Source organism: Streptomyces sp. NPDC048603 (assembly GCF_043199475.1).
Lineage (GTDB): Bacteria > Actinomycetota > Actinomycetes > Streptomycetales > Streptomycetaceae > Streptomyces.
Genome location: NZ_JBICVY010000009.1, coordinates 1 through 224,589, shown reverse-complemented (window position 1 = coordinate 224,589; position 224,589 = coordinate 1). Strand labels below are relative to the sequence as shown.

215 protein-coding genes and 3 pseudogenes (1 of these 218 only partly in view) are annotated in these 224,589 nt (G+C 71.7%); 132 read left to right on the top strand and 86 right to left on the bottom strand.

The window, feature by feature from the left end; genetic code table 11:
- The 4 genes and pseudogenes from ACGFQ9_RS23775 to ACGFQ9_RS23760 all read left to right on the top strand — a co-directional run.
- A protein-coding gene (locus tag ACGFQ9_RS23775) for a DUF4440 domain-containing protein (protein ID WP_393576537.1) crosses the window boundary here: on the top strand, positions 1–243 show its 3' portion. Its footprint begins 132 nt before the window's first position; 243 of the gene's 375 nt are visible here — the last part of the coding sequence; its start codon lies off the left edge, out of view; its stop codon occupies positions 241–243.
- Positions 244–313: 70 nt separating this feature from the next.
- On the top strand, positions 314–907 hold the full coding sequence (locus ACGFQ9_RS23770) for an EF-hand domain-containing protein (RefSeq protein ID WP_393576312.1): 594 nt from the start codon (positions 314–316) through the stop codon (positions 905–907).
- Between the two features lie 436 nt (positions 908–1,343).
- Positions 1,344–2,279: a Rieske 2Fe-2S domain-containing protein gene (locus ACGFQ9_RS23765; RefSeq protein ID WP_393576310.1), complete on the top strand. Its 936-nt coding sequence runs from the start codon at positions 1,344–1,346 to the stop codon at positions 2,277–2,279.
- A 206-nt stretch (positions 2,280–2,485) separates the two neighbouring features.
- Positions 2,486–3,127: pseudogene (locus tag ACGFQ9_RS23760) on the top strand (phosphatase PAP2 family protein); the annotation flags it as partial.
- 39 nt (positions 3,128–3,166) lie between these two features.
- Here the strand turns inward: ACGFQ9_RS23760 and ACGFQ9_RS23755 are convergent.
- From ACGFQ9_RS23755 to ACGFQ9_RS23745, 3 genes are read right to left on the bottom strand one after another with little or no spacing between them, the layout of a single operon-like run.
- Entirely contained in the window at positions 3,167–3,856 is a 690-nt protein-coding gene (locus ACGFQ9_RS23755) for a response regulator (RefSeq protein ID WP_393576535.1), read from the bottom strand.
- Between the two features lie 17 nt (positions 3,857–3,873).
- On the bottom strand, positions 3,874–5,358 hold the full coding sequence (locus ACGFQ9_RS23750; protein WP_393576309.1) for a sensor histidine kinase: 1,485 nt from the start codon (positions 5,356–5,358) through the stop codon (positions 3,874–3,876).
- 47 nt (positions 5,359–5,405) lie between these two features.
- Positions 5,406–6,416, bottom strand: a complete 1,011-nt coding sequence (locus ACGFQ9_RS23745) for a LysR family transcriptional regulator (protein ID WP_393576307.1) — start codon at positions 6,414–6,416, stop codon at positions 5,406–5,408.
- Between the two features lie 92 nt (positions 6,417–6,508).
- On the opposite strand from ACGFQ9_RS23745, the gene ACGFQ9_RS23740 reads away from it, so the two are divergent.
- Complete coding sequence (locus ACGFQ9_RS23740) at positions 6,509–6,793, top strand: hypothetical protein (protein WP_393576306.1); 285 nt, start codon at positions 6,509–6,511, stop codon at positions 6,791–6,793.
- Between the two features lie 15 nt (positions 6,794–6,808).
- On the opposite strand, the gene ACGFQ9_RS23735 is transcribed toward ACGFQ9_RS23740, so the two are convergent.
- Together ACGFQ9_RS23735 and ACGFQ9_RS23730 are read right to left on the bottom strand one after the other, a co-directional pair.
- Positions 6,809–7,453 carry a dihydrofolate reductase family protein gene (locus ACGFQ9_RS23735; protein ID WP_393576305.1) on the bottom strand — a complete coding sequence of 215 codons (645 nt, stop codon included), beginning with the start codon at positions 7,451–7,453 and terminating at the stop codon, positions 6,809–6,811.
- 54 nt (positions 7,454–7,507) lie between these two features.
- The gene (locus ACGFQ9_RS23730; RefSeq protein ID WP_393576304.1) at positions 7,508–8,521 is read right to left on the bottom strand and encodes a LysR family transcriptional regulator; all 1,014 of its coding nucleotides are present in this window, start codon (positions 8,519–8,521) and stop codon (positions 7,508–7,510) included.
- A gap of 137 nt (positions 8,522–8,658) precedes the next feature.
- Here ACGFQ9_RS23730 and ACGFQ9_RS23725 point away from each other — a divergent pair, with 137 nt between their 5' ends.
- Positions 8,659–9,936: an MFS transporter gene (locus ACGFQ9_RS23725; RefSeq protein ID WP_393576302.1), complete on the top strand. Its 1,278-nt coding sequence runs from the start codon at positions 8,659–8,661 to the stop codon at positions 9,934–9,936.
- Positions 9,937–9,998: 62 nt separating this feature from the next.
- Here the strand turns inward: ACGFQ9_RS23725 and ACGFQ9_RS23720 are convergent, their stop codons facing one another.
- Complete coding sequence (locus ACGFQ9_RS23720) at positions 9,999–10,961, bottom strand: GlxA family transcriptional regulator (protein ID WP_393576301.1); 963 nt, start codon at positions 10,959–10,961, stop codon at positions 9,999–10,001.
- Positions 10,962–11,118: 157 nt separating this feature from the next.
- Between ACGFQ9_RS23720 and ACGFQ9_RS23715 the strand changes: the two genes are divergently transcribed.
- Entirely contained in the window at positions 11,119–12,018 is a 900-nt protein-coding gene (locus ACGFQ9_RS23715; protein ID WP_393576300.1) for an NAD-dependent epimerase/dehydratase family protein, read from the top strand.
- A 56-nt stretch (positions 12,019–12,074) separates the two neighbouring features.
- Here ACGFQ9_RS23715 and ACGFQ9_RS23710 read toward each other — a convergent pair whose 3' ends face one another.
- Positions 12,075–12,797, bottom strand: coding sequence for a hypothetical protein (locus tag ACGFQ9_RS23710; protein ID WP_393576299.1), 723 nt, complete (start codon positions 12,795–12,797; stop codon positions 12,075–12,077).
- A gap of 71 nt (positions 12,798–12,868) precedes the next feature.
- Positions 12,869–13,438 (bottom strand): 2'-5' RNA ligase family protein, encoded by a 570-nt coding sequence (locus ACGFQ9_RS23705; protein ID WP_393576533.1) that lies wholly within the window; start codon positions 13,436–13,438, stop codon positions 12,869–12,871.
- 204 nt (positions 13,439–13,642) lie between these two features.
- Here ACGFQ9_RS23705 and ACGFQ9_RS23700 point away from each other — a divergent pair, with 204 nt between their 5' ends.
- Together ACGFQ9_RS23700 and ACGFQ9_RS23695 are read left to right on the top strand one after the other, a co-directional pair.
- Complete coding sequence (locus ACGFQ9_RS23700; RefSeq protein ID WP_393576297.1) at positions 13,643–14,749, top strand: 2-oxoglutarate and iron-dependent oxygenase domain-containing protein; 1,107 nt, start codon at positions 13,643–13,645, stop codon at positions 14,747–14,749.
- A 1,581-nt stretch (positions 14,750–16,330) separates the two neighbouring features.
- Positions 16,331–16,480, top strand: coding sequence for a hypothetical protein (locus ACGFQ9_RS23695; RefSeq protein WP_393576296.1), 150 nt, complete (start codon positions 16,331–16,333; stop codon positions 16,478–16,480).
- Positions 16,481–16,504: 24 nt separating this feature from the next.
- Here the strand turns inward: ACGFQ9_RS23695 and ACGFQ9_RS23690 are convergent, their stop codons facing one another.
- Positions 16,505–16,957 carry a hypothetical protein gene (locus tag ACGFQ9_RS23690; RefSeq protein WP_393576295.1) on the bottom strand — a complete coding sequence of 151 codons (453 nt, stop codon included), beginning with the start codon at positions 16,955–16,957 and terminating at the stop codon, positions 16,505–16,507.
- A gap of 216 nt (positions 16,958–17,173) precedes the next feature.
- On the opposite strand from ACGFQ9_RS23690, the gene ACGFQ9_RS23685 reads away from it, so the two are divergent.
- The 3 genes from ACGFQ9_RS23685 (at position 17,174) to ACGFQ9_RS23675 (ending at position 19,251) form a co-directional block, all read left to right on the top strand.
- Positions 17,174–17,923 (top strand): hypothetical protein, encoded by a 750-nt coding sequence (locus ACGFQ9_RS23685; protein ID WP_393576294.1) that lies wholly within the window; start codon positions 17,174–17,176, stop codon positions 17,921–17,923.
- A gap of 252 nt (positions 17,924–18,175) precedes the next feature.
- The gene (locus ACGFQ9_RS23680; RefSeq protein ID WP_393576293.1) at positions 18,176–18,526 is read left to right on the top strand and encodes a transposase; all 351 of its coding nucleotides are present in this window, start codon (positions 18,176–18,178) and stop codon (positions 18,524–18,526) included.
- A 143-nt stretch (positions 18,527–18,669) separates the two neighbouring features.
- A complete protein-coding gene (locus tag ACGFQ9_RS23675; RefSeq protein WP_393576292.1) occupies positions 18,670–19,251 on the top strand; it encodes a hypothetical protein in 582 nt (193 codons plus the stop codon).
- A 491-nt stretch (positions 19,252–19,742) separates the two neighbouring features.
- Here ACGFQ9_RS23675 and ACGFQ9_RS23670 read toward each other — a convergent pair whose 3' ends face one another.
- Together ACGFQ9_RS23670 and ACGFQ9_RS23665 are read right to left on the bottom strand one after the other, a co-directional pair.
- Entirely contained in the window at positions 19,743–20,960 is a 1,218-nt protein-coding gene (locus ACGFQ9_RS23670) for a hypothetical protein (RefSeq protein WP_393576291.1), read from the bottom strand.
- A 446-nt stretch (positions 20,961–21,406) separates the two neighbouring features.
- On the bottom strand, positions 21,407–21,886 hold the full coding sequence (locus ACGFQ9_RS23665; RefSeq protein WP_393576290.1) for a hypothetical protein: 480 nt from the start codon (positions 21,884–21,886) through the stop codon (positions 21,407–21,409).
- Positions 21,887–21,969: 83 nt separating this feature from the next.
- Between ACGFQ9_RS23665 and ACGFQ9_RS23660 the strand changes: the two genes are divergently transcribed.
- Positions 21,970–22,605 carry a VOC family protein gene (locus ACGFQ9_RS23660; RefSeq protein WP_393576288.1) on the top strand — a complete coding sequence of 212 codons (636 nt, stop codon included), beginning with the start codon at positions 21,970–21,972 and terminating at the stop codon, positions 22,603–22,605.
- A gap of 306 nt (positions 22,606–22,911) precedes the next feature.
- Here the strand turns inward: ACGFQ9_RS23660 and ACGFQ9_RS23655 are convergent, their stop codons facing one another.
- Positions 22,912–23,571 carry a maleylpyruvate isomerase N-terminal domain-containing protein gene (locus tag ACGFQ9_RS23655; RefSeq protein ID WP_393576287.1) on the bottom strand — a complete coding sequence of 220 codons (660 nt, stop codon included), beginning with the start codon at positions 23,569–23,571 and terminating at the stop codon, positions 22,912–22,914.
- Positions 23,572–23,640: 69 nt separating this feature from the next.
- Positions 23,641–24,519, bottom strand: a complete 879-nt coding sequence (locus ACGFQ9_RS23650; protein ID WP_393576285.1) for an alpha/beta fold hydrolase — start codon at positions 24,517–24,519, stop codon at positions 23,641–23,643.
- 228 nt (positions 24,520–24,747) lie between these two features.
- Between ACGFQ9_RS23650 and ACGFQ9_RS23645 the strand changes: the two genes are divergently transcribed.
- Complete coding sequence (locus tag ACGFQ9_RS23645; RefSeq protein WP_393576283.1) at positions 24,748–25,677, top strand: ADP-ribosylglycohydrolase family protein; 930 nt, start codon at positions 24,748–24,750, stop codon at positions 25,675–25,677.
- 160 nt (positions 25,678–25,837) lie between these two features.
- On the opposite strand, the gene ACGFQ9_RS23640 is transcribed toward ACGFQ9_RS23645, so the two are convergent.
- From ACGFQ9_RS23640 to ACGFQ9_RS23625, 4 genes are all read right to left on the bottom strand, one after another.
- Positions 25,838–26,713 (bottom strand): DMT family transporter, encoded by an 876-nt coding sequence (locus tag ACGFQ9_RS23640; protein ID WP_393576281.1) that lies wholly within the window; start codon positions 26,711–26,713, stop codon positions 25,838–25,840.
- Positions 26,714–26,835: 122 nt separating this feature from the next.
- Positions 26,836–27,318, bottom strand: coding sequence for a GNAT family N-acetyltransferase (locus ACGFQ9_RS23635; protein ID WP_393576279.1), 483 nt, complete (start codon positions 27,316–27,318; stop codon positions 26,836–26,838).
- Positions 27,319–27,366: 48 nt separating this feature from the next.
- Positions 27,367–27,969, bottom strand: a complete 603-nt coding sequence (locus tag ACGFQ9_RS23630; RefSeq protein WP_393576277.1) for a ScbR family autoregulator-binding transcription factor — start codon at positions 27,967–27,969, stop codon at positions 27,367–27,369.
- A 192-nt stretch (positions 27,970–28,161) separates the two neighbouring features.
- The gene (locus ACGFQ9_RS23625) at positions 28,162–29,001 is read right to left on the bottom strand and encodes a DUF1838 family protein (RefSeq protein WP_393576276.1); all 840 of its coding nucleotides are present in this window, start codon (positions 28,999–29,001) and stop codon (positions 28,162–28,164) included.
- Positions 29,002–29,060: 59 nt separating this feature from the next.
- Between ACGFQ9_RS23625 and ACGFQ9_RS23620 the strand changes: the two genes are divergently transcribed.
- Entirely contained in the window at positions 29,061–30,116 is a 1,056-nt protein-coding gene (locus ACGFQ9_RS23620; RefSeq protein ID WP_393576275.1) for a S66 peptidase family protein, read from the top strand.
- Here ACGFQ9_RS23620 and ACGFQ9_RS23615 read toward each other — a convergent pair.
- The 3 genes from ACGFQ9_RS23615 to ACGFQ9_RS23605 all read right to left on the bottom strand — a co-directional run bounded on the left by ACGFQ9_RS23615 (position 30,001) and on the right by ACGFQ9_RS23605 (position 33,196).
- Positions 30,001–31,083, bottom strand: a complete 1,083-nt coding sequence (locus ACGFQ9_RS23615; RefSeq protein WP_393576274.1) for a hypothetical protein — start codon at positions 31,081–31,083, stop codon at positions 30,001–30,003. The two genes, ACGFQ9_RS23620 and ACGFQ9_RS23615, sit on opposite strands and share 116 nt — an antisense overlap.
- 125 nt (positions 31,084–31,208) lie before the next feature.
- Complete coding sequence (locus ACGFQ9_RS23610) at positions 31,209–32,588, bottom strand: AMP-binding protein (protein ID WP_393576531.1); 1,380 nt, start codon at positions 32,586–32,588, stop codon at positions 31,209–31,211.
- Between the two features lie 152 nt (positions 32,589–32,740).
- Entirely contained in the window at positions 32,741–33,196 is a 456-nt protein-coding gene (locus ACGFQ9_RS23605) for a nuclear transport factor 2 family protein (protein ID WP_393576272.1), read from the bottom strand.
- Between the two features lie 141 nt (positions 33,197–33,337).
- Between ACGFQ9_RS23605 and ACGFQ9_RS23600 the strand changes: the two genes are divergently transcribed.
- The gene (locus tag ACGFQ9_RS23600; RefSeq protein WP_393576271.1) at positions 33,338–33,721 is read left to right on the top strand and encodes a hypothetical protein; all 384 of its coding nucleotides are present in this window, start codon (positions 33,338–33,340) and stop codon (positions 33,719–33,721) included.
- A gap of 46 nt (positions 33,722–33,767) precedes the next feature.
- Here the strand turns inward: ACGFQ9_RS23600 and gdhA are convergent, their stop codons facing one another.
- Complete coding sequence (gene gdhA, locus ACGFQ9_RS23595; RefSeq protein ID WP_393576270.1) at positions 33,768–35,132, bottom strand: NADP-specific glutamate dehydrogenase; 1,365 nt, start codon at positions 35,130–35,132, stop codon at positions 33,768–33,770.
- A gap of 358 nt (positions 35,133–35,490) precedes the next feature.
- On the opposite strand from gdhA, the gene ACGFQ9_RS23590 reads away from it, so the two are divergent.
- Positions 35,491–35,985 (top strand): DUF1772 domain-containing protein, encoded by a 495-nt coding sequence (locus ACGFQ9_RS23590; RefSeq protein ID WP_393576268.1) that lies wholly within the window; start codon positions 35,491–35,493, stop codon positions 35,983–35,985.
- Positions 35,986–36,033: 48 nt separating this feature from the next.
- Here the strand turns inward: ACGFQ9_RS23590 and ACGFQ9_RS23585 are convergent, their stop codons facing one another.
- The 9 genes from ACGFQ9_RS23585 to ACGFQ9_RS23545 form a co-directional block, all read right to left on the bottom strand.
- On the bottom strand, positions 36,034–36,468 hold the full coding sequence (locus tag ACGFQ9_RS23585) for a hypothetical protein (protein WP_393576267.1): 435 nt from the start codon (positions 36,466–36,468) through the stop codon (positions 36,034–36,036).
- Between the two features lie 67 nt (positions 36,469–36,535).
- Positions 36,536–37,078: a DUF1772 domain-containing protein gene (locus ACGFQ9_RS23580; RefSeq protein ID WP_393576265.1), complete on the bottom strand. Its 543-nt coding sequence runs from the start codon at positions 37,076–37,078 to the stop codon at positions 36,536–36,538.
- A gap of 151 nt (positions 37,079–37,229) precedes the next feature.
- Positions 37,230–38,162 carry a hypothetical protein gene (locus ACGFQ9_RS23575; RefSeq protein WP_393576263.1) on the bottom strand — a complete coding sequence of 311 codons (933 nt, stop codon included), beginning with the start codon at positions 38,160–38,162 and terminating at the stop codon, positions 37,230–37,232.
- Between the two features lie 32 nt (positions 38,163–38,194).
- Positions 38,195–39,652 carry an IS607 family element RNA-guided endonuclease TnpB gene (tnpB, locus tag ACGFQ9_RS23570; protein ID WP_393576261.1) on the bottom strand — a complete coding sequence of 486 codons (1,458 nt, stop codon included), beginning with the start codon at positions 39,650–39,652 and terminating at the stop codon, positions 38,195–38,197.
- Positions 39,649–40,224: an IS607 family transposase gene (locus tag ACGFQ9_RS23565; RefSeq protein ID WP_393576259.1), complete on the bottom strand. Its 576-nt coding sequence runs from the start codon at positions 40,222–40,224 to the stop codon at positions 39,649–39,651. The genes tnpB and ACGFQ9_RS23565 overlap by 4 nt, the downstream gene beginning before the upstream one ends.
- 67 nt (positions 40,225–40,291) lie before the next feature.
- Positions 40,292–40,753 carry a hypothetical protein gene (locus ACGFQ9_RS23560; protein ID WP_393576258.1) on the bottom strand — a complete coding sequence of 154 codons (462 nt, stop codon included), beginning with the start codon at positions 40,751–40,753 and terminating at the stop codon, positions 40,292–40,294.
- 65 nt (positions 40,754–40,818) lie between these two features.
- Complete coding sequence (locus ACGFQ9_RS23555) at positions 40,819–41,364, bottom strand: DUF3710 domain-containing protein (protein WP_393576256.1); 546 nt, start codon at positions 41,362–41,364, stop codon at positions 40,819–40,821.
- Positions 41,328–41,522: a hypothetical protein gene (locus tag ACGFQ9_RS23550; protein ID WP_393576255.1), complete on the bottom strand. Its 195-nt coding sequence runs from the start codon at positions 41,520–41,522 to the stop codon at positions 41,328–41,330. Before ACGFQ9_RS23550 ends, ACGFQ9_RS23555 begins: the two co-directional genes overlap by 37 nt.
- Positions 41,523–41,633: 111 nt before the next feature.
- A complete protein-coding gene (locus tag ACGFQ9_RS23545) occupies positions 41,634–41,858 on the bottom strand; it encodes a hypothetical protein (RefSeq protein ID WP_393576253.1) in 225 nt (74 codons plus the stop codon).
- 272 nt (positions 41,859–42,130) lie between these two features.
- On the opposite strand from ACGFQ9_RS23545, the gene ACGFQ9_RS23540 reads away from it, so the two are divergent.
- The 4 genes and pseudogenes from ACGFQ9_RS23540 to ACGFQ9_RS23525 form a co-directional block, all read left to right on the top strand.
- Positions 42,131–42,505, top strand: coding sequence for a tyrosine-type recombinase/integrase (locus tag ACGFQ9_RS23540; RefSeq protein WP_393576252.1), 375 nt, complete (start codon positions 42,131–42,133; stop codon positions 42,503–42,505).
- A gap of 121 nt (positions 42,506–42,626) precedes the next feature.
- A complete protein-coding gene (locus tag ACGFQ9_RS23535) occupies positions 42,627–43,064 on the top strand; it encodes a YwqJ-related putative deaminase (protein ID WP_393576250.1) in 438 nt (145 codons plus the stop codon).
- Positions 43,058–43,516, top strand: a complete 459-nt coding sequence (locus ACGFQ9_RS23530; protein ID WP_393576249.1) for an SUKH-3 domain-containing protein — start codon at positions 43,058–43,060, stop codon at positions 43,514–43,516. Before ACGFQ9_RS23535 ends, ACGFQ9_RS23530 begins: the two co-directional genes overlap by 7 nt.
- A 116-nt stretch (positions 43,517–43,632) precedes the next feature.
- Positions 43,633–43,878, top strand: a pseudogene (locus ACGFQ9_RS23525) (tyrosine-type recombinase/integrase); the annotation flags it as partial.
- A 142-nt stretch (positions 43,879–44,020) separates the two neighbouring features.
- On the opposite strand, the gene ACGFQ9_RS23520 reads toward ACGFQ9_RS23525, so the two are convergent.
- Together ACGFQ9_RS23520 and ACGFQ9_RS23515 are read right to left on the bottom strand one after the other, a co-directional pair.
- Positions 44,021–44,407, bottom strand: a complete 387-nt coding sequence (locus ACGFQ9_RS23520) for a hypothetical protein (protein ID WP_393576247.1) — start codon at positions 44,405–44,407, stop codon at positions 44,021–44,023.
- Positions 44,408–44,688: 281 nt separating this feature from the next.
- Entirely contained in the window at positions 44,689–51,534 is a 6,846-nt protein-coding gene (locus tag ACGFQ9_RS23515) for a polymorphic toxin-type HINT domain-containing protein (RefSeq protein WP_393576246.1), read from the bottom strand.
- A gap of 1,049 nt (positions 51,535–52,583) precedes the next feature.
- On the opposite strand from ACGFQ9_RS23515, the gene ACGFQ9_RS23510 reads away from it, so the two are divergent.
- On the top strand, positions 52,584–56,558 hold the full coding sequence (locus tag ACGFQ9_RS23510) for a ricin-type beta-trefoil lectin domain protein (protein WP_393576245.1): 3,975 nt from the start codon (positions 52,584–52,586) through the stop codon (positions 56,556–56,558).
- A gap of 62 nt (positions 56,559–56,620) precedes the next feature.
- Here the strand turns inward: ACGFQ9_RS23510 and ACGFQ9_RS23505 are convergent, their stop codons facing one another.
- Positions 56,621–57,565: an AraC family transcriptional regulator gene (locus ACGFQ9_RS23505; protein ID WP_393576244.1), complete on the bottom strand. Its 945-nt coding sequence runs from the start codon at positions 57,563–57,565 to the stop codon at positions 56,621–56,623.
- Between the two features lie 341 nt (positions 57,566–57,906).
- On the opposite strand from ACGFQ9_RS23505, the gene ACGFQ9_RS23500 reads away from it, so the two are divergent.
- A complete protein-coding gene (locus ACGFQ9_RS23500; protein ID WP_393576242.1) occupies positions 57,907–59,049 on the top strand; it encodes an endonuclease/exonuclease/phosphatase family protein in 1,143 nt (380 codons plus the stop codon).
- A 16-nt stretch (positions 59,050–59,065) separates the two neighbouring features.
- On the opposite strand, the gene metF is transcribed toward ACGFQ9_RS23500, so the two are convergent.
- Entirely contained in the window at positions 59,066–60,079 is a 1,014-nt protein-coding gene (metF, locus tag ACGFQ9_RS23495) for a methylenetetrahydrofolate reductase [NAD(P)H] (RefSeq protein WP_393576241.1), read from the bottom strand.
- Between the two features lie 240 nt (positions 60,080–60,319).
- On the opposite strand from metF, the gene ACGFQ9_RS23490 reads away from it, so the two are divergent.
- On the top strand, positions 60,320–60,748 hold the full coding sequence (locus tag ACGFQ9_RS23490) for a hypothetical protein (RefSeq protein WP_393576240.1): 429 nt from the start codon (positions 60,320–60,322) through the stop codon (positions 60,746–60,748).
- Positions 60,749–60,794: 46 nt separating this feature from the next.
- Here the strand turns inward: ACGFQ9_RS23490 and ACGFQ9_RS23485 are convergent, their stop codons facing one another.
- Positions 60,795–61,436: a lipoprotein gene (locus ACGFQ9_RS23485; protein WP_393576238.1), complete on the bottom strand. Its 642-nt coding sequence runs from the start codon at positions 61,434–61,436 to the stop codon at positions 60,795–60,797.
- 377 nt (positions 61,437–61,813) lie between these two features.
- Here ACGFQ9_RS23485 and ACGFQ9_RS23480 point away from each other — a divergent pair, with 377 nt between their 5' ends.
- Together ACGFQ9_RS23480 and ACGFQ9_RS23475 are read left to right on the top strand one after the other, a co-directional pair.
- Positions 61,814–62,092, top strand: a complete 279-nt coding sequence (locus ACGFQ9_RS23480) for a hypothetical protein (RefSeq protein WP_393576236.1) — start codon at positions 61,814–61,816, stop codon at positions 62,090–62,092.
- 109 nt (positions 62,093–62,201) lie between these two features.
- Entirely contained in the window at positions 62,202–63,065 is an 864-nt protein-coding gene (locus ACGFQ9_RS23475; RefSeq protein WP_393576235.1) for an arylamine N-acetyltransferase, read from the top strand.
- Between the two features lie 54 nt (positions 63,066–63,119).
- Here ACGFQ9_RS23475 and ACGFQ9_RS23470 read toward each other — a convergent pair whose 3' ends face one another.
- A complete protein-coding gene (locus ACGFQ9_RS23470) occupies positions 63,120–63,533 on the bottom strand; it encodes an organic hydroperoxide resistance protein (RefSeq protein ID WP_393576233.1) in 414 nt (137 codons plus the stop codon).
- A gap of 173 nt (positions 63,534–63,706) precedes the next feature.
- On the opposite strand from ACGFQ9_RS23470, the gene ACGFQ9_RS23465 reads away from it, so the two are divergent.
- From ACGFQ9_RS23465 to ACGFQ9_RS23445, 5 genes are all read left to right on the top strand, one after another.
- Positions 63,707–64,183 (top strand): MarR family winged helix-turn-helix transcriptional regulator, encoded by a 477-nt coding sequence (locus tag ACGFQ9_RS23465; protein ID WP_393576231.1) that lies wholly within the window; start codon positions 63,707–63,709, stop codon positions 64,181–64,183.
- A gap of 188 nt (positions 64,184–64,371) precedes the next feature.
- Positions 64,372–64,506: a hypothetical protein gene (locus ACGFQ9_RS23460; RefSeq protein WP_393576230.1), complete on the top strand. Its 135-nt coding sequence runs from the start codon at positions 64,372–64,374 to the stop codon at positions 64,504–64,506.
- A gap of 209 nt (positions 64,507–64,715) precedes the next feature.
- The gene (locus ACGFQ9_RS23455; RefSeq protein WP_393576229.1) at positions 64,716–65,093 is read left to right on the top strand and encodes a hypothetical protein; all 378 of its coding nucleotides are present in this window, start codon (positions 64,716–64,718) and stop codon (positions 65,091–65,093) included.
- A 146-nt stretch (positions 65,094–65,239) separates the two neighbouring features.
- Positions 65,240–68,524, top strand: a complete 3,285-nt coding sequence (locus ACGFQ9_RS23450) for a tetratricopeptide repeat protein (RefSeq protein ID WP_393576227.1) — start codon at positions 65,240–65,242, stop codon at positions 68,522–68,524.
- A 51-nt stretch (positions 68,525–68,575) separates the two neighbouring features.
- Positions 68,576–68,722 (top strand): hypothetical protein, encoded by a 147-nt coding sequence (locus ACGFQ9_RS23445; protein ID WP_393576225.1) that lies wholly within the window; start codon positions 68,576–68,578, stop codon positions 68,720–68,722.
- Positions 68,723–68,756: 34 nt separating this feature from the next.
- On the opposite strand, the gene ACGFQ9_RS23440 is transcribed toward ACGFQ9_RS23445, so the two are convergent.
- The 4 genes from ACGFQ9_RS23440 to ACGFQ9_RS23425 all read right to left on the bottom strand — a co-directional run bounded on the left by ACGFQ9_RS23440 (position 68,757) and on the right by ACGFQ9_RS23425 (position 72,170).
- Positions 68,757–69,206, bottom strand: coding sequence for a DUF4240 domain-containing protein (locus ACGFQ9_RS23440; RefSeq protein WP_393576223.1), 450 nt, complete (start codon positions 69,204–69,206; stop codon positions 68,757–68,759).
- A gap of 72 nt (positions 69,207–69,278) precedes the next feature.
- Positions 69,279–70,109: an NAD(P)H-binding protein gene (locus ACGFQ9_RS23435; protein WP_393576529.1), complete on the bottom strand. Its 831-nt coding sequence runs from the start codon at positions 70,107–70,109 to the stop codon at positions 69,279–69,281.
- 171 nt (positions 70,110–70,280) lie between these two features.
- Entirely contained in the window at positions 70,281–71,243 is a 963-nt protein-coding gene (locus tag ACGFQ9_RS23430) for a sigma-70 family RNA polymerase sigma factor (protein WP_393576222.1), read from the bottom strand.
- 3 nt (positions 71,244–71,246) lie between these two features.
- Entirely contained in the window at positions 71,247–72,170 is a 924-nt protein-coding gene (locus ACGFQ9_RS23425) for a helix-turn-helix domain-containing protein (protein WP_393576220.1), read from the bottom strand.
- A gap of 352 nt (positions 72,171–72,522) precedes the next feature.
- On the opposite strand from ACGFQ9_RS23425, the gene ACGFQ9_RS23420 reads away from it, so the two are divergent.
- On the top strand, positions 72,523–73,920 hold the full coding sequence (locus ACGFQ9_RS23420) for an MFS transporter (RefSeq protein ID WP_393576528.1): 1,398 nt from the start codon (positions 72,523–72,525) through the stop codon (positions 73,918–73,920).
- A gap of 164 nt (positions 73,921–74,084) precedes the next feature.
- On the opposite strand, the gene ACGFQ9_RS23415 is transcribed toward ACGFQ9_RS23420, so the two are convergent.
- The gene (locus ACGFQ9_RS23415) at positions 74,085–74,513 is read right to left on the bottom strand and encodes an SgcJ/EcaC family oxidoreductase (RefSeq protein ID WP_393576218.1); all 429 of its coding nucleotides are present in this window, start codon (positions 74,511–74,513) and stop codon (positions 74,085–74,087) included.
- Between the two features lie 59 nt (positions 74,514–74,572).
- Between ACGFQ9_RS23415 and ACGFQ9_RS23410 the strand changes: the two genes are divergently transcribed.
- Complete coding sequence (locus tag ACGFQ9_RS23410; protein ID WP_393576216.1) at positions 74,573–75,127, top strand: flavoprotein; 555 nt, start codon at positions 74,573–74,575, stop codon at positions 75,125–75,127.
- Between the two features lie 27 nt (positions 75,128–75,154).
- A pseudogene (locus ACGFQ9_RS23405) lies at positions 75,155–75,313 on the top strand (IS630 family transposase); the annotation flags it as partial.
- A gap of 57 nt (positions 75,314–75,370) precedes the next feature.
- On the opposite strand, the gene ACGFQ9_RS23400 reads toward ACGFQ9_RS23405, so the two are convergent.
- Both ACGFQ9_RS23400 and ACGFQ9_RS23395 read right to left on the bottom strand, forming a co-directional pair.
- Complete coding sequence (locus ACGFQ9_RS23400) at positions 75,371–75,757, bottom strand: ASCH domain-containing protein (RefSeq protein ID WP_393576215.1); 387 nt, start codon at positions 75,755–75,757, stop codon at positions 75,371–75,373.
- A gap of 96 nt (positions 75,758–75,853) precedes the next feature.
- Positions 75,854–77,053: an alkene reductase gene (locus ACGFQ9_RS23395; RefSeq protein WP_393576213.1), complete on the bottom strand. Its 1,200-nt coding sequence runs from the start codon at positions 77,051–77,053 to the stop codon at positions 75,854–75,856.
- A 95-nt stretch (positions 77,054–77,148) separates the two neighbouring features.
- Between ACGFQ9_RS23395 and ACGFQ9_RS23390 the strand changes: the two genes are divergently transcribed.
- Positions 77,149–77,520 (top strand): MerR family transcriptional regulator, encoded by a 372-nt coding sequence (locus tag ACGFQ9_RS23390; RefSeq protein ID WP_393576212.1) that lies wholly within the window; start codon positions 77,149–77,151, stop codon positions 77,518–77,520.
- Positions 77,521–77,691: 171 nt separating this feature from the next.
- Here the strand turns inward: ACGFQ9_RS23390 and ACGFQ9_RS23385 are convergent, their stop codons facing one another.
- From ACGFQ9_RS23385 to ACGFQ9_RS23375, 3 genes are all read right to left on the bottom strand, one after another.
- Positions 77,692–78,108, bottom strand: a complete 417-nt coding sequence (locus ACGFQ9_RS23385) for a hypothetical protein (protein WP_393576210.1) — start codon at positions 78,106–78,108, stop codon at positions 77,692–77,694.
- 57 nt (positions 78,109–78,165) lie between these two features.
- On the bottom strand, positions 78,166–78,888 hold the full coding sequence (locus ACGFQ9_RS23380; protein ID WP_393576209.1) for a hypothetical protein: 723 nt from the start codon (positions 78,886–78,888) through the stop codon (positions 78,166–78,168).
- Positions 78,889–79,941: 1,053 nt separating this feature from the next.
- Positions 79,942–80,997 (bottom strand): NAD-dependent epimerase/dehydratase family protein, encoded by a 1,056-nt coding sequence (locus tag ACGFQ9_RS23375; RefSeq protein ID WP_393576208.1) that lies wholly within the window; start codon positions 80,995–80,997, stop codon positions 79,942–79,944.
- 138 nt (positions 80,998–81,135) lie between these two features.
- Between ACGFQ9_RS23375 and tap the strand changes: the two genes are divergently transcribed.
- The 6 genes from tap to ACGFQ9_RS23345 all read left to right on the top strand — a co-directional run bounded on the left by tap (position 81,136) and on the right by ACGFQ9_RS23345 (position 87,286).
- Positions 81,136–83,472, top strand: a complete 2,337-nt coding sequence (gene tap, locus ACGFQ9_RS23370) for a telomere-associated protein Tap (RefSeq protein ID WP_393576207.1) — start codon at positions 81,136–81,138, stop codon at positions 83,470–83,472.
- Between the two features lie 9 nt (positions 83,473–83,481).
- Positions 83,482–84,036 (top strand): telomere-protecting terminal protein Tpg, encoded by a 555-nt coding sequence (gene tpg, locus ACGFQ9_RS23365; protein WP_393576206.1) that lies wholly within the window; start codon positions 83,482–83,484, stop codon positions 84,034–84,036.
- 85 nt (positions 84,037–84,121) lie between these two features.
- Entirely contained in the window at positions 84,122–84,454 is a 333-nt protein-coding gene (locus ACGFQ9_RS23360) for a metalloregulator ArsR/SmtB family transcription factor (RefSeq protein WP_362467523.1), read from the top strand.
- Positions 84,451–85,197: a DUF2071 domain-containing protein gene (locus ACGFQ9_RS23355; protein WP_393576205.1), complete on the top strand. Its 747-nt coding sequence runs from the start codon at positions 84,451–84,453 to the stop codon at positions 85,195–85,197. Before ACGFQ9_RS23360 ends, ACGFQ9_RS23355 begins: the two co-directional genes overlap by 4 nt.
- 36 nt (positions 85,198–85,233) lie before the next feature.
- Positions 85,234–86,073 carry an ATP-grasp domain-containing protein gene (locus tag ACGFQ9_RS23350; RefSeq protein ID WP_393576203.1) on the top strand — a complete coding sequence of 280 codons (840 nt, stop codon included), beginning with the start codon at positions 85,234–85,236 and terminating at the stop codon, positions 86,071–86,073.
- A 121-nt stretch (positions 86,074–86,194) separates the two neighbouring features.
- The gene (locus ACGFQ9_RS23345; RefSeq protein WP_393576202.1) at positions 86,195–87,286 is read left to right on the top strand and encodes a GRAS family protein; all 1,092 of its coding nucleotides are present in this window, start codon (positions 86,195–86,197) and stop codon (positions 87,284–87,286) included.
- A gap of 326 nt (positions 87,287–87,612) precedes the next feature.
- On the opposite strand, the gene ACGFQ9_RS23340 is transcribed toward ACGFQ9_RS23345, so the two are convergent.
- A complete protein-coding gene (locus tag ACGFQ9_RS23340; RefSeq protein ID WP_393576201.1) occupies positions 87,613–88,758 on the bottom strand; it encodes a ParB/RepB/Spo0J family partition protein in 1,146 nt (381 codons plus the stop codon).
- Positions 88,755–89,486, bottom strand: a complete 732-nt coding sequence (locus ACGFQ9_RS23335; protein ID WP_393576199.1) for a ParA family protein — start codon at positions 89,484–89,486, stop codon at positions 88,755–88,757. Before ACGFQ9_RS23335 ends, ACGFQ9_RS23340 begins: the two co-directional genes overlap by 4 nt.
- 296 nt (positions 89,487–89,782) lie before the next feature.
- Between ACGFQ9_RS23335 and ACGFQ9_RS23330 the strand changes: the two genes are divergently transcribed.
- Positions 89,783–90,310, top strand: a complete 528-nt coding sequence (locus ACGFQ9_RS23330) for a GNAT family N-acetyltransferase (protein ID WP_393576198.1) — start codon at positions 89,783–89,785, stop codon at positions 90,308–90,310.
- A gap of 226 nt (positions 90,311–90,536) precedes the next feature.
- Here the strand turns inward: ACGFQ9_RS23330 and ACGFQ9_RS23325 are convergent, their stop codons facing one another.
- From ACGFQ9_RS23325 to ACGFQ9_RS23305, 5 genes are all read right to left on the bottom strand, one after another.
- Positions 90,537–91,043 carry a GNAT family N-acetyltransferase gene (locus ACGFQ9_RS23325; RefSeq protein ID WP_393576196.1) on the bottom strand — a complete coding sequence of 169 codons (507 nt, stop codon included), beginning with the start codon at positions 91,041–91,043 and terminating at the stop codon, positions 90,537–90,539.
- A 195-nt stretch (positions 91,044–91,238) separates the two neighbouring features.
- Positions 91,239–91,640: a DUF6009 family protein gene (locus ACGFQ9_RS23320; RefSeq protein WP_393576194.1), complete on the bottom strand. Its 402-nt coding sequence runs from the start codon at positions 91,638–91,640 to the stop codon at positions 91,239–91,241.
- Complete coding sequence (locus ACGFQ9_RS23315) at positions 91,637–93,349, bottom strand: phage/plasmid primase, P4 family (protein WP_393576193.1); 1,713 nt, start codon at positions 93,347–93,349, stop codon at positions 91,637–91,639. Before ACGFQ9_RS23315 ends, ACGFQ9_RS23320 begins: the two co-directional genes overlap by 4 nt.
- Positions 93,346–94,455, bottom strand: a complete 1,110-nt coding sequence (locus ACGFQ9_RS23310; RefSeq protein ID WP_393576192.1) for a bifunctional DNA primase/polymerase — start codon at positions 94,453–94,455, stop codon at positions 93,346–93,348. Before ACGFQ9_RS23310 ends, ACGFQ9_RS23315 begins: the two co-directional genes overlap by 4 nt.
- Before the next feature lie 749 nt (positions 94,456–95,204).
- A complete protein-coding gene (locus ACGFQ9_RS23305; RefSeq protein ID WP_393576190.1) occupies positions 95,205–95,912 on the bottom strand; it encodes a ScbR family autoregulator-binding transcription factor in 708 nt (235 codons plus the stop codon).
- A gap of 321 nt (positions 95,913–96,233) precedes the next feature.
- On the opposite strand from ACGFQ9_RS23305, the gene ACGFQ9_RS23300 reads away from it, so the two are divergent.
- The 30 genes from ACGFQ9_RS23300 (at position 96,234) to rfbA (ending at position 127,549) form a co-directional block, all read left to right on the top strand.
- Positions 96,234–97,163, top strand: a complete 930-nt coding sequence (locus ACGFQ9_RS23300; protein ID WP_393576188.1) for a ScbA/BarX family gamma-butyrolactone biosynthesis protein — start codon at positions 96,234–96,236, stop codon at positions 97,161–97,163.
- A gap of 276 nt (positions 97,164–97,439) precedes the next feature.
- The gene (locus ACGFQ9_RS23295; protein ID WP_393576187.1) at positions 97,440–98,171 is read left to right on the top strand and encodes a response regulator transcription factor; all 732 of its coding nucleotides are present in this window, start codon (positions 97,440–97,442) and stop codon (positions 98,169–98,171) included.
- A gap of 62 nt (positions 98,172–98,233) precedes the next feature.
- Complete coding sequence (locus ACGFQ9_RS23290) at positions 98,234–99,118, top strand: hypothetical protein (protein ID WP_393576186.1); 885 nt, start codon at positions 98,234–98,236, stop codon at positions 99,116–99,118.
- A gap of 202 nt (positions 99,119–99,320) precedes the next feature.
- On the top strand, positions 99,321–100,034 hold the full coding sequence (locus ACGFQ9_RS23285) for a TetR/AcrR family transcriptional regulator (protein WP_393576185.1): 714 nt from the start codon (positions 99,321–99,323) through the stop codon (positions 100,032–100,034).
- A 53-nt stretch (positions 100,035–100,087) separates the two neighbouring features.
- The gene (locus ACGFQ9_RS23280) at positions 100,088–100,417 is read left to right on the top strand and encodes a TcmI family type II polyketide cyclase (RefSeq protein WP_393576184.1); all 330 of its coding nucleotides are present in this window, start codon (positions 100,088–100,090) and stop codon (positions 100,415–100,417) included.
- Positions 100,414–101,751 carry a beta-ketoacyl-[acyl-carrier-protein] synthase family protein gene (locus tag ACGFQ9_RS23275; protein WP_393576183.1) on the top strand — a complete coding sequence of 446 codons (1,338 nt, stop codon included), beginning with the start codon at positions 100,414–100,416 and terminating at the stop codon, positions 101,749–101,751. Before ACGFQ9_RS23280 ends, ACGFQ9_RS23275 begins: the two co-directional genes overlap by 4 nt.
- Positions 101,748–102,974: a ketosynthase chain-length factor gene (locus tag ACGFQ9_RS23270; protein WP_393576182.1), complete on the top strand. Its 1,227-nt coding sequence runs from the start codon at positions 101,748–101,750 to the stop codon at positions 102,972–102,974. Before ACGFQ9_RS23275 ends, ACGFQ9_RS23270 begins: the two co-directional genes overlap by 4 nt.
- A gap of 117 nt (positions 102,975–103,091) precedes the next feature.
- Positions 103,092–103,478, top strand: coding sequence for an acyl carrier protein (locus tag ACGFQ9_RS23265; protein ID WP_393576180.1), 387 nt, complete (start codon positions 103,092–103,094; stop codon positions 103,476–103,478).
- Positions 103,475–104,368: a 4'-phosphopantetheinyl transferase family protein gene (locus ACGFQ9_RS23260; protein ID WP_393576179.1), complete on the top strand. Its 894-nt coding sequence runs from the start codon at positions 103,475–103,477 to the stop codon at positions 104,366–104,368. The genes ACGFQ9_RS23265 and ACGFQ9_RS23260 overlap by 4 nt, the downstream gene beginning before the upstream one ends.
- 27 nt (positions 104,369–104,395) lie before the next feature.
- Positions 104,396–105,349, top strand: a complete 954-nt coding sequence (locus ACGFQ9_RS23255; RefSeq protein ID WP_393576178.1) for an ACP S-malonyltransferase — start codon at positions 104,396–104,398, stop codon at positions 105,347–105,349.
- Positions 105,350–105,376: 27 nt separating this feature from the next.
- A complete protein-coding gene (locus ACGFQ9_RS23250; protein WP_393576177.1) occupies positions 105,377–106,939 on the top strand; it encodes an acyl-CoA carboxylase subunit beta in 1,563 nt (520 codons plus the stop codon).
- A 54-nt stretch (positions 106,940–106,993) separates the two neighbouring features.
- Positions 106,994–107,374 carry an acyl-CoA carboxylase epsilon subunit gene (locus tag ACGFQ9_RS23245; RefSeq protein WP_393576175.1) on the top strand — a complete coding sequence of 127 codons (381 nt, stop codon included), beginning with the start codon at positions 106,994–106,996 and terminating at the stop codon, positions 107,372–107,374.
- Positions 107,371–108,381, top strand: a complete 1,011-nt coding sequence (gene rfbB, locus ACGFQ9_RS23240) for a dTDP-glucose 4,6-dehydratase (protein WP_393576174.1) — start codon at positions 107,371–107,373, stop codon at positions 108,379–108,381. The genes ACGFQ9_RS23245 and rfbB overlap by 4 nt, the downstream gene beginning before the upstream one ends.
- Positions 108,378–109,682, top strand: a complete 1,305-nt coding sequence (gene rfbH, locus ACGFQ9_RS23235) for a lipopolysaccharide biosynthesis protein RfbH (protein ID WP_393576173.1) — start codon at positions 108,378–108,380, stop codon at positions 109,680–109,682. Before rfbB ends, rfbH begins: the two co-directional genes overlap by 4 nt.
- Entirely contained in the window at positions 109,679–111,103 is a 1,425-nt protein-coding gene (locus tag ACGFQ9_RS23230; RefSeq protein WP_393576172.1) for an NDP-hexose 2,3-dehydratase family protein, read from the top strand. The genes rfbH and ACGFQ9_RS23230 overlap by 4 nt, the downstream gene beginning before the upstream one ends.
- Entirely contained in the window at positions 111,103–112,068 is a 966-nt protein-coding gene (locus tag ACGFQ9_RS23225) for a Gfo/Idh/MocA family protein (RefSeq protein WP_393576170.1), read from the top strand. The genes ACGFQ9_RS23230 and ACGFQ9_RS23225 overlap by 1 nt, the downstream gene beginning before the upstream one ends.
- Positions 112,069–112,112: 44 nt before the next feature.
- Positions 112,113–112,742 (top strand): nuclear transport factor 2 family protein, encoded by a 630-nt coding sequence (locus ACGFQ9_RS23220; RefSeq protein WP_393576168.1) that lies wholly within the window; start codon positions 112,113–112,115, stop codon positions 112,740–112,742.
- Complete coding sequence (locus ACGFQ9_RS23215) at positions 112,739–112,948, top strand: hypothetical protein (protein WP_393576167.1); 210 nt, start codon at positions 112,739–112,741, stop codon at positions 112,946–112,948. Before ACGFQ9_RS23220 ends, ACGFQ9_RS23215 begins: the two co-directional genes overlap by 4 nt.
- Positions 112,949–113,020: 72 nt before the next feature.
- Positions 113,021–113,914: an alpha/beta hydrolase gene (locus ACGFQ9_RS23210; protein ID WP_393576165.1), complete on the top strand. Its 894-nt coding sequence runs from the start codon at positions 113,021–113,023 to the stop codon at positions 113,912–113,914.
- 255 nt (positions 113,915–114,169) lie between these two features.
- Positions 114,170–114,865 (top strand): phosphoribosylanthranilate isomerase, encoded by a 696-nt coding sequence (locus ACGFQ9_RS23205; RefSeq protein ID WP_393576163.1) that lies wholly within the window; start codon positions 114,170–114,172, stop codon positions 114,863–114,865.
- 51 nt (positions 114,866–114,916) lie between these two features.
- Entirely contained in the window at positions 114,917–115,582 is a 666-nt protein-coding gene (gene upp / locus ACGFQ9_RS23200) for a uracil phosphoribosyltransferase (RefSeq protein ID WP_393576162.1), read from the top strand.
- Positions 115,579–116,502 (top strand): EamA family transporter, encoded by a 924-nt coding sequence (locus ACGFQ9_RS23195; RefSeq protein WP_393576160.1) that lies wholly within the window; start codon positions 115,579–115,581, stop codon positions 116,500–116,502. The genes upp and ACGFQ9_RS23195 overlap by 4 nt, the downstream gene beginning before the upstream one ends.
- Before the next feature lie 227 nt (positions 116,503–116,729).
- The gene (locus ACGFQ9_RS23190; RefSeq protein WP_393576159.1) at positions 116,730–116,963 is read left to right on the top strand and encodes a tautomerase family protein; all 234 of its coding nucleotides are present in this window, start codon (positions 116,730–116,732) and stop codon (positions 116,961–116,963) included.
- Between the two features lie 8 nt (positions 116,964–116,971).
- A complete protein-coding gene (locus ACGFQ9_RS23185; RefSeq protein ID WP_393576158.1) occupies positions 116,972–117,916 on the top strand; it encodes a pseudouridine-5'-phosphate glycosidase in 945 nt (314 codons plus the stop codon).
- Positions 117,917–117,972: 56 nt separating this feature from the next.
- The gene (locus tag ACGFQ9_RS23180) at positions 117,973–119,046 is read left to right on the top strand and encodes an alkene reductase (RefSeq protein ID WP_393576157.1); all 1,074 of its coding nucleotides are present in this window, start codon (positions 117,973–117,975) and stop codon (positions 119,044–119,046) included.
- Complete coding sequence (locus ACGFQ9_RS23175) at positions 119,043–120,002, top strand: ribose-phosphate diphosphokinase (protein ID WP_393576156.1); 960 nt, start codon at positions 119,043–119,045, stop codon at positions 120,000–120,002. The genes ACGFQ9_RS23180 and ACGFQ9_RS23175 overlap by 4 nt, the downstream gene beginning before the upstream one ends.
- 158 nt (positions 120,003–120,160) lie before the next feature.
- On the top strand, positions 120,161–124,012 hold the full coding sequence (locus tag ACGFQ9_RS23170; protein WP_393576154.1) for an amino acid adenylation domain-containing protein: 3,852 nt from the start codon (positions 120,161–120,163) through the stop codon (positions 124,010–124,012).
- A gap of 99 nt (positions 124,013–124,111) precedes the next feature.
- Entirely contained in the window at positions 124,112–125,416 is a 1,305-nt protein-coding gene (locus ACGFQ9_RS23165; protein ID WP_393576153.1) for an MFS transporter, read from the top strand.
- 167 nt (positions 125,417–125,583) lie between these two features.
- The gene (locus ACGFQ9_RS23160) at positions 125,584–126,408 is read left to right on the top strand and encodes a BTAD domain-containing putative transcriptional regulator (RefSeq protein ID WP_393576151.1); all 825 of its coding nucleotides are present in this window, start codon (positions 125,584–125,586) and stop codon (positions 126,406–126,408) included.
- Between the two features lie 223 nt (positions 126,409–126,631).
- Entirely contained in the window at positions 126,632–127,549 is a 918-nt protein-coding gene (gene rfbA / locus ACGFQ9_RS23155; RefSeq protein ID WP_393576149.1) for a glucose-1-phosphate thymidylyltransferase RfbA, read from the top strand.
- Between the two features lie 64 nt (positions 127,550–127,613).
- Here the strand turns inward: rfbA and ACGFQ9_RS23150 are convergent, their stop codons facing one another.
- On the bottom strand, positions 127,614–128,399 hold the full coding sequence (locus ACGFQ9_RS23150; protein WP_393576147.1) for an SDR family NAD(P)-dependent oxidoreductase: 786 nt from the start codon (positions 128,397–128,399) through the stop codon (positions 127,614–127,616).
- Positions 128,400–128,720: 321 nt separating this feature from the next.
- Between ACGFQ9_RS23150 and ACGFQ9_RS23145 the strand changes: the two genes are divergently transcribed.
- The 3 genes from ACGFQ9_RS23145 (at position 128,721) to ACGFQ9_RS23135 (ending at position 131,651) form a co-directional block, all read left to right on the top strand.
- On the top strand, positions 128,721–129,992 hold the full coding sequence (locus tag ACGFQ9_RS23145) for a beta-ketoacyl-[acyl-carrier-protein] synthase family protein (RefSeq protein WP_393576146.1): 1,272 nt from the start codon (positions 128,721–128,723) through the stop codon (positions 129,990–129,992).
- On the top strand, positions 129,989–131,254 hold the full coding sequence (locus ACGFQ9_RS23140) for a ketosynthase chain-length factor (RefSeq protein WP_393576145.1): 1,266 nt from the start codon (positions 129,989–129,991) through the stop codon (positions 131,252–131,254). Before ACGFQ9_RS23145 ends, ACGFQ9_RS23140 begins: the two co-directional genes overlap by 4 nt.
- A gap of 130 nt (positions 131,255–131,384) precedes the next feature.
- Entirely contained in the window at positions 131,385–131,651 is a 267-nt protein-coding gene (locus tag ACGFQ9_RS23135) for a hypothetical protein (protein WP_393576143.1), read from the top strand.
- A gap of 49 nt (positions 131,652–131,700) precedes the next feature.
- On the opposite strand, the gene ACGFQ9_RS23130 is transcribed toward ACGFQ9_RS23135, so the two are convergent.
- On the bottom strand, positions 131,701–132,474 hold the full coding sequence (locus tag ACGFQ9_RS23130; RefSeq protein ID WP_393576141.1) for an SDR family NAD(P)-dependent oxidoreductase: 774 nt from the start codon (positions 132,472–132,474) through the stop codon (positions 131,701–131,703).
- Positions 132,475–132,679: 205 nt separating this feature from the next.
- Here ACGFQ9_RS23130 and ACGFQ9_RS23125 point away from each other — a divergent pair, with 205 nt between their 5' ends.
- Positions 132,680–133,939: a cytochrome P450 gene (locus ACGFQ9_RS23125; RefSeq protein WP_393576140.1), complete on the top strand. Its 1,260-nt coding sequence runs from the start codon at positions 132,680–132,682 to the stop codon at positions 133,937–133,939.
- An 87-nt stretch (positions 133,940–134,026) separates the two neighbouring features.
- Complete coding sequence (locus tag ACGFQ9_RS23120; protein WP_393576138.1) at positions 134,027–134,707, top strand: ScbR family autoregulator-binding transcription factor; 681 nt, start codon at positions 134,027–134,029, stop codon at positions 134,705–134,707.
- 133 nt (positions 134,708–134,840) lie between these two features.
- Here ACGFQ9_RS23120 and ACGFQ9_RS23115 read toward each other — a convergent pair whose 3' ends face one another.
- The 3 genes from ACGFQ9_RS23115 to ACGFQ9_RS23105 are packed head-to-tail and all read right to left on the bottom strand — an operon-like array spanning position 134,841 to position 138,290.
- Positions 134,841–135,959 carry an NADH:flavin oxidoreductase gene (locus tag ACGFQ9_RS23115; RefSeq protein ID WP_393576137.1) on the bottom strand — a complete coding sequence of 373 codons (1,119 nt, stop codon included), beginning with the start codon at positions 135,957–135,959 and terminating at the stop codon, positions 134,841–134,843.
- Positions 135,960–136,005: 46 nt separating this feature from the next.
- Positions 136,006–137,664, bottom strand: coding sequence for an MDR family MFS transporter (locus ACGFQ9_RS23110; RefSeq protein ID WP_393576135.1), 1,659 nt, complete (start codon positions 137,662–137,664; stop codon positions 136,006–136,008).
- Positions 137,665–137,690: 26 nt separating this feature from the next.
- Entirely contained in the window at positions 137,691–138,290 is a 600-nt protein-coding gene (locus ACGFQ9_RS23105; protein ID WP_393576133.1) for an NADPH-dependent FMN reductase, read from the bottom strand.
- Positions 138,291–138,414: 124 nt separating this feature from the next.
- Between ACGFQ9_RS23105 and ACGFQ9_RS23100 the strand changes: the two genes are divergently transcribed.
- The 16 genes from ACGFQ9_RS23100 (at position 138,415) to ACGFQ9_RS23025 (ending at position 156,888) form a co-directional block, all read left to right on the top strand.
- Positions 138,415–139,155: a TetR/AcrR family transcriptional regulator gene (locus tag ACGFQ9_RS23100; RefSeq protein ID WP_393576132.1), complete on the top strand. Its 741-nt coding sequence runs from the start codon at positions 138,415–138,417 to the stop codon at positions 139,153–139,155.
- A 375-nt stretch (positions 139,156–139,530) separates the two neighbouring features.
- Entirely contained in the window at positions 139,531–141,015 is a 1,485-nt protein-coding gene (locus ACGFQ9_RS23095; protein WP_393576130.1) for an FAD-dependent monooxygenase, read from the top strand.
- A gap of 13 nt (positions 141,016–141,028) precedes the next feature.
- Positions 141,029–141,355: a TcmI family type II polyketide cyclase gene (locus ACGFQ9_RS23090; RefSeq protein WP_393576129.1), complete on the top strand. Its 327-nt coding sequence runs from the start codon at positions 141,029–141,031 to the stop codon at positions 141,353–141,355.
- A 64-nt stretch (positions 141,356–141,419) separates the two neighbouring features.
- Positions 141,420–141,689, top strand: coding sequence for a phosphopantetheine-binding protein (locus tag ACGFQ9_RS23085; RefSeq protein ID WP_393576127.1), 270 nt, complete (start codon positions 141,420–141,422; stop codon positions 141,687–141,689).
- Between the two features lie 155 nt (positions 141,690–141,844).
- Positions 141,845–142,783 (top strand): aromatase/cyclase, encoded by a 939-nt coding sequence (locus ACGFQ9_RS23080; protein WP_393576125.1) that lies wholly within the window; start codon positions 141,845–141,847, stop codon positions 142,781–142,783.
- A 3-nt stretch (positions 142,784–142,786) separates the two neighbouring features.
- A complete protein-coding gene (locus tag ACGFQ9_RS23075; RefSeq protein WP_393576124.1) occupies positions 142,787–144,862 on the top strand; it encodes an SDR family oxidoreductase in 2,076 nt (691 codons plus the stop codon).
- Positions 144,863–144,884: 22 nt separating this feature from the next.
- Entirely contained in the window at positions 144,885–146,177 is a 1,293-nt protein-coding gene (locus ACGFQ9_RS23070; protein ID WP_393576123.1) for an MFS transporter, read from the top strand.
- Positions 146,178–146,201: 24 nt separating this feature from the next.
- On the top strand, positions 146,202–147,494 hold the full coding sequence (locus ACGFQ9_RS23065; protein ID WP_393576121.1) for an activator-dependent family glycosyltransferase: 1,293 nt from the start codon (positions 146,202–146,204) through the stop codon (positions 147,492–147,494).
- A 149-nt stretch (positions 147,495–147,643) separates the two neighbouring features.
- On the top strand, positions 147,644–148,825 hold the full coding sequence (locus tag ACGFQ9_RS23060) for a nucleotide disphospho-sugar-binding domain-containing protein (RefSeq protein WP_393576120.1): 1,182 nt from the start codon (positions 147,644–147,646) through the stop codon (positions 148,823–148,825).
- A 2-nt stretch (positions 148,826–148,827) separates the two neighbouring features.
- The gene (locus ACGFQ9_RS23055; protein WP_393576118.1) at positions 148,828–149,400 is read left to right on the top strand and encodes a dTDP-4-dehydrorhamnose 3,5-epimerase family protein; all 573 of its coding nucleotides are present in this window, start codon (positions 148,828–148,830) and stop codon (positions 149,398–149,400) included.
- A 118-nt stretch (positions 149,401–149,518) separates the two neighbouring features.
- Positions 149,519–150,685, top strand: coding sequence for a glycosyltransferase (locus tag ACGFQ9_RS23050; RefSeq protein ID WP_393576117.1), 1,167 nt, complete (start codon positions 149,519–149,521; stop codon positions 150,683–150,685).
- Positions 150,672–151,640 carry an NAD-dependent epimerase/dehydratase family protein gene (locus ACGFQ9_RS23045; RefSeq protein ID WP_393576116.1) on the top strand — a complete coding sequence of 323 codons (969 nt, stop codon included), beginning with the start codon at positions 150,672–150,674 and terminating at the stop codon, positions 151,638–151,640. The genes ACGFQ9_RS23050 and ACGFQ9_RS23045 overlap by 14 nt, the downstream gene beginning before the upstream one ends.
- 57 nt (positions 151,641–151,697) lie before the next feature.
- Positions 151,698–152,438: an NAD-dependent epimerase/dehydratase family protein gene (locus tag ACGFQ9_RS23040; RefSeq protein WP_393576115.1), complete on the top strand. Its 741-nt coding sequence runs from the start codon at positions 151,698–151,700 to the stop codon at positions 152,436–152,438.
- Between the two features lie 156 nt (positions 152,439–152,594).
- The gene (locus ACGFQ9_RS23035; protein WP_393576114.1) at positions 152,595–154,184 is read left to right on the top strand and encodes an FAD-binding oxidoreductase; all 1,590 of its coding nucleotides are present in this window, start codon (positions 152,595–152,597) and stop codon (positions 154,182–154,184) included.
- Positions 154,185–154,233: 49 nt separating this feature from the next.
- Complete coding sequence (locus tag ACGFQ9_RS23030; RefSeq protein WP_393576112.1) at positions 154,234–154,671, top strand: DUF6069 family protein; 438 nt, start codon at positions 154,234–154,236, stop codon at positions 154,669–154,671.
- A 183-nt stretch (positions 154,672–154,854) separates the two neighbouring features.
- Complete coding sequence (locus ACGFQ9_RS23025; protein ID WP_393576110.1) at positions 154,855–156,888, top strand: PA14 domain-containing protein; 2,034 nt, start codon at positions 154,855–154,857, stop codon at positions 156,886–156,888.
- Here the strand turns inward: ACGFQ9_RS23025 and thpR are convergent.
- Positions 156,869–157,456: an RNA 2',3'-cyclic phosphodiesterase gene (gene thpR, locus ACGFQ9_RS23020; protein WP_393576109.1), complete on the bottom strand. Its 588-nt coding sequence runs from the start codon at positions 157,454–157,456 to the stop codon at positions 156,869–156,871. The two genes, ACGFQ9_RS23025 and thpR, sit on opposite strands and share 20 nt — an antisense overlap.
- Before the next feature lie 66 nt (positions 157,457–157,522).
- On the opposite strand from thpR, the gene ACGFQ9_RS23015 reads away from it, so the two are divergent.
- Together ACGFQ9_RS23015 and ACGFQ9_RS23010 are read left to right on the top strand one after the other, a co-directional pair.
- A complete protein-coding gene (locus ACGFQ9_RS23015; protein WP_393576107.1) occupies positions 157,523–158,188 on the top strand; it encodes a hypothetical protein in 666 nt (221 codons plus the stop codon).
- On the top strand, positions 158,185–158,577 hold the full coding sequence (locus ACGFQ9_RS23010) for a peptidase inhibitor family I36 protein (RefSeq protein ID WP_393576105.1): 393 nt from the start codon (positions 158,185–158,187) through the stop codon (positions 158,575–158,577). The genes ACGFQ9_RS23015 and ACGFQ9_RS23010 overlap by 4 nt, the downstream gene beginning before the upstream one ends.
- 42 nt (positions 158,578–158,619) lie before the next feature.
- On the opposite strand, the gene ACGFQ9_RS23005 is transcribed toward ACGFQ9_RS23010, so the two are convergent.
- Both ACGFQ9_RS23005 and ACGFQ9_RS23000 read right to left on the bottom strand, forming a co-directional pair.
- Positions 158,620–159,081: a VOC family protein gene (locus ACGFQ9_RS23005; protein WP_393576103.1), complete on the bottom strand. Its 462-nt coding sequence runs from the start codon at positions 159,079–159,081 to the stop codon at positions 158,620–158,622.
- The gene (locus ACGFQ9_RS23000) at positions 159,078–159,704 is read right to left on the bottom strand and encodes a DinB family protein (protein ID WP_393576101.1); all 627 of its coding nucleotides are present in this window, start codon (positions 159,702–159,704) and stop codon (positions 159,078–159,080) included. Before ACGFQ9_RS23000 ends, ACGFQ9_RS23005 begins: the two co-directional genes overlap by 4 nt.
- A gap of 313 nt (positions 159,705–160,017) precedes the next feature.
- Between ACGFQ9_RS23000 and ACGFQ9_RS22995 the strand changes: the two genes are divergently transcribed.
- The 3 genes from ACGFQ9_RS22995 (at position 160,018) to ACGFQ9_RS22985 (ending at position 163,401) form a co-directional block, all read left to right on the top strand.
- On the top strand, positions 160,018–160,878 hold the full coding sequence (locus ACGFQ9_RS22995; protein ID WP_393576100.1) for a helix-turn-helix domain-containing protein: 861 nt from the start codon (positions 160,018–160,020) through the stop codon (positions 160,876–160,878).
- 1,136 nt (positions 160,879–162,014) lie between these two features.
- Positions 162,015–162,764 carry a hypothetical protein gene (locus ACGFQ9_RS22990; protein WP_393576098.1) on the top strand — a complete coding sequence of 250 codons (750 nt, stop codon included), beginning with the start codon at positions 162,015–162,017 and terminating at the stop codon, positions 162,762–162,764.
- A gap of 406 nt (positions 162,765–163,170) precedes the next feature.
- Complete coding sequence (locus ACGFQ9_RS22985) at positions 163,171–163,401, top strand: hypothetical protein (protein ID WP_393576097.1); 231 nt, start codon at positions 163,171–163,173, stop codon at positions 163,399–163,401.
- 121 nt (positions 163,402–163,522) lie between these two features.
- Here ACGFQ9_RS22985 and ACGFQ9_RS22980 read toward each other — a convergent pair whose 3' ends face one another.
- From ACGFQ9_RS22980 to ACGFQ9_RS22970, 3 genes are read right to left on the bottom strand one after another with little or no spacing between them, the layout of a single operon-like run.
- Entirely contained in the window at positions 163,523–164,113 is a 591-nt protein-coding gene (locus ACGFQ9_RS22980; RefSeq protein WP_393576096.1) for a YdeI family protein, read from the bottom strand.
- Positions 164,114–164,118: 5 nt separating this feature from the next.
- Entirely contained in the window at positions 164,119–164,856 is a 738-nt protein-coding gene (locus ACGFQ9_RS22975; protein WP_393576094.1) for a nucleotidyl transferase AbiEii/AbiGii toxin family protein, read from the bottom strand.
- On the bottom strand, positions 164,853–165,230 hold the full coding sequence (locus tag ACGFQ9_RS22970) for a hypothetical protein (RefSeq protein WP_393576093.1): 378 nt from the start codon (positions 165,228–165,230) through the stop codon (positions 164,853–164,855). Before ACGFQ9_RS22970 ends, ACGFQ9_RS22975 begins: the two co-directional genes overlap by 4 nt.
- Positions 165,231–165,455: 225 nt before the next feature.
- On the opposite strand from ACGFQ9_RS22970, the gene ACGFQ9_RS22965 reads away from it, so the two are divergent.
- The 9 genes from ACGFQ9_RS22965 (at position 165,456) to ACGFQ9_RS22925 (ending at position 175,304) form a co-directional block, all read left to right on the top strand.
- The gene (locus ACGFQ9_RS22965; RefSeq protein ID WP_393576091.1) at positions 165,456–166,691 is read left to right on the top strand and encodes a cytochrome P450; all 1,236 of its coding nucleotides are present in this window, start codon (positions 165,456–165,458) and stop codon (positions 166,689–166,691) included.
- Between the two features lie 207 nt (positions 166,692–166,898).
- Positions 166,899–167,711, top strand: a complete 813-nt coding sequence (locus tag ACGFQ9_RS22960) for an AfsA-related hotdog domain-containing protein (RefSeq protein WP_393576089.1) — start codon at positions 166,899–166,901, stop codon at positions 167,709–167,711.
- Positions 167,708–168,379: a methyltransferase family protein gene (locus ACGFQ9_RS22955; RefSeq protein ID WP_393576088.1), complete on the top strand. Its 672-nt coding sequence runs from the start codon at positions 167,708–167,710 to the stop codon at positions 168,377–168,379. Before ACGFQ9_RS22960 ends, ACGFQ9_RS22955 begins: the two co-directional genes overlap by 4 nt.
- Entirely contained in the window at positions 168,376–169,137 is a 762-nt protein-coding gene (locus ACGFQ9_RS22950) for a nitroreductase family protein (protein ID WP_393576087.1), read from the top strand. Before ACGFQ9_RS22955 ends, ACGFQ9_RS22950 begins: the two co-directional genes overlap by 4 nt.
- Positions 169,130–172,024 carry a PEP/pyruvate-binding domain-containing protein gene (locus tag ACGFQ9_RS22945; protein WP_393576085.1) on the top strand — a complete coding sequence of 965 codons (2,895 nt, stop codon included), beginning with the start codon at positions 169,130–169,132 and terminating at the stop codon, positions 172,022–172,024. The genes ACGFQ9_RS22950 and ACGFQ9_RS22945 overlap by 8 nt, the downstream gene beginning before the upstream one ends.
- Positions 172,017–173,336 carry a cytochrome P450 gene (locus ACGFQ9_RS22940; protein WP_393576084.1) on the top strand — a complete coding sequence of 440 codons (1,320 nt, stop codon included), beginning with the start codon at positions 172,017–172,019 and terminating at the stop codon, positions 173,334–173,336. The genes ACGFQ9_RS22945 and ACGFQ9_RS22940 overlap by 8 nt, the downstream gene beginning before the upstream one ends.
- On the top strand, positions 173,333–174,247 hold the full coding sequence (locus ACGFQ9_RS22935) for a hypothetical protein (RefSeq protein ID WP_393576083.1): 915 nt from the start codon (positions 173,333–173,335) through the stop codon (positions 174,245–174,247). Before ACGFQ9_RS22940 ends, ACGFQ9_RS22935 begins: the two co-directional genes overlap by 4 nt.
- Positions 174,244–174,627, top strand: a complete 384-nt coding sequence (locus tag ACGFQ9_RS22930) for a hypothetical protein (RefSeq protein ID WP_393576081.1) — start codon at positions 174,244–174,246, stop codon at positions 174,625–174,627. The genes ACGFQ9_RS22935 and ACGFQ9_RS22930 overlap by 4 nt, the downstream gene beginning before the upstream one ends.
- A gap of 140 nt (positions 174,628–174,767) precedes the next feature.
- Complete coding sequence (locus tag ACGFQ9_RS22925) at positions 174,768–175,304, top strand: 3-oxoacyl-[acyl-carrier-protein] synthase III C-terminal domain-containing protein (RefSeq protein WP_393576080.1); 537 nt, start codon at positions 174,768–174,770, stop codon at positions 175,302–175,304.
- Between the two features lie 16 nt (positions 175,305–175,320).
- Here the strand turns inward: ACGFQ9_RS22925 and ACGFQ9_RS22920 are convergent, their stop codons facing one another.
- Positions 175,321–175,959, bottom strand: a complete 639-nt coding sequence (locus ACGFQ9_RS22920; protein WP_393576078.1) for a flavin reductase family protein — start codon at positions 175,957–175,959, stop codon at positions 175,321–175,323.
- Positions 175,960–176,277: 318 nt separating this feature from the next.
- On the opposite strand from ACGFQ9_RS22920, the gene rox reads away from it, so the two are divergent.
- From rox to ACGFQ9_RS22895, 5 genes are all read left to right on the top strand, one after another.
- Positions 176,278–177,705, top strand: coding sequence for a rifampin monooxygenase (rox, locus tag ACGFQ9_RS22915; protein WP_393576077.1), 1,428 nt, complete (start codon positions 176,278–176,280; stop codon positions 177,703–177,705).
- 176 nt (positions 177,706–177,881) lie between these two features.
- The gene (locus ACGFQ9_RS22910; protein ID WP_393576076.1) at positions 177,882–178,103 is read left to right on the top strand and encodes a hypothetical protein; all 222 of its coding nucleotides are present in this window, start codon (positions 177,882–177,884) and stop codon (positions 178,101–178,103) included.
- A gap of 151 nt (positions 178,104–178,254) precedes the next feature.
- Complete coding sequence (locus ACGFQ9_RS22905; protein WP_393576075.1) at positions 178,255–178,554, top strand: antibiotic biosynthesis monooxygenase; 300 nt, start codon at positions 178,255–178,257, stop codon at positions 178,552–178,554.
- Positions 178,551–178,676, top strand: coding sequence for a hypothetical protein (locus ACGFQ9_RS22900; protein ID WP_393576074.1), 126 nt, complete (start codon positions 178,551–178,553; stop codon positions 178,674–178,676). Before ACGFQ9_RS22905 ends, ACGFQ9_RS22900 begins: the two co-directional genes overlap by 4 nt.
- A 108-nt stretch (positions 178,677–178,784) precedes the next feature.
- Complete coding sequence (locus tag ACGFQ9_RS22895; protein WP_393576072.1) at positions 178,785–179,348, top strand: hypothetical protein; 564 nt, start codon at positions 178,785–178,787, stop codon at positions 179,346–179,348.
- A gap of 35 nt (positions 179,349–179,383) precedes the next feature.
- Here the strand turns inward: ACGFQ9_RS22895 and ACGFQ9_RS22890 are convergent, their stop codons facing one another.
- Complete coding sequence (locus ACGFQ9_RS22890; RefSeq protein ID WP_393576071.1) at positions 179,384–180,910, bottom strand: hypothetical protein; 1,527 nt, start codon at positions 180,908–180,910, stop codon at positions 179,384–179,386.
- A gap of 20 nt (positions 180,911–180,930) precedes the next feature.
- On the opposite strand from ACGFQ9_RS22890, the gene ACGFQ9_RS22885 reads away from it, so the two are divergent.
- From ACGFQ9_RS22885 to ACGFQ9_RS22870, 4 genes are all read left to right on the top strand, one after another.
- On the top strand, positions 180,931–185,802 hold the full coding sequence (locus tag ACGFQ9_RS22885; protein ID WP_393576070.1) for a hypothetical protein: 4,872 nt from the start codon (positions 180,931–180,933) through the stop codon (positions 185,800–185,802).
- 280 nt (positions 185,803–186,082) lie between these two features.
- Positions 186,083–186,790, top strand: coding sequence for an RES domain-containing protein (locus ACGFQ9_RS22880; RefSeq protein ID WP_393576069.1), 708 nt, complete (start codon positions 186,083–186,085; stop codon positions 186,788–186,790).
- Between the two features lie 713 nt (positions 186,791–187,503).
- Positions 187,504–187,890 (top strand): XRE family transcriptional regulator, encoded by a 387-nt coding sequence (locus tag ACGFQ9_RS22875; RefSeq protein WP_393576068.1) that lies wholly within the window; start codon positions 187,504–187,506, stop codon positions 187,888–187,890.
- 447 nt (positions 187,891–188,337) lie between these two features.
- On the top strand, positions 188,338–190,107 hold the full coding sequence (locus ACGFQ9_RS22870) for an ATP-binding cassette domain-containing protein (protein WP_393576526.1): 1,770 nt from the start codon (positions 188,338–188,340) through the stop codon (positions 190,105–190,107).
- 36 nt (positions 190,108–190,143) lie between these two features.
- Here the strand turns inward: ACGFQ9_RS22870 and ACGFQ9_RS22865 are convergent, their stop codons facing one another.
- Together ACGFQ9_RS22865 and ACGFQ9_RS22860 are read right to left on the bottom strand one after the other, a co-directional pair.
- Complete coding sequence (locus ACGFQ9_RS22865) at positions 190,144–191,010, bottom strand: ABC transporter permease (protein ID WP_393576067.1); 867 nt, start codon at positions 191,008–191,010, stop codon at positions 190,144–190,146.
- On the bottom strand, positions 191,007–191,915 hold the full coding sequence (locus ACGFQ9_RS22860; protein ID WP_393576066.1) for an ABC transporter ATP-binding protein: 909 nt from the start codon (positions 191,913–191,915) through the stop codon (positions 191,007–191,009). The genes ACGFQ9_RS22865 and ACGFQ9_RS22860 overlap by 4 nt, the downstream gene beginning before the upstream one ends.
- A 133-nt stretch (positions 191,916–192,048) precedes the next feature.
- Between ACGFQ9_RS22860 and ACGFQ9_RS22855 the strand changes: the two genes are divergently transcribed.
- The 4 genes from ACGFQ9_RS22855 (at position 192,049) to ACGFQ9_RS22840 (ending at position 194,736) form a co-directional block, all read left to right on the top strand.
- Entirely contained in the window at positions 192,049–193,344 is a 1,296-nt protein-coding gene (locus tag ACGFQ9_RS22855) for a sensor histidine kinase (RefSeq protein WP_393576064.1), read from the top strand.
- A complete protein-coding gene (locus ACGFQ9_RS22850; protein WP_393576062.1) occupies positions 193,341–194,003 on the top strand; it encodes a response regulator in 663 nt (220 codons plus the stop codon). Before ACGFQ9_RS22855 ends, ACGFQ9_RS22850 begins: the two co-directional genes overlap by 4 nt.
- A 176-nt stretch (positions 194,004–194,179) precedes the next feature.
- On the top strand, positions 194,180–194,485 hold the full coding sequence (locus ACGFQ9_RS22845; RefSeq protein ID WP_393576060.1) for a DUF6247 family protein: 306 nt from the start codon (positions 194,180–194,182) through the stop codon (positions 194,483–194,485).
- Positions 194,482–194,736, top strand: a complete 255-nt coding sequence (locus ACGFQ9_RS22840; protein ID WP_393576058.1) for a hypothetical protein — start codon at positions 194,482–194,484, stop codon at positions 194,734–194,736. The genes ACGFQ9_RS22845 and ACGFQ9_RS22840 overlap by 4 nt, the downstream gene beginning before the upstream one ends.
- Before the next feature lie 77 nt (positions 194,737–194,813).
- Here ACGFQ9_RS22840 and ACGFQ9_RS22835 read toward each other — a convergent pair whose 3' ends face one another.
- Positions 194,814–196,226, bottom strand: a complete 1,413-nt coding sequence (locus tag ACGFQ9_RS22835) for a lamin tail domain-containing protein (protein ID WP_393576056.1) — start codon at positions 196,224–196,226, stop codon at positions 194,814–194,816.
- A gap of 250 nt (positions 196,227–196,476) precedes the next feature.
- On the opposite strand from ACGFQ9_RS22835, the gene ACGFQ9_RS22830 reads away from it, so the two are divergent.
- On the top strand, positions 196,477–198,183 hold the full coding sequence (locus tag ACGFQ9_RS22830) for a phospholipase (RefSeq protein WP_393576055.1): 1,707 nt from the start codon (positions 196,477–196,479) through the stop codon (positions 198,181–198,183).
- Positions 198,184–198,186: 3 nt separating this feature from the next.
- On the opposite strand, the gene ACGFQ9_RS22825 is transcribed toward ACGFQ9_RS22830, so the two are convergent.
- A complete protein-coding gene (locus ACGFQ9_RS22825; protein ID WP_393576053.1) occupies positions 198,187–198,528 on the bottom strand; it encodes a hypothetical protein in 342 nt (113 codons plus the stop codon).
- A gap of 80 nt (positions 198,529–198,608) precedes the next feature.
- Between ACGFQ9_RS22825 and ACGFQ9_RS22820 the strand changes: the two genes are divergently transcribed.
- Positions 198,609–198,806 carry a hypothetical protein gene (locus tag ACGFQ9_RS22820; RefSeq protein ID WP_393576052.1) on the top strand — a complete coding sequence of 66 codons (198 nt, stop codon included), beginning with the start codon at positions 198,609–198,611 and terminating at the stop codon, positions 198,804–198,806.
- Positions 198,807–198,810: 4 nt separating this feature from the next.
- On the opposite strand, the gene ACGFQ9_RS22815 is transcribed toward ACGFQ9_RS22820, so the two are convergent.
- Complete coding sequence (locus tag ACGFQ9_RS22815; RefSeq protein ID WP_393576050.1) at positions 198,811–199,296, bottom strand: hypothetical protein; 486 nt, start codon at positions 199,294–199,296, stop codon at positions 198,811–198,813.
- 473 nt (positions 199,297–199,769) lie between these two features.
- Here ACGFQ9_RS22815 and ACGFQ9_RS22810 point away from each other — a divergent pair, with 473 nt between their 5' ends.
- Positions 199,770–200,012, top strand: a complete 243-nt coding sequence (locus tag ACGFQ9_RS22810; protein WP_393576048.1) for a hypothetical protein — start codon at positions 199,770–199,772, stop codon at positions 200,010–200,012.
- Positions 200,013–200,134: 122 nt separating this feature from the next.
- Here ACGFQ9_RS22810 and ACGFQ9_RS22805 read toward each other — a convergent pair whose 3' ends face one another.
- From ACGFQ9_RS22805 to ACGFQ9_RS22790, 4 genes are all read right to left on the bottom strand, one after another.
- A complete protein-coding gene (locus ACGFQ9_RS22805; protein ID WP_393576046.1) occupies positions 200,135–200,695 on the bottom strand; it encodes a YciI family protein in 561 nt (186 codons plus the stop codon).
- A 94-nt stretch (positions 200,696–200,789) separates the two neighbouring features.
- Positions 200,790–201,383 carry a hypothetical protein gene (locus tag ACGFQ9_RS22800; RefSeq protein WP_393576045.1) on the bottom strand — a complete coding sequence of 198 codons (594 nt, stop codon included), beginning with the start codon at positions 201,381–201,383 and terminating at the stop codon, positions 200,790–200,792.
- A 199-nt stretch (positions 201,384–201,582) separates the two neighbouring features.
- Positions 201,583–202,572, bottom strand: coding sequence for an NAD-dependent epimerase/dehydratase family protein (locus tag ACGFQ9_RS22795; protein ID WP_393576044.1), 990 nt, complete (start codon positions 202,570–202,572; stop codon positions 201,583–201,585).
- A 64-nt stretch (positions 202,573–202,636) separates the two neighbouring features.
- A complete protein-coding gene (locus ACGFQ9_RS22790; RefSeq protein ID WP_393576042.1) occupies positions 202,637–203,161 on the bottom strand; it encodes a VOC family protein in 525 nt (174 codons plus the stop codon).
- Positions 203,162–203,475: 314 nt separating this feature from the next.
- Here ACGFQ9_RS22790 and ACGFQ9_RS22785 point away from each other — a divergent pair, with 314 nt between their 5' ends.
- Positions 203,476–203,778, top strand: coding sequence for a hypothetical protein (locus ACGFQ9_RS22785; protein ID WP_393576040.1), 303 nt, complete (start codon positions 203,476–203,478; stop codon positions 203,776–203,778).
- A 35-nt stretch (positions 203,779–203,813) separates the two neighbouring features.
- Entirely contained in the window at positions 203,814–204,281 is a 468-nt protein-coding gene (locus ACGFQ9_RS22780; RefSeq protein ID WP_393576038.1) for a glutaredoxin domain-containing protein, read from the top strand.
- Between the two features lie 17 nt (positions 204,282–204,298).
- Here ACGFQ9_RS22780 and ACGFQ9_RS22775 read toward each other — a convergent pair whose 3' ends face one another.
- Positions 204,299–205,327 (bottom strand): sulfotransferase, encoded by a 1,029-nt coding sequence (locus tag ACGFQ9_RS22775; protein WP_393576036.1) that lies wholly within the window; start codon positions 205,325–205,327, stop codon positions 204,299–204,301.
- Between the two features lie 140 nt (positions 205,328–205,467).
- The gene (locus tag ACGFQ9_RS22770; protein WP_393576035.1) at positions 205,468–206,142 is read right to left on the bottom strand and encodes a maleylpyruvate isomerase family mycothiol-dependent enzyme; all 675 of its coding nucleotides are present in this window, start codon (positions 206,140–206,142) and stop codon (positions 205,468–205,470) included.
- 71 nt (positions 206,143–206,213) lie between these two features.
- On the opposite strand from ACGFQ9_RS22770, the gene ACGFQ9_RS22765 reads away from it, so the two are divergent.
- A complete protein-coding gene (locus ACGFQ9_RS22765) occupies positions 206,214–207,212 on the top strand; it encodes a LysR family transcriptional regulator (RefSeq protein WP_393576034.1) in 999 nt (332 codons plus the stop codon).
- Between the two features lie 162 nt (positions 207,213–207,374).
- Here ACGFQ9_RS22765 and ACGFQ9_RS22760 read toward each other — a convergent pair whose 3' ends face one another.
- The 3 genes from ACGFQ9_RS22760 to ACGFQ9_RS22750 all read right to left on the bottom strand — a co-directional run bounded on the left by ACGFQ9_RS22760 (position 207,375) and on the right by ACGFQ9_RS22750 (position 209,295).
- On the bottom strand, positions 207,375–208,412 hold the full coding sequence (locus ACGFQ9_RS22760; RefSeq protein WP_393576032.1) for an alpha/beta hydrolase: 1,038 nt from the start codon (positions 208,410–208,412) through the stop codon (positions 207,375–207,377).
- 147 nt (positions 208,413–208,559) lie between these two features.
- The gene (locus tag ACGFQ9_RS22755) at positions 208,560–208,883 is read right to left on the bottom strand and encodes a DUF6223 family protein (RefSeq protein WP_393576031.1); all 324 of its coding nucleotides are present in this window, start codon (positions 208,881–208,883) and stop codon (positions 208,560–208,562) included.
- Positions 208,884–209,124: 241 nt separating this feature from the next.
- Positions 209,125–209,295, bottom strand: coding sequence for a hypothetical protein (locus tag ACGFQ9_RS22750; RefSeq protein ID WP_393576029.1), 171 nt, complete (start codon positions 209,293–209,295; stop codon positions 209,125–209,127).
- Here ACGFQ9_RS22750 and ACGFQ9_RS22745 point away from each other — a divergent pair.
- The 5 genes from ACGFQ9_RS22745 (at position 209,288) to ACGFQ9_RS22725 (ending at position 213,210) form a co-directional block, all read left to right on the top strand.
- Complete coding sequence (locus ACGFQ9_RS22745; RefSeq protein ID WP_393576027.1) at positions 209,288–210,325, top strand: sensor histidine kinase; 1,038 nt, start codon at positions 209,288–209,290, stop codon at positions 210,323–210,325. The two genes, ACGFQ9_RS22750 and ACGFQ9_RS22745, sit on opposite strands and share 8 nt — an antisense overlap.
- Positions 210,322–210,987, top strand: coding sequence for a response regulator (locus ACGFQ9_RS22740; RefSeq protein ID WP_393576026.1), 666 nt, complete (start codon positions 210,322–210,324; stop codon positions 210,985–210,987). The genes ACGFQ9_RS22745 and ACGFQ9_RS22740 overlap by 4 nt, the downstream gene beginning before the upstream one ends.
- A 354-nt stretch (positions 210,988–211,341) precedes the next feature.
- Positions 211,342–211,866: a hypothetical protein gene (locus tag ACGFQ9_RS22735; protein ID WP_393576024.1), complete on the top strand. Its 525-nt coding sequence runs from the start codon at positions 211,342–211,344 to the stop codon at positions 211,864–211,866.
- A 61-nt stretch (positions 211,867–211,927) separates the two neighbouring features.
- Positions 211,928–212,671 carry a helix-turn-helix transcriptional regulator gene (locus ACGFQ9_RS22730; protein WP_393576023.1) on the top strand — a complete coding sequence of 248 codons (744 nt, stop codon included), beginning with the start codon at positions 211,928–211,930 and terminating at the stop codon, positions 212,669–212,671.
- A 32-nt stretch (positions 212,672–212,703) separates the two neighbouring features.
- Positions 212,704–213,210 (top strand): DUF3291 domain-containing protein, encoded by a 507-nt coding sequence (locus ACGFQ9_RS22725; RefSeq protein WP_393576022.1) that lies wholly within the window; start codon positions 212,704–212,706, stop codon positions 213,208–213,210.
- A 19-nt stretch (positions 213,211–213,229) separates the two neighbouring features.
- On the opposite strand, the gene ACGFQ9_RS22720 is transcribed toward ACGFQ9_RS22725, so the two are convergent.
- The 4 genes from ACGFQ9_RS22720 to ACGFQ9_RS22705 all read right to left on the bottom strand — a co-directional run bounded on the left by ACGFQ9_RS22720 (position 213,230) and on the right by ACGFQ9_RS22705 (position 221,475).
- A complete protein-coding gene (locus tag ACGFQ9_RS22720; protein WP_393576021.1) occupies positions 213,230–215,233 on the bottom strand; it encodes an MDR family MFS transporter in 2,004 nt (667 codons plus the stop codon).
- A gap of 368 nt (positions 215,234–215,601) precedes the next feature.
- The gene (locus tag ACGFQ9_RS22715) at positions 215,602–215,985 is read right to left on the bottom strand and encodes a hypothetical protein (RefSeq protein WP_393576019.1); all 384 of its coding nucleotides are present in this window, start codon (positions 215,983–215,985) and stop codon (positions 215,602–215,604) included.
- 131 nt (positions 215,986–216,116) lie between these two features.
- A complete protein-coding gene (locus ACGFQ9_RS22710) occupies positions 216,117–216,902 on the bottom strand; it encodes a C40 family peptidase (protein WP_393576018.1) in 786 nt (261 codons plus the stop codon).
- A 583-nt stretch (positions 216,903–217,485) separates the two neighbouring features.
- Complete coding sequence (locus ACGFQ9_RS22705) at positions 217,486–221,475, bottom strand: helix-turn-helix domain-containing protein (protein ID WP_393576017.1); 3,990 nt, start codon at positions 221,473–221,475, stop codon at positions 217,486–217,488.
- A 193-nt stretch (positions 221,476–221,668) separates the two neighbouring features.
- On the opposite strand from ACGFQ9_RS22705, the gene ACGFQ9_RS22700 reads away from it, so the two are divergent.
- Complete coding sequence (locus tag ACGFQ9_RS22700; protein ID WP_393576016.1) at positions 221,669–222,556, top strand: LysR family transcriptional regulator; 888 nt, start codon at positions 221,669–221,671, stop codon at positions 222,554–222,556.
- 28 nt (positions 222,557–222,584) lie between these two features.
- Here ACGFQ9_RS22700 and ACGFQ9_RS22695 read toward each other — a convergent pair whose 3' ends face one another.
- Both ACGFQ9_RS22695 and ACGFQ9_RS22690 read right to left on the bottom strand, forming a co-directional pair.
- A complete protein-coding gene (locus ACGFQ9_RS22695; RefSeq protein ID WP_393576014.1) occupies positions 222,585–223,370 on the bottom strand; it encodes an alpha/beta fold hydrolase in 786 nt (261 codons plus the stop codon).
- Positions 223,371–223,471: 101 nt separating this feature from the next.
- On the bottom strand, positions 223,472–224,125 hold the full coding sequence (locus ACGFQ9_RS22690; protein WP_393576013.1) for a hemerythrin domain-containing protein: 654 nt from the start codon (positions 224,123–224,125) through the stop codon (positions 223,472–223,474).
- Between the last annotated feature and the right edge of the window lie 464 nt (positions 224,126–224,589).

The following is a 224,589-nucleotide window of genomic DNA, read 5'->3' as shown; positions in this document are numbered from 1 at the left end:
GACGGGTTCATCGAGCCGCGGGAGAGGATCCTCTCGGACGGGACGCTGACCGAGTTCTCCGAGTGGGAGGTCGCCGAACGGACGGAGATCTTCGGGTCGATCGCGCACCGGTTCAGCGAGTACCGCAAGTCCGGGCGCCGCGACGGCGAGTGGTTCGAAGGGTCGGGGCACAAGACGACCCAGTTCGTCCGTACGCCGGCCGGCTGGCGGATGAGCTCCATGGCCTGGGACGACGTCGCGTAGACCGCGGCGGGACACGCCCCCGGGTGCCGGAATCAGGGGGCGGGGGGCGAGCGGCGCCTAGGCTCTCGGCATGGGTGCCGAGAAGGCGGCTGTGGCCGACGAGATCTTCGACCGCCTGGACGCGGACGGTGACGGAACGGTGGTCGCGGACGACTACCGGGCGAACGCGGAGCGGCTGCTCCAGTCGTACGGCATGGGCCCGAGCTCGCCGAAGGGGCGCGCCCTGATCGAGGCGAGCCTGGCGCTGTGGGAGCGGCAGGCCGAGATGGTCGACCGCGATCGCGACGGACGTATCGGGCGGGAAGAGTACCGGGAGTGGTTCGCCGCACTGGCCGCCGCCGAGGCCGGGTCGGGAGCCGCCGCGCTGTCCGCCACGCAGGCCGATGCGGGCACCGCTGCGGACACCGCGGCCGGTCTCCCTACCGGGGTGTTGGAGGTGATGGCCGTGCTGCACGCCCAGTTCACCGTGGCGGACCGGGACGGGGACGGGCGGATGGACAGCCACGAGTACACGGTGTGGCGGAGCCTGAGGAGCGTCCCCGCGGAGGTGGCGGCGGCCTCGTTCGGGCTGATCGACGCGGACGGGGACGGTGTGATCACCTGGGACGACTTCGTCGCCGCGGAGCGCCGCCACGGCTTCGCACTCCTCTGGTTCGGGCCTTAGAACTCCTGACGGAAACGTCCTGCGCGGTTCGCCGAGATCTCGCCAGACACGGGCGACGTCCATGCACACCCGGCCGCGGCGCTCTGCGTCGGCAGGGCTGCCAGTCGATCTCCACTGCGTGGGTCAGAGCCTGGTGTTCTCCCCGATGAAGGAGTACGGGCTGCCCGCTCCTCGCCTCAAGGCTCCTTGGGAGCGCCGCCCTGCCCTGCACGGTGAGGCCCGCCGCGGCCTCCGCCGCACGGCGGCCGGTGGGCCTGACCGCTGGAGAGCCGGACCGCGGCCGGCCGCTACCGTGGCCGCCGGGATGCCGGTTCGCCACCGACCAGGCGCAGCAGCGGGCCATCGCCCCGCAGCCATGACCGGGGCAGATCCCCCATCTGCGCGACTACGCCGTCCGGCTCAGCCCGGACCGCACCGGTGCAGGAAAGCGGGCAGCGTGATTCCCATGGGAACCTTCATCGCCCGTATCAGCGCCGCCGTGCGGCCGGACGGCCATGTCAGGGACGGTATCGGCGTCCGGACGCTGAAGGCGCTCGACGCCATGGCCGGCGCAGAGGAGCTCGACGCGGTCACCGAGCCACTGAAGCGCGCCGTCCAGGCCCTGCCGCTGGGGCGGTTGCGCGGCGTACTGCACGGCCGCCCCTTGGGCCACCCGCTGCACCCGGCCCTGGTCCAGATTCCGGTCGGCGCATGGATCTCCGCAGGTGTTCTCGACTGCGTGCCCGGCTCGGAGCGCGCCGCGCGCCTGCTCGTCGCGGTCGGCGTGGTCACGGCCGCCCCGGCGGCGTGGACGGGCTGGGTCGACTGGGCCGAGCAGCACGAGCAGCAGATGCGGACCGGCCTGCTGCACGCGGTGTCGATCGCCGCCTCGGTGGGCCTGTACGGCGCGTCATGGGCCGCCCGCTCGCGCGGCCGCAGCGGGCTGGGGCGCGCGCTCGGCTTCGCGGGACTGACAGCGGTCGGCACCGGGGCCGCTCTCGGAGGCCACCTCGCCTACCGGCAGGCCGCCGGCTCGAACAAGGCGGAGCCTGTTGCCCATGTGGTGCCGCCCGGATGGCACACACTCGGGCCCGTCGGGGAATTCGCCCCGGGCGAGGCGGTGCGCCGCATGATCGGCGAGGTGCCGGTGCTGGTGGTGCAGGAATCCGACCACGTCTACCGCGTCCTGGCCGACCGGTGCAGTCACTGCTCCGGCTCTCTGTCGCAGGGGAAGATCGCCGACGGCTACGCGACCTGTCCTTGGCACGGCAGCGTCTTCCGCCTCGTGGACGGCTGGAACGTGGGCGGCCCGGCCACCGCCCCGCAGCCGACCTTCGCCACCCGTACCGACGCCAAAGGTTGCCTTCAAGCGCGCCTGCCCGATGCCGAGTGAGCCCTCGGGTAGTCCTTGAGCACCTCCAGGCGCTCACCGCGCCACGGTCGGCGCGGTCGGCGCGGTCGGCGCGGTCGGCGCGGTCGGCGCGGTCGGCGCGGTCGGCGCGGTCGGCGACCATGGCTGTCAACCCTGACGATCGTCCAGGGCCGGTGTTGCCGTTCGGCCCGGGTCCCTGATCGCGCCCGCTTCTACGTTCCAGCCTCATGGAACGAGAACTGCGGAGGAAGAACCGGGCCGGTCGGATGCTCGGTGCGCTGGGCGTCCTGGGTGTGGGGGCGGGAGTCGTCATCCGGCTGTCTCCCGGTGGGCTGGGCGACGAGGGGGCCGTCGAGGTCACGGGCGGAGCCTCGGCGTCCGCGTACCGGTCTGTGACGGGGGTGGTGGCGGACGCGCCGTCGTGGCTGGGCCCTCTCCTGGAAGTCGCCACCGAGGGCACTCTCGTGATCCTCGGGATGGTGCTGACCTGGAGGTGGTGGACGGCGGTCCGTCGCGGTGACGTACGAGGGGTCGCCGGAACCGTGCTGACCGGCATCGGCACCGTCGTGGCCTATGCGGTGAGCGAAGCGGTGAAGCAGGTGGTGGACGAGGAGCGGCCTTGCCGTGCGTTGCGCGCGGGAGCCGAGCTCGTCGCGGAGTGTCCCGGAGCGGGGGACTGGTCGTTCCCGAGCAACCACTCCACCCTGGCCGCCGGGTTGGCGGTCGGTCTGGCGTTGCTGTGGCCCCGCCTCGCCGCGGTCACGCTGTTACTGGCCGGGGCCGCCGCGCTCCTGCGCGTGCTGGTGGGGGTCCACTACCCGCACGACGTGCTCGCCGGCGCGGCGCTCGGCGGCACCGTGGTGACGGCTGTGCTGCTCGCGTTCATGCCACTCGCCCAGGGCGTGGTGTCACGGCTGCGGAGGCTGGGGAAAGTGCAGAGGAACGATCCCGGACTCGTGGGCCACGACCGCGGCGGCAGCCCGGTTGTCCACCCCCAGCCCCGCCAGAATGGAACTCACGTGGGCTTTGACCGTTCCCTCCACCACGTGCAGCCGCCGGGCGATCTGACCGTTGGACAGGCCGCTCCCGAGAAAGGCCAGCACCTCCCGTTCCCGGGCCGTGAGGGCGGCGACCCGGTCACGGGCGGCGGAGCGCCGGCCGGCCAGGGTGCCCGCACCCGTCGCGGCGAGGTGCGCGACGACCCGGGCCGCGACTTTCGGTGACAGGTAGGCGGCGCCTCCGGCCACCGCGCGGACTCCGGCGATCAGCTCCTCCGGCTCGCCCGACTTGATCAGGAAGCCCGCCGCACCACCGCCGAGCGCCTGCAGGATGTAGTCGTCCTCACCGAAGGTCGTCAGCATGATGACGCTCGTGGCCGGCACCGTACTGCGGATCTCCGCCGCCGCGTCGATGCCGCTGATCCCCGGCATGCGGATGTCGAGTACGGCCACCGCGGGGCGGTGACGCCGGACCAGTTCCACGGCGTCGTGCCCGTCGACGGCCTCGGCGACGACTTCGATGTCCGGATCCGTGGCGAGTACGGCGCGCACCCCTGCGCGGATCATCGGTTCATCGTCGGCGATCAGCACCCGGATCATCACGCGCTCACCCGCGCTCACGGGGTGAGCGTGTCCAGGGACACCAGGGTGTCCGCCCGGAAGCAGAGCCGGTAGGCGTCCCCGGACCGGTCGTCGAACCGGTCGGCCGTCATCGCGTAGTACTCGCACGTCATGCCTTCTCCTGTCGTCTCCCCGGTCAGCGGTCGGTGGTTCGTCTGCCGGTCCGGCAGATACCGCTCCACCTCGGAACGATCTTGCCCCACGTGCAGGCGGGCGTAGTCTCCCGGGTCCAGGACCGACCGTGACGCCGACAGCACCTCCCAGCCGATGAGCGCTCCGCTCAGCAGCGCTCCCGTCACCAGGGGCACCATCACCGCGGCGACCAGGGCCCGGCCGACACGGCGCCGGGCCCGGCGGTGTTCCTGCGGCACCTCGAAACCGCGGGAGGCCGCGGGCGCGAGCGGCGATGGCGGGGGCGTATGGGGGATCCGCGCGACGACCGCGTAGCCTCCGTCGCGCGGGCCGTGGTCGAAGGAGCCGCCGGCCAAGCGCACCCGTTCTTCGAGACCGATCAGGCCACGCCCCCCGCTCCGGGGCTGAGGCTGAGGCTGAGGCCGGGGCTGGGGCCGCAGGTTGGCGGCGGACGATGGCGGGCCGTTCTCCACCACGACAGTCGTCTGCGTGGCCGTATGCGTCACATGCACGGTCGCCGCCGAGTCGGGCACGTGCTTGGCGACGTTGGTCAGCGCTTCCTGCACGACCCGGTGAGCCGCCCGTTCGACCACCGGCGGCAGCTTCTCCGTGGCGCCGGCGCCGTCGATGCGCAACTCCACCGCGAGCCCGGCCGCGGACGCCGCTGATGTCAGGCCCGCGAGACTTGAGCCGCCTGGGTCCTTCAGCGTGCCGTCGGCCGCCTCCTCCTCACGCAGGACGCCGATCACCTCGCCGAGGCGCTCCACAGCGGCGGCGGCTCTGGCCCTGATCTCGCCCGCGGCCCTGCGATGGTGCTCTTCAAGACCCGGCGCCAGTTTGAGCGCGCCGGCCGACAGGGCGATCAGGCTGAGGTCATGGCCGAGTACGTCATGCATGTCCTGGGCGATACGCGTCCGCTCGCGCAACCGGGCGTGGTCGGCGATCAGCTGCTGCTCGCGTTGCAACTGTTCGGCACGCTCCCACCCCGCCCGGAGCAGCTGCCGGTACTGGCGCCAGAACCGGCCCGCGAACCAGGGCAGCATCGTGGCGACGACCACCACTGCCACGAACCGGCCGGCCAACGGGAGCCAAGCGGGCACGAGGGACAGCGCCACCACGCCGGCCGCGAGGATCGCGAGCAGAGCGAGCGCTGTCGGCGCGCTCCGTCCCGGCCGCCGGCCCGCCAGGAACGCGGCGCCGGCGGCCAGGGCGGCCCACCACGGGTTCACCATGCTCAGGCCCGCGGCCGACGCGGCGGCGGCGGACGCCGCAAGGGCTCCTGGGTCAAGTGCCCGTCGCGGAGCAGCGGTTCCGGGTTCCGTCTCACTGTTGATCGTCGTACCGTCCACGGAGGCGACGCTACGGACATCGGGAACCGTCCGGCACTGCCGAAAGTTCAATCCGCGCCGATGCCGGCGGCCGGCGGCCGTACCTCGGGGGCGTCGCCGTGCGGGCCGTCTCCGGCCGCGCATCGGCGTACCCGTTCGCGGAGCCAGGCGTGCGTGGGGTCGGCATCGTTGCGGGGGTGCCAGGCCATGCCGACGGAGAGCGGGGGGAGGTCCAGCGGGATCTCGAACGTGTGCAGGCCCAGGGCCTCCGGGCAGTATTCGCCGAAGCCGGCGGGGGTCAGGCAGACGAGGTCCGTGTCGCGGCACAGGAACAGCGCGGCGGCGTAGCCGGGGACGGCGACGGCGACCCGGCGGCGGAGGCCGAGTTCGGCGAGGCAGGTGTCGACGGGGCCGCGGAGCCGGCCCCTCCGGGAGACGCTGATGTGGTCGGCGCGGGCGAAGGCGCGGGCCGTGACCCGCCGGCCGGTGGCCAGGGGGTGGCCCTGGCGGACGGCCGCGACCAGGCGCATCTCGGCCAGCGGTTCGACGCACGTCTCCGGGTCGGTGTGGTCGAGGACGCCGATCTCCAGATCGACCCCGCCCTCACGCAGCGCCGGGCCGCCCTCCAGGGACTCGGGCAGGAAGCGGAGGGTGACACCGGGCGCCTGCCGGGCCACGGCGGCGATCAGCGCGGGCGCGAGCCCGGTGAGGACCGGGTCGCTCGCCTGGACGTTGAACTGCCGCGTCAGCGCGGCCGGATCCGCCGGCGGGACCGCTGCGAAGAGGTCCCGGGCCTGCCGTACGACGGCATGGACGCGGGGGCGCAGTTCCAGGGCGCGCGGCGTCGGTACGAGCCGCCGCCCGGCCCGTACGAGAACGGGATCGCCGAGCGCACGCCGCAGCCGGGCCAGGGTGCGGCTCATCGCGGGCGGGGTCACCCGCATCCGCTCGGCGGCGCCGGTCACGCTCTCCTCTTCGAGCAGCGCGTCCAGCGCCACCAGCAGGTTCATGTCGAGCGAGACCGGGTCCGGCGTCCCGCCGCCCGTCGTCCCGCCGCCCGTCACTCCGCCACTCGTCACTCCACCGCCCGCTGTTCCGCCACTCACCCTGTGAGCCCCCTCACTCCGGACCGGCACCCCGTGCCCCGGAGGCGGGGCCGGTCGTCCCGGACATGAACGGCGGCAAGCTCTACCTGCAGCGGCTGAGCTCCGAAGGCCCCTGGAAGCTGCCGTACCGCTGGGGCACGGTCGGCACCGTCGACGCACGGGTCGCACGGGTGACGGCCACGTACGGCAACGACACCGTCGAAGCGGCCCTCGACCACGGCCGCTTCGCGGCCACGGGCGTCCTGACCCGCACCGTCACGAAGGCCCCGCGCATCAAGGGCTACGACGCCCAGGGCAAGGAAATCTACGACTCCGACCACGACAAGACCTACGACAAGCTCATCCCGTAACGGCCGACCGACGCCTCACTTCCGCCAGAACAAGTGGTGGGTCACCCCGCTCGGGCTGGGTACGACCTCGAGGTGGAAGCGGTCCAGCAGTTCGTCCGGGGAGTCCCAGAGGCGTAGTCCGGATCCGAGTTTCACCGGCGAGACCGCTACGTGCATGGTGTCGACGAGGTCGGCGTCGAGGAACTCCCGGATGGTGGTGACCCCGCCGCCCAGCCGTACGTCCTTGCCCTGCGCAGCCTCACGCGCCAGCCCGAGGACCGTCGCCGGGTCGCCCCCGACGAAGTGGAAGGTGGTGTCCGAGAGCGAGAACGAAGGACGCGGGTGGTGCGTCATGACGAACACCGGGGTGCGGAACGGGGGCTCGTCACCCCACCAGCCGCGCCACTCGTGGTCCTTCCAGGGACCGCGCTGGGGCCCGAACTTGTTGCGGCCCATGATCTCGGCTCCGATGTTGCGTGCGTAGTCCCGGGTGAAGTAGTCGTCCAGGCCCCGGCTGCCCCCGGGGTCCGTACGCATGGGCCAGCTCGCCGTGGCGCCCGCCCAGGCGAACAGCCGCCCGGGGTCGACGTGCCCGAAGGGGCGCTCGAAGGTCTGGTCCTCGCCGGCGCCGATTCCGTCACTTGAGAGAGCGAAGTTCTGGACTCTCAGCAGCTGGGTCACGTGTTTCCTCCTGTGTCGGTGCAGTAATGGTGAGACTGTCCGAGCCGGAAGGACTCATCGCCGCGCCCCATACGGAACGTCCGGAACGTCTGGAGCAACCGGAACAGCCGGAACAGCCGGAACAGCCGGAACAGCCGGAACGACCCAGCCCGGTGTCCAGGTCCCGCCGGCGTCGAGGCCGCCGGCCGGTGCGGCGGCCAGGTGGGCGCGGAGGGTGGCCAGCGCCGGGTGGGGGTTGTCGCGGTGCCAGAGGAGCGAGTGCGGGTAGACGGGCGTGGGGTCGGTCACCGGGATACGGCGCAGTCCGTGGCCGGCGGGCCAGACGAGGCGGGTGTCCTCGCCCATGAAGGTGGCCAGGGACGGGGTGTCGGCGACGGTGTCGAGGAGCGCGTCGGAGCCGAAGTTGGGGCCGGTGGCCTCGATCGTGAGGCCGAACTCGGCGGCGAGGTCGTCGTAGTAGGCGGCCCACTCGGTACCGGGAACGATGCCGGGCATCCAGATCCGGTGGCCGGCGAGCCGGGCGACGGGCACCGACCGGGCTCCCGCCAGCGCGTGGCCGGGGCCGGTGAGGAGCTGGAGCGGCTCGTCGAGCACCCGGACGGACTCGATGTCCTCGGGCAGGGGCCGGCCGGGGGCGGCGACGGCGCGGAAGGACGCGTCGATCGCGCCGGACCGGATGGCGGCGACGGCCGCCCCGATGTCGGACAGCATCAGTACGTCGAGCTCGATCCCCGGGTGGGCGCGGTGGAAGCCGCGCATCAGGCCGGACGGCGCGACGCGCGAGGCGATCACGTCGACGCGCAGCGGACGGCGGCCCGGGCGTACGGACACGACCGCGCGCTCGGCCACGCGCAGCAGTTCGCGGGCGTGCGGCAGGAAAGCCTGCCCGTCGATGGTGAGCTCGGCGCCGCGCGGGGTTCGGGTGAACAGCCGCACCCCGAGGTCCCGTTCCAGTGCGGCGATGCGCTTGGAGACGGCCTGCTGGGTGACCGCGAGCTCGGCGGCGGCGTCCTGGAATCGCCCCGCCCCGGCGGCGGCGACGAAGGTCCGAACGGTGTCCAGGTCCATGCCGACAGCCTACGGACACAACCATCCGTTGTGCCGGACGGCCACATGGTTGTTTGATCCCTTGGCATGGCGCTCGCTTTGATGCTGCCGATCACGAATCGGTTGTGCGGGTGAGTCGCGAGGGGGATCGGACGGACATGGGGAGCGGACACCGCCTGGGGCGGCGGTTCGGGTGGCTCTGGGCGGCGTACGGAACCAGCGCGCTCGGTACGTGGCTCGCCTTCGGGGCGTTCCCGCTGATCGCCATCCGAGTGCTGCACGCCGGACCGGCCGAGGTCGCCGTGCTCTCCTCGGTGGGGGCCGCGGTGGGCGCGGCCGTGGCGGTGCCGCTCGGCCCCTGGGTGGAGTTCCGCCGCAAGCGGCCGGTGCTGATCGCGATGGACCTGGTGCGGTTCGCGGCGCTGCTGACGATCCCGGCCGCGTACGCGCTCGGCCTGCTCACCTTCCTCCAGCTGCTGCTCGTCTCGGTGGTCGTCGCGGCCGCCGACATCAACTTCCGGGCCGCCTCCGGCGCGTACCTGAAGACGCTGCTGCCGGCCGAGGACCTGCTCGTCGCCAACGCCCGGTTCGAGTCCACGGCGTGGACGACCACGATCGTCGGACCGCCGCTGGGCGGCGCGGCGATCGGGCTCCTCGGCCCGGTGGTGACGGTGGCGGCCGACGCGGTCAGCTACCTCCTCTCCGCCCTGGGCATCCGCGCGATGGGCGGATCCGTGCAGGTGGCCGAGCCGCCGCCCGGGCGCCGGGGGGCCGAGGCCGCGCGCCTCCGGCCCCGGGACCTGCTCGACGGCTGGCGGTACGTCCTCGCCGACGCGATGCTGCGTCCGCTGTTCGTCAACACCACCCTGTTCAACGGCCTGGTGATGGCCTCCTCGCCACTGCTGGCCGTCCTGATGCTCGGAGGACTCGGGTTCGCGCCGTGGCAGTACGGCCTCGCCTTCGCTGTGCCCTCGATCGGCGGGCTGCTCGGTGCGCGGCTGGCCCGGCCACTGGTCACCCGGTACGGGCAGTACCGGGTCCTGGTCACATCCGGGGCGCTGCGCGCCCTCTGGCCCGTGGGCCTGGCCTTCGTCGGGCCGGGCGCCGGGGGGCTGCTGCTGGTGATGGGCGTCGAGTTCGGGCTCATCCTCTGCTGCGGGGTCTACAACCCCGTTCACGCCACCTGCCGCCTGGAGCGCACCCCGACCGACCGGGTCGCCCGCACCCTGTCCGCCTGGGCGGTGACGACCAAGGCCTCGACCGCGCTGCTGACGGCCGTCTGGGGCGTGCTCGGCAGCCTCCTCGGCCCGCGTACGGCCATCGCCCTGGCCGGCGTCCTCCTGCTGGCGACCCCACTGCTGCTCCCCCGCCGCCCGGCAGCACATCCCTCCGAACCGCAACGGGCCCGAACCACAACAGGCCCGAACCGCCCCTGACCCCTGACGGCCCGTCACACCCGTCACACCCGTCACGCTCGTCACCCCGGCTCCACGCCGGGTCACGCACCGGGCTTCGCACTCGGGCGGTGAGTAAAGGCGCCCCGGTAGGCGGCCGGGGTCATGCCGATCTGGCGGCTCAGGTGCTGGCGGAGGGACTCGCCCGAGCCGAGGCCACTGCTGCGGGCCACTTGGTCGACAGTGAGGTCGGTGGTCTCCAGCAGCTCGCGGGCCCGCAGCAGCCGCTGCTGGAGCAGCCATCGGAACGGGGTCACACCGGTCTCGGCCGTGAAGCGGCGGGTCAGGGTTCGCACGCTGACTCCGGCCTGACCTGCCAGGTCGTGCAGGGAGATCGGCTGGTCCAGGTGCCGCAGCGCCCAGATGCGGGCCGCATCCAGCGAGGAGTCGGTCCTGGCCGGTAGTGGCGTCTGCACGAACTGCGCCTGCCCGCCATGGCGCACCGGGGTGACCACGGCGGCGCGGGCCGCCGCGTTGGCCACGGCCGCGCCGTAGTCGGAGTTGATCAGGTGCAGGCACAGGTCGATCCCGGCGGCCGAGCCCGCACCGGTGACCACCGGTCCGTCCTCGGCGAACAGCCGGTCGGCGTCCACGCGCACCGCGGGGAAAGCGCGCTGCAGTTCCTCGGCCAGGGCCCAGTGGGTGGTGGCGGTACGGCCGTCGAGGAGACCGGCCTGGGCGAGGACGAAGGCTCCGCTGCAGATGGAGGCAATGCGCTTGCCCGCTGCTGCCGCCTCCCGCAAGGCGTTCAGTGCGGCCGGCTCGGCGTCGTGCCGGCTGGCGGTGGAGGGGACGATCACCGTGTCCGCCGCTGCCAGCGCCTGAAGACCGTGCCGGATCACCACCCCGATACCACCGGAGGCTGCGACCGTACCGGGCACGGCGGTGCACACCGTCACCTCATAACCGGGCCGTCCCTCGAACTCGGCGGCCTCGAGCAGCGTCGACGGCATGGACAGGTCGAAGGGCTTGACCGCAGGAACGGCCAGTACGGCGACACGATGCATGGCTGGATCCTTGGACTCCATGGCATTCAGGCCACTGACCCTACCCTCCGTCCGCACGGCAGAGTTGGGCGAGCGGTCGGGGCCCCGCGACCCAAACCTCCCGTTCGGGGAGGCGTTCAGCGTTCCATTTCTTGAGGGAAAGCGGAGACAAAACGTCATGGCTGAATCAGTCGTCATCGGAGCGGGCGCGACCGGGGTCGCGACCGCCAGGCAACTGGCCGACAGCGGCAAGCAGGTCCGTCTCATCACCCGCAGCGGCAGTGGCCCCGACCATCCCGGCATCGAACGGATCGCCCTGGACGCGGGCCGCACCGACGAGCTGGCCGAAGCACTGGCCGGAGCGACCACGGTCTTCAACGCCGCCATGACCGCCTACCACACGTGGCCGGAGACCATGCCGCCGTTGTTCGCCTCCGTCCTGGCCGCGACCGAGCGGGCCGGCGCCGACTACGTGATGCTCGGCAACCACTACGGCTATCAGCAGACCACCGGGCCGGTCACCGAGCGCACCCCGATGGCCCCGCACACCCGAAAGGGCCGGGTGAGGGCCGAGCTGTGGCGGCAGGCCAGGAACGCCCATGACGAAGGGCGGCTGCGGGCCACCGAAGTGCGGGCCGGCCAGTACCTGGGGCCGGGCGCGGTCTCGGCGTTCACACTGCTGGTCGCGCCCCGGGTCCGCGACGGCGAACTGGCTCTCGTCCACGGCAACCCCGATGCAGCGCACTCGTTCTCGTACACCGAGGACGTAGCGGCGGCGCTGGTGGCGGTCGGCGGCGGCGACGAGCGGGCCTGGGGACGGGCCTGGCACGCCCCGGTGATCACCACGACCCTGCGCCGGGCCGCGACCGGCCTCGCCGAACTCCACGGAGCGCCCGAACCGCGGCTGGAGCCGCTCACCGAACGGGACATGGCGCTGCTGTCCTTCACCGATCCGCTGTGGCGGGAGTTCGCCGAGATGGGCTACATGTCCGAGCGTCCGTTCCTCGTGGACGACAGCGACATCCGCGACGCCTTCGGGCTGAAGCCTTCGACGCTCCGCGAAGCCCTGTCGGCCTGACGCCGTGGTGGGCGGGCGGGCCGGGCTCCCGGCCTGCCCGCCCCGCGCCCGGACACTCAGCTCCTCCCGGCCGCGGGGCGGATGAGGACCTCGCTGCCGAGCGGGGTGAAGCCGACCGCCAGGAAGGCGCGCAGGGAGCGGGAGTTGCCCGGGGACACGGCGGCGAAGACCGGTTCCCCTTCGGGGACGAGGGTGAGGGCGTCGAGGAGGAGGGAGCGGCCGACGCCGCGGCCCGCCTTCTGGCCTGCGGCCTCGTCGAGGGCGATGCCTATCTCGTGGCGTCCGGCCAGGCCTCGGCCGACGGTGACGAAGCCGCGCTCGTCGCCGTGGACGCGTACGTCGGCGCGTACGGCACGGGCGTGCCGGACCCGGGGGTGGTCGTCGAAGTCGTCGCGTTCGCCGAGGGCGGGGGCGGTCCCCGGTCTGCCGGAGCCGCGCGCGACGAGGCTGGCATCGGTGACGCCGACCCAGCCGCCGGGGCCGGCGAGGTGCAGCAGGAACGCGGGGGCGTGCGCGAGGCCGAAGCCGTCGGGGCCCTGGGCGAGCACCTCTTCGGCGGGCAGGCGGGTGGCCACGAAGGCGTGGCCGGTGAAGGCGAAGGAGCACTCAAGGCCGCCGTCGAAGGGCGGCAGTACGGTCACGCCGCCGTCGATCTCGGGGAAGCGGCCGTCGGCGGCGGCGAGGAGGTGGGCGAGCAGGGGGTGTTCGCCCGGCTGCGGGGTCTGGTGCGGGTGCTGATGCTGGTGCGGGTGCTGGTGCGGCTCCGTGTTGATGATCATTCCCCGGACCCTAGCCGGTGTCGGCTCCCTCCGGCCCGAAGGTGTCACACGCTCAGCTGCCGGGGCGGTCCCTACCCGGCCGGCCCCGCGGCGCCGCCATCCTCCGCGGGAGGCGCGCCGTAACCGGCGGACCGGCGTACGACGCCCTCCCCCAGGGTGATCGCGGCGCGGATCCGCATCGGCTCCTCGCCGCGCCGGGAGAGCAGGACCACTTCCTCGACCCGCGCCGGCATGCTCCCCAGCCGGGCGGCGCACTCCGCCGCCAGCCCGCGCGGGTCCCGCGTCCGCCCGAGCGACAGATGCGGCGTGAACCGCGCGAAGCGGCTCTCACATTGCGGGAACGGCTCGGCCAGCGCCCCCTGCAGATCCCTCCAGGGCGCCAGGCCGTCCGCGGCGGGGTCCAGCCAGACAGTGGAGTAGGCACGGTGCCGGAAGCTGTGCACCCCACCGAGCCGGACGTCGAACGGCGCACGTTCCGCGGCAGCGGCGGCCAGCAGCGGGAGGGCGAGCTCGAAGTCCTCCTCCGGGACGAACCCGAACACCAAATTGACGTGCGGCGGCCAGCGCCGGATCTGCGGGTCGTGCACCTCGCGGATGCTCTGGATGGCAGGCCACAACCCGTACGGCGGCAGCCACGCCACCGCCGTCCGGGGCGTGGGCGCGAGGTCGAGGATCCCGCGAACGCCGGCACCCCCACCCGCAGACGCCCCACCCACCCCACCCACCCGATTCCCCTCATCCATCACATTCCTCATGATGTCCCACCCTGCCCCTGATCGGTTCGAACCACCTGTGCCCCGGCCCGTACTACCGGACAGGAGGTTCCGACCAGAGGAGGCACAAGGATGTCCGGATTCCCGACGTTCCGGGTGGACGAGGCCGCCGACCAGCGGAAGCTGGGGCAGGAGATGGTACGGGCGTGGCAGCGCGACGGGATCTTCCAGGTCGAGCGCGACGCCGTACTGGAGGAGCGCACCGAGTCGGCGATGCGCGCGGCACGCGCGTTCTTCCGGCTCCCACTCGAACAGAAGACGACCTGCGTCAACGACCTCTCATACAGCGGGTACATCGAGTCCGGCGAGGAGCTCACGGCCGGCCTGCGCGACCAGCCGGAGATCTTCACCATCACGCCGGACTTCCCCCACCACCACCCGCGGGTACGGGCGGGACTGCCCTGCCACGGTCCGGTGCCCTGGCCCGGCGAGACGTTCCGGACGGCGATGCAGGCGTACCTCGAAGCGGTCGGAGCGCTCGGCGAGCGGATCCTGCACCTGATCGCGCTCGGGCTGGACCTGAAGGGACCGGAGGCGGACCACCTCAACCGGCTGACCCGGGACGGCTGGCACCACATGCGGGTACTGCGCTTCCCACCCCGTACGACGACCGTGGAACGCGGGATCGGCTCCCACACCGACTACGGGCTGCTGGTGATCGCGGCACAGGACGAAGTGGGCGGCCTGTACGTCCGGCCGCCCCTGGAAGGTGAACAACGCCCCCGGAACTGGCGGACCGGCGAGAGTTCGGCCGGACTGGCCGAGCACGAGCCGGGCTGGCGCTACGTGACCCCGGTGCCGAAGGTGGTCACGGTGTTCCCGGGGGACATCCTGCAGTTCCTGACCAACGGGACGCTGCTCTCCACACCGCACAAGGTGCGCCTGGCGGACCGCGAACGCTTCACCCTCGCCTACTTCCACGAGCCGTCCTTCGACGCACGGGTGCAGCCACTGGAAACCGACAACAGATCAGACCACGCCGACGCCGACGCCCCCGCCCCCGCCCCCGCCCCCGCCCGGGAGACGCTCCACTACGGACGCCACTTCACCGACATGTTCATGCGCTGCTACCCCGACCGGGCGACGACCCGGCGCATCACCGGGGAAGGACGCCTGTCCTCCCTCGACGCACCGCGCCCAGCCCCGCCAAGGCCCCTCACCGACGTCCCCGCCGCCTGATCCACCCAGGGGTACGATCCGCGCGGCCTCCTCCCTCACCACGCCTTCATCGGTCGTGGTCGGATACCCACGGGCTGCCGGGACCAACCCAGCATCCATCCCTGCGAGTGCGGGGAGCAGGAGGACCCGTTCGTCTTGGTGACCGTGCGGTCGGGGTCGTCGCCGCGGGTGCGGGGAGCAGACTCTTTGACCTGCCACTTTAGGTGGACAGGAGGTCCCAGGGGAGCACTTTCGTCGAAACCAGCTTTTCGGCTGTGTTTATGCAATTCCGGCCGCCTGGCCACAAGCGGGCTCGAAGGTTTTCTGTCTCCGGACAGAGCATGCGCACTGCGGGCAGACCGCCGGGCTCAGCTCAAGAACGTCGGCAGCTGCACGGAGCAGGGATACCTGGGGAGCCCCCCGACGGCTCGGCAACGTCCGTCAATAGCGCGGCGGTTGTGCCCCGTCCGGCGACCCCGGTGCCCGCGGAGACCGGAAGTTCGACCACTCGGCGGGGGCTGCCGCTCTCCAAGGTGAAGGCCGGTCTTGACGGCCGCGCAGTGCTGCGGCGCGTTAGTCGGTTTCGCGGGCGTGCCGGACAGGGGCGGCACAGCGCATCCCTTCGCGCAGTACTGTTCCCCTCTCAGCTCGGTCACGCTCAACCGGTGGCGCGCGGCCTCAGCGATCTGCGCCGCCGCATCCGCGCGCAGCTGCCGTACGTCCTCTGCGATCTGGGCGTCGAGGCGGGCAACCCGCGCCGGCACGCTGGACTGGAGCGCGTCCAAAGTGCTCGCCAGGGCCTGCGCGTCCGTGGGCGGAGTGGTCCGGGTATCGGCGGGCGCGAGGAGTGATCTGCGGGTACGCGGTCAGGATCCGGATCGCCTAGCGCACCGCCTCGGCCGTGGCACGCCCGGCCCGCTCCGCCTCCCCAAGCGCGGCCTCGTACTGCAGCCGATACTGCTCGATGAGGGCCAGGGTCTCCTTCCGGCTGGTGCCGGCCAGTCGGAGCGACAGCCGACTCTTCCGCCCCGCTTCCTCGATGCGCTCGCGGATCCGGCGTACTGACTCCGCATGCCGCTCCGCCGCCGTGCAGCGGCCGGTTTCCTCCCACGCCAGTTCCGCCCATACCCCGGCCCGGGCGAGGACGTCATACGCCGCCGACGCGAAGGCGCTTCCCGGGGTGACGGGAGCGTCCAGCCTCGCCTGCTGCTCCGCAGCCCGGCGCTCGGACGCACCCGCGACTCCTCGGCCCGTCGCGCAGCCGCCCGTGCCGCCCTCATGTGACGCCAGCTGCTCCGTGTGCAGGTGCCCGTACGGGCGCTGCCGCCAGGGAATGTACGCAACTCTTCCCTGGCCGGGGCCGGGATGCGAGCCAGTTCGTCCGTGACCATGACGTCGTCCGCGTCCACCGCCAGCAGGCGCCCGTAAGCGGCAACGGCGCGGTCCAGGCGGTCGGCCTCCGAACGCAGCGGACCGAGGGCAGCACGCGCCGGGTGGTCCCCCAGCTCGTCCAGCGGCAGGTGGAGGTGGAGGTGGCTCTCGCGACGGGCCCGGGACATGGCCGGGTAGGGGGTGCGGGAGTCGGTGTGGAGCCGGTACGCGATGGTGACCTCCGCGGTCAGGCCCTGCGCCGAGGCGACCGTCATCGCGTACGCGTGGGTCAGGCGGCCCTCCGCGATGTCACGGACGGACAGCCACGCCTCGTGCAGCGCGAACCTGGCCGCGTACGACGAAGCCACAGCGACCATGTGACTGGTCGAGATAGGTGCGGGACGGTCAGGAGCTCCAGCTATAGAGTCCGCCACCCGTGTTCACCGCTGATGCCGCTAGCCGGGCAACTCCCTGCAGGACCACCAGTAGATCATCGTCGGTCATATCGTCCCCGTCGGCAGATCTGATCCTTGTGGTCCAGCGACCCGCCAGCTCCTCTAGCGCGGAGGAGCTGGCATTGGCCAACGCCCGGGTCAAACGCTGCGGCAGAGCAAACACCTCGACGCCATCGTTCAAGGGGGCAGTGACCCACTCCGGCCACGTCCACCCATAGAGTTGCTCAAGCGGCGGGACTTCGGCAGAGGGTTCTTCAAAGTACATGTCCCACTCCGCGATGGCGCTGTCCGGCTCAATGAAGCGGCAGGTCACCGACTCAAAGGCCTGACCAGGTCCCCGCAAGCGCGTCGCAGCGGCTGTCTCGCTGTCGGGAGCGAGGAAGAACACTGTGTCGTGGGCCATCTCAGCATGATGGCAGCCGCCGAACTGAGCGCCGGTGACACATATCGAGACCAGGTGCCATCCCTCTCGACCAGTCTGAGGCCACTGCCACACCGCGTGTCGCCGACCCTGACATTCTCGTGTCGTCCGACACAAGAAGGAGGACCCAGAACTGCCACACGCCACCTCGCCAGGGCGCAGTCTTTGACACTAAAGGCATCTGCTTTGATCAGCCCTATGACGGAATGGTCTCAGCTCACCCATGCCTACGGCACCGCCGAAGACGTGCCTGGCCTCCTCAAGGCAGCCGGGCCCGACCCGGAGAGTCCCGCGTGGAACGAGCTCTGGTCCCGTCTGTGCCACCAAGGAACGATATACCCCGCGAGCTACGCCGCCCTGCCCGCGCTCGCCGAGAACGCGCGCCAGTTGACGGCTACAGACCGAACCATGCCCTTGCTCCTGGCCGCTTCCATCGTCGCAAGCACCGACCGGCCCTACGGGACGCCTTATCCAAAAGATGCCTACGCTGCCGAGATCGCTGAGCTGATCGAGCTGGTGGAGCAGGCACTGCGCCATCCGTCGCTGACCGACAGTCCAGATCGCTATGTGGAGCTGCTGGAGGCCCTGCTGGCTTTCGAGGGAGTCGAGGTGTGGGGTGAGGAGCTGCACGGTCTCAGCGGTGAGGAGTTCGAGGTCCCCTGCCTTGTGTGTGACGCCGAAAACTTCGTCGTGTTCGGCGAGTACGGCTACTTCTCAACGACCGATAGCTTCTACATGAACGAGGCCGCTGGGCACCGAAGGGAGTTGCAGCCCGCAAGCCCCGCCTCCTTGGAAGGGATGGCCAAGCGGCTCCACGCGCGTGCTCTCACCGATGGTCAGCACGAAGTGGCCAGCAAACTGACCTACGTCTTCGGCAGTGCGTACTGCGCGGAGTGCGGCGCCCTTTTCCGCGTCGATCACGCCATCATGGGCCGCTGGAGCAGTTGACCTGCCGCGGCTCCACTGACTGGCTTTGTACACGAGAGCGGGTTCTGGCTCGCTTTCCGTGATGCGCGCACGCTGAGTGACGACAGTCGACCCGGGTGCACAGGTCTTACCTGCGGTTTCCTGCGGACGTACCGAGTGGCGGGCGTCTGGTGGTCCTCCAACTGCGAGTCCGGCGGTTCCTCTGTCCGAGTCTTCCTGTGCTCGGCGGACGTTCGCTGAGCAGATGCCGGAACTGACCCGGCGGCACTGCAGGTGGCCGGAGCGGTTGCGGGCGACTCTTGCCGTGGTGGGTCTCGCCCTCGCGGGCCAGGCTGGCGCCCGGATGGCCCGGGCCTTGGGGGTGTCCGTCAGCCGCAACGCGGTGTTGCGGCTGCTCGAGGCATTACCCGAACCAAGGTCCCGGCCCCGCGGGTGGTTGGTGTTGATGAGTACGCCACACGCAAAGGACGGGTCTACGGCACGGTGCTCGTCGACGTCGAGTCGCGCCGGCCGGTGGATCTGCTTCCTGACCGGGAGGCGTCCAGCCTGGCCGCATGGCTCGCGAAGCGACCCGGCAGCGACCGAGACCGCGACGCGGTCATCGCTGGCCGGACCCTGCCCTGAAGCTCCGGCGTCGTCGAGGGACACGTGAACCGGATCAAGATGCTCACGCGTCAGATGTTCGACCGGGCTGGCTTCGCACTGCTCCGCAAGCGAGTCCTGTCGGCTCACTGATCGATGTCAGATGCGCGCGATAGCTTCCCCACATGGGTGTGTATCTGGTGAGCGTGGGCGCTGAGGAATGGTTCGGTGACGAGGAGGATGGATGGGGCGAGGTTGCTTCAGCGCTCAATGCTGAACTCAGGCGTCGGGGCCTGCCGCCCTACGAGGACGTTCCCCCAGAGACGGACTTCGCGCCTGGCTCAGGGCAAGATTTCGAGGAGAAGTTGACCCAATCCATGACCGGGTTCCTCGCCTTGTGCCAGACGCACCTGTCACGAGAGGAATCGGAGACCCTCTGCGGCTGGACCGTGCTCGTACCCTTCTCACTCGATGAGGAGGTCTGGCTGCCCGTCGAATCCGACGACCACGAGTCCATGGTCGCTGGCGCACCCCAGGTACTACCGCTCGCCGAGAAGCTGGCGACAGCCATAGCTCTGCCCGCCGAAACCCCGGCGACATGCGACAACCTCGACCTGAGCAGGTGGTTCAGGCACCAGGCAATGGAACTGGCCACCACTCGAACAGACCCGTGGACCAAGGATCTGGACACAGCGTTCTACGTCGCGCTGTTCCTGCGCGCCGCCCAGCACTCGATCCGACGCGGCTGCCCCATCGTCTGTACCTGAGCCTCGTCTTCGGTCCCTGGTCTCTCGGCGGATGTCACTCACCGTGCACGCGTCACGGAAAGCGAGCTAGAACCCGAGAACGGAAGTCGTCTGTCGACGGCTTCGGGAGTCACCGCGCGGGCCGGTTCCTTGATCAATGCCGATGACCCTCGTTTCCCTCCTCCAGGACGAGGGTGAGCTGCTGTTCCCCGCATGCGCGGGGATGAACCCCGACCAGTTCCTGGAACGGGCAGATAGGCCGTTGCTCCCCACACACGTGTGGGGATGATCCTTGGGCCTGGCTGCGGCGGAACGATCCGTTCGCAGAGGGCTCCCGCCGCCGGTTATGGTCAACCCGGCCGACGCGACCGACCGCGACGCGGCCAGTCGGAGTTTCGCGGAGTCCTGGTGGGTGCGGACCGTGGGGTGCCGTCAACGACGATCAACTTTCGAGCGCGCTATGGCGTGGGATTTCGGCATCGGGGCCAGTCGGCAGTGGAGATGCGCGGGCGCTACGCGAAGTTCCATTCCTCTTGGGGCAATGAGTGCCAGAGGTCGCGCCATTCGTGCAGCAGGAAGAGTGGTCGGGTCAGCATGATGTCGCCGGCCCGCTGGGAACGGACCGCGAGGCCGAGGTCGGTGCAGATCGGGTCGCCCGCAACGCTGTAGGACAGTCGCGCAGTGCGGTGGAGAAGCCATTCTTCTAGCTGGGACGGCACGCAGCCTGTCAACGGAATGTCGTCAAGTCTCACTTGGGGGCCGTCGAGCGCGTTCACGGCCACGCATCCCAGGCGGTCGTCTCGGAAATGGGCTCTGATTGCGGTGGCGGCGAAGTCGGCGTAGACAAGCTGTTGCAGTTCACTGTTGTAGGACGTTACGGTCGGCTGCTCGTCAAGGGCGTCGGTAATCTCCTCCAGCGTCATGCCGAAGTGCAGCGGGCCGACCCCGACGAAGGGCGTGAACGTCCACTCTGTGTGCTCCTCAGCCCGCGCGATCCGCCACGGCCCCTGATATCCCGATTGGCTTCCCGGGACCGCCACAGGTTCCTCGGGCTCAGACACGGACGGGACCGCAGGCTCAAGGGCGATCCAATCCGGGTGCCAGCGTCCGGGCAGTTCCTGGGCTGCGGTATCGACTGGCTGCTCGGCCAGCCAGCGGATCGCCGCCTCCTGACCGTCGTCCCACGGGTCGCCGGCCACCTCGCGCGCCCTGGCCAGCGTTGCGCGGCGGTCGTCCTCAGCTGCGATGAGGCCCTCGACGTCCTCGCCCCACGCCGCCAGCCGTTCCCGGGCGATCCATCGGTAGTAAGAGTCCGCGCTGGTGGCCAGGACGCCGCGGACGAGCGGCGCGTGGCACGGTATGGAAGAGTCGAGTAGCGGATCGGCGAGCAGCAGGGCGGTGGCGGCGACGGCGGCCTCCCTCACCCGTGGATCGCTGCCCTCGCACAAGAGTGCGACTTGGGAGTGCGGCGCCGGTCGCGCCGCCCGTGCCGCGCCCAGATCCTGCGCTGCGCGAGGCCGCTCTGTGGCGTCCAGACGGGCGACGTCCGCGAACGCGGCCACCCAGTTCAGCAGTTCCGCGCGCAGTGATCGCTCGCCCGCCCTGCGCTCCCACCGGGCCTTGGCGAGGGTGCGTGGATCGTCGAGCAGGGTGGCGATGATCAGGGCGGCCGACGCAGTCGTGGGGAACACTCGGCCTCGATTGAGCAGCAGCCGGTACAGGTATCCCACCGCCCTCACCCGATCCACTGGGTCGGCCGCGAGCATCGCGACGAGAACACCCGGCGTGTCGACCCGAGCAGACGTGCGGTAGCTCCTCCCAATTGGTACGGGTGAGTTCTGCGCGCGCTCTGGATGGCAGAGGGCCGACGTGGGCCTCGAACGGGCTAGCGGGTGTCTCGTGATTCACGCCCGCAGTGTCCCAGCTGGATACGACGCCGCCGGGTCGCTACTGCTCGTCCGGTTCGGCGTTCTCGCCAGTCTTGATGGTGAGCTTCCTGGCGAGCTCGAGGACGAGGACGCCCCTATTCCTTCAACACCTGGGCGAACGTGAGTATGTCCTCGTCGATGACCTTGGGTCGTCCGCCGTGGTTGCCTTCGCGGCGGCGGCGGTGGCTTACCCTGCGAGGGTCTTCTCCCGGATATGGCCTCCACCGGCGATGGCCGGGGCCCTGGGGTCATCCTGGCAGCGCAGAGCCTTCGCCGAACGCGGCGAGCAGTTGCAGCGGCCACTCAGGATCGGCCTGGCCGATGGCCAGGGCAATCCAGCGATCGGATGCAGGAGGCCGCCACACCTGCATGCTGCCGGCCAGACCGCACAGGAAGCCCATCGGCTCGGGCGCCTGAAAGTCCGGATCCGGGTTGTCGAATCCGAGATAGGGCCCGAGGTCAACCGCCTCGGGAGCACCACAGCGTTCCGTGAGGAGCGCAGCCAGACCGGCAAGATCGGCTTCGATGCTCTCCTCGGCCTCCTCCACCGACTCGGAGCTTCTGTCCTGCCAGAAGTCCTGGCTTTCCACGAGCACCGCCACGCGATACCCGGGACCACTCCACCGATCGCCAGCCTTCTCCTCCGTATGGGGAAACGGCATCGCGTGAAGGCTCTCGACAACGCGCAGCAGTGCCTCGGCGGAGCACGCCAGGTGCTGGGGCGGCATGCGCGCAGCCTAGTCCGTCGGTCGGCTTGTTGTTTGGGACTCGGCGTAGGGATTCGTACCGGTTGTCCAATGATGACGGCGCAGTGCGACTTGATCACGTGTCCTATGCGGTGGCCCGCGACAGCTTCGTCTCGACCGTCCAGTGGATCGGATCGGCCCTCGGCGCCGGGTTCGTCGACGGGGGCGTGCACCCGCGATTCGGCACCCGCAATTTCATTCTCCCGCTGAGCGGCGGCACCTACGTCGAGGTCGTCACCACACTCGACCACCCTGCCGCCGACCGGGCACCCTTCGGCCAGGCGGTCGTGCGCCGCGCCGCCGAGGGCGGAGGCTGGCTCGGTTGGGTGGTCTCCGTCGATGACATCGCCCCGGTCGAGGCCCGCCTCGGCCGCACCTCGGCCGAGGGTCACCGTGTCCGCCCCGACGGGTTCGACCTGAGGTGGAAGCAGATCGGCCTGCTGGAACTGCTGGAAGACCCGCAACTGCCCTACCTCCTCCAGTGGCTGGTCCCCATCGAGGAGCGCCCGAGCGCCGACCCGCGCACCTCCACCACCATCCACGGGATCTCCATCGCCGGCGACGCCGCCTCCATCGCCGAATTCCCCGGCGAACCGGCCGACCACCCCCTCGACCAGATCGACGTCACCTGGGTCGAGGACGAGGAACCGGGCCTGGTCTCGGTCGAGTTCGCCACCGCCCACGTCCTGGTCACGATCTGACCAGGGCCCGACTACCCTGCGGGAACAGCCGGCTGGGGTCTCCTGGCCAGCTCGTGTCTCTTTGATGGGTTGGTCAGTTGATCGCACCTATCTGCTCGAGCAGTGATCACTGATGCGACGCGCGGTGATCAGCCGCTTGAACCGCGGATACGCGGTCCGCTCGATCGACGTCATTCCAAAGCCCTACAGCCCGATGCCAGCGATCAGCGCGAGCGGCGCCCGCCCGCGCGGGCACATGGTCACACCGCCGGAATCGGACGTCATGGCCCCCTTTACGCGTCCCTTGGCTGGACCCCACCCGCACGCCTAACCAAGAACGAACGGCAGCTTCCCCGCCAGCTCCCCCAGTTCAGCCCGCTCCTCCCCACTCGGCACGCGTCGCCCCGTACCGACGAGCAGGGCATCCCGATCCGAGAACGAAGCCGGAAAACCGGCGCCGGCGATCCTCTCCAGCATCTCCCGCGAGCGTGCCAGCGCCCCCGCCGGCGGCGTCGGCACGTGCGGCAGATGGGCGCCCAGATCAAGATGGTGCAGCGTCCACTCCAGGACGTAGGCGGAGAGGTAGTCGCCCGCGGTCAGGACCTGTCCACGCGTGCCGACCCGAAGCTCCGGGTCGACGAGCCCGGCCGCGCGCCCCGCCGCGGCCCCGACGTCGTCCAGGTGGAACCGGAGCAGCCCCGGTTCCCCGTACGCGGCGGCCAACCGCACGGTCAGCGCGTCGAGCGGATCCTCCCCCGTCGGCGCGGTCCCGGTGACCTCCCAGTACGTCACCGCATCGCGGGTCGGTTCCGTGGCCGCAGGAGTCACCAAGGTGATCAGAACATCCTGCGCATCGATGACCAGATGGCACACCAGGTCGCGCACGAGCCACCCCCGGCACCCCGACGGCCGTGCGAAATCCTCGTCCGCGAGCCCCGCAACGGCCGTTCGCAGCGCCGCCCACGACCGCGAGAACAGATCATCCACCCCACGAACGTAGTGCGGCCCTCCAAGCCGGACAACCACCACACGCCCCGTCCGCACCGCCCGCCGGGATCAGCCGGTCCCGGCCCGCTCCGCGAGCCAGGCCAGGGCGGCCGGGCCGCCGTCCAGTACGGAGATGTGTCCATCGCCGACGGCCAACCGCAGCTCCGCTCCGGGACAGCGACCGGCCAGCCACCGACCGTGCGCGCCGGGAACCACCCGGTCCTGCCCTCCGTGCAACAACAGAACCGGCACTCGAACCTCACCCGGATCGAATCCCCACGGTCCGACGAAGGCCAGGTCGTCATCGACCAGTCCCCCCGGCCCGGCCTCCAGCGCCGGCCCGACCACGTCACCGAACCAGGCCCAATCCCCCGCGAGCGCAGCATGGTCGGCGGGAGTGAACATCTCCGGGTCGTAGGCGGCCTGCGCCTCGTACCGTTCCTTCGCCGCCCGGCCTCGCGCCGCAGCCCTCAGCGAAGCCGCACCGGACTCGGCCATCCCCCCGTACCAGTCCAGCCCCTCGGCGCCGAACGGCGCCAGTCCCGACACGCTGACCACCGCGCAGACCCGCCCTGGCAACAAAGCACCACAGGCCAGGGCATGCGGACCGCCCCCGGAATGACCCATGACCGCGAACCGTCCGATCCCCAGCGCGTCGGCGATGGCGGCCACATCACCCGCTGCCGAGGCCACGTCCCGGCCCGGCCGTGGCGTGGACCCGCCGTAACCCGGCCGGTCGTACGACACCCAGCGGATGCCGAGCCGATGACCGGCCGGAAAGAGCGGCACGGGCGGCGCACCGATGTTGGGCGTGCCGTGATGCCAGAACACAACGAGGCGGTTCTCCTCGGACTCCCCCGTGTCGTACACGTGCAGCCTCCGCCCGTCGTGCAGGTCCAACTCGCTCTCCACCACACCGCACCCCCGACATCCGACGCCCCGGTTCATCCGGCCTCGAACCTATCCCGGCCCCACCCCAGGCCTACCCCGGTCCCACCCGAATCGGGACTCGGCGCTGTCGCATCAGCCAGAAGCCGATGGAGCGCCGTCCCGCTGACGATTTCGGTGGACATGCGGGTCTCGTCGCCGTCTTCGCGGCCGAGCTCCGTCAGGTTGGAGACCAGGTTGCGGAACAGCGCCGCGCGGCTGACGAGACGGCACACATAACCTGCGCGAATGAAGCGGATTCAGCGGGCCGCAGGCGCGGTCGTCGGCTCAGCGGTGGGTGACGCCCTGGGCGGCCCCTTCGAGTTCGGTCCACCGGGAGCGTTCTCCGCGCGGTTTCCCGCGCCGGGTGCCGGTGGCGAGATGGGCGGAGGCGGTGGCTGGGACCCCGGCGAGGCCACTGACGACACGCAGATGGCCGTCCTGGTCGCGGAGTCCCTGCTGGAGCGTGGCGGACTGGATCTGCCGGACGTCTTCGCCCGCTTCCAGCGGTGGGCAGCATCAGAGCCGAAGGACATCGGCCTGCAGACCGAAGACGTCCTGACCAACGGCATGCCCTGGGACCTCGCCGCCGCGATCCATTTCCAGGTCAATCAGCGAGCAGCCGGAAACGGCTCCTTGATGCGGGCATCGACCTCCGCGGTCCACTTCGCGGCCGCCGGCCAAGAAGCCACCATGGACGCCGCCCGCCGCATCGCCGCCCTCACCCACGGGGACCGCGCGGCCTGGGAAGGCACCGCGATCTTCCACGAACTCATCCGCGTCACGTTCGAGGACACCGACCCCCTCACCGCGCTCCCGGACATCCTGTCTCTTGTCCACCCCGCCCACCGCGACCGCTACGCCACAGTCCTCGCGCCCGACTGGCACCCCGATCAGGCCACCGAGTTCAACGGTGCCGTCTGGCCCTGCCTGGGCTCCGCCGTCTGGGCCCTGCGCACCACCACCAGCTTCGAAGACGCAATACGCGCGGCGATCGACCTCGGTGGCGACACGGACACCGTCGCCGCGGTGACCGGAGGCCTCGCGGGTGCGTACTACGGGCTGGATGCCATCCCCGCCCACTGGACCCAGCCGCTGCATGTCCCCCTCCCGGGATTCGACGGAAGAGTGCTGCACCTGCCAGACCTTCTCCACCTCGCGCACCGCCTCGGAAGCTGAACCGGTTCCTATGCGGCTGCCTCCTGCACCGACGGCACCCGTGCGCGGCAGGCCCAGCCCGTCGCCGGAAGGCTGTCGGGCCATCGGATTCGCCCGGGGCGGTCGGTGTCCCGCTGCCCCATGTCGCCCTCGGCCCATGACGAGCTCGGCTCGGCCCGGCTCAGCCCGTACGCCCCCCGCCGCCGCCCACCCGCGTCGGCCGTCGTCGCGAGACCGCAACGCCCGCCAGGCAGATCGCTCCGCCGAGCAGGGTGAGCCAGCCGGGGATCTCGCCGAGGGTGGTCCAGGCGATGAGCACCACGACTGCGGGCACCGCGTACGTCGTCGCGCCCATCTTCCCCGCGGTGGTGCGCGACAGCGCGTACGACCAGGTGGTGAAGGCCAGCGCCGTGGGCCCCAGCCCCAGGTAGACCATGTTCAGGACGGCCGAGGCCGGGGCCTCCGGCAGCTCCGAGACCAGCTGGCCGGCGAACGGCAGGGTGAACGCCGTCCCCACGAAGCAGCCGTACGTGGTCACCTGCAGCGGTGTCCCGTGCCGCAGCGCCGGCTTCTGCGAGACCACGCCGGCGCCGTACGCCAGCGCAGCGAGCAGGCACAGCAGCACACCCGTCAGCGAGGACGAGCCGCCGTCGGACATCGACAGCCCGACGACGGCCGCGCCGACGAACGAGACGCCCATGCCGGCCATCAGGCCCGGCGGGAAGCCCTCCTTGAGCAGCCAACCGCTCAGCAGCGCGATCACGATCGGGCCGATGTTCACGACCATGGCCGCGGTGCCCGCGTCCACCTGCTGCTCGCCCCAGTTCAGGACCACCATGTACAGCCCGAACCAGAGCGTGCCGGAGGCCAGGATGCCCGGCCAGGCCGCGCGCGGCGGCAGGGGCACCCGCTTGACCAGCAGAACGCAGCCGAGGACGAGCGAGGCGGTGAGGAGCCGTCCGAGGGCGAGCGCGCCCGGGCCGAAGTGTTCCGCGGCGGACCGGATGGACACGAACGCGGACGCCCACATCACCACGGTGACGGCGGCCGCCGCCAAGGCACGACGGTCGGCACCGATGCCTTCGGCGGCGCCGGCAGCGGTACCGCCAGCCGTACCGGCACCGGCACCGGTTCCGGCACCAGCACCGGCCTTCACACCGTCCCTCTCCGGGGAACCGCTCACCGCTGCGCGTCGCCGTCGACCGCGCGGCTCAGCGTGAACCAGGGCACCGTGTCCCCCGGTTCGAGCAGGTACTCCTCGATCACCGTGAACCCGTGGGCCTCCGCGAAGCGCAGGCCCTCCGGGTTCGAGCCGAGCACCACGGTCTCCACCGCCGTGGCCCCGAGCTCGCGGGCCTTCGCCATGTTGCTCTCGTGCAGGAGTGCGCCGAGCCCGCGGCCGCGGTACTCCGGGAGGACCCGGGCGATCACCGTGGCGATCGTCGGGTCCTCCGAGGGCGGGCGGACCGTGGAGCATCCCACCAGGACGTCGCCGAGGTAGGCGACTTCCAGGTGGTTGCGCCCGGACCGCTCGCGTACGGCGTCCAGGGGCAGCGGGTCCGCCGGGATGATCAGGTTGTGGACGTACTGCCAGTCCTGGAGGAGGGTCTCGGCCTCGCCGTGGACCCGTTCGATGCGCAGCTCGGTGCGGAGATCAGTCACGGGAGCAGAACACCCGCCCGACCTCACCACTGTCAATCAAATTGGGCCTCAGCGCAGATCCAGCGCCGCGCGCGCCTCCGGCGTCGCGACGGCCGGCAGCAGGTAGCGCCACATCACCGCGATCCGCGCGGGCAGGTCCGCGTGCTGCTCGGAGATCCGGCACATGACCTGCGTGCCGGTGTACGCGGCCATCAGCACCCTCGCGAACTCGGCCTCGTCCACGTCCGGCAGCAGCTGCCCCATCTCGCGCGCGACGGTGAGCTCCTGCACGAACCGGTCGATCCACCACTCGTAGATGGCGAACTCGCGCAGCCCGGACTCGCCCTGCTCCACGGCGAGCTTGACCCCGGCCCGCAGCAGCACGTTGACCTGCATCTCCTCGGCGAGGTAGCGGGTCATGTCGAGCAGGTGCCCGAGACCGCCCGGCCCGGGCGGGAACCGCAGGTCACCGGCCTGCTCCAGGATGACCGCGCGGGCAAGGCCTTCCTTGGACTGGAAGTGGAAGTACACCGCGCCCGCCGTGACCCCGGCCCGTTCCCGGATCTTGTTGATGCTGGCGCCGCTGAAGCCGTTCTCGTCGAACACTTCCGCCGCGGCCCGCAGGAGTACTTGCCGGGTGCGTCGTGCCCTGTCCTGCTTCGGTTCTGCCATGAGACGTTCCCCCGTCTGTTCGGCAAGATAAATAAAAAGAGAGTGTCCTTTATGTTAAGCAGCGCGATCACCGGTCACCAGCAGTATGCTGATCTGCCGTCAGATCTTCACCAGATCTGACGACCACCCCACCAACACCAGCACCAACACACGTCGGCAGGACCCGGCAGACCTGCCCTCAGCCCTCAGCCCTCAGCCCTCCACGAGCTTCCTGAAGTACGTCCAGCTCGTCTCGTTCGGCTCGCTCCACGCCTCCGGCGCATGGGCGAACTCCGGGTGATGGCCCGCGATGTAGGCCCGGGTGCGCTCCGGTACGTCGGCGTACGACGGCAGCTTGCGCCCCCGGCAATGGAAGACGAGCCCGCCGGGCCGCTGGCCCTGCTCCATCCACGGCAGCCACGGAGACATCCGGACCCAGGACATGCCGGCCGGAACGCTGGGTTCCCCGGTGGTGAGGACATCGGCTGGCGCGAAGAACTGGAAGAGCTCCAGGGCCCGGTACGTGTCGTCGGCGGAATGCGCGGGGAATTGCGCGACCGGCAGCGGCGACGGATAGGCGAGCGGAATCTCCAGACTGAAGCAGAGCTGGTCCCCGAGGTCGGTCACGGGAATGGGGAAGGGCCTCAGCCGCAGGTTCGCCGGGTCGTTCCAGACGTGCACCACCTTGTGGTCCTGCCACGTCTCCAGGATCTCCCGGGTGCCGGGATCCAGGTAGAAGGCCGCTTCCCGCGACAGCAACTGAAAGCCGTCGCCATCCCCTCCGCCCCCTCCATCCCCACCGTCCCCTCCGCCCCCTCCATCCCCGCCGACCGGCACCAGCCGGGCCACGTTGACCCCCTCGAACCCGAAGATCCGCTGGTACGGCTCCCCGGGACCCCAGGAGTAGACGTCACCGGACCAGTGATAGGTGACCTCACCGCCGTCGAGGGAGGCACGGGTCCGGGCGAAGGCCCGGAGCAGCTCGGCGGGGGTGGCACCGGGGACAGGGCCCGGAGCGGACGCAGGCGTGGATGCAGGCGTGGATGCAGGCATGGTCCCAACTGTGGGAAACCCGATCCGCCTTCCGCAAGGTCGTGTGTAAGAGTGGCCAGATGAGCATCCGCTATCCGCGCCCCCTCCTCCCCGGTGACCGAATCGGCGTCACCTCCCCCTCCAGCGGCGTGCCGGAGCGCCTCCGGGGCCGTCTGGACTTCGCCGTCAAGACGGTCGAGGCGCGCGGGTACGAGGTCGAGGTCGGCCGGTGCATGGACGGCGACGCCGGCCACGTCAGCGCGTCGGCGGCCGAGCGGGCCGACGAGCTGATGCGGATGCTGACGGACCCGTCGATCCGCGCCGTGGTCCCGCCGTGGGGCGGCGAGACCGCGATCGACCTGCTGCCGCTGCTGGACTGGGACCGGCTGCGGGAAGCGGAGCCGACCTGGGTGGTCGGGTACTCGGACATGTCGACGCTGATGACGCCGCTCACCCTCCTCACCGGCTGGGCGACGGTGCACGGCAACAACCTGATGGACACCCCGTACCGGACCCCGGAGGGCCTGTCGTCCTGGCTGGATCTGGTGGCGCTGGAGCCGGGCAGCCGGATCACGCAGGTCCCGCCGGGCCGGCACCGGACCTCGGGCTGGGACGACTGGGTCACCTCCCCCGAGGTGACCGACCTGAACCTGGACAAGGCCGGCACCTGGCGCCGCCTCGACACCACCACCGGCACGGCCACCGGCACCACCACGGATGTCATCGTCGAGGGCCGCCTCATCGGCGGCTGCACGGAAACCCTCTGCAACGCCATCGGCAGCCCCTACGCCGACCTCACCGCCTTCACCCGGCAGCACGCCCCCGAGGGCCTGATCGTGTACGTGGAGGCCTGCGAGGACAGCGCCCTGCACATCTGCCGCAACCTCCACGGCATGCGCCTGGCCGGCTTCTTCGACGCCGCCAACGCCGTACTCGTGGGCCGCACCTCCGCCCCCGACTCCCCCTCCCTCACGCAGGACGAGGCGGTCATGGACGCCCTGGGCGGGCTCGGCGTACCGATCATCGCGGATGTGGAGTGCGGGCACGTGGCCCCGTACCTCCCGATCGTGAACGGCGCCCTGGGCCGGGTGGTCCACACACCTCACCGCAGCGAACTGATCCAGACCCTGACCTGAGCCAGTACGACCTGGTCGCCGCCAACAGCGCCAGGCCGTACCCGGCGAAGGCGGTGAAGCCGATCCAGCCGACGAGCACGGCATCGGCGGAGGAGGGGAAGTCGCCCGCCCGTACGGTGACCAGCCCGGCGGCGGCCAGCAGCAGGTACCCGATCCCGAACAGCCCGTAGGGCACCAGCGTGCCCAGGCCGATCAGGGCCGGCGTGAGCGGCAGCCAGCGCGGTACGCGGCGCCCGTGCAGGACGGGCGTCCAGCGCGGGAAGACCTGCCCCCAGGGCCGGATCAGGCCGAACAGCAGGAAGAGGCCCAGCGCGGCGAGCAGCACCGTGCCGTCCACGCCCCAGCGGGCCAGGGTGAGCCAGAGGCCGGAGGCACCGTTGCGGGCGGCGGCCGTGTGCATGTCGGCACCGCTCACCCCGGCGAAGGTTCCGCCCAGCACCCAGACCATCTTCATCGCCACGTACGGCACGAACGCCGACACCCCTGCGTACGCCGCAAGATGCGTTCGGCGCGAGGCCGCCGAGGGCGGCGGCGCTGAGCAGGGCGGCTGCACTGTGCAGGGCCGCGACCGGGGCACCGCCACACCGGAGAACGGCAGTGGCCCCCCTTCCCCCGGCCGGAGGCCACGCGACGCAGCCGTCCACAGCAGAACGGCGCCGACCAGCCCGAGCGCGTGCAGCACGGCCGCGGGCGGGCTGTCCACTCCCTGGGCGAACAGCAGCCCCACCACATCCATCAGCAGGCTGAACGCCGAGACCGCGGACAACACAGCGGCCGCCATCAGCAGAGCGCGCACCCCGGTCAGCGCGGCAACACCGGCGAGCAGGACCACCGCGATCACGAACCAGGCCAGCGGCCGCGGGCCCGCCCCCGTCAAGGCACAGCCGAGCGCGAAGCCACCCTGCACCGCCGCCCAGCCAAGAATCCAGGCACGGGCAGCACCAGCACCATCTCTGATCGTCCTCATGCCCCGATGCTCTTGGCGCTGCCCACCCGCGCACGTCGCTCCGGGGAAGGATCCCGCTCCCCCGAGCGAGGGAGCCGCGTCAGCCCGGACGCCTCCGGACCCGCCCGGTCAGGCCGGTCAGGCGGTCAGCCCGTTTCCCCGCCGAGCAGGAGCTTCTTCTGCGGCTTCCCCATGGCGTTGCGGGGCAGTTCGGCCAGGAAGCGGACCTCGCGCGGCCGCTTGTGTACGGCCAGCCGGGCGGCGACGAAGTCGGTGAGCTCGTTCCCGGTGACGCCCTCGGCGACGACGAAGGCCACGATCCGCTGCCCGAGGTCGGCGTCGGGCACGCCGACCACCGCGGCCTCCCGCACCCGCGGGTGGTCCAGGAGGGCGTTCTCGACCTCGCCCGCGCCGATCCGGTAGCCGCCGGACTTGATGAGGTCGACCGACGCACGGCCGACGATCCGGTGGACCCCGTCCTCGGGGTCGATGGCCGCGATGTCGCCCGTACGGAACCAGCCGTCGGCGGTGTAAGAGGCCGCGGTGGCCCCCGGGTTGTTCAGGTAGCCGGCGAACAGGGTCGGCCCGGTCAGCTGGAGTTCACCGATCTCGGCGTCCGCTCCGGCGCCCGCTTCGGCGACGATGCGCGTACGGATGCCCGGCAGCGGCGTACCCACGGTACCGGGCCGCGGCACGGTCCCGGCCCGGCCGCTGACCGTGATCAGCGTCTCCGTCATGCCGTACCGCTCCACCGGCCGGTGTCCGGTGAGCCCTTCGACGGTCTGGGAGACAGGCGTGGGCAGCGGAGCGCTGCCCGAGACGAGCAGCCGGGCGGACCTGAGGGCGGCGGCCTCGCCCGGCTGGGCGGCGATCCGGGACCAGACGGTCGGCACCCCGAAGTACAGGCTCCCGCCGGCAGCGGCGTACGCCTCGGGGGTCGGACGCCCCGTATGGACGAGGCGGCTGCCGGTGCGGAGCGCGCCGAGCACACCGAGCACGAGCCCGTGCACGTGGAACAGCGGCAGGCCGTGCACGAGGGTGTCCTCGGCGGTCCACTGCCAGGCGCCGGCGAGGGCGTCGAGGTCGGCGGCGATGGCAGCGGCGGTGAGGACCACGCCCTTGGGCGGTCCGGTGGTGCCGGAGGTGTAGAGGATCAGCGCCGGATCCGGATCGCCGCCGGGGCCGGAGGACGGGAGAACCGAAGTCCGGGAGGGGGCGGCGCCGGAACGCCGCGACCAGTCCACGGTGATCTCGGCAGCACCCGAGTCGCGCAGGATGTGCTCGCGTTCGGCGGGACCGGCATCGGGCGGCACCGGCACGACGGGGACCCCGGCGAGGAGTCCCCCGACCACCGCGGCGACGGTCTCCAGGGAGGCCGTCGCGTTCACGGCGACGGCCGGCGCACCCGCGATGTCGGCCGCCACGGCGCGGGCGGCGCCGAGCAAGTCCTCGTACGAGCCGGGCCGCCCCGCGACGCGCAGGGCGTCGGGCCGGTCGCCGAAGGACCCGCCGAGCGCGGTGAGCAGCTCGCTGGGCCTGTCGCCGAGCCCGTCGCCGAGCCCGTCGCTGGGCACGTCACTGAGCACGGCAACTCCCCTGTGATCACGGCCTGGACGTGATCAGCCTACGACGCCGCGCCGACCCGCGGGGCGATCTCGCGGGGCGATCTCGCGGATGCTCACCGAGCGAGCTCCGGCGGCAGTACCGGCGGATTGCCCTGGGTCCAGACGACGTGCAGGTCGGCGCGCCGCAGCCGCCAGCCGTCCGGCGTGCGGACCAGCTCGTTGTCGGTGCGGCCGCCGGACAGGAACAGGGTGCCGTCGGAGGCGAGCACGTGCGTGCTGAGCTGGTTGCCGAGCAGGGTGGCCCGATTGCCGTCGGGATCGATCTCGACGATGTAGTTCGAGCCGAAGTGGACGGTCCCGCGGAAGAGGGCCATGGCGGTGCGGATGCTCTCCAGGACGGCGGCGCGTCCCCGCACCTCCCCGATCGGGGCGCGGGTGCGTGCGTCCTCGGTGAAGAAGTCCCCGGCCCACTTCTCGTCGAAGACGCCGTCGTCCAGAGACCTCAGGTAGCGGTCGAACAGCAGGGTGATCTCGGCGTTCCCGGCGGTTTTCGCGGTCTCAGCAGTCATGCCGACCATCCTCGGACCTCAACCGCACCTGAGGTCAAGGAAGGACCGCCGTTCCGCGACCCTTCCTCCATGCCGGCTCGACCCACGCTCGTCGTGCGACAAACGGACCCGACGAGGCAGGTGGCACCTTACGATCACCCCATGTGGAAGAAGGGCAATGCCGCAAGCTCGCCGGGTTCGCCGGGTTCCCCGGGTTCGCTTTCGTACCTGTCCCTCTGGTCCCGGGACTCCGTCCTGTCGATCGGCTCGGTGGGGTCGGTGCTGTCCATCGGATCGGTCGGATCAGTCCTGTCCGTGGGTTCGGTCGGCAGCACCCTGTCGTTCGGCTCGATGGGTTCCGCTCTGTCCGCCCTCTCGGCCGGATCCTGGCTGAGCCTGGGTTCCGTGCTGTCGGCCCAGTCCCGCTGGTCCGTCCTGTCCTGGCGGTCGGACCGCGCCTTCCTGGCCACGGGCGCGACGGTGGCCGCGGCCGCGGCCCTGACGGTCGCGGCCACCGTCCTGACCGAGGACCGCCGCCGCCCTTGAGCGGCAGCCCGCGGGCCTCAGCCCCAGGTCACACCAGTGGACGGACTCAGATGATGCCCTGCACGAGCATCGCGTCGGCGACCCGCTCGAAGCCGGCGATGTTGGCTCCGGTGACGTAGTCGCCCGGGGTCCCGTACCGCTCGGCGGTCTCGTACGACACCGTGTGGATCGACCGCATGATCGCCGCCAGCTCCTCCTCGACCCGAGCCGGGGTCCAGGCCGTACGGGAGGCGTTCTGCGCCATCTCCAGCGCGCTGACGGCGACACCGCCGGCGTTCGCCGCCTTGCCCGGGCCGAAGGCGACCCCGGCCTCCTGGAACAGCCTGACCGCCTCGGGGGTGGTGGGCATGTTGGCGCCTTCCGACACCGCCTTGACCCCGTTGCGGATCAGCGTACGGGCGGCCTCCTCGCCGAGTTCGTTCTGCGTGGCGGAGGGGAAGGCGACGTCCGCCGCGACCTCCCACACGCTGCCGCCCTCGACGTAGCGGGCCGACGGGCCGCGGCGGGCGGCGTACTCGGAGACCCGCCCGCGCTCGACCTCCTTGATCTGCCGGAGCAGCGCGAGGTCGATGCCCTTGTCGTCGACCACGTAGCCCTGCGAGTCGGAGGCGGTGACCGGGTTGGCACCGAGCTGCTGGAGCTTCTCGATGGTGTAGAGGGCGACGTTCCCGGAACCGGACACCACGGCGGTCTGGCCGCCCAGGCCCAGTCCGCGTACGGCGAGCATCTCGGCGGCGAACAGCACGCTGCCGTAGCCGGTGGCCTCGGGCCGGATCGCGGAGCCGCCCCAGCCCTGCCCCTTGCCGGTGAGGACGCCGGCTTCCCAGCGGTTGGTGATGCGCCGGTACTGGCCGAAGAGGTAGCCGATCTCGCGGCCGCCGACACCGATGTCCCCGGCGGGGACGTCGGTGTGCTCGCCGATGTGGCGGTGCAGCTCGGTCATGAAGGACTGGCAGAAGCGCATGACCTCGGCGTCGGACCGGCCGCGCGGGTCGAAGTCGCTGCCGCCCTTGCCGCCGCCGATGCCGAGGCCGGTGAGGGCGTTCTTGAAGATCTGCTCGAAGCCGAGGAACTTCACCACGCCGATGTCCACCGACGGGTGGAAGCGCAGGCCGCCCTTGTACGGGCCGAGGGCGCTGTTGAACTCCACGCGGTAGCCGCGGTTGACGTGGACCCGGCCGTGGTCGTCCTGCCAGGGCACGCGGAAGAGGATCTGCCGCTCCGGCTCGACGATGCGCTCGAGGAGGCCGAGGGCGGGGTCGGCGAGCTCGGGGCGTACGGCGAAGACGGGAGCGAGGCTGTCGAGGACTTCCCGTACGGCCTGGTGGAACTCGGGCTGGGCGGGGTTGCGGCGCTCGGTGTCGGCACGCAGCGCGTCCAGCCGGGCCTGCGGGTCCTTCGTGTCCTTCAAGGCGGTCCTTCCCAGAGGTGTTGTTCCGGCACGTCCCACACACGTTCATCACACGCGTTCGTCACACACGCTCATCACACGCGTTCGAGGCGGAGGCTATCGCGCCCCGGTAACGCAACGGACCGCCGCCCGGAGGCATTTCGGTGCCAGGCAGGGCAGGAGCCTGCCGTACGCCGCCGGCATGGCAGCAGCGGATCGGGGTACTCGGCGGTACGTCGGGGGCATCCCACCGGCCCCTCAAAACACTCACGCAACTGTTGTGCTGTTACGCGGGTGACAAAGAGGACGTTCGAATATGATCGGCGAGCTTTCGGCCTCGACTCTCGGCCAACCGGCCGCCACGATCAGGGGGAACTGCGTGGAAACGGCACGAATCGCACTGCTCATCGCCGCGACGATCACCATGGGCTGGATGAGCGGCCTCTTCTACGGCTTCTCGGTCTCCGTCATGCCCGGTCTGGCGCGCGCCGCCGACCGGACGGTGATCGAGACCATGCAGCGCATCAACGTGGCCATCCTCAACGGATGGTTCCTGCTCGGCTACCTCGGCGCGCTCCTGTTCACAGGCGTCGCCCTCGGCCTGGCCATCCCGGCCGACGGCCGCCCGGCCCTCGCCCCGCTGATCGGCGCGTTCGTCACGTACGCCGCGGCCATGGGCCTCACCGCCCGGGTGAACATCCCGCTGAACAACGCCCTGGAGGCGGCCGGCGCGCCGGACCGCATGTCCGACGCCACCGCCGCGACCGTCCGCCAGTCCTTCGAACGCCCCTGGGTCCGCGCGAACGCCTGGCGCGCGTTCCTCTGCACGGCGGCCCTGGGCTTCCTGGCCTGGGCACTGCTCGAGTCCTGCTGAGAGCAGCACCCGTCCGGACGGCATCTCCGGAACTACCGGACTACTGAACTACATCTTCTGACAGGTGACCTTGGCGCCGTGGTACGGGAAGGTGACGGTGTCGCCCTTCCACCCCACACTCCACGGCGCCAGGTCCTCGTTCTCGCCGCCTTCGCCGAACTCCATGCCCATGAGGTCCTTCACCTCTCCGGGCACGCCCTTCACCTGGTACGGGCCGTCGTCACCCTTGACCTCCAGCTTGCCGCCGGAGAGCTTCCACGTGCCGGAACTGCTCTTGCGCCCGCCATCGCTGAACTCGTACGTCCCGTCCCCGATGGTCACCGTTCCGGAGAGCGACAGAGCACCCTCGGAGATCGTGCAGTTCCAGGTGCCCTTCGCCGCAGCCTCCAGGGACTTCTCCCCGGCACAGGCCACCACGGCGAGCGCCGCCGGCACTCCCACCGCTCCGACGGCCACCCACTTCACCCAGCGCTTCATCGCCATCGTCCTGCTCCCCCATGTCATAGTCCCGCTCCTGCGGGAGACCGGGGAGGACCCTACCCGAAGTTGATCAAGAACTCCCAGGCCGTCGTCCGTGGAGCATGCAGGCCCGGACGAGGCACCCCAGCGCAGCGGTGCACAGCACCGTCCGGAGGATGTTCGTCGTCACCCAGGTGGACTTGAAGCGCTCCACGACGGAGAAGTCCGTGACCTTGGCGGCGTCCCCGAGTTCAGCCAGCTCGTTGTTGAGCGGAATGTTCACCGCGAACGTGATGACCAGCGCCACCAGGTAGGCCGCGGCCGCCACCCCGATCCACAGCGCCGTCGCCCGCCGCCCCTTGCGGAACTCCAGCACGGCCGCCACCACCGGCAACACCAGCGCCAGCAGGAACACGGCCCCGAAGAGCCCGTTCCCGTCAATGGCCGCGTTGAACTCCTGCATGGCGGCCACGTACGTCCGGTCGTCGGTCTTCGCCAGCCCCGGCATCACCGAGATGTCGTAGGCGAAGAACAACCCGGCCATCAACCCCACGAGCACGGTGGAAACCCCGACCAACCAGCCGACGACTCTCCCGCCGCCACCGTTCCCGGCCACCCCAGAAAACTCAGACACCACAACTCCCCCGAACGACTCCAGATCCTCCGGGCCCCCCTGGGACCCCTTGACTTCCTGCCGCCAGGGGATGGTGCCATCTCCCGATCCCCATCAGCAGGCACTTCCAACGAAAGCTTGAGCGAATCTTTAAGGCCGCCCCTCGGAATCCTCAGAGCGGCCGAGGACACGATTCCGCGCGACGCTCTCGCCCCACATCACCCAGCTGCCGCAACCACGCGACTCGATCCGCGAACACGGGATCCCTGGCCGTCGCCGGATCGGCAACCCCCGCAGCCCCCGCCGCCCGCTCCTCCCGACAGCACCGGCACACACCACGCTCGGGCGGTTCGCCCGTCCCGGGCCGCTCGCAGGCCGAACAGAACCACCGCACGTCGTAGATGGGTCTGGCCCGGTTGCGGAAGACCAGCGGCGTGCCGCGCCGGTCGATCCACCGCTCGTGGCAGATCCGGCACTCCGACCCGTCGGGCCACAACGCCCCCTCCTCGCAGGCCGGATCCGGACAGGGATCGTTGCGCAACCCGCGCCCGACGAGCCAGCCGTACGCGCTCCGGATCGGCCGGCCCCACTCCTCCGCCAGGCGCCGCAGGATCCGGTCCCTGATCCGCTCCGGATCGCCCCCTGCCTCGGCAACGGCCCGCTCCACGACCCCAGCCGCCAGACGGTACTGGCCGGGCGTCAGCGCGACTGGCAACCCGTGCAGCACCCGATGAGCGACGACCGACACGGTCGGCCCCCCGCGCGCACGCCCACCACCCGAGGACGCCCTACGGCCGGAACCACAGAACAGGTTCGGCGGCTTCTTCTCCTGTACGTCAACTGATGGTTGTAATTCCTTGTTCGCGAGGGAGGTCCGCTGGTTCGCCGAACCGGAGGTCCGCTCATCCGCACCCGCCGCGAGCGCTTCAGCCACCTCGGCGGCCTCGAAAACCTCGCCACCGTGAGGCGGCTCCTCCCCCTCAGGCCGCTCCGCCGCCGCCTCCAGCACCGACCGACGCGGAATGATCACGTTCCGCCCCTGATAGCCCGCCCGGCGCTGCACCTCCAGCCATCCGTTGCCGAGACCGTAGTCAGGTCTCAGCATTCCGGGCGTTTCTGCCCGGAAGGTCCGTCACGTCACCAAAGCGTGAGGGCTTCGGCTTGAGGACGGTCTCTCGCTTCCTCCTGCCGCTGGTGCGGCAGGGTTGCGCCACCTGCCCGCCCCGCCTCCGCCGTGCGGCGGGGGCGGGTGGCGCGGGTCTTACGGTCGGCTCCACGAGGCTTCGACACCGCCGGGGCGGTGTCCCGGTCTCCGGCCACTCCGGTACCAGTGGTGCAGGCCGCCGTGAGGACGGCGAGGTTGAGCGCGGCGTTGTCGTCCCGGTCGATGACCAGGCCGCAGGCGTCGCATGCGTAGGTCCGGACGTGCAGCGGCAGCTTGGCTTTCACCGCGCCGCACCCGGAACAGGTCTTCGAGGAGGGGTACCAGCGGTTGGCGACCACGAGGCGTGTGGCGTGGCGCTGGCGGGTCTTGTAGCCGAGCTGGCGGCGAATCTCGCCGAATCCGGCGTCTGCGACCCGTCGGGCCAGACGCCGGTTGCGGAGCATCCCGGCGACGTTCAGGTCCTCGACCACGACGGTGCCGTACTCGGCGGCAACGCTCGTGGTGAGCTTGTGCAGGGCGTCCGTGCGGAGGTTCGCCACCCGGTGGTGGACCTTGTTCCGCTGGGCGTTGGCCTTCTCCCACCGCCTGGACGGCTTCTGCCCGGTCCTGCGGTCGGGACCCTGGCGGCGGGACACGGTTCGGGAGGCGCGCCGCAGATGCCTCAGCGCGGCGTCGTAGTGCCTCGGGTTGGCGACGGTGCGGATCTCGCCGGTGCTGTCGGCCATGACCGCGAGGGTCTTCACTCCAAGGTCAATGCCGACCGCCACGTCCGGGCGTTCCACGCGCACGAGGTCCCGCTTGACCTCGGCCTGGAACGAGGCGAACCAGCGTCCGCGCTCGTGCCGCACGGTCGCGGACAGGATGCGGGCGGTCCCGGCCTGGACGCGGGTGAGGAGCTTCACCGTGGGTTCGTGGGTGCGGATCGTGCCGAGCCGGGGCAGCGTCACATGCCGGCCGTCGGCGTCGATGCGGATGGTGCCGGTGGTGAACCGGCAGGCAAGGCGCGCCTTCCGCTTGGTCTTGAACCGCGGCGCACCCATCCGGGCGCCCTTGCGCTTGCTGTTCTTCGACTTCGCGTAGTTGTCGAACGCGGCCGACGCGTTCGCCAGGCCGGTGCTGTACGCCTCCTTGGAATTCTCCTCCCACCAAACAGAGAACCTGGGGTCGGTGTGCTTGGCGGCGTTGAACGCCTTCCGCAGCGAGGGCAGCGACCACGGCCGCCACTCCGTCAGCTCCGACTCGGGGATGCCGTAGGACTCCTCCGCGCGGCGCTGCCACCACGAGGCGGTCACCCAGCCGACTGCCCAGTTGTACGCGGCCCGGGCAGCACCGCAGTGCGAACGCAGCGCGGCCTCCTGGCCGGCGTTCGGGTCCAGAGCGAACCGGTACGCCTGCACTTGGAACCCGGGCTGCGGCTGGAACTTCTTCACCCGGCGTCCTCGCCGGTCGCCACGGCCACCGCGCGGACGGCCCGGTTCTTCGCCGCCCGCCGCCCGTACAGGCGGGCGCACATCGAGGTCAGCACCTCGGTGATGTCGCGTACCAGGTCATCGGCGGTCTCGGCAGGGTCGAGGACGACCAGGCGCCGTCCCGACGCCGACAGTGCGGCCTCCAGGTGCTCGACACCGAACCGGGCCAGCCGGTCACGGTGCTCGACCACGATCACCGACGCCTGCGGGTCGGACAGCACCCGGTGCAGCTCGCGGCGCCGCCCGTTCAGCCCTGAACCCACTTCGGTGACGACCTCGGCGACGGCCAGGCCCAGCTTGTTCGCGCCGGACACGACCCGGGCGGCCTGCCGGTCAAGGTCAGTCTTCTGGTCGGCGGACGACACGCGGCAGTACGCCACGACAAGCCCGGACGGCTGGACGGCGACCTCGTCGACCAGCCACGTCCCGGACGGCGCCTGGCGGACCGGGACGGGCATCTTCCCGTCCTTCACCCACCGCCAGGCGGTCTGGTAGCTCACGCCCTGCTGACGGGCCCACTCCGAAAGCTTCACGAGACCAAGATATGTGAGACATGTGACTAGAGACGACTATAAATGCCTAGAAAATCTGTAGCAGCTTTCACCCCCACCGCTCCAGGTCGTCCACCATCGCGCTGGCCGTCCGCACGGTCACCGGCTGCCCGGCCCGCCGGCCGGAGTGGTGCAGCAGGTACCCGGCGATTCCTCCTTGGTCATCGGCTTGCCCGTGGCGTACCCGCTCGGTGTCCGTGCCCGTCCGCAGGTAGTCGACCAGCGCTTCCAGCACACGGCGGCGCCCGAACAGGTAGAGCGCCGGCTCAACAAACCACCGGCAGAAACTCGGGTCCGGGTCGTGGACGGCTGCCGCCATCAGCGCGGCGAAGGCTTCCTCGGGCAGACTCTCCCGCTCCAGCAGCGGCCGACGCACCGCATGTGCGACCTCTCGGGCACGCCGCCCTCCCTGCACCGTGGACCTGTCCTCAATGCCAAGCAGCCGAGCCACCTCGACCGTGCAGGTCAGAAACGAACGCATCTCCGCTCCACCACGCTCTTCACCACCCATAGCAACATTCTGGACCGGCCGAGCAGACCGGTACGGAAGCGAAGTCCCGCGGATGGAGCTGCTGTTCACTGAGGCATGCGCAGCGGAATCACCCGGCCCTGATCCGGCGGCACGATCGGAGCGTAGACGGTGGGTGAGGTGGACACCGTTGCCGTGCGCACGGCGAAGGAGGGAACCACAACGACGCTCTCGAAGCAGGAGTAAGCCCAGTCGTCACGACTCTCGAGGCGTGCCACCTCACCGTTCACCACCCCTCTCAGGAGCCACCCCGGACCATCACATCCGATGAACCGAACCGTCATCGAGTCCCGCCCATGAGATTCCCTGACAACCGGGACCACTGCCCTGAGCTCAACGCCGGCCTGCCCGGACCGTTGCTCGACCTCTCCACCGCGGGCGCGTACATCGGCCTCAAGCCGCAGTCGTACCTGTTCCCACTGCGGATTCCCCAACGTCCGAAATGCCTGAAGCTGCAGGCTCGCCGTCGTGTCCCGGAAGAGGACTACCTCTCCGTACTCGGCACCGGATCGCAGACGATTGAGCTCTACCTTCCGTGCATGCCCACGCGGGATCCTCAGCCCGCCGAATCGAGCAGGTCCAGGTCCCGCCATCCCGTTTCACTCACATCCCACGGACCAACATCAACTCCACGATGCGGCGGCTGCACCAGCATCTCCTCATTGATTGCCTGCGCTGACTGCATGAGACAGGAGAATTCTTCTTCCGTCATCGCCTCCTCGGCAATGATCCAAACCAACAGAGCGAGCATTCGGTCAAGGGTCAGAGATCCGGCTGCCCCGGCCACATGAGCCGCTGAGAGATCGCGTCGAAACAGCTCCGCCAAGGACTGTCCTGTAAGTGGGTTCCGTGGTTGTGGGGTTCAGAGAAAGGCCAGCGGGACGTCCTTCTCCGTACAGAGCCGCAGGACGCCCGCAAGCCGGTAGGCGTCCTCCATGTGCTGCTGGAGGAACTGGTCAGGGCCCTCCTTCGCCCACTGGTCGGTGATCGCCTCAAGCCAGACTAGGATCGACGCGCACTCGGCAGGCGCGAGGTTGTCACCGCCGCCATCGGGATGATCGAGGAGTGGCTCCAGAGCGGTGGACACCTCACTCCACGGGTGCAAGCTGCCGAAGCCCCGCATTGCACGCGTTGTTCGAACTCGCCCTCCATACGGCACTCCGCCGGGCGAACTCCTCGGCCTGCGCTGGGAAGACCTCGACCTCTACCCGGGCACCACCGCCATCCACCGCACCCTTTAGCGCACCAGCGCACACGGGCTAACCACCCTGCCCACCAAGACCCGGGCTTCTGAACGCCGCACCGCTCTCCCCGCCCGCTGCGTTCAGTCGCTGAAGCCCCACCGCGAACAGCAGCAGCGTGAGCGAGGCAGCAGGCACCGCGTGGCAGCACAACACGTCTGCAGCACTGCGCAGGGCGGATCAATCGGCCCGACCGACATCACCCACGCTTTCACCACGCCCCCTCCGCAAGGCCGGCCTCCGCCGCATCCGCTTCCACGACCTCCGCCACTCGACCGAGGCCCTGCTCTTGGAACAGGGCGTCGAACTCGTCGTAATCAAGGAACTCCTCGGCCACGCCCACATCGGCATCACCGCCACCGTCTACGCCCACGTCCGACTCCGCCTCCAACGCGATGCCATCGACACCCTCAGCACCGCGCTCGGCAGCCCGGCGATCACCAAAACCAACAGTGGCAGCGACGAACCGTCGCCCTGCACCATCGTCCGCTGACGTTGCCGCTGCGGCAACAACCACGGATCCAGGCACACAACCACGGATCCCGGCGGATCCCAAAACCGCTCCCCACCTGCATAAAAGCAGCTAGAGGAGGAGCTGCCAGCACACGTACTATGTGCTGGCAGGCGCCACCCCGGTTCTCGTCCACAATTGTGAAGTAACCGATGCTGCCAGGAATTCTGCGGCCGAATACTCGGCTCTTCCGGGGAGGCAGAGGCCGGGTGGGGCTGTGGAGGTCCTCCAGGTCAAGGGATATAAGCCAATAGTTCGTACGAGTGACGGTGGGGCGGGAGATCGCGCAGTCCATCCGGCTGTCCAGAACGTCCTTGATTCGATCCCTGCTGCACAGCGAGGGGATAACCACGGAGGATGCGGCTTGGTGGCTTGTCTGACGGATGCCCTGAATAGTGGGCTCGATCCAACGGGAGCCTCGGCTGCCGCATTCATGATTCGATCCCCCAACCACAAGTACTACCCGAAGGAGATGGATCCCTGCCCCAGCTGTGCCGTGCTCGTCGCTCACTTTAAGATCGACTTCAAGACGAAATGGTAATGGTGTCTAGATTTTCCAGTGAGACCGACAGGGCTCTCCGAGGGGCAGGCTGGTTCCCGGGGCGACAGGTCGACATCGAGTCGTGGCGTTCTTCCATGCGAGGATTCCCGATGCACGCTGCGGCCGAAGAATTCCTGCGAGAGTTCGGCGGGATCTGCGTTCAGGTCAGTGGTCCTGGAGTGACCTGCATGCGCACCCCGTTCGAAATTGACCCGGAACTGGCTCTCGGTGAAGAGGATAGGTTCATGGAACTGTCTCACCGTTTCGGCTGTGCGCTCTTTCCGATTGGCGCGAAGGAAGCGAGTGAGTTTTTCCTATCCATCGACGAGGATGGCACGGTCTATGCCGTGATGAATTGGCTATTCTCCCTAGGGCGCGGCGAAATGGCTCTTCAGCACCTCGTTACCGGAGTTGCCGGGGAGAGAGTTAGCGTGCCAAAATCTGGGGCGTGAAGCCACCCCTGAGAGTAAGGATTCGCCCATTCCCCCGGGGCCGTCCACTCAGGTAGGTTGCACCGGCCCCATCGGATTCACTTCCGGTGGGGCCGGTCGGCCTTGACGGCAGTAGCTGCCACGACCTACGACACTCCACCGCCACCCTGCTTCTGGAGCAAGGCGTCGAACTCGTCGTGATCAAAGAACTCCTTGGCCACGCCCACATCGGCGTCACAGCCACCGTCTACGCCCACGTCCGACTGCGCCTTCAGCGCGAAGCGATCGACCTCCTCGGCCACACACTCCGCAACCGCGGCGAGACCGTCAGTCAGCCTATCGCCAGCGACGACCCGCACTCCTGCGCTTCCTCCGTCCGCTGACGTTGCCGTCAACTACTGCCGTCAAACACCAGCGAGGCCCTACCGGATATCCCGGCAGGGCCTCGCTAATTTTCGGAGGAAGACCTTATTTATGCATTTCTCGCGAGCAAGCCGTGCCACACCCCACAATCGAGCATGTGCGCTACATAAAGCAAAGCTCGACGTTCTTCCGTACGCACACATTCAATACCGCTACGAGATCGCGCGCGTCTCTAATATGCTCCTCGAACACCACGTCCCGAAATTCCGCCGACAGCCACTCGACCAGCACGGCCTCCAGCCGCGGCAAGATTACTGCACATTCCGATGGAGACAGAGATTCGCCGTGATCATCAGGATGGTTCAAGAGTGGCTCCAGAACGGTCGACACCTCTGCCCATGGCCTATCGCCGCCGAAGCCGAACATTTCACCGAGATCGAAGCCTTCCGCGATAGCCAACCTTCGGCGAAACAAGGCGAAATCCCCATAGGAGAAACTTACATCCAGCCCATCAACATCCCCATCGCCTGGAAATAGGCACAATCCCACGGTAACCGTTCCTAACTCAGTAGTGGGAGAATTATTCCCTCCGAACGCGACTGCCACCCGAGGTCGTAGCAGCAGCTAGGCGGGCTGGCAGGTTGACGCGTTCGCCACTAACGGCGGGCCCATGGAGATGCCGAGCAGTTCCAGCGACGGCGCGGAGCCATCGCGGGAACTGCTCGGCATCGGGCCCGGGGCTGCTCAGACCCTGCCCCGGGTGCTCCTCTCGGTCGAGCCCCTCACCCATCCTCCACTAGGACGATGGATCTGCTGGCACTTTGCTGCGATCAAGATCTCGGGATTACCTGCCACGCAATCCCCTTTTTATCGAACCAAGAAGTGAACTCGGCCGGGATTGGGTTCTCGGAAATTACGCGGAAGTCAATTCCGCGACTCCTCGCTATTGCGATCTTCTCGCCTTCCACACCCAGGAATTTACTCATGCGCTTCGGGTCGTCCAGCGTCTTCTGCCAAAATTGCCCAGACTTTGCCTCATACCAGGTGCCGCGGCCGGTCTGGGCGTCAATGAATGCTCCATCGAACTGACGCTTACCCTCCTTGAACCCGCCGCCGCCACCGAGCTGTTCTACCAAATTCGCTTCATACGAATCGCCAGACTCCTGAGCAATCCGGCCGCCGCTCTTTCCGCCTGCCGGGCAATTGTGCACGAGAACCGGAGTGGCCCCCGCGAGCACATAGTACGTGTGGAAGTCGTCGACAGTGAGGTTGTGGGTCGTGACTGCGTAGGGGTAGTTACGGACGGACTGGACGGTGAGGGTGCGGCCGTCCGGCTGGACGAGCTGGTCGCCCGGAGAGAAGTCGCCGGCGTCGACCCACTGCTTGCGGGTTTCGTTCCAGTGGGGGTGGTGGCGAGTGGAGGTGAGCTGAGTCGGCGGGCCGCGCGGGTTGGCGTCGTCGGTCAGGGCGAGGTCGGTGAACTCCTTGTCGTCCGGGGTCGTGATGGTGGCCGTGACCTTCCTCAGTCGGGTCTGGCCGGTCTGCGGGTCGGTGGCCGCGACTGTGTCACCGGCCTTCACGTCCTCGATCTTCTTGGTCGTGCCGTCGGCCATCAGGACTCGGGTTCCCGTGGGGAAGCTGTTGAGCTTGCACGACGGTCCCGACGAGGCTTCCGCGCTGTCGCCCCGGGACTCAGCGCTACTGGCGTTTGCTTCGGCGTCTGCTTCGCCTCTGCTCGCCTTGGTTTCTGTGCCGGCCGCGTCACTGGCTGAGCCGTCGGCTGGTTCATCCGCCCGTTTGGCCTTCGCCGCTGCCGCAGCTGCTTCGTCCTCGGCCCGCTTGGCGGTGGTAAGTGCAGCCCGTGCCTGGTCCGCTCTGCGTTCGGCGGCATGGATGGCGTCGTACGTCTTGTTCAGTTGCTTGTAAATCTTGTAGGCCTTGATGCCGATCTTGATGGCTTTGAAGACCTTGCCCCAGGGGACTGCGTTCAGGGCCGTGTTGATGCAGGCCATGACGTCGCCCTTGGTGAAGCAGTCGCGGGCGTCGTTGTAGCCAATGAGGTCCATGACGACGTTGATGACCTCGCGCTTGAGCTCATCACGGCGTGCCTTGGCCTTGGTGACCGCCTTTTCGGCTTCTACGTATTCCTCTGCCTCGGGAGAGGCGTTGCTGTGACCAGCCCCGGGACGGTTCTTGTCGGGACCGCAGATGCTCGAGCGGTCTCCAGGGTCACACGACGTCTTCAGACCCGTCGGATCCGATGCATTGAAGGGGCTGTTGTTGGCGTAGGCATAGGCGTTCCACTGCTGAGGGTCGCCCGCGTCGATGATGGGGTCGGGGCTGATGAAGCGGCCGGTGGTGGGGTCGTATTCGCGGGCGCCGAGGAGGGTGAAGCCAGTGGCTTCTTCCTTGGTGCCGCCGACGAAGCCCTTGTCGCCGGCCCAGTTGCCGGGGGCGGGCTGGGTGCCACGGGCGTTGCCGAAGGGGTCGGAGTGGCGGCGGACCTGGGCGAGGTTGGCGGATTCGAACTGGACGCCGCCGGTGCCGTGGTGGTCGGAGCCCTGGTAGGTGAGCTCGCTGGTCCCGCCGGTGGTGGTGCGGGTGATGGACAGGCCGCCGGGGGCCGCGTAGGTGCGGACGTTGGTGACCTTCTTGGTGGCGGTGTCCAGGGTGATCTGGTCGGTGCCGAGGTTGAGGGTGGTCTTGCCGGGGTCGCGGCGGATGAGCTGGTTGCCGCCGGTGTCGTAGAGGTAGCTGGTGCCGGCGCTCTCACCGGTGCCGGTGATCTTGTCGAGCTTGCCCTGGCCGTTCCAGGTCAGGGTCTTGGTGCCCGGGGTGCTGGTGATCGAGGCCGTGTTCCCGGCCGCGTCGTAGGTGTAGGAGGTGACCTTGGTGCCGGACGGGCCGGTCTCGGTGGACTTCAGCAGGGCGTGCGGGCCGCCCGTGCCGCCGCCGGTCGCGGGATCGGTGGTCGGCGTGTTCGGGCCGTCGGCGAAGGTCTGGGTGACCGTGACGTCCTTGGCCGTGTCGCCGGCCGTGTTCTTGCGGACCAGCTTGGTGCGGTTGCCGAGCTTGTCGTACTGGTACTGCTGCCAGTACGGGGCCGGACCGCCCACGCTGGGCTTGCCCGTGCCGTCGACCGAGGGGCCTCCGGCGTTCGTGCAGCCGCCGATACCCCGCACGGACGGCTGGGGGGCGGTGTTGGTGGTGCCCGTGTCCGTCCAGGACTGGGTCAGACGGCCCAGGTAGTCGTGCGTGAAGCACTGCAGGTCCGTCTTCGCACCGTCCTCGACCGTACGGATCGAGGTCAGCGAACCCACCTTGTTGTACGTGTAGTCCGTGACATCCACGCTCGCCCTGGCTGCCGTCTGCTTGTCCAGCGTCGTACGCACCGGACGACCCGTGCCCGCGTCGTAGTCCACCGTCGAGACCACCTGGAGGCCGGTGTCACCGACGGTGGTGCGGAATACCCGGCCGTAGGGGTCGTAGCGCAGGTCCACGACGTACGGCGTCACAGCGGCACCCTGCACGCCGGTGATCGACGCGAGGTTGCCACCGATGCTGTAGACGTAGGCCAGGGTCTCGGCGCTCAGTCCGGCCTTCGCTATGGCGGGCAGTTCCGTGCTCTTCAGCTGCCCGTACGCGTCGTAGGTGTTGGTGGTCTCATAGGTGCCGGCGAGTTCTTTCTCGACGGCGGGGATGGTGGTCTTGGTGCCGAGCGGGCGGTAGCCGCCGTCGTAGCCGGTGATCTCCGAGACGTACGCCGCACCTGCCGCGCCGCCGACATATCGCGTGGTGGTGGACGGCTTGCCGAGCGCCTTGGTGTCGTAGGTGAAGCCGCCGACCTGCTTCGCCGGGTCGACCGCCGTGCCCTCGTACGTCGCCGTGGTGCGGCCCAGAAGGTCGGACACCGTGGTGGCGCTCTTGCCCCGGGCATCGGTGACCGTGACGAGGTTCTTGCTGTCGTCGTAGGCCGTGGTGGACGTGCCGGAGTCAGGGTCTGTGGACTTCGTCAGACGGCCGAGCAGGTCGTAGCCGAACGTCCATTCGTTGCCTGCCGAGTCCTTGCGCCACAGCTCCTTGCCCTGGGCGTTGTACCCGTACGTCGTCTCGTCGTACGCGCCGGTGGGCGTGTTCGCCTTGTACTGACGCAGCGCGACGGTCTGACCGAGGCCGTCGGTGACGGTGGCGCTGGCGAAACCGCCGTTGGGCGGGGTGGAACGGACCTCGTCCGCACCCGGGTACTCCGTCTTCGACCGCCACTGCTCAACGCCGTAGGACTGGAACACCGACGCCGTGCTCCGGCCGAGACCATCGAAGACCTGGACCGTCTGAGCCGGGATCTTCGAATCCGGGTTCACACCCCCGTTCGGCAGGAAGAGCGCGCCGGAAGGATCATCGTCTTCGACCCAGTACTGGGAGCTGGTCTTGACCTGCCAGCCGTGCGAGTCGAACAGCGCATCGGTGATCATCCGCCCCTGGGCACCGGACGGGGTCCGGGCCTGGGTCTGACGGACGCGGCCGAGGCCGTCGTAGATGGTGTAGGAGTTGATGTACTCGTCGTTGCTCATGAGCGTCTGGCTCAGAACGGTCGAAGGCGCGTTGGTGCCGTTCATCGTGTACGAGAACTTCCGGACCGGGGCGAAGCCCTTTGCCCGTTCCTGCCCCGGCTGCCACACGGCCACGACACGGCCGAGCGAGTCGTAGTCACGCTCGGCGACGTGACCGTTCTCGTCCGTCGACTTGATCGGCAGGGCACGACCGATATCGAGGGTGTTGTAGGACTTCCAGCCGAGCGGGTTGGTGTGCACGACCTCCTTGGGGAGGGAGCCGGTGGCCGGCTTGTACTCCGTCTTGGTCACCGCACCACCCGGGTGGGCCGCGTCCTTGCGCACGTTGTTGGTCGTGCTGGTCACACGGCCGTACGCGTCGTAGGTCGTGGTGACGTTGCGGCGGTAGACCGGCTTGCCCGCACCGTCGTACTTCTCCAGGACCTCCGTGCCCGTCTGGTCGGCCGTCGCACCCGACTGGCCCAGGGGCAGGCCGTCGAAGTACGTGCGGGTGTCACCAACGGTGTTGCTCGCGTTCGGGGTCTGACCACATGTGCCGGAGAGGATGAGGGTGCGGGAGGCGAGCTGAGTCAGGGCGCCGCCAGGGCCCGTGGCGTACTCGAACTTCGTGCACAGCCTCTGATCCGGACGGCTGATGTCGGCGCGGTCGTCGACCTCGACCGGCCGTGCGAAGGCGGTGTCGTCGTAGGTGGAGGTCCGTTCCGACTTGCGCCAGCTGCCGTCGGCCAGCTTGACGCTGTTCTTGACCTTGGCGGTGTTCAGCGCACGGGCCGTTATCGCGGGCATTCCACCCGGCTGGGCGCGGGTGGCCGTCACATCACCCAGCCACGGGCTGGAGACCTGGTCCGCGACGACGCTGCCGCCGTCCTGCTCGTACGTCTGGGTACGGAGGACGAACCCGGACAGGACGTCCTCGTCCTTCTGCGTCGCGCCGGAGGCGTCGGTGTACTCGACCGTGCGCTTGGTTCCGTTGGCCAGGACGTCGCCGTTCATGCCGCGCAGGTAGGTGGTGACGGACTTGGTCCGCGGGGCCTCACCTGCGTTGCCGCTGCCGGTCCGGGCGGTGACGGTCTGGAAGCCCCGGAACTGGTCCCAGGTACGGGTCTTGGGGTCGGGCAGCTCGGAGTCGTTGCGGTGCCAGGCGATGCCGCCGCCGTACAGGTAGTCGGTCACCTTGGTCACCTGGCCGGCGACCTTGTCCTGTTCGGTGACGGACTTGACGATGGTCTTGTTGAACCAGTCGTCGACCGGGTCGGGGTAGGACTGGCCGGGCAGGTACCACTTGACCGGCATGCAGGCCATCGTGTTGCTGTCCTCGGAGGCCGGCATCGTCTTCTTGACCCGGGAGCACTCCGGCGCCTGGTAGACGATGTTGATCTGGCCACCGGTCTCGGTGGTGATGGTCTGGATGCGCGGGCGGTTGTAGCGCGGCGGTGATGCTTCCGTTCCGTCGGGCCGCTTGACCACGCCGTCGACGCGGTTGGCGATCTGCAGCGGCTGGAAGTTCACGGCCGGGAGCGTGATCGAGGTCTCGCCGTTCTTGCCGATGCGCTGGATGGAGTCCAGCCACAGTGAGGGCGAAGTTCCGTCCTCGGGATCCTGGAAGGACTGCTTGAGACCGAAGGTGTCGACGCGGCGGTAGGCAGTGCCGTCGAGGACCTCGGTGTCGATCCAGGTCAGCTTCTTCGTCGTGAAGTAGGTGGGGGAAAGGTTCAGGCACGTGCCGGTGGACTTGCACTCCTGGTCGACCGGAACGTCCGGCCAGTTCGCGGCGTTGGCCGGGGTGCGCTGGGCGCCCGGGTCCTTGCAGTCGACGGTGGCGTTGGGCACGCAGCGCTCGGCGGTGCGGAACCACACCTGGGCGGCCGGGTTGGCAGTGCCCTTCGCGGCGATCTGGTCGGGGAGCCGCTGGCCGTAGCCGATCCAGGTCGGGTAGCTGCCGCGGTGGTAGGAGGTGAGGGTGCCGTCGCCGTCGTTCTGGCCGCCGCCGCGCTCGTAGTGGTTGGTCTCCTGCTCGTAGCGATAGGAGATCAGGTTCTGGTGCGGGTCGACGACGTAGTCGAGGTTCCACTGCCAGCCGAGGTGGTTCCACGAACCGGTGGCCGGCGAACCGGCCCCCATGCACTTGTCCTGGCCGCCCGGCCAGTACACCGGCACCCGGGAGACCGAGTTGGCATCCGGGTCGGTGCCGTCACCACCGGGCAGGTTGTTGGCACCGAAGAAGTACTGGGTGCCGTCAGAGGTCGTGACCTTCCACGCCTCTCCCTTCCAGGCGCCGTTGTTCCGGCCGGTCAGGCGCTCGATCTTGCTGCCGTCATCACCACGGAGGCGGTAGACACACGAATTGTCGTCGCGGACGATCTCACCGGCGTGCCCAGCGAGGTTCAGCGACAGGACGTCCCCGCCCCAGCACTCGTCGCCCGAATCCTTGATGCCCGCGTCCTTGCAGGTCTTGTACGAGCGGGAGACGGAGCCCGGGTGCCAGTCCCAGCCGTCACCGATCCAGCTCGCCTGCGCGTTCGTCGACGCCGTACGGCCGTCCAGCGAAGACGAATCGTAGGCAAGACCGACGCTCGGAGCCGCACCGGCGATCGCCGAAGGCACCTCGACCGTGTAGCCGTACGTGAAGTTGGCCGCGTTCGCACCCGCCTGCCACGACATCGACGGGAGCAGCGGAGTCGCCGCGAAGTCTCCCGCGGCACCCGACGGGCCGGCCTCGACGGCCAGCACCACGCCCGGAGCGGTCCGCCCGGCACCGGCAAGGAGCTCAGCCGAAGACTTGGGGCCGGACTGGGGAGTACGGACCGAGGCACCGGGTACGGCCGGCACGTCGACCTCGGCCACCAGCCGGCCGGAAGAGGCATCGCGCTGCGACCGGACCGGCGTACGCGTCGTGCAGCCCTGGGCATCCGGAGTGGTCAGGGCACAGGCGGGGAGCTGGATGAGCCGGGCGCGGTCGGCCCAGTTCGCACCGGCCGTCCTGCCCCATGCCGTGACGTCGAAGCCGAACGCGATCTTGCCGGAGGCGCCTGCGGTCTCGGTGCCGGTCAGGGTCACAAGGGCGCCGTTGACGCCCGCGGCTCGCGCCTTGGGCGCGTCCTTCACTTCGACTTTCAGCGACGACTCTGTGCCGGTGGCCGAGGGTGAGGAAGCCGTCGAGCGATTTGCGCCATTCGCTGGCGCGATCCATACCGGAAGAGTTCCAGCCTTGAGGGACGTGTTCTGGCCAAGAGTCGATCTATCGGGACCGTTGGGTCTGAGGTTCACCGTGGCCGAACCCGTCAACGCTTTGGCGTTCGAATGCGGAGTCCATTCCCGGCCACCCGGAACCGGCTGCGGCGAAAGCTTCGCCGCAGCCCCCTTGACCGGCTTCGTCTGAGGTAACGGGGTGTTCGGCGGCACCCACACCTTCGGTGGCTTCGCGGCCGCCTCGACCAGGGGAAGACCCAGTCCGGAGAAGAGAAGCGCGAAGGCCGCGGTGATCGCCACACGCGATCGACCGCGCTTCGAGCGCACGAATAACCCACCCCGACGCGACAACCGAATCCCCCCACAGGACACGACACAGGAAGGGCCAGGCAGAGCGCACCGGCCCCGGATCGAACGCACACTACGGAGCGTGCGTTCGACATGTACAGCGAATCACCAGAGCTGATCCCGGTGATCAGAATCACACCCGAGACACGGCTGCCCTTTTGGTTCGAAACAGACACCAGGACCTGACAATCTGTTGACGAGCTTGCAGAAGTGAAGCAAACGTGTGCCTGACTTCTGTCCATCTCGACCTCAGAGCGAGGACTGCCATCGTGAGGCCGTCGCTTCTTCCTCCATGGACATCCAGACCCGGGGCCTCCCGCAGGCAGCGGACTCCCGGCCTACCGATCCTCCCCGCCGCCGCGGCGGCACTGCTCTCTCTCGGCGCCGGCCTGCTGCTCGCACCGCCGGCGCCGGCGGACGAAGGCCGGGGCACCGGACGGGCGGCGGTCTCACCCCCGTCTGATGCTCCTCTTTCCGCCACTGACCAGGCGTTATCGGACGCCCAGCAGGAGGCGAGACGTACCGGCAAACCGGTACTGGTCGAGCACCTCACGACCGAGGGTTCCCAGACTTTCGCCAATCCCAGCGGCACGCTGACCACGGACTCCGCAGCCACCGTGCAACGGGTCAAGAGCCAGGACGGAACCTGGCGGGCCGTGGACGCGACCCTGCGCACGAATTCCAACGGCACCGTGTCACCCGCGGTGGCGCCCGCAGAGCTCGAACTGTCCGGTGGCGGTACCGGCCCCATGGCCACCATGACCACGGACGACGGCAAGCGACTCTCCATCAGGGCGCCGTTCCCTCTGCCCAAGCCCTCCCTCGAAGGCAACAGCGCCCTCTACGCGTCCGTGCTCCCGGGCGTCGACCTCCGCCTGACCGCGAACACACTCGGCGGCTGGCGCCAGGTGCTCATCGTCCACACTCCTGAAGCCGCTGCGAACCCGGTGGTCAGGAAGCTGCGTCTTGAAGTCGACGCCGACGGCCTGAACGTGGGCTCGGACCGAGCCGGCAACATCACCGTCTCCGACAACGAGGGCAAGGTCCGCTTCTCCAGCCCGACCTCGCTGATGTGGGACTCCACCGAGGGAGGCACGGCCGGCACTTCGAAGGCGCCCTCAAGCCTGCTCAGGGCCTCGGGAGGGGACATCCCGCCGGTCCGCTCCACACCGGACGGCCCCGGCAGCGGAGCCGCCGTCGCTCCCATCAGCACGACCGCGAACAACGAGGCCATCGAGCTGGTTCCCGACCCCGCCCTGCTGAGCGAGGGCACCGGCCCCTGGTACATCGACCCGGGCATCACCGCCGACAGCACCCGGCAGGCATGGTCCCAGGTCCAGGAGGCCTACCCGGACATCAACCAGTTCAACGGGACGGACTACGGCCGGGACAAGCCGGCCACCGGCTACTGCGGCTACATCGTGGGCAACCCACCGTGTGACCAGGAAGGCCGCTCCCGGGCCTACTTCAAGATCGGGATCGACTCCGCGATCCACACCAAGGCGAACTACGAGGTCACCGTCCTCGACGCCCGCTTCTACGCCACGATCGTCTCGTCCTCCAGCCCGTCGACCAACACCCCGATGGGCCTGTACGCGACGCCCGTGATCGACAACCCGACGAGCTGGAACGACCAGCCGTGCGGGACCGGGTCCCGCATGGGCGGCTGCACCAAGCTGGGCGGCAGCGTCCCCGTTTCAGGGACCGGGGACATCTCCTTCGACGTCACCGCAACCATGCGTGCGGCTTCTCAGGGCGGATGGGACCACCAGACGTTCGGACTCGCCCCGGACGACGAGTACAACAAGTACTACCGTCAGCGGTTCAGCAACAACCCGCACGTCGTCGTCGAGTACGACGTCCGGCCGACCGTCTGGTGGCCCCGGACCCGGCCGACCCCGGGCTTCGCCAAGGACGGCACCTTCGACGACTGCCAGACCCGCGGCACCGCCAATCCCTGGGACAACCCGGGATGGGTCGGCGCCAACAACAACATCACCTTGACCACCTCCACGTACTCGGCCGTCGGCCGGCAGCTGCAGACGACCTTCAAGATCTGGGACGAGGACGACAACCAGAAGTCCGAACTGCGCACGACCGGCTGGAACAGCAGCTACGGCGAGGTCACCGCGGACGTGGGCCCGCGGACGGACGGGCACCTCTACGGCTGGCTCGCCTACACCACCGACGGAACGCTCACCAGCCCGAACACCGCGCTGTGCTACTTCCGGGTCGACCGTACCCCGCCCACCGCGAGCGTCACCTCCACCGACTTCCCCGAGTCCGGCACGATCGGCGCCCGGCCCAAGTACGCCGGCCAGGAGGGAACCTTCACTCTGACCGGCAGTGATCCGGCGCCCCCCAGCGGCGGCCGTTCCTCGGGGCCGGCGTGTGCACGGTGGACGACGGATCCGGTGCAGGCCACGGCAGCCAACTGGAACTGCACCGACTCCGGAGTCGTCCCCCTCACCGGCGGCAAGGCCACGGTCAGGATCACACCATCACGGTGGGGCACCAACTTCGTCTACCTGCAGACCCAGGACAACGCGGGCAACATGTCCCAGCCCTTCGTCTACAGCTACTACGCCCCGTCCAACCTCAGCGGTGCCGCCCCGGTGTTCGGCGACGTCACCGGTGACAAGCGGGCGGACATCCTGCTGCCCGACAACTCGGGAAACCTCCGAACCATCGAAGGCAAGGCCAAGGACACTGACCCCTCCACTGCGCCGAAGGCAGTGATCAAGGCGGCTCCGGGTGGTGCTGGCTGGAACAACCAGATCCAGCTCACGCACCGGGGCAGTACCGCCTTCAGGAGCGTGGACGACCTCTTCGTGCACAAGGAGCACAGCGCGGATCTCTTCCTGTACCAGAACGACGACCTGGGAGGACGCTTCGATGGCCAAGAGCCGCTCGAGGTGGCGAAGCCCACGGGATGTGTGAACACGAGTTACGGCGCCATCGGATGTGCCGCGAACGGCTACGGTGCGGATTGGTCGAAGGTCTCGAAGATCGCCGCCTTCGGCGGTGCCCTGACGGGTGACACCGACACGACCCCCCAGTCCCTTCCCCGGACCTCGCTGCTCTTCGTCGAGGACGGCAGGCTCTGGCTCGGCACTGCCGGTGTGTCCCAACAACTCAACACCCGCGCGGTCCTGCTCTCGGCGAACGACACCCGCTGGGCCTCGTACGACCTGATCGCGCCGGGCCGCGCGAAGGGCACGAACTACCCGACCCTCTGGGCCCGCGGCGCGGACGGGAGCATCCACGCCTACGCTTTCGCCAACAACGGCACCGCGGAGGCACCCGTCTTCACCGGCTTGACGGACCCGGCCAAGGGCGTCGTCCCCGGCATCGACCTCGACCCCGTCGCCTACCCCCGTGTGGGCTCCGACGGCGACATCACCGGTGACGGCATCCCCGACCTGTGGGCCGTCGACACCAGGCAGCAGCTCGTCGCCTTCCGCGGAACCGGCACGGCCCCCAACGGCACCACGGTCCTGCACCCGACCGTCACCGGCTTCGACCCGACCCCGGTCTCCCTCGGCAACCTCAGCCGGCCCACCGCGCAGTGGAAGCTGATCGGTGACGACGCGACGGTCAGTCCCACGTCCGAGGTCACCTGGCCGACGGCCACCATCGGCGGTACCAGCACGCCGTACGCCGCCTTCAGCGGCAGCGGCTCCAGGGCCACCCTCGCCGGACCGGTGGTCGACACCCGCAAGAGCTTCACCCTCAGCTTCTGGACCAAGGCATCCGCCTCCAGCGGTGTCGCCGTATCCCAGGACGCCAACACTTCGAGCAGCTTCATGATCTACCCCGACGCCGCCGGCAAGACATGGGTGTTCGCCCTCGCCCGAGGGGACGCCGACGGCTGGAACTACGACTGGACCAGCACCGCCAACGACGCCAACCGTGTCATCCCCAACGCCTGGACACGGCTGACCGCCGTCTACGACGCGGGCACCGGGCAGATGCGCCTGTACGTCAACGGCGCCCTGGCCGCCACCGGCCAGCACAAGGCCACCGACAGCACTGCCCCCGTCGGCCCGCTCGTCCTCGGGCGCTACAAGAGGGACGGTCAGCTCGACACCGCCGGCGGCTACACCGGCGGCATCAGCAACCTCGCCCACTACTCCTACGCCGCAGCCGGCACCGCCCCCGGTTCGACCAGCCCGATCGCCCTCTCCGCCACGGCGACGGCCTGCGTCGACAACGACCGCGGCGGCTCCGACGACGGCAACGCCATCCAGATCTGGTCCTGCAACGGCACAGGCCCCCAGCAGTTCCACTTCCACCACGACGGCACCGTCCGCGTCCAGGGCAAGTGCCTCAACGCCGAGAACGCAGGCACCGGCGCCGGCACACCCATCCAGTTGTGGACCTGCAACGGCACACCTGAGCAGCGGTTCCTCCCGCGGGCCGACGGCAGCATCCGCAATCCGGTGTCCGGCCGGTGCCTCGACCTGCCCCAGGCCAACACCAGTCCCGGTGCCCGGGTGCAGCTCTGGGACTGCAACGGTACGGCCGCCCAGCGCTGGACCGTGCCCGCTCTCGGTACCGCTCCGCTTCCGGTGCCGACGCTGACCACGTAGGGCAGTCGGCAACCACGGAGCCCGGCCGGTATGCCACCGGCCGGGCTCCGTCGCGTTCCGGTTCAGAGGGACGTGCGGTACTCCTGGGGGCTCATGCCGCGGACTCGTTTGAAGGCCGTGGAGAGGGCGAAGGCGCTGCTGTAGCCGACTCGGCGGGCCACGGTGGCGACCGTGGCGTCGGGTTCGCGGAGGAGGTCGGCCGCCAGGGCGAGGCGCCAGCCGGTCAGGTAGGCCATCGGGGGTTCGCCGACCAGGGTGGTGAAGCGGCGGGCGAGGGAGGCTCGGGAGACGCCGGCCTTGAGGGCGAGTTCCTCGACGGTCCAGCCGTGGGCCGGGTTCTCGTGGAGCATGCGCAGGGCCGGGCCGACCACCGGGTCGCTCTGGGAGCGGTACCAGGCCGGGGCCCCGGAGTCGGGGGCGGACAGCCAGCCGCGCAGCACGCCGATCACCAGCAGGTCGAGCAGGCGGTCCAGGACGATCTCCTGGCCGGGCTCGTCCTTGTTCATCTCCTCGGCGAGGAGACCTATGAGGACGTTGCACGTGCTGTCTCCGGACCGGGCGACCAGGAGGGGTGGCAGTGCGCCGAGCAGGCGGCGGCCGATTTCGCCCGGGGCCTGGTAGATGCCGCTGAGCATGACCGAGGCGCCGGCGTCCTGGAGCCCGTCGCCCCAGGTACGGACGCCCAGCGCCATGGTGTCGGTGACGTCCTCGCCGGCGCCGGTGCTGCAGCGCTGGTCGGGGCCGACGGTGATCTGGACGGGCGTGTCCGGGGCGTCCGCGACGGTGTACGGGTCGGGGCCCCGTACGACGGCCACGTCGCCGGGCGCGATCCGCACCGGGGCCGCCCCGCCGTCGGGGAGCAGCCACGCCTCCCCGCGCACCATCGTCACCACCGACAGCGGGGCGCGGTCCTCGATCCGCAGCGCCCAGGGCGGGTTGAGGACGGACTTGAGGAGGAAGGCGCCGCGTGCCTTGGGGCCCTCCAGCAGGCCGGTGAGAGTGTCCATGCGGTCATCCTCGCCGAGGGGGGCGGGGTGGGGCCATGGTCCTGGCGCCCAAGGGCATGCGTACGCCGCTCACCGGGGCGTCGGCGGTTGCCCGGTCGGGCGGTTACCCGGTCGGGCAGTTGCCCGGTCGGGCAGTTGCCCGGTCGGGCAGTTGCCCGGTCGGGCAGTTGCCCGGTCGGGCAGTTGCCTTCTCGGGCGGTTACCCGGTCGCGGTCGCGCGGTTCGAGGGTCGAGGCGGTCGGCCACACGGCCTACGTCCGGATCACCGTATGCGGTCGTTCGTCCTGGATTTCCGCGGAGGCGCGCGTACGCGTCCGCACTTCGGCGAAAGATCTGGCTGCATGATGCGTCGTTGGTTCATCGCCGTCCTGGGTGCGCTGGTCCTCCTGGCACCCGGCTCGCTCACCCCGGCCTCGGGCGCGGCGGCCTCGGGCACCCCGGCCTCGGGTGCGCCGTCGGTCCCGTTGCGGGTCCTGACCCGCAACCTCTACCTGGGTGGCGATCTCGCGCCCGTCCTCGCCGCCACCGGCCCGCAGTCGCTCGTCGCCGCGGTGACCGCGGTGTTCGCGAACGTCCGGGCGACGAACTTCCCCGAGCGCGCGGAGGCGCTGGCCGACGAGATCGCCGACAGCGACCCCCATCTCGTGGGCCTGCAGGAAGCCGTGCTGTGGCGCAGCCAGACCCCCGCCGGGCCGGGACCCGCCACCCATGTCGAGTACGACTTCCTGGAGATCCTCCTGGACCGGCTCGCCGCCCGGGGCAAGCACTACGCGGCCGTGGCCGCCATCACCGTCGGCAGCGACTTCGAGGCCCCCCGGTCCACGCCCACCGGACTGCAGGACGTCCGGCTGACCGACCGCGACGTGCTGCTGGCGCGCACCGACCTGCCCGCCCGCGTCTTCTCCGTGGCCAATGCCCAGGCGGCCCGGTTCCAGGCCCATGTACCCGTCTGCCGCCCGACGTTCGGCTGTGTCCCGCCCGCCAACGTCCCCATCCGGGTCGAGCGCGGCTGGGTCGCGGCCGATGCCACCGTGAGGGGCCGCACCGCTCGTGTGGTCAGCACCCATCTGGAGCCGCTCTCCCGTACGGTCCAGGAGGCGCAGGCGGGCGAACTGCTCGCCGGCCCGCTGAACACCGCGCTCCCCACCGTGCTCCTCGGCGACCTCAACTCGGCCGCGGGCGGGGTGGGCGCCCAGCCGGAGACGGACACCCAGAGCTACGACCGCCTCCTGGCGGCCGGCTTCACCGACGCCTGGCGGGCCCGGCGGGGCCGCGACTCCGGATTCACCTGCTGCCAGGCGCCCGACCTGCGGAACTCCACCTCCGGTCTCACCCAGCGCATCGACTACGTGCTCTTCCGAGGTGACATCACCGCCCTGACGAGCCGGCGAGTGGGGCACGAGCCGGCCGACCGCACACCCTCGGGTCTGTGGCCCTCCGACCACGCCGGCGTCAGCAGCGTGCTGCGGCTGCGGCTGCGCTGAGCGGCCCGCGTCGGATTCAGATGCCGACGCCCAGGTTGCGGTGGATCTCCAGGGAGGCCGTGGAGCGGTTGAGGGTGATGTAGTGCAGGCCCGGGGCGCCCTCGGCGAGCAGACGACCGGCCATGGCGGTGGCGTACTCGACGCCGATGCGGTGGCCGGTCTGGGGATGGTGCCGGGCGGCCTCCAGGCGGGCGGCGAGCTCCTGGGGGAAGCGGGCGTTGGCCAGCTCGGCGAAGCGGGCGATCCGGTGGTGGTCGGTGACCGGCATGATCGTGGGGATGACCGGGGTCAGGCAGCCGACGGAGGCGAGCCGGTCACGGAACCGCAGGTAGTCCTCCGCGTGGAAGAACATCTGGGTGACGGCGTAGTCGGCGCCGGCCCGGCACTTGGCGGCGAAGTGCCGGATGTCATCGGTCCAGGAGGCGGAACGGGGGTGGCGTTCGGGGAAGGCCGCCACGCCGACCGTGAAGTCGCCGAGGCTCCGGACGAGCGAGACCAGTTCGTGGGCGTGGGTCAGGCCCTCTGGGTGCGGGGCCCACTCGGCGCGGGGGTCGCCCTGCGGGTCGCCGCGCAGCGCGAGGACGTCGCGGATGCCGGCGTCCGCGTACTGGCCGATGATGCGGCGCAGTTCGGCGACCGAATGGCCGACCGCGGTGAGGTGGGCGACGGGGCGGAGGGTGGTGTCGGAGGCTATCCGCTTGGTCAGTTCGACGGTGCGGCCGCGGGAGGAGCCGCCGGCACCGTAGGCGACGGAGACGAAGGACGGGGTGAGGGATTCGATCCGGCGGACGGTGTCCCACAGCGTGCGCTCCCCCGCGTCCGTTCTGGGCGGGATGAACTCGAAGGAGAACGACCGGCGGCCCTGGGCGAGCAGCTCGCGCACGCTGGGGCCGGCGCTCGGGACCGCAGCTGTCGTCGCAGTTGTCGTCGCAGCTGTCGTCACGGTCGTCGACGGGCGCGCGTTCGGGGTCGTGGTGGACGGGGCGGCGGCCAGGGCGGTCGCGGTTGCGGTCGCGGTCGCGGTCGTCATGGTCAGACTCCCTGGGTGTCGGTGTCCTGTCGGTGTCCTGTCAGTCGCCGTTCGGCGTGAAACAAGTACTCGGCGTGACTCGAGTATTGGCCTCCGTGTGCTGAATCGCGATCAGATTCCGTGATTCTTCGAGGTCGGAGCAACGGAGTCGCTCGAAATCGGGTCATACGGGCGGGGGCGTACGGACGACACGTACGCGCAGGTCCGGGGGGCGAAGAAGTGAAGCGGCGGGGCAGGATTGTGAGCTGGGCGGCGGCCGCGGTCGTGGTGGTGGCGGGCGGCGGGATCGGCGGGTACGTACTGTCCGATGACCTCCGCTCCGGTTTCGGCCTCCGCTTCGACCGTTCCGATGTGCGCGGCCGGTGGGGCAGTACGGAGGGCGGGGAGCTGCTCTTCGCGCCGAACGGCGACTTCACCGCGTACAACATCAGCCTCGACCCCGGATGCGATGCTCCGGGCAGCGGCCTCAGCCCGGAGCGCCGGGTGTCCGGCACCGGCCGCTGGACGTGGGCGGACGGCGCGGAGATCGTCTTCCGCCCGGCCGGGGAGGGCTTCCGGCCCTGCACGATCCGGGTGGCCCGGAAGGGCGGGAAGTGGTTCCGGCTCACCCATGACTCTGGCACGGGCGAGAAGTACCGGCGGGAGTCGCACCGTACGCCGCGCCAGTGAGCCGCCCGGTGTGCTCCTGCACACCGGGGGCACGCGTGCCGCTCGCCTACCGGGCGCCCGCCTTGAGGGACTGCTGGGCCAGGCGGTAGGCGGGGAGCATCTGCTCGTGCTCGGCCGTGTCCAGCCCGCCCAGGTGAACGACGACGGCCGCGCCGCCCGGGGTGACGACGGCGAAGGCGCTCTCCTTCTTCGGCTCGTCGAGCGGGGCCGTCTCGTACGCGACCTGCACGGCGGGCAGTGTGGAGCCGCCGGTGCCGGCCTTTAGGTCGGTGTAGGCGGGCGCGCCCTTGGCCTTCTCGCCGGTCATGAACGACTCCAGCACCTTACGGGCCTCCCCGGGCGCGGCGGGCTTGTCGGCGACCCAGACCCGCAGGAAGCCGATGTTGCCGGCGGGCTTGGCGTCGATCTCGCAGGCGAGGGTCATCCCGCCCTGCTTGAACAGCGAGGCGAACTGGTCGTCCGCGGCGTGCGTGACCGCCTTCGGCTTCCAGTCCTTGGCCAGGTCGAAGGAGACGGGCAGGCGGCAGGGAGTACCGTCGCCGCCCACCGATCCGCCGGCCTTGGCGCCCGCGGCGGGGCTCGTGGCGGGGCTCGCCGTGCCGGACGCGGCCGGCTTCGGGTCCTGGGCGTTCCCTCCCGCCTTCGCCGTCTCCGGCTCCGAGGACCCGCAGGCCGTCAGTCCCGCCACCAGGACACCCGCCCCGATCGCGCCCGCAGCCGCCCGAACCGTACGTACCGCCCCACGCCGCATCGCCCGTACTCCCCCACCCGAAAACACCGGAACCACCTGTGAACCGAAAGACAAAAGAGCCGTCAACCTAGCAGGTCACGGGGCAGGCCGCCGCTGCGCAGGCCCCGCCGTCCCGAGCACGGCCGGAAGGTTTGAGGTGCGTGGACCAGTGGGCGTGCCTAGCGTGGGAAGGGCGAGGGTGAACGATGTGTCGAGCCGGCCGCCCCTCGGACAGCCCGCTCGCCCCTCGGACAGCCTGCTCCGCGTCGCCCCCGCCCGTGGTCCGGCGCACTCGCCGATCCCGTGACCGACCGAGAGAGAGCAGGTGCATCCGCATGCGTACGTCGGCCCGTACCCCGGCCCGTATCCCCGGCATCCTCGCCGGCCTGGCCCTCGCCGTCGGCGGTGTCGTTTTCGCCGCCCCGGCCGCCCACGCGGACAGCGAGGACTGCGTGCAACATCTCATGCAACAGAACGTGCAGATCACGGACGCCGTCAAGAAGGCGTGCTATCAGGGCCAGAGCGAAGAGGAGACCACCTGCACCAGCGGCCTCCAAGGAGCGGGCGTCACCGAAGGCGTCGCGGCCCAGGCGTGCAAGGTGGCCCGGCAGTAGCAACTGCAGTAGCAACGGCAGTAACGACGACAGCAGCGACACCTGCAGCAACGACACCGGCCCCAAAGGCAGTTGATGCCGGGGCCATCGGGCGCCGAGACTGAGGATCATGGACGAGACGACCCTCGGTGCCTACCTGCGCCGCATCGGAGCCGAGCGCCCGGCCGCACCCACCGCCGCGGCGCTCAGCGACCTGCACTTCCGCCACCTGCACACCATCCCGTTCGAGAACCTCGACCTGCACCTCGGCGGGCAGATCTCCCTGAACGGGAAGGACCTGCTCGCCAAGCTCCTGGACCAGGAGCGCGGCGGTGTCTGCTACGAGTTGAACGGGGCCTTCGGCGCGCTGCTGCGCGCGCTCGGCTACCGGGTGCGGTTCCTGTCGGTCCGCGTGTACATGGACGACGGCGCACCCGGCATCCCGTACGGCCACCTCGCCCTGCTGGTGGAGACGGCGGACGGGCAGCGCCTGCTGGCCGACGTCGGGTTCGGCGACCACATCCACCACCCGATCGCCTTCGACGAACGCGGTGACCAGCAGGACCCGGCCGGGGTGTTCCGCATCGTCCCGGCGGAGGACGGCGAGGGCACGGTCGCGGCCGCCGGTGAGGACGCCGAGGACCGCCCGGCCGGCGGCGACCTCGTCGTGCTCAAGGACGGCAAGCCCGTCTACCGCGTGGAGACCCGTCCGCGCGCCATGGACGACTTCTCCGCCGCCGCCTGGTGGACCGGTACCTCTCCCGACTCGCACTTCACCCGCGCCCCGCTCTGCTCGCGGGTCACCGAGTCGGGCGGCCGGATCACGCTCAGCGGCCGCCGGCTGATCACGACGCCGACGGCCGGTGGGGAGCGTACGGTGCGGGTCGTCGAGGACGACGCGGAGCTGCTGGCCGCCTACCGCGAGCTGTTCGGCGTACGCCTGCCCCGCGTCCCGGACCGTACGGACGCCCCGCCCGCTCCCCCGACCCGCTGACCTGTCGACTTATCGACCTATGGCCTATCGACCTTATGACCTATCGACCCGCTGTTACTCGACGACGAGCTCGACGGGGATGTTGCCGCGGGTGGCACGGGAGTACGGGCACACCTCGTGCGCCTTCTTCACCAGCAGGGCGCCCGTCTCCCCGGCCAGCTCCTCCGGCAGCTCGACGCGCAGCGTGACGGCGAGGCCGAAGCCGCCGTCCGCCTCCTTGCCGATGGAGGTCTCGGCCGTCACGGAGACCTCGCTGGTGTCGACCTTGGCCTGCCGGCCGACGAGGCCGAGCGCGCTGGCGAAGCAGGCGGCGTATCCGGCGGAGAACAGCTGCTCGGGGTTGGTGCCCTGGCCGTTGCCGCCGAGCGCCGGCGGCATCGCCAGCGCGAGGTCGATCTGACCGTCGGAGCTGACGGCACGGCCTTCCCGGCCGTTGGCGGTGGCGACAGCGGTGTACAGCGCGTCCATCGGAGGGTTCCTCTCTGAGATCACTGGGATCGGGGCCCGGCCCCGTTCACGGGCCTGGCCCCGTTCGTGGATCCGGCCCCGTTTGCGGGACCGGCCCGGCCACAAAGATGGCACACAATTCAGTTGTGCACAACTCAATCGCCCGCAGCTCTCCCCGCGCTACACTGGCCCCCATGACCGAGCTGCCGACCGCCACCCCCGCCGACCAGGACTTTCTCCGCCTCGACGGCCAGATCTGCTTCTCCCTGAACGCGGCGACCCGCGCCTTCGGCGGCCTCTACCGGATCGTCCTGAAGGACCTGGGCCTCACCTACCCCCAGTACCTGGTGATGCTGGTCCTGTGGGAGCACGGCGAGATGCCGGTCAAGGAGCTCGGCCGCCACCTGCGGCTCGACTCGGGCACCCTGTCCCCGCTCCTCAAGCGCCTGGAGGCGACCGGCCTGATCCGCCGCGAGCGCAGCACCGAGGACGAGCGCTCGGTCCACGCCCACCTCACCGAGGCCGGCACCGCCCTCCGCGCCCGCGCCGCGGAGGTCCCCCGCCGCATCGCCACCGCGACCGGCTTCCAGCTCGCCGAGATCCGCGACCTCCAGTCCCGCCTGGACCGCCTGACCACGGCCCTGGACGCGGCGACGGAATCCGGTCTCTGAGCCTTCGGCCGGCAATGTCGCCGTCCTCTCTGCCAATACTTCTGGCACATTGCGCCACGCACATCACACACCGCGGTGCTGCGACCAGAAGGGGGGACCTCTCACATGGCTCCTGCCATGCCCAGATCCAGGACCGTGCGATCAGCCACGGCAACAGCGTCCGTGGCGGCACCGGCGCCGAGGTCGCGATGTTCGGCGCCCAGCAGGTGACTGCCCTCACCGAAGACGACGGCGGCTGGTTCAACTTCCTCGATTACCTCGACGGCGAAGGTGACAAGGCCCGCAAGGCACAGGCCGCGTGCGCCATCGGCCGCCTTTCTTGACGGAACCAGGGACAACGGCGGTGCGTGTCTGATGGAGTGGCGTGGTGAAGGCACCGGTGTCGGTGCAGGTGCGTGCTCCAGTTCAGACTGATCTCTCAGGGGGTGGGGCGAGGATGCTGTCGGAGGCAATGACTGCGCTGGCTGCGGCGGGAGGCACTGCGGTGGTGCAGGCCGCAGGCACAGATGCATGGACAGGGGTCCGCCAGCAGGTGGCCCGTTGGTTCGGCCGGGGAAATCCGCAGCGCGAGCACGCCGAGCTGGAGCGCCTCGATCAGACCGCGGGCGAGCTGGAGGCAGCGCGGCCGGCCGAGATGGAGCGGATGCGCATCCGTCAGGAGGCCGCGTGGCAGGGCCGGATCGAGGCCCTGCTGGAAGGTCTGGAGGACATCGAGCGGGACCGGGTCGTGGATGAGCTGCGCACCCTGCTGGCCCAACAGACCTCCCACCGCAGCGTGTCGGCCGGCCAGAGCGGTCTGGCCGTGGGCGGGAACGTGCACGTCCGGTCCGATCACGGGTCCGCTGCCGCTGTGACCATGGGGAATGTGACACTGGGAAACCCCTCCCAGCCGGGTCCGCACCAGGACTGAGCGCACCCGGTACCGCCTCGGCCGCACCGACTCACAACTTCGGCAGCATCTTCGCCGACCACGGCAGTGTCGCCGTCGGCTACGCCGGGCAAGTCCACCACCACGCTGCGCCCCGCACACCCGCCGCCTGGCCACACCAGGTCGGCGTGCTCCCACCCCGCGCCCTGTCGTTCCAGCACCGGGCCGAGGCCGACCAGCTGCGGGCGATGGTCGACAGCGGGGGTACTGCGGTGCTCAGCCAGGTCCTGACCGGGACCGGCGGGGTGGGCAAGACGCAGCTGGCTGCCGACTACGCCCGTACCGCCTGGGACAGCGGCGGGGTCGACGTACTGGTGTGGATCAGCGCGAGCAGCCGCTCAGCGGTCACGGCCGGCTACGCGCAGGCCGGCGTCGAGCTCCTGGCCGCCGACCCCAGCGACCCTGAGAAGGCCGCGCAGGCGTTCCTGGCATGGTTGGAGCCGAAAGCCGGCCAGAAGCCGTGCCGGTGGCTGGTCGTACTGGACGGCGTCGCGGATCCGGCCGATATGCGTGGCTGGTGGCCGCCTGCCAGCCCGCGCGGCCGTGTCCTGGTCACCACGCGCCGCCGCGAGTCCGCCCTGACCGGCGCCGGCCGACGCCTGGTGACCGTGGGCTTGTTTACCCCCCAGGATGCCGCCGCCTATTTCACCGCCGTACTCGCGGCGCATGACCGCCATGAACCCACCGACCAGATCAACAGCCTCGCGGCCGACCTGGGACACCTGCCCCTCGCCTTGGCCCAGGCCGCCGCCTACATCATCGACGCCGCCGTCACCTGCGCCCGCTACCGCCGTCTTCTGGCCGACCGGCTCAGGAAACTGGCCGACCTGCTCCCCGAACCCAGCGCCCTGCCCGACGACCAAGCCGTCACCGTGGCGGCCACCTGGTCCCTGTCCATCGAACACGCCGATCGGCTCCACCCCGCCGGCTTGGCCCGCCCCATGCTCCAACTCGCTGCGGTGCTTGACCCCAACGGCATCCCCGCCGATGTCCTGACCAGCCGACCCGCCCTCACCCACCTCACCCACCACCGCACCCCTGGCACCCCTGGCACCCCCGACACCGCCGGCACCGCCGGCAGCCAGCAACCAATCCCCACCACAACCGAGGACGCTGCAGGCGCACTGCACGCCCTGCACCGGCTCAGCCTGGTCACCTACGCGCCAGGCCAGCCTGTTCAGGTCCATGGGCTGGTGCAGCGTAGTGTGCGCGAACAGGTTCCGCCGGAACTGCTGGCCCGGACCGTCCGGGCGGCGGCCGACGCCCTGCTCCATGCCTGGCCACAGACGGAACGTGACTTCGCCACCGGCCAGCGGTTCCGCGCCAACACCGAGACGCTGCGGTCCCATGACGAGCACCTGCTGTGGTCGGACCACGATGTGCACGAGGTCCTACTCCGGCTCGGCCAGAGCCTCGGCCGCGCGGGCTTCTACCAGGCGTCGATGGACCACTACCGGCAGCTCGCGGCCGCCTCCGCGCAGAAATACGGCCCCGGCTACCCCCGTACCCTCACCTGTCGCAGCAACTCCCTCCGCCTGCTGGCCATCGTCAAGGACCCCACGGAAGCCGTGGCGGCGTACGAGGAGCTGGTCGCGGACTGCACGCGTCTGGCCGGGCCGGACGACTTCACCACCCTCGACGCGCGCGGCGCTCTCGCCGACGCCCGAGCCGTAGGCGGCGACCTGTCCGGTGCGCTCGCCGCGCACGAGGAGCTGCTCGCCGACCAGCGCCGCGTCCACGGCCCGTTCCACCGCGACACCCTCGCGGCCTGCGGCAAACTCGCCTCCCTGCGCCGCCAGATGGCGGACGTGCCGCGCGCCGCCGCCCTGTACGAGCGTCTGCTCGCCGACTGCCGGACGCACCTGGGGCCCTTCGCCGACATGACCCTGGAGGTCCGCGGAGAGCTCGCGCGCCTGCGGGGGAGGGCGGGCGATCCGGCGGGGGCCCGAGCGCTGTACGAGGAACTACTCGCCGACCACTTGGCGGAGTTCGGCCACGACGATCACCGCACCCTGGTAGTGCGGCACGAGCTGGCCGACTGGCGTGCCGCCGCCGGAGATCCGGCCGGAGCCGCCGCCGAACTGGCGGACATGATCGACGACGCTGTGCGGGTCCTGGGCGCTCACCACATCGACGTCTCCCGTGCCCGTTTCTCCCTGGGGCTGCTGCGCGACAAGGCGGGAGACTCCACCGCGGCACCGTCCGGCATCGACGAGTCGGCCCGCTTGCTGGAGCAGACGTTCGGGCCTGACCACCCACTTGTCATCAGCCACCGCGGCTTCCTCCGGATGTGGCAACGCGGCCTTGTGGAGAGCGATCCGGTCGCCGCCGCCGAGGCCCTGAAGGAGATGATTGCCGCCCTGGGCGCACTCTGGGGTCTCGACCACCCTGACGTCCTGCTCCACCGCAGCATCCTCCTCGGTATCGAGGGCCTGATCAGCGACCCGGGCCAGGTAGCCGAGGAGTTCGCCGCGCTGCTCGCCGACTGCCGACGGGCCCTGGACCCCGAGCACCCCCTCACCCTGGCGACCCGCGTCGATCTGGCCGATTTGCGCGGCGCGGCAGGCGACCACTCCAAGGCGGTCGCCGACCTCCGCGAACTGCAGGGAGACATGGCCCGGGTACTGGGCCCGCACCATCCAGAGACCCTGCGCACCCGTGAGCTGCTCGCCAAGAAGCTGCACGCAGCGGGCGACACGGCCGCGGCCCTCGTGGCGTACGAGGACCTGATCGCCGTGCACCGCCGGGTGCTGGGCCCGGACCACCCGGACACCCTCCGGCTGCGCAGTGCCCTTGCCGACTGCCGCTCCGACGACGCGGAGGCGGACACGATGATCCCGGTCTACCAGGAGCTGATCGCGGACTGCGCGCGGGTCCTGGGCTCCGACCATCCCAGGACGCTCGACATGCGCGGCCGCCTGCTCGACTGCCGGGCGGAGGCAGGCGACCCGGCAGGGGCGGCCGAGGAGTGCCGCGAGCTGCTCTGCGACTACCAGCGGCTCATGCCGCCCGACCATATCGAGACCCTTCCCGTTCGCGCCACCTACGCCAAGCTGCTCGCGGACAGCGAAGACTTCGCCGGGTCGGCCACCGCGTACGAAGACCTGCTGCCGGCGGCCCTGCGAATCTGGGGCCCCGACCACCTCGGCTCGCTGATGTTCCGCGGCTGCCTGGCCGAGGTGCGGACCCGGCGCGACCGCGCCCCAGCCGACGGCCTCGTCGTCTTCGCCGCGCTCTTCAACGACTGCCTGCGACTCCTGGGCCCCGACCACTACGTCACCGAGGCCACCCGAGACTTCCGGGACGCCCTGCGCCAAGGTGGCTCGGCACTCCCATCCACCACGTACAACGAGCTGCTGGACCAGTACGCGAAAGCCGAGCGCTCCGGCCGCGCGATGCCCACCGCCGGATGATCCCGCCTGCGGAGCTGGGCAACCGATCTCACTGCGGTTCGGCTCGAAAGGGTGCGTGTGGGTTCTGTCGGCGACCTGACCGGCGACCGGATCCCGGACCTGTGGGCCGTGGACTCCGCCGGGAAGTTCCGCACGTTCCCCGGTACCGGCACCGCGACCCCGCACCCGTCGGTCAAGGGCTTCGGCCCGGCGAAGTAGCACGGCTTGTGAAGCAGGGGCCGGCGGCGGGCCCTCAGGCTCCGCCGCCGAGCCAGGCGCCCGACCAGCCGTCGCGGTTGGTGAAGGACTCGTAGGAGTAGCGGGTGGCGCGGGGCCACTGTTCGCCGGTGAGGTGTTCGTACGCCTGGTCGGGGACGTAGAGGAGGTCCTCCGCCCGGGCCGGGCACTCGGCGTACGGGGCGAACTCGGCCGGATCGGCCAGTACGGACTCGTACGCCGCGCGGCCGGCCGCCACCACCGCGCACCGGGTGTGGAGGAAGACGTCCCCCGGGAGGCCTCGGCCGTACTCGCGGCGGTCGAGCCGGTACAGCAGCCAGGACAGCCACTCGGCGAAGGCGACCACGCGGTGCAGTGGGCCCGTCGACAGGGCCACCGTCAGCGCCGCCGCGAGGAGGTCGGCGTCCGGGTCCGGCCCGACGGGGCGGCAGTCCTCCAGCAGATCCCAGAAGGCGTTCTCGTCCATGCCCGCAGCATGGCGGACGGCCGTGACGGGGCGGACCCGGTCTCCCGAGTCGGCCGCCCCGTGCCGTTCCTTTCAGGCCAGGTCCCAGATGCCGGTGGCGGCGGCCTCGCGGGCGTAGTCCGCGAAGTCCTTCGGCTTGCGGCCGAGGGCCTGCTCGACTCCGTGCACCAGGTGGGCGTTGCGACCGTCGAGGATCATCGTGAAGAGGTCCGCGAACTCCTCCGGGAGCCCGTTCTCGCGCAGCACCGCGCGGTACTGCTCGTTGGTGACGGAGACGTACGCGATCTCGCGGCCGGTGGCCTTGGACAGTTCCGCGGCGACGTCGCTGAAGCTGAGCAGGCGCGGGCCGGAGAGCTCGTAGACCTTGCCGATGTGGCGGTCGTCGGTCAGCGCGGCCACCACGACGTCGGCGATGTCGTCGGCGTCGACGAAGGCCTCGACCGCATCCGCCGTCGGGAGGGCGATCTCGCCGGCGAGGACGGGCTCCAGGAAGAAGCTCTCGTCGAAGTTCTGGTTGAACCAGCTGGCACGGACGACGGTCCAGTCGGCGCCGGACGCCTGCAGCCGGGCCTCGGCGGCCGCGGCGGCCTCCTCGCCGCGCCCGGAGAGCAGCACCAGGCGCCGTGCGCCGGAGGCCACCGCCAGCTCGGAGAAGGCGCCGATCTGGTCGGCGGCGCCCGGGAAGGCCAGGTCGGGGTAGTAGGTGACGTACACCCGGTCGACGCCCTCCAGGGCCGGGCCCCAGGTGGCGGGCTCGTTCCAGTCGAAGGCGGGGGTGGCGCTGCGGGAGCCGATGCGGACGCGGCGGCCCTGCGCGGTGAGCTTCTCGGCTACACGGCGGCCCGTCTTGCCGGTTCCGCCGATGACCAGGGTCGCCTTGTCCGTGCCCGCGTTCGTGCCCATGTCCGTCTCCTTGGAGGTCAGTGCGGTCAGTTCGGTCTGCGCGTTTCCTGCGTTCCGTGCGTTCCCTGCGTGCTGCTCCGTGTTCTTCATGACTACAGTCAAGCTCGGGGCGGTGAGACGGAACATAGCCCCGAAGCTCAACTGCATACGCGAGCGTCCAACGGCGTCTGGTTACGCGGTGAGGCCGAGGGCCGCCAGGCGCTCCGGGTCGTTGAGGATGTCGATGGCGACGATCTTCCCGCCCTGGACGGTGAAGGCCATCAGGGTGACCGGCCTGCCGTCGGTGAACGCCACGAAGCCGGCGGCCCCGTTGACGAGGACCGGCACCGCCGTCTGCGCGAAGGCCGCGAACGTGATCGCCTGCGAGGCCACCGTTCCGGCACCGCGCATGAGGCGTCCCGGCCGCAGCGTGCCGCCGTCGGCCCGGGCCACCACGTCCGGGTCCAGGACGGACACCAGGGCGTCGAAGTCGCCGCCGCGCGCGGCGGCGAGGAAGGCGCTCACGACCTCGCGCTGCCGGGCGAGGTCCGGGTCGGGGGCGGTGGGCGTGGCCTGGACGCGCCGCCGGGCGCGGCTGGCGAGCTGCCGGGTGGCGGCCGGGGTGCGGCCGAGGACGGGGGCGATCTCCTCGAACGGCACCGCGAACAGGTCGTGCAGCACGAACGCGAGCCGCTCGGCCGGGGTCAGCGTCTCCAGCACCACCAGCAGGGCGATGCCGACCGAGTCGGCGAGCAGGACCTCCTGTTCGGGGTCGACGGTGTCCGCGCGGCTGATCACGGGGTCGGGGATGCGTACCCGCCCGTCCGGCCATTCCAGCGGGTCCTCGCGGCGGGAGACCCGGGAACGCAGCATGTCCAGGCAGACGCGGCCGACGACGGTGGTCAGCCAGCCGCCCAGGTTCCTGACCTCGGCGGTGTCGGAACGGCCGAGTTTGAACCACGCCTCCTGTACGGCGTCCTCGGCCTCGCTGAGCGAGCCGAGCATCCGGTAGGCGACCGCGCGGAGGTGGGGGCGGTGCTCCTCGAACCGCTCCGCGAGGAGGTCGTCGTCCCGGTCGTGCCCCGCCCCGTTCCCCGTCTCGTTCCCCGTCTCGTTCCCTGCCTCGTTCCCCGTCTCGTTCACGTTCTTGTCCATCGGTCACATCCTCGCGGTCGTACCGGCCAGGAGGGCGAGGGCCGCTGCCGAGGGCGAGTCCGGGGCCGCGCTGTACGTCAGCATCCGGTGCCCGGTGCCGTCGCCGAGGTTCAGGGTCTCGAAGTCCAGCGAGAGCGGTCCGACCACCGGGTGGTGCATGGTCTTCACCCCGACCGTGCACTCCCGTACCGGCTGCCTGGACCACAGCTCCGCGAACTCCGTGCTCTGCAGCATCAGCGAGCCGATCAGCTCGGCCAGCGCCCGGTCCTGCGGGTGCCGGCCGGCCACCAGGCGGAGCGCGGCCAGGGCGGTCCGGGCCTCGGTCCGCCAGTCCGGGTACAGCTCGCGGGTGTGGAGGTCGAGGAAGAGCATCCGGGTCAGGTTGGGCCGGTCGGCGGGGTGGTCCGGGCTGTCCGCGGCGAGGTGGCCGGCGAGGAGTGCGTGTCCGAGCGGGTTCCAGGCCAGGACGTGGTTGCGGCGGTCCAGCACCACGGCCGGTACCCGGTCCATGGCCGCGAGCAGCTGCCTGGTCGCGGGCCGCGCGTACTCCGGCCGCGGGGCCCGCTCGCGCTGCGCGCGCGGCGGGCGGGCCAGGTCGCGGAGGTGGCTGTGCTCGTCGGGGGTCAGCCGTAACGCCCGCGCCAGCGCGTCGAGCACGGCGTCGGAGGCGTTGCTGCTCTGGCCCTGTTCCAGGTGCGTGTAGTAGGTGATGCTCACCCCGGCCAGCAGCGCCAGTTCCTCACGGCGCAGTCCGGGGACCCGCCGCCGGGTGCCGTGCACGGGCAGGCCCACGTCCTCCGGGCGGATCCGGTCGCGGCGCGAGCGGAGGAACGCACCCAGCGCGGTCGCCGAGGCGGAACCGGGAGCGGAGGGTGAGGCGGCTGTGGTCGCCGCGCCGGTGGATGCTGCTTCGTCTGTACGGGCCATGGGTGCAAGTGTGCGCCGGGAGGGCGGCGTTCGGGGGGCCGAAGGGTGGCCCTGCGAGTGCCACCTTCCGCGGCACCAGCACCAACAGGCTTCTGGGTAACTCCGCCGGACCGGGCCACTGTCGTTCCCGGGATCTCTGGTTACCGGGGTCCCGAAGACCCGAATCCCGAGAAGCCGAGAACCCGGACCGGAGAACGGTTCGCTGGAACGGAAGGTGCCTGACATGGCGATGACGGAGCGCAGAACGGCCGTACCGAACCACGACGCCGGGGCAGCACCGGCCCGGCCGGACGGTGGGACGAAGCCGGACGGTGGGACGAAGCCGGACGGTCGGACGGAGCCGGACGGGCAGATGCGGCTGGACGGCAGGATGAGGCTGGTCCTGCTCGTGCTGCTGGTCGCGCAGTTCATGCTGGCCGTGGACTTCTCCATCCTGAACGTGGCCCTGCCGGTCATCGGCGAGGGGCTCGGCTTCTCCCTCTCCGGCCTCCAGTGGATCGCGACGTCGTTCGCCCTCTGCGCGGCCGGCTTCACCCTCCTCTTCGGCCGGATCGCCGACCTGTTCGGGCGCCGCCGCCTCTTCCTCGGCGGCCTCGCCGTCCTGGGCCTGTCCTCCCTCGCCGGCGGTCTCGCCACCACCCCGGAGATGCTGCTGACCGCCCGCGTCCTGCAGGGCCTCGCCACCGCCGCCGTCACCCCGGCCGGGCTCTCCCTGCTGACGACCTCCTTCCCCGAAGGCCCCTTGCGGCAGAAGGCGCTCGGCCTGAACGGCGCGCTGATGTCGGCCGGTTTCACCACCGGAGCCGTCCTGGGCGGGCTGCTGACCGACCTGCTGTCCTGGCGGTGGGCGTTCTTCATCAACGTCCCGGTGGCCCTGGCCGTGCTGCTCGTAGCCCCCGCCGTCATCAAGGAATCCCGCCCGGTGGTCCGGCCGCGGCTGGACGTACCGGGTGCGGTGAGCGTGACCCTCGGACTGCTCGCCCTCGTCTACGGGATGACGCTCGCGGGCGAACACGGCTGGGGCCACGGTCCGGCCCTGCTCTGGCTCGGGGCCGGTGTGGTCCTGCTGGCGGTCTTCCGTGTCGTCGAGTCCCGGGCCGCCTCGCCGCTGGTCCCGCTCTCCGTCCTGAAGCGGCGGACCGTGGCCTGGGGCAACGCCATCGGGCTGATCGCCTTCCTGACGGAGACCTCCCTGGTCTTCCTGATGACCGTCTACCTGCAGGAAGTCCTCGGCCGGTCACCGCTCGCCGCCGGACTCAGCTTCTCCGTGCTGGGCCTGGGCACGGTCCTCGGCGGCGTACTCGCACCGCGGGTGATCGCCGCCGGCTCCACCCGGCGCGCCCTGGTCGTCGGCGGAACGGTCCAGGCCGCCGCCACCCTCGCCCTGGCCGGGCTGGGAACGGACGGGTCCTCCCTGTGGCTGCTGCTGGGAGCCACGTTCGCGGGCGGCGTCGGCAACATGCTGGTGATCGTCGGCTTCATGGTCACGGCCACCACCGGGCTGCCCGACCACGAACAGGGCCTGGCCACCGGCCTCGCGACCATGACCCAGCAGGTGGGCATCACCATGGGCACGCCGGTCATGAGCGCGGTCGCCGCGTCCCGGGCGGAGGTGATGGACGGGATCACGACCGCGATCCTGGTCAACACCGGGCTGGTGCTGGCCGGCGTACTGGCTGCCGCACGGTTCCTCGGGCCGCGGGGGCGGAGGAAGCCGCGGCCCGGTTCCAGGGCGGGGCGCCGTTGGTGACGGATGGGCGGCGGGCCTGGCCCGGCGTACCGACGGGTGGTGGCCCCGGTTCGACCGCGACCTCATGGTCGCGGCGATCACCGGGACCACCACCCGCCCGTGGTGACCGGATCGGGAGCGCGCCGAGTGCCCGTGGACCGTACGAAAGCCGCTGCCTGCCGGCCCTAGCCCTTGGGCACGCCCGTGTTCTGGCAGGCGGTGAGCAGCCAGGGGCCGTCCCCGTCCTTCGTCATCACGTACAGCGGCACGCCCTGGTCGCCCTCGCCCTCGGTCGGGTGGTACACCTGGCTGACCTTGACCGCGGCCACGTCGGGACGCAGGAACTGCACGTGGGTGACCTCGTACGTGACCTCGCCGTCCCAGGACGCGCTCGGGAGCACCTCGCGCGTGAACTCGGAGATGGCGTCCAGGCCGATCAGGACCTTGCCGCCGCCCGTGGTCCACAGGGCGTCCGGGTGGAAGAGGGCGAGGAAGGCCTCCGGGTCCTTGGCCCGCTGCGATGCCTGGACAGCGGCGACCACTTGCCCGATCGCTTCGATGTCGGCGAGACGGGCCGCGTCCACTACTGCGTCTGCGTTCGGTGTCGTCTTCATGTAGATCATGGTGCAACCTGAACCCCTGTTGAGGTCAACACATAAGATCACATGCTGATATGACGCGAACCCTGTATCTGTTCTGTTCCGCCGCCCCGCCCGTCTTCGACGTGGCCCGGGTGATCGAGGACGCCCAGTCCCGCGGCTGGGACGTCTGCCTCGGCCTGACACCGACGGCAGCGCACTGGCTGGCCGGCGGTCTCGACGGCCTGGCAGCGCTGACCGGCCATCCCGTGCGCTGGCAGTACAAGTTCCCCGGCGATCCCGACGTCTGGCCGACCGCCGACGCCCTGCTGTTCGCCCCGGCCACCTTCAACTCGGTCAACGCGTGGGCCCTCGGCCTCACCGACCGCTTCGTCGTCGGTGTCGCCGCCGAGGCGCTCGGGAAGGGCACCCCGGCCGTCACGATGCCGTGCGCCAACGAAGCCCTGGCCCGGCACCCGCAGTTCGAGCAGAGCCTGGCGGTGCTGCGCGGCGCGGGCGTGGAGGTGCTGCACGGCGAGACCGGCTATGTCCCGGGGCCGCCGGGGACCGACGATCCCGGTCCGTTCCCCTGGGGCGCGGCGCTGGACGCCATCGGACGACGGGCGGCTTCTGGAGTCCGGCAGATCTAGTGCTGTGACCGTGAACGTTCACCGGGTCGCGGGAACACGGCCGGCCCTGTCCGGATCAGCCGGGAGGCCCTGCGCTGCTTACCGGCCCGCCGCGGGATCTCCTTCCAGCGCACGAGAACCTGGAAGGAGTTCCCAGACCCGGACTTCGACGCCAAGCTCGCCCGCATCGAGTACGCGATCAGCGACCTGGCCGCCCAGCGACGCGAACGCGCCCGCGTCCGCAGCGAGAAAGCCATCCGCTGGTCAACGCGCCAGACGGAAGTGAACGATGGTGGCGTCATCGGTTGACTTGATGTCGGGGTAGTGGAACCGCAGCCTGTCCTGCAGCTCGGCGAGATCACGAAACCCGTCGGCGACAGCGTCCGCCTCGGTCAACTCGGCAACGCTCTTCGAGGTGATCTGAGTGACCACACCGGACAGCACTACCTCGTCATCCAACTCGAACACCATGTTCACCGGGCCCGTCTCCACTGGGTCGCGGAACCGCACCGTGGTCGTCTTCCGCCCAGTGCGTACAGCCTCGAGATAGGTGCGATGGAAATACAGGACCTGCATCGCGGCCGAGCACGGCGCTCCGTCGCGCCGGGCGAACTCGACCAGCTCCAGGTCTTCTTCCGTCGGCAGATTCATAGTGTTGTCCATCCGGCAAACACTACTCATACGCGTCCCAAAGCCATGTAACCCAGTGAACGTTCGCGGTCACAGCACTCGGAGATGTCTTACGGATCACGCCGTGCTGAGGGCCGGCTCCGGGGCGGGCTGGGGGACGGGCTCCGGGGCGGGAGCGGGGACGGGCTCCAGGGCGGGAGCGAGGGCCGGATAGTCCGTGTAGCCCTCCTCCCCCTGTACGTGCATCAGGAACTCCGGCCGGATCGCGTTCAGCGAGGCGCCCGTCCGCAGCCTCTCCACGAAGTCGGGGTTGGCCAGGAAGCCCCGGCCCAGCGCGATCAGGTCTGCGCCGCCCTCGGCGAGCAGCCGCTCGCCCTTCCGCTTGCCGCCGTCGGCCGCCTGCTCCTCGCGCGACAGCTGCGGGTTGGCGATCAGGGTGCCCGGCCAGGCCTTGCGGATCCGCCGGTACAAGGGCTGGTCCGGGTCGGCGTAGACGACGTGCAGATAGGCCGGGCCGATCTCGGCCAGGGCTGCCACGAGCAGCGGGTAGATGGTCTCGGTGTCGCCTTCCTCGACCGCGTTGACGATCAGTCCGGGCGAGATCCGCACGCCCACCCGCTCCGGGCCGATGGCCTCGGCGACGGCCCTGACCACCTCGACAACGAACCTGATGCGGTGCTCCGCCGGGCCGCCCCACTCGTCGGTGCGGAGGTTGGTGTTGCCCGCCAGGAACTGGTGCAGCAGGTGGCCGTTGGCGGAGTGCACCTCGACCCCGGCGAAGCCCGCCTCGACGGCGTTGCGGGCGGCGTCGGCGAAGTCGGCGATGGTGGAGCGGATGTCCTCGGCGGTCATCTCGCGGGGTTCCACCGCGTCCTGGAGGCCACTCGGGGTGTGCAGCTGCTCCGGGAAGCGCACGGCGGAGGGGGCGAGGGGCCGGTGTCCGCTGGTCTCGGGGTGGCCGACCCGGCCGCCGTGCTGCAGCTGCAGGAACATCCGGCCGCCGGCGCCGCGCACCGCCCCCGTGACCCGGCGCCAGCCGGCCACCTGCGCCGGAGTGTGGATGGCGGGGATGTGCGGGTACGTCTGGCCCACCGCGTTCGGGGTGGTCGCCTCGGCGATGATCAGCCCGGCCGAGGCGCGCTGCGCGTAGTACGTCTCCATGAGCTCGCCCGGGACTCCGTCGGCACCGGCCCGGTTGCGGGTCAGCGGGGCCATCACCAGCCGGTTGGGGAGCTCCAGGTCACCGAGGCGGGCTGCCTCGAACAGCGTTGCGGAGCCGGTCTTCTGAGTCTGCGTCTGTTCTTGTGTGTTCGTCATGCCGTTACCGTAGAAGCTGACATCAGTGTCAGATTCAAGTGAGTCGGACGACGAAGACGTCGTCGGCGGCGGCGGCGGTTGGAGGCGGGGGACGCATGCGGATCGGGCAACTGGCGGCACGCACCGGGGTCAGCGAGCGCTCCTTGCGCTACTACGAGAAGCAGGGGCTGCTGGTGTCCGACCGTACTCCGGGCGGCCACCGCGACTATGCGGAAGCGGCGGTCGACCGGGTCATCCGCATCCAGGAGCTGTACGCGGCCGGACTGCACAGCTCGAAGATCTCGCAGATCCTGCCGTGCATGCGGGACACGGACGGAGGGCCGTCCGTCCGCGCGACCCCTCGGCTGGTCGCGGAGCTGACGGCGGAGCGCGAGCGCATCGACCGGATGATCACCGACCTGCTGCGGTCCCGCGAGGTCCTCGACGAGGTCATCGCGACCGCTTCGGGGACCCTGTCGGTGGCGTGATCCACGGCTTCCTTCAAAACCCGGTTTTGAAAATCGGGCGGCGAGGGCCGGCCAAGGCACTGCGCCGCCGGGGCCACGGCCCGTATAGTGGCGGCACTGTTACTCAGGCACGTGAGGCCGCCCTCCCCCCATCGGGGAGGGCGGCCTCACGTCTTGTCCGGCCGGAGCCCGTCAGGCGACCTGGAGCTTCGGGCGGCCCGCCGGGGTCGGCGGGGCCTGGTGGTACGTCGGCAGCTTCAGGTTGGGCAGGTCGCCCGCCTTGATGCGGGTGAGGGCCGCCCGGAACGCCGCCTCCATGTCCTCCGGACTCTCGTACTTCGCCGCCAGCGGGTGGAGCCGGTAGGAGTTGCCGTTACGCCCCTCACTGCGCGGGCGCAGCACGATGTTCAGGTCGCACAACGGCGCCATGAGGCCGCTGACGGCCTGCGGCGTGACCCCGTACTCGGCCGCCATGTCCTTCTGCCGGACCGGCAGCGTCCCGCCGAAGTCACTGCGGGAGACGAGGTACTGGAGGAACTTGACGGCGGATCCTGACAGCGGCAGGGCCCAGATGCGCTCGGCGACGATCGGAGACATGACGTTAGCCATGGGACAGCCTTCCTCGAGAGCCGACGCCCGTGCGGGGGCAGGGGCATGGCGGCACCATCATCCGGTACGTCTCCTTCCGCGCAAGCCGGTCCCCGGGTTTTCCGGCTCGAAGCCGAGGTCCAGCTCCTCCTGGTGGGCACCTTCCGGTCCCACCGCGTAGGGGAACGCACCGGTGTCATGGTCGTGCCGGTCGGCGATTTCCGCGAGCACTTCGTGCTGGGCCGTGCTGTTGCCGTGAAACCACAGGCGTACGTTGATCTGGATCCGGCCGTTGCCGACCTGCTCCACCCACTTGTAGCCGCAGAGGGCCTGCACGGCACGGTTGACCGTGGAACGCGTGATCATCTTGCCGCCCTTGCGCGCGGCGATCCTGTTCAGCCCGTCCGTGATCTCCTGCTGCGTGTACTGGGCGACGCCGGTGCCCGGCAGCTGTCCCCCGGCCACGAACAGGAAGACGCACAGCTGGGACTTGGTGATGCTGTTCGCGACGGCCAGCTGCGCCAGCAGCTGCGTGAACCAGTTGCTGGCCAGGCTGTAGCCGGAGTCTCCGGCCATGTCGTGGACGGCTCTGGGGTCCGCCGCGTACTCGAAATGGACTCCGGTGAGGCGACGGCGGCCGCCGGGGTCGGTGGTCTGCGCCACCTGCTCCCCCAACTGCCGGCCGAGCACCGCCAGGATGTCCCCGAACTCGGCGTCGTCCCCCGCGGCTGCGGGTGCGGGTACGGCGGGTACGGGGCGGTGCCCGCTGTGTCGACGACGTGCGGGCGGATCAGATGTCACAGGACCCCCTTGCTACTCAGGCAGTCCGAGACTATCCAAAAAATCAACGTGTGCTTGTCTTTTGCCCGGGCGGCTCGCCGAAGGAGCCCCCGGATCCCGGCCGCGTTCGAACACGGCGCCAAAAGTCCACGGTACGTGAAGTTTTCCGAGCTCGAAGAGCCGGAAGTCCACGCCTGCTTGATTTCTGTTGTCGCGATGAGCGCACATTTCGAGAGGCCCACTCGGGAGCGCACCCCCTCGCGGGCCCACAGCAGCAACCCTCTGACCTGCGGCGACGCGAGGCCCCTGGCCGCCGCCGAAAACTCCACGCCTGCTTGAGTTTTCCGCGAAATGTGCTCGCCAGGTACACATTTCGCAGGCCCGAATGTGTCCTGGGGGACACATTCGCTTAAAGAAAACCGCAGGTCAGAGGCCATATTCCGGCCGCGCCCTCTTACCAAAGAGCAACCCGCCCCGGTCCGCGAGCCGAACGCGGAACCGACGGACTCATGGAGTCGTGGAGTCGTGGAGTGATGGATTCATGTGGGCATCAGGACACCTGGGCCACACGTTCTCTGACGCACCGGCAGGCTTGGTGCGCGCGACGAACACATCCCCCGAGCACATCAGCCGACGCACCTGCACCCCGGGCGGTCCTGCTGCCGACCGGCCGGGGACGCCCCCATCCCCGGCCGCGTGACCTCATCAGCCATGTCCGTCGCAGTCCCTCGTGCCCAGGGAGGGCGCCCAGCGCCCGAGCGGTGCACCGGCGACCGTCAGGGAGCCGGGGCAGGGCATGAGGGTGGGCGGGTCCAGGGCGCCTCAGCGCCTGGCGAGGGGGTCTGGGGGGCGAGCAGCCCCCCATGCCACGGCCGGTCCAGCGCGGCCAGGCGCTGGCGGGGTCCAGGGGCGGGCCCCTGGGACATACGGTCCGCGGTTCGCCGACGGCAAGAGCCTGTTGACCAACCCAGTCGTGCACTGGTGCTCCGCGAGCCGTCGGCGGACAGCGAGAGGCGCCGGGAACGGCCCTGGCGGGCGTGGTAGTCGACGTCATCGGGCTCGTGCGGCACCGGGCTACCTCGTGGCTGGTGTCCGAGGCAGGACTTCAGGGCCGTACCAGGGCGCGTACGTCCCGAACCCCTCCGTGAAGCGCGGGCCCGGCGGTGTCTCCAGTTCGCTCCACAGCTTGCTGCCGTCGTACCAGTGGTCGACGGCCAGGAGGGACAGCAGCCGGCGCAGCCTGGCGGTCCGGGCGGCGCGCTCCCGGTCGCCCTCCCCCTCCCCCTCCCCCACTCCCGCATCCGCATCCGCTGCGGCACCGAGCAGTTCCAGCGCGCCCGTCAGGTCGGTGTCGCCCGTGGGCAGGGCCAGGCCGAGTGCGCCGGCGATCGTCTCCACCACCTCCCGCGCGGTCACCGGTTCGGGGTGGGCTGCGTGCAGCACCCGCCCGCCCGTCCCGTCGCCCCTCCCGTCGCTCCGTACGGCGAGTTCCGCCAGGGCCCCTGCCAGCGCGTCCACCGAGATCATGGACATCCGGGCCCGGCCGCCGTCCACCCAGTACGGCAGTCGCCTGAGCATCCGTACCAGCTCGGGCACCACCCAGCGGTCGCCACGGCCGTACACCAGGTGCGGCCGTACGACGGTCCCGCCCGCGGCCAGTACGAGCCGCTCCCCCGCCAGCCGGGTGGCGCTGGTCACCGAGCCCGGCTCTTCGGGCAGTTCGCCCTCCGCCGCGCCCCGGTGCGCACCGTTGCGGTACACGGCCGCCGTCCCGAGCTGCACGATCCGGCGCACCCCCGCCCGCTCCGCCTCGGCGAGCAGGGCCCGCGTGCCGGTCTCGTTGACGGCCCGGCAGTCCTCCTCTGAGCCACCGATCCGCGCCGCCAGGTGCAGCAGCGTGCCCGTGCCCTCGCAGAGCCCGCGCAGGGTCTCGGGGTTCGTCAGATCGCCCTGTACGACCTCTGCGCCGGGCAGCGGTGGAAGCCCCCGGTCACGCACCAGCACCCGCAGCGGCACTCCCTGCGCGGCCAGTCGTTCGACCACGTGCGTGCCGACGAACCCGGCCCCGCCCGTGACCAACACCCGCTCCGCCGTGCCCAGCCCTGCCGTCGTCTTCTCCGGCGTCGCCATCGCATCCCCCTCGGATCGCATGCCTGCGATGAGGAACATACCAGGTGACTGGTTTTTTTATATGACCATCGAGCCCGCCCTGTGTGTTCCGTGTGCGTTCTGAGGTGCGATTGGCCTAGGCTCGCCCTGGAGGTCCCCATGCACCACGAGCAAGACACCCTGTTCGCGGCGGTCGACGCGCTGCTGGCCCAGACCGCGGGCAAGGACGCGCTGCCTGCGCCGGAGGAGCGCAAGCGGCTGCGGGAGGCTGCCGGTCTCAGCCAGGACCAGGTAGCGCGGGCCCTCTCCGTACGGCGGGAGACGGTGACCTCCTGGGAGTCCGGCCGTACGGACCCGCGACCGCCGAAGCGGGCCGCCTACCTGCGCCTGCTGGACGGCCTGGCCGACCTCCACCCGACTGACCCGGAGCGCGAGTCGGGGGCGGGTTCCGAGCCCGAGTCCGAGCCGGAGCCGACTCCCGCGGCCGCGGCCGCGACCACTCCCCCGCACTCCACCGCTCCCCCGGCCGAGCCGGAGCCTGAGCACGCGCGTCCGGCCGAGCCCGCACACGCGGCTGCTCCGGCCACGCAGCCGGAACGAGCCGCCGGGGCAGCCTCCGCGCAGGCCTCCGTACACGCGGCCACCGCCCAGGCCCCGGCCTCGGCACCGGCACCGGCACCGGCACCGGCACCGACCCAGGCTCCCGCCCCCGCAGGAACGACCGTTCCGCCGGTGCCGGCGGCCACTCCCGGCCCCGCCCCCCGGGCCGGAACCCTCCGGGCCGAGGCCACGCGCGGCCGGGGCCGGCGCGCGGAAACTCCCGCTGCCCCGCAGGGGCACGGGCCACTCGCCGTGCTCGACGGCACCGGGCAGGCCCACGCCGCCGGCGGGCTGATCCTCCAGCATCCGGCCGCCGATCTCCCCGCCCTCCTCACCTGGGCGCTCACCGAGGCCGGCCTCCGGTCGCCCCGCCTGCATCCCAACGGCCGGGACGGCGACCCACTGCTCGTGCTCACCGAGGCCGCCACCGAGGCCCTCGACCTGCCCCTCGTCCTGGAGGACCGCCGCGGCCTGCGCCTCCCGGACGACCACCCGGTCGTCAGGCAGCTGGCCAAGGCCAAATGGAAGCTGACCCAGCGCGGTTTCGGCCCGTGGCCGCGCATCTACCGGCCCGCCTCCCCCACCACCGGCCGGCAGTGCGTACAGCTCGCCGTGCTCCCCTGGGGGGCGCTCGACCCCCGCGCCTGGGGCGAGCACACCGCCGAACTGCCCGCGCCCGAGCTCGCCGACGTGCTCACCACGTACGCCACCCGGGTCCTGACCCCGCGCGGTTCCACCGCGGTCACCGGCCTGGAGCTGATGACTGCCCTGCGGCCGCCCACCCGGGCGGCCAAGGACCCCGAGACAGGTGCCTGGGTGCCGGCCGCCGTTCCCGGCTCCCTCACCCGTGCGGTCGACCCGGCCCCTCCGGAGGCCCCGGACGAGCACCCGGTCGTCGCCGCGCTGTACCCGCGCGGCCACCGGCGTACGTCCGACGAGGTGCTCGACGAGGAGGCGTACGACTGGATCCGGGACCCCGAACTCCTCACGGACGCCGAGTGCGCGCGCACCCACGCGGTCGGCATCGACGTCAACATGGCCTTCGCCGCCGCTGCCAACCGGCTCACCGTCGGCACCGGTCCCGCCGTTCATCTTCAAAACCCGGTTTTGAACCCGAAGCTCCCCGGGTGCTGGCTGGCCGACCTTTCCGGCATCGAACTCGACCCCCGGCTGCCCAGTCCCTTCACCCCGGACGGGCGGCCGCCCACCGGCCCGGCCTGGTACGCGACCCCGACCCTCGCCTACGCCGTCGAGCTCGGTCACGAGGTCCGCCCCCTCGACGCCTGGGTCCGCCCCGAGCACGGCGCGTACCTGGACCCCTGGTACGGGCGACTGCGCGACGCGTACCTGGCCACCATGGCCGACCTCGGGGTGACCACCGAGCTGTCGGAAGCCGGTTTCCTGCACGCCATGGAGATCCACAAGGCGAAGGACCCGGTCCGGGCCGCCCTCCTCTCCGCGATCAAGGCCACCGTCAAGGGCGGCATCGGCAAGCTGCGGGAACGCCCGCAGGGCGCCGCGTACCGGCCGGGCGAATCCTGGCCCGCACTGGAACGGCCCACCTGGCGCCCCGACATCCGCGCCGCCGTGATCTCCACGGCCCGGGTCAACATGCACCGCAAGATGAACAAGCTGGCCACCGCCGCCGGTCTGTACCCCGTCGCGGTCCTCTCCGACTGCGCGGTCTACCTGTCCGACGGCCCGAGCCCGCTCGACTTCCTCCCGCGGACCCCCGAGGGCAAGCCGCTGCCCGGCGGGTTCCGGCTCGGCGTCAGCCCGGGCATGGTCAAGCACGAGGGCACCCAGCCGATGCTGTGGGCGGTCCAACTGCTCGACGAGGGCCACAATCCGGCCCGGCACATCAAGGGCCACGACGCCGCGGCCGACGGGGAGTAACGGACACCCATGGCAGAGATCAGCGACAGCCTCACCCGAGCCGACGAGCAGCACTTCACCCGGCCGATCCCCAGGTCGGCCGGCGCACGGATGCGGTTCCTCGTACGACAGCTCAAGTCGACCCGGGCGGCCGCCACGCTCCTCGGCATCTCCCAGCGCACCGTCGAGCGCTACGTCAAGGACCAGCTGAGGCAGCCCAAGCCGGCGCTCGCGGCCCGCCTGGAGACCGAGGTCCGGCGTCGCTGGCAGCCGCTGGTCCGCAAGCGGGCCCGCGACCAGGCCGCCCGTACCACCGGCCTGGTCATCGAGACCCGCGCCCGGTTCGGCTTCACCGCGGCCCCGGGCAGCACCGACGACAGCCGCGTGCGCCGCATCACCCAGCACCTGCCCCCGGAGTACGCCGAACGCCTCTTCGCCGCCCAGCAGTCCGGGGCCACCGAGGACCGGCTCCGGCACATCGCCGCCGAAGGCCTGCAGGAGCTGTACTTCAAGGACAGCGGCGCCCGCGCCCAGGGACTGCTGGTCGAGTTCACCGACATCGACTACGTGGACTTCAGCTTCTAGACCAGTGCTGCGGACCCTTCGGCCGGATCGGTGTGACCGACCGCGCCCCTTGTTCGATGTTTAGCTAACTTGTTAAATACCTGGCATGACAGAAGCTCAGGATGAGGCGGGAGCCTTCCGTGCCCTCGCCGACCCGACGAGGCGCCAGATCCTTGAGGACCTCAGGGGCGGCGAGCTCGCGGCAGGTGAGATCGCCGCCAGGTTCGCGATCAGCGCGCCCTCCATCTCACGGCATCTCGGCGTGCTCAAGGGAGCCGGACTGGTCACCGAGCGACGGGAGGGGAACCGGATTCTCTACGCACTGGCCGAGGATCGCCTGGCCGCCTCCATCGGCCGGTTCCTCAGCGCCGTCTGCCCCGAGCAGATCGTGCTCCGCCACACCACATGGCGCCGCAGGGCGCAGAACGAGGGATCATGAGGCAGCCACGACTGTCCAGTGTCGTTGAACGACGGCTGCTGGTGAACTACCGAGTCGACCCGGACGTCGCGGAACGCCTGCTTCCCGCGCCACTTCGCCCGCAACTGGTGCACGGCCACGCGGTCGCGGGCATCTGCCTGCTGCGGCTGGGGAGTGTCCGGCCCGCCTGGACGCCCAGGTTCCTCGGACTGCGGAGCGAGAACGCGGCGCACCGCATCGCCGTCGAGTGGGACGGGCCGGACGGCGTCGAGACCGGCGTGTACATCCCGAGGCGCGACACGGCCTCGCGGCTCAACGCCTGGGCCGGAGGCCGCCTCTTTCCCGGCGAACACGGTCGCGCCGACTTCGAGGTGCACGAGACGCCCGGTCAGATGAGCGTCGCGCTGGCCACGCGGGACGGTGACACCCGGGTTGATGTCACCGTCGAGCTGTCCGACGAGCTGCGGGGCAGTACGCTGTTCGCCGATCTCGCCGAGGCTTCCCGCTTCTTCCGGGGCGGGGCGAAGGGCTTCTCGGCCACCAGCTCCGGCCGCCACCTGGACGGCATGGAACTACAGACCGATGCCTGGCACGTGGAGGCCTGCCGGGTTCGCTCCGCCGTATCGTCCTTCTTCGACGATCCGGACCTCTTCCCTCCGGGGAGTGCGACCCTGGACTGCGCTCTGGTCATGCGCGACGTCCCCGTCAGTTGGCGGCCGCTCCCGGCGATGGCTTCCGAGCGAGCTGCCCAACTCGCCAACTGAAGCGCTCAGTCGCAATCGGTGGCATCCTCAGCCTTCATGACGGAGCATGGATTCCTGGCGCTGGCGCCGCAGTACACCTCTACGTCCGAGCTGCTCTCGGCGTCGGCGCACCGGCGGGGAATGTACGTGGAAGTACTTCCCGCCCATGGCGGTGCGGGCACCGCCACCGGGAGGCGCGGTGGCCACTACTACGGCGGTCCCGCTTTCGCGGCACGCGTCGTGGATGCCCTTGGGGTCGCGCTCCTGGAGCCGTCCGACGACTGGCTGACCACCTTGCCCCATGAGTACACCGGACGGCGCATCGCCTTGACGACCCTGGGCGAGGCACGCCGTCTGTCCCGACCCGCATTCGTCAAGCCGCCCACGGACAAGAGCTTCCCGGCCGCCGTGTACGCCGGCGGTGGTTCCCTGCCGACCGGGCCGGAGCTGTCACCGGAGGTGCCGGTACAGATCAGCGATGTGGTGACCTGGGCAGCGGAGTTCCGGCTGTACGTCCTGGACGGCGAGGTCCGCACGGGTTCGCAGTACGCCACCTTCGGCCGTCTCGACGCCGAGCCACTGGCCGGGCACCGCCATGAAGGCGCCGTCCTGGAGTTCGCCGACGGACTCCTGGCCACCTGCGGCAGCGGCCTGCCCAGCGCGGTGGTGGTGGACATCGGACTCCTGGCCACACCCGAGCACGGCACCGCCGACCGGTGGGCGGTGGTCGAGGCGAACATGGCCTGGTTCAGCAACAGCTACGCCGCGGATCCCGACCGGGTCCTGGACGTCGTCCTGCGCTCGGCCGGTCCGCGGGCACGGATGGCGGAGCGGGACCGCAGGTTCTGCCGGAACGCATCCATGACAGGGATGCCGCCGGCGGTGACCACTCGCTGACCGGAGGGCCTGTCAGCGCATGCGCGTGCGCCTCCGGCGGTCATGCTCGGAGGGGGCCGGATCCGACGGCGGTCGGACCGGCCCCTTCGACCCGGTGACCGCAACGGAAGGGTGTTTCGCGATGAGCTCTGAGGACGGGTTCCGCGGTGGGGGAGAGGTGTACACCCTGCTGGCCGTGGCCGCGGCAGCGGCGGAAGCCGGGGACCTTGAGGCGTCGGCCCGCGCCCTCAAGCAGGTCCGGGAGGTTCCCGTGGACGATCCCCTCCTGCTGGACCACTACCTGGCGGGCTTCGAGGCACGGCTGGGTGCGGCGGGGCAGGGCAACCTCTACCTGAGGAAGGAGGAGGTCGCGCAGATCGACCTGTTCGCCGTGCTGGGCCGGCATCTGCCCCTCCTGCGCGCGGCCCGGCTGGCCGACGACAACCTGCTGCCCTTCCTCCGGGGCCGCTCGTCGGCGACGGTCCTGGGGCTCGGGATCGGCAAAGGGCGCCAGGAATGCGACCTTCTGGCCCGAGCCCCGCACGTGCGCTCCCTGACCGTGATCGGAGTCGACGTGGCGGGGGAGAGCCTCGACACCGCGGCGGCCGCGCTCCGTTCCGCCGGCGACCGGGCCGGCACCGCGGTGACGTTCCATCCGGTCCGGGCCGCCACCGAGGACCTGGACGCGACGGTGTGGGAGCTGGTGCGGCGCTCCCCGCGCCCGCTGCTGGTGACGGCATCCTTCGCGCTGCACCACATGCGCGACGTTGCGGGCGAGGACACCCGTGCCGCCCTCTTCCGGCGGCTTCGGAGCCTCGAACCGGATGCGGTCGCCCTGTGCGAGGCGGACTCGGACCACCACAACGTCCCCTTGTCGGCCCGCTTCGCGAACTCCTGGCACCACTACGGGACCCTCTTCCGGGCGATCGACAGCACCGGCGCGACCGCCCCGGAGAAGAGCGCGATGAAGCAGTTCTTCGGCCGGGAGATCCAGAACGTCATCGGAGCCGCGGACGAGGACCGGTACGAGCGGCACGAGCCGCTTCGGGTGTGGGCCGAACGGTTCACGGCGCACGGGTTCCGGCTGGTCGAACCCTCCAGTCCCCATCCGGACACCCAGGCGGGGTTCACTGCGCTCGCGCGCGCCTCGTACATCGAACTGGCCTACCGGAACATCCCACTGGCGGGCGTACTGACTGCGGTGCCGGACCGGTTCTTCAAAACCCGGTTTTGAAAAACCGGCGGGGCAGCCGTACGAGGGGCGGTCCGAGGCTGTCCGGGAGCGATCCGGTGCGACGACTTCAAAACCGGGTTTTGAAAGACCGCCGGATGCTGCCGGTACGAGGGGCGGTCCGGGAACAAGCCGGAGACCCCCGAAGGGCGGCAGTCCCGGAGGCGGTCCGGCGCCTCGGTTTCAAAACCCGGTTTTGAAACCGGGCGGGGGAGAGGGCACAACGAGCGGCGGCCCGCCGCCTCCGGAGCGGGTGCTCCGGAGGCGGCGGGCCGCCGTTTTTCAAAACCCGGTTTTGAACTGTGTGCCGGTTACAGCTTCTGGAACCCCTACAGCTGGTCCAGCAGCAGTTCGGCCAGCCGCCGCCGGTAGTCGCCGTCCGTCAGCTCCTCAAGCCCCGCGACCAGGTCTTCCGGCCGGTCGGCCGTCTCCAGCAGCTCGGCCAGCAGGGGGAGTATCGGGACCACACCGGGCAGCACGGGCTCCGGCCCCGGAGTCTCGCTCCGGGGCTTGACCACCGGTGCCGACACCTGCTCGGGCACCGCCGCCGGTACGGGAGCAGCCGGAGCAGCCGGAGTCACGGGCACCGGGGGAGTGGCCGGGGCGGCGGGCGTCGCGGCAGCAGCCGGCTGCTCCGCGGACCCGGCCGCGGCCGGTTCCGGAACCGGCGTCGGTACCGGTGCCGGTGCCGGAACCGGGAAAGTGGCGGTCGGCCCGGCCGCCGGGGCGGCCTCGGCCGGGGAAGTGGCGGCGGCCGGCGCCGGCTTGGTCTTCGGCAGCTCCGCCTGGCGCTGGAGCTCGGCGAACTGGGCCCGCTGCTCCTCGTGGTCGGCCGTACGGGCGGCCAGCTCGCGTGCCGCCTTCAGCTTGAACACCCCGGCGTCCACCCGCCGCTGCAGTTCGGGGGCGAGCCGCAGCAGGGAAAGGCGGTGCGACACGTACATCTGCGACTTGCCGATGCGTGACGCGACCTTGTCCTGGGAGCCGTACCTCTCCACCAGGCCCTGCAGGAACGCGGCCTCCTTGCACGGCTCGATCGCCTTGCGGTGGATGTTCTCGATGATGACCGCTTCGTCGAGCAGCCCCTTGCCGTCACCGAGGTGGTCCTGCACCTTGATGTCGATCCGGGTCCAGCCGAGCTGACGGGCAGCGGCGAAACGGCGGTTGCCGTTCACCACGACCCAGTCCGCGCTGCCGACCGCCTTGGTGTGCTCCGGCTTGAGCCGCAGGAAGACCTCGCGGGAGACCACGACCACCGGCTGGAGCTGGCCCACCTCCTTGAGGGTGACCATCAGCTCCTCGAAGCCCGGGTCGCTGGTGCTGTACTCACCCTCCCGGCGCGGGTTGCCCGGGTTGCCGACGACGGTGTGCATCAGCGCACTGGTCGGCGGGGCCTTCGCCTCCGGCTCCGCGGACGAGGCGGAGGCGGAGGACTTCTCCCCGATCAGGCTCGCGAAGTTGGTGCGCTTGCTCATCGGCGCTTGGCCCCCGCCCCGATCTCGAGGGCGAGCTTGTAGAAGTCCTCACGGGCCTCCATCGCGACCCGGTTCTTCTTGTAGCGGGTGACGACGGTGCCCTCCACCGCGGCCCGGGCGTGCACCTTGTAGTGCCGGATCACGGTGTTGGCGAGGTTCCAGCCGCTGCCCTCGATGAACGCCCGGGTGTCCTCCAGGTCCGCGATGCCGTCCCGCGGGTCCCAGTTGTTGATCACCACCCAGTACGGCAGGCCGAGCGGCTTGACGACCTCTTCGATGGTGGTCTGGGTCGGGATGAAGCCGAGCGGCTCCGGCTCCACCGGGATGATCAGGTCGTCGGCGTTGGCGAGCACGGCCCGCATCGCGTCGGCTGCCGCGCTGTCACCGAACGGGTCGCCGGCCCGGCCGAGCTCGTCCTCCGGCAGGTCCATCCAGCCGGGGGTGTCGATGAACGCGTGCTTGACCTTGCGGGTCTTCTTGAGGTCGGGGAAGTAGGTGAGGTCCTTGCGCGACTTGGTCTGGATGAAGGAGAACGGCAGGTCGTCGCCGACCCGCTCGGACCACCAGGTCGCCGAGCCCTGCGGGTCGCTCGAAACGGCGACGACGTAGTCGGGCTCTCCGGGAGGGGCTTCACCGAGGACCTCGGCCGCGACGGCGGCCACGTTGACGGTGAGAGTCGATTTGCCGACTCCGCCCTTGCGGTTGATGACGGCAGTGATGCGTGCCATGAGTTGGTACTCCGTAGATTCCGTGTGCTTCCCGACCACATGAGGGCCGGTACTAGCGGACCGGGACAGCATTGCACGTCAAGAGCTTTTGCCGGAATCTCACACCACCGAATCCACACCGGAGTTCAAAACCCGGTTTTGATGATCTTGCAAAACGTCCGTATGTCCGGCGAACGGCACACCGGTTTCACCCCATCCCTCCCCACGGGCTTCAAACCCGGGTTTTGGTGATCATGGTCATGCGAGGCTGAACCGGTGGGTGCCGTCCGTGGGGACGGACCGGGAGGGAGTACGAAGTGCCGGACCACACGTGGGTAAAGCTGGAACTCGACGTGAAGACCTTTGATGCCTCGCGCTTCGCGACGTACGCGGAGCGCTGCCGGGAGGCGGGGATCCGGTTCACCACACTGGCAGATCTGGGCGATACGGCGGCGAACCGCCGGGCGGTCTACGAGCTGAACAAGGAGTGCTCCGCCGACATACCGGGCCGCGGCGCCTTCTACACGTTCGACGAGTATCTGGCCCAGCGGATCGAGACGCCCTCGTTTGACCCGCGTGGTGTGGTGATCGCCATTGACGGGGACATGTGGTGCGGCCTGTCGATGTCCTCGGACCGGCGCTCGGAAGGCTTCGTCTTCGTCGAGATGACCGGCGTCCGCCGCGACTACCGCGGCCGCGGCATCTCCCTCGCGATGAAGACGTACGGCATGGGCTTCGCCCACCTCTGCCGGGTGAACACGATCCGCACCGTCCACCACCCGGGCAACACCACCGCCATCGCGATGAACCGCCGGCTCGGCTACGTGGACGCCGACTGGAACTGAGCCCGTTCTTCAAAACCCGGTTTTGAAGAACGGGATCCGGAAGACGTCAGCTCCCCTCTGTCCCGCACGAGCGTTCAAGCCACTGCCTCTGCCCAGGGCGCATGCTGGACTCATCGCCTCAATCAGCGAAGGAACCGCAGCATGGCCGAGAACGCCTCGACATCACCGGCGAACCTCGACGAGACGGCGGCCTCCTACTTCGCCGAAGTCGGGTTGCACGGCCCGTTCACACGGCTCGGTGCATGAACACCCGCGGCCATCTGTCCAGGCCATGGGCCGCTTCCTGGGCACGGATGTCCCGCAGACCCGGGCCGAGCATGTCGTCGTCGAGCAGCTGGAAGCCGCAGCGCGCGTAGTAGGGAGCGTTCCACGGCACGTCGGCGAACGTCGTGAGGGTCAGGGTGAGAACGCCGTGGGCTGCCGCTCGCTCGGCGAGGTGATCCAGCAGCGACCGCCCGATGCCCCTGCGTGCGTTGTCAGGGTGCACCGACACCTGTTCGATGTGCAGGTGGCCGTCAACATGGTCCGCGATGAGATAGGCCACGGGAGCATCGTCCTCGTCGACCGCCACCCAGGCCAGCCCCGCCCGCTGGTACCGGGCGAGTTCATCGAGCGGCAGCGGATCGTCGTCTGCGATCTCGGGCATGTCGACGTCGCGGAAGCACCGTCCGGCCGCTCTCTCGATGTCCTGGAGCAAGGGCAGTTCTTCGATCCGGACCTCTCGAATGCGCATGGCCCCATTGTCCAGGGCTCGTGCTGTGGCCGGGGAGGTTTCCGGCTGCGTCGCCGCCGGGCGGCGGCCGGGATGTCTGCTCGGGGCCGCCAGCGTGCCGAGCGCGGCCCTGCGCTCGGGGTTGGCTCGGGGTGACTCGTCCGGGGCGGGGCGGGAGCCGTGGGGCGGTGGGGCGGTGGGAGCGGTACGGGCGGGTCAGTGTTCCGGGAGCGTTATTCCGAGTTCGCGCATCGCCGGGGACGGGGGGCCGGCCGAGCGCTGGGTCTTGTGGCCCGTCACACCCGGCGCCAGCGTCCGCGGGTCGATCGCCTCCGACGGGGAGCTGGAGGCGTAACTGCCGGCGGGCTGCTGGTCCCGGTCGTGGGGGAGCAGCCAGAAGACGCGGCGCAGGAACGTGCCGGAGACCCGGGACGCCTTGGCCGTGGAGGAGAGGGTGGCGTAGCCGACCATCCTGCCGTCCCGGTGGTACGGCGGACGGCCGCGGCGGCTCTGGAGCCGGTCGAGGGACTGGCGCACGTAGTCCAGCTCTTCGATCGGTTCCAGCCAGATGATTTCCGATTCGTGAGCGATCTGCTGGGGCTCGATGAGGGCGCTCACCGGACATCCTCCTCACCCTCGTCGGCCAGCAGGCCGATCCCGGGGTAGTACTTGCGCTGATTGGACGTCAGCATCTGCTTCGGGCTGGTCATGCCCACTGTTTCCCGGACCCGGGCCGCGAATGCGCGGGAGGTCACGGGGTTCGCCCCCTCGTCGATGCACCACTGGCGGTACGCCTGGTACATACGGCTTTGTTCCGCGCGCAGTTCGGGCCCGAGGGCGCACGCCTCGCCGATGAAACGGCCCATGTGATCCTCGGTCTCCGCGTACGCGGTCGTCGCGATGCGTACCCTCCCCGGTCCGGTCAGGTCCTTCTCGCCGCCCAGGTAACGGCGGGCGCCGTCGATCAGCCAGGCGAGAATTCCCGGCCCCTCCTCCTGTACCAGCGCATCGGCCAGATTGTCGACCTTCCGGTGGTCCGGGACCACCCGTTCGAACGGAATCAGCCGCATTCTCCGCCAGAAGGCGAAGCCTCCGGTACCCACCTCGGGCCGGTGGTTGCCCAGCAGCCACAGCTTGTGCGTCGGGTCGAAGGAGAAGAAGTCCTGCCGCATCCGGCGGGCCTTGATCCGGTCGCCACCCGTGAGCAGCTTGACCCGCGCCTCGTCGAAACGGTCGCCCGGCTTGAGCTCGGAGCAGACGATGACCCGCCGGCCGTGCAGTTCGGCGAGGTCGGTCGGGTGCCCCTCGAAGGGCTTGGCCATCAGGAAGCCGGGCGGGGCCGCGTCGGCGTAGTCGCCCAGCAGCTTCACCATGACGTCGAGGAGGACGGACTTGCCGTTCTTGCCCAGGCCGTACAGGAAGGGCATGATCTGCGCGCCGACGTCGCCGGTGATGGAGTACCCGAGCAGCAGGTGCAGGAAGCTGATCATCTCCGCGCCTTCGGCGTCCTCGCCGAAGGTGTCCCGGAGGAACGACTCCCACCGCCGGATCGGGATGGGCTCGGGCGCGACCGAGGTGGCCCGCGAGTGGTAGTGCTTCCCCGGGTCCGGTGCGCTCATCAGACCGGTACGGAGGTCCACCACCCCGCGCGGAGTGCAGAGCGCGTACGGGTCGGCGTCCAGCTGGGTGGCGTTGAGGACCATGCCGGGTGCCGACTTGGCCTGCAGCAGCATGGCCTTCATGCCGGCCGTGGAGAGTGCCCGGCGGCGGTGCTGGCGCAGGCTGGTGGTGGTGTACTCGCCGCTCGGGTCGTGCACCGACAGCTGCTCGGCCATCTCGCCGGCCGCCCAGACGACGGTGTCGTCCTCGTCGAGCTCCCAGCGGTGCCCGGCCCACTTGTACCAGCCGAGGCCCGGCACGTGCCGGTAATCCCGTCCGTAGAGGCGGACGAACAACTTGGCGTTGCCGCGGTCCGTGAGGCTGTCCGGGAGCAGCCCGTCGACGGTCGCCTGGGGGAAGCCGCCCGGCTGGGGCTGAGCGGGCAGCGGTGAGGGTCCGGCCGCGAGGATCTGCCGGGCGACGGCCACCGGGTCGAAGTCCCCCTGCGGGAAGGTCCCCGGGCCCGGGGGAGCGGCGGGTGCCGGACCCGCGGCCGGACCGGCTGGCGGACTCGCCGCCGGACTCACGGCCGGACCGGTACCGGGCCCCGGCACCGTGCCCGCCCGGTCGCCGAAACCGTCGCGGTTCTCGAAACCGTCGCGGCTTTTGAACCCCTCGAAACCGTCGAAGGTGTCGAACCCCTCGAAGTCGAACGGAGGCTGCGTCATCGGCGGCCTCCGGTGTACAGGGGCCTGCTCTGACCCGCCGTCATGCCGCCAGCGATGATCTGCCGGGCCCGCGCCTGCTGGCCCGGGCGTACGTGGTCGGCGACGTCCTGCAGGGCGCGCTCGCCCTCGGCGGCCCCCAGGTGCCCGGCGGCGACCAGTCCGCCCACCGTGTACGCGGCCCGGTTGAGCTTCTCCGAGAAACCGGCTCCCGCGGACTGCCGTCCGCACTCCGCGACTTCGGCCAGGACGGTGCTCAGGACGACGACAGCCCGCTCCCGGCCTCCTCCGGCTGCCTGGACGGCCTGCCGGGCACGGGAGGGCGTCACGGGCCGGGAGGCGGCCGCAGAGGACCGTCCCGCCGCCTGGGAGGTTCCTGGCGGGGGCTCTGCGGGCGCCAGGTGCCCCGTACGGATCAACTCCCCGGCCAGCCAGTCCGGGAGCTCTCCGGGGGTCCGGCAGGGGCCGACGGCCTCGTACCTGCCGGCCTCGGTCACCGTGCCGGGCGCGACGATGTACCCACCCTCGCCCCGTACGTCGACCTGCCAGGCCAGGGCCCGGCCGCGGCTGGACCCGGTGGAGCACAGCCAGGTGCGCCCCGTACCGGCCCGGTACCACAGGTGCAGTCCGCCGGACGGGGTCCGGACCCGCAGGGTGTTCTCGTCCGCCGCCGGGTTGGGGGCTCCGCGCAGTGCCGCCAGCACGCCGAGGGTGTGGAAGCCGTTGGCAAGACCCGTCAGGTCCACGGAGTCGGCGATGCCGATGCCCGGCAGGATCCGGTCCCTGGGCGGGACTTCGCCGCCGTGCGCGTCCACGTCGATGACCACGAGGCCGGCCGGGCCGGTGGCCACCCCGACGCCGAAGCCCGGATTGGGCCCCCACCAGGTATCGATGCGCGCCGGGTCGGTGGTGGCCGCGTGGAAGCCGTGGCACCAGCGCCCGACCGGGATGCACGGGCATCCCGCGGCGCGGTGACCGTCGGCGCGGCACAGCACGCAGTTCTTGGGCGGGGTCTTGAGCATCGGCGCGAGCGGATGCACCGGCCAGCCCTGCTCGGCGCACCAGCGGGCCACGGCCTGCGGGGCGGGAGTGGCGGAGACGGCCGTCATATGGCCACCCGCCGGTCGGCGGCAAGGGAGAGGAACCCCGCGACAGCGACGGAGACGGTCCACGAGTCGGGAACGGCCCATGAGTCGCTGCACGAAACCTGCAGCTCAGAGGGCATGTCCAACTCCAACAGCGACCGAAGCGACTCAAACTCAACTATGGGGCCGTCACACCCTAGCGGACGACGTGCCAAAGCGGACGGACCGGACCGGCGTGGCGAACGGGTGACGGCGGTCTTGACGGGAAGTCCCGCAGGGAAGTGGGCCTGTGCCGGGGCGTCCCCGCCCGCCCGCCGCACCCCACCCCCTTCTTCCTGCCAGGAGCAGGGTGCAGCGACCGGTAGCGACCGAGCAGCGACGGAACGTCCTGCGGAAAGCGACCGAGGACTTTCGGTCGCTGCTTCAGTCGCTGTGGAAAAAGCGCAGGTCAGAGCCGGTAGAAAAGATCAAACAGCGACTGAAGCGACTGAAGGCTCCTATCTATGACACGAATGCGCGCACGCGAATGTCTTCATATACCGGAACTTGAGTCGCTTGAGTCGCTGCCTGGCCCCTGTACCCCGTCTGACCTGCAGGAATACCCAGCGACTGAAGCAGCGACCGAACCGGCTGGGTCGCTTTTCCTTCAGTCGCTGCCGACCGGAGCCCCTCCCGCCAGGCGTCCGTGGAGCGACTGAAGCGACTCACGGTCCCGCCTGACGCGAGGTGACATAAACCAGCATATCAAACCGTCTGGTCTGTTTTTCAACTCCTCAGGGTGAGGGATGAGGCAGTCCGCACCCCCGTCGGCCCGCCCGGCTCAGGGAGTCGCGGCTCCACCCGATGCCCGGACCCGGACCCGGCCCTGGCGGCCCCGCCCCCGCCCCCAGGACGTCCAGCGCCTCCGGGGCCGCCAGGCAGGGCAGGACCACCCGCCAGAACCCCGTCAGGGAGCGGTGGGAGATCCACTCGGGATCGTCCCGGCCCAGCACCTCCAGTCCGGTGGTCGCGGCCACCACCACGGCGACCGCGTCCCGCAGGCTCACCCCCGGCAGCAGGGTCCCCTCCTCGGCGGCCTCGGCGAGCAGCAGTCCGACGTGCCGGCGCCACTCCCCGCGCAGGTCGCAGGAGGTTTCGAAGGCGGCCTCGCGGCCGAGCCGGAAGCCGGCCCGCACCACCTGGTCCGTCCTCAGTGCCTGGGCCAGCGCGTACGAGGTGTCCGTCAGCGCCTGCAGGCCGGACTTCCGCGCCGCGTAGACGTCGGCGGCCAACCCCCGCAGGGCCCGGGCGGCGGCCCCTTCGACGGCCAGGCCCACGGCCGCCTTGTTCTCGAAGTGGAAGTGCAGCGCACCGGCGCTCACCCCCGCTCCGGCACTGATCATGTTCAGCGTGGCCTCGGCGTATCCGCACGCGCCGAACGCCGCCGCTGCCGACTTGACCAGCGCGTGGCGGGTGCGCGCGGCCCGTTCCTGTTTGGTCACGGAGAGCTCCTGTGTGAGATCTTTACCCATTATTAAACCGCGCCGTTGGTATGGTTCTGGTGTCAGGTTGGCCGATTGGCCGAACGTTTGCCATCCCCCGGGCTGCATGCCCCCTGCAGGAACCCTGACTTCCGTTGCACTTAAGCGCCCTGTTTTGGGTCCGGTCCGGGGCGGCCGGCCCGCCGATCCCACGTTCGTTCGCCGCTCTTGCACCAGTTCATCCGCATATTCCGGGCGCCGAAAGACCCCATGACAAAAAACCGGGGCGTCTGTATCTTTACTGCCCGAGGGCGACCGATTCGATCACCCCTGGGGGGGGACATGCACAGCGCTGCAGTCATCGATTACTTACGACCCGACACCACCGAGCTGAATCCCGCTCCCTTCGAGCTCTGCCACCGAGTCCGGGCGGAGGACGCGTTCGCGATCGGCTGGACCGAGCTGGCGAAGGACCGTTTCCTCGTCCGTGCGGGCTGGCCGCCGAGCCACCCCTTCTTCGCTCCCCTCCACGGGGGCGTGCACGATCCGCTGCTGATCGTGGAAACCATGCGGCAGTCGACGATGGCGGTCCTCCACGCGGGATACGGCATCCCGCTCGACCACCACTTCCTGCTCACCGAGCTCGCGTACGTGTACCACCCGGAAGGGTTCGGGGTGAGTGGCACCGAGGACCTGGCCGACCTGGAGATCACGTTCTCCGATCTGACCTATCGCGGCCGGAATCTGTCACATCTGACCGTCGGCTGGGTGGTCCGCCGCGACGGCCGGACCGTCGCCACCGGAGGCGGCCAGGCCCGCCTCATCAGCCCCGGTGTCTACCGCAGGCTGCGCGGCGGCCGTGTCACACCGGTCACCTACCGCCCGCAGGCCCCCGCCGCGGACGCGTCCCTCGTGGGACGGTCCCGTACCGAGGACGTCCTCCTCTCCCCGACTCCGGTGGACGGACTGTGGGAGCTCCGCCCGGACACCGGGCACACCACTCTCTTCCAGCGCCCGGCCGATCACATCCCGGGCATGCTGCTCTTCGAGGCGGCCCGCCAGGCCGCCGCCGCGGCGGTCGCACCCGCTCCGTTCCTGCCGGCGCGCGGAAGCATCGTCTTCCACCAGTACGCCGAGTTCGACAGCCCCTGCCTCGTGGAAGCCATACCCGTCCCGACCGGGGCGCGGGGAACGGAAACCCTGCAGGTCACCGGTCACCAGGGTGGCGCCGAGCTGTTCCGCTGCACGTTCACGACGCCGCTGTCGTCCTGACGTCGCCCTTCTCCGCCGTCTCCGTACGGACGTTGCCGTCTGCCTGACACGCCCACCAGGGCGCAGCCTCCCCAAGAGAGACCGTTCGGACTGTTTTTGTAGACGATTCCAGAGATGTCATGCCCTTTGATGTCCGTAATTGGGCTGATTGTCGGCCCAATTACGGACCGCTTCCGGCCATTGGTCACTCTTTGACAAACCGACGGCGCGGTTTATATATTCTGTGACGTTGGCACGTTAGGTCATGAGACCCGAGCCCGATGAGTAGGGGGACAGATGAACCAGCGTTCGACCGCTGTGCTGGAGCCTCAGACAGCCTCGCCGCAGGGCGGACTGGTTCCATCGGCCACCGCAACCTGGCGGATCCTCCTCGTGGAGAACAGCTCCAGTGACGCGGAGACGCTCGCCCGGGGGCTCCGCCGACACGGGCACGAGGTCGACATCGTCGGCACCGGCGGCGAGGCCCTGCGGGCCTTCCCCGACGCGGACCTCGTCCTCCTCGACCTCGAACTCCCCGACCTCGACGGGCTGGAGGTCTGCCGCCGGATACGCACGGCCGGCGACACCCCGCTGATCGCCGTGACCGCCCGAGGCACCGAACTCGACCGGGTCCTGGGTCTCCAGGCCGGTGCGGACGACTACCTGGCCAAGCCCTACGGCTTCCGCGAGTTGATGGCCCGTATGGAGGCGGTGATGCGGCGGGCCCGGCCGGCCGCTCCGGTCGCCTCCACCATCACCTGCGGGCCGCTGCGGATCGACGCCGGCACCCGCGAGGTGAGCCTCGACGGCCGGGCCGTCGAGACCACCCGCAAGGAGTTCGACATGCTCTACCTCCTCGCGTCGCATCCGGGGACGGTCATTCCCCGCAAGATGCTCATGCAGCAGGTCTGGGGCGACTCCTGGTCCCGGCGGACGGTCGACACGCATGTCAGCACGCTCCGCAACAAGATCGGCGCGGAATGGATCATCACGATCCGCGGCGTCGGATTCCGTTTGGGCCAGGGCTGATCCCGCCGCCCGCACGGGCGCGCCGGACGGTCACCACAGGTCTGCGAGGGGGAAGCAGAACAATGACGACGAAGCTGTGCCAGGGGGAAGGATGCCGGCGCGACGACGCCGGCGGACGGGCGCGCCGCCGGACCGCAGTCGGCTCCCGGCTGTGCCGGTCCTGCCAGGGCCGCCTCACGGCGGGACTGGGCGAACTCGCCCACCTCTACGAGGAGTGCGGGACCGTGCTCGGCGGCGCCCGGCCCGACACCCTGCGCGAGAAGACCACCGGCGGCGTGCTGCCGGGCCTCCCCTTCAACGGGGAGGCGGCCGAGGTCCGCGCGCGGATGCTCTCCACCCTCGGCTCGTGGAGCGGGCTCGTCGCGCAGGCACGCGGGGTCACCCCGCCCCCGCGCACCGTCCCGCGGCTCACCGCGTTCCTGCTGCGCCACTCCCAGTGGCTCCTCGCGCACACCGCGGCGCCCGAGGCCTCCGAGGAGGTCGCCCGCCTGGTCCGGCAGGGACGCCGGGTGGCGTTCCCCGACCCCACCCGCAGGATCCGCCTGGGCTCCTGCCCGGAGGCCGGCTGTACGGGCACGCTCGAACTCGCCTTCCGTACGCACACCCGGGCGGTCAGCCCGGGGATCCAGTGCGACGCCGACGCCGAACACCACTGGGACAGCCGGCGCTGGAGCGAACTCAGCCTGGTCATGGACTCCGTCCCGGTGCAGGCCCCGCCGGGAGCCGACGAGGACGGCACCGACGGCACCGGCCGCCCCGCCCCCGCCCCCGCCACCGAGCGCTGGCTGAGCGCCGCCGGTATCGCGCAGCTGTGGCAGGCGCCGGTCGGCACGGTCTACCGGCTCGCCAGTGAGGAGCGCTGGCGCCGCAAGAGCCGCGCGGGGCGTACGTACTACAGCGAGAACGACGTCCGGGAGTCCTTCGGCCGCCGGGCCGCCAAACGCTGACCACCGCCCCGCGGTTGACCCGTTCCTGACATCCGCTTGGCGGTGATCCGACGCAGCCGACGTCTGCTTGTGGAACCTGACCAAGTCCTGAAATCTGCTCCATTGCCCGGGCGTCCGCGGTCGAAGAACCTTGAGAACAAGATCCGGTGCAGTGTCTCCGCAGGCCGCGTGGACCGACCGGTTCCCCGGCCACGGAGGGCACATGCCGACCACGCATGCACACCATGCACATCAGGCGCACCGGGCGGACAGGGCGGACAGGGCGGGCGTCCGCGCCGCCTCCGCGGAGGAGCGCCGGGTCATCGCGCGGGCGGCCCGCACCCTGTTCGCCCGCCGGGGCTGGACCCGTACCACCGTGGAGGCGGTCGCGGCCGAGGCCGGAGTCCCCGTCGACTCCGTCGAACGCTGCTTCCAGGACAAGGAACAGCTGCTGCTGGCCGTCCTGATGGAGAGCTCGGCCTTCGTGGCGGCGGCGCTCACCGCCATCGCCGAGGAGCACCTCGGCGACGTAGGCGACCTCACCGATACCGCCGACCTCGAATCCGAGCTCATCGCCCTCGGCCACGCCTGGCTGACGCCGCTGACCGCCTTCCGCGAGCACTTCGCCATCGTCCGGCACCTCAGCGCGGAGATCACCAGCCTGCCCGCGCAGGCCGCCGAGAAGTGGCAGTCGGCCGGGCCGAGACAGGCCCGCGGCGCACTGGCCCGCCGCCTCCGGCACGTCGCCGACCAGGGGCTGCTCGGCATCCCCGACGCCGACCAGGCCGCCGACCGGTTCATCCTGCTCGTTCCCTCGGGGGTGGTGCAGCGCTCCTTCCACGGGGCGGTGCCGCTCGGCCCCGAGGAGACCCATGCCCTGATCGCCGACGGTGTCGCCGACTTCATCCGCCTGTACGGCAGGCACACGTCCCGCTGAACCGCCCAGCCGCGGAACGCGCAGAGAACGCACGCGGAAAGAGAGTGGAGAAGATGCACAGCAACCTGATCGTGGCGCGGATGGACATCAGTTCGACCGCCGAAGTCGCCAAGTTGTTCGGCGAGTTCGACCAGACCGGCATGCCGCACCACATGGGCACCCTGCGGCGCAGGCTGTTCTCGTACCGGGGGCTGTACTTCCACCTGCAGGACTTCGCCCAGGACGACGGCGGCGAGCGGATCGAGGCCTCCCGCGAGGACCCGCGGTTCATGAAGATCTGCTACGACCTGCAGCCGTTCATCCAGCCGCTCGACCCGGCCACCTGGCGGCGGCCGGCCGACGCGATGGCCACCTGCTTCTACGACTGGTCGGCCTCGTCGTGAGGACACCGCTCCCGGCCCGCCGGGCAGTGATCACGGGAGTCGGGGTGCTGGCGCCGGGCGGCACGGGAACCGAGCGGTTCTGGAGCCTGCTCAGCGAAGGCCGTACGGCGACGCGCGGCATCACCCTCTTCGACCCCTCCCCGTTCCGTTCGCGGGTGGCCGCCGAGGTCGACTTCGACCCGCTGCTGCACGGGCTGACCCCGGGGGAGACCGGGCGGATGGACCGCGCCGCGCAGTTCGGCGTGGTCGCGGCACGCGCGGCGCTGGCCGACAGCGGCCTCGGGCCGGCGGACCTGGACCCGCACCGTACGGGCGTCAGCATCGGCACCGCGGCCGGCGCGGCCAGCGGACTCGACGCGGAGTACCGGGCGGCCCGCGACGGCGGCCGGACGTCCGGCCCGGTGCCCTGCACGGTGCCCGGCCAGGTGCCGGGCCCGTCGCCCGACGGGTCCGCGCCCGACCGGTCCGCGCCCGGCCGCCTGTACGACTTCCTGGTGCCGAGTTCCTTCTCCGCCGAGGTGGCCCGCGCGGTGGGAGCCGAGGGCCCGTCGGCGCTGGTGTCCACCGGGTGCACCGCCGGACTCGACGCGGTCGGCCACGCCGTGGACCTGATCCGCGAGGGCGCCGCCGACGTGATGGTCACCGGCGCCACGGACGCCCCCATCTCGCCGATCACCCTGGCCGCCTTCGACGCGATCAGGGCGACCACCTCCCTCAACGACGAGGCGGAGACCGCCTCCCGCCCCTTCGACGCGACCCGGGCCGGGTTCGTCCTCGGCGAGGGAGCGGCCGTGTTCGTGGTGGAGGAGCTGGCGGCCGCCCGCAGGCGCGGCGCCCGGATCTATGCCGAGATCGCCGGGTACGCCTCCCGCTGCAGCGCCTTCCACATGACCGGCCTGCGGCCCGAGGGACGGGAACTGGCCGAGGCCGTACGCGTCGCCCTCGACGGAGCCGGCCTGAACCCGGAATCGGTGGACTACGTCAACGCCCACGGGTCGGGGACCAGGCAGAACGACCGGCACGAGACGGCCGCGCTGAAGCTCGCCCTCGGCGAGCACGCCTACCGCACCCCGGTGAGTTCCATCAAGTCGATGGTGGGGCACTCGCTCGGCGCGATCGGCTCCATCGAGATCGCGGCCTCCGTGCTGGCGATGGAGCACCACGTCGTACCGCCCACCGCGAACCTGCGCACCCCGGACCCGGAGTGCGACCTCGACTACGTCCCGCTCGTCGCGCGCGAGCACCGCACCGACACGGTCCTGACCGTCGGCAGCGGGTTCGGTGGCTTCCAGAGCGCGATGGTGCTGGCCCGCCCCGACAGGAGCACGCTATGACGACGTCCAGGACCCTGGTGACCGGCATCGGTGTGGCCACGCCCCACGGCCTCGGCGTGGAGGACTTCTGGGCGGCGGTCCGGATCGGCAAGAACGCCATCGGGCCGGTCACCCGCTTCGAGGCCCCGGACGGTCAGGTCCCGCTGGCCGGCGAGATCCACGGCTTCGAGCCCCGGGACCACCTGCCGGGCACGCTGGTCCCGCAGACCGACCGGATGACCCAGCTGGCCCTGGCCACCGCCGACCGCGCGTTCGCGGACGCCCGCGTACGGCCCGGTGACCTGGACGGGTACGAGGCGGGCGTGGTCACCGCCGCCGGTGCCGGCGGCTTCGAGTTCGGCGAGAACGGGCTCGGCAAGCTGTGGGACCAGGGGCGCAAGTACGTCAGCGCGTACCACTCCTTCGCCGTGTTCCACGCCGTGAACAGCGGCCAGATCGCCATCCGCCACGACCTGCGCGGCCCCACCGGAGTGCTCGTCGGCGACGAGGCGGGCGGACTCGACGCCATCGCCCACGCCCGTCGGCAGATCCGCAAGGGCAGCCGGCTGGTCGCCACCGGTGGTTTCGACGCCTTCCTCAGCCCGTGGGCGCGGGCGGCCCGGCAGGCCACCGGCCTGCTGTCCACCGGTGACGACCCGGACCGGGCGTACCGGCCGTTCGACGCCGGCGCCCGGGGCCACGTGCCGGGGGAGGGAGGCGCGCTCATGATCCTCGAGGACGAGGAGAGCGCCTGGTCCCGCGATGCCCCGACGGTGTACGGGGAGATCGCCGGCCACGCCTCGACGACGGACCCGGAGCCGGGCAGCGGGCGCGAGCCGGGCCTCCGCCGCGCCATCGAGCTGGCCCTCGCCGACGCCGCCTGCGACCGGGCCGAGGTGGACGTGGTCTTCGCCGACGGGGCCGGGACCCCCGAACTCGACCGCGCGGAGGCCGAGGCCGTCCACGCGGTGTTCGGTCCGCGCGGGGTGCCGGTGACCGTGCCCAAGACGACGATCGGACGGCTCTGTTCGGGGGCCGCGCCGGTGGACGTGGTCACCGCGCTCCTGGCGATGCGCGAAGGACTGATCCCACCCACCGCGAACGTGGAACAACCGGCCCCCGAGTACGAGCTCGACCTGGTCGCCGGGCGGCCGCGGACCGCCTCGGTGCGGACCGCCCTGGTGCTGGCGCGCGGCCGTGGCGGCTTCAACTCCGCCCTGGTGCTGCGCTCCCTCGACGACTGACCCCTCCGGCTCCCGGCCGGAGCCCCGCGCGCCGCTGTCCGCACTCCGGGGCAGCGGCGCGTCCGGCTTTCCGGGCAGCCCCCTCCGCAGCGGATTCCCCTGGACGAGGAAGACCTCATGACCACACCTGTGATGTCACAGACGTACGAGACCGAGACGGGCGCGGTGGTGGAGATCCACGTGCCCGACCTCGGCGTGCTGAACTCCGTCGGCCCCGCCGAACGCACCCGCATCCTGGAGCAGTACGTCCGGGAGGAGCTGGGCCGGGTCCTCGGCATCCTCCCGGACGAGGTCGACACCACGGGCCGCCCGATGGGCTGCCTCGGCATCGGCTCGATCTCCGGCATCGAACTCCAGTACCGCATGGAGGGGAGGCTGGGCGTCGACCTGAACCTGCAGCGGCTGCTGCTGGCCAACAGCGCCCAGGAGCTCATCGACTGCCTGGCCGGGCAGTTCGGGCCGGACGCCGCGGACCACCGCCGAGGGGCTCCGGTGCCCGCATGAGCACGACCGCACTGCTGCCCCAGGCCCCCACCGTGGTCAACCACGAGCACCTGGCACCGCCGACCTTCACCCTGGCCCCGGGCCGGGCCGACATGTGGCTGATCCGCCGGCCGACCGGCGAAGCCGCCGAGAACCTCGCCCGGGAGGAGCTCGACGACCGGGAACGCGAGCGCGCCGACGCGTTCATCCGCCCCTCCGACGGGCTGCTCTACGCCGCCGCCCACGTGGCGCTGCGCCGCATCGTGGCCCGCTACACCGCGAAGGCGCCGCAGGACGTGCTGTTCATGCGCGAGCCCTGCCCCGGCTGCGGGGAGTCGCACGGCCGTCCGGCCGTGGCCCCGCCGCCCCCGCCGCTGCACTTCTCCCTCTCCCACAGCGGCGGCATCGCCCTGGTGGGCGTGGCCACCGAGCCGTTGGGGGTGGACGTGGAGAAGCTCCCCGGCGCGGAGACCGTCGACATCTGCTCGAAGGCACTGCACCCCGGCGAGCAGGCCGAACTGGCCGCCACCGGGGCGGGGGAGGACCGGCGCCAGCTGTTCGGCCGGATCTGGACCCGCAAGGAGGCCTACCTCAAGGGCCTGGGCACCGGCCTGAGCCGGCCGCCCTCCGAGGACTACCTCGGCACCGACGCGGCCCGTCACCCCGAGAACTGGACCATGGTCGGCCTGCCCTGCGCACCGACCCATGCCGCCGCGGCCGCCGTGCGCGGCCCCGCCCCGGAATCCGTCGACGTCCGCTGGGTCCCCGACGCCTGGCTGACGTCCGGTCCCGGGGCGGGCGACGCCGTGTTCGCCGCTGCTCCTGCTCCTGCTCCTGCCTCTGCCCCTGCCCCTGCCCCTGCCCCTGCCCCTGCCCCTGCTCCTCCTGTCCCTGCCCCGCCCCGCCCCTGACGTGACGTGACGAAAGGACAAGACCGGATGATCCGCACCGCCTTCGTCTTCCCGGGCCAGGGCTCCCAGCGCCCCGGCATGGGCAGGGGACCGGCCGCCCTGCGGCCGGACCTGGTGCCCGCCTACTACCGCACCGCCGACGACCTCCTCGGCATCCCCCTGTCCCGGCTCTGCTGCGAGGGCTCGGCCGAGGACCTCGCCGATCCCGCGGTGATGCAGCCCGCGGTCTTCCTGACGAGCCTGGTCACCCTCGAATGGCTGCGCAGCGAGGGCGTGGAGCCCGACGCGGTGGCCGGACACAGCCTCGGCGAGTACACCGCTCTGGTCGCCGCCGGGGTACTGGACTGGACCGAGGCACTGTGGCTGGTCCGGCTGCGCGGCGAGCTCGTCGCCACCGTCGGCGACCGGATCCCCTTCGCCACGGCCGCCGTGATCGGCCTCGACCGCGCCCGGCTGGTCCGGATGTGCGCGCAGGCCACCGCGATCACCGGCCGGACCGTGGAGGTGGCCGGGGACAACGAGCCCCGCCAGACGGTGGTCTCGGGCCAGGCCGCGGCGGTCGCGCACGTGGCGCAGGCGGCCCGGGCCGCCGGGGCGCTGAGGGTGACCGACCTGAAGACCGGAGGCCCGTTCCATTCCAGCCTGCTGCGCGGCATCGAGGCCGAGTTCACCGAGGCCCTGATCGCCACCGACTTCCGCAACCCGCGCGTCCCGCTGGTCTCCAGCGTCACCGGCGGCCGGATCACCACCGCCGCGGAGGCCGTGGTCGCCCTCCGCAGCCAGCTCACCAGCGAGGTGCGGTGGACGGAGACCGTGCAGGTGCTGGCCGCATCCGGCAGCCGGCACTTCGTGGAGGTCGGCCCCGGCCAGGTGCTCGGCCAGCTGGTCCGCCGCATCGTGCCCGGCGTGAAGGTCCATGCCACCCATACGTCCGCACACCGCGCGGAGGCCGTGAACTCCCTCGCCGCCACAGCCGTCTGATCCCGACCCACGGAGAGTGCACGACACATGCCCACCCCACCGGACACCATCCACCACCGCGTCGAGGAGCTGCACCGGATCAAGGAGTCGGCGCGGGACGGCGACCAGGCCGCCACCGAGCGCCAGCATGCGAAGGGCAAGCTCACCGCGCACGAGCGCATCCTGCTGCTGCTGGACAAGGGATCGTTCCACGAGGTCGAGCCGCTGCGCAGACACCGGGCCACCGGCTTCGGCCTGGAGGCGAAGCGGCCGAACGGTGACGGCGTCGTCACCGGCTGGGGCACCGTCCACGGCCGGACCGTCTTCGTCTACGCGCACGACTTCCGGATCTTCGGCGGGGCGCTCGGCGAGGCGCACGCCGAGAAGATCCACAAGATCATGGACCTGGCGGAGAACTCCGGTGCCCCACTGGTGTCGCTCAACGACGGCGCGGGCGCCCGGATCCAGGAGGGCGTCACCGCGCTGGCCGGGTACGGGGGCATCTTCCGCCGCAACACCCGCGCCTCCGGAGTGATCCCGCAGATCTCCGTGATGCTCGGCCCGTGCGCCGGCGGGGCCGCGTACTCCCCGGCGCTGACCGACTTCGTCTTCATGGTGCGGGACACCTCGCAGATGTTCATCACCGGCCCGGACGTGGTGCGCGCGGTCACCGGCGAGGAGATCTCCCAGAACGGGCTCGGCGGAGCCGACGTGCACGCCTCGGCCTCCGGCGTGGCGCACTTCGCGTACGACGACGAGGAGCACTGCATCGAGGACGTACGCCACCTGCTGTCCCTGCTGCCGGCCAACAACCGCGAGCTCGCACCGGCCGAGCTCTCCGGCGATCCGGCCGGGCGGCGCAACGAGTCCCTGCTGGACCTGGTGCCGGCCGAGGCGGGACGGGCGTACGACATCCGGGCGGTGATCGAGGAGGTCGTCGACGACGGCGACCACTTCGAGGTGCACCCGGCGTGGGCGCCGAACCTGGTCTGCTCCCTGGCCCGGCTCGACGGGCAGACCGTCGGCATCGTCGCCAACAACCCCGCTGCGATGGCCGGGGTACTGGACATCGAGGCCTCGGAGAAGGGCGCGCGGTTCGTCCAGTTCTGCGACGCCTTCAACATCCCGCTGGTGACTCTGGTGGACGTACCCGGCTTCCTGCCGGGCGTGGACCAGGAGCACAACGGCATCATCCGGCGCGGGGCGAAACTGCTGTACGCGTACTGCAACGCGACCGTGCCGCGGATCTCGCTGGTGCTGCGCAAGGCGTACGGCGGCGCGTACATCGTCATGGACTCCCGGTCGATCGGCGCCGACCTCTCCTTCGCCTGGCCCACCAACGAGATCGCCGTGATGGGCGCGGAGGGTGCGGCGAACGTGGTGTTCCGGCGCGAGATCAACGCCGCCGACGACCCCGAGGCCGTCCGTGCCGAGCGCATCGCCGAGTACAAGGCCGAGCTGATGCACCCGTACTACGCGGCCGAGCGCGGCCTGATCGACGACGTGATCGACCCGGCCGACACCCGCTCCGTGCTCATCGGGTCGCTGCGGATGCTGCGCGCCAAGCACGCCGACCTGCCCTCCCGCAAGCACGGCAACCCCCCGCAGTGAGGCCCGGGTCCATCCCGGCCCGAGCCCCGCACGAGCGACGACGAGGAGCATCCCGTGGCAGCATCCGAGCCCGCCCCGCCCCCGCCCGCCCCGCCCGTCCTGATCCGGGTGGTCCGCGGCCGGCCCGACGCCGAGGAACTGGCCGCGCTGACCGCCGTCCTGCTGGCCCGGGCAGCGGCCTTCGAGAGCGCACCGCACGACGCGCCCGACGGCACCTCCGCGGGCGACCCCGGGGCGGCGGTCCGCCGTCCCGCCGCGGCCGGCTGGCGCCGGCCCGAGCGCACCGGCAGGCCCCCCGGCCCGAGCAGCTGGCGCAGCGCGCCCCCGCCTCCGGGCCGTCCGCTCCCTTCCCACCCCTACCGGCACGACCGTACGAGGAGAATCCCCATGAAGCAGCTGGCCGAACGTCTGGCGCAGGACGAGGTGACGGCATGAGACTGCTGGTCACCGGCGGGGCCGGGTTCATCGGCTCCCACTTCGTCCGTACGCTCCTCGACGGCGGGTACGAGGGCCACGAGCAGAGCCGCGTCACCGTGCTCGACAAGCTCACCTACGCCGGCAACCGCGACAACCTGCCGGCCTCCCACCCGCGCCTGGAGTTCGTCCGGGGCGACATCTGCGACGCGGAGCTGCTGCGCGGGCTGCTGCCGGGACACGACGCCGTGGTGCACTTCGCCGCGGAGTCCCACGTCGACCGCTCGGTCGACTCGGCGGCCGAGTTCGTCGCGACCAACGTCGGCGGCACCCAGACCCTGCTGGACGCCTGCCTCGCCACCGGTGTGGGCCGGATCGTGCACGTCTCCACCGACGAGGTGTACGGGTCCATCGCCGAGGGGGCCTGGACGGAGGAGTGGCCGCTGCTGCCCAACTCCCCGTACGCGGCCTCCAAGGCGGCCTCCGACCTGATCGCCCGCGCCTACTGGCGCACCCACGGCCTGAACGTGTCGATCACCCGCTGCTCCAACAACTACGGGCCGTACCAGCACCCGGAGAAGCTGATCCCGCTGTTCACCACCAACCTGCTGGAGGGGCGGACGGTCCCGCTGTACGGGGACGGCCGCAACGTCCGCGAGTGGCTGCACGTCGACGACCACTGCCGGGCCATCGCCCTGGTGCTGGCGGGCGGCCGGCCCGGCGAGATCTACAACATCGGCGGCGGCAACGAGCAGACCAACCGGCACATCACCGAGCGGCTGCTCGAACTGACCGGCGCCGACGCGTCCATGGTCCGCCGGGTGGCCGACCGCAAGGGCCACGACCTGCGCTACGCCCTGGACGAGACCAAGATCCGCGAGGAGCTCGGGTACGCCCCCCGCATCCCGTTCGAGCAGGGCCTCGCCGGCACGGTCGCCTGGTACCGGGACAACCCGGGTTGGTGGAAGGCCGTGAAGCACGGCACCGAGGAGTCCCGCCCGCAGCACACGGAAGGAAACGCGTCATGAGTGTCCACAAGGGACTGGTCCTCGATGCGACGGCGAAGTTCCACCAGGACGTCCAGGACGCCCGGCCGTTCGTGCCGGGCACCACGGAGATCTGGCCCGCCGGCGCGGTGCTCGACGAGGCCGACCGCACCGCCATCGTGGAGGCGGCGCTGGAGATGCGGATCGCCGCCGGGCCGAGCTCCCGCCGGTTCGAGTCCCGGTTCGCCCGGCGGATGGGCCACCGGAAGGCGCACCTGACCAACTCCGGTTCCTCCGCGAACCTGCTGGCCATGACCGCCTTCACCTCGCACACGCTGGAGGACCGGCGGCTTCGGCCCGGCGACGAGGTCATCACGGTGGCCGCGGGCTTCCCCACCACGGTCAACCCGATCATCCAGAACGGGCTGGTGCCGGTCTTCGTCGACGTCGAGCTCGGTACGTACAACACCACCGCCGACCGGGTCGCGCAGGCCATCGGGCCGAAGACCCGCGCCATCATGATCGCCCACGCGCTGGGCAACCCGTTCGAGGTCGCCGAGATAGCGCAGCTCGCCGAGGAGCACGACCTGTTCCTCGTCGAGGACAACTGCGACGCGGTCGGCTCCCTCTACGACGGCAAGCTCACCGGCACCTTCGGCGACATGGCCACGGTCAGCTTCTACCCCGCCCACCACCTGACGATGGGCGAGGGCGGCTGCGTGCTGACCTCGAACCTGGCGCTGGCCCGGATCGTGGAGTCGCTGCGCGACTGGGGCCGGGACTGCTGGTGCGAGCCGGGCGAGACCAACAAGTGCCTCAAGCGCTTCAAGTACCAGATGGGCACCCTCCCCGAGGGCTACGACCACAAGTACATCTTCTCGCACGTGGGCTACAACCTGAAGGCGACCGACATCCAGGCGGCCCTCGGCCTGACCCAGCTGGACAAGATCGACGAGTTCTGCGCGGCCCGCCGCCGCAACTGGAGCCGGCTCCGCGAGGGCCTGGAGGGGGTCCCGCACCTGCTGCTGCCCGAGGCCACCCCGCGCAGCGACCCGAGCTGGTTCGGCTTCGCGCTGACCGTGCTGCCCGACGCGCCCTTCTCCCGGGCGGCGCTGGTGGACTTCCTGGAGGACCGGAAGATCGGCACCCGGCGGCTGTTCGCCGGCAACCTGACCCGGCACCCGGCGTACATCGGCACCGACCACCGGGTGGTGGGCGATCTGACCAACAGCGACATCGTCACCGAGCAGACCTTCTGGGTGGGCGTCTACCCGGCGCTGACCGACGAGATGATCGACTACATCGTCTCCTCGGTGAAGGAGTTCGTGGGGGCCCGCTCATGACCACGCACGCCACCCACACCACCCGCACCACGGACACCACGGACACCGAGGCGCGGCTCCGGCCGCGCGCGGACGCCGACCTGCCCCACCGCCTCGCCCGGTCGGCGGCCGCGGACCGCGGCGCGCACCTGCGGACCGAGGACGTGCACCACTGGCTGGACGGACGCCGGGAGGCACACCGCTTCCGGGTGGACCGCATCCCCTTCGCCGAACTCGACGGCTGGTCCTTCGAGGAGGCGACGGGCAACCTGGTCCACCGCAGCGGACGCTTCTTCACCGTCGAGGGCCTGCGCGTCTCCACGTCCTCGGGCCCCTTCCGGGAGTGGTACCAGCCCATCATCAAGCAGCCCGAGGTCGGCATCCTCGGCATCGTCGTCAAGGAGTTCGACGGCGTCCTGCACTTCCTGATGCAGGCCAAGATGGAGCCCGGCAACCGCAACCTGCTGCAGCTGTCCCCGACCGTCCAGGCCACCCGCAGCAACTACACCAAGGCCCACAAGGGCGCGGACGTGCGGTACATCGAGTACTTCACCGACCGCGGCCGGGGCCGGGTGCTCGCCGACTCCCTGCAGTCCGAGCACGGCTCGTGGTTCTACCGCAAGAGCAACCGCAACATGATCGTCGAGGCGGTCGGCGAGGTCCCCGTGCACGAGGACTTCTGCTGGCTGACCCTCGGCCAGATCGGCGAACTGCTGCGGCAGGACAACGTCATCAACATGGACGCGCGGACGGTCCTCGCCTGCGCGCCGCTCCCCGATCCGGACGCGGCCGCCCTGCACTCCGACACCGAGCTGCTGTCCTGGTTCACCGCCGAGCGCTCCCGCCACGACGTGGTGGCGGAGCGGGTGCCGCTGGAGGGGATCCCCGGCTGGAAGCGCGGCGAGTCCGCCATCGAGCACGAGGACGACCGCTACTTCGGGGTGGTCGGCGTCGCCGTCCAGGCCGGCAGCCGCGAGGTCGCCCGCTGGACCCAGCCGCTCTTCGAGCCCAAGGGCACCGGCGTCACCGCCTTCCTGACCCGCCGGATCGGGGGAGTGCCGCACGTCCTGGCCCACGCCCGGGTCGAGGCGGGGTTCGCCGACACCGTCGAGCTCGGGCCCACCGTCCAGTACACCCCGCCGAACTACGGGCACCTGCCGCCCGACCAGCGGCCCCCGTTCCTCGACCTCGTCCTGGGCGCCGACCGGACCCGGATCCGCTACGAGGCCCTGCACTCCGAGGAGGGCGGCCGCTTCCTGAACGCGGAGAGCCGCTACCTGTTCGTCGAGGCGGACGAGGAGGAGGCGCCCCTGGACGCCCCGCCCGGATACCTGTGGGTGACCCCGCACCAGCTCACCGGGCTGCTGCGGCACAACCACTACGTCAACGTACAGGCGCGCACCCTGCTGTCCTGCCTGACCTCGGGCGCGGTGCGCCTCTGATGGACCCCGTACGCATCGGCGTGCTCGGCTGTGCCGAGTTCGCCCGCCGCCGCATGCTGCCGGCCCTGCGGGCCTGCCCGGACACCGAACTCGTCGCGGTCGCCAGCCGCGACGGGGCCAAGGCCCGGACCGTCGCCGCGGAAGCCGGCTGCCGGGCCGTCACCGGCTACGAGGCGCTCCTGGAGCGGGACGACGTCGACGCCGTGTACGTGCCGCTGCCGGCGGCGCTGCACGCCCCGTGGGTGGAGGCCGCGCTGCGCGCGGGCCGGCACGTCCTCGCCGAGAAACCGCTGACCACCGACCCGGTGGCCACCCGGATCCTGGCGGCGCTGGCCGAGTCCTCGGGGCTCGCCCTGATGGAGAACGTGCTGTTCGTCCACCACGCCCAGCACGCCGAGGTGCTCAAGCTGGTGGCCGACGGTGCCATCGGGGAGCTCCGCTCCCTCCATGCCGCGTTCACCGTCCCGCGGCTGCCCGACGACGACATCCGCCACGACCCCGCGCTCGGCGGCGGCGCCCTCTTCGACACCGGCGTCTATCCGGTCCGGGCGGCCCTGCACCTGCTGGGCGGCCCCCTGGAGATCGCCGGTGCCGTGCTCCGGCGCGGCGGGCCCGGCCGGGCCGTGGACACCGCGGGCACGGCCCTGCTGCACACCCGCGACGGGGTCGGCGCCCAGCTGGACTTCGGCCTCGACCACGCCTACCGCTCCCGGTACGAGATCCGGGGCAGCGAGGGCTGCGTCACCGTCGACCGGGCGTTCACCCCGCCCGCGGACCACCCTCCGCGGATCCTGCTGGAGCGCCGCACCGGAACCGAGGAGCTCATCCTCCCCGCAGACGACCAGGTGGCCCGTGCCGTCTCCGCGTTCGCGGCGGCGGTGCGCACCGGGGCCGCCACGGACCCGGAGGTGTTGCGGCAGGCGGACCTGCTGCACGGGATCCGGCGGCACGCGGCGGTCGTATGACGCGGGTGGGCCACCGAGTTGACCAGTCCTGACCCAGGAGCGACATGCCTTCCACGACCGGCAGACCCCACCCCACCCGCACCCCGGCACACGACCGCGCACAAGACGACGTGCGCGAGGGCGAACTCGCCGCGCTCCGCGCCCAGGTGCGGAGCCTCAGCGACCGCGTGGAACTGCGGGAGCTGTTCGACCGCTACGTGATCTCCCTCGACCACGCCGACCACGGCGGCCACGCCGACCAGGGCGGCCAGACCGGCGAGACCGGCCAGGCCGGCCGGGCCGAAGGGGACGGCGCGGACGAGGCCCGCTTCGCCGAGCTGTTCACCGAGGACGCGGAGTTCTCCTATCCCATCGGCACCGCGACCGGGATCACGGGATACTCCGCGTTCCAGCGGCAGGCCAGGGGCCGGTGGGCCCGTACCCACCACCTCAGCGCCACCCACGACATCCGTGTGACGGGCGACCTGGCCACGCTGCGGGTCCACCAGATCACCACCCACGTCCACCAGGACGAGGCGCGGGCGGGTGACCCCACCGAGCCCTTCGACGTCGGCGGCTACTACGACGCCGGAGCGGTCCGGACGGCTGCCGGCTGGCGGCTGAACCGGATCTCCTTCCACGTGGTGTGGGCGACCGGCAGACGGCTGGTGACCTTCAGCGGCCTGCGCTGGTGAGCGGCCGGCCGGAGGGCGTCCGGGGTGCCACCGCGCTCCGCGACGCCGCGCAGCACCACCACGCCACGCAGCACCACCACGCCGCGCAGCACCACCACGCCCCGCCGCCGTGCGGTCCGGGGCTTCCGTTGCGCACCCTGCTGCACCGCCGGCTGACCTGGGGCCTGGCCGTCACCCGGGGGCGCGGCGCGCGCCTGATCCGCTGACCGTCCCCCGGGTCCGGCGGCCCGGGAGGTGCCCCCACGCCCGTACCCCCTCACCGAACACCGGGAGTGCCCATGGACCTGCTTCCGCCGACGGCCAGGCCGGCCGTCCGCCCGGTCGAACTCGACGCCGGCGGCATCCCGCTGTCGGGACTGCTGGCCGAACCCGCGGGAGCCGCACCGCGCGCCGTCCTGGTCGCCCTGCACGGCGGCGGGATGAGCGCCGGTTACTTCGACGGCCGGGCGATCCCCGGCCAGTCCCTGCTGTCCCTGGCCGCCGGGGCGGGCGCCACCGCGCTCGCCCTGGACCGGCCCGGCTACGGGGCCTCCGCCCCGTACCTGCCCGAGGGGCTCGACCTGGCCGGCCAGACCCGGCTGCTGTACGCGGCGCTGGCCGGCTTCGCCCGGGGCCGGGACCTCGGCGCGGGGCTGTTCCTGGTGGCACACTCCAGCGGCGGCCGGCTGGCCCTGTCGGCCGCCGCCGAACCGCGCGGGGAGCTGCCCCTGCTGGGGGTGGACGTCTCCGGCCTCGGCCGCGCCTTCGCCGTGGAACGGCACGAACTGCCCGCCTCCGACGGGCGCGGCGCCTGGCGGCGGCACTGGGGAGCCCTGCGCTTCTATCCGCCGGGCGCCTTCCGGCTCGGCCAGGAACTGGTGCGTCCCACCCCGGAACGGGAGGTGCGGGACGTCCTGGGCTGGCCTCGGGCGTACCCGGGGATCGCCGCCCGGGTCCGGGTGCCGGTCCGGTTCACCTTCGCCGAGCAGGAACAGTGGTGGCGGCACGACGAGGCGGCCCTCGGCGAGCTGCTGGAGCCGCTGGCCGCCCCGCGGGTGACGGTGGCCCGGCAGTCGGACGCCGGGCACAACATCTCGCTGGGCTGGGCGGCCCGCACGTACCACCTGAGGGTCCTGGCCTTCCTGGAGGAATGCCTGCTGGCCCGCGAGACCGCCGTGCCCCGGCGGGTCTGAGGAACGGGCGCAACGACCTGACACCGGCCTGTAGATGGTTGACCTGGATCTGACACGACGCTCCTTGTGCCCCACAGGGGACATGCCGGAGCCTGGTGGGGAGCATCCCGTGACGTTTATGACCCGAATACGTCACTCATCTGTCCGGGTCCCCCACGGCCGGCAGCACCGCAGCGCGAGCGTTCCCGACCCCACGCGGGTGTCTTCGTCCTGCGCGCATTTCCCGAAATCCACTCCAAGAAGAGGAACTCCACCATGAGTGACGTGAAGGACCTGGTGCAGGTCGCCGGAATCATCGACGCCGAGGAGGCGGCCCTGCTCGCCGAGGAGGGCGTCGACTGGTTCGGCTTCCCGCTCCGCCTTCCCTCGGGCAAGGACGACATCTCCGAGGCGGCCGCCACGGAGATCATCGCCGGCCTGAAGGCACCTCAGGAGGGCGTCCTGATCAGCTACCTGACCGACGCGGACGAGATCAGCGCCTTCACCCTGCAGCTCGGCGTCAAGGCGGTCCAGCTGCACGGTGACGTGGAGCCGGAGCAGCTGCGCAAGCTCAAGGCCAACCGCCCCGACCTCTACGTGCTCAAGAGCCTGGTGGTCAAGGCCGACAACGCCGAGGAGCTGCTGGCCCTGGTCGACGAGGTGGCCGACTCGGTTGACATGTTCATTACGGACACCTTCGACCCGGCCACCGGCGCCAAGGGCGCCACCGGTCTCACCCACGACTGGTCCGTCAGCGCCGAGCTGGTCCGCCGCTCGCCCAAGCCGCTGATGATGGCCGGCGGCCTGAACCCGGAGAACGTCGCCGACGCCATCCGCGTCGTCAAGCCGGCCGCCGTCGACGCCCACACCGGCCTGGAGGGCCCCGACGGCCGCAAGGACCGGGCCAAGGTCGCCAAGTTCGTGGCCGAGTCCCGCAAGGCCTTCGCCGAGATCGCCGCCGAGACCGCCTGACCCGGCGTCCGGCCCCACCCCGCCGCCCGACCCGACGAGAAGCAGGTTCCCATGGCGACCGGCCACCACGTCCACCAGCTGCCGCAGACCGACCAGCTGCGGGCCATGCACACGATCATCCGGGACCGCACCGCGTCCCGCGAGGACTTCGTCTTCTACTCCCGGCGCATCATCCGGCTGCTGCTCGAATCGGCACTGGATCTGCTGCCGTTCGAGAAGCAGGAGGTCACCACACCCGTCGGCGAGACCTACCACGGTCTGAAGTTCGCCGGGAACCTGTGCGCCGTGCCCGTGATCCGGGCCGGCGACTCGATGGTGGACGAACTGCGCGCGATCGTGCCCGGCATCCGCATCGGAAAGGTCCTCATCCAGCGGAACAAGACGACCAAGCTGCCGCACCTGTACTACCAGAACCTGCCGGCCGACATCGCCGACCGGCACGTGCTGCTCCTGGAGCCGATGCTGGCCACCGGCGGCAGCGCCAACGCGGCCATCGGCGTCCTGCTGGACGCCGGCGTGCTCGAGGAGAACATCGTGTTCGTCAACTTCCTCGCCGCGCCCGAGGGCATCGGGGCCGTCCACCGCGAGCACCCCCAGGTCAAGATCGTCACGACCTCGGTCGAGGAACGGCTCAACGAGAACGCCTTCATGATCCCGGGCATCGGGGACTTCGGTGACCGCTTCTTCGGCACCACCGACTCGGCGGTGCTCCGATGAGTTCCAACCGGGTCGTCGCCGACTCCGCGCTCACCGCCCTCGCCCCCGCCATCTGGGGCTCCACGTACCTGGTCACCACCGAGTTCCTGCCGCCGGACCGGCCCCTGCTGGCCGGCATGATCCGGGCGCTGCCCGCCGGCCTGGTGCTGCTGGTGCTCGGCCGGACCCTGCCCAAGGGCATCTGGTGGGGGCGGGCGCTGGTCCTCGGCGTACTGAACATCGGCGCGTTCTTCTACCTGCTGTTCGTCGCCGCGTACCATCTGCCCGGCGGCGTGGCCGCCCTGGTCATGTCCATCCAGCCGATGCTGGTGCTGATGCTCTCCGCGCTCCTGCTGAAGGACAAGGTCAAGCCGGTCCACGTGGCCGCCTGTGTGCTGGGCGCCGCCGGGGTCGGACTCCTGGTCCTCCAGCCGAACGCCGGACTGGACGCCGTCGGCGTCGGCGCGGGTCTGCTGGGCGCGGTGAGCATGGCCTCCGGCATCGTGCTCACCAAGCGCTGGGGCCGCCCCGAGGGCGTCGGACTGCTGACCTTCACCGGCTGGCAGCTCACCGTTGGCGGGCTGGTCCTCCTCCCGATCACGCTGGTGGGGGAGGGGCTGCCGGACCGGCTCACCGGCGAGAACCTCGGGGGCTTCGCCTACCTCGGCCTGATCGGCGCGTTGTTCGCGTACGCCGTCTGGTTCCGCGGGGTGGAGCGGCTGCCCGCGCTCGCCGTGTCCTTCCTCAGCTTCTCCTCCCCGCTCGCGGCCACCCTGCTGGGCTGGTTCGTACTGGACCAGAGCCTTTCCCCGCTCCAGCTCGCCGGCGCCCTGACCGTGGTCGCCGCGGTGGTCCTGGCCCAGCCCCGGCCGGCCCGGCGCAAGGCGCCCCAGGCCGAGCCGGAGTCCGGCCCGCAGGCCAAGGAGCCGGTCCGCGCCTAGGGATCCCACCTCCCGGTCCCAGGCCACGGCCCGCTCCCTCCCCCCAAGGCTCCCGCCCCGGCACATCCCCCGCCGGAGGCGCGGAGCGGCTGGTGGCGCACCGGGGTCCGTCCCCCGCGCTCCGGTGCGCCACCCGCCCTTCCTCCACCCACCCGCCCTTCCTCCACCCACCCGCCCTTCCTCCACCCACCCGCCCTTCCTCCACCCCCGAGAAGGGGACCGCACCCGTGCCGCACATCCACATCCAGCACTACCCGCGGGACTTCACCCCCGGCCAGCTGAAGGACATCGACGAGGCGGTCACCGCCGCCGTGACACGGGCCTTCGGCATCGACGAAGAGGCCGTCTCCATCTCCCTGGAGCCGGTCGCCCCGGAGGACTGGACCGGCCGGGTCCTCGACGAGATCGGGGCCCACCGGGACCGGCTCCTGCGGGAACCCGGCTACTGGAACGAGAAGTGAGAGCCCCGATGAGCAACACCACCGGCATCCCGGTCATCTACAGCGACGAGGTCCGCGAGGCCCTCCACGAGGGCGCGGCCGTGGTGGCCCTCGAAAGCAACGTCATCACCCACGGCCTGCCCTACCCGGACAACGCGGCCACCGCCCGCAAGGTGGAGGACGCGGTACGGGCCGGCGGCGCGGTGCCCGCGACGATCTGCGTCGAGGGCGGCGCCATCAAGGTCGGAATGACGGACGAGGACATCGAGCGGTTCGCCGCCCTGCCCGGCATCCCCAAGGTGTCCAGCCGCGACCTGCCGGTCGTCCTGGCCCAGGGCGGCCCCGGCGCCACCACCGTGGCCTCCTCCGTCGTCGCCGCCGAGATCGCCGGCATCCCCTGGTTCTCCTCCGCGGGCATCGGCGGGGTGCACCGCGGCGCGCAGGAGACCTTCGACATCTCCTCCGACCTGGTCCAGTTCACCCGGTCCAAGGTCGCCGTGGTCTGCGCCGGCGCGAAGATGATCCTCGACCTGGGCCTGACCCTGGAGTACCTGGAGACCCAGTGCGTCCCGGTCGTCGCCTACCGCTCCGACGACTTCCCCGCCTTCTACTGCCGCACCAGCGGGCACCGCGCCCCCCACCGGCTGGACGACGAGGACCTGATCGCCCGCGCCGTCGAGGCCCACTGGGCGCTCGGCAACCACAGCTCCTTCCTGGTCACCACCCCCGTCCGGGAGGAGGACGCCATCGACTCCGGCGAGGTGGACGCGGCCATCCGGGAAGCCGTCGCCGAAGCGGCCCGTGACGGAGTGTCCGGCCAGGCCATCACCAAGTACCTGATGCGGGCCGTCGACGCCGCCACCGACGGACGCTCGGCCAAGGCCAACATGGCCGTCCTCGCGTCCTGCGCCGAAGCCGCCGGCCGGCTGGCCGCGGCGCACGCCCTGCACCTCGCCGAACTCAAGGGCGCGTAAGGCGCCCGCACCAGGCCGTCCACCGTTCCACGCACCGACCTCACCAGAGGAGAAGCATGTCCGCGAAGCTGTTCCAGCCGGTCACCATGGGGAAGCTGTCCCTGGCCAACCGGCTGGTCATGGCCCCGATGTCGCGCAACCGTTCCACGCCCGAGGGCGTGGCCACCGAGCTGATGGCCACCTACTACGGCCAGCGCGCCTCCGCCGGCCTCATCATCACCGAGGGCGTCCAGCCCAGCACCGTCGGCCAGGGCTTCATGAACTCCCCGGGCCTGCACAGCGCCGGGCAGGCCGAGTCCTGGAAGCAGGTCACCGCGGCCGTGCACGCCCGCGGCGGCACGATCGTGGCCCAGCTGATGCACAGCGGCCGGATCGGACACCCGTCCCTCTACCCGAGCGCCCACCGGTCGGTCGCGCCCTCCGCGGTGCAGGCCGCGGGCCAGGCCTTCGGCCCCGAGGGCCCGCTGGACTACCAGGTCCCGCACGAGCTGACCGCCGAGGAGATCGCGCAGACCGTCCAGGACCACGTCGACGCCGCGGCCTTCGCGATCGAGGCCGGCTTCGACGGCGTCGAACTGCACGCCGGGAACGGCTTCCTGCTGCACCAGTTCCTCGCCGACAACACCAACCGCCGCACCGACGGCTACGGCGGCAGCATCGAGAACCGCATCCGGTTCGTCGTCGAGGTCGCCGAGGCGGTCGCGATGCGCATCGGCGCCGACCGGGTCGGCATCCGCATCTCCCCGGCCAACCCGTACAACGACATCGCCGAGAGCGACACCGACGAGCTCTACCCGGCCCTGCTCGACGCCCTCCCGCCGGTCGCCTACCTGCACGTCATGGAAGGCGGCAACCGCGAGCGGACCCTGGCCCTGCGCGAGCAGTGGCAGGGCGCGTTCATCCTCAACCCGCACCCGGACGGCATGGTCCCGGTCACCGCGGAGCTGGCCGCGCGGACCCTCGACGAGAACGCCGCCGACGCGGTCGCGCTCGGCGCGGCGTTCCTCGCCAACCCCGACCTGCCCGCCCGTATCCAGGCCGGCGGCCCGTACAACGAGGGCGACCAGTCGAAGTGGTACGGCGGCGACCACACCGGCTACACCGACTACCCGGCCCTGGACCAGGGATGAGCGCCCTCCGGGAGCCGCTGCTCTTCGCCGGCCGCTCCCACCCGGAGCTCGCCGAGGCGATCGCCGCCGAACTCGGCACCACCCTGGTGCCGACCAAGGCCGTGGACTTCGCCAACGGGGAGATCTACGTCCGCTACCACGCCTCGGTCCGCGGCGCCGACTGCTTCGTCGTACAGAGCCACACGGCCCCCATCAACAAAGCGATCATGGAACAGCTCATCATGGTCGACGCGCTGAAGCGGGCCTCGGCACGCAGCATCACCGTGATCGTGCCCTTCTACGGGTACGCCCGCCAGGACCGCAAGCACAGCGGCCGCGAGCCGATCTCGGCCCGGCTGATGGCCGACCTGCTCAAGGCGGCCGGCGCGCACCGGATCCTGACGGTCGATCTGCACGCCGACCAGATCCAGGGGTTCTTCGACGGCCCGGTCGACCACCTGTTCGCCATGCCCGTGCTCGCCGACCACGTCGGCGGCCGGGTGGACCGCGACCGGCTGACGGTGGTCTCCCCGGACGCCGGCCGGGTCCGGGTCGCCGACGGCTGGTGCGACCGGCTCGGCGCCCCGCTGGCCATCGTGCACAAGCGGCGCGACAAGGACGTGGCCCACAAGGTCACCGCCCACGAGGTCGTGGGCGAGGTCCGGGACCGGGTCTGCGTCCTGGTCGACGACATGATCGACACCGGCGGGACCATCTGCGCCGCGGCCGAGGCCCTGTTCGCGCAGGGCGCCCGTGACGTGATCGTCGCCGCCACCCACGGGGTGCTCTCCGATCCGGCCGCCGACCGCCTGAAGAACTCCGCCGTCAGCGAGTTCATCTTCACGGACACCCTGCCGGTGCCCGCCGCGCTCGGCCTCGACAAGGTCACCGTTCTGCCGGTCGCGCCGCTCCTGGCGAGCGCCGTCCGCGAGATCCACCGGAACGGATCGGTCACCCGGCTCCTGCGGGGCCGGTAGCCCGCCGGGGACCGGCTGCCCTCCCCAGTGGGGCGGCTGGTCCCCGCGGCCGCCCCACCCTCCGGCCCGTAACGCGCCACCGCGCCACCGATCCATCGCTCCACCCGGGCGAGCCGCCCGCCCGCCGTACCACCGAAGGAAAGTCAAGGAAGCCAGAAATGACCAATCAGGAGTCCAGCGTGCTCGATCCTTCCCTTGTCGGCGTGGCGTCCCTTCCCGACCTGTTCGCACAACGGGTCTCCGAACATCCCGACACGATCGCGGTCGTCTGCCAGGACGAGCGGGTGACCTACGGGCAGCTGGCGGAGAGAAGCCAGGCCCTGGCCTCGTACCTCAGACACCTCGGCGTCACCGTCGACGACAGCGTCGGCCTGTTCGTCGAACCCTCCGTGGACCTGATGGTCGGCGCCTGGGGCGTCCTGCACGCCGGCGCCGCCTACCTGCCGCTGTCCCCGGAGTACCCCGAGGACCGCGTCCGCTACATGATCGAGAACAGCCGGGCCTCGGTCCTGCTGGCCCAGGACCACCTCACCGCGCGGCTGCGCGACCTGGCCCCCCGCGGGACCCGGATCATCACCCTGCACGAGGCGGAGTCCTTCGTCCCCGTCCACGAGGACGGCCAGGCCTCCCCGGCCCGCGCGGACGGGCTGGCGTACGTCATCTACACCTCGGGCAGCACCGGCCGCCCCAAGGGCGTGATGATCGAGCACCGCAGCATCGTCAGCCAGATGCGCTGGATGCTCTCCGAGCACGGCATCGGGCCCGGCCGGCGCGTCCTGCAGAAGACCCCGATGAGCTTCGACGCCGCGCAGTGGGAGATCCTCGCCCCGGCCAACGGCGCCACGGTGGTCATGGGCGCCCCCGGCGTGTACGCGGACCCCGAAGGGCTCATCGAGACCATCGAAAAGTACCGGGTGACCAGTCTCCAGTGCGTGCCGACGCTGCTGCAGGCCCTGCTGGACACCGAGAAGCTGGCCGCCTGCGACTCCCTCACGCAGATCTTCAGCGGCGGCGAGGCGCTCTCCCGCAACCTGGCCGTCCAGTGCACCCAGGAACTCCCCGGCGTCGCGCTGGTCAACCTCTACGGGCCGACCGAGTGCACCATCAACGCCTCCTCCTTCACTGTGGTCCCCGAAGAGCTCGCAGAGGGCCCGCAGTCCATATCCATCGGCCGCCCGGCCGCCGGCACCGAGTTCCACGTACTCGACCGGGAGACCCTCGAACCGGTCGGCGTCGGCGAGCTCGGCGAGCTCTACATCAGCGGTGTCCAGCTGGCCCGCGGCTACCTGCACCGCCCCGACCTGACCGCCGACCGCTTCCTGGAGATCGAGGCCGGGGCCGGCCGCCCGCCGGTCCGCGCGTACCGCACCGGCGACCTGGCCCAGCGGAACCCCGACGGCACCGTGCAGTTCGCCGGCCGCGCCGACAATCAGGTCAAGCTGCGCGGATACCGCGTGGAGCTGGACGAGATCTCCCTGGCCATCGAGAACCACGACTGGGTGCGGAACGCCGCGGTCATCGTCAAGGACGACGCCCGCACCGGCTTCCAGAACCTGATCGCCTGCATCGAGCTCAGCGAGAAGGAAGCCGCCCTGATGGACCAGGGCAGCCACGGCTCCCACCACGCCTCGAAGAAGAGCAAGCTCCAGGTCAAGGCCCAGCTGTCCAACCCCGGCCTGCGCGACGACCGCGACCTGGCCGCCCGTCCGGCGTACGAGCTGCCGGGCGCCGAGCCCACCGAGGAGCAGCGCCGCCGCGTCTTCGCCCGCAAGACCTACCGCTTCTACGAGGGCGGCCAGGTCGGCGAGCACGACCTGCTGGAGCTGCTCGCCGCCGGGGTCACCGGCGGCCACGGCTCCCGCGAGGCCCGCGAGCTCTCCGCGGCCGAGTTCGGCGAGATCCTGCGCTGGTTCGGCCAGTACCTCAGCGAGGAGCGCCTGCTGCCGAAGTACGGCTACGCCTCGCCGGGCGCGCTCTACGCCACCCAGATGTACTTCGAGCTGGAGGGCGTCGCCGGCCTCGGCCCGGGCCGGTACTACTACCACCCGCAGCACCACCGGCTGTTCCTGATCGAGGAGCTGCCCGCCACCGGCGCCGCCCGCGCCCTGGTCCACTTCATCGGCCGGAACAGGGGCATCGAGCCGGTCTACAAAAACAACATCCTGGAAGTCCTCGAGATCGAGACCGGCCACATGGTCGGCCTGTTCGAGCAGGTGCTGCCGGCCTACGGCCTCGGCATCAAGGACTTCGACTTCGACCCGGGCGTCCGCGACGCGCTGGACGTGGACGAGGCCGACCACTACCTGGGCACCTTCGAGCTGGTCCCGTACGACGGCGGGCAGCCGGAGAGCGCCGCCGAGGTGTTCGTCCAGGCGCACGGCGACCGGGTCGCCGGGCTCCCCGAGGGCCAGTACGCGTACGAGGGCGGGCGGCTGACCCGGATCTCCGACGACATCGTCCTCAAGAAGCACGTCATCGCCATCAACCAGGCGGTGTACGACGGCGCCGGCTTCGGCATCACGGTCGTCAGCCGGGCCCGCGAGGAATGGCTGGAGTACATCGAGCTCGGCAAGAAGCTCCAGCACCTGATGATGAACGGGCTGGGCCTGGGCTTCATGTCCTCCGGCTACAGCTCCAAGTCCGGCAACCCGCTGCCGGCCTCGCGCCGCATGGACGCGATCCTCGAGGCCACCGGACGCACCGGCGGCCCGATGTACTTCTTCGTGGGCGGCCGGGTCAGCGAGATCCAGCTGGCCCACCAGGGCATGCGCGAGGACACCGTCCACATGCGCGGTCCCGCCGAGATGATCCGCGACGACCTGGTCCGCTTCCTGCCCGACTACATGATCCCGAACCGGGTCGTGGTCTTCGAGCGGCTGCCCCAGTCCGCCAACGGAAAGATCGACGTCAAGGCGCTGGCGGCCTCCGAGCAGGTCGACGCCGAGCTGGTGGAGCGCCCCTTCGTCGCCCCGCGCAACCAGGCCGAGCAGGACATCGCCGAGGAGTGGGCCAAGGCGCTGCGCCGCGAGAGCGTCTCCGTCCAGGACGACTTCTTCGAGTCCGGCGGCAACTCGCTGATCGCCATGACCCTGGTCCGGCAGATCAACGCCCGCTTCGGCCTCTCCCTCCCGCTGCAGACCGTGCTGGAGCACCCGACCGTCGAGCAGCTCGCCCGCCGCGCCCGCCTCGGCCCGGACACCGCCTCCTCCCGCCTGCTCAGGCTGAACTCCGAGAAGAACGGGCGGCCGATCCTGTGCTGGCCGGGCCTGGGCGGCTACCCGATGAACCTGCGCACCCTGGCCGGGGAGATCGGCCTGGAACGCCCCTTCTACGGGGTGCAGGCGCACGGCATCAACGAGGGCGAGCTCCCGTACCGGACCATCGGCGAGATGGCCGCCGCGGACATCGCGACCATCAAGAAGCTGCAGCCGTCCGGCCCCTACACCCTGTGGGGCTACTCCTTCGGCGCCCGGGTGGCCTTCGAGACCGCCTGGCAGCTGGAGCAGGCCGGCGAGCGGGTCGACGAGGTCTTCCTCATCGCCCCCGGCTCCCCGAAGCTGCGGGCCGCCGACGGCAGCGAATACCCGCGGGAGGCCTCGTACGCCAACGACGGCTACACCACCATCCTGTACTCGGTGTTCGCCGGCCGGATCAGCGGCCCCGACCTGGAGGAGTGCCTGCGGGCGGGCCGGGACCCGGAGTCCTTCGCGGCCTTCATCAGCGGGCTGAAGGGGCTGGAGCCCGCACTGGTGAAGCGGATCATCGAGGTCGTGGGCCAGACCTACGAGTTCGAGTACACCTTCCACGAGCTGGCCGAACGCACCCTGAAGGCACCGGTGACCCTCTTCAAGGCCGTCGGTGACGACTACTCCTTCATCGAGGGCTCCTCGGGCTGGTCCGCCGAGCCGCCCGTCGTCGTCGACCTGGTCGCGGACCACTACAGCCTGCTCCGCGATCCGGACATCAAGGAACTGGTCAAGCACATCCGATACCAGTACGGGGCGAAGTAGCCCCGGGGCCCCGAACCCAGGGCCTTCGGGCCGAGGCCGCCCCGCCGGAGCAGTCCGGCGGGGCGGCCGCCATGCCGTGGCGCGACAGCGAGGAGCACAGTGAGCAGGCAGCAGCAGCCGGCCGTACGGCGTGTCCTGGCGACCGCCTTCCAGTCCCTGACGGTCCGCAACTTCAGGCTGTTCGCCGCCGGACAGCTGGTGTCGGTGGCGGGCACCTGGATGATGGTGGTCGCCCAGGACTGGCTGGTGCTGTCCCTGACCGGCGACTCGGGCACCGCGCTGGGCCTGGTGACCGCCTGCCAGTTCGCCCCGCTGCTCCTGCTCACCCTGTACGCGGGCGGGCTCGCCGACCGCCACGACAAGCGTCGGCTGCTGGTCGCGGCCAACCTGGCCGCCGGGGCCCTGGCCCTGCTGCTGGCGCTGCTGGTGCTGTCGGGGGCCGCCGCGCTGTGGCACGTCTACCTGTTCGCCCTGGCCCTCGGCACGGTCAACGCCGTCGAGGTGCCGACCAGGATGTCCTTCGTCAGCGAGCTGGTCGGCGGGGAGCTGCTGCCCAACGCCTCCGCGCTGAGCGCCGCGTACTTCAACACGGCGCGGGTGGCCGGACCCGCGCTGGCCGGACTGATGATCGGCTGGTGGGGGACCGGGCCGGTGATGCTGCTCAACGCGGTCAGCTTCCTGGCGACGGTCCTCGGGCTGCTGCTGATCCGCCCCGGGGAGCTGTACCGCGGCGGGACCCGGCCGGAGCGCGCCGGGGTCGGCGAGGGCATCCGGTACATGCTGGCCCGGCGGGACCTGCTGCCGCCCATGGCGCTGGTGGCGGTGGTCGGCATGCTGGGCTTCAACTTCCAGCTCACCCTGCCGCTGCTGGCCAAGACCGTCTTCCACACCGACGCGGCCGCCTTCGGTCTGCTGACCACCTCACTGGCCGCCGGGTCCCTGGTCGCCGCGTTCGCCGGCACCGCCCGCCGCGGGCGCCCGCCGGCCGCCCTGGTCATCGGCTCCGCCATCGGCTTCGGCACGCTGGAGGTGCTGGCCGGGCTGGCGCCCGGTTTCGGCACGGCCGTGGTCCTGCTGTTCCTGACCGGCTTCGGGGCCATCTGGTTCGCTCAGGCCGCCAACCACCACATCCAGCTGGGCACCGACCCCGCCTACCGGGGGCGGGTGATGGCCCTCTACACCCTCGTCTTCCAGGGCACCACCCCGCTGGGCGCCCTGCTGACCGGCGCGCTGAGCGAGGCGTACGGCGCCCGCTCCGGACTGCTCGCGGGCGGCACGGCCTGCGTCCTCACCGCGCTCGCCGTACTCGCCGCGCACCGCGGGCGGCAGGACGGCGGAACAGATCATTCTGCGGGATCCCTGACGCCCCGGGAAGAATCCGGACAGAGCCGCGCGCGTTCCTGACACTGGTTGACACCACCCTGACACGGAGACGGTTGCACCGCCATTCGGGTCGTTGGAGACTCGAGTTCATTCCAAGCGGTCCTGATGAACCGTCCGGTGCAATCCACGTCCGCATCGGAATCGGAACCAAAAGCCCTTTCCTTTTGCGTGACGAGGAGCGAATTCCCATGCGTTTCAACCTGATCGGCCCGTTCGAGATCGTCACCGACGACGGCAGGGTGTACCGCCCCGGCACCCCGAAGGTCTGCCAGACCCTGGCACTGCTGCTGACCAGGCCGAACGAGATCGTGACGGCCGAGTCCCTGATCCAGGAACTGTGGGGACAGCGGCCCCCGCGCAGCGCCGTCACCACGCTCCAGACGTACATCTACCACGCGCGCCGTATGTTCGCGACGGAGGAACTGGCCGCACCCGGACGCAATCTGATCGTCACCAGCGCGCCCGGATACGCGATCCAGGTCGACGAATCCGAAGTGGACATCCGGATTTTCGAGCGCCTGGTCACCCAGTCCCGCAACGAGCTCAGCGACGGTGACGCCGTGTCCGCCCTGCGCACCGTACGACAGGCACTGGACCTGTGGCGGGGCCCGGCCATGTCCAACTTCCCCGCCGGGGACGTCCTCAACGGGCACATCGTGCACCTCGACGAGCTGCGGATCCGGGCCTTCGAGATCCGGATCGAGGCCGAGGACCAGCTGGGCCGTCGCCGCGAGTCCATCCCCGAGCTGCGCCGTCTGATCAACGACTACCCGCTCAACGAGTGGTTCCACAGCCAGCTCATCGCCTCGCTCGGCGCGGCCGGCCGGCGCGCCGAGGCCCTGCAGGCCTACCAGAAGCTGCGGTGGCTGCTCCAGGAGGAACTCGGCCTGGAGCCCTCGACGGAGCTGAAGCAGCTGCAGATCAAGCTGCTCAACTCGGAGCCGGTGCCGGCCGAGCGGTGGCCCGCCCCGCGCTCCCGCGGCCAGCTCGTCGGCGCGCGGGCCGGCGCCTGAGGAGGACCGGGCCCGCGCCCGGAAGAAGAGGACCACGTACGCCGGAGGGGCGGCCATGACGGCCGCCCCTCCGGCGTATCCGCTTTCGAGGCGTCTTCGATCACCTGCGGCGACGCTCGGACCGAAGCTCCCACCCCCCTGCGCACACGACCCCGCGTGACTCCACACGACACCGCACGACACCCACGCGACTCCGCATCACAACGACATGAGGTGCTTTCTTGTGAAGGGAATCATCCTGGCCGGCGGGAACGGCACGCGGCTTCACCCGATCACCCTCGGGACCTCGAAGCAGCTGCTCCCCGTCTACGACAAGCCTCTGATCTACTACCCGCTCTCGGTGCTGATGATGGCCGGCATCCGGGACATCCTGATCATCAGCTCCCCGCTGGACCTTCCCCACTTCCGCCGCGCGCTCGGCGACGGGAGCTCCCTGGGGCTGAACCTCAGCTACGCCGAGCAGGCCGAGCCCCGCGGCCTGGCCGAGGCCTTCGTCATCGGCGCCGACCACATCGGCGACGACTCCGTGGCCCTGGTCCTGGGCGACAACGTCTTCCACGGCCCCGGCTTCGGCCAGCTGCTGCGCCGCCACCTCCCCCACACCGACGGCGCCCTGCTCTTCGGCTATCCGGTGCGCGACCCGGAGCGCTACGGAGTGGGGGAGACCGATGCGAACGGCAGGCTGATCTCCATCGAGGAGAAGCCGGCCCGGCCGAAGTCCGACCGGGCCATCACCGGCCTCTACTTCTACGACAACGACGTGGTCCGGATCGCGCGCGGCCTGAAGCCGTCCCCGCGCGGGGAGCTGGAGATCACCGACGTCAACCGGGTGTACCTGGCCCGAGGCAAGGCGTCCCTGGTGGACCTCGGCCGGGGCTTCGCCTGGCTGGACACCGGCACCCACGACTCGCTGCTCGACGCCTCCCTGTTCATCCAGACCCTCGAACGACGGCAGGGCCTGCGCATCGCCTGCCTGGAGGAGATCGCCCTGCGGATGGGCTTCATCGACGCGGAGCAGTGCCACCGGCTGGGCGCGGCCCTGCACAAGTCCGGCTACGGGGCGTACGTGATGGCGGTCGCGGAGGCGGCCCGGCGGACCGGCACCGTGGCCCCGGTGGACGAGCTCGCCGCCCTGGTCTGACACGGGAGCGCCCGGTCACCGCCACGGTGACCGGGCGCCCGGCACGTCCCGCAACACCGGTTGATCAGAAGTTGCCCAGCCCGCCGCAGACGTTGAGCGCCTGCGAGGTGATCGACGCCGCCGTGTCGGAGGCGAGGTAGCCGACCAGCCCGGCGACCTCCTGGGGGGTCGAGTACCGGCCGAGCGGGATCTTGGCCTGGAACTTCTCCAGGATGGCCTCCTCGGTCGAGTCGTACGCGGCGGCGTAGCCCTGCCGCACCCGCTGTGCCATCGGCGTCTCGACGTATCCCGGGCAGACCGCGTTGACGGTGATGCCGGTCGGGGCGAGCTCGTTGCCCAGGGCCTTGGTGAAGCCGACGACCCCGTGCTTGGAGGCGGAGTACGGGGCTCCGAGGACCACGCCCTGCTTGCCGGCCGTGGAGGCGATGTTGATGATCCGGCCCCAGCCCTTGGCGCGCATGCCCCCGGTGTTGAGCACCTCGCGGGTGACGCGGAAGACCGAGTTGAGGTTGGTGTCGATCACGTCGTTCCACAGCTCGTCGGTGATGTCCGCGGTCACCCCGCCGCCCGACCGGCCGGCGTTGTTGACCACCACGTCGATGCTCCCGAAGCGGTCGACCGCAGCCCGCACCCAGTCGCCCACGCTGATCGGGCAGCGGACGTCCAGGACGCCGCCGTCGACCTCCAGGCCCTCGTCGGCCAGTTCCTTCACCGTGCGGGCCACGTTCTCCGCGTCCCGGGCACCGATGAACACCCGGTGCCCCGAGGAGGCCAGCACCCGGGCCGCCTCCAGCCCGATTCCGCTGGTCGCGCCGGTGACCACGGCAACACGCTTGTCCTGCTCAGACATCAGAAATCTCCTCGCCAGTTCGACAGGTGACGCAGGCCGGAGGATCTTGCCTCCGTCTGGAGGGGGGCTCGAAGGGCCCTGAAAGGGCCCGTTCCCGCCCTCGCGCGCACCCCTCGCCCGCACGCTCGCCGCGACAGGCGGCGACCGGCGGCGACCGGCCGCGAACCGTAGGAAACCACTCGCATTCGATCAGTTGTCGAGTGCATCCATCCAGGATCGGTCGTCTCATATCCGTACGGGAGAGACGGCCGTGACCGCCCTCGTTCGGCCACGCGCCGGACCGACAGCCCAGCCGAAGGACTCACTCGTGAAGGACACCCAATGAGCCGACGTGTCGTCATCACCGGAATCGGCGTGGTCGCCCCCGGGGGTGTGGGCACCAAGGAGTTCTGGTCCCTGCTCACCTCGGGCACCACGGCGACCCGCGCCATCAGCCTGTTCGACGCCTCGCAGTTCCGCTCCCGGATCGCCGCCGAGGCCGACTTCCACCCCCTCGACCACGGCCTCACCGCCGAGGAGGCGTCCCGCCTCGACAGGGCCGCCCAGTTCGCCGTCGTCAGCGCCGCCGAGGCCCTCCGCGACAGCGGCCTCGACACCGCCGGGCTGGACCCCACCCGCACCGGCGTCACCCTCGGCAGCGCCGTCGGCTGCACCATGGGCCTGGACACCGAGTACAACGCGGTCAGCCGCGGCGGCAGCACCTGGCAGGTCGACCACACCCTGGCCGTGCCCCACCTCTTCGACTACTTCGTGCCCAGCTCCATGGCCGCCGAAGTGGCCTGGCGCACCGGCGCCCAGGGCCCCGTACAGATGGTCTCCACCGGCTGCACCTCCGGCCTGGACTCCGTCGGCCACGCCGTCGAACTCATCCGCGAGGGCAGCGCCGACGTCATGATCGCGGGCGCCACCGAGGCCCCCATCTCCCCGATCACCGTGGCCTGCTTCGACGCCATCAAGGCGACCTCGCCGCGTAATGACGACCCCGCCACCGCCTCCCGGCCCTTCGACGCCTCCCGCAACGGCTTCGTGCTCGGCGAGGGATCCGCCGTGCTGGTCCTGGAGGAGCTGGAGAGCGCCCGCCGCCGCGGCGCCCACGTCTACGCCGAGATCGCCGGCTTCGCCAGCCGCTGCAACGCGTACCACATGACGGGCCTGCGCCCCGACGGACGGGAGATGGCCGAGGCCATCACCGTCGCCCTCGACGAGGCGCGGCTGCCCGCCACCGCCGTCGACTACATCAACGCCCACGGCTCGGGCACCAAGCAGAACGACCGGCACGAGACCGCGGCCTTCAAGCGCAGTCTCGGACAGCACGCCCACGAGGTGCCGGTCAGCTCCATCAAGTCGATGATCGGCCACTCGCTCGGGGCCATCGGCTCCCTGGAGATCGCCGCCAGCGCCCTGGCCATCGAGTACAACACCGTGCCGCCGACGGCGAACCTGCACAACCCCGACCCCGCCTGCGATCTGGACTACACCCCGCTCGTCGCGCGCGAACAGCGCACCGACACCGTGCTCAGCGTGGGCAGCGGCTTCGGCGGCTTCCAGAGCGCCATGGTCCTCACCCGCCCGCGCCTGGGAGACTCCGCATGACCGCCCTGACCACCACCGCGCCCGCGGTACCCGCCGCCGGACCCCGCGCCGCCGCCCCCGTCGTCACAGGGATCGGCGTCACCGCCCCCAACGGCCTCGGCACGGAGAGCTGGTGGCGGGCCGTCCTGGCCGGCGAGAGCGGCATCCGACCGGTCACCCGCTTCGACGCCGGGCAGTACCCCGCCACCCTCGCGGGCGAGATCCAGGGCTTCGACCCGGGCGCGCACATCCCCAGCCGGCTGCTGCCCCAGACCGACCACATGACGAGGTTGGCCCTGGCCGCCGCCGAGGAAGCCCTCGGTGACGCGGGAGTGGACGCCGCCGCGCTGCCCGACTACGCGGCGGGTGTCATCACCGCCGCCTCCGCGGGCGGCTTCGAGTTCGGCCAGAAGGAGCTGGAGGCCCTCTGGAGCAAGGGAGGCCAGTACGTCAGCGCGTACCAGTCCTTCGCCTGGTTCTACGCCGTCAACACCGGCCAGATCTCGATCAAGAACGGACTCCGCGGCCCCAGCGGGGTGCTGGTCACCGAACAGGCCGGCGGCCTCGACGCGGTCGCCCAGGCCCGCCGCCAGCTCCGCAAGGGCGTCCGCCTCGTGGTGACCGGCGGCGTGGACTCCTCCCTGTGCCCCTGGGGCTGGGCGGCCCACCTGGCCGGCGGCGAACTCACCCACGCCTCCGACCCGGCCCGTGCCTACCTGCCCTTCTCCGCCGACGCCTCCGGCCATGTCGCCGGGGAGGGCGGCGCCCTGCTGATCCTCGAGGACGCCGCGTCCGCCCGGGACCGGGGAGCCCGGACCTACGGATCCGTCGCCGGCTACGCCTCCACCTTCGACCCCGCTCCCGGCTCCGGCGGTGCGCCCCGGTTGCGTGCCGCGGCCGAACTCGCCCTGAGCGACGCCGGCCTGGAAGCGGCCGATGTGGACGTCGTCTTCGCCGACGCGGCCGGCCGGCGGGGGGCCGACCGCGAAGAGGCAGAGGCGATAGCCGGGATCTTCGGGGAGTACGGGGTGCCCGTCACCGCCCCCAAGACCATGACGGGCCGGCTCGCCGCGGGCGGCGCCTCCCTCGACCTGGCGGCGGCACTGCTCTCGCTCCGCGACGGGGTCGTCCCGCCGACCACCGGGGTCACGCGGACCGCGGCCGACTGCCCGGTCGACCTGGTCACCGCGGTACGCCGGCCCGAACGGCTGCGCACCGCGCTGGTCCTGGCCCGCGGCCGCGGCGGCTTCAACGCGGCCATGGTGGTCCGCTCCGCCGACTGACCGGACCGGGTTTCGCCGAACGGCCACCTCACGCGCCCCGCGGACGACAGCACCTCCTGCCGCCCGCGGGGCGCCGCCTGCTCCCATCGGCGCCGCGCAGGACCGCCGACCTTCCTCGGGCCTTCGGCGGATGCCGCACCACCGACCGGTCGACGAGCACTGGGCCGAGGCCATGGGCCAGGCCCGGGACGAGTACAGCCTGCTCCCCGGCAGGGCGTTCGCCGAGCACTGGTGGTCCTGGGTCGCCGTCCGGCGATGGCCGGCCAAGGCAGCCCGCCTCCGTGAGTGCGAGCGCATCGTGGCCGCCTCCGAGGACCGTGCCGAGCGCCGTGCGGCCGCCTCGGAGATCGCCCGCATCCTCGCCGACGCGGAGGCCGCCGCCCGGTGCCCCCACTGACGACGAGCAAAAGAGCCGGATCGGGCGGGGCGCTGCGGCGGCCGGGGCCTCAGTGGGCCAGCCAGCCGCCGTCCACCGCCAGGGTCGCGCCGGCCACGTAGGAGGCCCGGTCGCTGCACAGCCAGGCCGCGGCCTCCGCGATCTCCGGGGTGTCCGCCATCCGTGAGAGCACCGTCCGGCTCGCCATCGCCTGCTCGCGCGCCGGGTGGTCCTCCGCCATCCAGCCGGTCATCATTTCGCTCCGGGTGGCGCCGGTTGCCACCGCGTTCACCCGGATCCCCCAGGCCCCGTACTCGTGGGCGGCCGCCTTCGTCAGCCCGATCACCGCGTGCTTGGACGCGATGTAGGGGGAGCTGGCGACCGTGGCCACCAGCCCGGCCGTACTGCTGTTGTTGACGATGGCCCCGCCGCCGGTCTTGAGCATCGCGGTCAGCTCGGCCCGCATGAAGTTCCACACGCCCCGCACGTTCACGTCCATGACGGCGTCGAAGGGCGCGTCGTCCATCAGGTGCATCGGTTCCGGGGTCACCGCCGTCCCCGCGTTGTTGAACGCGGCGTCCAGCCGACCGAACTCCGCCACCGCGGCGGCCACCGCCCGGTCCGCGTCCTCGCGCCGGGTCACGTCCGCGACCACGTACTGTGCGCGGTGGCCGGCCGCCGTCAGCTCGGCGGTCAGATCGGCCAGTTCCTGTTTCCGCCGGGCCACCAGGGTCACGGCGGCCCCCTCGCGGCAGAACACCCGTGCCGCGGCTGCGCCGATCCCCGTGCTGGCACCCGTGATCAGCGCCGACTTTCCTGTCAGCAGTCCTGCGGAGTCGGTCATGTGTACGACACTAGCCCCGCCCCCGCACCGCGAACAACCTGCTGACTCACCCTCATCCGCCGTTCCGCATACGGCATTTCACCTCTGATCTCACTGGGCTCGGGCGAGTGCCTGACATATTCTCGGCGCGGCGCCGGAAAAAAATCCGGCCGACCGGTTCGCTGTGGTCCGACGAGGGACCCCAGCCCCCAGTGGAGGACTGCCGATGCTCCATCAGTGCCCCTACGCCATCGATCCCTCGGGCGCCGACGTGCACGCCGAGGCCGCCCGTCTGCGCGCGTTAGGGCCGGCGACGCCGGTGACCCTGCCGGGCGGGGTCGACGCCTGGGCGGTGGCCGGACTGGCGGACCTGAAGCGCCTGATGACCGACGACCGCGTCTCCAAGGACGCCTACCGGCACTGGCCCGCGTGGATCAACGGCGAGATCGAGGGAAACTGGCCGCTGGCCATCTGGGTCTCCGTACGGAACATGATCACCGCGTACGGATCCGAACACACCCGCCTGCGCAAGCTGGTGGCTCCCACCTTCACCATGCGCCGGGTGGCCGCCATGCGGCCGCGCATCGAGCGGATCACAAGTGGGCTGCTCGACCGCCTCGCCGCCCTCCCGCCGGACCGCCCCGTCGACCTGCGGGCCGAGTTCGCCCACCAGCTGCCCACCCACGTCACGTTCGAGCTCTTCGGCATCCCGGAGGAGTTCTGGGAGCCGCTGCACCGGATCACCCAGAGCTTCTTCGACACCAAGATCTCCCTCGAGGACGCCCAGGAGAACGGGGCCCTGCTGCACTCCACCATGGCCCAGCTGGTGGCCCGCAAGCGGGAGCACCCCGGCGACGACGTCACTTCCGGTCTGATCGCGGCCCGCGACGACGAGAACGGCGCCAGGCTCTCCGAGAAGGAGCTGGTGGACAACCTGATCCTGCTGTTCACCGCCGGCTACGAGACCTCGGTGAACCTCATCTCCTCCTGCATCCACGCCATGCTCACCCACCCCGAGCAGCTCGCCCTGGTCCGCGCGGGCGACGCCGGCTGGGAGGACGTCATCGAGGAGACCCTGCGCCACGAACCGCCCGCCGCCACCGGGATCCTGCGCTACGCCGTCGAGGAGATCGACCTCCACGGCACGGTGATCCCCAAGGGGGCGCCGATCGCCGTCTCCTACGCGGGCGCCGGCCGCGATCCGTCGGTGCACGGCCAGCACGCCGACCGCTTCGACATCACCCGCCCGACCCGCGGGGACCACATATCCTTCGGTTTCGGGACCCACTACTGCGTGGGCGCCCCACTGGCCCGACTGGAGGTCAGGATCGGCCTGGAGGCACTCTTCGGCCGTTTCCCGGAACTCGCGCTCGCCTGCCCGCCCGACCGGCTGAGGCGCATCGAGTCCTTCATCTCCAACGGACACCGGGAACTGCCGGTCCTCCTCGGGCCCGAGAAGCAGGGCCGAAACCAAGCCAGCGCCTGATAAAATACGGACCTCCTGGTTGATTTTTGCAGACGGTCGGTGATCCGGTAGGGGTCTCCATACCGGATCCCACCAAGCGGAGGCATCGTGGCCAAGCAAGAACGCGCGGAGCGTACGCGTCGCGCCATCCTCGAAGCGGCCGCGGAGGTCTTCGACGAGCGCGGGTACGAGGCGGCGACCATCGCCGAGATCCTCACCCGCGCCGGAGTCACCAAGGGCGCGCTGTACTTCCACTTCTCGTCCAAGCAGATGCTCGCCCAGGGCGTCCTGGACGAGCAGTTCGCCGAGGGCGGCGTGCCGCCCCGGGACAGCAAGCTGCAGGAACTCGTCGACGCCGGTCTGGTGCTGGCCCACCGGATGAAGCGGGAGCCGCTGCTCAGCGCCGGCGCCCGGCTCTCCCTGGGCCCGGAGATAAGGGAGATCTTCGGCGGCGGCTCCATCCCGGGCTGGATCGACATCGCCACCCGGCTGCTGGTCGAGGCCAAGGCCCAGGGCGAGCTCCTGCCGCACGTGGACCCGGCCGAGACGGCCTGGGTGGTATCCGCCTGCTGGACGGGCGCGCAGGTGTACTCCCAGACCCTGAGCGACCGCGCGGACCTGGAGTACCGCGTCGCCGGCGTCTACCAGCACATCTACCCGAGCATCGCCACGCCCGCGGTCCTCGCCCGCCTGGACATGGCCGCCGACCGCGGAGCCCGGGTCGCCGCCGAGGTCGAGGCGGCCAAGGCCGCGAAGGCGGAAGCGGAAGCGGAACCGGTCGCTCCGTAGCGGCGATCGAGCCCGTCTCAAACCGCAGAGACGGTTTCCAGCAGTGAGTGCCACTGCCCCGGCCGGGGCAGTGGCACTCGGCGTTCCGGGCCCCGGGCGGGCTCGGATCACCGCACCCGCGGGGGCCGGACCGTCACCGCAGACTGCCGAGCAGGCCCACGTGGAAGGGGCTGAGCTCCTCGGTGCGGCCGTCGAGGATCTTGGTGAGCCAGTCGGGGTCGCCCAGCAGCGCCCGGCCGACCGCCACCAGGTCGAACTCCTCGCGTTCCAGCCGGTCCAGCAGCCCGTCGATGTTCGTGACGTTGCCCTGCTGCCCCTGGAACACCTGGATGAACTCGTTGTCCAGGCCGATGGACCCGACGCTGATGGTGGGCCGGCCGGAGAGCTTCTTGGCCCAGCCCGCGAGGTTGAGGTCGGATCCCTCGAACTCGGCCGTGTGGAAGCGGCGGGTGGAGCAGTGGAAGGCGTCGACGCCGGCGTCGGACAGCGGGGCGAGCACGGCCTCCAGCTCCTGTGGCGTCCCGGCGAGCTTCGCCTGGTAGCCGTTCACCTTCCACTGGGACAGCCGGAAGAGGATCGGGAAGTCCGGGGAGACGGCCGCGCGGCAGGCCGCCACGATCTCGGCGGCGAACCGGGACCGGGAGGCGATGTCCCCGCCGTAGCCATCGGTGCGCCGGTTGGTGTGCTCCCACAGGAACTGGTCGATCAGGTAGCCGTGGGCCCCGTGGATCTCGACGCCGTCGAAGCCGTGGGCCTCGGCCGCGGCCGCACCGCCGGCGAACGCCCCGATCACCGCGTCGATGTCGGACTGCGACATCGGCGTACCGGATTCCGAGCCGTCCAGGGCGATCCCGGAGGGGCCCATCCGCGGGGCGTCCGCGACGGGCCCGTTGCCGGTCACGCGCTCCATGCCCACGTGCCAGAGCTGCGGCACGATCCTTCCGCCCGCCGCGTGGACCGCGTCGGCCACCGCGGACCAGCCGGCGAGCGCGTCCTCGCCGTGGAACCGGGGGACCCGGTCGCTGGTGCCCGCGGAGTTGTGGCCGACGTAGGTCCCTTCGGTGATGACCAGCCCGACCCCGCCGGCCGCCCGGCGGGCGTAGTACTCCGCCACATCGGTGCCCGGCACGCCGCCGGGCGAGAACTCACGCGTCATCGGGGCCATCACGACACGGTTCGGGACCGTCAGGCTGCCCAGGGAGAAGGGGCGGACCAGGACGTCCCTGGCGCGCTCGGCCGAACTTCCGGTCATGTCCGGTCACTCGCTTTCGATAGGTGTGGGACGGTTCTTGTGGGCGTCAGTGCCCGGGCCGGGTGCTCACGGGGCCGCCGGCCCCGGCGGCCGCAGGGCTTTCGCCCCGGCCCTTGCCCTCGCCTCCGCCTTGGCCGTCGGCGTCGGCGTCGGCGTCGGCTTCGGCGTCGCCTTCGGCCCCGGCCCCGCCGGCCGCGGGGCCGGCCTGCCGGGCCCCCGCGAACCAGGAGACGGCGAACGCGATCACGGAGAGGGCCGCGGCCCCGGCGACGACACCGTGCAGGCCGGTGCTGACGGCCTCCTGGAAGGCGTCGCGGACGGCGGCGGGCATGTCCTTCAGCAGGGCCGGGGTCAGTTCGCCGCCTGCGGTCAGCCGGTCCGCACCGTCTCCGAGCCGGTCGCCGAGTACGTCGCCCATGCGGCCGGCGTGCACGGCGCCGAGGACCGCGACCCCCAGGGAGCCGCCGATGGTGCGCACCAGGGTGACGGTTCCGGTGGCGGCGCCCATGTCGCGGGGGTCGGCACTGTTCATCGTGGTCAGCAGGGTGGCCTGCATGAGGACGCCGGTTCCGACACCGACGACCAGGGTGAGCGCCGAGGAGAGGAGGAGGCCGGTGTCCGCGTCCAGCAGGAGCAGCAGGAGTGCGCCGGTGACCATCACGGCGCTGCCGACGGCGGGCAGGAAGCGGTTGTTCCGGTCGCCGCGGTCCATGATCCGTCCGGTGGTCAGCTGTGCCGCCAGCATGCCGAGCATCAGGGGGAGGATCAGCATGCCGCTGGCCGTGGACGAGGTGCCGTGGACGAACTGCATGTACTGCGGCAGGTAGTTCACCACGGCGATCAGGACCGCGCCGACGAGGAAGCTCAGGACCTGGGCGAGGGTGAAGTCCCGGCTCCGGAAGAGCCGGGGCGGCGTGATCGGCTCCGCCGCGCGCTGTTCCACCCGGGCGAACCAGGCCAGGGCCACGGCGGTCAGTACGCCGAGTCCGATGATCTGCGGGGAGGCCCAGGCGTACTCGGTGCCGGCCCAGGTGGCCAGCAGCGTGAGCGCCAGGATGCCGATGGTCAGCAGGGCCGCGCCGAGGTAGTCGACCTGCCCCTTGCGCCGTTCGGTGCGCAGCTGCACGCCCTTGCCGACCGCCAGCAGGGCGACCGCGCCGACGGGCACGTTCACGTAGAACGCCCAGCGCCAGTCGGCGTAGTCGGTGATGAACCCGCCGAGCAGCGGCCCGCCGACGAAGGCGACCGGCAGCATCACGCCGACCATCGACTGGATCCGGCCGCGTTCCTGCGGGGGCACCAGGACACCGATGACCGAGAGCGCGCCGACCATGAGTCCGCCCGCGCCAAGCCCCTGCAGGGCACGGAAGGCGATGAGCTGTCCCATGTCCTGGGCCAGCCCGCACAGCACCGACCCGGCCAGGAACACGGCCACGGAGGACAAGTAGGCGCCCTTGCCGCCGTAGAGGTCGCCGAGCTTGCCCCAGATCGGGGTGGCCGCGGCCATCGTGAGCAGGTAGGCCGTGACCGCCCAGGAGAACTGGTCGAGGCCTCCCAGGTCACCCACGATCGTGGGCAGGGCGGTACTGACGATCTGCCCGTCGAGCGTCGCCAGGAAGATGCCGAGCATGAGTCCGAAGACTCCCAGGCGCGGCAGGTCCGGCCGGACCGGAGCGGACGGGTCCGCGGTGCTGTGCTGGTTCATCGCTGCCCCCAAGGCAGGAGTGGGCGTCAGGCGGCGTAGGGGCGGACGCTCTTGGCGTCCCGGAGGGCGTGGCCCCACCAGGCCAGCTGGTCGAGCATGGCCTTGGCGGCGGCGTCGGCGCCGGGGTCGGTCATCCGGCCGTCCGCGTCGAACTTCTCGCCGTAGTTGTGGAAGCTGACGGTGTTGCGGATCGTGGTCGCGTGGACCTCGGCGAGGACCACCCGCAGCTGCTCGACGGCGCGCAGGCCGCCGGAGACGCCGCCGTAGGAGACGAAGGCCACCGGCTTGGCGTGCCACTGCTCGTTGTGCCAGTCGATGGCGTTCTTCAGGGGCGCCGGGAAGCTGTGGTTGTACTCCGGGGTGACGATGACGAAGGCGTCGGCCTCCGCGATCCTCGGCGACACCGCGGCGATCTGCGCCATGGCCTCGTCGGGCAGCCCTTGGCCGAAGGCGGGGAAGACGGTGGGCAGTGGGGTTTCCACCAGGTCGACGAGGTCGACGGTCATGTCCGCACGCTGAGCGGTGTGCTCGAGCAGCCACTTGGCCACGACGGGACCGAACCGCCCGTCCCGCGTGCTGCCGAGGATGACCGCGATCCGCAGGGGAGTGTCGTTCGGCTTGTCCATGGCAGGACCTCCGGATTCTCGTTGTGTACGTCGTATCTGTTGGAATACAACGTACACATCTCTGCGTACAGTGTCCACTACTGATACGCTGTACACACAGAAGCCACCGGGGAGGAGCCCGACCATGCCGGCGCAGCAGGAACGCCACGAGCAGCGCGAGGACCAGACGCAGCCCTCCCTGTGGGAGCGCCTGGAACGCCCTGCGCCCACCCCCCGCAACACACTGACCCCCGCGCGCATCGCCGCCGCGGGCGTCGGGATCGCCGACGCGGAGGGCCTCGACGCCGTCACCATGCGGCGGCTGGCCGGCGAACTGGGCGTCGCGCCCATGGCCGCGTACCGATACGTCACCGGCAAGGACGAGCTGCTGGAGCTGATGGTCGACTCCGTGTACGGGGAGCTGGAGCTCCCCGACGGCGCGGACGGCTGGCGGGAGACCATGCGGACGCTCGCCCTGCGCATCCGCACCGTGCTGCTCAAGCACCCGTGGGTGACGCGGGCGGCCTGGTGCGGGCCGACGCCCCACCAGCTGGCCGTGCCGGAGGCCGCCCTGGCAGCCCTCGACGGCCTGGGCCTGGACGCCGACGCGATGATGGCGGTCCACCACACCGTCACCGCGTACGTGCAAGGCGCCGTGGACTCGGAGATCGGGCTGTACCAGCTGATGCGGGTGCAGGGCTGGTCCACCCACCAGGAGACGCGCACCGGACTGGCGCCGCGGATGACCTGGCTCATGGGCAGCGGGCGCTATCCGGGGTACGAGCGCTACATCGGAGAGGCAGCGCACAAGGACGACCTGCAGTGGCAGTTCGAGACCGGACTCGACTGTGTTCTCGACGGAATCGCCGCCCGGCTGAAAATCTGATCCATACCGCGAGTTGAACCCATATCGCTGGAGCGGACCTCGAGTTCCGCTCGCGAAGGGAACGGGCCCCGCCCAAGGCGGGGCCCGTTCTCATTGTTTGACAATTGCTTGACACGGACCTGTCGTTCCCCCGAGGAATTGATCTTGACAGTTGCCGATCGTCCGAAGATGCTGATCACTAGTTTTCGCAGCACTGTGCCGATTCGCCGATGAATTGAATCGAGCGGGCCGGTGATTCGGTGATTCGGCGAATCGACTCCGTCGACGCGCGTGCCGCCGGCCCCGGAGGAAGACCGGACGTTCCCGCGCCGCGCCCGCCCTACGCCCACGTCGCTGCGTTCCTGTGATCATTCCGTTTTTCCGGAGGGCACGTTCATGGATGCATCAGTCATAGTCGCCGGCGCGGGCCCCACGGGGCTGACGCTCGCCGCGGAACTGCGGCTCGCCGGAGTCGACGTCATCGTGCTGGACCGCCTGGAACAGCGCACCGGGGAATCCCGCGGACTGGGCTTCACCACCCGCACGATGGAAATATTCGACCAGCGCGGACTGTTGCACCGCTTCGGTGAGATGGGGTCCAGCAATGCCGGTCACTTCGGCGGAATTCCCGTCGACTTCGGCGTTCTCGACAGCATTCACCAGGCGGCCAAGACCGTGCCCCAGTCGGCCACCGAGACGATGCTCGAAGGCTGGGTGCGGGAACTGGGCGCCGACATCCGCCGCGGCCACGAACTGCTCGGTCTCAAGGACCACGGCGACCACGTCGAGGTAGAGGTCAGCGGCCCCGACGGCCGCCACCGGCTCACCGCCCCCTATCTCGTCGGCTGCGACGGCGGCCGCAGCGCGGTCCGCAAGGCGGCCGGCTTCGAGTTCCCCGGAACCGCCGCCACCCTGGAGATGTACCTCGCCGACATCAAGGGCGTCGACCTGGAACCGCGCCTGATCGGCGAGACCAACGACCGCGGCATGGTCATGTGCGGCCCCCTCGGCGACGGCGGGTACACCCGCATCATCGTCTGCGAGCTCGGCACCCCGCCCCGCCGCCGGACCGAAGCCCCCACCTACGCGGAGGTCGCCGCGGCCTGGGAGCGGATCACCGGCATCGACATCTCGCACGCCGAACACGAGTGGGTCAGCGCGTTCGGCGACGCGACCCGGCTGGCCACCGAGTACCGCCGGGGCCGCGTCCTGCTCGCCGGCGACTCCGCGCACATCCACCTGCCGGCCGGCGGCCAGGGCATGAACACCGGCATCCAGGACGCGGTCAACCTGGGCTGGAAGCTCGCCTCGGTGGTCCGCGGCACCGCCCCCGAGGCCCTGCTCGACACCTACCACGACGAGCGGCACGCCGTCGGCCGGCGGCTGATGGTGAACACCAAGGCCCAGGGCCTGCTCTTCCTCGGCGGCCCGGAGCTCCAGCCGCTGCGCGCGGTGCTCGCCGAGCTCGTCCGCTACGAGGACGTCAGCCGGCACCTGGCCGCCATGGTCAGCGGCCTGGAGATCCGCTACGACGTCGGCGGCGGCGGCCACCCGCTGCTCGGGCGGCGCATGCCGCACCTGGAACTGGTCGGCGAGAAGCGCAAGACCAGCAGCACCGAACTGCTGCGCTCCGGGCGCGGCCTGCTCCTCGACCTGGAGGACAACGCCGTCCTCCGTGACCGGGCTGCCGACTGGTCCTCCCGCATCGACATCGTGACCGCCGCCCCGCACGGGGTCCTCGCAGACGGCCCGCTCGCGGGCACCTCGGCCCTCCTCGTGCGACCCGACGGACACGTGGCGTGGGCCGCGCCCGGCAGCCACCACGACCTGCCCATGGCACTGGAGCGGTGGTTCGGCCCCGCCCGCGCCCGGCAGGCATGACAAGGAGAACCGGATGCACAGCACGTTGATCGTGGCCCGCATGGAGCCCCGCTCGGCCCAGGACGTGGCGCGTCTCTTCGGCGAGTTCGACTCCTCGGAGATGCCGCACCGCATGGGAACCCGGCGGCGCCAGCTCTTCTCGTACCGCGGGCTCTACTTCCACCTCCAGGACTTCGACGGGGAGGACGGCGGCGAACGGATCGAGGAGGCCAAGACGGACCCCCGGTTCGCCGGCATCAGCGAGGACCTCAAGCCGTTCATCGGCGCCTACGACCCCGCGACCTGGCGGTCGCCCGCCGACGCCATGGCGGAGCGCTTCTACCACTGGACCGCGCTCTGACCGCGCGGCCCGGCCGGCCGACCACCCCCACACCCTGCAAGAGCGACGAAAGGACAGCCACGCCATGACTGCCCGAGAGTTCACCTTCGACGACCTCAAGCGCATCCTCCGCGAGGGCGCCGGCACCGACGAGGACGTCGACCTGGACGGCGACATCCTGGACACCGAGTTCGAGGCACTGGGCTACGAGTCCCTCGCGATGCTGGAGACCGGCGGCCGGATCGAGCGCGAGTTCGGCATCACCCTGGACGACGACACGGTGACCGACGCGACCACCCCGCGCGCCCTGATCGAGGCCGTCAACGCCCTCCTGGTGCCCGTCCAGGTCGGCTGAGCCACCCCCGACAGCCGCCCCGGCGGCTTTCCGCTGCCCGCCGTGCCCTCCCCCCGCACGGCGGGCAGCGGCGTCCGGCCCGCACACCCCCCCCGCGACGCCGGACCGCAGACGCATCCCACAGAGCAGACGAAGACGAGGACAAGGAGACAAGGATGACCGTGCGCGAGGTCGAGCACGAGATCACCATCGAGGCGCCCGCCACCGAGGTGTACCGCCTGATCGCGGACGTCGAGAACTGGCCGCTCATCTTCCCCCCGTCCGTCTACGTCGAACGACTCGAGGGCGACGGACGCGAGGAGCGCATCCGGATCTGGGCCACCGCGAACGGCGAGGCCAAGGACTGGACCTCGCGCCGCACCCTGGACCCGGAGGCCCTGCGGATCACCTTCAGGCAGGAGCGGTCCGCGCCGCCCGTCGCCGCCATGGGCGGCACCTGGATCATCGAGTCCGCCGGCGACGGCGCCTCACGGGTACGGCTGCTGCACGACTACCGGGCCGAGGGCGACGACCCCGAGAAGCTGGCCTGGATCGACCAGGCGGTCGACCGCAACAGCCGCTCCGAACTGGCCTCCCTGAAGAGCAACGTCGAGCGGGTCAGCTCGGCGGCCGAACTCACGCTCTCCTTCGAGGACAGCGTGACGATCAACGGCTCGGCCAAGGACGTCTACGACTTCATCAACGAGGCCGGGCTGTGGAGCGAGAGGCTCCCGCACGTCAAGGAGGTCCGGCTGACCGAGGACACCCCCGGCCTGCAGGTGCTGCGCATGGACACGCTCACCAAGGACGGATCCGTGCACACCACCGAATCGGTCCGGGTGTGCTTCCCGCACCACCGGATCGCGTACAAGCAGACCACCCTGCCGGCCCTGATGAACCTGCACACCGGCTACTGGCAGCTGGACGAAGGGGACGACGGCGTCACCACAGCCACCTCCCAGCACACGGTGATCCTCAACACCGAGAACATCACCGGGATCCTCGGCGAGGACGCCGGCATCCCGGAGGCCCGCGAGTTCATCCGCAACGCCCTGGGCACCAACAGCCGCGCCACCCTCGGCCACGCCAAGGAGTACGCGGAAGCGCGGCGCTGAGCGATGCCCACCACCGAGAGGGACGGCTCGGACGCCAGGACCCCGGAGGCGGACACGGACGTGATCGTCGTCGGTGCGGGACCCGTCGGGCTGATGCTCGCCGGGGAACTCCGCACCGGCGGCGCCCGGGTGACCGTACTGGAGCAGCTCACCGAACCCACCACCGAGTCCAGGGCGTCCGTGCTGCACGCCCGGACCATGGAGATCCTGCACGAACGGGACCTGCTCGACCGGCTGGGACCGCCGCCGGACGCCGGCCCCGGCCACTTCGGCGGCCTCCCGCTGGACCTGACGGCGGCCGGCCCGAGCCCGTACGCCGGCCAGTGGAAGGCACCGCAGACCCGCGTCGAGGCGGTCCTGCAGGACCGGGCCGTCGGACTGGGCGCCGATCTGCGGCGCGGACACACCGTCACCGGTGTGGTGGACACACCGGACCGGGTGCACGTGGCCGTCGCCGCACCCACCGGGGAGCGGCTCCGGCTGAGCGCCTCGTACCTGGTCGGCTGCGACGGGGAACAGAGCACGGTACGGCGGCTGGCCGGCTTCGGGTTCCCCGGGACCGGCCCCACCAAGGAGCTGCTCCGCGCGGACCTGAGGGGCATCGAGATCCCCGACCGCCGCTTCGAGCGGCACCCGAACGGGGTGGCCAACGCCCGGCGCGGCCCGGACGGGACCACCCGCATCATGGTGCACGCCTACGGCCGTACCCCCGGCGACCGCAGTGACCCCGGCTTCGCCGAGGTCTGCAGGGTCTGGGCGCACGTCACCGGCGAGGACATCAGCGGCGCCGAGGCGGTCTGGATCAACGCCTTCCACAACACCTCCCGGCAGGCGGCCACTTACCGCAAGGGCCGGGTCTTCCTCGCCGGCGACGCCGCGCACGCCCAGCTGCCGGTCGGCGGTCAGGCCCTCAACCTCGGCCTCCAGGACGCTGCCGACCTCGGCCGCAAGCTCGCCGCACGGATCACCGGCCGGGCCGGCGACGCACTGCTCGACACGTACCACTCCGTACGGCATCCGGTGGCGGCCCGGGTGCTCCGCCACATCGAGGCCCAGGCCCACCTGATGTTCGGCGGTCCGGAAACCGAGCCGCTGCGGACCGTGTTCGCGGAGCTGCTGCAGTCCGTGGCCGCCCGGCGCCACCTCGCCGGCGTGGTCAGCGGCCTGGACAGCCCGTGGCCCGGCCACCCCGGCCCCGGCCACGACGAAGCCGGCCGCCACGGGCCCGGCCAGGACCCGTCCGGCCGGCGCGAGGGCGGCGCACCCGGCGACCACCGCATCACCCCTCACCCCACCACGCACAGGAGGACCACCATGGGGAACCTCGCGGGCAAGACCGCGCTCGTCACCGGCTCCACCCGAGGCATCGGACGTGCGACGGCGCTCCGGCTGGCCCGCGAGGGCGCGCTGGTCGCGGTGCACTGCTCGGGCAACCGCGAGGCGGCCGACGAGACCGTGGCCGCCATCGAGAAGGAAGGCGGCCGGGCCTTCCCCGTACTGGCCGAACTGGGCGTCCCCGGCGACGTCCACGAGCTCTTCCTGGGCCTCGAAGCGGGCCTGAAGGAGCGCACCGGTGACACCACCCTCGACATCCTGGTGAACAACGCCGGGGTGATGGGCGGCATCGCCCCCGAGGAGACCACCCCGGAGCAGTTCGACCGGCTCTTCGCCGTCAATGCCAAGGCACCGTTCTTCCTTGTGCAGCGGGCCCTGCGCCTCATGCCCGACGGCGGACGCATCATCAACATCTCCTCCGGGCTCACCCGCGTCGCCAACCCGATGGAAGTGGCGTACGCGATGACCAAGGGCGCCGTCGACCAGCTCACCCTCCACTACGCCAAGCACCTCGGCCCCCGGAACATCACCGTCAACAGCGTCGGCCCCGGCATCACCAACAACGGGTCCCCGATCTTCGACAACGCGGAGGCGGTCGCCCAGATGGCCGGCTACTCGGCCTTCAACCGGGTCGGGGAGGCCAGGGACGTGGCCGACGTCGTGGCCTTCCTCGCCGGCGACGACTCCCGCTGGATCACCGGTGCCTACCTGGACGCCAGCGGCGGCACCCTGCTCGGCGGCTGAACCCACGGCGGACGACGAACCGATGACGAAGCTCACCACCCGCCCCGGCACGACCCGCGCCGGGACCACCCGCCCCGGCACTTCCCGCCCCGGCAATTCCCGTCACCGGGCGCTCCTGCTGGTCCTGGCCGGGAACATGCTCATCGACGCCCTGGAGGTGTCGGTGCTGCTGGTCGCGCTGCCCGCCATCGGCGGCGATCTCGGCCTGTCCCCCTGGAACACCCAGTGGGTGATGAGCGGATTCGCGCTGGGGTTCGCGGCGCTGCTGCTCCTGGGCCCCAGGATCACCGCCCGGTGGGGGCGGCGCCGCGTCTACCTCGCGGCACTGCTCGTCTTCGTGCTCGCCTCGGCGGCCGGCGGGCTGGCCGACGGCCCGGCCGTGCTGGTGCTGACCCGCGTGGTCAAGGGCATGTGCGCCGCACTCACCGCCCCCACCGGACTCGCGATCATCAGCACCGCGTTCCGCGAAGGGGACGAGCAGCGCCGCGCCGTGTCCGTCTACTCCCTCTTCGGGGCGGCCGGGTTCACCGCCGGTCTGCTGGCCTCCGGCGTCCTCACCGGGCTGAGCTGGCGCTGGGACCTCGTCCTCCCGGCGCCGGCCGCCCTGGTCCTGCTGGTGTTCGCCGTCCGGCTCATCCCGGACGGCCGTGACCCCGGGGGCCGTGACCCCGGGGGCCGTGACCCCGGAGGCAGTGACCCCGGAGGCCGTGACCCCGGAGGCCGTGCGGCCCTCCTGCGCAACGGCGCGTTCGTTCGCTCCGCCGTCTGCGCGGCCTGCCTCAACGGCACCTACCTCGGCTTGCTCCTCCTCGTCACCTTCCAGCTCCACAACGAACGCGGCTGGAACTCCTGGCAGACGGCGCTCGCCCTGCTGCCGGCCTGTCTGCCGCTGGCGGTCTCGCTGCCCCACGCCCCCCGCATGGTCGCCCGCTTCGGCACCGACCGGCTGATCACGGCCGGCATGCTCGCCGCGGCCCTCGGCTGCGCCGTGCACACCCTCCTCGGCACGCCCCGCGCGTACGCCACCGGGGTGCTGCCGGCCCTGCTGCTCGTCGAGGCCGGCTTCGTGCTGTCCTTCGCCGCCCTGAACATGCAGGCCACCTCCGGGATCCCGGCCGCGCGGCGGGGCCGGGCGGTGCCGGTCTACCAGACCGCCGTCCAGCTCGGCGCCGCGGCCGTCCTGCCCGTCGTCGCGGCACTGCTCGGCGCCGACGGCACCGCCTACCGGCCCGCGCTGCTCCTGCTCACCTCGGTCTCAGCCGTCAGCCTGCTCGTCGCCCTCACCGGAGCCCGTGCGGGCCGGGGCGCCACCTGACGAACGACGAACGGAGACGTTCCCTTGCGCGTCCTCTTCACCCTCTTCCCGTCGACGGCCCACCTCTACCCCGTCATCCCGCTCGCCTGGGCGCTGCAGAGCGCCGGGCACGAGGTCGTCGTGGCCACCCACGAAGGCGCCGTCGAACCGGACCTCATCGGGAACATCACCGCCGCCGGTCTCACCGCCCTGTCCCTCGGCTCCAAGGACGAACTGCCCGCGGCACTGCGCCCCCACAGCGGCGACGTCAAGCCGGACCGGCCCACGCTGGCGCTCGACCCGGAGGACCCGGACGAGAACGCCTGGCGGGTCACCCGCGGCATCCTCGGCGGCCTGTTCTCCCTGTACTACCCGGTGGATCCGGGCCCCGACGGACGACGGCCGGTCGTCGACAACCTCGTCGACTTCGCCCGCGCCTGGCGCCCGGACCTCGTCCTGTGGGACCCCCTCGCCCTGCACGGACCGATCGCGGCACGCGCCTGCGGTGCCGCGCACGCCCGGGTGCTGTGGGGTGCCGACAACATCGCCCTGATCCGCTCCCGCAGCCGCGCCGAAGCGGCCGAAGCGGCCGACGGCCCGTCCGGGGACCCGTGGGTGGCCTGGCTGGAGCCGCTGCTGGAGCGCTACGGCCTGGAGTACTCCGAGGAGATGCTGCTCGGCCGGTTCAGCCTGGACCTGACCCCGTCCCGGATGGGCCGCCGGCAGGACCTGACGTACGTACCGGTGCGCCGCGTCCCGTACAACGGCGCGACCGCGCTGCCCCGGTGGCTGCACACGCCGCCGGAGCGCCCGCGCGCCGTGCTCACCCTGGGCATGAGCCGCCGCAAGATCTTCGGCAAGTACAGCGGCTTCCCCCTGCGCGAGTTCTTCGACTCCGTGGCCGACCTCGACCTGGAGCTCGTCGCCACCCTGAACGGCGAGCAGCTCGCCGCCGTCGGCACGGTCCCGGACAACGTCCGCACCGTCGAGTACGTGCCGCTCAACCAGCTGCTGCCCAGCAGCTCGGCGATCATCCACCACGGCGGCGGGGGCACCTTCGCCGCGGCCGTCGCCTTCCGGGTGCCGCAGCTGGTGGTCCCGCTGCCGATGTGGGACGAGATGGTCACCGCCCGGTACGTGGTCAGCCGCGGCGCCGGCCTGTCCATCCCGCCGGACGGCTTCGACGTCACCACGGCGCACCGGGAGCTGGTCCGGCTGCTGGAGGAGCCCGTCTTCCGCGACGGCGCCCGCGCGCTCCACGAGGACATGCTCGCCGCCCCCGCGCCCAAGGACATCGTCCCCCTCCTGGAACGCCTCACCGCCGAACACCGTGGCTGACCCGGCCCCCGGTGTGGGCCCGGACGGAGTCCGGGGGAGGTGGGCACACCGGGACACCCCGCCCGGCAACCGCACCCCGCCCGCGCATCCCGGGCCGCACGGCCACTTCCCACGGCAATTCCGCACGGCCCCGAAAGGACCCCTGTCAGATGCGCGTACTCGTGATCTCCACCCCGTCACCGACGCACTTGATGCCCCTGGTCCCCCTGGCCTGGGCACTGCGCGCGGCGGGCCACGAGGTGACGGTCCTCGGCCAGCCCGACGTACTCGGCGTCGTACGGGCAGCCGGACTCACCGCGACCTGCGTGGGCGAGGACTTCGACGGCGACGCCATGCTGCTGCGCGGCCTCCCCGCGGACCAGCGGCCGCTGCAGGCCAGACCGCGGCCCGCCCCCCACACCGTCGGCGGCTACGGCAAGGTCTGGATGGCGCATGCCGTCTCGGTGCTCGACCAGTACATCGACCACGCCCGCGCCTTCCGGCCCCAGCTGATCCTTGCCGACCCGCTGGAGTACTGCTCCCTGGTCATCGGAGCCCTGCTCGACGTCCCCGTCGTGCACCACCGGTGGGCCGTGGACGCCATCTCGGGGCCGGCGCGCCGGACGGTCCGGCCCGATGCCGGCGAGCTGTGCGCGGCCCTCGGCCTGCCCGGCCTGCCCGACCCGACCCTGCTGCTGGACCCGTGCCCGCCCGCCCTGCAGCTGCCCGGCGCCGAACCGGGACGGCCCATCCGGTACGTGCCGTTCGGCGGCGGCGCCCGGACGCCGGGCTGGCTCCGGGAGGAGAGCCTCTCGGGCCGCCCGGCGGGGATGCGCAGGGTGGCCGTCTCCCTCGGCAACACCCTCGCCCTGCACGGCGTCCCCTTCACCCGAGGGCTGCTGTACGCGCTCGGGGGGATCCCCGGCACGGAGATCCTCGCGACCGTCGGCGAGCCGTACCGGACGGAGATCGGACCGCTGCCCGAACGCGTACGCCTGATCGACCCGCTGCCGCTGCACCTGTTCCTCGACACCTGCGACGTGATGGTCCACCACGGCGGCGCCGGCACCGCGATGACCGCCACCGCCTTCGGACTGCCCCAGCTCGTCCTGCCGCAGCTCGCCGACCACTTCCCCGTCGCCGACCGGCTCGCCGCGACCGGCGCGGGCCTGCGCCACGACACGGCCGCCGAGCAGGACGACCCGGCGCTGATCCGGGAAGCGCTGGACGAACTGCTGTCGAACCCCGGCCACCGGGAGGCCGCGCGCGCACTCGCCGCGGACATGCACCGGATGCCGCCGCCCGCCCGCGTCGCGGCGGACCTCGAGGAACTGGCCGGAAAGGCGGAGTGACGGTGCGCATCGAGGAAATGAGCATCCCCGGCACGTACCTGATCACCCCCCGCCACCTGCGCGACGAGCGCGGCTCGTTCTACGAGGCCCTGCGCACCGACGAACTGGAGCGGGTCGCCGGAATCCCCTTCCAGCCCCGGCAGATCAACTACTCGGTGTCCAAGCGGCACACGCTGCGCGGCATCCACAGCGTCAGCATCCCGCCAGGCCAGGCCAAGCTCGTCACCTGCGTCCGCGGCGCCCTCCGCGACATCGTCGTGGACCTGCGCGTCGGCTCCCCCACCTTCGGCCGCCACCAGGTCAGCGAACTCGACGCGGCCTCGGGCCGCTCCGTGTACGTGCCCGAGGGCGTCGGGCACGGATTCCTCGCGCTCACCGACGACGCCTGCATCTGCTACGTGGTCTCCAGCACCTTCGTGCCCGGCACCCAGATCGACATCAACCCGCTGGACCCCGACCTCGACCTGCCCTGGAACTGCCCGTCCGAGCCGCTGATCTCGGAGAAGGACGCGAACGCCCCCAGCGTGGCCGAGGCCCTGGCGGCCGGAATCCTCTCCGGATTCCCGCGCGCGTGAGCAGCCGCACCCGCGCCATGAAGCGGCCCCGCCATGACGCCGCCCCCCGCCATGACGCCGCCCCCCGCCCCATGACCACCCGTACCCGAACCCGCGTATCCGAAAGGGCAGCGAGACCGTGAGGATCCTGTTCGTCGCCGCCGGAAGCCCGGCCACCGTATTCGCCCTGGCACCGCTGGCCACCGCCGCCCGCAACGCCGGCCACCAGGTCGTCATGGCCGCCAACGAGGACATGACCCCCGTCATCACCGGAGTGGGGCTGTCCGCGGTCGCCACCACCGGCCGGCCGATCCGGCACTTCATCACCACCGACCGGGACGGCAACCCCGAGTCGATCCCCACCGACCCCGTCGAGCAGGCCCTGTTCACCGGACGCTGGTTCGCCCGCATGGCCGCCGAGACCCTCCCGCGCATGCTGGAGTTCTGCCGCTCCTGGCGGCCGGACGTCGTCGTCGGCGGCACCATGTGCTACGTCGCCCCGCTGCTCGCCCTCCACCTGGGCGTACCCCACGTCCGGCAGGCCTGGGACGCCATCGACGCCGACGGCATCCACCCCGGCGCCGACGCCGAACTCCGCCCGGAACTCACCGCACTGGGCCTGGACAGGCTGCCGGACCCGGACCTGTTCATCGACATCTGCCCGCCGAGCCTGCGCCCGGCGCACGCCGCGCCCGCCCGGATGATGCGCCACGTCCCGGTGAACAAGCAGCGCCGGCTGGAACCCTGGATGTACGGCCGGGGGGACCGCCCCCGGGTCCTGGTGACCTCGGGCAGCCGGGTCGCCAGGGAGAGCTACGACAGGAACTTCGAGTTCCTGCGCGGGCTCGCCAAGGACGTCGCCGCCTGGGACGTGGAACTGATCGTCGCCGCGCCCGACGAAGTGGCCGACGCCCTCCGCGCCGAACTTCCCGAGGTCCGGGCCGGCTGGGTGCCGCTGGACTTCGTCGCGCGCACCTGCGACGTACTCATCCACCACGCGGGCGGCGTCAGCACCCTGACCGGGCTCGACGCGGGCGTACCCCAGCTGCTCATCCCCAAGGGCTCGGTCCTGGAGGTCCCGGCCCGCCGGGTCGCCGACCAAGGGGCGGCGATCACCCTGCTGCCCGGCGAGGACACGGCCGAGCGGATCGCGGACTCCTGCCGGACCCTGCTGTCCGACGGCAGCTACCGGGAACGGGCCCGCGCACTCTCCCGCGAGATCGCGGACATGCCCGCGCCCGCCACCCTGGTCACCGCCCTGGAGGACCTCGCCGCAGCACCGGGAGCCGGCCGTGCGCACTCCTGACCGGCGGGACCCGGCCGGACTCTCCGTCGTCGTCCTCGGCGGCGCGGGCTTCCTCGGCCGCCACATCGCAGAGGCGTTCACCGCGGCCGGAGCCACCGTTCACCCGGTGTCCCGCAGCGGACCGCACGGCCTCGACCTGCTGGCCGCTCCGACGCCGGACATCACCGCCTTCCTCGCCCGCACCCGCGCGGACGTGGTGGTCAACGCGGCCGGCCGGGCCTGGCGGGCCGACGAGGCCCAGATGGCCGCCGGCAACCACGCGCTCGTCGACCGCGTCGTCACCGCCCTCGCCGCCCTCCCGGACGCCCGGCCCCGGCTGATCCAGCTCGGCAGCGTCCACGAATACGGTGCGGGCGCCCCCGGTGCCCCCACCCCCGAGGACCACGAGCCCGCCCCGGTCACCCCGTACGGGCGCACCAAACTGCTGGGCACCCGGGCCGTGCTGAGCGCCGCCCGCGACCGCGGCCTGGACGGCGTGGTCCTCCGGCTCGCCAACGTCATCGGCCCCGGGGTCCCCGAGGGCAGCCTCTTCGGCAAGGTCGCCGCCCACCTCGGCGGGGCCGCCCGGGCGCTCGCCCGCGGCGAACGGGCCGACCCGCTCCGCCTCCCCCCGCTGCGCGCGGCCCGCGACCTGGTGGACACGGCCGACGCCGTGGACGCCGTACTGGCCGCCGCCACCGCCGGGGCCGGGGTCGCCGGCCGGGTCATCAACGTGGGCCGCGGCGAGGCCGTCCCGATGCGGCAGCTGATCGACCGGATGGTCGCCCTCAGCGGCCTGCCGGTCCCGGTGACCGAGGAGGCGGCGGCACCCGCGCACCGCACCGACGTGGACCGGCAGTGCCTGGACGTCTCCCTGGCCGGCCGCCTCCTGGGCTGGCGGCCCCGGCGCGACCTCGACGCATCCCTCCGCGACCTGCTCGCGGCGGTGGTCCCGCAGCCCGGCACGGCTGCCTGAGCAGTCACCGGCACCGCCGCCCGAGCAGTCACCTTCCTCCCGAGAGCAGGACGACGCATGGACATTGTGGGAAACGGATTTCTGGCCCGGAACCTGCGCCCCCTGGCCCAGAGCCACCCCGACACCGTGGCACTGGCGGCCGGGGTCTCCTGGGCGAGCGGCACCTCCGACGCCGACTTCGCCCGGGAAGCCGCGCTGGTCCGGGACACCGCCCGGCGCTGCCGGGCCGACGGCCGGCGGCTGCTGTTCTTCTCGACCGCCGCCACCGGCATGTACGGCCTGGCCGAAGGCCCCGGCCGCGAGGACACCCCGGTCACGCCCTGCACCCCGTACGGCGCGCACAAGGTCCTGCTGGAGGAGCGGCTGCGCGACTCCGGCGCCGACCACCTGATCCTGCGCCTGGGCCACCTCGTCGGCCCGGACCAGCCGGACCACCAGCTGCTGCCCACCCTCGTACGGCAGTTGCGCCGCGGCGTCGTGAGCATCCACCGGGGCGCGGCCCGCGACCTCATCGACGTCGCCGACGTGGTCACCGTCGTCGACCGGCTGCTCGCGCTGGGCCTGCGCACGGAAACGGTCAACGTGGCCTCCGGCCACGCCGTTCCCGTCGAGGAGATCGTCGACCACCTGCGCCTCCGCCTCGGCCTGGAGGCGCGCTACGAGTACCAGGACGCGGGCGGCCGGCACACCATCTCCATCGAGAAGCTGCGCACCCTCGTCCCGCAGGTCGAGGCCATGGGATTCGGCCCGGCCTACTACCGCCGCATCCTCGACGACTTCACGGCAGTCGGCGTCTGAAGCCCCAGGAACGCGCAGGTGTGCAAGGCCCCTGTCAGGTCGACGTCAAGCCCGGACCGGTGCCCGGCGGAGCCTGGTTGGCTGAAAGCCGCGCCCGGCACACGTGCGTCACGGCACATCCCCTCCGGAATTCACACGAACAGGCAGGTGCTCCACATGGTTTCGCGACGCAGGTTTCTGGGCTCCGCGGTAGCGGTCGCAGGTGCCACGGCGGGCTTCTCCGGCCTGTCGCTCCCCACGGCCGCCCACGCCGTCGAGGAGGCGCCCGCACCGGCGGTCATTGTCAGACCAGGTGACGCCCGCTACACCGAGCTCGCCGAGCGCGGCCACAACAGCCGCTTCCACGCCACCCCCGACGAGATATGGCTGGTGCACTGCGCCGCCCACGTCGAGAAGGCGGTCAGCCAGGCGATCACCAGGAACCAGCGCATCACCGTCCGCAGCGGCGGCCACTGCTTCGACGGCCTGGTCGACGACCCGCAGTTCCGCATCCTCGTCGACACCTCGGAGATGAAGGGCATCTCCTTCGACCCCGCGATGAACGCCTTCGCCGTCCAGGCCGGCGCCCGCCTCGGTGAGGTGTACAAGGCCCTCTACGAAGGCTGGGGCGTCACCGTCCCCGGCGGTGTCTGCCCGGAGGTCGGCGTGGCGGGCCACGTCACCGGCGGGGGCTACGGCCCGCTGTCCCGCCGGTACGGCCTCTCCTCGGACCACCTGTACGCCATAGAGGTGGTCGTCGCCGACCGCGGCCGGGCCCGGACCATCGTCGCCACCCGGCGCGACAACGACCCGCACCGCGAGCTGTGGTGGGCGCACACCGGTGGCGGCGGCGGCCAGTTCGGCATCGTCACGAAGTTCTGGTTCCGCACCCCCGGAGCCGGTGGCGGCCCCTCCTCGCTGCTCCCCAAGCCGCCCGCACGGGTCCGCAAGACCGTGGTGTCCTGGCCCTGGGCGCAGCTCAACGAGGCCACCTTCACCCGCCTGGTGCAGAACCACGGAGCCTGGCACGCGGCGAACAGCGGACCCGACTCCGTGTACGCCACCATGCACAGCTCGCTCCAGCTGAACTCCTCGATCGTGGGCACGGTCAAGCTGGAGATCCGCATGGATTCGACCCTGCCCGACACCCCGCGGCTGCACGACGACTACATCCGCGCGGTCAACGCCGGCGTCGGCATCGAGCCGACCGTCGACATCAAGGAGGGCAGCTGGCTGGAGATCGCCCTCGATCCGACCCCGAGCTACGGCCCGTACACCCGCCACAAGTCGATGGGCGGCCACCTGCGCAAGCCGCTCACCACGACCCAGATCGGCGCGGTCCACCGCGCCCTCACCGACCAGAGCCACCAGGGCGTCGGACTGGTGTACCTGGCGGCCTACGGCTGCAGGATCAACACTGTCGCGTCCTCCGCCACGGCGATTCCGCAGCGCGACTCCATCTTCAAGCTCTGGTACTCGAACAACTGGCCCGATCCGGCCCAGGACGAGACCGAGGTCAACTGGATCCGCAACCTGCGGAAGGCCGTCCACGCCGCCACCGGAGGCTTCCCCGTCCCCAACGACCAGCAGGACGGCGGCTACATCAACTACCCCGACGTGGACATGAAGGACCCGTACCAGAACGCCTCCGGCGTGCCCTGGTACACGCTCCTCTACAAGGGCAACCACCCCCGGCTGCAGCAGGTCAAGAACACCTACGACCCCCAGAACGTCTTCCGGCACGGCCTGTCCCTGAACCCTTCCTGACCGGCCCGCCGAAAGCCGCCGAAAGCCCCACCACTCACCGGAGGCCCCCATGACCGACACCGACGTAGCCGCGGCCCCCCTGGCCGGCGGCCGACGACGGATCCGCACCTGGCAGACCCTGCTCGGCGCCGCCGTCATCACCGCGGTCGTCAACCTGATCGTGCTGCTCATCGCCGACGCCGCCGGCGCCTCCCTGGTCCTGAAGCTCAACGGCAAGGACGACGAGGTCGGCGCCCCCGACGTCCTCTTCGCCTCCATCGTCCCGCTGCTCGTCGGCGTCGGCGTCGCCGTACTGCTGGCCCGCTGGAAGCCGGTCTTCCTGCGGGTCGCCCAGATCGTGGCCGGTGCCCTCGCGGTCCTCTCGGCCATCGGCCCCCTGACCGGCGACACCGACACCGGCACGGGCGTCACCCTGGCCGTGATGCACCTCCTCGTCGGCGCCGCGGCCGTGGCCACCCTGGAGGCGGTCCGCCGCTCCCACGCCTGACCCGCACCACCCACCGCGTACGGTCCCCAGGCCCCCGCCGGGCCCGGGGACCGTACGCGCGGGCCCCCGCCTGTACCACTCCGCTACCTGGCAGTAGAGTCCCGCTCTGCCGGATGATCAGCCCCACATGCTCGGACGGCCGCACCTCTTCCGTCCGCCGCAACGAGCCCAGGGTTGACCTCCGTGACCAGACCCCCGCGCGCCCTGCCGCGCACCCTCCGTACCACCGCCGCCTGCACCGTGGCCGCCACCACCGCAGGTCTCCTCACCGCCGCCGGCGCCGCCGCCCCCACGGCCGCGGCCGCGGGCACGGCCTGCACCGGCACCCAGTTCACCCGCCAGTTCTTCGCCAACACCACCTTCTCCGGCACCGCGAAGAAGACCGACTGCGACAGCGCGGTGAACGAGACCTGGAGCGGCGCGCCCGCCGCCGGCCTTCCCGCCGACAAGTTCGGCGTCCGCTGGTCCCTGACCCGCGACTTCGGCTCCGGCGGGCCCTTCACCTTCACCGTCGCCGCCCGCGACGGCATCCGCGTCCACCTCGACGGCGTCCGCAAGACCGACCTGTGGAAGGACGTCACCACCACCCAGACGAAGACGGTGAACGTGACCGTCCCGTCCGGCAGGCACACCCTGCGCATCGACTTCGTCAACTGGACCGGCCCGGCCAACGCCTCGTTCTCCTACGTGCCCCGCACCTCGGCCGCCGACGACAAGGTCAAGCCGCTCGCCCCGGCCCGGGTCGCGGCCGTCCTCGACCACGCCACCGCCCGGGCGAAGGTGTCGTGGGCCGCGAACAAGGAAATGGACCTGGCCGGCTACCGGGTCTACCGCCGCCTCGACGGCAGTACCACGACCACCCTGGTGAAGACGCTGCCCACGAGCGCCACCGGCCACGCCGAAGTGCCGCCCACCGCCGGACGCACGTACCACTACACGGTCCGGGCCTTCGACAAGGCCGGCAACACCTCCGACGCCGGAGCGGCCGCCCCGCTGCCCACCGTCGCCGTGACCGCCCCGGCCGGCGTCACCGCCCGCGGCGAGGACACCGGCATCACCCTCACCTGGAAGCCCGTCCCCGGCGCCGTCCGCTACCAGGTGCGCCGCATGGACACCGCCACGGTCGGCACCGTGACCGGCACCCGGTTCACCGACACCACCGTGGCCCGCTCCCAGCAGCACGACTACCAGGTCGCCGCCGTCGACGGGGCCGGCCGGGTCTCCCCGTACAGCGCGTGGGTGCGGGCTAAGCGCGCCCCGGCACCGGTACGGGAGCTCACCGCGACCGCGACCCGTCCCGGCGAGATCACCCTGACCTGGAAGACCGACCCGAACACGGACGGCACCCACACGGGCTTCCGCGTCCACCGGTCCACCACGCTCCCGGTGTCCACGACAGGCGAGCCGGCGGGGTGCACCCCGCTGTCCGACAGGCTCCCGGACGGCCGGATCCAGTACACCTGCACCACCACGGGCGTCGCCTCGCAGACCAAGTACCACTACGTCGTGGTGGGCGTCGGCGACCGGGACTTCCGCACCGCACCCTCGAACACCGCCACCGTCACCTCCCTGTACGAGGACCGCACCCCGCCGCCGGCCGTGACCGGCCTGACGGCGACCGCCACCGAGTACGGCATCGTGCTGAAGTGGAACCCGGTCACCGCTCCCGACCTCAAGCGCTACGAGCTCTACGCCGGAAGCCTCCTCGGCGACGAAGGCGAACAGGTCTGCTCGGCCGGCGTCATCGCCTACCTGGGCCCGGAGACGACCACCTACGTCCGCCCGGTCCTCCCGGACGGAGACCAGGGCTGCTACTTCGTCGACGCCATCGACACCAACGGCAACTCCAGCTTCCGGTGGACCGGCAACGCCCACGTGGTCACCGCCACCGAGCTCGACCTGACCCCCTCCGTCGAGACCCCGCAGGGCGGCCCGCTCGGCGTGAACGCCGAACCGAGCACCGACGGCAAGGCCGTGGAACTCACCTGGAACCCCGCCGGAGCCGCCGACGGCGCCACCGCCTACCGCGTCGACCGCTGGAACCCGGCCACCAAGGCGTACGAGAAGCTGGCGCAGACCTCGGCAGCGTCCCCCACCGCGTACACCGACACCACGGCCCGCACCGGCACCACCCACTTCTACCGCGTGACCGCGATCCGCGCCGACGGCACGGAGACCGGGACGTCCGGCGACTGGGTCATCCTGCAGCCGCGCTGAAACCCCAGGCCTCGATGTCGCGGTAGCGGATCGGACCCGGTCCGCGCCCGAAGTTGCTGCCGACCAGGTGCAGGCGTTCGGCCCGCCACAGACGGCCGGTGAACCCGGCGAGCCCCGCCGCGGCCTCCACCACACTGGTGGGGTCGTCGCGGCGGGCCCGGGCCAGCGTCAGATGCGGCCGCAGGGGCCGCTCCTCGAACTCGATGCCGCACTCCCGCACCACCGCCCTGACGTCGGTGGCCAGCCGGTGCAGCCCGTCGAGGTCCCCGTCGATCCCGGTCCACAGCACCCGGTCGTCGAAGTGCCCACCGCCCCGCAGCGCCAGCTCCACGGGCCCGCGCGCGGCCGCGAGCTCCGCCAGCGGCTGCCGCAGCGCCGGCACCACCGCGGAGGGCAGCTCGCCGAGGAACGCCAGGGTGATGTGCCAGTCCTCGATCCGGTTCCACCGCATGCGCGGGTACGCCTCGTACGCGGGCCCGAGCGCCCGCTCCAGCTCCTCCTTCGCCTCGTCGGGCGGCGCAAGCGCTATGAACACGCGGACGGTGGCGGCACGGCTCTGATCGGTCACACCGCCCTTCGTACACCACCGGCGCCCACACCCGTGACCTCGGCCCCCCTTGATCGTTTGTGGGGCGTGGGGATCAGCACTGCCCGGGGGCGGGCGACAGGCCGGACGGCGGCGGCCGCCGTGCCGGCCGTTCTGCTGGCTGCCCTGCTCGCCGGCGGCTGCGCACCGGAGCGGCGTTCCCCCTCACTGCCCACGTCGGAGCGGGGCCGCAGCGACCTGATCAAGGCCGCTCAGCAGGTCCTGGTGGACCGCTGCATGACGGCCCGCCACGCCGCCGGACCGCCGCCGCGCGAGGATGTGCTGTTCGGCACCGGACCCGCCGAGCTCTCGGTCACCCTCGCCACCGGATACACCGTCCGCGCACACACCGACGGCTGCCTGGCCGAGGCCCACCGCTTCCTCTACGGCGACCAGGCCCGCTGGTTCCGCGCCGAGGTCACCGTCAACAACCTGCGCCCCGAGGCCCAGGCCCGGCTCGGCGAGGACCCCGGGTACCGGGCCGCACTCGCCCGTCGCACGGCCTGCGCCGACCGGGACACCCGCTGCATCGACGCCAGCGGCCTGGCGGAACTCCGCGCCCGGCTGGAGCCCGCCCGGCTCGCCGAGGTCCGCGCCGCGCACCGCGCGGAGATCGCCACCTACGACCGGCTGCGCGACCGCGCGCTGCACCGCGCGGCCGGGCTGCCGGCCGAGCACCCCACCCCCCACCGGAAGGGCCCCGCCCCGTCATGAACCCGCTGAACCCGCTGAAGAAGAGCAAGCTGCTCACCGCCGCCGCCGCGTTCCTCGCCCTCACCGGCGGCCTCGCCGCGGCCGCCCCGGCCGGCGCCGCCGACTGCCCCAGCGGAGAGTTCTGCGCCTGGGAGCACGCCGACTACAAGGGCCAGCGCGCCAACTGGTCCGGCGACGACGGCTGGTGGGAGAGCTTCATCGCCGACGCGGACTCCTCCTGGGCCAACCACGGCATCTCCGGCCCGGGCATCAAGGACCATGTGAAGGTCTTCTCCAGCGCGGGCCAGGGCGGCCACATGACCCTCTGCCTCACCCCCGGCCAGGAGGTCAACTACAACGGCGCCGCGAACGACGACGGCGACTCCCACACCTGGTCCATGAGCTGCTGACCCACCCCCGGGCCCACCCGGGGCCCACCCCCGGGCCCCGGGTCAGTCCAGGCAGAACTCGTTGCCCTCCGGGTCGGCCATCACGATGAAGCCGTAGCTCATCGGGGGAGCGGGTTCGAAGCGGCCCAGCCTCGTCGCGCCGAGCGCGACGAGGCGGCCGCACGCGGCCTCCAGCGCCGCCATCCGCTCCTCCCCCTCCAGTCCGGGTGCCGCACGGACGTCGAGGTGGACCCGGTTCTTGGCCGTCTTGTCCTCCGGCACCCGCTGGAACAGCACCCGGGGTCCGCTCCCGTCCGGGTCCTCCAGCGCCGAGGCCGCGTTGCGCTGGTCCTCCGGTACGCCGGCCCGCTCCAGGAACTCGTCCCAGGCGGCCAGCGGGTCGGCGCCCTCGGGCAGCTCGACGCCGGGCGGGGCCGGGTACTCGTAGCCCAGCGCCTCGCGCCAGAAGGCCGACAGCGCCCGCGGGTCACGGGCGTCGAAGGTCACCTGGAAGTGGCGGCTCATCTGCTAGCTCCGTTCGTGTGCGCATGCGTGTGCAGGTGGAGGTCCCGCAGCAGGCAGACCTCGGCCAGGTGGTGGATCAGCTCGCGGTGGACGTGCAGCACCAGATCGGCCATCGGCCGATCCGGGTAGGGCTCCTTCGCACCGACCGGGACCCGCAGCCCGGCCTCGCCCAGAGCCCGCACCCCGGCCAGCCAGACGTCGAGCTGGGCCCGGAGCTGGTCGAGCGCGGTCGCCGCGCTGCCGGCGTACTCCCAGGTGTCGTACGACGCCGGCGGGGCGCCGAAGTGCGCCGCGTTGCGCATGGCGAGCACGCCGACGATGACGTGGCCGAGCCGCCAGGCGATGGTGGTGAAGGGCGCGGGGACCGGTTCGGGGTAGGCGTAGTCGATGGTGAAGTCCCCGGCGCCGGCCTGCACGGGCGCGGTCGAAGCACCCCGCGGCCGTACGCTCCAGGCATCCGGTACCGGCGACCAGAAGTACTCGTCGTCCCCCAGCCCGTCGAGCCGGTCGCGCAGCTGGTGCTCCCAGTGGAACTCCCACTGGTCACGCACGGTCCGGTTCCAGTCGAGCGCACTGGTCGTACCGGTCGCCTCATCGGGCCCACCGGGCTCCTCCGCATCCACGACCCCACCCTGACATCCCGAGCGCCCGGAAGCGGGCCCGCGGCCTCCACCGGTGTGGCGGCTCCTGCCGAGCGGCATCAGCCCGGGGCGGTGTCCCCGGCGGTGAGCGTACGGAGGGCCTTGTCGAGCCGGGTCCGGCGGGTCGCGGGGGTGCGGGCCTGGAGCAGGGGATGAACTGCCTGTTGGGCCGGACAGGTGATCTTCGCAATCCGGGTATGCTCCTCGTCGGTTCAGGCATGCAGAATGCCTTTGACGCTTCGGCCTTGGGCTGTGCACTTCTGCATGAGGTCCTGTAGTTGGAGGTAGACCGCCCATGGCGGTGAACGCAAGCCCCACCGTCAGAAGGCTGCGCCTGGGCGCGGAACTCCGCCGGATGCGTCGTGCGGCAGGTATGACGTCCCAGCAGGTGGCAGGTCAGCTGCTGGTCTCCCAATCCAAGATCAGTCTGATGGAGACGGGCCGTCGCGCCATCAACCCCCGTGACGTGCGTGATCTGTGTGAGCTCTACGGGGTCACCGACCAGGTGCTCGTCGCCTCGATGATGAGGATGGCGAAGGAGTCCGGCAGGCAGGGCTGGTGGGTCGCGTACGGCGACGTCCCCTACAGCGTGTTCGTCGGGATGGAGACGGAGGCCGCTTCCATCCACGCGTACGAGCCACTGCTGATCGCCGGCCTGCTGCAGACCCCCGCCTACGCCGCCGCGGTCATCGAGGAAACGAACCCTCACATCACGGCCGAGCAGGCCGCCATCCGTCTCGACGTGCGGCTGCGGCGCCAGCACCGCGCCCACCACCCCGCCCGCCCCCTCCGTTTATGGGTCGTCCTGGACGAGTCGGCGTTACACCGTGCCGTCGGCTCCGCCGACGTCATGCGCGAACAGCTGGAGCATCTGAGCCTCCTCAGCACGCAGCCGCACATCACCGTACAGATCGTCCCGCACACCGCAGGAGCCCACCCCGGTGTCCTGGGGCAGTTCTCCATCCTGACCTTCCCCGACAGCGACGCGGGAGTCGTGTACCTGGAGCGCTTCACGAGCGACCTCTACTTGGAGAAGCCCGCGGACCGCCAGTCCTACCAGCTCATGTACGACCACCTCCAAGCACAGGCACTCGGCCCCGAACAGAGCCGCCGGTTCATCCGCGATACCAACCGGATCCATACCCGCTGCTCGTGAGCGGCGGGCAGTGCCGATGCTCAGCCGGGAACACCGCCTTCCCGACCGGACAGGGCTCCGCAGGCAGCACACATCGCACCGCCGGAGGGCTCTCGCGCCGGCGCGGCAGCCGCCGGGACTTCCCGGGGGGAGAGCCAGGGGGCATTCGCATTCCGGTCCAGGACGTCCCTGAGGCGTTGTCGGCGCCTCAGCTCGAGGACGTCCCTGTGCCACATTCGGCCCACCCCGGACGATGCCCATGCGGTGCCGAACACACCCAGTGCGGCACAGATCGGCATGAGCTTCACCCATACGTCTGTCACAGCGGATCCCTTCCCATGACGGATGTGGAGCAGTGGGGTCGCGGACGAGCAGTCAGCAACATTCCGACATAACGCAGCGGCATATGCAGAGTTATGCCCCACCCTCTCATTGCAGCCATGTGCAGCACTCTGCTGAATCATAATAATTTCCGATTTTAGTGGGCGGTCCGGCGTCTCGGCGTGGCGGACGGGAGCGCAACCGCGCGTCGGCACGGCGGATCGGCGGATCGTCGGTTGCTGCCCTGGGTGAGGGAGGAACCGGCGCGAGGGGAGCGGGCCGACGCCGCGCTGTCAGCGCGCCACCACTGGGCCTGAGCTGCGGCGATGTGATGCAGTGAGATCACGAAGCGAGGCCCTGGCGGGTTCGGCGCCAGTGCAGAAACGATAAAAGACAACGGTCAACACTCGCGCGCTTCGCCATCATCACCCGCATGGCTCATACCCTGCCCGGCGTCGGGAGCGTTGGTTGGACTATGACAACAGCAAACCTCGGTGCAATCTTCCGTCGGCATGCAGAGGGGCGAGGTCTCCTCGTTCATACCGAGGCTGCCCGGATGGGGCAATGGACATTCACGCCGGCTTCATCGACCCACCCGCGGAGAGAGAACGCGACTCTGCATCATGGAGGTCGGAAGATCGAGTTGAATTACTCGTCCTCGATCTTTGAGGATTTCCTGGAAGCGATCAGTGAGATCCACCGTGACTTCAACCGACGGTCAGAAGACCTGGCTGCGTCCGGGCTGTGCACCGACGGCCAAGTGAGGTACGGATCCTGTGTATGAACCATACGGTCGTCACGACTGGAACGGCTTCCACGCTCAGTCGGAGGCCCGCATGTTCCGGCCGGGGCCGGATCTCGAAGGGCACATCACCACCGGGCAACCGCCACTCGGACCGGGCCAGGGGAACAGCACATGGGATCCGACGGAGGAACTCGCGTGCCTCCTGCAGGAAAGCATCGCCGCCGACCGGGCTGAGCTCTTCGACCGCAGTGCCTTCGACGAGACGAACGACACGATGTCCAGGACCGGGCCGGCAGCCGACCCGCAGGGCACCGTCGGGCTGCCGAAGGCCGAAGCGCCCGGTGGCCACCGCCGGACCGCCACACCGAGGGCGCCGGCAGTGGCCCTGATGCGAACGGGGAGCCTTTGCACGTCGGTGCTCGTCGCGCTGATCGCCGCCCTCGTCAGCATCTTCAGCGGCCTCGCGATCTGCGACGCCCTTCAGCACAGCGCCGCGCCTCGCACCGCCAACGACGTGGTCAGCTGGTGGCCACTGCTGATCTACGGGCCCTGGACGGTCGCCTCCCTATCCATCCTGAGGGCGGCTCTGCACCAACGCCGCGCCGTTCACTCCTGGTCCATCGTCCTGTTGTTCTCCACTCTGGCCACGCTCCTCTGCGTGGCCCAGGCGCCGAGAACGCTCGCCGCCCAGGCTGCAGCGACCCTTCCCGCCATCGCCGCGCTCGCCTGCTTCCAGCAGCTCGTCCGCCAGATCACGCTCACCCGGCCGCCCCGTCAACCGACCCCGCGACACCGCAACTCCCGGCCTTCTCCTGCCCCCAAACTCCATTACGGGGCGTGAGGGCGCACTCGGGAAGTCGAAGGACACGGTCGCCGCCATCGCGCACGGCGCCGGGGACAACGGCGCGACAGCCACTAACCGCATGGGGAACGTGGTCCTTCCGGAGCCCGACGGTGATCGTTTTCACTTGAGGAACGACACTCGAATCCCATAAGTCACGGGCGGTCCGCAATCTCGGCACGACGGCTTCCGAACACTGCCCCGTACGAGCACGGCCGGCCCTGACACCTGACCCGCCCAAGTCCGAAGCGTCTCGCCCCGGTTGCCCGGATTCGGCTGCCGGCTGGGCGCCGCCCCGCGGCCCCGGAGCGACCGGGCCGACGAGGCGTGAAGCATCACGCATCACACTTTCCCCTACCGAAAGAGGACGGCAACGATGGCGCACGAGCTCTCCTACGCAGAGCGAATGAAGTACAAGAGGCTTCAGGATGCCGCCTACCAGGCGGGCACGGACGCCGTCACCGCTCTCGAGGCTGCCCTTGCGCTCGCAGGGCTGGTCCTCCCGTCTCTGGCCAACGACGGGCCCTTGGGCATCCGCGGGTTCGTCCGGCTCGGCGGATGCAGCGTCGCCGTCGCCAACCAGCTCGCCGAGGTGATCGCCGCAGGCGCCCACGCCCTGCAGGAGCAGCGGACGTGAGCAACCACCCCCACCGGCTGGGCCGGCCGACGGAGGACCCTGACGAGGGCTTCCGCATCATCCCGATCGCCGACGTCGCCCCGTCCGCCTGCCGGCTGCGGGAACCGGGGCGCCCCCGTGGTCACGGCGCCGTTCGCGGAGCGGCTCCGGCCGTGAGCGTACGGAGGGCCTTGTCGAGCCGGGTCCGGCGGGTCGCGGGGGTGCGGGCCTGGAGCAGGGGGAGGAGCAGCTGGTAGCGGCCGGTCCGGTCGAGGGCCTCGAAGGCGGACCTCGCCGCCGGGTCCGCGTCCAGGGCCGCCGCGAGCTCGGGCGGCACGGTCGCCGTCTTCTGCGAGGCGTAGGCCGCGTCCCACCGCCCGTCCTGCTGTGCCGTGCGCACCTCGGCGAGCCCCGGCTCGCGCATCCGCCCGGCGGCCGTGAGCCGCTCCACCTTCTCGACGTTCACCTGGGACCACAGGCTGCGGGGCCTGCGCGGCACGTACTTCTGCAGGTAGTGCGTGTCGTCCAGGGAGCGCCGCTGCCCCGAGATCCAGCCGAAGCAGAGCCCGATGTCCACCAGTTCGTCGGAGGTGACGGAGGGGATGCCCGATCCCTTCTTCGCCATCTTGATCCACACGCCCTCCCGGCGCGCGTGGTGCCCGGCCGCCAGCCACCCCTCGAAGGCCGTGCCGTCCGCGAACGCGATGATCTCCACACCGTCGAGCTGCTCCATGGGCCTCACCTTAGGTGCGGACGCGGGTCGTCCGTACCGCCCGGGTCGTCCGTACCGTCCGTACCGTCCGTACCGCCCGTACCGTCCGGCTCGTGGTGGAGGCGCCGGTCGAGGTCGGCGGCCCAGTCCAGGGCCCAGGCGCGGAGTTCGCCGATCGCCGCCCCGTCGAGGCCGTAGGTGCCGAACTCCTCGTCGTCGATCCACTCCGAGCCGCTCAGGCGGTCGCGGAGGTCCTCCAGCAGGAACCCGTCGTCGCGTGCGTGACGGGCGCCGAGGCGTTCCAGGTCGCGGGTGCCGTGGAGCCGGGCGGCGGCGTGTACGTCGATCAGGTCGCGGGCGAGGCCGCGGTCGGCGAGGGCCCGGACCTTGGTGCCGATCACGGTGTCGAGGGCGAGGACGGGCCCGTACTCGGTGTCGACGGGCGAGGTCCAGAAGTGCTCCTTGAGGAGGTCGACCGCGCAGTCCTCGCCGGTGACGGGGTCGGTGACCATCAGGCGTGCGGCGAGGGGGTCCGCGTCGACCAGCCGCACCCGCCAGCCGCGCTCGGCGAGTCCGGCCTGCAGGCGGGCCGCGATCTCGGCCATCGGGGCCGGGTCCTGGGTGGCCACGTCGAGGTCCTGGCTGAGCCGGTCGACCAGGCCGTGGGCCTGGACGGCGTAGCCGCCGGCCAGGACCAGCGGGTGGTCGGACCCGATGTCGATGACGGCGGCCAGCAGCCGCCGGTGCAGGCCGGTGAGCCTCACGCAGCCCCGGGCCCCGCCGCCCCGGCGGCCGCGGCGAGTTCGGGAAAGGCCTCTTCCCACACGGCACGGACGTGCCGGCTGACCAGCTTCCGCAGGACGGGCCACTGCTCCAGCAGCAGATCGCGGTCGAGCAGGTGGAGCAGGTCTTCGTGGAGACCTTCGGCCAGCACCGTGCGGTACATGCCCATGCGCAGCTTAGGCCGGTCCAGGTCGAACGTGCGCAAGCCCGACCAGGCGACGTGCGCGGGCAGTTCGACCAGGCCGCCGCGCGGCCCCGCGAGCTTGTCCAGGGAGGCGGGCAGCCGCCGGGCGTACCGGTCCCGGAGCACCTGCTCCGCGGACGGGCCCTGCTCTCCGCTGTCGTGCACGATCACGCCGCCGATTATCCCCTGCCACCCCCACCCCGCACACCTCATCGGCCGATCTGGCCGACCTTCACCGTGAACATCTGTTCGACGGTGCTCGTGCTGTCCGTCCGTCCGCCCGCCACCCGCGCGCCTCGCCGAACCGGCTGTTTGTGCCGGAAAAGACCCATTCATACTCCTCTGCCCCGATAACCTCACTCTGCACGGCGAGGACGACGTACCCCAGGAGGCATCGTGAGCGAGCGGCCGGTCCTTCTCCCCTACGCCGACCCGGCCTTCGTCGCCGACCCCTTCCCGCTGTACCGCCGGCTGCGCGAGGACGGCCCGGTGCGCCGCGCCGTCATCGCCGGCGGCCTGGAAGCGTGGCTGGTCACCCGCTACGAGGACGCGCTCGCCGCCCTGTCCGACACCCGCCTCAGCAGCGACGTACGCGACGCCTCGGATACCCGGCTCCTGCAGCAACTGCCCGAGACGGAGCGGGAGTCGATCCTGAGCAACATGCTCCGCAGCGACCCGCCCGACCACACCCGCCTGCGCCGCCTGGTCTCCAAGGCGTTCACCGCCCGCCGGGTGGCCGGGATGCGGCCCCGGATCCAGGCCGTGACCGACCGGCTGCTGGACGAGGCCGCCCCGGCCGGCCGCGCCGACCTCGTGGCCGACTTCGCGCTCCCGCTCCCGGTCACGGTGATCAGCGAACTGCTCGGCGTGCCGCTGGACGACCGGCTCGACTTCCAGCGCTGGACCGACCGCATGGTCATGCGGGGTGAGGAACCGCCGGACCCCGCCGTGGTCAACGAGGCCTGGCAGCACATGCGCGCCTACATCACCGGGCTCATCCGGGACAAACGGGCGGACCCCCGCGACGACCTGCTCAGCGCCCTGATCACCGCCCGGGACGAGGAGCAGCAGCTGACCGAGGACGAGCTCATCGCCATGGTGTTCCTGCTGCTGGCAGCCGGCTACATCACCACCGTCAACCTGATCGGCGGCGGCATCGCCACCCTCCTCGCCCACCCCGCCGAACTCGCCCGGCTGCGCGACGACCCCGAGCTGCTGCCCGGCGCCATCGAGGAGTTCCTCCGCTACGACGGCCCGGTCAGCCCCGGCATCGCCCGCTTCGCGCGCGAGGACGTCGAGATCGCGGGCGTGACCGTCCCGCGCGGCGCGACCGTGCTCATCGCCTCGGCCATCGCCGACCGCGACCCGGACCGCTTCCCCGACCCCGACCGCCTGGACCTCACCCGCCAGGACAACGCCCACCTGGCGTTCGGACACGGCATCCACTACTGCCTGGGCGCCCCCCTGGCCCGGCTCGAAGGCCAGATCGCCATCGGCACCGTCCTCCGCCGCCTCCCCGGCCTCGCCCTCGCCGTACCGCCCGAGGAGATCCGCTGGCGCCCCGGCGGCCTGCGCGGCCCCCTGAGCCTTCCGGTGACCTTCACTCCCGGGGGCCTTCCGGCCGCGCCCTGACCCCGCCGGGGTGCATTCCTCCCTGGCCCATATGCGGGGTGCACGACTTCCCCGGCGTCCCTTGAACGGGCAACCGGCCGGTGACTACCGTCGTCCCCCATGACATCTTCAGCGCAAACTGTGACATCCCTGGCGCACGGTGGATTGCGCACGGCCGATGCCACGTCAGATGTCCGTGCCCCGTCGGCACCCGCGGAGAGGCGGACGGTGGTGCCTCTGTACGTGGACCGGACCGACCCCTGCTTCTTCGACCACCCGCTCGACCACATACCCGGCATGCTGCTGGTGACGGCACTGCTCGACGTGGTCCGGGCGGAGTCACGGCACCACGCGGGCGCGGGACTCGACCGGCTCCGCGTCTCGCTGGCCTTCGACCGGATCTGCGAGCTCGGCGAGCCGGTGCTGCTGCACTGCGACCCGGCCCCCGCCGAGGACGGCCCGTCCTGGCGGCTGCGCGCCGAACAGGACGGCCACACCGTCTGCCGCGCGGCCGCCGGCCTCGCCCCCGGCCGGTCCCGGGCGCCGCACCCCACCGCTCCCGGGACTCCCGGCCACGGCCCGGCCGCCCCGGCGGACCACGCCCGCCCCGCCGAGGCCGCCCTGGTGCACCGGCACCACCCGGAGAACGTCCTGCTCGGCCCGTCGCTGCGCACCGAGCAGGCCGCCGTACTGGTGCCGCCCGCCGGGCACCGGCTGCACGGCGGTCCGGAGGGCTTCCACACCCCCGCCGCACTGATCGAGTCGGCCCGTCAGATGGCCACCCTGCTGGGGCACTCGGCGCACGGCCGCGACCCGGACGCCCAGATGCTGTGGGTCACCCTGGAAGCCGACGTACCCACGGACCTGCCGACGTCCGTCCCGCTCGCGCTGCGCTGGGAGTTCGCCCCCGCGCGCGGCGCGCGCGCCCCCTATCCGATGGCCCTGCTGGACGCCGGGAGCGGTGAGCGGCTCGGCCGGATCGAGATCACCGTCCACACCATGAGCCGCGCCCGCTACCTGGAGCGGAGGGCCGCCCGGTGAGCGCCGCCAAGCACTCCGCACCCCGCGGCGGAACCTCCCTCGCCGTCCGGGCACCCCGCCTGCTCTTCCTGTGCGCGGTCGCCGCCGTCGGCACCGGCACGGCCGTCCACCTGCGGGACGCCGGAGACCCCGTCCACCTGGTCGCCGCCGTGCTCGCCGCCTGCTACCTGGGGTGGCTCGCCGTCGAGATCCCCGTCACCTTCCGCACCTCGACCGCCCCGCCCAGCGAGTCGGCGACGCTGGTGCTCTACGCGACCGCCCGGATCGCGACCGCCGCGGCCGCCGTACTGGGCCCGCTGCCGTGGAGCGGCTGGTCGTGGCCGCTGCTCGCGCCCGCCCTGCTCTTCGCCGGCGGAGTCGTCCTGCGACAGGCGGCCATCCACACCCTCGGCCGTTTCTACTCGCACCACGTGATGCGCCAGCAGGACCACCGGATCGTCACCTACGGCCTGTACCGCTTCATCCGGCACCCCGCGTACGCGGGCATGCTGCTGGCGCACGCCGGGTTCGTCGCCTTCTTCCTCAACCCGCTGAGCGTGCTGCTGCTGGTGCTGCTCGCCGCCGCGATCGCCTTCAGGATCCGCACCGAGGAGCGGATGCTGATGGACATCCCCGGCTACCCCTCCTACGCGGCCGCCCACGCCCGACTCGTCCCCGGGGTCTGGTGACCGTCACCGTGCCCGTGCCCGTGCCCGTGAACACCGATCCGACGGAGCCACAGCAGGTGCTCTTCCCCGACGTGCTCTCCTCCTCCGGCGCGCTCTCGCCCGGACCGCTCTCTCCCGACGAGCTGCTCACCACCACCCGCTCAGTACGCCGGCGGCTGGACACCTCCCGCCCGCTCGACCTCGCCCTCGTCAAGGAGTGCGTGGAGATCGCCCAGCAGGCACCCAACGGCGGCAACACCCAGCGCTGGCACTGGCTGGTCGTCGCCGACGCCGCGCTGCGGTGCCGGATCGCGGCCGTCTACCGCCGTGCCTTCGAGGCACGGAACCCGCCCGCCGACCTCCCCGCGGACACCCCCGAACAGGTCGCCTTCGCCCGGATGATGCGCAGCGGCCACCACCTGGCCGCCCGGCTGCACGAAGTGCCGGTGCTGGTCATCCCGTGCCTGCGACTGCGCGAGAAGGAGTTCCCCGCAGGCAGCCAGGCCGGCCTGTGGGGATCCCTGCTCCCGGCCGCCTGGAGCTATATGCTCGCCGCCCGCGCTCGCGGCCTGGGCACCGCCTGGACCACCGCGCACCTGGACGCCGAGGAGGAGGTCGCCGCCCTCCTCGGCCTGCCGGAGGGCGTACGCCAGGGGGCCCTGATCCCGACCGCGCACGTCCTGGGGGAGGGCTTCCGCCCGGCCCCGCGCCGGCCCGTGGAGAGCGTGCTCCACCTGGACGGCTGGGGCGGCGCGTGGGGCGGTGGGCTGGATGGCTGACCTGCTGACCGCCACGACCGCGGACGCCGCCGCCCTCGCCGACGCCGCGCAGGTGGGCAACAAGTTCGCCCGCCAGGAAGTGCTGCGCCGCGCGGGCTTCCCGGTCCCCGGGTTCTTCTGCCTGCCCGCCACCGCCTTCGACCGGGCCCTGGACGCCGTACGGCCGCTGCTGCCGCCGCTGCCGCCGGGCACCGCGGACGGCCACGCGGACAGCAGCGCCGCCGACGACTGGTGTGCCGCCGCCCACCGGGCCCTCACCGGGGGCGGCATCCCCGAGGCCCTCGCCGCGCGGATCCGGCGGGAGTTCACCGCCCTGGTCGGCGCGGACGGCCTGGTCGCCGTACGGGCCTGCGTGGTCCCCCCGGCCACGAGCGACCCGGCCACGAGCAACCCGGCGACCAACGCCCCGGCGACCGACGCCCCGGCGACCGACGATCCGGACACCGCCATCGCGGAGGACAGCGCCGTCGACCCCTTCGCCGGAATGAGCGACAGCTTCCTCTACGTCGACCGGGACGGCCTCGGCGAAGCCGTCGTCCGCTGCTGGGCCTCCGCCTTCAACCCGCAGGCCGTCCGCTACCGCCGCTTCCGCGGCCTCGACCCGACCGCGGCGCGCGTCGCCGTCGGCATCCAGCGCATGGTGCCCGGCACCCGCTCGTTCGTCGCCTTCACCCGCGACCCCCGGGACGGTGCCCGGCGCCACCTGATCGCCGCCGCCCATGGCATCGGCGAGGGCGTCGTCCAGGAGAAGGCCGACGTCGACCACTTCTTCCTCGACCCCGGCACCGGCCGCGTCACCGCTCGGACCGTCCACAAGCGCTGGTCGGTGGGCCTGCCGGAAGGCGCCGCCTCCGGTGCACCCGTGCTGCTGCCCGTCCCTCCCGAACTGGCCGGCCCGCCGGTGCTGGACGACGACGAGGCCCGTGCGGTCGCCGGGCTGGCAGCCCGGGTCGAGGAACTCTTCGGCGTCCCCCAGGACATCGAGGGCACCATCACCCCCGACGGCACCGTCCACCTGGTCCAGGCGCGGCCGCTGGTAACGGCGGACACCCCCGCCACAGCCGCCACCCCCGCCACAGCCGATACTCCCGACGGCAGCCCGCCCACCGTCCACTGGGGCAACCACAACATCACCGAGAGCTTCCCCGGCACCTCGGGCGCCCTCACCTACTCCCAGTCCCGCGAGTTCTACCGCCGCTCCTTCAGCGACCTCTACCGCCGCATGGGCGTACCCCCACGGCGGCTCCGGGAGAACGCGCACCGCCTCGACCGGATGGTCGGCTACCTGGAGGGCCAGGTCTACTACCGGCTCGACGACTGGCACGAACTCCACGGCCAGATGCCGATGTTCGAACTCGTCCGGCACCAGTGGGAAGCCTCGATGGGCATCACCGGCCCGGCCCGCGGCACCCGCCGCCGGTCGCCGCTCCGGGTCGCCGCCTCGGTGCCCCGGCTGCTCTGGCGCACCGCCGCGCACCCGTGGCAGGTCAGGGGCTTCCTCCGCTGGTGGGACCGGCAGACCGCCGAGATCGACACCGTCGGCGACACCCCGGAAGAACTGATCGCGCTCTACCGGCGCGTCTGGGAACGCGCCGGGGAACAGTGGGGCATCACCCTGGTCAACGGACTGATCGCGCTGCTGGTGCTCCGCTCCGGCACCGCACTGCTGCGCCGCTGGACCGGCCTCGGCCCGCAGGTCTTCGTGTCCCTGCTCGTCGGCGGCAAGGAGAACCGGTCCCTGCAGGCCGTACGCGCTGCCATGGCGCTGGCCGAACTCGTCGGGAAGGACCCCGAACTGCGCCGTGCCGTCCTCGACGGCGAGGACCCGCGGCAGGTGTGGGCCGACCTGACCGCCGGCCGCCACGGCACGGCCGCCGCCGACGCCGCCCGGGACTACGTCGCCCGCTACGGCGACCGCGCCCTGCACGACCTGAAGCTGGAGGAGCCCACACCCCGTCAGCGCCCCTGGACCGTCGTCCCGCTCATCCGCCCGCTGGTCCGCCAGGGCACCACCGTCGCGGCCAACCGCGCCGAGGAGCGGGCCGCCGCCGGCCGCGCCCGCGAGCGCCTCCGCGCGGCCTGCCCCGGCCCGGTGCGCCGCGGCGTACTGCTGGCCCACGCGGCTCTCGCCCGGGACCTGGCCCGGGTCCGCGAGGACACCCGCTTCTGCCGCACCCAGCTCTTCGGCATGTCCCGCGAGGTGATGTGGCGGCTGGGCGCCGAACTCGCCCGCACCGGCGTGCTCGACGACCCCCTGGACGTGACCGACCTGACCGTCGACGAGGTCATCGGCGCCTTCGACGGCACCGGCACCGTCCCCGACCTGCGGGCCCAGGCCGCCCTGCGCCGCGCCGACCGCCTGCGCTGGGCCGGCACCGAACAGCGCCCCGCCCTGCTGGGCGTCCCCGCAGGGCTCCCACTCACCCGGGCACTCCCGTACGCCGTACCCGTCCGCGACGACGGGGACTCCGGCGGCCGGGTGCTGCGCGGCATCGGCTCCAGCGGCGGGGTGGTCCGCGGGCGCGCCAAGGTGGTCCTCGACCCCGGCACCGATCCGGACCCGGCCGGGGACCGCATCCTGGTCGCCCGCGAGACCGACCCCGGCTGGCTGTTCCTGATGATGTCCGCCAAGGGGATGGTGGTCGAACGCGGCACCCTCCTCTCGCACACCGCGATCACCGGACGGCTGCTCGGAGTCCCGACCGTGGTCGCCGTGCCCGACGCCACCAAGGCCGTCCCCGACGGGGCCTGGATCGAGATCGACGGGAACGCGGGCACGGTCCGGCTGCTGCCGGAGCCGTCCGGACCCACCGACACGGCGGAGCGCACGCCCGGGGCGGAGAGGTACGGGGCGGAACGGACCGACGAGGCGGAGAACGATGACTGACCCGACCGACCCGACTGCCGCGACTGCCCCGACTGCCCCGACTGCCCCGACCGGCCCGACTGCCCCGGCACGCTTCCCCTTTCCCCCCGCGGCCGACGTCCGCCCCCCGGCCCGCTACGGCGAACTGCTCGCCACGGGCGCGCCGTACCCGGTCCGCCTCACGAGCGGCCGCCCGGCCCTGCTGATCACCCGGCACGAGGACGTCACCACCGTGCTCGGCGACGACCGCTTCAGCCGGGCCGGCTACGCGGCACTCGCCCGGCCGCTGCTCGCCCGGGACGCCGACTCCCTCCCGCTGGTCACCGCCGACGCCCCCCAGCACACCCGCCGCCGCCGCGCCGTCCTGCCCGCCTTCACCACCCGCCGGGTCCGGGACCTGCGGCCCCGTCTGGAGCAGCTGGCCGACGGGCTGCTCGACACGCTGACCGCGGGCGCCGGGCACGGCACGGCCGACCTGGTCGGCGGCTACACCGTGCCCTTCGCGCTGCGGGTGATCTGCGAGGTCCTCGGCGTCCCCTTCGCCGACGGCGACCGGCTGCGCCGCGAGGTGGACGTCCTGATGTCCACCACCGGCCACACCCCGGAGGAGGCCGCCTCGGCCCAGGCCCGGATGAACGACTGTTTCACGGACCTCGTCGCCGCCAAACGACGCGCCGCCGAACGCGGCGAGCCCGCCTCCGACCTGCTCACCGCCCTGGTCACCCGGCCTCCCGACGACCCCGGCCGGCACCTCACCCCGAAAGAGGCGGTGGCCCTCGGCTCCGGCATGCTGATGGCCGGCTACGAGACCACCGGCAACTCCTTCGCCATGTGCGTCCTGCTGCTGCTCCGGCACCCCGGCCTGGCGGCCCGGCTGCGCGCGGAACCCGCCCTGATACCCGGCGCCGTCGAGGAGATGCTCCGCTGGAGCTCGCTCAACAACACCGGCGGCGCCCCCCACCTGGTCACCGAGGACACCGTGCTCGGCGGCTGCCCCGTACGGGCCGGCCAGGTCGTCGTACCGCTCACCGACGCCGCCAACCGCGACCCGGCACGGTTCGAGGACCCCGACGGCTTCGACCCGGACCGCCCCGACATCGCCGGTCACCTGGCCTTCGGCCACGGCCGCCACCTGTGCCCGGGCGCCGAACTCGCCCGCGCCGAACTGCGGATCGGCATCGCCGCACTGCTCCGCCGTTTCCCCGTCCTCGAACTCGCGGTCCCCGAGGACGAACTGGACTGGCGCCGCACCATGTTCATCAACGGCGTCTGGCAGCTACCGGTCCGCTGGGCGGTCCGCCGGGCGGTACGCACGGGGGAGCGGCCCGAGTGATCCGCCGTCTCGCCCTCTTCGTCCGGGGCAGCTATCCGCTGCCCCTCTCCGCCGTGTTCGCCGCCGCCTGGGCCGTGGGGACCACCGGGCTGTACGCCGCCGTCGACCCCCGCGCCCACGAGTGGCGGCCCGGCTGGGGCACCGCCGTCGCCGCCGTCACCGTCCTCGTCGACCTGCTCCTGCTGCGGGCCGCCGACGACCTGCGCGACCTGCCGTACGACCGCCTGCACAACCCCGGCCGCCCGCTGGCCCGCGGCGCGGTCCGGCCCCGGGACCTCGTCGTCCTCATGGCCGCCGGCGCCGCCGGCCTGCTGCTGCTCAACGGCGGCAACCGGCCCGCGCAGCTGCTGCTCGCCGCCCAGTTCGCGTACACGGCCGTCCTGGTGGGCACCGAACTGCGTTCCGGCTGGCCGCCCGGCGACGCGGTGGTGATCGGCGTGCTGCTCAGCTCCCCGATCCAGATCGTCCTCAACCTCTACCTGTACGCGGTCTTCCTCCACGACACCGGCCTCTCCGCAGGCCGCGGCGCACTGCCCGTCCTGGCCGTGGTCCTGCTCGCGGCCACCCACCACGAGCTGGCCCGCAAGCTCGTCCGCGCCCCCGCCGCACGCGAACGCACCTACGTGCACGTGTTCGGCGTGCGCGCCACCACCGCGCTGGCCGTGGGCTTCGCCGCCGCCTCCACCGCGGTGGCCCTGGCCGCCCTCCACCCCTGGACGGCCCGGACGGCCGGGCCGGACGGCCCCGGCGCCTGGGGCTGGCTGGTGCTCCTGCCCGCCGCGGTCGTCGCCCGGGCCGCCTGGAGCTTCACCCGGGGCCGGGCGCCGCGCTGGCCGGCGCACGCCACGGTCGGCTACCTGCCGACCGCCTTCACCTGCTACCTGCTGATCGGTCTGGGGGCCACCTCGTGAGGACGGACAACCTGTACATCGCCGGCGTCGCCGCCCGCGTCCCGGAGCTGTTCCCGGTCACCGAGGCGGTCCGGTGCGGCTGGTACGACGCCGGACGGGCCGAGGCCGAAGGCTGGACCAGCGTGGCCCTAGCCGGGAGCCTGTCGGCGCCCGAACTCGCCGCAGAGGCGGGCGTCGACGCCCTCAAACGCTCGGGCCTGGGCAGCGACGAGATCGCCCTGGTCCTGCACTCGGGCGTCTGGCACCAGGGCCCGGACGGCTGGTTCCCCGCGCACTACGTCCAGGACCGGGTGACCGGGGGGGCAGCGCCCCCGCCATCGGACTGCACCAGGGCTGTACGGCCGTACTCGACGGGATCCGCCTCGCCCACGGCCACCTGACCACGGACCCCACCGCGACAGCGGCCCTGATCACCGCCGCCGACAACTTCGGCACCCCGCTCGTCGACCGCTGGAACTACGCGGACGGCTGGGGTTCCGGCCGCGGCTCCGTCCTCGGCGACGCCGGCGGCGCGGTGGTCGTGTCCACCGGGGGCGGCCCGCTGCGCGTCCGCTCGCTCGCCCTGACCTCCCTGTCCTCCTGGGAGCACCTCTACCGCGGCGACGAGGCCATGTACCCGCCGCCGATCCTGCTCGGCAACCAGGCCGTCCTCGGCACCCGGATGGCCTCCTACGTCGCACGCCGCGACCCCGACGGCGCCCTCCTCCAGGCCGTCACCCGCGACCTGGTCCGGGCCCGTACGGCGCTGGCCCGGCAGGTCATGGAGGAGGCCGGGGTCGGCCCCGCGGACATCACCCGGGTCACCCACGTCTTCACCGGCCACCCCCGCTACCTGGCGAGCCTCCTGCGGCCGCTGGGCATACCCCCCGAGCGCGGCCTGCTCGACCTCGGCCGCGCCCACGGCCACCTCACCTCCACCGACCAGGTGCTGGGCCTGTCCCACCTCATGGAGACCGGCGCCGTCTCCCCGGGCGACCACATCCTGATGATGGCCAACGGCGGCAGCATCTCCCTGGCCTGCGCGGTCGTCGAAGTCCTGGCCCGACCGGACTGGTGACCCGCAGGACGCCTGCTCAGACGGTCGTGGACGGGAGCTGGTGCGGCATGTTCCAGCCCTCGGCGAGTCTCGACGGGTGGACGTTGTCGCCCCCGCCGAAGAACTCGCAGAACTTCATGATCAGCGGGTCCCAGCCGAGCGGGTCCACGTAGTGGGTCCCGGGAATGACCAGGTCCTCCTCGACGTGGGCGCGAAGGACCTCGAGTTCGAAGGCGGTGGCGTGCGGTTCGGGACCGCCGAAGGGATGGGCCGAGCCGACCCGGCATTCCAGCTGGACCGGACATTCCGCGACCCTGGGAGCCCTGACCAGGTCCGATGCCTGTTCGGTCAGTCGTGCTGCCGAGAACTTGTCCGGCTCGAACCGGTATCCCTGCTTCGCCTTGTAATCCGGAACGGCCGGCCTGCCGGTGGTGAGAGCGATCCGGTCGACGGCATCGACCATCGCCGACGAGGGCAGGTTGAGCACGCACTCGCCCTCTCGCAACAGGTTCGCGGTGGTCTGGGCGTTGTTGCCGAGACCGATCATGCAGGACTGGCCCAGCCACCATGCCGAGGACATCGGCGCCAGGTTCGCCGTGCCGTCCTCGTTGAGTGAGCTGATCAGCACCACCGGAGTGCCGAAGTACAGGACCTTGAGCCCGGGGACGACGTGCATGCGCTGTGCCTTTCGCGGAGTTCCGGACGGACCGGCCCGCGATCGACAACACGAGCCGTCACCGACTCTCCCGTGAGCAGGACCACCGACGCTGGCGGGAATGCGACCTCGCGTTCCGGGCGCGGGTGCGCCACTTCGGGCGCACGGCTCTCGTGAAGCGGGAGGGATCCGGGAAGGTCCCCGGACAAAAAACAAAGGCAAGGAGGTCACGGACTCCTTGCCACTCTCAACATATAGCGCACGGGGGGCCTTGCGGCAAGACCCCCGTCATGCCGCACACTCTCGCTCGAAAGCCAGAAAACGATCAACGGGGGTTTGATGTTCGACGTCATCATCGCCGGCGGGGGCCCGACCGGCCTGATGCTCGCCGCCGAGCTGCGTCTGCACGACGTGGACGTACTCGTCCTGGACAAGGAAGCGGCGCCGTCCGACCAGTCCCGCGCCCAGGGCCTGCACGCCCGCAGCATCGAGGTGATGGCCCAGCGCGGCCTCCTCGACCGCTTCCTCCCGCTCGGACAGAAGTTCGCGGTCGGCGGCTTCTTCGCCGGCATCGACCGGCCGTGGCCGGACCGGCTGGACACCGCCCACTCCTACGTCCTCGCCATCCCGCAGACCACCACCGAGCGCCTGCTCACCGAGCACGCCACCGCACTCGGCACCGAGATCCGGCGCGGCCTCGAACTGGTCGGGCTGACCCAGGACGAAGACGGCGTGACCGCCGAACTCGCCGACGGCACACACCTGCGCTCCCGCTACCTCGTCGGCTGCGACGGCGGCCGCAGCACCGTACGCAAGCTGCTCGGCGTCGCCTTCCCCGGCGAGCCCGCCACCACCGAGACCCTCCTGGGTCACGTGGAGGTGGCCGTCCCCCACGAGACCCTCATGGCCGGCATCGCCGAAGCCCGCAAGACCCAGCTGCGGTTCGGCGCCATGCCCCTCGGGGACGGGCTGTACCGCGTCATCGTCCCGGCCGCGGGCCTGGCCGAGGACCGTACCGTCGCCCCCACCCTCGACGAGCTCAAGCAGCAGGTACGGGCGGTCGCCGGCACCGACTTCGGCATCCACTCGCCCCGCTGGCTCTCCCGCTTCGGCGACGGCACCCGCCTGGCCGAGCGCTACCGGGTGGACCGGGTGCTCCTCGCGGGCGACGCGGCCCACATCCACCCGCCCACCGGCGGACAGGGCCTCAACCTCGGCATCCAGGACGCGTTCAACCTCGGCTGGAAGCTGGCCGCCCAAGTGGCCGGCTGGGCACCGGAAGGACTCCTCGACAGCTACCACACCGAACGCCACCCGGTGGCCGCCACCGTACTGGACAACACCCGCGCCCAGATGGAGCTGCTGTCCACCACCCCCGGCGCCCGCGCCGTACGCCGCCTCCTGACCGAACTCATGGACTTCGAAGAGGTCAACCGCCACCTCATCGAGAAGATCACCGCGACCGGCATCCGCTACGACTTCGGCGACGGCCACGAACTGCTCGGCCGCCGCCTGCGGGACATCGGCCTGAAGCGGGGCCGCCTCTACGACCTCACGCACGCCGGCCGCGGCCTCCTCCTCGACCGGACCGGCCGCCTCTCGGTGGACGGCTGGTCGGACCGGATCGACCACGTCGTCGACGTCACCGAGGAACTGGACGCCCCCGCCGTACTGCTGCGCCCCGACGGCCACGTGGCCTGGGTGGGCGGCGACCAGCAGGACCTCCTCGCCCACCTCCCCACCTGGTTCGGCGCCCCCACCCCCTGAGCGTGGAGGCCCGGACCCGGAACCACGGACCCCGGAACCACGGACCCCGGAACCACGGACCCCGGAACCACGGACCCCGGAAGGACGGACCACGCCGCGCGCTTGAGCCGGGCTCCGCACGGGAATCCCCCTCCCAGGGCGGGACAAGGGGAACCCGCCCCGAATGGGGGAAGGACATGTTCCTGGTCTTATGGGTCCCGCTCGCCCTGCTCGCCGTGGGATCCGCCTGGCTCGCGGCACGCGGGACGGGCACGCTCAGCCCGGCGCAGGCCGGTACCACCAGCTGGTGGGTGACCGAACCCGAGCACGCGGCGTGCAACGAATGCGGCGGCCACCGCGGCGAGTGCGGCGGCACGCAGAACTGCCCGAGCGGCTGCTTCAACCCCGGCGTCGACTGACCCACCGGCACAGCACACGGGCACAGCCCGGCCAAGGCCGCCACCCCACCACAGGGGCCGGCGGCCCTTGGCACGCCCGCCCCCATGAACGAGGATGATCATCCCTGGGCCAGGCGGCCAGGCCGACGTGTGAAAGGGAGGGGATCCCGGAATGTTCGCAGTGATCTACCGGTGGCGGCTGCGCGAGGGCATGGAGGACACGTTCGCCGACGGATGGCACCGGGTGACGAAGGCGATCCACGCGCAGTGCGGGAGTTACGGCTCCCGCCTGCACCGCGCGGACGACGGCACGTGGGTGGCGTACGCGCGATGGCCCGACGCGGCGACACGCGAGCGGTGCGCGGTGCCCGACCCGGACGGGGAGGCCCTGATGAGAGCGGCGATCGAGGAGTACTTCGAGGAGACCCGGCTCGAACTCGTCGACGACCTCCTCGCGGAACCGTCCGCGTGACGACGACGCTCAACCTGTGGAAGCACAAGCTCGGAGAACTGCCGGAGTCGCTGTGGCAGCGGACCGAACTCCACATGCTGATCCTCGCGGACAACGAATTGAGGCACCTCTCCCCAGCTTGAGTGCAGACCCGTGGGGCCCGCAGGTTCCGTGCCTCCCCCGTTGGGGGGAGGACCACGCCGTACCGCGGGTGGATGCCTCTCGTGCTGGCGTCTCGGCAGAGTGACGACATGAGTCGACGAACCGAATACAGCACGCGGTACCTCAGTGCCCCGCCGGCCGTCACCCGGGCAGCAATCGCGGGAGCCGCCGGGGCCGTTCCCTATGTGGCGATGAAGCTCTACTGGTCGTGGGGTGGCACAGCGGGCAAGCCCATCGGGATGAATCTCGCCGACGAATTCGCCAAGAACGGAGCTCCCCGGGTTCTTGTGTGGCTGGAGAGGCACGGCATCGACTTCACTGCTGTCGGCGTCATGCTGGGTATCACGTTGCTCGGCGCCCTCACCCGGCCATGGGGCCAGATCGTTCCGCGCTGGATGCCCGGTCTCCGAGGGCGGAGGGTCCCGCGATGGCTGCTGTTGGTCCCCGGCTGGGCCTCTGCGGTGACCCTCGCGCCTTACGGGAGCCTCGGCCTGGCGGTCATAGTGACCGGTGGTCTCTCCACGGCGCACACCGCCGGCATGTCTCCCATGGTGTTCGTCATCGGCTTTCTCAATTTCTTCTCCATCGGCGTGTCCCTCGGCGTGTGCTCCCTCTCCTACCAGCGCCGGACCAAACTGGTCCCCGCGTGCTGAGAAGCCGTTGTTGACGACGAGACCCCGACTGGCGCTCAGTCCTCCGACTCCTCCCACGCCATGCCCGGCTCGCCGGACATGACCAGTTGGCTGACCTCGTGGCCGTCCGGAGTGCGGACCGTCACCCGGTACAGGCCCGTGGTCTTCGTCGTGGCCTCCGCCACGGCCGCCCCGTCCTCCCAGGCCGCCGTCAGGCGCTGCTCGTCCGCCGGGTCTTCGACGTTCGTGATGCCGCACACCAGCCCCGACAGGGTGTCCACATCGCTCAGCCGGACCTTCCACGGCACGCCCGCCTCCACCAGGTCTGGGGTTTCCAGCCCGCAGCCCACGTCCCCCATGGGCGGGCCGAGGTGGATGTCGTCGCGGACGATCTCCACCACCGCGTCCAGCGCCGAGGTGGCCTTGGCCACCGCGCCGTGCTGCAGCGGCAGGGTCGTCGTGACCGGGCCGAGGGAAGCGGACTCCTTGTAGACGGTGCCGTCGCCGCCGACCTCGAAGTACAGGATCCTGCCGGTCGCCCGGTCCCGCAGGATGCTGCGGTCCGAGTTCATCCGCGCCCCGGCCAGGTGGGCCCGGACCTTGCCGTCGCGGATCGTCAGGCTCTGCGGTGTGGGCTGGTTGACCCCCACGACCGTGCGGTGTCCCGGCAGACCGATCCGCCCCAGGTCCCGGTGGAACAGGGCCGACTTCCGGGCCAGTTCCGCGTTCCCGCCGATCGCGGTGACATCACTCGGAGTCAGATGCCGGATGTGGTCTCCGTGGCTGCTGTTGCCGTCGCGGCCCTCGTCCCGGACGCTCTTGTACTGCGGCAGCAGATCGTGCAGGCCCGGCATGTTCGCGCACACGGCCCGGAGCTTGCGGTGGGGGAGACGTACGGGAGTGCCCCGGCCCGAGTTGAGGATCACGGCCGCCTTGACCGCCCCGAGGAACGGCGTGCCCAGGGTGATCACGCCACGGGTGTCACCCGCGAGGTCGGAGTCGAGCGCGGGGTCGAGGGCACTGCGGGTGACCAGTCCGCCCATCGAGTGCGCCACGAAGACGAGCCGGCCCTCGCGCTCGTCGACGCGGTGGCGGCGGGCCCGGTCATGGGCCGGGTGCCGGCGCCACGCACCGAGGTGGTCGCGCGCCGCTTCCGCCAGCAGCCGGCCGTTGGCGGCCACCGGCAGCCGCCAGTCGTACGCGAACTTCAGCACCGCCGCCGGGTCGGCGACACACCCGCCGACGGCCTCGACGAGGTCGGAGTACGGTTCGATGCCCGCCAGGTACGGCGTCCACGCGGAGTGTTCGAGCAGCCCGGTCGCCTTGATACGGCCGGTCTTGCCCTCCAGTTCCTCCTCCGTCAGGGCGAGTGGCTTCAGGCCGCCCGGCAGGGTCCACGCCTTGACGAGCCAGGAGATGCCGCCCAGCCCCCACACATGGGTGTCGCGGGAGGTGTCGTAGAGGGCACTGCCCATGATGCCCGGCACGATGACCACGGCGTCCTGGGTGACGTGCCGGGGTAACCCGCTGTCGGCCGAACGGTCGGATCCGGTACGGGAGTTCCGCGGAAGTTGCTGGTCCATGTGTGTGGAGAATAGGCACCATGGACGGGGAGCGGGGCGGAATCGGCTTGGCTGCTGCGGCCTCCGCTGCCCTCCCGCCGGACCCGGCCGCGGACCCGGCCCCGGCCGCAGCCCCCGACCCGGCCCCCGCCCCCGCCCCGGACACACCCTCCGCCTACGAACACGCCGTCGAGGGCGCCGTCTACGTACTGGCCCTGCAGGACGGCACGGAACCCTTCGCGGAAGCCGTCGCCGACCAGCTGGAAGCGGTCGCCCTGTGGTGGCGTACGGGAGCACCCGCCGGCCCGGGGTTCTCGGTCCTGGCTCCGAAGGACCCCCTGCACCACCGCCACGACGTCGAGCAGTGGCTGCACGGCTCGGGCATCCGCACCGTCGAGCAGGGCACTCCGCTCGTCCTGTTCATCACCGGGCACGGCATCACCTCGCCGGCCGGGAACCACTACGCGCAGCTCATGGACACCGACCCCGCCCGGCTCCCGGCCACCGGTCTGCGGACCACCGAGATGATCGCCGCCGCGCTGGACTCCCTGGCCGACGACGTCCTGGTGATCGTGAACATGTGCGCCTCCGCGGACGTCGGCAGCGAGGTCCTCGCACTCGAACGGGAGCTCGCCGCGGACCGGCGCACCACCGCCCAGCTGAACGTGCTCGTCACCTCGGCCCCGCAACGCAAGGTCCTCGGCAAGGAGTTCGCCCTCACCCTCCGCCGGGCGCACGCCTGGCTGAGCAGCCCGGAATGCGGCATCACCCGCCGCTACCTGACCATGTCGGAGTTCCACCAGGCACTCGTCCACGCGACCAGAGCCATCAACTCCGAACTGCACCGGAGCCTGGAAGGGCCGCGCCCGGTCCTCACGGGCAAGCTCCACGTGCCCACCCTGGCCTTGCCGAACCCCGGCTACCGGCCTGAGGCGGCGACCGTCGCCGAGGCCCGCCGGGAGGTCGCCGTCGCACCGGAGGACCTCGACTACTGGCTGGAGAAGGCCAGCGGCCGCGTCAACGATCTCGACCCCGGCTGGTACTTCTCCGGGCGCAAGCGGCTCAACGCCGACCTGGTCGCCTTCCTCTCCGGACCACCCGGAACACTCGTCGTCACCGGCATCGCCGCCAGCGGGAAATCCGCCCTCCTCGCCCGGGCCGTGACCCTCGGCGACGCCGGCTTCCGGGCCACCCCGCAGTTCGCGGCGGCCGTCACTTACTGTCCGCCGGACACCGTCCCCGAGGAGGGCTCGGTGACCGTGGCGGTCGACGCCCGGCAGAAGGAGCCCCTCCCGCTGCTGCGCGCCATCTGCCGGGAACTCGGGGTGAAGCCGGATCCCACCGCCCCCGACCCGTTGCGCCGGTGGCAGGCCGGGCTCCGCGCCCACCTCCGCACCCCCGGGCCGGTGATCACCGTCGTCGTCGACGCCCTCGACGAGGCGACCGATCCGGCCGGCTGCGTCACCCATGTGCTCGGCCCCCTCGCGGAGGTGACGCCACGTACGGCAGCGGACCCGGGCGCCCCGGCACCCCACGACCCCGACGCCCCGGCCACACCCCGCCGAGGCGTCCGCCTGCTCGTCGCCGTCCGCAGCAGCAGCCCCGCCGACACCGACACGGACACGGACCCCGGCACCGACACCGACCCCGGCACCACCACGGGAACGGCTCTCCTGGCCGGCCTCGAAGCGGCCCTGCCGCGCGTCCGCGTCCTGCGCGTCGACGGCCCGGACATGCGCGACGACATCCACGCCTACGTACGGGCCCTGCTGCACGGCGAGGCCCTGTGGCCGGACACCGACCGGGCGGGAGCCGCGGCCGACGCCGTCGCCGCCGCGTGCCCCCGGTCCTTCCTCGACGCCCGCATCGCGGCGGACCAACTGCGCGCCAGGGGACCGGCCCTGCTGTCCGACGCCCCATGGCTGGGACGCCTCGCGCAGGGCACGATGGGTCTCCTGCGGGCAGACCTGGAACAGGCGGCGGAAGAAGGACTGGCCGAACCCGAAGCGGTCGCCCTGCTCCGGGCCACGGCGTTCGCCCTGGGGCGCGGGATCCCCTGGGGCGAGGTGTGGCCGGCTGTCGCCGCCGCACTGCTCGGCCGGCCCCTCGACTCCGCGGACCACAAGATCCGGACACTGCTGGGCGGCCGCCTGGCGGGGTATCTGACCCATGACACCGAGCACGACCACCGCGTCTACCGGCCGGCCCACGACCGGATGGCCGCGGTCCTGAGGAACTGGCCCGACGAGCCGGACGTACAGGGAGGGGGGAAGGCCGTGACACCTCGGCAAGGACCGACCGACGACGCCCGTGGCGAAGCCGCCGCACAGGACGAGCGGTACGCCGAAGCCGCACACGACGGGACGCGTGACGGGACACACGACGGGACGCAGGACGCGACGCGTGACGGGACGCAGGACGCGACGCACGACCGGACGCGCGGCGAAGCCGCCGCGCACGCCCGCATCGCCGAGGCGCTCGCCCGGCTGGTGGGCCCGCACCCGGCCGGTTCACCCGCACCCTACGTACGCGCCCACCTCGCCCGGCACGCCCGCCTGGGCGGCGTACTCGACGACGAGCACGTGCCCAGGGAGATCCTCCCGTGGGTGACGGGCAGCCCCATCCGGGGGCTGCTCGCCGGACTGCCGGCCGCCGGCGAGCCGGGAGGGGCCGACCGGGCCTGGCTGCTGGCGTGGGCCATGGTCGAGCCGTACCTCGGGCAGGCCGGCCTCCCGTCACGGATCGCCAGCCTCCACCTCGCCCGCGCCGGCATGGCCGGGTCCGCCACCGTGGTCGCCCCGTACGCACGGTTCCCGGGCTCCCCCCTCGTGGTGCTGTGGTCGCAGTGGGCACCGGTCGGGAACGTGCTGGCCCGGACGCCCGGTGTCACCCAGGCGCTCACGGTCCTCCCGGCCGGCGACCGCGACCGGCGGCCCCTGCTCGCCGCCGGGGACGACCGGGGCGGCATCGAACTGGTCGACGCGGTGGAGGGCAGCGCGGCCGGCGAGCGGATCCCGGCCCACGAGGGTGCGGTCTGCTGCCTGACCACCGCGGACCGGCCGGGACAGCCGCCGCTGCTGGTGTCCGGGAGCCGCGACGGCACGGTCCGTTTCTGGAATCCCGGGGACGTTCCCCTCATCGACCAGGTCAACCGGCCCGGCGACGTGTGGATCGACGATCTGGCGGCCTTCACCGACGCCGAGGACGAGGCCGTCGTCCTGTCGGTCAACGGCAACGGCACGGTGGTGCGCTGGCAGGAGCGGTACGGGCCCGAGGAAACGGCGACACTGGCCGGGACGAGGCCGCGGTCCTCGCCCCTGGCCGTGACCACCGTCCGGGGAGAGGACCGGCTGCCGGTGATCGTGGTCGCCGACGGCACCCGGCTCACCTTCCACGACCCCGAAACCTTCGAGGTCATCGAACGCTTCGACCTCGCCAGCGCCGTACGCGTCCTGACGCGCACCACCCGCCCGGACCGCATCGCGGCCGGTCACGCCGACGGAACGATCACCGTATGGGGGCGCACCGGACAGCAGGCGGGCATCAAGGCCGCGGACGATCCCGTCACCGGCCTGGCGGCCCTGACCCATGAGGACGGCCACCTGCTCGCCGCGAGTACCGGCGGCAGCAACGACATCACCGTATGGGAACCCGAGAGCGGCAGGACGGGCGTACTGGCCGGCCACAGCGCCACGGTCACGGCCCTGACGCGCGTCCCGGTGACGCTGCCGGGCCGCCGCACCACCCGCGCGTCCACCCCCGGCACCTCCACTCCCGGCACCTCCACCATCGCCACCACCGCGACCACCGCGACCACCGCCACCACCGCGACCACCACCACCACCGACGTCCTGGCCTCCGCCGCGAGGGACAAGACCCTCCGCCTGTGGAACGGGGACCACCTCACGGCAGCCCTCACCACGCGGCACTCCCCGCGGATCGTCAGCTGTGCCGCCCTGGCCCCCGGGGACGCTCCCCACCCGCCCTGGCTCGCCCTCTGCGGCAGCGGGCCCGGCATCGAGGTCCGGGACACCGCCACCGGCGGTACGGCGGCCACCATCGGTACGACCACACCACCCACGGCACTGACCTGGGGGTGGCGCCCGGAGGCCGGGGGCGCGGGGCGGGACACGGGCAGGCGCAGGACCCTGTTCTGGGCCGAGCCCGGCCACGGCATCGGCTTCTGGGACGCCGGGACCCGGCAGCCCGCGGGCCGTTTCCCGGCCGGCCCCCTGGCGATCCGTTCCCTGGCGGCCTGTGCCACGGCGGACGGCCGCCATCTCCTGCTCAGTGGCGGCGAGGACTTCCGCGTGAGGCTGTGGGACCCGGGGAATCCCGGTACCCCCCTCCACGACTGGCGCGGTCACCGGGAGCGCGTCAACTGCGTGGCGGCGGCCACCGACGGCCGGCAGGACTGGTTCGCCTCCGCCGGCTCCGACGGCACCGCACGCCTCTGGAGCCGCACCGCGGACGGCCCGCTCGGCGAACCGCTCAAGTGCGACCAGGGCTGCCTCCGGGCCGTCGCCCTCAACCCGCGCCCCACGGGCGGCCTCGGCCCGCACCTCGCCACGGCGGGCGACGACGGCCGCGTCCAGCTCTGGGACCTGCACACCCGCACCCGGCTGCCGGGTCCGCCCCTGACCGGCCACACGGCCGAGGTCCACGCCCTCGCGCTGTGGAGCACCGTACGGGGCGATTTCGTGGCCTCCGGATCCTCCGACGGCACCATCAGGGTGTGGAGCGCGGAAGCCGGCGGCGGCTGCCTCCTCAAACTCGCCGTGGTGGGACCCGTGCACCACCTCTCCGCGCACCCCGCGTCCGCCCCGGAAAGCGTCCTCCTGGCCTTCTCCGGCGCGGCCGGCGCGGCCGCGGTCGTACTCGACCTCACAGAGGTGCACCCGCACACGGATTGACGGACGTGCGCCCCCTCAGTCCTTCGTGCGCCCCTGTCTGCTCACGCCGACCGGTTCGCTTCGGTCCGTTGAGGCCACGAAAATGATCGTTCGGCACGTCCCCGGGACTACTACGCCGCATAGTTCCCTTGACGCAGTCCGAGTGCCGATCAGGCGCACCATCGGAGAAACAGACACCGGCCGTCCGGCGGGGGAGCCAGTCTGCCCCGCCGCCCGGCCATGAGCATCACCGGCAGCCGGCCGGCCCCGCCGCCGACCCGCCGGAGCAAGGAGTGGCCGCATGACCAGGGCTTCCACGCTGTCGGACGTCCGTCTGATCCCGGCGCCCGAACGCGGTATCTGGCGCCTGGGCAAGGCCGGCGGACCCTTCAGCTACGACCGGATCAGGGAAGAGGACGCGGGCAGCCCGAGCGGGAACCGCTGGAGTCTGGTCGGCTGCGGCATCCTGTACTGCGCCTCCGAACACGAAGGATGCTTCGCCGAAGCCCTCGCCCCGTTCCGTGTCGACCCCGCCATGCGCGCGATCATCGCCGACGACTGGGCGACCCCCTCCCACATGCCGCCGGGCCGGATCCCCCGCGACTGGACGACCCGGCACACACTCTTCCGGTTACAGCCCGTCAAGGAAGCGCGCTTCCTTGACGTGGACGACGAGGACACGCTGACGGTGCTGAGCCGCGAACTGCGCGACAAGCTGGCGAAACTCAACATCGACCGGATCACCGCACAGCACATCGAGGACAGCACGGACCCGTCGGCGCGCCGGGTCACCCGCCAGATCTCCGCCTGGGCCGAACACCAGAGCACCGGCACCGGCAGCGAAGAGCGCCACATCCACGGCATCGCCTACCGATCGGGACTCGGCAGGTACCAGTGCTGGGCGGTCTTCGAGGGCGTGGAACTCTCCAAAGAGGAATCCAGCCTCGTGTTCCCCGAAGCGGACGCATTGCGCAAAGTCGCTCAGGACTACGCCCTCACGATGCTCTGACCTTCCGCCCTTCCACCACACCGTGCTGTGATCCACGCGACGTTTCGCGCGCGCCGGGGTTGACCACTCGCGTCCACTTGACCGCTCAGAAGTACGACACATCCGGCGTACGCCACCGGAGCGATCCCTGCCCCGAACTCGTCCCACCGGACACTCCGGCAACGCCTTCCCGGCCCAGGTCAGGAGGTGAACGGCGGTATGTGGAACTGGACATGACACATCGTCAGTTCCAGCCCAATACCATCAACCAGGTGGAGTTGGGCAATGATAATGGGTACCTTTGAACTTGGACATCGCCGACGGAGCGTGTGGGGGAAATCATGGTCGGTACCGATACACAGTTATTAGCGCGCTGGTTCCACCTCGCGGTACCACCAGACTCGGCTGTGCAATGTGCGGATGTCGCGGCAGCCACGCGTCGTACGCGTGCCGTCTTCCGCCGCACCGGATCCGGATCCTCCCGTCCGACCGGCAAACACCGATGCTGACCGTCGATTCCATAGCGACGGATCATCCGCCTGCGCGCGTCACGCTTCCCCGCAGAGCGGCAGCACGTTCCTGAAGCGTTCACAGCTCGAGCTGACTCCCACGCCGCCGCAGCCACCGGCACCCCGCATGGCTCCGCTGCGGCAACGGGCATCCGCACACCCGTCGTCTGACACACGACCAGCGACAACGCAGGCGGGAAGTCAGTACAACGAGGGAGACCGCACATGCCTACCGAGACCGACATCCTCGCCGCCGACACCCTCCGCGGCGCAGCCAGCGAAGCCCCGGCGAGCACCAGCGACGTCGCCCGCTTCCTGCAGGACAACCTCGGACCACGCCTGACCGCGCACATCGCGGACATCGGCGACCACGAGCAGGTCGGCAAATGGGCGGCGGGCGAGATCATCCCCCTGCCGGCCTCCGAACAGCGCCTGCGCGCCGCCCTCAGCGTCATCCAGCTCATCCAGAACGCGGAAAGCCTCTACACGGCCCGCGCCTGGATGATCGGCATGAACCCCCAGCTGGAGGACCAGGCGCCGGCCCAGTGCATCGCGGACGGCCGTGAACGTGACGTCCTGGTCGCGGCGCGCGCCTACGTCGACGGCTGCTGACCCCGCCGGCACCCGCCGGCACCCCCTGGCGGTTGTTGACGCCTGTTGACGGCTTCGGCTCCTGACCGCCGACGTCGGCGTTTCGGCCAACGGCGCTGCCTCGCCCGCCCGTTGCGGGGAAAGGGTGGGTGTATCCCGCAGACTCCGGGATCCGCGGCGTACCGGGCTTCGGAGACGGTCCGAAACACATGTGTTCGACAGGACGGACGGGTCGTTGACCCCTGCGACCCATCCGGACGACCGTCTCAGGGGACCGCGTTGACCTCGTTCGACACCCGGAAACAGCCGCAAGCGCCATCACAATCCCAGCCACCACTCCCGTGCCAGCCTCAGCCACAGTCTGAGCCGCAGCACACTGTGCCGACTCCGCCCCCGCCCGCCCCGGCGGAGATCACGTACAGCGGCCACTACTCGGTCAACCCGCTCGCCCGGGTGTCCTTCCGCCGCATGTGCGCCCGCATCCCCGCCGTGCTCGCCCGCATCACCCGGATGTCGTGGCGCACCGACCGCCGCGCCGTACTCCTGCTCCTCGGCTGCCAGGTGATGACGGGAACCTCCGCCGCCGTCGCCCTGGCGGCGACGGCCCGGGCGATGGGACCGGTCCTCGGGCCGGGCCCCGTCGGGGAGCGCCTGCACACCGCGCTCCCGGCACTCGCCGTCCTCGCGACGGCAGCCGCCCTCGCCCGCGCCGCCGGCGCCGTGGCCACGTACGCCGAACGCCGGATCACACCGAAGCTGGCCACGCAGACCGACAGCGCCCTGGTGGAGGCGGTGTGCCGGATGGAGGCGGCCGCCTACGCCACCGACGGCTTCCCCGACCGGCACGAGGCCGCGGAGATGGGCGTGACGCGCACCCACGTCATGGTCACCGACGCCCAGCGCTTCCTGTCCGCCCTCATCCGCATGGTCACCGCCGCCGGCGCCCTGTCCGTACTGAACCCCCTCCTGCTCCCGCTGCTGCTCCTCGCGGTGCTCCCGGCCGGAGTCGGTGCCGTCCTGACCGCCCGCGTCGACTACGAGATCCACTACGCCAACGTGGCCGACCGCAACGTCCGCGGCATGATGCGCTGGTGGGCGACCACCCCGAAGTACCAGGACGAGGTCCGTGCCAACTCCATGACCGACTACATCGTCTTCTGGTACCGCTCCCTGTCCGACCGCTGCGACCGCCGGACCCTGGCCGCCGCCCCGCGCACCCTGCGGATCGCACTGCTCGCCTCCCTCGCGGGCGGTGTCTTCCTGGTGGCCACCTGGGCCGTACTGGCCTGGCTCGCGGTGACGGGCCGCATCGCGATGGGCGTCGCGGCGACCGCCGTCGTGGCCGTCCAGACCACCCTCGCCGCCCTCTCGCAGGTCGTCGTGAACGCCGCCGCGGTCTTCCACACCAGCATCTACCTCGGCGACATGCAGGACTTCCTCGACGAGGCCGCGGCACGCGCGCCCGAGCGGGGAGACCACGCCGTCGACGGACCGGTCGAGGAGATCCGGGTCGAAGAGGTGGTCTACCGCTACCCCGGCAAGGACGAACCCGCCGTTAACGGCATCTCCCTGACGCTGCGCCGGGGCCAGATCCTCGCGATCGTCGGCACCAACGGCTCCGGGAAATCGACCCTGACCCGCCTGCTCACCGGCATCTACCTGCCCGACCGGGGCAGGGTGACCTGGAACGGCACGGACCTCGCCCGGACCGACCCCGAGTCGGCCTGGCGCAGGACCGGCCTGGTCCCGCAGATCTTCGCGCAGTGGCCGCTGCGGGTGCGCGAGAACGTCACCCTCGGCCAGCCCCGTACACACGACGACGGCCGGGTCTGGGACGCCGTGGACGCGGTCGGCATGCGCGAAGCCGTCGAAGACCTGCCCTCGGGCCTCGACACCCTCCTCGCCCGCGAGGTCTTCGGCGGCGCGGAACTCTCCGGCGGCCAATGGCAGCGCCTGGCCTGCAGCCGTGCGCTCTACCGGCGGCCGTCGCTGCTGATCCTGGACGAGCCGACCTCGCAGATGGACCCCCGCGGCGAACACGGGATCTTCGAACAGATCAAGGCGATCGCCGCCGACCGCATCACGGTGGTCGTCACCCACCGGCTGGAGAACACCAGGGTCGCCGACCACATCGTGGTCCTGGAGGGCGGCCGCATCACCGAACAGGGCTCCTACGAGGACCTGGTCCACGCTGGCGGCACCTTCGCCGAGCTCCTGGAACTCTCCCACGACCGCTGACGTGTCCGGCCGCCGCTCCGCGCGCGCGGCCGGGCCTCACTGGTCGCGCCGGTACACGCCGGCGACGGCGAGCACGGCCGCGGCGAGAGCCCACACCGCGTAGACGGTCCACGCTCCGCCGGTGGTCCACGGGAAGGCCGTCGGGGCGTGGCCGACCGCTGTGAGCCGGACCCATGCCTGGAGGGGCATGGCGTGATCGGCCACCGCCGACCAGCGGCGGCCGTCGGTGAGGACCGTGGGCAACACCAGGATGACCAGAACCGAGGCAACCATGGTGGCCGCGGTCCGCCGGATGACGGATCCCAGCGCGAGTCCGGCGAGTGCGCACACCGGGGCGAGGAGCGCGGATGCCAGGACGACGCGCAGGGCGCCCGGGTGGCCGATCGACACGCCCACCTCCCGGCGGTCGAGGATCGCTTGGGTCAGTGCGAACGAGGTGCCCGCTACGAACGCGCCGAAGGCGGTCGTGACCGCCGTGACGACGACGGCCTTGGCCGCCATTACCGAACGGCGGGCCGGGACGGCAGCGAGCGTGGTGCGGATGGTGCCCGTGCTGTACTCGCCGACCATCACGAGGGCGCCCAGGGCCGTGAGGGCGAGAGCCATGACCATGGCGGCGTTCCCGGTGAAGGCTTCCATCAGCGGAACGCCGTCCCGGATGAACTCGGCCCGGTCCGCCGTGTCCCGCTCCGTCCAGTGGCTGTGGGTGTCGTACGCGGTGCCTGCGTTGAACGCGATGACGGCCACGGCGGTGGCCCCGTAGGCGATCCAGGTCGAGCGCAGTGACCGGAGTTTGATCCACTCGGCGGCGACGAGGTCGTGGAACCGGGGGCGCGGTTCGGTGGCTGCGGGTTCGCCGGCGGGTGTCCCGGCCGTCGTGGTCGTGGTCGCGGTCGTGGTCATCGGGACTCTCCTGCGGGGAACCGGACGCTGTCGGCGGTGAGCTCCATGAACGCCTCCTCCAGGGAGGGGGGCCGGGCGTTGAGGTGGTGCAGCGGGATGCGGTGCTCCAGAGCGATCTCACCGATCCGGACAGCGGCCAGGCCGTCGACGGTGAGCAGTTCGCCCTCCATGTGCACCGCGGCGCCCCGGGCCGTCAGGAGATCCCGCAGGAGGACGGGGAAGGCCGTTCCGACCGTGACGCTCTGCCGGGTACCGCGGGCCGAGAACTCCGCGAGGCTCTCGGCCGCGATCAGCCTGCCGCGGCCGATGACGATGAGCCGGTCGGCGGTGTGTTCCATCTCGGACATCAGATGGCTGGAGACGAACACGGTGCGGCCCTCGGCCGCGAGCCGCCCGAACAGGTCCCGCACCCATTTCACGCCCTCCGGGTCGAGGCCGTTGAGCGGTTCGTCGAAGAGGAGCACCGGTGGCTCGCCGAGCAGGGCGGATGCGATGCCGAGCCGCTGCTTCATCCCGAGCGAGAATCCGCCGATGCGTTGCCCGGCGACGTCGGCGAGGCCGACGTCTTCCAGGACCTCCTCCACCCGGCGCTTCGGGATGCGGTTGCTCCGGGCCAGGGCCGACAGCTGCGCCACCGCGCTGCGTCCGCCGTGGACGTCCTGCGCGTCGAGAAGAGCGCCGACATGTCGCAGGCCGCGGGGGCGGTCACGGAAGGGACGGCCGTCGATGGTGACCGTCCCGCCGGTGGGTTCGTGCAGGCCGAGGATCATCCGCAGCGTGGTGCTCTTGCCGGCGCCGTTGGGCCCGAGGAATCCGGTCACCTGGCCGGGCCGAACGGTGAACGTCAGGTCTTCGACGGCTGTCGTGCCGCCGTATCGCTTCGTGAGTTCTCTGGCTTCGATCACGGGAACAACGCTGCCGGTGAGGTGGCCCGCCCGTCGTCGGACCACCGCTGACAAGTGGCGGACGAGACTGTCGACCCTGGTCGTACACCCACGGGCCGATGGCCGGGCACGAGTACGCCGTTACGATCACTGCATGTCCACCTCACCGCCGCTGCCGCTGGTCAAGCGGATACCGCCAGGCCTGTGGACGGCATTGGCATGGTGCGCGGCAGCGGTGCAGGCCGTTGTCGAATTCGTCCTGATGCCGCCACGTCAGGCGTATTCCCTCAGCTATCCGCGGGACGGCCTCGACTCGCTCCGGGCGAGGGCGCTGCTGGCCCTCGCGTTCGTGCTGGTCCTGGCGGGCGCCGCGTTGCTGCGCCGCAGGACCGTGCCGGCGTACGGCTTGGTCATCGTCGCCACGATCGTCTCGACGCTGGCCTGGCGCCAGGACGAGATCCCGCCCACGCAGTTCCTGGCAGTGGATGTCGCCCTCTGCTACGTCGCGGCCACCCGGCCCCGGCGTACCACGCTCGCGGCGGCCGCCGCGGCGCTCGGTGTGCTCGCCGGCTACCTCGCCCCGCGGTTGATCACGGGGAGCGAATCCGGCACCGCTTCCGAACCGTTCATGGCCCTGACGGTGATCATCGCCTGGCTCATCGGCAACTCGGTGCACCAGAGCCGCGCCCACACCGCAGACCTGCACGCCAGGGCTGCCGCGCAGGCCGTGATCGCCGAACGGCTGCGCATCGCACGCGAGATGCACGACACGGTCGCGCACAGCATCGGCATCATCGCTCTGCAGGCCGGCGCCGCGGCCCGCGTGGTCGAGACGCAGCCGGCCAGGGCCCACGAGGCGATGCTCACCGTGGAGAAGGTCGGGCGGGAGACACTGGCGGGCCTGCGGCGGATGCTCGGCACGCTGCGCGAGGCCGACCGGGAGGAGGCGCAGCCGGCCCGCGACCGGCACGGTCCCGGTCTTGGCACGGGGCAGGCGCAAGCGCCTCCGCCGGCGGCCTTCGTCCTGGCGGACATAGAGCGGCTCGCAGCCACCACCACGGCCGCCGGCGTGCGTGTGGACGTGTGGTGGCGGGGCAACTGCCGCCCCCTTCCGGCGGACGTCGAGCTCGCCTCGTTCCGCATCGTCCAGGAGTCGGTGGCCAATGTCGTGCGGCACTCGGGAGCCCGCTCCTGCCGGGTGCGCGTCGACTACCGGGAGGACGAGCTCGTGATCGAGGTCTGCGACCGGGGGAAGGACACCGGCACGGACACCGGCACGGACACCGGCACGGGCACCGGGTTCGGGCTGGCCGGCATGGAGGAACGCATCGCCCTGCTGCAGGGTGGCTTCACCGCAGGGCCGCGCCCCGGGGGAGGCTTCCGGGTGGCTGCCCGCATTCCCGTGCCGTCGGCAGCGGGGAACGAGGCAGAAGCGGGGAGCCGACAGTGACGGCCATCCGTGTCCTCCTCGCCGACGACCAGCCCCTGGTCCGCGCCGCCCTGCAGATGGTCATCACCGACACCACGGACATCGAGGTCGTGGGCGAGGCCGGCAACGGCGCCGAGGCGGTCCGGCTGACGGAGGAACTGGCGCCCGAAGTGGTGGTGATGGACATCCGGATGCCCGGCATGGACGGCATCGAGGCAACCCGCCTCATCACCACGGGCGCCCACTCCACGCACGTCGTCGTCCTGACGACCTTCGACGAGGACGACCACGTCTACGGAGCGCTGCGCGCCGGTGCGTCGGGGTTCCTGGTCAAGGACATGGCCCTGGACGACATCCTTGCCGCCGTCCGTACGGTCGCCGCAGGAGACGCGCTGATCGCACCGGGCGTCACCCGTCGGCTGATCAAGGAGTTCGCCCACCGCCCCACTGCGACACCGCGTCCATGGGTGGAGCTCGGTGGCATCACCAACCGGGAACGCGAGGTGCTCACCCTCGTCGGCAAGGGCCTGTCCAATGCCGAGATCGCCGACCGGCTCTGCATCAGCGTCGCCACGGCCAAGACCTATCTGACCCGGTTGCTCGCCAAGCTCGATGCCCGCGACCGGGTACAGCTCGTCATCCTCGCTTACGAGGCGGGCCTGGTGACGACGTCCCGGTGAGCAGGCTCCCCGGCCGCCCCGACCGCCCCGGCCGCCCCGGCCGGGTGCCGGTGCCCGTTTCCGTGCCCGTGTCCGCGCGCCGTCCGTCAGCCCTGCTCGCGCCGAAGTTCCCCGGGCCCTCCTGCCGGTGACGGGCGGTCCCGGTACCGTGGCCGGGAGACCCGTTTGGAGGAGCCATGAGCGCCCAGCCCGAGTACGCGCCCGTTCCACCGCCCGCCCCCGCTCCGACGGCGGCCGCCGAGCTCCTCGTCCGGATCCGGCAGGACCGCCGGGCCGTCCAGTGGGCACCCGCCTTCGAGGCGGACTGGTCGCGGGCACTGGAGAACTCCCGGCACAGTTACAGCCTCAGCCCCCTCCACGACGTCGTCCGTTCCTGGCAGGCGCGCATGGCCGCGGTCCCGGCCGTCGACGCGTTCATCGCCGCCGGGATGGACGACTCCGACGGCGTCAGCCTGGACGACGTACTCGGGGCACGACCATGAGCACCTGGCCGGCCCGGCTCTCCCCACAGGCCGCGAAGGCGCTCGCCACGCTGCCCGGGCACGCGGCCGAAATGGTCCGCGACGTCCTCGACATCGCCTCCCGCGGCCCGTGGTCCTTCCCCGCCTTCGACAGCCGCGACCCCGAAGGCGAAGACCTCCGCTCCGCCTCCGTCGGACAGCTCACCGCCGTCTACTTCATCAACCGGCCCCTCGGCCGCCTCTACGTCATCGACATCGTCTGGCTGGGCTGACCACGGGTCGGGTCCGGCCGTGCCGGGCCCGACCCGTGGTCACGGCCGCGGCCGCGCCCGCCGTGGCTGCTGCGGGGTCAGCAGGTGATCGTGCCGCGCCGCAGGGCGTGGCCGCCGTCGTTGGCGTCGTCGGCCCAGTACACCGGCTTGGAACCGGAGACGCACTCGTCGGAGCCGGCCAGGGCGAAGCCCTCGTTGTTGTAGTTCGGCATGCCGCTCGGCCGGTTGTGGACGGCGGTGGTGGCGAACGCACCGGAGGCGTTGACCTGCAGGGTGCGGTGCTGGCCGCCGCACGTGTCGTCGCAGACGGCCCACAGGCGTGAGGCCTGCGGCTCCCACTGGAGCTCCATCACCCCCGCCATGCCGCTGCTGACGGTGGCCACGCGGGTGAAGGCGCCCGAGTCCTGCAGGACGTAGCCGTGGACCGTGCCGCCCTCGACGCCGACGAAGAACACCCCGTCGCCGTGGGCGCCGTAGCGGGCCGGATCGTAGGCCGCGGACGTCGAGGAGTCCTTGAAGCCGGCGCCGGTCAGGTAGGTGTCGGGGACCCAGGTGATGCCCTCGAAGCCGAGGTTGGAGCCCACCGCCGGCAGGTCCGCGGTCAGGTTCCACTCCTTGGCGGCGGTCAGCGTGCCGCCGGTGCCGCTCACGTCGTACTTCAGGACGGACAGGCGGCTGGTGCCGGAGGCGTCCCCGTTGCGCTCGGAGGCCACGAACACCCCGCCCGCGGAACCGGCGCCGGTGAGGGTGACGCCCTCGCTGTCGGGTGCGCCGGAGCCGCCCGGGTAGCGCAGGGTCTTGCCGGCCGCCCAGCCGGCGCCGGTGTCAGGGGTCCAGCCTCCGGAGCCGTCCCGGACCAGGCGCCACAGCTTCCCGCTGTTCTGGGCGCCCCACATCACGCCCCCCTCCTGGTGGAGGCCGCTGAGGTCCTGGCCGAACACGTTCGAGGCGTCGGCCGTCACGACGGAGCTGCCGCCCGGCCACGCCACCGGCGTGCCCCCACCGCCGCTGCCGCAGTCGTTGGCGGCGCCGAGGGTGAGCGCGGCGGTCTTGAACGCGCCCGTGCCGTCGGGGCAGCGGGACCACGAGGGAGCGGAGTGCTTGCTCCAGGTGAAGCTGTCCACCAGGGTGCTGCCGCCCGGCAGGTACAGGCGGGCCTTGTCGGAGGACCCCAGCCCGAACGAGCCGTGGACGTCGAAGGCGCGGAACGCTCCCGGAGCGAGGGAGGTCCCGGTGGCGATCCGGTACGAGGAGCCGTTGTTGTCGTCCTTGAGGACCCAGCCCGACAGGTCGATCGTGGCGGTGCCCTTGTTGTAGAGCTCGATCGAGTCCTCGACGCTGCCGGTGGTCACCACCTCGTTGATGCGGATGTCGTCGGCCGGGGCCGCCTGGGCCGGGGCGGCGGTCAGGGCGCCCGCGGCCAGCGCGGGTCCGGCGACGAGGAAGAGGGCGAGGTTGCGGCGCCGGCGGTGTGCGCGCGTTGCGGTCACGGAGTCCGTCCTGGGGGCTGTTGCGGATCAGGGCGGCACGACGGTCCCGGCAGCGCCCGAACGCGGGCCCTCCGCCAAGGGCGCATCCCGTGAACGGTGGCCGAAGCATTCGCGCCGGGCGCGGCCGCGCGGCCGACCGCGGGGCCCCTGGCCGGATCTGTCCCTCGAAGTACCCAACTGCCCCTACTTGCTGGTAACTTCCGCGAGTCGATCTTGGTTCACCCGCAGTTCACCGCACGAAGGAAACACCGTGATACGTCCGCGCCACGCGGCGGTTCCAGCCCTCGCCCTCGCCCTCACCCTGCTCCCGGCCACGGGCGCACTCGCCGCCCCCGCCGGTCCCACCGGCCCCGCCGCCGGCGCCCCCTCCTCCGGCGCCACGCCGTACCTGGACGCGGTCGAGCAGACCCTCCGCCAGGTGTCGCCCGGCCTCGAAGGCAGCGTGTGGGAACGCACCGCGGGCAACCGCCTCGACGCCTCGACCCCCGGCGGCGCGGACTGGCTGCTGCAGACGCCCGGCTGCTGGGGCGATCCCGCGTGCGCCGACCGGCCCGGCACCCGGCGCCTGCTGGAGAAGACCACCGAGAACATCTCCCGGGCCCGGCGCAGCGTCGACATCTCCACCCTCGCGCCCTTCCCCGACGGCGCCTTCCAGGACGCCATCGTGGCGGGCCTCAAGCGGTCGGCGGAGTCCGGCAACCGGCTCGAGGTACGGATCCTGGTCGGCGCCGCGCCCCTCTACCACTCGACGGTCATCCCCTCCCGGTACCGCGACGAGCTGGTGGACAGGCTCGGGCCCGCCGCCGCGCGGAACATCACCCTCAACGTCGCCTCCATGACCACGTCGAAGACGGCGTTCTCCTGGAACCACTCCAAGCTCCTGGTCGTCGACGGCACCTCCGTGATCACCGGCGGCATCAACAACTGGAAGGGCGACTACCTGGACACCGCCCACCCCGTGGCGGACGTGGACCTCGCCCTGACCGGCCCGGCCGCCGGCTCGGCGAGTGCCTACCTGGACACCCTGTGGGACTGGACCTGCCGCAACAAGTCCAACTGGGCCAGCGTCTGGTTCGCCTCCTCCAACGGCGCCGGCTGCATGCCGACCCTGCCGCGCGACACCGCCCCGGCGAACGGCGGCCAGGACCAGGGCGCCGGAGCGGCCCCGGGCACAGGCACGGGCGCGGGCTCCGGCTCCGGCTCCGGCTCCGGCGAAGGCGTACCGGTCGTGGCCGTCGGCGGGCTCGGCGTCGGCATCAAGGACCGCGACCCGTCCTCCCGCTTCGCCCCCGCCCTCCCGACCGCACCCGACACCAAGTGCGTGGTGGGCCTCCACGACAACACCAACGCCGACCGCGACTACGACACCGTCAACCCGGAGGAGAGCGCGCTGCGCTCCCTCATCGCGGCCGCCGAGAACCACATCGAGATCTCGCAGCAGGACATGAACGCCACCTGCCCGCCGCTGCCCCGCTACGACATCCGCCTCTACGACACCCTCGCCGCCAAGCTCGCCGGCGGGGTCAAGGTCCGCGTCGTCGTCAGCGACCCGGCCAACCGCGGCGCGGTGGGCAGCGGCGGCTACTCGCAGATCAAGTCCCTGAACGAGATCAGCGACGTCCTGCGCGCCCGCCTGACCGCGCTCACCGGGGACCCGAAGGCGGCCCGCACCGCGATGTGCTCCAACCTCCAGCTCGCCACGTTCCGCGCCTCCGACCGCCCCACCTGGGCCGACGGGCACCCCTACGCCCAGCACCACAAGCTGGTCTCGGTCGACGGCTCCGCCTTCTACATCGGTTCCAAAAACCTCTACCCGTCCTGGCTCCAGGACTTCGGCTACGTCGTGGAGAGCCCGGCAGCGGCCGCCCAGCTGGACGGCGACCTGCTGGCCCCGCAGTGGCGCCACTCGAAGGCCACCGCCACGTACGACCACGAGCGCGGCATCTGCCAGGCCTGACCGTCAGCGGACCGGCTCCTCGACGGCGCTGGTCCCGCTGCCGTCCTGGGACTCCCAGGTCCACGTCTCCTCCAGACGGAGGCGACCGTCGGGGAGTTCCGTCACCAGTGAGGTGCAGTGCCCGGAGGCGGTGCTGCCGTCGGCACGGAGCTGTACGTAGCGGAAGTCGACGGTGTCACCGGCCCGGGTGCCGACCAGATACCCCCTGACCACGTCCCCGCCGGCGTACTCGGCCCAGATACCGCCCTCCCGCTCGCGGTACTCGAACCGGGTCTGCCGGCCGACCTGGCCGGGGGCCTGGTCGGCCACGGGCACAAAGACGAGTCCGTCGAGCGAGCGTGCCATGTCCGACTCCCGGTTCCTGGTTTCCTGCTGCTGCGTGTGGATACCCGCATCCTGTCAGCCGGGGTGTCGTTGGTCCGCACATGAAGAAGATCATTACGGCCGCCCTCGTGGCCGCCTTCGCCGCTGCCGCCGCCGGCCCCGCCACGGCGGACGAACACCACCACGACTCGCACAACGCGCCCGTCGTGGCGCTCATCAACACCGGGCAGATCGACGACCCGCTGGAGGACGTCCTGGAGCACACGCTGAACTTCGGCGACGGGTACAAGTGGGACTGACCCGTCACGCGCGTTCGCCGGAGCGGCCTTCCCCGGCCATGAAGTGCCAGACCAGCGCATGGCCCAGGACGATCAGTGCGATCAGCAGCAGGGCCTCGGCCTGGAAGGGCTGCAGGCCGATGCGCCCGGCCAGCCCGGGGAAGGCCCCGACGACGGCGATCAGGGCGTAGAGGATCGCGGCGCCCGCCTGCTGCCCGAGGACGAGGCGGTCGCCGTGGGTGCGGGAGAGCAGGCGGCCGGTGCTCAGGCAGCCGACCAGCGCCAGGACGACGAAGGCCGCCTGCCAGATCTCCGGCTGTTCCGCGCCGCCGACCTGGGCGAAGAGCCCCATCAGAGCGGGCAGCAGGAAGGACAGGTAGATGCCGCCGGTGATGCGGCGCAGGCCGGGCTCCCGCATCCATTCCGGATGGCTCTGGACCACGTTCCACCACAGGCCCACCAGGGTGAAACAGGTGGCGGAGAAGAGCGCGTAGAAGGTGTTGACGTCCATGGCTGTCGAGCGTGGCAGCGATGGCGGGGGCGGTGGCCGCCCCACGCCCGGCGATCCCGTTTCCCTGCTGGTTCGGCCGATCCTTCGCCGGAGCCGGTCCGGAGCCGGTCCGGGGCCGGCGACCGGAGCGACCCGGCCGCGGACGGTGACACGAGTTCCGCGTGCCCGCCGGCGGCGGGCGGCTCCGGTGCGTTCCGGGCCGGCACCAGGCCCCCGGTGAAGGGCCGATGAAGCCGCCCGGCACGATGGACTCCACCGGCTCGCGCTTCCGGAGGATGCATGAGGCCGGCAGCTGAAAGGCCAACGGAGCAGGATGGTCGTGGCGTGTGGGCGCCCGCGGGGCGAAAATCGGCGCCGAAACGATACTGCTCCGGCATTGGAGTGAATGGCAGTTCCGCATCGCCCCCTCGTGATGTTTAACCGGCCGACGCGCGCGTACGTCGACGCGTCATTCCGACATCTATAGGAGAGTCATGCGTATCCGCTCCGCCCTGACCGCCTCGTTCATGGCCGCCGGCATCCTGCTGGCCGGCGCCGGCGCCGCCGCCGCCGACGGACACGTGGACATCGACCGCTTCTACGGCGGCCACGCGGCCTACACGTCCAACTGCTCCACCACGGTGGCCGTTCCCCCGCTGACCGGTCCCGCCTACGCCACCACCTGCGTCACCTCGGGCGAGAAGGACTGGGCGAAGGCCGGCCACCTGGGCGCCTGAGCAACCGGCGGATCCGGTCCGCCCGCCCTGCCGCGGTGGTGCTCACCGCGGCAGGGACCACGCGGGCCGGGAACGCCGTGATCCCGGTCAGGCCGGCCTGACCGGCCTGACCGGCGGCACCCTCACCGACGCCCGCCGAACTCCCACTCGTGCACCTCGACGTCGGCGTACCCGTCCACCGTCAGGACGGCACGAGCCGCCCCGGCGTCCGGGGCCCGGACCAGCGCCGCGGTCCCCAGCCAGGTGAGCCCGTCGTCCGACAGCAGCGGCCCGTACGCGATCAGCCCGTCCCGCTCGGCCGGTACCTCGGCGTCGACGGCCCGCCCCGTGCCCCCGGCGGCGCCGAGGCCGAGCACCAGGTACCGGTTCCCGCCGGACCGGCCGCCGGGGAACTCCCACATGGTGCGCCCCAGCAGGTTGCGCCACCGGCGCACCAGCACGTCCCGGTACACCCCGGCCTGGTAGCCGGGCTCGTCGAAGGCGAACGCCCGCGCGGCGGCCGCATCCGGCAGATCGACGATGTGCACGCTGCCGCTCGGCGTCTCGCCGTCTTCCCCGAACGTCGGCCCGCGGGCGATCAGTTCCTTCTCGTACAGGTCCATGTAGGACCAGTGCCGTTCCAGCAGCTCCATGCGCAGAGCTGCGGAACCGGGCCGGTCGCGGTGGTAACAGAAGAACTCCATCCCCCGACCCTCTCCCAACGGCCGACCGCCGATCAACGGATTTCACCCACCGCCGACGGAGACCCGTCTCCCACCGCCCGGACGGAGTGGTGGTTCAGCACGTGCGGGTTCGGTCGATCTCGTAGTCGCTGATGAGCCAGCGGCCGTCGACCGCTACGGCTTTGGCGGTGACCGGCTTGCGTCGCGGTTCCTTCGAGTCGGGCTTGAGGGCCGACTCCCCGGTGGACTTGTACACGGTGTCCGTGCCGCTCGTGTCGCGGCAGTCCGACACCGTGGCGGTCTTGGGATCGCCCGCCAGGTCGATCGCCGTCACCCGGGGACTGATGGAATCCTGGCCGACGACCTTCAACTTGCGCTCGCGGAGCCACTCAAGAGAGACGATCGCGCCGCCGTGGGCCTTGTCCCTCGCGTACTTCCGCAGTTCCGCGTCGTTCAGCTGCCCGGTCTGGAAGGCAGCCGAGGTGACCGTGTGGAAGCCGCGGTACGCGGCGACGACCTGCTGTTCGGCCTGCTCTTCCGCCGACGCGGTGGGTTCGGTCGACACGACGGGCGGCTTCACGGGCGTGGGCGCGGTGCTCTGTCCCGGCTCGGCGGCGGAGCACGCCGTCAGGGAGGCGAGCAGCAGCGCCGGCAGAAGGGCCGCCGATATGCTGCCCGGTCTTTTCGAACCGACAATGCTTGACGCCACGTCATGTCCCCCAATTGTGCACGGCGGTGTCCGATCGTAGATCACTTCGGTGTCGGAGGGACGAGGCGTCCGAGATCCGCCGGACAGGCCCTGGGCCGTGTCCGCAAAGTCTCGCCCGTCCCGCGACGCCCGGCACCGCGCCCCGCGACGTTGTCGGGCACGCCCTCCGGGCGGCCGGCGATCCTTTGCGGTCACAGCACTAGCCGCGCAGAGCCGTCAGGAGTTCGCGTTCGCGTGCCGGGGTCAGGCCCGCTCGGCGGGGGCGGGTCAGGCCTTCCGCGCGTTCCCACCGGAGGAGATCCGCCAGGAGTTCCCGGCGGGGGCGGTGGCGGAGGCCCGCCGCGGACGCCGCCGTGCCCGGGCGGGCGCTGAAGCCGGACCAGTCCGGGTCGGTCAGCCACATGGCCAGGGATTCCTCGCCCATGAACTCGGGCACGTTCTGCGCCAGCAGCCACCGGGAGTCCGCCTCCACCACCGGTCCGCGGTGGCCGCCGATCTCCCGGGACAGGGCCACCCACTCGCCGAACGGAACGATCGGGCCCACCGCGTCGTACGTGCCGGTGGTGCCCCGCTCGGCACAGTCGAGCAGCCATGCGGCGAGGTCCCGTACGTCCACCACCTGGGTCGGCAGGTTCGGGGAGTCCGGTACCAGGAGCGGTGACAACGGGTCGCGGGCCGCCCGGGCCACCCAGTAGCCCGTGCGACCGCTGTGGTCGCCCGGTCCGCCGATCAGTCCCGCCCGGGCCACCAGGAGCCGGTCCTCGACGGCGTTCGCCGAGGCCTCCTCGCAGGCCGACTTGGCCTCGCCGTACTGGTCCCGGCCGGGTTCGTCCTGGTCGGTGGCGGGCAGCAGTCCGGCCGATTCGTCCGCGCCCGGCCGGTCGTGCGAGGCGTACGCGCTGACCGAGGAGACGTACGTCCAGTGGGCCGCACGGTCCGCGAGGGCCGCCAGCGCCCCGCGGACGAAGCGGGGCTGCCACGACACCTCGACCACGGCGTCCCAGTCCTGGTCGGCCACCCGTTCGTACGCCGAGGCCTCGCGCCGGTCCGTGGGGAGCAGCACAGCGCCCTCGGCCACCGCGCCGCTCTCGCCGCGGGCCATACAGGTCACCCCGTGCCCGCGCGCCAGTGCCTGTCGGGAGATCTCCCGGCCCAGCCATGCCGTTCCACCCAGTATCAGGATCCTCATCAGCCCACTCCAGCACAGGTGTCCGGCGAGTTCCGCCCCCTTCGCCGACAGCTGAGCCGAGCCGTCAGTCCCCCGGCCGCACGGGCGCGCTGGAGACGCCCGACGCCCGCCCGCTCAACGCGGCATCCAGTGTCTCCTGGGCCCTGCGCATCGACACCGCGTACTCCGGCTCGGACATGCGCCGCCACGCCGTGTCCGGGTCGACGTCCTCGACATGGCTCACCACCCACCAGATGTTGCCGAAGGGGTCACGGACCCGGCCGCCGCGATCGCCCCACGCGCTGTTGCCGGCCTCGGTGATCACCTGCGCCCCGTGCGCCACGGCAGCGGCCATCGCCGCGTCCGCGTCGGGGACGTAGATCCGCAACAGCGAAGGCATCACGGGCCAGTCGGGACGGCGGTCGAAGGCCAGGACGACCGTGTCGCCGACCCGGATCTCGCCATGGCCGATGGTGCCGTCCTCGACCGGCACCCGGGCCAGTTCCACGCCGTCGAATGCGGCGGCGACGAAGTCGAGCAGCGCTCCCGTGTCGTCGGTGACCACCCACGGCGCCACGCTGGTGTACCCCTCAGGTGCGGTGTGCTTCATCGCCGTCCCCTTCCGTCTCCACTCGCCCGCACCTTCCGGCGCGGTACGCCGACGCTACGCCGCAACCAGGTCAGAACCTGACCTACTCACGACGAAACTGCGTCGCCCCGTCGCCCCGCCGCCGGTCGCCCGTCGGTCGTCTGCTCCGCCCGTGACACGGACCGCGTTAGGGATGCGTCAAGGTTTTCCGCCCCGGGATGCGTCAGCGGCGCGAGCCCGTCATGATCGCTGCTCGAACAGCTCGCGGGACGCCGGGCGAGCCGAGGACACGCAGCCGGCCGAGCACGCCGGCATGAGCCGAGGAGTTGTCAGTCGTGTCCAGCGCTGTCGCCCCCGAAGACCCCCACCAGCGGCCGCAGCACGACCCCGACGGCACCGACAACGGCACGAAGCAGGCCGCGACCACGCTGAAGCAGGTGATCTCCTGCTACAACGCCCGCCTGGCATCCGCCCGCCGGAGCCCCGGCGACGGCGGTGACCTGGTGGGTGCCTGGCTCACGGCCCGGGACGACGCCGTGGACGAACTGGACCGCCTGGAGACCGCGGACGCGGACGAGACCGCACGCATCGCGACCCGCTACGCCGCCAGGCTCAAGCAGCTCCGGGACGACCGATAAGCCGCAGAAGAACGCCCTCGGTAGGCTGCGTCGTCATGATGCGTGTGTGGGTCCTGCCGATGCTGCTCGTGCTCTGCGGTTCGCTCGTCGCGACCGGGCAGTACCTCCAGGGAAACCCGCGCGTGGCCGCAGCGCTCCTGCCGGTGTTCGTGCTCCTCGCCGGCGTGACCTCGCCCCTGATCTTCCCGAGGTCGATCGGCGCCCTCGAGGCGCAGCAGCGCAGTGCGGCCGACGGCCGGCCGATCGTCTTCTGGCGGCCGGGCTGTACGTACTGTCTGCGCCTGCGCATCCGGTTGGGCGGCGCCGCGCACCGGCTGCACTGGGTCGACATCTGGCGTGACCCGGACGGAGCGGCAGCGGTGCGGCGGGCCAACGAGGGCAACGAGACCGTGCCGACGGTCGTCGTGGCGGGCCGCCCGCACACCAACCCCGATCCGGCATGGGTGCGGGAACAGCTACAGCCGCGCCCCGCGAAGGACGCGGACTCGCACCCCGCCCCCTGACGGCAACCACCCACCGGTCAGCCCCGCACCGCCAGGGCCCGGGTGCCCGGAGCACACGCTTCCCGCAGTGCCTCCAGTTCGGCTGCCGGCAGTCGCCGGGAGGCGCCGCGCCGGCCGGAGTCCAGGCGCGCGGCGCCGACGTCGAGCCATCGCGGCAGCGGCTCGACGCCGATGAACCCCGCCAGCCGCGTCAGCTGCTCGCGGGGTTCGTCGAGCAGGTCCTCGTAGGAGAGCGTGGTCCGCACCGGGGCCGGCAGCCGGCCGAGATGGGCCACGCCCCGGACGACGAGCTCCGACCACAGCGCGGCGAATCCCGCCGTCGGCAGCTCGCGGTCCAGTACCAGGGCGGGATCGAAACGGTCGGCCAGCAGCCGCGACAGCTCGGGCGGCAGGGACCGGACCTGGTCCCCGGTCAGGTCCTCGACGCGCTCGGCGCCGGTCCGCGCGAGGATCTCCCGCAACAGGAAGATCAGCCGGTAGCCGGTGTGCCGGCTCATGGACAGCGCACAGTCGGGCCCGTCCCTGAACAGGTGCACGAAGCGCGCCTGCGGGAAGACCCTGCGCAACAGCGGCACCCGCTCCAGCGAATAGCCCGACCGCTCGACCACCGCCGTACGCCCGAACCGCGCGCCCAGCAAGCCGAACACAGCCTCCCAGTGCTCCGCCGCGGATCGGGCCGGCCAGCCCGGTACCTCCTTCTCCAGCTCGTCGAACAGGCCGTCCGGGTCGTCGGTCAGGTGCGGAAGCACCATGAGGGACAGGGCGGGGATGCCGGTGGTCGCGGTCGAGAAGCGTCCGGGACGGCGGGTGTAGAGGAACTCCGGCATCGGCACCCCGCTGCGGATCATCCGCTCGAACACCGGATTGGGGTCGGACAGGAGCCGCCAGAACTCCGTCCCGTCCAAGAGCCCTTCCGGGAGGGCCCGGCTCTGTACCGACGCCAGCAGCTCGTTCAGGCTGAGCACGTCCGGGTGGGCGTTGACGATGCCCGACAGTGCGGTCGACCCGCTGCGGCCCGTACCGACGACGAAGGTCAGGGTGCGCACGCCATCACTCTCCTGCGGAAGTCCGCTCGGTCTCCTTCACCGGCCCGTACCGGTCGTGAGCAGGCTTCCCACGCCGCCGCCGTTCCACCCCTGGGGCTCATGCCCCTCCGCCCCCTCCGCCCCTCTGCCTCCTGCACCTCCTACGCCTCTTCCACCCCTCTGGCGGGTCGGGTGAAGCGGCCGTCGGGTGCTCCCCGGAGCCGGCCGTCGTCCGGCAGCCGGCGGCCGTAGGCCAGCAGCAACAGGTCCTGGGCGGCGCCGTAGACGGGCGTGCCGGAGCCGTACGACCAGTCGAGGTCCTCGGCGCACAGCCGCACTCCGTCCAGATCGGCGCCGAAGAACCTCAGGCCGGCCGGCCGGACCGCGTCGAGCAGGATGCGCAGCCGGTCCGCGGGAACGCGCCGGTCGAGGCCGAGGGCGACGGTGACGTCCAGTCCGTGCACCACGTCGTGACCGAGCGCCGACGCGAGTCCGCCGACCGGCGGGGTCCAGGGGTGGTCGGCGTTGTCGCGGACGAATGAGGCCAGCGCGGTGGTGGAATGGGCGGCCGCGTCGCTGCGCGCGAGCCTGTCGGTCATACGGTGCAGGTTCCCGCGCGTCTTGGCCAACTCCGTGAGCGTCGCGGGAAGGGAGAGCCGGAACCCCATCGACATGTGCGCCACGACCTCACGCACCCGCCATCCCGCGCAGAGGCTCGGCGCGTCCCACTGTCCGGTCCGCAGTGTGTCGAACAGGTCGGCCAGTTCCCGGCGTTCCGCCGCGATGACGGCCTTGAGCACGGCCCTGTTCCGCTCGCGGGCTGTTGTTCTCTGCATGAGGTCAAGCCTGCGGCCGACCGGTCCATATCGCCAGTAGATGGTTCTGCTGGTACCTAGAATCACGGCTTATGGAGCTTCGCCAGCTGCGCTACTTCGTCTGTGTCGTCGAGGAGGGCGGTTTCACCCGCGCCGCCGCCCGGCTGCATCTGGCCCAGCCCGGCCTCAGTGCCCAGATCCGCCAACTGGAGCGGGAGTTGGGACAGCCCCTGTTCGACCGCTCGGGCCGGTCGGTGACGCTGACCGAGGTGGGCCGGGCGGTCCTGCCCTACGCCCGCGCCGCACTGGCCGCCGCGGACTCGGTGCAGCAGACCGTGGACGTGTTCACGGGGCTGCTGCGCGGCCGGGTCAGGCTCGGACTGGTCGCCGGTGCCGCCGGCCACGCCTTCGGCATCGCCGCTCTGCTCGCCGACTTCCATAACGCCCACCCCGCCCTGGAGGTGTCCCTCACCGAGGACACCACGGAACGGATGCAGGCCGCGCTCCTGGCCGGCGAGCTCGACATCGCCGTCCTCGGGCCGACCGCGGAGACGCCCCCGCCCGGACTGGCCTTCCGGACGGTGATCGACGTTCCCCTGGTCGCGGCCGTCGCGCCCGGCGATCCCCTCCTCGGCCTCGCCGGTGCCGGTGCCGGTGCCGAAGCCGAAGCCGAAGCCGACGACGGCACCAGCGTTCCGCTCGCCGCCCTGCGCGACCGGCCGCTGATCTGCCTGCCGCGCGGCACCGGGGTGCGTGCGGCGCTCGAACGTGGCTGCGCTCAGGCGGGATTCCGGCCCCGGGTCTCCTTCGAGGCCGCCACCCCACACGTGCTCGCCCAGTTCGCCGCGCGGGGCCTGGGCGTCGCCGTGCTGCCCGCAGGAGAGGACGACCACGCCTCCGCCGGCGGGGCCGGCGAGGACGGGTCCGTCGGCCGACTCCGCATCCTGCGCATCGTCCGGCCCGGGATGCGGGCCCGCATCGCGCTCGCCTGGCAGGCAGGCGGCCCGCCGAGCCCCGCGGCCCGGGCCCTTCTCGACCGCCTGGCCGAAACCCTCCCGCAACCGCCAGGGACCCACCCCCGGTCCCCGTAGGACCGACCGGCCTGCACCGGAGACGCCGGGGCCGCTCACGCCGCCGCAAAGTTTGAGGAAACGAGGAAACGAGGAAACGAGGAAACGAGGAAACGAGGAAACGAGGAAACGAGAAGGCGGGAAGGCGGGAAGGCGAGAAGGCGAGGAAGTGAGGGAACGCAGTCAGCCGAGCTGCCGCCCGAAGAAGTCCAGCATCCGCTCCGCCGCGACGCTCCAGTAGGCCCAGCCGTGGCCGCCCGGCCCCAGCACCACGTCGGCATCAACACCCCGGGCCGCGAACGCCGCGCGCAGGTCCTCGGTCCCCGGCAGGTGATTCACGTCCTCGGTCCCACAGGCCAGGTGGTAGCGGGCGCGCCGGAGCCGGCCGGGCGCGGTACGCCGGACGATGCCCGCCAGGTTGTACTCCCGGGAGCGGTCCGTCAGGCGGGCGGATCCGGACAGGTCGCGGCCGAAGGCATGGCCGTAGAAGCGGTTCCACTCCTTCATCGGGATCGCACGGTAGCCCTCGTCGGTGAAGTGCGCCGTGCTCAGCCCGGCGGCGGCGCCGAACAGGCCCGGATACCGCAGGGCGTACATCAGCGCGCCGTAGCCGCCCATCGAGAGCCCGGCGACCGCCCGCTTCTCCGTCCGGCCGCCCAGCCCGTGGGCCCGTTCGACGGCCGGGACGAACTCCTCGACGAACATGTCCTCGTAGCGCACGGAGCCGCCGCCGGACGCCGCGTCGTTGATGTAGAACGTCTCGTCCTGTTCGCCCCCCGGCCCGCCGGGGTCGCGCCGGGCATCGGGCATGACGAGGGCGCACGCCGGGATCCGGCCCGCCGCGATGGCCCGTTCCAGGGTCGGCACGATGTTGCCCTTGAGGACCCAGTCCGTGTGCTTCCCGCTCGATCCGTGCAGCAGGACGAGCATCGGGACCCGGCCGTCCGGCCCGCCGCCGCGGGCCGCGGAGCCGACCCCGGCGGACAGGTAGAGGCTGTACGGCACCTCCCGGCCGAGCACCCGGCTCCGTACGGTCAGGTCGGTGCGCAGCGAGCCGGTCCGGGAGGGGGACGGACTGGGCGGGGTGGGGGAGGCCGCAGGTCCCGGCGCCCCGGCGCCGCCCCGCAGAGGGAAGGCACCGGAGGCGACGGAGACGAGGACCGCGGCCGACCCGCCGGCCCCGGCCGCGAGCAGAAAACGGCGCGCGGGACGTCTCACCATCGCTCCCTCACCCTCACCTCGGCACCCTCAGCACCCTCGGCTCCGGGTGTCCGCCTCGGCCACCTACATCACACGCCCGGCGCCCGCTTCGCGGCAAGCGGCCACGCCGAGGGCTGCTCCAGGACAGGACCGGCGCATCCGAGGGGGTCAGCGCGTACGCCGGGAGCGGGACAGCGCCCAGCTGCCCAACGCTGTGGCGGTGAGGCCGAAGAGCAGGGCCACGTAGGCCCCGCCGAGGCCGTTGCCGGTACCGACGCCGCCTTCGGCGGTGGCCACGACCAGGCCGCCGAGGGTCACACTGACCAGGCCCGCCACCACGGCCGGTGTGGCACCCGGGCGACCGGTGGGGCGGGACAGGGCGCGCCAGGCGACGATCACGCCGAGGAGGCCGAGGAGCGCGCCGGTGGCGGCTCCGACGCGTCCGAGGCTGAAGGTGTAGACACTGGCGGCGAGCAGGTGGTCGGCGGACATGGGTGCTCCTTCTCCTGTGGCCATGGGGCCGTTGGGCTGGCTGGGCTGGCTGGGCTGGTCGGGCTCGTGCTGCAGGCCCTCGCTCAGGTGGTGCAGATCGTGCCCGCCGGACGGCTTCTGGCTCGTCTGGCGAACGCAGACACTTCGCACTGCCGCGGCCGCAGCAGATCCGGCTCAGGTACTACGACCGCAGTAGCCATCCGCTGGTCCGCGAGGGGGACTCGCCCGCGGCGGTGGCCGGTTAGGGTGCGCTCATGAAGTCGGGAAGTGCCAGGGTGTGGGCCCAGTACGGGGATTGGGCGATCGCTGTCGGTGTGGCGACGGCGCTCCTGATCACCGGGCTGTCCGGGCAGCGTTCCGCCACGAACGCGTCCACGTCCGCGGCCGCGTCCACATCCACGACCATGACCACGACGGGTCTCGACCTCCTCGGTCTCGGACTGCTGGTGGCCGGCGGCCTCGCGCTGGCCGCGCGCGGCCGGGCGCCCGTGGCCGTCCTGGGCGTCACCGGTCTGTGCGCCGCCGGGTACCAGGCGGCCGGCTTCGACGTGCCCGCCGTCGCGTACCTGTTCGCGGTGTACTCGGCCGTACGGGCCGGGCACCGCGCCCTCGCGATCGCCGCGAGCACCGCCATGCTGGCCGTGCTCCCGCTCGCGGCGCTGGCCTCCGGACTGCACGACACGGGCGAGGCCTTCGCGCGGGCCCGGGGCGCTCTCGAAATCGCCTGGCTGATCGCGGCCGGAGCGGCGGGGGAGGCGCTGAGGCAGGCGGAACGGCGGGCCGACGAGGCCGAACGTACCCGGGAGGAGACCGCCCGGCGCCGCGCCGACGAGGAACGGCTCCGCATCGCCCGGGAACTGCACGACTCGCTGACCCACCAGATCTCGGTCGTCAAGGTCCAGGCGGAGGTCGCCGTACACGTGGCCCGCAGGCGGGGCGAGGAGGTGCCGGCGTCCCTCCTCGCGATCCAGGAGGCCGGGCGGGAGGCGAGCCGGGAGCTGCGCGCCACGCTGGAGGCGCTGCGCGACGACGACACGACCCCGCCCCGCGGACTCGACGACGTGACGGAACTGGTGGAACGCGCCCGCGGGTTCGGCCTGGACGCGACGCTGACGATCGAGGGCCGGCCGCACGACGTGCCGGCCGCGGTGGACCGGACCGTCTACCGGATCGTCCAGGAGGCACTGACCAACGTCGCCCGGCACGCCGACGCGGCCACGGCGTCGGTCCGGATCGACTGCCGTCCCGACGTCCTCGCGATCCGCGTGGACGACGACGGCAAGGCGACGCCGGGCAGTGCCCCGCCGCCCGGCCTCGGGCTCCTGGGGATGCGCGAACGCGTCACCGCCCTCGGCGGCCGGCTGCGTGCCGAACCCCGGGGCGAGGGTGGCTTCACCGTACGGGCCGAGCTGCCCGTGGACCCCGTGGGCCGGACCTCGTGATCCGTGTCCTGCTCGTCGACGACCAGCCGCTCATCCGCAGCGGTTTCCGCGCGCTCCTCGACCTCGAGGACGACATCGAGGTGGTGGCCGAGGCCGGCGACGGCGCGGAGGGGCTGGCGCTGGCCCTGGAGCACGTGCCCGACGTCGCGCTCGTCGACATCTCGATGCCGGTCGTCGACGGCATCGAGGCGACCCGGCGCATCGCCGCGGCCCCGACCCTGGCCGCGGTCCACGTCGTCATCCTGACCAACTACGGCATGGACGAGTACGTCCTCGACGCGCTGCGCGCCGGCGCCGCCGGATTCCTGGTCAAGGACGTCCTGCCGGAGGACTTCCTGCACGCCGTGCGCGTCGCCGCCCGCGGCGACGCCCTGCTCGCCCCGTCCATCACCCGCAGACTGATCCACCGGTACGTCGCGCAGCCGGTCCGCGACACGGCTGCCGCCACGGGCCTCGGCGAGCTGACCGGCCGCGAACGCGAGGCCGTCGCCCTGGTCGCGCGCGGTCTGACGAACGACGAGATCGCCGGACACATGGTGATCACTCCCTTGACCGCGAAGACCCACATCAACCGGGCCATGGCCAAGCTCCATGCCCGCGACCGGGCCCAACTCGTCGTCTTCGCCTACGAATCCGGCCTGGTATCCCCGGGCGGCTCCTGACGGCGGCTCCTGACGGCGGCTCCTGACGGCGGCTCCTGACGGCGGCTCCTGACGGCAGCGCCGGTGGCGCCGACGCCGTCGGTGGCGCCGGCTCGGTGCACGTCGGCGCCATGTCGGCTCCCCATGAGGCCGGACGGTTCGGCCACGTTGGCGCCGCAGGTGCACCTCGCCTGACCTGCGACTTCGTGAAGCGCGGTCAGGCGGTGGCACCCCTGCCCCCAACGATGACGCCATTAATGGCTCGCGGTGGCGCCATCTGTGTGCCATAGTGGCATCACAGACGCGCGAGCCCCTCGTTCCACCAGGGCCGAGGGGGCGCGTCCACGGGGCGGATCATCATCGAGGGGGCAGGTCATGAAGGCAGCGCAGAGCAGGCAGCAGGCGGCACCCGGCGCGTTCGCCGCCTTCGCCCGCTTCGTGGTCTGCGGCGGCGGGGTGGGGCTCGCCTCCAGCTTCGCCGTGGCGGCCCTCGCCTCCTGGATGCCCTGGGCCCTGGCCAACGCCCTGATCACCGTGGTCTCCACGGTCCTGGCCACCGAGCTGCACGCCCGCTTCACCTTCGGCGCGGGCGGGCGGGCGACCTGGAACCAGCACGTGCAGTCGGCCGGGTCCGCGGCGGCGGCGTACGCGGTGACCTGCGCGGCGATGTTCCTCCTGAACCAGCTGGTGGCATCGCCCGGTGCGGTGCTCGAGCAGGCCGTCTACCTGTCCGCTTCCGCGCTGGCCGGTATCGCACGGTTCGTGGTGCTGCGCGTTGTCGTCTTCGCCCGGAACCGCTCGCAGGCCGCGCCTGCCGCCCTCACCCCCCGCGCCGTGCGCGCGGCCGTGGCCCTTGCGCCGGCCCCGGCCGACCCCGCCGCGCTCTGCCGCGCCGCCTGACCGCCCCGCCCGACTGCCCCGCCCTTCTATCTCCAACGCGCATTGTTCCTAGAATATCCGGATGGAGGACATCGAAGCCATCGCGGCGCTGCAGGATCCGGTACGGCGCCGTCTGTACGAGTACGTGGCGGCGCAGGGCCGGGAAGTGGGCCGCAACGAGGCCGCGGAGGCGGCCGGGGTGGCGCGCACCCTCGCCGCGCACCATCTGGACAAGCTGACCGAGGCCGGGCTGCTGGAGAGCGGCAGCCGGCGCCTGACCGGCCGCTCGGGGCCGGGGGCGGGCCGTCCCGCCAAGGTGTACACGCGGGCGCGGGCCGAGCATTCGGTGTCGCTGCCGGCCCGTGACTACCGCACCGCCGCCGAACTGCTTGCGGAGGCCGCCGAACAGGCCGGACTGGACGCCGGACTCTGCGCGGCCGCACGCCGCCGCGGTGAGGCCCTGCGCGGCTCGGCCGCCCCCTGCGGCGGCCTCCGCGAAGCCATGGAGATCCTGGCCGCCCGCGGCTACGAACCGTACCTGGAGGCAGCCGAGGGCACCGCGGAGGCGGAAGCGGACGCGGACGCGGACGCCGAGTCGGAAGCGGAAGGCGGCGAGCGGGCGTCCGGGAAGGCCGACCAGGTCGTCCGCATGCGCAACTGCCCCTTCCACGCCGTCGCCGAAAGCTTCCCGCCGCTCGTCTGCGGCATGAACCTCGCGCTGCTGGAGGGGCTGTTCGGTGCGGACGGTCCCGTCCGCGCGCGCATGGACGCCCGGCCCGGGCAGTGCTGCGTAGTGGTCGAGCCTTCTAAAAACAACAGTCATTGACATAGAAATAACCGCCGTGCTGGGATGAGGCCATGACCGCATCCACGCATGCCGCCACCCACCTTGCCCACCTCGCCCAGTTCAACCTCGCCACCCTCCTCCACCCGCTCGACGACCCGCGCATCACGCCGTTCGTCGAGCTGCTCGATCCGCTCAACAGCGCCGCCGACGGAACGCCCGGCTTCGTGTGGCGGCTCGTGGAGGAAGGGGAGGCAGACGCCACCGGCATCCGCCCCGCGGGTGAGAACGTCATCGTCAACATGTCGGTGTGGGAGACCCAGGAGGCCCTGTGGGACTTCACCTACCGCAGCGGGCACCTGGAGGCCATGCGGCGGCGCCGCGAATGGTTCGAACGGCACGTCGAGGCGCACCTGGTGCTCTGGTGGGTCCCGGCCGGTCACCACCCGACCGTGGGCGAGGCCCTGGAGCGGCTCGCGGACCTGCGCGCACACGGCCCGTCCCCCCGCGCGTTCACCTTCACCTCCTCCTACACCGCCGCCGAGGCCACCGAACACCTCCAGGCCGCGCCGCAGCCGTAGCCCGCGCAGGCCGCCCCCCTCAGCCGGCCCCGCGCCGCCCGCGGAACGCGGAGCCCTCCGCCAGGATCTCCAGGGCGTGGGCGCGCAGGTCGGCCGGTGCCGCCGGCCCGGCGCTCCCGGCCCGGCCGCGCGCACCCGGTGGTTCGAGCTGCGCGCGCAGCGTGCCGGAGAGGTCCGCCACGAGGTCACTGCCCAGCGGGGTCGGCCCGTACGGCCGGTCGCCGGCGTACAGCAGCTCCTTGGACCGCAGGGACCGGAGGCGGCGGTCCAGCACCCGCGGCGAGACGTCCATGACCGCGGTGATGCGGCGGGAGTCGAGCGTGCCGCTGTGGGTGACGAGGCACAGCAGCCAGATCTCGTCGAGGGAGATCCCGTAGTGCCGGGCGTGCACCTCGGCCCGGTGCCGGACGGGCCGGAGTCCGCCCCGGGCGAGCTCCTCCAGGGCCTGCCGCACATGGTCGTCCCCGGCCGGGAGCGAGGGAATGGCCTGGGTGTCCTTGCGCGTACCGGTCTGCGTCATCGTCCGCCGCAGGGGTACGGCCGGGAGGGCGCAGGCGAGCGCCAGGACGAGCAGGGACACGGCCAGCCCGGTCAGGAACACGTCGTCGACGGCCAGCTCGTAGGCATCGACGTACGTCTGACGGGCCGTCGGGCTCAGGCCGGTCATGGTGAGGGGCTCGCCCCGGTGGATGAGTCCGGTCTCCGCGGCCGTGAACTCCCCGGCGTCGATGCCCTGGACCAGGTGCTCGACGAGCCTCCGGTTGAGGACCGCGCCGAAGAGCGCCGCCCCGAAGGCGCTGCCCAGGTTGCGGAAGAAGATCACCCCCGAGGTCACGACGCCCACGTCCTCGTACGCGCACGCGCTCTGCGCCGCGACCAGGGCGATCTGGGAGACCAGCCCGAACCCCAGCCCCAGCACCACCAGGGCGGCGCCGTAGGCGAGCGGCGAGGCGTCCTTCCGCAGGACCGCGCACAGCACCAGCCCGGTGATGATCAGCAGGGCGCCGATGATGGGGAACGGGCGGTAGCGGCCCCACCGCGACAGCGCCTGCCCGCTGAGCGTGTAGGCCAGCATCCCGCTCAGGGACATGGGGAGCAGCAGCAGCCCCGAGGCCGTCGGGGACGCCCCTTTGACCACCTGGAAGAACAGGGGCAGGTAGTTCACCGTGCCGGCCTGGACGACCCAGAAGAAGAACGACAGCGGTACGGCGATCCGGAACACGCGTTCGCGCACCACCCGGGAGGGCAGAAGCGGATCGGGGTGGGTGCGCTCGACCCGCCAGATGAGCACCAGCAGGACCGCGACCGTGGCGAACAGCACCAGCATCGGGGGAGAGAACCAGGAGAAGACGACGCCGCCCCAGGTGACCAGCAGGGTCACTCCGGCCGCACAGGCCGAGATCAGCAGACTGCCCCAGTAGTCGAGCCGGGTCCGCTCCGCGCTCCGCCGATGGCGCAGCCCGAAGGCCAGCGCCGTCATGACGACCACCCCGACCGGCAGGTTCAGGTAGAAGGCCCAGCGCCACGAGCCGTGTTCCACCAGCAGCCCGCCGACGAGCGGTCCCAGGATGGCGGCCGAGGCACCCGCCCCCGCGACGTACACCTGGTAGCGGCCGCGGTCCCGGGGGCCGACGAGGCCGGTGAGGACGGCCTGCGGGATGACCCACATCCCGCCCGCACCGAGGCCCTGGAGGGCCCGGAAGCAGATCAGTTCGGGCATGTCCTGAGCCCGGGAGCAGAGGAACGACCCGAGGAGGAAGAGCGCGATCGCCGTCTGCAGCACGCGCTTGCGGCCGAAGATGTCTCCCAATTTGCCCCAGATCAGGGCCGAACCGGTGACGGCGAGCAGGTACGCGGTCACCACCCACGACAGGTGCCGGAGGTCTCCGAGGTCACCGGCGATGGTCGGCAGGGCGGTGGCGAGGATCGTCGAGTCCAGGGAGCCGATGAACGTGATCAGCACCAGCGCGGTGAGCACCACTCGGCCCCGGGCACCGAGCCGGACTCGGTCAGGTGAGGTCAAGGCGTCTCCGTTGCCCCGGACGGGGGAGGGGAACCGGCGGTGGGCGGCCGGTCGAGGGCCGGCGGACAGACCGTCATGTTCGCCGTCTCCGGCGCCGGGCAGAAGGGTCCGAGCCGTCACGGCGGGCCGGATCCCCCGTGCGGAGCAACGCCCGAAGGCCTGTGGGCGCGCAGGCCCGCAGGCCCGTAGGCCCGGAGGCCCGTAGGCCGGGGGGCTCGGGGACCCGCCCCGGACACGGGCGACGGGCCGCCTCCCCGGGTGGAGGAGACGGCCCGTCGGGTACGGGGCTCGCGATGCGCACTACGCGGTACGCGCGCCGGATCCGGTCGGCGCCGCGGCTGCCGTGCCGCGGGCGCCGACCGGGCGCGTCAGCACTGACGCAGGCCGGGAGCCGGGTCGACCGACGTGTGGACGTCCACGGCGGGCACGTTGCCCCACTGGCCGTTGTCCAGCTGGGTCCAGTACCAGACGGTGTTGCCGCCACCGTGCCGGTCGCCGTACCCCCAGCACTGGAACCAGCTGAAGCCCGTGTTCAGCGGGCCGCGGACCGCCGAGTTGTACGAGCGGTGCTCGTAGCCCTTGGCACCGGCGCGGTTCCCGCACCACAGGCGGCCGTCGGAACGGACTCCGCACTCGGCCGCGGCGGCCGTCCCGGTGCTCGGCGCGGCGATGGCGGGGGCGGCGGCGGTGGCCAGACCGGAGGTCAGGGCGGCGGCGGCCAGGCCGAGGGCGATCTTCGTGCGTGCGGACATGCTTCCTCCTTGGTCGTGGCTCCGGCGTTCGGTGCGGAGCCCGGTGAAGAGTGGTGCCGTTGCGCGAACGTGCGTGACGTGCGTGTGTGTGCGTGTGTGGGGGAGGGGGTACCGCCCGGCCGCCCGCCCGCTCAGGGGCAGGTGGGCACGCCGTCCAGCCAGGCGGGCCCCTGGATGTAGATGTTGGTGATCCAGGCGCCGTACTCGGGCAGGTACGACCAGGCGTCGTTGGTGTAGCCCTCGGCCGTCACCGTCTCGGCGTGCTTCTGGCACTGCACGCGCACCCGGGTCGGCCCGGCGAACCGGTGGACGCGGGCGCTCCCGGTCGACGGCTCGGTGTGCGTCCACACGTCCGTGCCCCAGGTGCTGAACGTCCCCTGTTGCGCGTCCGCGCCGATCCGGACCGCTCCGGCGTAGTCACCGCCCAGGCGTACGTCGCTGACCATGATCCGGGTGCCCGACTGCCGTGCTTCCACCATCTTCCCCGCGCCCAGGTAGACCGCGATGTGGTGGACAGCCCCGGCCTGCCCCCAGGCCAGCAGGTCGCCCGGCAGCAGCGGCCCGGTGCCCTGCTCGGGGCCGAACCGGGCCACCGCCTGCGGAGTGCCGAACTGGTGGCCGGCGTTGCCGGGCAGCGGGTCCCGGCCGGTGGCGCGGGCGTAGGCGTACCGCACCAGCCCCGAGCAGTCGAAGCCCAGCCGTTCGGGGTCGTGTTCGCTGGCCGGGTCGGTCGGATCGACCGTCCCGTACGTCGGCCCCGGCTCGGGTCCGTGCCCGCCGCCCCACGTGTACCAGACGCCGATCTGCTCGCAGGCCGCGCGGACGGCACCCTCCGCCACCGCGGAAGCGCCCGGGGCGAGCACCCCGCAGGCCGCCGCGCCGGCGGCGACCGGCTCCCCCGGACCGGGCGCCGCCATGGAGGCCGTACTTCCGCCGGCCACGAGGAGCAGCGCCGCCACCGTCGCGCCGGCGGTCCGTTGCAGGGCGCGGACGACTCCCCGCGCCCCGCGGCGCCCCCGCCCGCCGGGCGCCCACCCCTCCGGCGCTCCGTACGGGCCCGCTGCCACCGCTCCCCCCGGCCCGGTCGCCCCCTGCAGTCCGTTCACCCCCTCCGGTCCGGTCGCATCCGGCGCTCCGGTCAAACCCGTCCCGTTCACCCCTTGGACCCCTCGCATCGTGTTCCCCACTCCCCGTTCCCCGTCGTTCCCCGTCGTTGCCCGGCGTTCCCCGCCGATCTCCGGCGTGCGCTGCGGTCTTCGCTGCGGTCTTCGCACCTGCAGCGCCGTGCCGGCCGACCGCTCCTCCGGCCCTCCGAGACTGGCGCGCTGCCGGGGCCGCTGTCGAGGGCCAACGCGTCGCCCGGCCAGGCAGGAAACGGGAAACCCCGGGAAACCCCCTGACCCGCCGACGGGTTGCCCGGCCGCCGCGGTACGCCTGCCCGGCCGATCGCAGCCGCCAAGCGGGCGGGAACCGCGCCGGCCCGCGGGAAGTGGCGGTCCGTCAGCAGGGCGGCCGGTCGGAGCCCTCGGGCAGTGACAGGTAGCGCTCACCGGCCCGGTCCGGGTCACCGGCCAGCGCACAGATCCCCTCGACCCGTGACTCCGGATCGAGCGACCAGAGCCGTACGGTCCCGTCGGTGCCGCTGCTCGCCGGCACCCCCCGGACCGGGTCGAACACCACGCCCCACACGGCTCCGTCGTGACCGGCCAGCGTGGCGTACGTCCGGCGTCGGGCGACGTCCCAGAGCCGCACACTCCCGTCGATCCCGGCGCTCGCCAGGAGACGCCCGTCCGGGGCGAACGCCACCGCCCGCACTGCCCCGGTGTGCCCGGTGAGTACCGCGGCGCCGCCGCCGACCGAGGTCCGGTCCGCCCCCGGCGCCCAGGACCAGACCCGTACGGCGCCGTCGTTGCCGCTGCTCGCCAGGTGCAGCCCGTCGGCGGAGAAGGCCACGCTCCGCACCGCCCCGGTGTGGCCGCGCAGCACCGTCCGTTCCGCCCGTGCCGTGACGTCCCAAAGCCGTACGGTCAGGTCATCGCTGCCGGTGGCCAGCAGCCTGCCGTCGGGACTGAAGGCGACGGCGTTGACGAAGTCCTGGTGCGCGGTGAGGGTGCTGAGCTGCCGGTGCCCGACGGCGTCCCAGAGCTTGACCGTACGGTCGGAGCTCGCCGAGGCCAGCGTCCGGCCGTCGGGGGAGAAGGCCAGGGCGAACACCGAACCGCCGTGCCCGTCCAGTGTGGCCAGGAGCCGTCCGCCCGCCGCGTCCCACAGCCTCACCCGCCGGTCCGCGCCCGCCGAGGCGAGCGTACGCCGGTCCGGGGAGAACGCGACCGCGAACACGGCCCCCTGATGCCCGGTCAGCGTCGCGGCGAGCCGGCGCCGCGCGGGCTCCCACACCCGTACGGCGCCGTCGGTGCCGGCCGAGGCCAGCAGCCTTCCGTCAGCGGAGAACGAGGACTGCCACAACTGCGCGAACGGGCGCGCGACCAGGGCCCCGCGTCCGGGGTCCCACACCACCGCGGACTGGTCGAAACTGCCGGTGACCAGCAGGTCCCCCGGCCCGGTCGCCACCGCCAGGACGTAGTCGGTGTGCCCGGCGTAGGTGTGGGCGATGTGGTGGTCCACGGTGTCCCACACCTTCGCCGTCCCGTCGCCGCTCCCGCTCACCAGCCCGGTGCCGTCGCGGGTCCAGGCGACCGCGTTGACATCGTCGCTGTGCCCCTGAAGCACCGCCGTCGCGGCCTTCCCGGCCTGCCGGGGGCCGCCGGGACCGCCGGTGTCCCAGACCCGCACGGTACGGTCCGCCGCGCCGGAGGCGACGCTGCGCCCGTCCGGGGCGAAGGCCACCCCCAGCACCGCGTCGGTGTGACCCTCCAGGGTCGCCGCCAGGCTGCCCGTCGCCCCTTCCCCACCGTCGGCACCACGCACCGCACCGGCAGCACCACCCGCACGGGCCCCATCGCCCCCATCACCCGCATCCCCCGCATCACCCACGTCCCACAGCCGGACGGTGCGGTCGGCCGAACCCGAGGCCACGCTGCGCCCGTCAGGCGCGAACGCCACCGCGTGGACGGTGTCGCCGTGTCCGCGCAGGGCGGCGGCCGCGCGCCGGCTCCCCACGTCCCACAGCCGTACCGTGCCGTCCATCCCGCCCGACACCACGGTCCGGCCGTCGGGGGAGAAGGCGACCGCCCGTACCCCGCCGCTGTGCCCGTACAGGATCCCGGCGGCCTGCCGTTCGGGCATGCGCCACAGCCGTACGGTGCCGTCGGCGCCCGCCGACGCCAGCAGCTTCCCGCCCGCCCCGAACGCCACCGCCTGCACCGCCCCGCCGTGCCCGGTGAGCACCGCCAGGGCGGAGCGGTGCTCGGGTCCGCCCCACAGCCGGACCGTGCCGTCACTGCCGGCCGTCGCCAGGACCCGGCCGTCCGGTGTGAACGCCACCCCGTTGACCGCCCCGGTGTGCCCGGTCAGCCGGCCGCCGAACGCCTGGCTCTGGGTGCTGAGGAGCGCCCCTCGGGCCTCCGTGGTCGGCGCGGTCCGGTACGCCCGGGCCGCGAGCAGCATGGACGCCTCCGGCCGGCCCGCCGCCATCGCACCGGACTGCACCGCCATCGCCTGGGACTGCGCCACCCGCCGCTCCGCCACGGCCCGCGACCGCTGGTGGAAGGCCAGCCCGCTCGCGCCGACCGCCACGGCCAGCAGCACCGCCAGCGCCGCCAGCAGCCGGCTGCGGGCCCGCGCCTGCCGCAGCGCCCGCTGCCGCCGCCCGTACTCCTCGGCCCGGCTCGCCGCCAGGAACTCCGTCTCCACCGGGCCCGGCGGGTTCCGCCCGTCCTGCTGCTCCGCCCACTCGTCGGCCGCCGCGAGCCGGTTGCCGCGGTACAGCAGTTCGGGGTCGCGGCCCTCGCGCAGCCAGGCGGCCGCCGCATCGGTGAGCTGCTGGTGCAGCAGCAGTCCGGCCCGGTCGGTGTGGATCCAGTCCCGCAGGCGCGGCCAGGCCCGCAGCAGGGCCTCGTGGGTGATCTGCACCGCGGACTCGCCGGCGGTCACCAGCCGCGCCCGGACGAGGGAATCCAGCGCGGCGGTGGCCGCCCGAGGGTCCGGGGCGGCCGAGGTCAGCCGGTCCGGTGCGGCCCGGCGGCGGGTCTCCACCTCCCCGTCGCCGAAGTGCACCAGCTGCAGCAGTACGCGCCGTGCCGCCTCCCGGCCCGAGAGGTCGAGGGCCGTGTAGACCTCTTCCGCGGTACGGGCCACGGCGCCGCGCAGCCCGCCGGTCGCCTCGTACCCCTCGACCGTGAGCGTCCGTCCCGACCGCGCCGTCCAGGTGACGAGCAGTGCGTGGGAGAGCAGGGGCAGGGCACGGGCGGTCCCGCCCGGAGGCCCGTCGTCGGCGCCGACGTCCCGCAACAGCACCTCCACCAGACCGGGTTCGAGGACCAGCCCGGCGCGTTCTGCGGGCCGGGTGATCGCGGTCCGCAGCTCTTCGGAGGTCATCGGGCCGAGCACGAACAACCCGTTGGTGAAGACCTCCGCCAGTTCCGGATACGCCAGGCAGCGCCCGCTGAAGTCGGCTCGCAGCCCGAGCACCACCTGCGCCACGGCGGGCCCGGGGCCCCCGGCCACGAGGCTCCCGGCCGGGGGGCTTCCGGCTGAGGGGCTTCCGGCCACGAGGCCCCCGGCGGCGAGGGAGGCGAGCACCGCGAGACAGGCCCGCCGCTCCCCCTCGTCCCGGCACTGCGTGAACACCTCCTCGAACTGGTCGACGACCAGCACGATCCCGGCCGCGCCGGCACCCTCGCGCAGTGCCGCCGCGAGCAGATCGGGGCGTTCGACCAGTTCCCGGCGGCTCGGCCCGGCCCCGGGGAGAACACCCTCCCGGGACAACGCGGCCGGCAACTCGTCCAGCGGATGCGCGGTCGGCGTGCACACCACCACCCGCACCCCCGCCGGCCCACCCGCAGCCGGCCCACCCGCACCCGCACCGTCCCCCGCCCCCCGCAAGGCCGGCACCAGCCCGGCCCGCAGCAGCGAGGACTTGCCCGCCCCCGAGGGCGCCACCACGGCCAGAGGCCCCTTGCCCGCCCGTCCGGCGAGCCGTTCCAGCAGAGCGGCGGTGGTCCGCTCCCGCCCGAAGAACCATCCGGCGTCCCCGGTTCCGAACCCGGCCAGCCCCCGGTACGGACACTCGCCCGAAGGCTCCGGCTGACGGGGGTGCGGCAGCTCCGGCACCAGCGCCGCCAGGGCGCCACCCGCCCCCAGGACCGCGTCGCAACGCCGGGCCAGATCGGGCGTCGCCGGCTTCCCACCGTTTTCGATCTTGCTGAGATAGCCCTTGCTGTAATGAACGAGCCGCGCGAGCGCGGCCAGCGACAGCCCACGCTCCACCCGGGCCCGCCGCAAGGCCGCCCCGAACGCCTCCGCGCCGGCTCCGCCCCTGCCTGCCGTGCCTCCGGCCCCGTCCGGAAACGGTCCGCCTGTCCCGTCCATACGTGCCCTCCGCGCAGATGCGGCTGCCACGCTAGCGAGCCGCCTTCCTCCCCCGCGCGACCCCGTACCCCATCCGGCTGAATCCCGCCGCCCCCAGGAACCGCCGCACCCCCGATGCAAGGACTTTGATCGACATAAACTTGCGCGCGGCTCGACGGCCGGCGGGCCATCGCCGGAGGACACGGGGGGCGTCGTGGAACTGAGGGACATCGAGATATTCCTGGTGCTGGCCGAGGAGCTGCATTTCGGCCGGACCGCCGAGCGGCTCAGGGTCTCCCAGGCGAGGGTCAGCCAGGCCGTCAAGAAGCAGGAACGGCGCATCGGCGCCCTGCTGTTCGAGCGCACCAGCCGCACCGTGCGCCTGACCGAGGTCGGCCGGCAGCTGCGCGGCGATCTGCAGCCGGTCTACATGGGCCTGCACGATTCCCTGGAACGCGCCCGGCTGGCTGCCCGTGGCATCACCGGCCGACTGCGCGTGGGCATGATGCCGTTCAACCTCGTCGACGTGCACTTCTACTGGAAGGCGTTCCGCTCACGGCATCCGCAGTGGGAACTGCAGATCCGCCAGCTGACGTACGAGGATCCCTTCGGCCGGCTCCGCGCCGGCGAGATGGACGTCATGGTCCTGTGGCTGCCCCTGGAGGAGCCGGACCTCACCGTCGGCCCGGTCCTGTGCACGGACTCCCGGATCCTCGCCGTGACGGCCGACCACGAGCTCGCCGGCCGGACGTCGGCGCGACTGGAGATGCTCGCCGACTTCCGGCACGCCATGGCTCCCGGCTTCCCGGACTACTGGGAGGACCGCTACCTGCCCTTCCACACTCCCGGAGGCAGGACGATCGAGCGTCTCGAGACCGTGACGAACGCCGACGACCTGATCAACCTGGTCGGCATGGGCGAGATCATCCACGGGTTCCCCAGCCACGTCACCCGGTACTGGGGCATGCCGAACATTCACTGGATCCCCATCCCGGACCTGCCGAGCCTCCCCTACGGTCTGGTGTGGCGGACCGAGTCCGAGAACGAGCCCATCCGCGCTCTCGCCGACACGGTCCGCGAACTCGGCCCGCTGCGGTTCTGACGCACGGCGGTACGTCCCCGCGGCTCGCTCACACACCGGTGACGTGCCCCGACCGCTTCCTGACCTCCTCGATCGCGGCGACCACGGCGCCGGGATCCCCGGCGAGGATCCGCGGATCGCTGCCGGCCGTGGTCGCGAACACGCTCACCTGTTCGTTGCCCGCCACGGCCTGGGCGGCGGCGGCCCGCATCGTGCCCGCCTCCCGTACGGAGACCCCGGGGCGTCTGTCGGCCCCGAGGACGAAGACGGTCGGACAGCGCAGGGTCTCGAAGTCCGCCCCCAGCTCGCCGTTGACGATGTCCGTCTCGATGACGACCTCCGCGCTGTCCGAGGGGCTCATCCTGGCCGAGCGGCCGAAGAAGGCCAGGACACGCATGATCCGCCCGAGTCCGCGGAACTGCCGGCGCACGCCCTCCTTGCCCGCCTCGTCGAGCAGGGAGACCGGACAGGCGCCGTCGATGAGGACCAGTCCGCCGACCAGCTGCGGATATTCGGCCGCGTAACACACGGCGACCGTCGCGCCGTGGGACCAGCCGACCAGGATCGGCCGCCGGAGCACCGTCGCACCGATCACACGGTCGACGTCCTCGATGGCGCCCCTGATCGAGTAGTCCGAGGAAGGGCCCGATCTGCCCCGCCCCCGAGCGTCGAACGTGACGGTGCGGTACCGGCCGCCGAGCCGTCCGATCACGGGCTTCCAGTGACGTTGCGTGGAGAAGGCGCCGTTCAGGAAGAGCAGCGGAGGCTCCTCGCCCGGAGTGTCGACACCGTGGAGGCGGGTGTCGGCCGCCGCGACCGTGAACTCGCGTGACATGTGGGCCTTCCTGTCTCATGGCGATGGTGGATCGAGGGGTACGGGGAGTGAGGATCGGTCGGCGGCGGCAGCAGCTGCGTCGTTTACGGCCAGGCCGCCGTTCAGGACCGGTCGGTTGCGGCGTACGCGGGCTGCCACAGCAGGCCGTACGCCCGGCGCGCACGCTCCGGGAACGCGGCGAGCACCGCCGTGACCGTCCGGCCGTCCGCACCGTCCAGGAGCCAGGGCAGGAGCCGGGGCGCGTACGGCGCGATCCGCTGGGCGTGGACCTGCCCGAAGTGCTTCCACTGCTCCTCGCTCAGGGTGGTTCGGATGAGCGGGAACACGACCTCCTCCTCATGCGTGAGGTGCCCGGCGAGACCTGTGACCAGGGAACCGGTGAGCTCGCGGAAGAGATCGAGCCGGGAGCCGGGCGGGGAGCCGGGCCGGGCCAGCTCCTCGTCGACCACCCGGGTGAGCGCGGCTATCGCGGCGTGCTCGGCCTCCATCGCCACGAGCCGGGTCAGGTCGTCGGGCCTGCCGTCGAGGGCGCTGCGCAGTACGGGCCACAGGGCGTCGTCCTCGGCGGAGTGGTGGACGCGCAGGGCCGTCCTGAAGGTCCTCCAGCCGGCGGTCGTGCGCAGTACGTGCCGGGGATCCGGGCCGGCGAGGGCGGTGGCCCGGCCGATACGCCCCAGCTCCCTCCGCAACGCGTCGTGCACCGTGTACATCACCGTCATGTCGAACCCGCCGTACCCGCTGAACCCGCCGCTCAACGCTTTCCGCCCCCCTCCTGCAGGCTTCCCGGAGGCCGGCTCGGCCCGCCCCCCGCCTCCCTTCCCGCCGGAACGAGTCCCTCGACGGGCGCCTTCCGGGCCCTCCTACGTTCCCCCGGGCGCCACATCGCGATCAACGGGAACTTCGGGGGCGGATCGATAACCCCGCGGTTATCGATTCCGCACAGCCGATGACGCTCGGTGAGGTTCGGGCGGCTGAGTGGTGACTCGCCCCATAGGGCCCACGTCACATACGAACCGGCCTAGTGGCCCGCACGGGTCGCTTCCGTGCCCCGGTGCCGCCCCCCCAAGGGCCGCTGGTCGCGGACTGGCGGGGTGTCTTAGTAGGCGGGGGCGTTGCCAGGCCCCCGCCGGCCTGGCTAACTGGTTCTCGTCGCCGAGGCGGCCGGGGCGCACAGCCCCCCGCCGGACGAACCCCTCTCCTCCGCGTGAGTGGCTCACGC

What these genes read in the sequence shown, in the direction of transcription:
- ACGFQ9_RS23770 (WP_393576312.1), top strand. Translation starts at nt 314, where the DNA reads ATGGGTGCCGAGAAGGCGGCTGTGGCCGACGAGATCTTCGACCGCCTG.
- ACGFQ9_RS23755 (WP_393576535.1), bottom strand. Translation starts at nt 3,856, where the DNA reads ATGATCCGGGTGCTGATCGCCGACGATGAACCGATGATCCGCGCAGGG.
- ACGFQ9_RS23740 (WP_393576306.1), top strand. Translation starts at nt 6,509, where the DNA reads ATGAACGGCGGCAAGCTCTACCTGCAGCGGCTGAGCTCCGAAGGCCCC.
- ACGFQ9_RS23730 (WP_393576304.1), bottom strand. Translation starts at nt 8,521, where the DNA reads ATGGACCTGGACACCGTTCGGACCTTCGTCGCCGCCGCCGGGGCGGGG.
- ACGFQ9_RS23725 (WP_393576302.1), top strand. Translation starts at nt 8,659, where the DNA reads ATGGGGAGCGGACACCGCCTGGGGCGGCGGTTCGGGTGGCTCTGGGCG.
- ACGFQ9_RS23720 (WP_393576301.1), bottom strand. Translation starts at nt 10,961, where the DNA reads ATGCATCGTGTCGCCGTACTGGCCGTTCCTGCGGTCAAGCCCTTCGAC.
- ACGFQ9_RS23715 (WP_393576300.1), top strand. Translation starts at nt 11,119, where the DNA reads ATGGCTGAATCAGTCGTCATCGGAGCGGGCGCGACCGGGGTCGCGACC.
- ACGFQ9_RS23710 (WP_393576299.1), bottom strand. Translation starts at nt 12,797, where the DNA reads ATGATCATCAACACGGAGCCGCACCAGCACCCGCACCAGCATCAGCAC.
- ACGFQ9_RS23700 (WP_393576297.1), top strand. Translation starts at nt 13,643, where the DNA reads ATGTCCGGATTCCCGACGTTCCGGGTGGACGAGGCCGCCGACCAGCGG.
- ACGFQ9_RS23695 (WP_393576296.1), top strand. Translation starts at nt 16,331, where the DNA reads ATGGTGACCTCCGCGGTCAGGCCCTGCGCCGAGGCGACCGTCATCGCG.
- ACGFQ9_RS23690 (WP_393576295.1), bottom strand. Translation starts at nt 16,957, where the DNA reads ATGGCCCACGACACAGTGTTCTTCCTCGCTCCCGACAGCGAGACAGCC.
- ACGFQ9_RS23685 (WP_393576294.1), top strand. Translation starts at nt 17,174, where the DNA reads ATGACGGAATGGTCTCAGCTCACCCATGCCTACGGCACCGCCGAAGAC.
- ACGFQ9_RS23675 (WP_393576292.1), top strand. Translation starts at nt 18,670, where the DNA reads ATGGGTGTGTATCTGGTGAGCGTGGGCGCTGAGGAATGGTTCGGTGAC.
- ACGFQ9_RS23665 (WP_393576290.1), bottom strand. Translation starts at nt 21,886, where the DNA reads ATGCCGCCCCAGCACCTGGCGTGCTCCGCCGAGGCACTGCTGCGCGTT.
- ACGFQ9_RS23650 (WP_393576285.1), bottom strand. Translation starts at nt 24,519, where the DNA reads ATGAACCGGGGCGTCGGATGTCGGGGGTGCGGTGTGGTGGAGAGCGAG.
- ACGFQ9_RS23645 (WP_393576283.1), top strand. Translation starts at nt 24,748, where the DNA reads ATGAAGCGGATTCAGCGGGCCGCAGGCGCGGTCGTCGGCTCAGCGGTG.
- ACGFQ9_RS23630 (WP_393576277.1), bottom strand. Translation starts at nt 27,969, where the DNA reads ATGGCAGAACCGAAGCAGGACAGGGCACGACGCACCCGGCAAGTACTC.
- ACGFQ9_RS23625 (WP_393576276.1), bottom strand. Translation starts at nt 29,001, where the DNA reads ATGCCTGCATCCACGCCTGCATCCACGCCTGCGTCCGCTCCGGGCCCT.
- ACGFQ9_RS23620 (WP_393576275.1), top strand. Translation starts at nt 29,061, where the DNA reads ATGAGCATCCGCTATCCGCGCCCCCTCCTCCCCGGTGACCGAATCGGC.
- ACGFQ9_RS23615 (WP_393576274.1), bottom strand. Translation starts at nt 31,083, where the DNA reads ATGAGGACGATCAGAGATGGTGCTGGTGCTGCCCGTGCCTGGATTCTT.
- ACGFQ9_RS23605 (WP_393576272.1), bottom strand. Translation starts at nt 33,196, where the DNA reads ATGACTGCTGAGACCGCGAAAACCGCCGGGAACGCCGAGATCACCCTG.
- ACGFQ9_RS23600 (WP_393576271.1), top strand. Translation starts at nt 33,338, where the DNA reads ATGTGGAAGAAGGGCAATGCCGCAAGCTCGCCGGGTTCGCCGGGTTCC.
- ACGFQ9_RS23585 (WP_393576267.1), bottom strand. Translation starts at nt 36,468, where the DNA reads ATGGCGATGAAGCGCTGGGTGAAGTGGGTGGCCGTCGGAGCGGTGGGA.
- ACGFQ9_RS23575 (WP_393576263.1), bottom strand. Translation starts at nt 38,162, where the DNA reads ATGCTGAGACCTGACTACGGTCTCGGCAACGGATGGCTGGAGGTGCAG.
- ACGFQ9_RS23560 (WP_393576258.1), bottom strand. Translation starts at nt 40,753, where the DNA reads ATGGGTGGTGAAGAGCGTGGTGGAGCGGAGATGCGTTCGTTTCTGACC.
- ACGFQ9_RS23555 (WP_393576256.1), bottom strand. Translation starts at nt 41,364, where the DNA reads ATGGCGGGACCTGGACCTGCTCGATTCGGCGGGCTGAGGATCCCGCGT.
- ACGFQ9_RS23550 (WP_393576255.1), bottom strand. Translation starts at nt 41,522, where the DNA reads ATGCTCGCTCTGTTGGTTTGGATCATTGCCGAGGAGGCGATGACGGAA.
- ACGFQ9_RS23530 (WP_393576249.1), top strand. Translation starts at nt 43,058, where the DNA reads ATGGTAATGGTGTCTAGATTTTCCAGTGAGACCGACAGGGCTCTCCGA.
- ACGFQ9_RS23505 (WP_393576244.1), bottom strand. Translation starts at nt 57,565, where the DNA reads ATGGACACTCTCACCGGCCTGCTGGAGGGCCCCAAGGCACGCGGCGCC.
- ACGFQ9_RS23500 (WP_393576242.1), top strand. Translation starts at nt 57,907, where the DNA reads ATGATGCGTCGTTGGTTCATCGCCGTCCTGGGTGCGCTGGTCCTCCTG.
- metF (WP_393576241.1), bottom strand. Translation starts at nt 60,079, where the DNA reads ATGACGACCGCGACCGCGACCGCAACCGCGACCGCCCTGGCCGCCGCC.
- ACGFQ9_RS23480 (WP_393576236.1), top strand. Translation starts at nt 61,814, where the DNA reads ATGCGTACGTCGGCCCGTACCCCGGCCCGTATCCCCGGCATCCTCGCC.
- ACGFQ9_RS23475 (WP_393576235.1), top strand. Translation starts at nt 62,202, where the DNA reads ATGGACGAGACGACCCTCGGTGCCTACCTGCGCCGCATCGGAGCCGAG.
- ACGFQ9_RS23470 (WP_393576233.1), bottom strand. Translation starts at nt 63,533, where the DNA reads ATGGACGCGCTGTACACCGCTGTCGCCACCGCCAACGGCCGGGAAGGC.
- ACGFQ9_RS23465 (WP_393576231.1), top strand. Translation starts at nt 63,707, where the DNA reads ATGACCGAGCTGCCGACCGCCACCCCCGCCGACCAGGACTTTCTCCGC.
- ACGFQ9_RS23460 (WP_393576230.1), top strand. Translation starts at nt 64,372, where the DNA reads ATGTTCGGCGCCCAGCAGGTGACTGCCCTCACCGAAGACGACGGCGGC.
- ACGFQ9_RS23440 (WP_393576223.1), bottom strand. Translation starts at nt 69,206, where the DNA reads ATGGACGAGAACGCCTTCTGGGATCTGCTGGAGGACTGCCGCCCCGTC.
- ACGFQ9_RS23435 (WP_393576529.1), bottom strand. Translation starts at nt 70,109, where the DNA reads ATGGGCACGAACGCGGGCACGGACAAGGCGACCCTGGTCATCGGCGGA.
- ACGFQ9_RS23430 (WP_393576222.1), bottom strand. Translation starts at nt 71,243, where the DNA reads ATGGACAAGAACGTGAACGAGACGGGGAACGAGGCAGGGAACGAGACG.
- ACGFQ9_RS23425 (WP_393576220.1), bottom strand. Translation starts at nt 72,170, where the DNA reads ATGGCCCGTACAGACGAAGCAGCATCCACCGGCGCGGCGACCACAGCC.
- ACGFQ9_RS23420 (WP_393576528.1), top strand. Translation starts at nt 72,523, where the DNA reads ATGCGGCTGGACGGCAGGATGAGGCTGGTCCTGCTCGTGCTGCTGGTC.
- ACGFQ9_RS23415 (WP_393576218.1), bottom strand. Translation starts at nt 74,513, where the DNA reads ATGAAGACGACACCGAACGCAGACGCAGTAGTGGACGCGGCCCGTCTC.
- ACGFQ9_RS23410 (WP_393576216.1), top strand. Translation starts at nt 74,573, where the DNA reads ATGACGCGAACCCTGTATCTGTTCTGTTCCGCCGCCCCGCCCGTCTTC.
- ACGFQ9_RS23400 (WP_393576215.1), bottom strand. Translation starts at nt 75,757, where the DNA reads ATGAATCTGCCGACGGAAGAAGACCTGGAGCTGGTCGAGTTCGCCCGG.
- ACGFQ9_RS23395 (WP_393576213.1), bottom strand. Translation starts at nt 77,053, where the DNA reads ATGACGAACACACAAGAACAGACGCAGACTCAGAAGACCGGCTCCGCA.
- ACGFQ9_RS23390 (WP_393576212.1), top strand. Translation starts at nt 77,149, where the DNA reads ATGCGGATCGGGCAACTGGCGGCACGCACCGGGGTCAGCGAGCGCTCC.
- ACGFQ9_RS23385 (WP_393576210.1), bottom strand. Translation starts at nt 78,108, where the DNA reads ATGGCTAACGTCATGTCTCCGATCGTCGCCGAGCGCATCTGGGCCCTG.
- ACGFQ9_RS23375 (WP_393576208.1), bottom strand. Translation starts at nt 80,997, where the DNA reads ATGGCGACGCCGGAGAAGACGACGGCAGGGCTGGGCACGGCGGAGCGG.
- tap (WP_393576207.1), top strand. Translation starts at nt 81,136, where the DNA reads ATGCACCACGAGCAAGACACCCTGTTCGCGGCGGTCGACGCGCTGCTG.
- tpg (WP_393576206.1), top strand. Translation starts at nt 83,482, where the DNA reads ATGGCAGAGATCAGCGACAGCCTCACCCGAGCCGACGAGCAGCACTTC.
- ACGFQ9_RS23360 (WP_362467523.1), top strand. Translation starts at nt 84,122, where the DNA reads ATGACAGAAGCTCAGGATGAGGCGGGAGCCTTCCGTGCCCTCGCCGAC.
- ACGFQ9_RS23355 (WP_393576205.1), top strand. Translation starts at nt 84,451, where the DNA reads ATGAGGCAGCCACGACTGTCCAGTGTCGTTGAACGACGGCTGCTGGTG.
- ACGFQ9_RS23350 (WP_393576203.1), top strand. Translation starts at nt 85,234, where the DNA reads ATGACGGAGCATGGATTCCTGGCGCTGGCGCCGCAGTACACCTCTACG.
- ACGFQ9_RS23345 (WP_393576202.1), top strand. Translation starts at nt 86,195, where the DNA reads ATGAGCTCTGAGGACGGGTTCCGCGGTGGGGGAGAGGTGTACACCCTG.
- ACGFQ9_RS23340 (WP_393576201.1), bottom strand. Translation starts at nt 88,758, where the DNA reads ATGAGCAAGCGCACCAACTTCGCGAGCCTGATCGGGGAGAAGTCCTCC.
- ACGFQ9_RS23335 (WP_393576199.1), bottom strand. Translation starts at nt 89,486, where the DNA reads ATGGCACGCATCACTGCCGTCATCAACCGCAAGGGCGGAGTCGGCAAA.
- ACGFQ9_RS23325 (WP_393576196.1), bottom strand. Translation starts at nt 91,043, where the DNA reads ATGCGCATTCGAGAGGTCCGGATCGAAGAACTGCCCTTGCTCCAGGAC.
- ACGFQ9_RS23315 (WP_393576193.1), bottom strand. Translation starts at nt 93,349, where the DNA reads ATGACGCAGCCTCCGTTCGACTTCGAGGGGTTCGACACCTTCGACGGT.
- ACGFQ9_RS23310 (WP_393576192.1), bottom strand. Translation starts at nt 94,455, where the DNA reads ATGACGGCCGTCTCCGCCACTCCCGCCCCGCAGGCCGTGGCCCGCTGG.
- ACGFQ9_RS23300 (WP_393576188.1), top strand. Translation starts at nt 96,234, where the DNA reads ATGCACAGCGCTGCAGTCATCGATTACTTACGACCCGACACCACCGAG.
- ACGFQ9_RS23295 (WP_393576187.1), top strand. Translation starts at nt 97,440, where the DNA reads ATGAACCAGCGTTCGACCGCTGTGCTGGAGCCTCAGACAGCCTCGCCG.
- ACGFQ9_RS23290 (WP_393576186.1), top strand. Translation starts at nt 98,234, where the DNA reads ATGACGACGAAGCTGTGCCAGGGGGAAGGATGCCGGCGCGACGACGCC.
- ACGFQ9_RS23285 (WP_393576185.1), top strand. Translation starts at nt 99,321, where the DNA reads ATGCCGACCACGCATGCACACCATGCACATCAGGCGCACCGGGCGGAC.
- ACGFQ9_RS23280 (WP_393576184.1), top strand. Translation starts at nt 100,088, where the DNA reads ATGCACAGCAACCTGATCGTGGCGCGGATGGACATCAGTTCGACCGCC.
- ACGFQ9_RS23270 (WP_393576182.1), top strand. Translation starts at nt 101,748, where the DNA reads ATGACGACGTCCAGGACCCTGGTGACCGGCATCGGTGTGGCCACGCCC.
- ACGFQ9_RS23265 (WP_393576180.1), top strand. Translation starts at nt 103,092, where the DNA reads ATGACCACACCTGTGATGTCACAGACGTACGAGACCGAGACGGGCGCG.
- ACGFQ9_RS23260 (WP_393576179.1), top strand. Translation starts at nt 103,475, where the DNA reads ATGAGCACGACCGCACTGCTGCCCCAGGCCCCCACCGTGGTCAACCAC.
- ACGFQ9_RS23255 (WP_393576178.1), top strand. Translation starts at nt 104,396, where the DNA reads ATGATCCGCACCGCCTTCGTCTTCCCGGGCCAGGGCTCCCAGCGCCCC.
- ACGFQ9_RS23250 (WP_393576177.1), top strand. Translation starts at nt 105,377, where the DNA reads ATGCCCACCCCACCGGACACCATCCACCACCGCGTCGAGGAGCTGCAC.
- rfbB (WP_393576174.1), top strand. Translation starts at nt 107,371, where the DNA reads ATGAGACTGCTGGTCACCGGCGGGGCCGGGTTCATCGGCTCCCACTTC.
- rfbH (WP_393576173.1), top strand. Translation starts at nt 108,378, where the DNA reads ATGAGTGTCCACAAGGGACTGGTCCTCGATGCGACGGCGAAGTTCCAC.
- ACGFQ9_RS23230 (WP_393576172.1), top strand. Translation starts at nt 109,679, where the DNA reads ATGACCACGCACGCCACCCACACCACCCGCACCACGGACACCACGGAC.
- ACGFQ9_RS23225 (WP_393576170.1), top strand. Translation starts at nt 111,103, where the DNA reads ATGGACCCCGTACGCATCGGCGTGCTCGGCTGTGCCGAGTTCGCCCGC.
- ACGFQ9_RS23220 (WP_393576168.1), top strand. Translation starts at nt 112,113, where the DNA reads ATGCCTTCCACGACCGGCAGACCCCACCCCACCCGCACCCCGGCACAC.
- ACGFQ9_RS23210 (WP_393576165.1), top strand. Translation starts at nt 113,021, where the DNA reads ATGGACCTGCTTCCGCCGACGGCCAGGCCGGCCGTCCGCCCGGTCGAA.
- ACGFQ9_RS23205 (WP_393576163.1), top strand. Translation starts at nt 114,170, where the DNA reads ATGAGTGACGTGAAGGACCTGGTGCAGGTCGCCGGAATCATCGACGCC.
- upp (WP_393576162.1), top strand. Translation starts at nt 114,917, where the DNA reads ATGGCGACCGGCCACCACGTCCACCAGCTGCCGCAGACCGACCAGCTG.
- ACGFQ9_RS23195 (WP_393576160.1), top strand. Translation starts at nt 115,579, where the DNA reads ATGAGTTCCAACCGGGTCGTCGCCGACTCCGCGCTCACCGCCCTCGCC.
- ACGFQ9_RS23185 (WP_393576158.1), top strand. Translation starts at nt 116,972, where the DNA reads ATGAGCAACACCACCGGCATCCCGGTCATCTACAGCGACGAGGTCCGC.
- ACGFQ9_RS23180 (WP_393576157.1), top strand. Translation starts at nt 117,973, where the DNA reads ATGTCCGCGAAGCTGTTCCAGCCGGTCACCATGGGGAAGCTGTCCCTG.
- ACGFQ9_RS23175 (WP_393576156.1), top strand. Translation starts at nt 119,043, where the DNA reads ATGAGCGCCCTCCGGGAGCCGCTGCTCTTCGCCGGCCGCTCCCACCCG.
- ACGFQ9_RS23170 (WP_393576154.1), top strand. Translation starts at nt 120,161, where the DNA reads ATGACCAATCAGGAGTCCAGCGTGCTCGATCCTTCCCTTGTCGGCGTG.
- ACGFQ9_RS23160 (WP_393576151.1), top strand. Translation starts at nt 125,584, where the DNA reads ATGCGTTTCAACCTGATCGGCCCGTTCGAGATCGTCACCGACGACGGC.
- ACGFQ9_RS23150 (WP_393576147.1), bottom strand. Translation starts at nt 128,399, where the DNA reads ATGTCTGAGCAGGACAAGCGTGTTGCCGTGGTCACCGGCGCGACCAGC.
- ACGFQ9_RS23145 (WP_393576146.1), top strand. Translation starts at nt 128,721, where the DNA reads ATGAGCCGACGTGTCGTCATCACCGGAATCGGCGTGGTCGCCCCCGGG.
- ACGFQ9_RS23140 (WP_393576145.1), top strand. Translation starts at nt 129,989, where the DNA reads ATGACCGCCCTGACCACCACCGCGCCCGCGGTACCCGCCGCCGGACCC.
- ACGFQ9_RS23135 (WP_393576143.1), top strand. Translation starts at nt 131,385, where the DNA reads ATGCCGCACCACCGACCGGTCGACGAGCACTGGGCCGAGGCCATGGGC.
- ACGFQ9_RS23130 (WP_393576141.1), bottom strand. Translation starts at nt 132,474, where the DNA reads ATGACCGACTCCGCAGGACTGCTGACAGGAAAGTCGGCGCTGATCACG.
- ACGFQ9_RS23125 (WP_393576140.1), top strand. Translation starts at nt 132,680, where the DNA reads ATGCTCCATCAGTGCCCCTACGCCATCGATCCCTCGGGCGCCGACGTG.
- ACGFQ9_RS23115 (WP_393576137.1), bottom strand. Translation starts at nt 135,959, where the DNA reads ATGACCGGAAGTTCGGCCGAGCGCGCCAGGGACGTCCTGGTCCGCCCC.
- ACGFQ9_RS23110 (WP_393576135.1), bottom strand. Translation starts at nt 137,664, where the DNA reads ATGAACCAGCACAGCACCGCGGACCCGTCCGCTCCGGTCCGGCCGGAC.
- ACGFQ9_RS23105 (WP_393576133.1), bottom strand. Translation starts at nt 138,290, where the DNA reads ATGGACAAGCCGAACGACACTCCCCTGCGGATCGCGGTCATCCTCGGC.
- ACGFQ9_RS23100 (WP_393576132.1), top strand. Translation starts at nt 138,415, where the DNA reads ATGCCGGCGCAGCAGGAACGCCACGAGCAGCGCGAGGACCAGACGCAG.
- ACGFQ9_RS23095 (WP_393576130.1), top strand. Translation starts at nt 139,531, where the DNA reads ATGGATGCATCAGTCATAGTCGCCGGCGCGGGCCCCACGGGGCTGACG.
- ACGFQ9_RS23090 (WP_393576129.1), top strand. Translation starts at nt 141,029, where the DNA reads ATGCACAGCACGTTGATCGTGGCCCGCATGGAGCCCCGCTCGGCCCAG.
- ACGFQ9_RS23085 (WP_393576127.1), top strand. Translation starts at nt 141,420, where the DNA reads ATGACTGCCCGAGAGTTCACCTTCGACGACCTCAAGCGCATCCTCCGC.
- ACGFQ9_RS23080 (WP_393576125.1), top strand. Translation starts at nt 141,845, where the DNA reads ATGACCGTGCGCGAGGTCGAGCACGAGATCACCATCGAGGCGCCCGCC.
- ACGFQ9_RS23075 (WP_393576124.1), top strand. Translation starts at nt 142,787, where the DNA reads ATGCCCACCACCGAGAGGGACGGCTCGGACGCCAGGACCCCGGAGGCG.
- ACGFQ9_RS23070 (WP_393576123.1), top strand. Translation starts at nt 144,885, where the DNA reads ATGACGAAGCTCACCACCCGCCCCGGCACGACCCGCGCCGGGACCACC.
- ACGFQ9_RS23060 (WP_393576120.1), top strand. Translation starts at nt 147,644, where the DNA reads ATGCGCGTACTCGTGATCTCCACCCCGTCACCGACGCACTTGATGCCC.
- ACGFQ9_RS23040 (WP_393576115.1), top strand. Translation starts at nt 151,698, where the DNA reads ATGGACATTGTGGGAAACGGATTTCTGGCCCGGAACCTGCGCCCCCTG.
- ACGFQ9_RS23035 (WP_393576114.1), top strand. Translation starts at nt 152,595, where the DNA reads ATGGTTTCGCGACGCAGGTTTCTGGGCTCCGCGGTAGCGGTCGCAGGT.
- ACGFQ9_RS23030 (WP_393576112.1), top strand. Translation starts at nt 154,234, where the DNA reads ATGACCGACACCGACGTAGCCGCGGCCCCCCTGGCCGGCGGCCGACGA.
- ACGFQ9_RS23010 (WP_393576105.1), top strand. Translation starts at nt 158,185, where the DNA reads ATGAACCCGCTGAACCCGCTGAAGAAGAGCAAGCTGCTCACCGCCGCC.
- ACGFQ9_RS23005 (WP_393576103.1), bottom strand. Translation starts at nt 159,081, where the DNA reads ATGAGCCGCCACTTCCAGGTGACCTTCGACGCCCGTGACCCGCGGGCG.
- ACGFQ9_RS22995 (WP_393576100.1), top strand. Translation starts at nt 160,018, where the DNA reads ATGGCGGTGAACGCAAGCCCCACCGTCAGAAGGCTGCGCCTGGGCGCG.
- ACGFQ9_RS22990 (WP_393576098.1), top strand. Translation starts at nt 162,015, where the DNA reads ATGTTCCGGCCGGGGCCGGATCTCGAAGGGCACATCACCACCGGGCAA.
- ACGFQ9_RS22985 (WP_393576097.1), top strand. Translation starts at nt 163,171, where the DNA reads ATGAAGTACAAGAGGCTTCAGGATGCCGCCTACCAGGCGGGCACGGAC.
- ACGFQ9_RS22980 (WP_393576096.1), bottom strand. Translation starts at nt 164,113, where the DNA reads ATGGAGCAGCTCGACGGTGTGGAGATCATCGCGTTCGCGGACGGCACG.
- ACGFQ9_RS22945 (WP_393576085.1), top strand. Translation starts at nt 169,130, where the DNA reads ATGGCTGACCTGCTGACCGCCACGACCGCGGACGCCGCCGCCCTCGCC.
- ACGFQ9_RS22940 (WP_393576084.1), top strand. Translation starts at nt 172,017, where the DNA reads ATGACTGACCCGACCGACCCGACTGCCGCGACTGCCCCGACTGCCCCG.
- ACGFQ9_RS22920 (WP_393576078.1), bottom strand. Translation starts at nt 175,959, where the DNA reads ATGCACGTCGTCCCCGGGCTCAAGGTCCTGTACTTCGGCACTCCGGTG.
- rox (WP_393576077.1), top strand. Translation starts at nt 176,278, where the DNA reads ATGTTCGACGTCATCATCGCCGGCGGGGGCCCGACCGGCCTGATGCTC.
- ACGFQ9_RS22910 (WP_393576076.1), top strand. Translation starts at nt 177,882, where the DNA reads ATGTTCCTGGTCTTATGGGTCCCGCTCGCCCTGCTCGCCGTGGGATCC.
- ACGFQ9_RS22905 (WP_393576075.1), top strand. Translation starts at nt 178,255, where the DNA reads ATGTTCGCAGTGATCTACCGGTGGCGGCTGCGCGAGGGCATGGAGGAC.
- ACGFQ9_RS22895 (WP_393576072.1), top strand. Translation starts at nt 178,785, where the DNA reads ATGAGTCGACGAACCGAATACAGCACGCGGTACCTCAGTGCCCCGCCG.
- ACGFQ9_RS22890 (WP_393576071.1), bottom strand. Translation starts at nt 180,910, where the DNA reads ATGGACCAGCAACTTCCGCGGAACTCCCGTACCGGATCCGACCGTTCG.
- ACGFQ9_RS22885 (WP_393576070.1), top strand. Translation starts at nt 180,931, where the DNA reads ATGGACGGGGAGCGGGGCGGAATCGGCTTGGCTGCTGCGGCCTCCGCT.
- ACGFQ9_RS22880 (WP_393576069.1), top strand. Translation starts at nt 186,083, where the DNA reads ATGACCAGGGCTTCCACGCTGTCGGACGTCCGTCTGATCCCGGCGCCC.
- ACGFQ9_RS22875 (WP_393576068.1), top strand. Translation starts at nt 187,504, where the DNA reads ATGCCTACCGAGACCGACATCCTCGCCGCCGACACCCTCCGCGGCGCA.
- ACGFQ9_RS22870 (WP_393576526.1), top strand. Translation starts at nt 188,338, where the DNA reads ATGTGCGCCCGCATCCCCGCCGTGCTCGCCCGCATCACCCGGATGTCG.
- ACGFQ9_RS22865 (WP_393576067.1), bottom strand. Translation starts at nt 191,010, where the DNA reads ATGACCACGACCGCGACCACGACCACGACGGCCGGGACACCCGCCGGC.
- ACGFQ9_RS22855 (WP_393576064.1), top strand. Translation starts at nt 192,049, where the DNA reads ATGTCCACCTCACCGCCGCTGCCGCTGGTCAAGCGGATACCGCCAGGC.
- ACGFQ9_RS22845 (WP_393576060.1), top strand. Translation starts at nt 194,180, where the DNA reads ATGAGCGCCCAGCCCGAGTACGCGCCCGTTCCACCGCCCGCCCCCGCT.
- ACGFQ9_RS22840 (WP_393576058.1), top strand. Translation starts at nt 194,482, where the DNA reads ATGAGCACCTGGCCGGCCCGGCTCTCCCCACAGGCCGCGAAGGCGCTC.
- ACGFQ9_RS22825 (WP_393576053.1), bottom strand. Translation starts at nt 198,528, where the DNA reads ATGGCACGCTCGCTCGACGGACTCGTCTTTGTGCCCGTGGCCGACCAG.
- ACGFQ9_RS22820 (WP_393576052.1), top strand. Translation starts at nt 198,609, where the DNA reads ATGAAGAAGATCATTACGGCCGCCCTCGTGGCCGCCTTCGCCGCTGCC.
- ACGFQ9_RS22815 (WP_393576050.1), bottom strand. Translation starts at nt 199,296, where the DNA reads ATGGACGTCAACACCTTCTACGCGCTCTTCTCCGCCACCTGTTTCACC.
- ACGFQ9_RS22810 (WP_393576048.1), top strand. Translation starts at nt 199,770, where the DNA reads ATGCGTATCCGCTCCGCCCTGACCGCCTCGTTCATGGCCGCCGGCATC.
- ACGFQ9_RS22805 (WP_393576046.1), bottom strand. Translation starts at nt 200,695, where the DNA reads ATGGAGTTCTTCTGTTACCACCGCGACCGGCCCGGTTCCGCAGCTCTG.
- ACGFQ9_RS22795 (WP_393576044.1), bottom strand. Translation starts at nt 202,572, where the DNA reads ATGAGGATCCTGATACTGGGTGGAACGGCATGGCTGGGCCGGGAGATC.
- ACGFQ9_RS22790 (WP_393576042.1), bottom strand. Translation starts at nt 203,161, where the DNA reads ATGAAGCACACCGCACCTGAGGGGTACACCAGCGTGGCGCCGTGGGTG.
- ACGFQ9_RS22780 (WP_393576038.1), top strand. Translation starts at nt 203,814, where the DNA reads ATGATGCGTGTGTGGGTCCTGCCGATGCTGCTCGTGCTCTGCGGTTCG.
- ACGFQ9_RS22770 (WP_393576035.1), bottom strand. Translation starts at nt 206,142, where the DNA reads ATGCAGAGAACAACAGCCCGCGAGCGGAACAGGGCCGTGCTCAAGGCC.
- ACGFQ9_RS22765 (WP_393576034.1), top strand. Translation starts at nt 206,214, where the DNA reads ATGGAGCTTCGCCAGCTGCGCTACTTCGTCTGTGTCGTCGAGGAGGGC.
- ACGFQ9_RS22760 (WP_393576032.1), bottom strand. Translation starts at nt 208,412, where the DNA reads ATGGTGAGACGTCCCGCGCGCCGTTTTCTGCTCGCGGCCGGGGCCGGC.
- ACGFQ9_RS22755 (WP_393576031.1), bottom strand. Translation starts at nt 208,883, where the DNA reads ATGTCCGCCGACCACCTGCTCGCCGCCAGTGTCTACACCTTCAGCCTC.
- ACGFQ9_RS22745 (WP_393576027.1), top strand. Translation starts at nt 209,288, where the DNA reads ATGACCACGACGGGTCTCGACCTCCTCGGTCTCGGACTGCTGGTGGCC.
- ACGFQ9_RS22735 (WP_393576024.1), top strand. Translation starts at nt 211,342, where the DNA reads ATGAAGGCAGCGCAGAGCAGGCAGCAGGCGGCACCCGGCGCGTTCGCC.
- ACGFQ9_RS22730 (WP_393576023.1), top strand. Translation starts at nt 211,928, where the DNA reads ATGGAGGACATCGAAGCCATCGCGGCGCTGCAGGATCCGGTACGGCGC.
- ACGFQ9_RS22725 (WP_393576022.1), top strand. Translation starts at nt 212,704, where the DNA reads ATGACCGCATCCACGCATGCCGCCACCCACCTTGCCCACCTCGCCCAG.
- ACGFQ9_RS22715 (WP_393576019.1), bottom strand. Translation starts at nt 215,985, where the DNA reads ATGTCCGCACGCACGAAGATCGCCCTCGGCCTGGCCGCCGCCGCCCTG.
- ACGFQ9_RS22710 (WP_393576018.1), bottom strand. Translation starts at nt 216,902, where the DNA reads ATGGCGGCGCCCGGTCCGGGGGAGCCGGTCGCCGCCGGCGCGGCGGCC.
- ACGFQ9_RS22705 (WP_393576017.1), bottom strand. Translation starts at nt 221,475, where the DNA reads ATGGACGGGACAGGCGGACCGTTTCCGGACGGGGCCGGAGGCACGGCA.
- ACGFQ9_RS22695 (WP_393576014.1), bottom strand. Translation starts at nt 223,370, where the DNA reads ATGTCACGCGAGTTCACGGTCGCGGCGGCCGACACCCGCCTCCACGGT.